Origin of the sequence: Streptomyces sp. NPDC091281 (assembly GCF_044757425.1) — a bacterium.
In the GTDB taxonomy this organism is placed as follows: domain Bacteria; phylum Actinomycetota; class Actinomycetes; order Streptomycetales; family Streptomycetaceae; genus Streptomyces.
Genome location: NZ_JBIVUY010000016.1, coordinates 1 through 223,130, shown reverse-complemented (window position 1 = coordinate 223,130; position 223,130 = coordinate 1). Strand labels below are relative to the sequence as shown.

General features: G+C 73.5%; 182 protein-coding genes, 1 rRNA gene, 1 pseudogene, 3 CRISPR repeat arrays and 1 riboswitch. Of the genes and pseudogenes, 61 read left to right on the top strand and 123 right to left on the bottom strand.

Going from position 1 to position 223,130, the window contains the following annotated elements:
• Positions 1-314: 314 nt before the first annotated feature.
• The 3 genes from ACIQPQ_RS33985 (at position 315) to ACIQPQ_RS33975 (ending at position 4,390) form a co-directional block, all read left to right on the top strand.
• A complete protein-coding gene (locus tag ACIQPQ_RS33985) occupies positions 315-974 on the top strand; it encodes a LuxR C-terminal-related transcriptional regulator (RefSeq protein ID WP_401311776.1) in 660 nt (219 codons plus the stop codon).
• A gap of 262 nt (positions 975-1,236) precedes the next feature.
• Positions 1,237-3,186 (top strand): 2-oxoacid:acceptor oxidoreductase subunit alpha, encoded by a 1,950-nt coding sequence (locus tag ACIQPQ_RS33980; RefSeq protein ID WP_401311773.1) that lies wholly within the window; start codon positions 1,237-1,239, stop codon positions 3,184-3,186.
• A gap of 202 nt (positions 3,187-3,388) precedes the next feature.
• Positions 3,389-4,390: a 2-oxoacid:ferredoxin oxidoreductase subunit beta gene (locus ACIQPQ_RS33975; RefSeq protein WP_383776474.1), complete on the top strand. Its 1,002-nt coding sequence runs from the start codon at positions 3,389-3,391 to the stop codon at positions 4,388-4,390.
• Between the two features lie 49 nt (positions 4,391-4,439).
• On the opposite strand, the gene ACIQPQ_RS33970 is transcribed toward ACIQPQ_RS33975, so the two are convergent.
• The gene (locus ACIQPQ_RS33970) at positions 4,440-4,805 is read right to left on the bottom strand and encodes a winged helix-turn-helix transcriptional regulator (RefSeq protein WP_401311770.1); all 366 of its coding nucleotides are present in this window, start codon (positions 4,803-4,805) and stop codon (positions 4,440-4,442) included.
• A 239-nt stretch (positions 4,806-5,044) separates the two neighbouring features.
• On the opposite strand from ACIQPQ_RS33970, the gene ACIQPQ_RS33965 reads away from it, so the two are divergent.
• Together ACIQPQ_RS33965 and rarD are read left to right on the top strand one after the other, a co-directional pair.
• Positions 5,045-5,899 (top strand): SDR family oxidoreductase, encoded by an 855-nt coding sequence (locus ACIQPQ_RS33965; protein ID WP_401311767.1) that lies wholly within the window; start codon positions 5,045-5,047, stop codon positions 5,897-5,899.
• Positions 5,900-6,146: 247 nt separating this feature from the next.
• Positions 6,147-7,163, top strand: a complete 1,017-nt coding sequence (rarD, locus tag ACIQPQ_RS33960) for an EamA family transporter RarD (protein ID WP_401311805.1) — start codon at positions 6,147-6,149, stop codon at positions 7,161-7,163.
• Between the two features lie 22 nt (positions 7,164-7,185).
• On the opposite strand, the gene ACIQPQ_RS33955 is transcribed toward rarD, so the two are convergent.
• Positions 7,186-7,812: a CGNR zinc finger domain-containing protein gene (locus ACIQPQ_RS33955; RefSeq protein ID WP_401311802.1), complete on the bottom strand. Its 627-nt coding sequence runs from the start codon at positions 7,810-7,812 to the stop codon at positions 7,186-7,188.
• A 168-nt stretch (positions 7,813-7,980) separates the two neighbouring features.
• On the opposite strand from ACIQPQ_RS33955, the gene ACIQPQ_RS33950 reads away from it, so the two are divergent.
• Positions 7,981-8,466 (top strand): VOC family protein, encoded by a 486-nt coding sequence (locus ACIQPQ_RS33950; protein WP_401311765.1) that lies wholly within the window; start codon positions 7,981-7,983, stop codon positions 8,464-8,466.
• Positions 8,467-8,543: 77 nt separating this feature from the next.
• Here the strand turns inward: ACIQPQ_RS33950 and ACIQPQ_RS33945 are convergent, their stop codons facing one another.
• A complete protein-coding gene (locus tag ACIQPQ_RS33945) occupies positions 8,544-10,022 on the bottom strand; it encodes a tetratricopeptide repeat protein (RefSeq protein ID WP_401311762.1) in 1,479 nt (492 codons plus the stop codon).
• A 244-nt stretch (positions 10,023-10,266) separates the two neighbouring features.
• Here ACIQPQ_RS33945 and ACIQPQ_RS33940 point away from each other — a divergent pair, with 244 nt between their 5' ends.
• The 3 genes from ACIQPQ_RS33940 (at position 10,267) to ACIQPQ_RS33930 (ending at position 12,728) form a co-directional block, all read left to right on the top strand.
• The gene (locus tag ACIQPQ_RS33940; RefSeq protein ID WP_401311759.1) at positions 10,267-10,776 is read left to right on the top strand and encodes a DUF6668 family protein; all 510 of its coding nucleotides are present in this window, start codon (positions 10,267-10,269) and stop codon (positions 10,774-10,776) included.
• A gap of 56 nt (positions 10,777-10,832) precedes the next feature.
• Entirely contained in the window at positions 10,833-12,014 is a 1,182-nt protein-coding gene (locus ACIQPQ_RS33935) for an amidase family protein (protein ID WP_401311757.1), read from the top strand.
• A gap of 123 nt (positions 12,015-12,137) precedes the next feature.
• Entirely contained in the window at positions 12,138-12,728 is a 591-nt protein-coding gene (locus ACIQPQ_RS33930; protein WP_401311754.1) for a flavodoxin family protein, read from the top strand.
• A 9-nt stretch (positions 12,729-12,737) separates the two neighbouring features.
• Here ACIQPQ_RS33930 and ACIQPQ_RS33925 read toward each other — a convergent pair whose 3' ends face one another.
• From ACIQPQ_RS33925 to ACIQPQ_RS33910, 4 genes are all read right to left on the bottom strand, one after another.
• Positions 12,738-13,736 (bottom strand): ABC transporter permease, encoded by a 999-nt coding sequence (locus ACIQPQ_RS33925; RefSeq protein ID WP_401311752.1) that lies wholly within the window; start codon positions 13,734-13,736, stop codon positions 12,738-12,740.
• A complete protein-coding gene (locus ACIQPQ_RS33920; RefSeq protein ID WP_401311749.1) occupies positions 13,723-14,745 on the bottom strand; it encodes an ABC transporter ATP-binding protein in 1,023 nt (340 codons plus the stop codon). Before ACIQPQ_RS33920 ends, ACIQPQ_RS33925 begins: the two co-directional genes overlap by 14 nt.
• 65 nt (positions 14,746-14,810) lie before the next feature.
• A complete protein-coding gene (locus ACIQPQ_RS33915) occupies positions 14,811-16,076 on the bottom strand; it encodes an outer membrane lipoprotein carrier protein LolA (RefSeq protein WP_401311746.1) in 1,266 nt (421 codons plus the stop codon).
• A gap of 338 nt (positions 16,077-16,414) precedes the next feature.
• On the bottom strand, positions 16,415-17,425 hold the full coding sequence (locus tag ACIQPQ_RS33910) for a polyprenyl synthetase family protein (protein WP_401311743.1): 1,011 nt from the start codon (positions 17,423-17,425) through the stop codon (positions 16,415-16,417).
• A gap of 612 nt (positions 17,426-18,037) precedes the next feature.
• Positions 18,038-18,230: riboswitch (cyclic di-AMP (ydaO/yuaA leader) on the top strand.
• Between the two features lie 5 nt (positions 18,231-18,235).
• Between ACIQPQ_RS33910 and ACIQPQ_RS33905 the strand changes: the two genes are divergently transcribed.
• On the top strand, positions 18,236-18,712 hold the full coding sequence (locus ACIQPQ_RS33905; protein ID WP_401311741.1) for a transglycosylase SLT domain-containing protein: 477 nt from the start codon (positions 18,236-18,238) through the stop codon (positions 18,710-18,712).
• 52 nt (positions 18,713-18,764) lie between these two features.
• Here the strand turns inward: ACIQPQ_RS33905 and ACIQPQ_RS33900 are convergent, their stop codons facing one another.
• Positions 18,765-19,589: an HAD family hydrolase gene (locus ACIQPQ_RS33900; RefSeq protein ID WP_383776420.1), complete on the bottom strand. Its 825-nt coding sequence runs from the start codon at positions 19,587-19,589 to the stop codon at positions 18,765-18,767.
• Positions 19,590-19,890: 301 nt separating this feature from the next.
• Between ACIQPQ_RS33900 and ACIQPQ_RS33895 the strand changes: the two genes are divergently transcribed.
• From ACIQPQ_RS33895 to ACIQPQ_RS33885, 3 genes are read left to right on the top strand one after another with little or no spacing between them, the layout of a single operon-like run.
• A complete protein-coding gene (locus ACIQPQ_RS33895; protein WP_401311738.1) occupies positions 19,891-20,976 on the top strand; it encodes a GNAT family N-acetyltransferase in 1,086 nt (361 codons plus the stop codon).
• A 23-nt stretch (positions 20,977-20,999) separates the two neighbouring features.
• Positions 21,000-22,439 carry a glycosyltransferase gene (locus ACIQPQ_RS33890; RefSeq protein WP_401311736.1) on the top strand — a complete coding sequence of 480 codons (1,440 nt, stop codon included), beginning with the start codon at positions 21,000-21,002 and terminating at the stop codon, positions 22,437-22,439.
• On the top strand, positions 22,436-23,263 hold the full coding sequence (locus ACIQPQ_RS33885) for a polysaccharide deacetylase family protein (protein ID WP_401311733.1): 828 nt from the start codon (positions 22,436-22,438) through the stop codon (positions 23,261-23,263). The genes ACIQPQ_RS33890 and ACIQPQ_RS33885 overlap by 4 nt, the downstream gene beginning before the upstream one ends.
• Before the next feature lie 36 nt (positions 23,264-23,299).
• Here ACIQPQ_RS33885 and ACIQPQ_RS33880 read toward each other — a convergent pair whose 3' ends face one another.
• The 5 genes from ACIQPQ_RS33880 to ACIQPQ_RS33860 form a co-directional block, all read right to left on the bottom strand.
• Positions 23,300-24,463, bottom strand: coding sequence for a glycosyl hydrolase (locus tag ACIQPQ_RS33880; protein ID WP_401311730.1), 1,164 nt, complete (start codon positions 24,461-24,463; stop codon positions 23,300-23,302).
• Positions 24,460-24,894, bottom strand: a complete 435-nt coding sequence (locus ACIQPQ_RS33875) for a hypothetical protein (RefSeq protein ID WP_383776407.1) — start codon at positions 24,892-24,894, stop codon at positions 24,460-24,462. The genes ACIQPQ_RS33880 and ACIQPQ_RS33875 overlap by 4 nt, the downstream gene beginning before the upstream one ends.
• Positions 24,891-26,945 carry a glycosyltransferase gene (locus ACIQPQ_RS33870; protein ID WP_401311726.1) on the bottom strand — a complete coding sequence of 685 codons (2,055 nt, stop codon included), beginning with the start codon at positions 26,943-26,945 and terminating at the stop codon, positions 24,891-24,893. The genes ACIQPQ_RS33875 and ACIQPQ_RS33870 overlap by 4 nt, the downstream gene beginning before the upstream one ends.
• A gap of 35 nt (positions 26,946-26,980) precedes the next feature.
• Entirely contained in the window at positions 26,981-29,620 is a 2,640-nt protein-coding gene (locus tag ACIQPQ_RS33865; RefSeq protein WP_401311723.1) for a lipopolysaccharide biosynthesis protein, read from the bottom strand.
• 325 nt (positions 29,621-29,945) lie between these two features.
• Complete coding sequence (locus ACIQPQ_RS33860; RefSeq protein ID WP_401311720.1) at positions 29,946-31,178, bottom strand: DegT/DnrJ/EryC1/StrS family aminotransferase; 1,233 nt, start codon at positions 31,176-31,178, stop codon at positions 29,946-29,948.
• 313 nt (positions 31,179-31,491) lie between these two features.
• Between ACIQPQ_RS33860 and fahA the strand changes: the two genes are divergently transcribed.
• Positions 31,492-32,769: a fumarylacetoacetase gene (fahA, locus tag ACIQPQ_RS33855; RefSeq protein ID WP_401311799.1), complete on the top strand. Its 1,278-nt coding sequence runs from the start codon at positions 31,492-31,494 to the stop codon at positions 32,767-32,769.
• A 146-nt stretch (positions 32,770-32,915) separates the two neighbouring features.
• Positions 32,916-33,854: a M56 family metallopeptidase gene (locus ACIQPQ_RS33850; protein WP_401311717.1), complete on the top strand. Its 939-nt coding sequence runs from the start codon at positions 32,916-32,918 to the stop codon at positions 33,852-33,854.
• A gap of 234 nt (positions 33,855-34,088) precedes the next feature.
• Here the strand turns inward: ACIQPQ_RS33850 and recQ are convergent, their stop codons facing one another.
• The 15 genes from recQ to ACIQPQ_RS33775 form a co-directional block, all read right to left on the bottom strand.
• Positions 34,089-36,224, bottom strand: coding sequence for a DNA helicase RecQ (gene recQ, locus ACIQPQ_RS33845; protein ID WP_401311714.1), 2,136 nt, complete (start codon positions 36,222-36,224; stop codon positions 34,089-34,091).
• A 169-nt stretch (positions 36,225-36,393) separates the two neighbouring features.
• Positions 36,394-38,043, bottom strand: coding sequence for an NADH-quinone oxidoreductase subunit NuoN (gene nuoN, locus ACIQPQ_RS33840; protein WP_383776391.1), 1,650 nt, complete (start codon positions 38,041-38,043; stop codon positions 36,394-36,396).
• Positions 38,040-39,611: an NADH-quinone oxidoreductase subunit M gene (locus ACIQPQ_RS33835; protein ID WP_401311710.1), complete on the bottom strand. Its 1,572-nt coding sequence runs from the start codon at positions 39,609-39,611 to the stop codon at positions 38,040-38,042. Before ACIQPQ_RS33835 ends, nuoN begins: the two co-directional genes overlap by 4 nt.
• A gap of 5 nt (positions 39,612-39,616) precedes the next feature.
• Positions 39,617-41,530 (bottom strand): NADH-quinone oxidoreductase subunit L, encoded by a 1,914-nt coding sequence (gene nuoL, locus ACIQPQ_RS33830; RefSeq protein WP_401311708.1) that lies wholly within the window; start codon positions 41,528-41,530, stop codon positions 39,617-39,619.
• A 15-nt stretch (positions 41,531-41,545) separates the two neighbouring features.
• Positions 41,546-41,845 carry an NADH-quinone oxidoreductase subunit NuoK gene (nuoK, locus tag ACIQPQ_RS33825; protein ID WP_004927567.1) on the bottom strand — a complete coding sequence of 100 codons (300 nt, stop codon included), beginning with the start codon at positions 41,843-41,845 and terminating at the stop codon, positions 41,546-41,548.
• Positions 41,842-42,684 carry an NADH-quinone oxidoreductase subunit J gene (locus tag ACIQPQ_RS33820; RefSeq protein WP_401311704.1) on the bottom strand — a complete coding sequence of 281 codons (843 nt, stop codon included), beginning with the start codon at positions 42,682-42,684 and terminating at the stop codon, positions 41,842-41,844. The genes nuoK and ACIQPQ_RS33820 overlap by 4 nt, the downstream gene beginning before the upstream one ends.
• The gene (nuoI, locus tag ACIQPQ_RS33815) at positions 42,681-43,322 is read right to left on the bottom strand and encodes an NADH-quinone oxidoreductase subunit NuoI (protein WP_401311701.1); all 642 of its coding nucleotides are present in this window, start codon (positions 43,320-43,322) and stop codon (positions 42,681-42,683) included. The genes ACIQPQ_RS33820 and nuoI overlap by 4 nt, the downstream gene beginning before the upstream one ends.
• Positions 43,315-44,685: an NADH-quinone oxidoreductase subunit NuoH gene (gene nuoH, locus ACIQPQ_RS33810; RefSeq protein WP_401311699.1), complete on the bottom strand. Its 1,371-nt coding sequence runs from the start codon at positions 44,683-44,685 to the stop codon at positions 43,315-43,317. Before nuoH ends, nuoI begins: the two co-directional genes overlap by 8 nt.
• Complete coding sequence (locus ACIQPQ_RS33805) at positions 44,682-47,216, bottom strand: NADH-quinone oxidoreductase subunit G (RefSeq protein ID WP_401311696.1); 2,535 nt, start codon at positions 47,214-47,216, stop codon at positions 44,682-44,684. The genes nuoH and ACIQPQ_RS33805 overlap by 4 nt, the downstream gene beginning before the upstream one ends.
• On the bottom strand, positions 47,213-48,562 hold the full coding sequence (nuoF, locus tag ACIQPQ_RS33800) for an NADH-quinone oxidoreductase subunit NuoF (RefSeq protein WP_401311693.1): 1,350 nt from the start codon (positions 48,560-48,562) through the stop codon (positions 47,213-47,215). Before nuoF ends, ACIQPQ_RS33805 begins: the two co-directional genes overlap by 4 nt.
• Entirely contained in the window at positions 48,559-49,491 is a 933-nt protein-coding gene (gene nuoE, locus ACIQPQ_RS33795) for an NADH-quinone oxidoreductase subunit NuoE (protein ID WP_401311690.1), read from the bottom strand. The genes nuoF and nuoE overlap by 4 nt, the downstream gene beginning before the upstream one ends.
• On the bottom strand, positions 49,488-50,810 hold the full coding sequence (locus ACIQPQ_RS33790; protein ID WP_401311688.1) for an NADH-quinone oxidoreductase subunit D: 1,323 nt from the start codon (positions 50,808-50,810) through the stop codon (positions 49,488-49,490). The genes nuoE and ACIQPQ_RS33790 overlap by 4 nt, the downstream gene beginning before the upstream one ends.
• Positions 50,807-51,559 carry an NADH-quinone oxidoreductase subunit C gene (locus ACIQPQ_RS33785; RefSeq protein ID WP_401311685.1) on the bottom strand — a complete coding sequence of 251 codons (753 nt, stop codon included), beginning with the start codon at positions 51,557-51,559 and terminating at the stop codon, positions 50,807-50,809. The genes ACIQPQ_RS33790 and ACIQPQ_RS33785 overlap by 4 nt, the downstream gene beginning before the upstream one ends.
• Complete coding sequence (locus ACIQPQ_RS33780) at positions 51,556-52,110, bottom strand: NADH-quinone oxidoreductase subunit B family protein (RefSeq protein ID WP_030494814.1); 555 nt, start codon at positions 52,108-52,110, stop codon at positions 51,556-51,558. The genes ACIQPQ_RS33785 and ACIQPQ_RS33780 overlap by 4 nt, the downstream gene beginning before the upstream one ends.
• Before the next feature lie 13 nt (positions 52,111-52,123).
• A complete protein-coding gene (locus tag ACIQPQ_RS33775; RefSeq protein WP_030494815.1) occupies positions 52,124-52,483 on the bottom strand; it encodes an NADH-quinone oxidoreductase subunit A in 360 nt (119 codons plus the stop codon).
• A gap of 744 nt (positions 52,484-53,227) precedes the next feature.
• Here ACIQPQ_RS33775 and ACIQPQ_RS33770 point away from each other — a divergent pair.
• The 3 genes from ACIQPQ_RS33770 (at position 53,228) to ACIQPQ_RS33760 (ending at position 55,008) form a co-directional block, all read left to right on the top strand.
• On the top strand, positions 53,228-54,073 hold the full coding sequence (locus ACIQPQ_RS33770; RefSeq protein WP_401311682.1) for a C40 family peptidase: 846 nt from the start codon (positions 53,228-53,230) through the stop codon (positions 54,071-54,073).
• 249 nt (positions 54,074-54,322) lie between these two features.
• Positions 54,323-54,565, top strand: coding sequence for a hypothetical protein (locus ACIQPQ_RS33765; RefSeq protein WP_157863495.1), 243 nt, complete (start codon positions 54,323-54,325; stop codon positions 54,563-54,565).
• Positions 54,559-55,008 (top strand): DNA-binding protein, encoded by a 450-nt coding sequence (locus ACIQPQ_RS33760; protein WP_401311679.1) that lies wholly within the window; start codon positions 54,559-54,561, stop codon positions 55,006-55,008. The genes ACIQPQ_RS33765 and ACIQPQ_RS33760 overlap by 7 nt, the downstream gene beginning before the upstream one ends.
• 60 nt (positions 55,009-55,068) lie before the next feature.
• Here ACIQPQ_RS33760 and ACIQPQ_RS33755 read toward each other — a convergent pair whose 3' ends face one another.
• Positions 55,069-56,376, bottom strand: a complete 1,308-nt coding sequence (locus ACIQPQ_RS33755) for a geranylgeranyl reductase family protein (protein ID WP_401311677.1) — start codon at positions 56,374-56,376, stop codon at positions 55,069-55,071.
• Between the two features lie 71 nt (positions 56,377-56,447).
• On the opposite strand from ACIQPQ_RS33755, the gene ACIQPQ_RS33750 reads away from it, so the two are divergent.
• Both ACIQPQ_RS33750 and ACIQPQ_RS33745 read left to right on the top strand, forming a co-directional pair.
• Positions 56,448-56,990 carry a GNAT family N-acetyltransferase gene (locus tag ACIQPQ_RS33750; RefSeq protein WP_401311674.1) on the top strand — a complete coding sequence of 181 codons (543 nt, stop codon included), beginning with the start codon at positions 56,448-56,450 and terminating at the stop codon, positions 56,988-56,990.
• A gap of 176 nt (positions 56,991-57,166) precedes the next feature.
• On the top strand, positions 57,167-57,481 hold the full coding sequence (locus ACIQPQ_RS33745) for a PASTA domain-containing protein (RefSeq protein ID WP_383776352.1): 315 nt from the start codon (positions 57,167-57,169) through the stop codon (positions 57,479-57,481).
• Positions 57,482-57,572: 91 nt separating this feature from the next.
• On the opposite strand, the gene ACIQPQ_RS33740 is transcribed toward ACIQPQ_RS33745, so the two are convergent.
• The 15 genes and pseudogenes from ACIQPQ_RS33740 to ACIQPQ_RS33670 form a co-directional block, all read right to left on the bottom strand.
• The gene (locus ACIQPQ_RS33740) at positions 57,573-58,268 is read right to left on the bottom strand and encodes a demethylmenaquinone methyltransferase (RefSeq protein WP_401311670.1); all 696 of its coding nucleotides are present in this window, start codon (positions 58,266-58,268) and stop codon (positions 57,573-57,575) included.
• A gap of 72 nt (positions 58,269-58,340) precedes the next feature.
• Positions 58,341-58,853 (bottom strand): hypothetical protein, encoded by a 513-nt coding sequence (locus tag ACIQPQ_RS33735; protein WP_401311667.1) that lies wholly within the window; start codon positions 58,851-58,853, stop codon positions 58,341-58,343.
• A 17-nt stretch (positions 58,854-58,870) separates the two neighbouring features.
• Complete coding sequence (gene mqnC, locus ACIQPQ_RS33730; protein ID WP_383776344.1) at positions 58,871-60,070, bottom strand: cyclic dehypoxanthinyl futalosine synthase; 1,200 nt, start codon at positions 60,068-60,070, stop codon at positions 58,871-58,873.
• A gap of 122 nt (positions 60,071-60,192) precedes the next feature.
• Positions 60,193-60,630, bottom strand: coding sequence for a hypothetical protein (locus ACIQPQ_RS33725; protein ID WP_401311664.1), 438 nt, complete (start codon positions 60,628-60,630; stop codon positions 60,193-60,195).
• 149 nt (positions 60,631-60,779) lie between these two features.
• On the bottom strand, positions 60,780-61,739 hold the full coding sequence (locus tag ACIQPQ_RS33720; protein ID WP_401311662.1) for a prepilin peptidase: 960 nt from the start codon (positions 61,737-61,739) through the stop codon (positions 60,780-60,782).
• Positions 61,736-64,786: a BTAD domain-containing putative transcriptional regulator gene (locus ACIQPQ_RS33715; RefSeq protein ID WP_401311659.1), complete on the bottom strand. Its 3,051-nt coding sequence runs from the start codon at positions 64,784-64,786 to the stop codon at positions 61,736-61,738. Before ACIQPQ_RS33715 ends, ACIQPQ_RS33720 begins: the two co-directional genes overlap by 4 nt.
• A gap of 127 nt (positions 64,787-64,913) precedes the next feature.
• Positions 64,914-65,399 carry a pilus assembly protein TadG-related protein gene (locus tag ACIQPQ_RS33710; protein WP_401311657.1) on the bottom strand — a complete coding sequence of 162 codons (486 nt, stop codon included), beginning with the start codon at positions 65,397-65,399 and terminating at the stop codon, positions 64,914-64,916.
• Complete coding sequence (locus ACIQPQ_RS33705; protein ID WP_401311654.1) at positions 65,396-65,809, bottom strand: TadE/TadG family type IV pilus assembly protein; 414 nt, start codon at positions 65,807-65,809, stop codon at positions 65,396-65,398. The genes ACIQPQ_RS33710 and ACIQPQ_RS33705 overlap by 4 nt, the downstream gene beginning before the upstream one ends.
• 2 nt (positions 65,810-65,811) lie before the next feature.
• Positions 65,812-66,192, bottom strand: coding sequence for a TadE family protein (locus ACIQPQ_RS33700; protein ID WP_401311651.1), 381 nt, complete (start codon positions 66,190-66,192; stop codon positions 65,812-65,814).
• Between the two features lie 109 nt (positions 66,193-66,301).
• The gene (locus tag ACIQPQ_RS33695; protein ID WP_383776324.1) at positions 66,302-66,553 is read right to left on the bottom strand and encodes a hypothetical protein; all 252 of its coding nucleotides are present in this window, start codon (positions 66,551-66,553) and stop codon (positions 66,302-66,304) included.
• A 193-nt stretch (positions 66,554-66,746) separates the two neighbouring features.
• Positions 66,747-67,679, bottom strand: a complete 933-nt coding sequence (locus ACIQPQ_RS33690; RefSeq protein WP_401311648.1) for a type II secretion system F family protein — start codon at positions 67,677-67,679, stop codon at positions 66,747-66,749.
• The gene (locus ACIQPQ_RS33685; protein WP_401311796.1) at positions 67,670-68,671 is read right to left on the bottom strand and encodes a type II secretion system F family protein; all 1,002 of its coding nucleotides are present in this window, start codon (positions 68,669-68,671) and stop codon (positions 67,670-67,672) included. The genes ACIQPQ_RS33690 and ACIQPQ_RS33685 overlap by 10 nt, the downstream gene beginning before the upstream one ends.
• Before the next feature lie 118 nt (positions 68,672-68,789).
• Entirely contained in the window at positions 68,790-70,097 is a 1,308-nt protein-coding gene (locus tag ACIQPQ_RS33680; RefSeq protein WP_401311645.1) for a CpaF family protein, read from the bottom strand.
• Positions 70,094-70,933, bottom strand: a complete 840-nt coding sequence (locus ACIQPQ_RS33675) for a hypothetical protein (RefSeq protein WP_401311642.1) — start codon at positions 70,931-70,933, stop codon at positions 70,094-70,096. Before ACIQPQ_RS33675 ends, ACIQPQ_RS33680 begins: the two co-directional genes overlap by 4 nt.
• A gap of 217 nt (positions 70,934-71,150) precedes the next feature.
• Positions 71,151-71,891, bottom strand: a pseudogene (locus tag ACIQPQ_RS33670) (hypothetical protein); the annotation flags it as partial.
• Positions 71,892-72,663: 772 nt separating this feature from the next.
• On the opposite strand from ACIQPQ_RS33670, the gene ACIQPQ_RS33665 reads away from it, so the two are divergent.
• Positions 72,664-73,320 (top strand): hypothetical protein, encoded by a 657-nt coding sequence (locus tag ACIQPQ_RS33665; protein ID WP_401311640.1) that lies wholly within the window; start codon positions 72,664-72,666, stop codon positions 73,318-73,320.
• 158 nt (positions 73,321-73,478) lie between these two features.
• A complete protein-coding gene (locus ACIQPQ_RS33660) occupies positions 73,479-74,348 on the top strand; it encodes a hypothetical protein (RefSeq protein ID WP_401311637.1) in 870 nt (289 codons plus the stop codon).
• Between the two features lie 180 nt (positions 74,349-74,528).
• Here ACIQPQ_RS33660 and ACIQPQ_RS33655 read toward each other — a convergent pair whose 3' ends face one another.
• The 6 genes from ACIQPQ_RS33655 to ACIQPQ_RS33630 all read right to left on the bottom strand — a co-directional run bounded on the left by ACIQPQ_RS33655 (position 74,529) and on the right by ACIQPQ_RS33630 (position 78,724).
• Positions 74,529-75,053 (bottom strand): hypothetical protein, encoded by a 525-nt coding sequence (locus ACIQPQ_RS33655; protein ID WP_401311635.1) that lies wholly within the window; start codon positions 75,051-75,053, stop codon positions 74,529-74,531.
• Between the two features lie 271 nt (positions 75,054-75,324).
• A complete protein-coding gene (locus ACIQPQ_RS33650) occupies positions 75,325-75,942 on the bottom strand; it encodes a hypothetical protein (protein ID WP_401311632.1) in 618 nt (205 codons plus the stop codon).
• A gap of 13 nt (positions 75,943-75,955) precedes the next feature.
• Positions 75,956-76,615, bottom strand: coding sequence for a hypothetical protein (locus tag ACIQPQ_RS33645; protein WP_401311629.1), 660 nt, complete (start codon positions 76,613-76,615; stop codon positions 75,956-75,958).
• Position 76,616: 1 nt separating this feature from the next.
• On the bottom strand, positions 76,617-77,984 hold the full coding sequence (locus ACIQPQ_RS33640) for a hypothetical protein (protein WP_401311626.1): 1,368 nt from the start codon (positions 77,982-77,984) through the stop codon (positions 76,617-76,619).
• A gap of 3 nt (positions 77,985-77,987) precedes the next feature.
• The gene (locus ACIQPQ_RS33635; RefSeq protein WP_401311623.1) at positions 77,988-78,305 is read right to left on the bottom strand and encodes a hypothetical protein; all 318 of its coding nucleotides are present in this window, start codon (positions 78,303-78,305) and stop codon (positions 77,988-77,990) included.
• A gap of 113 nt (positions 78,306-78,418) precedes the next feature.
• Positions 78,419-78,724 (bottom strand): WXG100 family type VII secretion target, encoded by a 306-nt coding sequence (locus ACIQPQ_RS33630; RefSeq protein ID WP_383776293.1) that lies wholly within the window; start codon positions 78,722-78,724, stop codon positions 78,419-78,421.
• Positions 78,725-79,003: 279 nt separating this feature from the next.
• On the opposite strand from ACIQPQ_RS33630, the gene ACIQPQ_RS33625 reads away from it, so the two are divergent.
• Positions 79,004-83,821 (top strand): FtsK/SpoIIIE domain-containing protein, encoded by a 4,818-nt coding sequence (locus ACIQPQ_RS33625; protein WP_401311619.1) that lies wholly within the window; start codon positions 79,004-79,006, stop codon positions 83,819-83,821.
• Here ACIQPQ_RS33625 and ACIQPQ_RS33620 read toward each other — a convergent pair.
• From ACIQPQ_RS33620 to ACIQPQ_RS33610, 3 genes are all read right to left on the bottom strand, one after another.
• Positions 83,754-84,407, bottom strand: a complete 654-nt coding sequence (locus ACIQPQ_RS33620; protein WP_401311616.1) for an RDD family protein — start codon at positions 84,405-84,407, stop codon at positions 83,754-83,756. The two genes, ACIQPQ_RS33625 and ACIQPQ_RS33620, sit on opposite strands and share 68 nt — an antisense overlap.
• Positions 84,408-84,506: 99 nt before the next feature.
• On the bottom strand, positions 84,507-86,171 hold the full coding sequence (locus ACIQPQ_RS33615) for a protein kinase (RefSeq protein WP_401311793.1): 1,665 nt from the start codon (positions 86,169-86,171) through the stop codon (positions 84,507-84,509).
• A 235-nt stretch (positions 86,172-86,406) separates the two neighbouring features.
• Positions 86,407-87,255 (bottom strand): menaquinone biosynthetic enzyme MqnA/MqnD family protein, encoded by an 849-nt coding sequence (locus tag ACIQPQ_RS33610; RefSeq protein WP_383776284.1) that lies wholly within the window; start codon positions 87,253-87,255, stop codon positions 86,407-86,409.
• A gap of 287 nt (positions 87,256-87,542) precedes the next feature.
• Here ACIQPQ_RS33610 and ACIQPQ_RS33605 point away from each other — a divergent pair, with 287 nt between their 5' ends.
• Together ACIQPQ_RS33605 and ACIQPQ_RS33600 are read left to right on the top strand one after the other, a co-directional pair.
• Positions 87,543-87,746, top strand: a complete 204-nt coding sequence (locus ACIQPQ_RS33605) for a cold-shock protein (protein WP_003974443.1) — start codon at positions 87,543-87,545, stop codon at positions 87,744-87,746.
• 250 nt (positions 87,747-87,996) lie between these two features.
• A complete protein-coding gene (locus ACIQPQ_RS33600) occupies positions 87,997-88,689 on the top strand; it encodes a class I SAM-dependent DNA methyltransferase (RefSeq protein ID WP_401311613.1) in 693 nt (230 codons plus the stop codon).
• 96 nt (positions 88,690-88,785) lie between these two features.
• Here ACIQPQ_RS33600 and ACIQPQ_RS33595 read toward each other — a convergent pair whose 3' ends face one another.
• Genes ACIQPQ_RS33595 through ACIQPQ_RS33575 form a run of 5 tightly spaced genes read right to left on the bottom strand, consistent with a single transcriptional unit; the run spans position 88,786 to position 96,335 of the window.
• Positions 88,786-91,083 (bottom strand): lantibiotic dehydratase, encoded by a 2,298-nt coding sequence (locus tag ACIQPQ_RS33595; RefSeq protein ID WP_401311610.1) that lies wholly within the window; start codon positions 91,081-91,083, stop codon positions 88,786-88,788.
• Positions 91,084-91,135: 52 nt separating this feature from the next.
• On the bottom strand, positions 91,136-91,414 hold the full coding sequence (locus tag ACIQPQ_RS33590) for an acyl carrier protein (RefSeq protein ID WP_401311607.1): 279 nt from the start codon (positions 91,412-91,414) through the stop codon (positions 91,136-91,138).
• 54 nt (positions 91,415-91,468) lie between these two features.
• Positions 91,469-92,521, bottom strand: coding sequence for a threonine/serine dehydratase (locus ACIQPQ_RS33585; RefSeq protein WP_401311604.1), 1,053 nt, complete (start codon positions 92,519-92,521; stop codon positions 91,469-91,471).
• On the bottom strand, positions 92,518-94,008 hold the full coding sequence (locus tag ACIQPQ_RS33580) for an amino acid adenylation domain-containing protein (RefSeq protein WP_401311602.1): 1,491 nt from the start codon (positions 94,006-94,008) through the stop codon (positions 92,518-92,520). Before ACIQPQ_RS33580 ends, ACIQPQ_RS33585 begins: the two co-directional genes overlap by 4 nt.
• Entirely contained in the window at positions 94,008-96,335 is a 2,328-nt protein-coding gene (locus tag ACIQPQ_RS33575; protein WP_401311599.1) for a lantibiotic dehydratase, read from the bottom strand. Before ACIQPQ_RS33575 ends, ACIQPQ_RS33580 begins: the two co-directional genes overlap by 1 nt.
• 250 nt (positions 96,336-96,585) lie before the next feature.
• Here ACIQPQ_RS33575 and ACIQPQ_RS33570 point away from each other — a divergent pair, with 250 nt between their 5' ends.
• From ACIQPQ_RS33570 to ACIQPQ_RS33560, 3 genes are all read left to right on the top strand, one after another.
• On the top strand, positions 96,586-96,837 hold the full coding sequence (locus ACIQPQ_RS33570) for an MbtH family protein (RefSeq protein ID WP_401311596.1): 252 nt from the start codon (positions 96,586-96,588) through the stop codon (positions 96,835-96,837).
• Positions 96,838-96,991: 154 nt separating this feature from the next.
• Positions 96,992-97,690 carry a 4'-phosphopantetheinyl transferase family protein gene (locus ACIQPQ_RS33565; protein ID WP_401311593.1) on the top strand — a complete coding sequence of 233 codons (699 nt, stop codon included), beginning with the start codon at positions 96,992-96,994 and terminating at the stop codon, positions 97,688-97,690.
• A 114-nt stretch (positions 97,691-97,804) separates the two neighbouring features.
• A complete protein-coding gene (locus ACIQPQ_RS33560; RefSeq protein ID WP_383782442.1) occupies positions 97,805-98,545 on the top strand; it encodes a Type 1 glutamine amidotransferase-like domain-containing protein in 741 nt (246 codons plus the stop codon).
• A 53-nt stretch (positions 98,546-98,598) separates the two neighbouring features.
• On the opposite strand, the gene ACIQPQ_RS33555 is transcribed toward ACIQPQ_RS33560, so the two are convergent.
• Together ACIQPQ_RS33555 and ACIQPQ_RS33550 are read right to left on the bottom strand one after the other, a co-directional pair.
• Positions 98,599-99,357, bottom strand: a complete 759-nt coding sequence (locus tag ACIQPQ_RS33555; protein ID WP_401311589.1) for a LuxR C-terminal-related transcriptional regulator — start codon at positions 99,355-99,357, stop codon at positions 98,599-98,601.
• Positions 99,354-99,965: a DNA-binding response regulator gene (locus ACIQPQ_RS33550; RefSeq protein ID WP_383782446.1), complete on the bottom strand. Its 612-nt coding sequence runs from the start codon at positions 99,963-99,965 to the stop codon at positions 99,354-99,356. The genes ACIQPQ_RS33555 and ACIQPQ_RS33550 overlap by 4 nt, the downstream gene beginning before the upstream one ends.
• Before the next feature lie 572 nt (positions 99,966-100,537).
• On the opposite strand from ACIQPQ_RS33550, the gene ACIQPQ_RS33545 reads away from it, so the two are divergent.
• From ACIQPQ_RS33545 to ACIQPQ_RS33535, 3 genes are all read left to right on the top strand, one after another.
• The gene (locus tag ACIQPQ_RS33545; protein ID WP_401311587.1) at positions 100,538-103,717 is read left to right on the top strand and encodes a type 2 lanthipeptide synthetase LanM family protein; all 3,180 of its coding nucleotides are present in this window, start codon (positions 100,538-100,540) and stop codon (positions 103,715-103,717) included.
• A 176-nt stretch (positions 103,718-103,893) separates the two neighbouring features.
• On the top strand, positions 103,894-104,109 hold the full coding sequence (locus ACIQPQ_RS33540; RefSeq protein WP_401311584.1) for a hypothetical protein: 216 nt from the start codon (positions 103,894-103,896) through the stop codon (positions 104,107-104,109).
• Positions 104,110-104,260: 151 nt separating this feature from the next.
• Positions 104,261-107,176: an AAA family ATPase gene (locus ACIQPQ_RS33535; protein ID WP_401311580.1), complete on the top strand. Its 2,916-nt coding sequence runs from the start codon at positions 104,261-104,263 to the stop codon at positions 107,174-107,176.
• A gap of 153 nt (positions 107,177-107,329) precedes the next feature.
• Here the strand turns inward: ACIQPQ_RS33535 and ACIQPQ_RS33530 are convergent, their stop codons facing one another.
• From ACIQPQ_RS33530 to ACIQPQ_RS33510, 5 genes are all read right to left on the bottom strand, one after another.
• Positions 107,330-108,586 carry an MFS transporter gene (locus ACIQPQ_RS33530; protein WP_401311577.1) on the bottom strand — a complete coding sequence of 419 codons (1,257 nt, stop codon included), beginning with the start codon at positions 108,584-108,586 and terminating at the stop codon, positions 107,330-107,332.
• Positions 108,587-108,630: 44 nt separating this feature from the next.
• Positions 108,631-109,953 (bottom strand): cytochrome P450, encoded by a 1,323-nt coding sequence (locus tag ACIQPQ_RS33525; protein WP_401311574.1) that lies wholly within the window; start codon positions 109,951-109,953, stop codon positions 108,631-108,633.
• Positions 109,950-117,275 carry an amino acid adenylation domain-containing protein gene (locus ACIQPQ_RS33520; protein ID WP_401311572.1) on the bottom strand — a complete coding sequence of 2,442 codons (7,326 nt, stop codon included), beginning with the start codon at positions 117,273-117,275 and terminating at the stop codon, positions 109,950-109,952. Before ACIQPQ_RS33520 ends, ACIQPQ_RS33525 begins: the two co-directional genes overlap by 4 nt.
• 221 nt (positions 117,276-117,496) lie before the next feature.
• The gene (locus ACIQPQ_RS33515) at positions 117,497-123,826 is read right to left on the bottom strand and encodes an amino acid adenylation domain-containing protein (protein WP_401311569.1); all 6,330 of its coding nucleotides are present in this window, start codon (positions 123,824-123,826) and stop codon (positions 117,497-117,499) included.
• 181 nt (positions 123,827-124,007) lie between these two features.
• Positions 124,008-125,996: an AMP-dependent synthetase/ligase gene (locus ACIQPQ_RS33510; RefSeq protein ID WP_401311566.1), complete on the bottom strand. Its 1,989-nt coding sequence runs from the start codon at positions 125,994-125,996 to the stop codon at positions 124,008-124,010.
• A gap of 342 nt (positions 125,997-126,338) precedes the next feature.
• On the opposite strand from ACIQPQ_RS33510, the gene ACIQPQ_RS33505 reads away from it, so the two are divergent.
• Positions 126,339-127,295 carry a MaoC family dehydratase gene (locus ACIQPQ_RS33505; protein ID WP_401311563.1) on the top strand — a complete coding sequence of 319 codons (957 nt, stop codon included), beginning with the start codon at positions 126,339-126,341 and terminating at the stop codon, positions 127,293-127,295.
• A gap of 56 nt (positions 127,296-127,351) precedes the next feature.
• Here the strand turns inward: ACIQPQ_RS33505 and ACIQPQ_RS33500 are convergent, their stop codons facing one another.
• The 8 genes from ACIQPQ_RS33500 to ACIQPQ_RS33465 all read right to left on the bottom strand — a co-directional run bounded on the left by ACIQPQ_RS33500 (position 127,352) and on the right by ACIQPQ_RS33465 (position 134,161).
• Positions 127,352-128,002: a TetR/AcrR family transcriptional regulator gene (locus ACIQPQ_RS33500; RefSeq protein WP_401311560.1), complete on the bottom strand. Its 651-nt coding sequence runs from the start codon at positions 128,000-128,002 to the stop codon at positions 127,352-127,354.
• 58 nt (positions 128,003-128,060) lie between these two features.
• A complete protein-coding gene (locus ACIQPQ_RS33495) occupies positions 128,061-128,372 on the bottom strand; it encodes a DUF4229 domain-containing protein (protein WP_401311558.1) in 312 nt (103 codons plus the stop codon).
• Positions 128,373-128,499: 127 nt separating this feature from the next.
• On the bottom strand, positions 128,500-129,024 hold the full coding sequence (locus tag ACIQPQ_RS33490; RefSeq protein WP_401311555.1) for a GNAT family N-acetyltransferase: 525 nt from the start codon (positions 129,022-129,024) through the stop codon (positions 128,500-128,502).
• A 215-nt stretch (positions 129,025-129,239) separates the two neighbouring features.
• Positions 129,240-130,403: an aminofutalosine synthase MqnE gene (mqnE, locus tag ACIQPQ_RS33485; RefSeq protein ID WP_401311790.1), complete on the bottom strand. Its 1,164-nt coding sequence runs from the start codon at positions 130,401-130,403 to the stop codon at positions 129,240-129,242.
• 73 nt (positions 130,404-130,476) lie between these two features.
• Positions 130,477-130,932, bottom strand: a complete 456-nt coding sequence (locus tag ACIQPQ_RS33480) for an Lrp/AsnC family transcriptional regulator (RefSeq protein WP_383775648.1) — start codon at positions 130,930-130,932, stop codon at positions 130,477-130,479.
• Positions 130,933-131,027: 95 nt separating this feature from the next.
• Positions 131,028-131,684 carry a UbiX family flavin prenyltransferase gene (locus ACIQPQ_RS33475; RefSeq protein ID WP_401311787.1) on the bottom strand — a complete coding sequence of 219 codons (657 nt, stop codon included), beginning with the start codon at positions 131,682-131,684 and terminating at the stop codon, positions 131,028-131,030.
• A gap of 123 nt (positions 131,685-131,807) precedes the next feature.
• Entirely contained in the window at positions 131,808-132,713 is a 906-nt protein-coding gene (mqnP, locus tag ACIQPQ_RS33470) for a menaquinone biosynthesis prenyltransferase MqnP (RefSeq protein ID WP_401311552.1), read from the bottom strand.
• The gene (locus ACIQPQ_RS33465; RefSeq protein ID WP_401311549.1) at positions 132,710-134,161 is read right to left on the bottom strand and encodes a menaquinone biosynthesis decarboxylase; all 1,452 of its coding nucleotides are present in this window, start codon (positions 134,159-134,161) and stop codon (positions 132,710-132,712) included. The genes mqnP and ACIQPQ_RS33465 overlap by 4 nt, the downstream gene beginning before the upstream one ends.
• Positions 134,162-134,250: 89 nt before the next feature.
• Here ACIQPQ_RS33465 and ACIQPQ_RS33460 point away from each other — a divergent pair, with 89 nt between their 5' ends.
• The 3 genes from ACIQPQ_RS33460 to ACIQPQ_RS33450 are packed head-to-tail and all read left to right on the top strand — an operon-like array spanning position 134,251 to position 135,832.
• Complete coding sequence (locus tag ACIQPQ_RS33460) at positions 134,251-134,580, top strand: PLD nuclease N-terminal domain-containing protein (protein WP_401311546.1); 330 nt, start codon at positions 134,251-134,253, stop codon at positions 134,578-134,580.
• 43 nt (positions 134,581-134,623) lie between these two features.
• Positions 134,624-135,313, top strand: coding sequence for a MerR family transcriptional regulator (locus ACIQPQ_RS33455; RefSeq protein ID WP_401311544.1), 690 nt, complete (start codon positions 134,624-134,626; stop codon positions 135,311-135,313).
• A gap of 60 nt (positions 135,314-135,373) precedes the next feature.
• On the top strand, positions 135,374-135,832 hold the full coding sequence (locus ACIQPQ_RS33450) for a nucleoside deaminase (protein ID WP_401311542.1): 459 nt from the start codon (positions 135,374-135,376) through the stop codon (positions 135,830-135,832).
• 21 nt (positions 135,833-135,853) lie between these two features.
• Here ACIQPQ_RS33450 and ccsB read toward each other — a convergent pair whose 3' ends face one another.
• The 7 genes from ccsB to hemL all read right to left on the bottom strand — a co-directional run bounded on the left by ccsB (position 135,854) and on the right by hemL (position 143,821).
• Positions 135,854-136,966 (bottom strand): c-type cytochrome biogenesis protein CcsB, encoded by a 1,113-nt coding sequence (gene ccsB, locus ACIQPQ_RS33445; RefSeq protein ID WP_401311539.1) that lies wholly within the window; start codon positions 136,964-136,966, stop codon positions 135,854-135,856.
• Positions 136,963-138,714 carry a cytochrome c biogenesis protein ResB gene (locus ACIQPQ_RS33440; RefSeq protein WP_401311536.1) on the bottom strand — a complete coding sequence of 584 codons (1,752 nt, stop codon included), beginning with the start codon at positions 138,712-138,714 and terminating at the stop codon, positions 136,963-136,965. The genes ccsB and ACIQPQ_RS33440 overlap by 4 nt, the downstream gene beginning before the upstream one ends.
• 3 nt (positions 138,715-138,717) lie before the next feature.
• Entirely contained in the window at positions 138,718-139,491 is a 774-nt protein-coding gene (locus ACIQPQ_RS33435) for a cytochrome c biogenesis CcdA family protein (protein WP_401311534.1), read from the bottom strand.
• Between the two features lies 1 nt (position 139,492).
• Positions 139,493-140,128, bottom strand: a complete 636-nt coding sequence (locus tag ACIQPQ_RS33430) for a TlpA family protein disulfide reductase (protein WP_401311531.1) — start codon at positions 140,126-140,128, stop codon at positions 139,493-139,495.
• Positions 140,129-140,194: 66 nt separating this feature from the next.
• Entirely contained in the window at positions 140,195-141,511 is a 1,317-nt protein-coding gene (locus ACIQPQ_RS33425; protein WP_401311784.1) for a hypothetical protein, read from the bottom strand.
• A gap of 208 nt (positions 141,512-141,719) precedes the next feature.
• Positions 141,720-142,406, bottom strand: coding sequence for a histidine phosphatase family protein (locus ACIQPQ_RS33420; protein ID WP_401311781.1), 687 nt, complete (start codon positions 142,404-142,406; stop codon positions 141,720-141,722).
• Between the two features lie 98 nt (positions 142,407-142,504).
• Positions 142,505-143,821: a glutamate-1-semialdehyde 2,1-aminomutase gene (gene hemL / locus ACIQPQ_RS33415; RefSeq protein ID WP_401311529.1), complete on the bottom strand. Its 1,317-nt coding sequence runs from the start codon at positions 143,819-143,821 to the stop codon at positions 142,505-142,507.
• 1,076 nt (positions 143,822-144,897) lie between these two features.
• On the opposite strand from hemL, the gene ACIQPQ_RS33410 reads away from it, so the two are divergent.
• The 6 genes from ACIQPQ_RS33410 (at position 144,898) to ACIQPQ_RS33385 (ending at position 148,525) form a co-directional block, all read left to right on the top strand.
• On the top strand, positions 144,898-145,335 hold the full coding sequence (locus ACIQPQ_RS33410; protein ID WP_010353923.1) for a hypothetical protein: 438 nt from the start codon (positions 144,898-144,900) through the stop codon (positions 145,333-145,335).
• Positions 145,336-145,561: 226 nt separating this feature from the next.
• Positions 145,562-146,116, top strand: a complete 555-nt coding sequence (gene cyaB / locus ACIQPQ_RS33405) for a class IV adenylate cyclase (protein ID WP_401311525.1) — start codon at positions 145,562-145,564, stop codon at positions 146,114-146,116.
• A 164-nt stretch (positions 146,117-146,280) separates the two neighbouring features.
• Positions 146,281-147,531, top strand: coding sequence for a helix-turn-helix domain-containing protein (locus ACIQPQ_RS33400; RefSeq protein WP_401311522.1), 1,251 nt, complete (start codon positions 146,281-146,283; stop codon positions 147,529-147,531).
• A 58-nt stretch (positions 147,532-147,589) separates the two neighbouring features.
• Complete coding sequence (locus ACIQPQ_RS33395; protein WP_401311519.1) at positions 147,590-147,952, top strand: hypothetical protein; 363 nt, start codon at positions 147,590-147,592, stop codon at positions 147,950-147,952.
• Positions 147,949-148,125 carry a hypothetical protein gene (locus ACIQPQ_RS33390; RefSeq protein ID WP_401311516.1) on the top strand — a complete coding sequence of 59 codons (177 nt, stop codon included), beginning with the start codon at positions 147,949-147,951 and terminating at the stop codon, positions 148,123-148,125. The genes ACIQPQ_RS33395 and ACIQPQ_RS33390 overlap by 4 nt, the downstream gene beginning before the upstream one ends.
• An 88-nt stretch (positions 148,126-148,213) precedes the next feature.
• A complete protein-coding gene (locus ACIQPQ_RS33385; protein WP_401311514.1) occupies positions 148,214-148,525 on the top strand; it encodes a hypothetical protein in 312 nt (103 codons plus the stop codon).
• Between the two features lie 796 nt (positions 148,526-149,321).
• Here ACIQPQ_RS33385 and ACIQPQ_RS33380 read toward each other — a convergent pair.
• The 8 genes from ACIQPQ_RS33380 to casA all read right to left on the bottom strand — a co-directional run bounded on the left by ACIQPQ_RS33380 (position 149,322) and on the right by casA (position 161,694).
• Entirely contained in the window at positions 149,322-149,960 is a 639-nt protein-coding gene (locus tag ACIQPQ_RS33380; protein WP_401311511.1) for an HAD family hydrolase, read from the bottom strand.
• 126 nt (positions 149,961-150,086) lie between these two features.
• A CRISPR array of direct repeats spans positions 150,087-151,397; the repeat unit is 29 nt; unit sequence GGGTCCATCCCCGCACGCGCGGGGAGCAG.
• A gap of 303 nt (positions 151,398-151,700) precedes the next feature.
• Positions 151,701-152,051 (bottom strand): type I-E CRISPR-associated endoribonuclease Cas2e, encoded by a 351-nt coding sequence (gene cas2e, locus ACIQPQ_RS33375; protein WP_401311509.1) that lies wholly within the window; start codon positions 152,049-152,051, stop codon positions 151,701-151,703.
• Positions 152,048-153,013 (bottom strand): type I-E CRISPR-associated endonuclease Cas1e, encoded by a 966-nt coding sequence (gene cas1e, locus ACIQPQ_RS33370; RefSeq protein ID WP_401311506.1) that lies wholly within the window; start codon positions 153,011-153,013, stop codon positions 152,048-152,050. The genes cas2e and cas1e overlap by 4 nt, the downstream gene beginning before the upstream one ends.
• A 3-nt stretch (positions 153,014-153,016) precedes the next feature.
• Positions 153,017-153,721: a type I-E CRISPR-associated protein Cas6/Cse3/CasE gene (gene cas6e / locus ACIQPQ_RS33365; RefSeq protein WP_401311503.1), complete on the bottom strand. Its 705-nt coding sequence runs from the start codon at positions 153,719-153,721 to the stop codon at positions 153,017-153,019.
• Between the two features lie 2 nt (positions 153,722-153,723).
• The gene (gene cas5e / locus ACIQPQ_RS33360; RefSeq protein WP_401311500.1) at positions 153,724-154,599 is read right to left on the bottom strand and encodes a type I-E CRISPR-associated protein Cas5/CasD; all 876 of its coding nucleotides are present in this window, start codon (positions 154,597-154,599) and stop codon (positions 153,724-153,726) included.
• The gene (cas7e, locus tag ACIQPQ_RS33355; protein WP_401311498.1) at positions 154,596-155,867 is read right to left on the bottom strand and encodes a type I-E CRISPR-associated protein Cas7/Cse4/CasC; all 1,272 of its coding nucleotides are present in this window, start codon (positions 155,865-155,867) and stop codon (positions 154,596-154,598) included. The genes cas5e and cas7e overlap by 4 nt, the downstream gene beginning before the upstream one ends.
• Positions 155,864-156,697 carry a type I-E CRISPR-associated protein Cse2/CasB gene (gene casB / locus ACIQPQ_RS33350; RefSeq protein WP_401311495.1) on the bottom strand — a complete coding sequence of 278 codons (834 nt, stop codon included), beginning with the start codon at positions 156,695-156,697 and terminating at the stop codon, positions 155,864-155,866. Before casB ends, cas7e begins: the two co-directional genes overlap by 4 nt.
• Positions 156,694-161,694 (bottom strand): type I-E CRISPR-associated protein Cse1/CasA, encoded by a 5,001-nt coding sequence (gene casA / locus ACIQPQ_RS33345; protein ID WP_401311493.1) that lies wholly within the window; start codon positions 161,692-161,694, stop codon positions 156,694-156,696. The genes casB and casA overlap by 4 nt, the downstream gene beginning before the upstream one ends.
• Positions 161,695-162,222: 528 nt before the next feature.
• Positions 162,223-163,901: a CRISPR direct-repeat array (repeat unit 29 nt; unit sequence CTGCTCCCCGCGCGTGCGGGGGTGGACCC).
• A 183-nt stretch (positions 163,902-164,084) separates the two neighbouring features.
• Here casA and ACIQPQ_RS33340 point away from each other — a divergent pair.
• Positions 164,085-164,573, top strand: coding sequence for a hypothetical protein (locus tag ACIQPQ_RS33340; RefSeq protein WP_401311490.1), 489 nt, complete (start codon positions 164,085-164,087; stop codon positions 164,571-164,573).
• 408 nt (positions 164,574-164,981) lie between these two features.
• On the opposite strand, the gene ACIQPQ_RS33335 is transcribed toward ACIQPQ_RS33340, so the two are convergent.
• Positions 164,982-165,266, bottom strand: a complete 285-nt coding sequence (locus ACIQPQ_RS33335) for a DUF397 domain-containing protein (RefSeq protein ID WP_401311487.1) — start codon at positions 165,264-165,266, stop codon at positions 164,982-164,984.
• 196 nt (positions 165,267-165,462) lie between these two features.
• On the opposite strand from ACIQPQ_RS33335, the gene ACIQPQ_RS33330 reads away from it, so the two are divergent.
• On the top strand, positions 165,463-166,179 hold the full coding sequence (locus ACIQPQ_RS33330) for a 2'-5' RNA ligase family protein (RefSeq protein WP_401311484.1): 717 nt from the start codon (positions 165,463-165,465) through the stop codon (positions 166,177-166,179).
• On the opposite strand, the gene ACIQPQ_RS33325 is transcribed toward ACIQPQ_RS33330, so the two are convergent.
• The 4 genes from ACIQPQ_RS33325 to ACIQPQ_RS33310 all read right to left on the bottom strand — a co-directional run bounded on the left by ACIQPQ_RS33325 (position 166,157) and on the right by ACIQPQ_RS33310 (position 175,746).
• Entirely contained in the window at positions 166,157-166,471 is a 315-nt protein-coding gene (locus ACIQPQ_RS33325; RefSeq protein ID WP_401311481.1) for an ATP-binding protein, read from the bottom strand. The two genes, ACIQPQ_RS33330 and ACIQPQ_RS33325, sit on opposite strands and share 23 nt — an antisense overlap.
• Positions 166,472-167,361: 890 nt before the next feature.
• Positions 167,362-168,002: direct repeats of the CRISPR family, unit length 28 nt; unit sequence CTGCTCCCCGCGCGTGCGGGGGTGGACC.
• A 44-nt stretch (positions 168,003-168,046) separates the two neighbouring features.
• Complete coding sequence (locus tag ACIQPQ_RS33320) at positions 168,047-173,104, bottom strand: DNA repair ATPase (RefSeq protein ID WP_401311478.1); 5,058 nt, start codon at positions 173,102-173,104, stop codon at positions 168,047-168,049.
• 60 nt (positions 173,105-173,164) lie between these two features.
• Complete coding sequence (locus ACIQPQ_RS33315; RefSeq protein WP_401311475.1) at positions 173,165-175,294, bottom strand: flotillin family protein; 2,130 nt, start codon at positions 175,292-175,294, stop codon at positions 173,165-173,167.
• Positions 175,295-175,365: 71 nt separating this feature from the next.
• A complete protein-coding gene (locus ACIQPQ_RS33310) occupies positions 175,366-175,746 on the bottom strand; it encodes a hypothetical protein (RefSeq protein WP_401311473.1) in 381 nt (126 codons plus the stop codon).
• A 341-nt stretch (positions 175,747-176,087) separates the two neighbouring features.
• Here ACIQPQ_RS33310 and ACIQPQ_RS33305 point away from each other — a divergent pair, with 341 nt between their 5' ends.
• On the top strand, positions 176,088-177,332 hold the full coding sequence (locus ACIQPQ_RS33305; protein ID WP_401311470.1) for a cation:proton antiporter: 1,245 nt from the start codon (positions 176,088-176,090) through the stop codon (positions 177,330-177,332).
• A gap of 102 nt (positions 177,333-177,434) precedes the next feature.
• Here ACIQPQ_RS33305 and ACIQPQ_RS33300 read toward each other — a convergent pair whose 3' ends face one another.
• The 7 genes from ACIQPQ_RS33300 to ACIQPQ_RS33270 all read right to left on the bottom strand — a co-directional run bounded on the left by ACIQPQ_RS33300 (position 177,435) and on the right by ACIQPQ_RS33270 (position 184,364).
• Entirely contained in the window at positions 177,435-177,941 is a 507-nt protein-coding gene (locus ACIQPQ_RS33300) for a hypothetical protein (protein WP_401311467.1), read from the bottom strand.
• A 41-nt stretch (positions 177,942-177,982) separates the two neighbouring features.
• Complete coding sequence (locus ACIQPQ_RS33295) at positions 177,983-179,248, bottom strand: ArgE/DapE family deacylase (protein WP_401311464.1); 1,266 nt, start codon at positions 179,246-179,248, stop codon at positions 177,983-177,985.
• A gap of 172 nt (positions 179,249-179,420) precedes the next feature.
• A complete protein-coding gene (locus tag ACIQPQ_RS33290) occupies positions 179,421-180,842 on the bottom strand; it encodes an ATP-binding protein (RefSeq protein WP_401311461.1) in 1,422 nt (473 codons plus the stop codon).
• 1 nt (position 180,843) lies between these two features.
• Entirely contained in the window at positions 180,844-181,569 is a 726-nt protein-coding gene (locus tag ACIQPQ_RS33285; protein ID WP_401311458.1) for a response regulator transcription factor, read from the bottom strand.
• Positions 181,570-181,709: 140 nt separating this feature from the next.
• Positions 181,710-182,360, bottom strand: coding sequence for an FMN reductase (locus tag ACIQPQ_RS33280; RefSeq protein WP_401311455.1), 651 nt, complete (start codon positions 182,358-182,360; stop codon positions 181,710-181,712).
• Positions 182,357-183,520: an LLM class flavin-dependent oxidoreductase gene (locus tag ACIQPQ_RS33275; RefSeq protein ID WP_401311451.1), complete on the bottom strand. Its 1,164-nt coding sequence runs from the start codon at positions 183,518-183,520 to the stop codon at positions 182,357-182,359. Before ACIQPQ_RS33275 ends, ACIQPQ_RS33280 begins: the two co-directional genes overlap by 4 nt.
• 406 nt (positions 183,521-183,926) lie before the next feature.
• Positions 183,927-184,364 carry an ATP-binding protein gene (locus ACIQPQ_RS33270; RefSeq protein ID WP_401311449.1) on the bottom strand — a complete coding sequence of 146 codons (438 nt, stop codon included), beginning with the start codon at positions 184,362-184,364 and terminating at the stop codon, positions 183,927-183,929.
• Between the two features lie 200 nt (positions 184,365-184,564).
• On the opposite strand from ACIQPQ_RS33270, the gene ACIQPQ_RS33265 reads away from it, so the two are divergent.
• From ACIQPQ_RS33265 to ACIQPQ_RS33255, 3 genes are all read left to right on the top strand, one after another.
• Complete coding sequence (locus tag ACIQPQ_RS33265; protein WP_401311446.1) at positions 184,565-185,431, top strand: helix-turn-helix domain-containing protein; 867 nt, start codon at positions 184,565-184,567, stop codon at positions 185,429-185,431.
• Entirely contained in the window at positions 185,428-185,604 is a 177-nt protein-coding gene (locus ACIQPQ_RS33260; protein WP_401311443.1) for a DUF397 domain-containing protein, read from the top strand. Before ACIQPQ_RS33265 ends, ACIQPQ_RS33260 begins: the two co-directional genes overlap by 4 nt.
• 197 nt (positions 185,605-185,801) lie before the next feature.
• Positions 185,802-186,638: a DUF6597 domain-containing transcriptional factor gene (locus ACIQPQ_RS33255; protein ID WP_401311440.1), complete on the top strand. Its 837-nt coding sequence runs from the start codon at positions 185,802-185,804 to the stop codon at positions 186,636-186,638.
• Positions 186,639-186,650: 12 nt separating this feature from the next.
• Here the strand turns inward: ACIQPQ_RS33255 and ACIQPQ_RS33250 are convergent, their stop codons facing one another.
• Positions 186,651-187,544 carry an NADP-dependent oxidoreductase gene (locus ACIQPQ_RS33250; protein WP_401311437.1) on the bottom strand — a complete coding sequence of 298 codons (894 nt, stop codon included), beginning with the start codon at positions 187,542-187,544 and terminating at the stop codon, positions 186,651-186,653.
• A 236-nt stretch (positions 187,545-187,780) separates the two neighbouring features.
• On the opposite strand from ACIQPQ_RS33250, the gene ACIQPQ_RS33245 reads away from it, so the two are divergent.
• Positions 187,781-188,206, top strand: coding sequence for a winged helix-turn-helix transcriptional regulator (locus ACIQPQ_RS33245; protein WP_401311435.1), 426 nt, complete (start codon positions 187,781-187,783; stop codon positions 188,204-188,206).
• A 50-nt stretch (positions 188,207-188,256) separates the two neighbouring features.
• On the opposite strand, the gene ACIQPQ_RS33240 is transcribed toward ACIQPQ_RS33245, so the two are convergent.
• The 3 genes from ACIQPQ_RS33240 to ACIQPQ_RS33230 form a co-directional block, all read right to left on the bottom strand.
• The gene (locus tag ACIQPQ_RS33240; protein WP_401311778.1) at positions 188,257-189,057 is read right to left on the bottom strand and encodes a TIGR03943 family putative permease subunit; all 801 of its coding nucleotides are present in this window, start codon (positions 189,055-189,057) and stop codon (positions 188,257-188,259) included.
• Positions 189,058-189,188: 131 nt separating this feature from the next.
• A complete protein-coding gene (locus tag ACIQPQ_RS33235; RefSeq protein ID WP_401311432.1) occupies positions 189,189-190,226 on the bottom strand; it encodes a permease in 1,038 nt (345 codons plus the stop codon).
• Positions 190,227-190,229: 3 nt separating this feature from the next.
• Positions 190,230-190,703: a MarR family winged helix-turn-helix transcriptional regulator gene (locus tag ACIQPQ_RS33230; RefSeq protein ID WP_401311429.1), complete on the bottom strand. Its 474-nt coding sequence runs from the start codon at positions 190,701-190,703 to the stop codon at positions 190,230-190,232.
• A 178-nt stretch (positions 190,704-190,881) separates the two neighbouring features.
• On the opposite strand from ACIQPQ_RS33230, the gene ACIQPQ_RS33225 reads away from it, so the two are divergent.
• The 3 genes from ACIQPQ_RS33225 to ACIQPQ_RS33215 all read left to right on the top strand — a co-directional run bounded on the left by ACIQPQ_RS33225 (position 190,882) and on the right by ACIQPQ_RS33215 (position 192,397).
• Positions 190,882-191,217 (top strand): YnfA family protein, encoded by a 336-nt coding sequence (locus ACIQPQ_RS33225; protein WP_383775754.1) that lies wholly within the window; start codon positions 190,882-190,884, stop codon positions 191,215-191,217.
• A 206-nt stretch (positions 191,218-191,423) separates the two neighbouring features.
• Positions 191,424-192,203: an SDR family NAD(P)-dependent oxidoreductase gene (locus ACIQPQ_RS33220; protein ID WP_401311425.1), complete on the top strand. Its 780-nt coding sequence runs from the start codon at positions 191,424-191,426 to the stop codon at positions 192,201-192,203.
• The gene (locus ACIQPQ_RS33215) at positions 192,203-192,397 is read left to right on the top strand and encodes a hypothetical protein (RefSeq protein WP_401311423.1); all 195 of its coding nucleotides are present in this window, start codon (positions 192,203-192,205) and stop codon (positions 192,395-192,397) included. The genes ACIQPQ_RS33220 and ACIQPQ_RS33215 overlap by 1 nt, the downstream gene beginning before the upstream one ends.
• A 79-nt stretch (positions 192,398-192,476) precedes the next feature.
• On the opposite strand, the gene ACIQPQ_RS33210 is transcribed toward ACIQPQ_RS33215, so the two are convergent.
• A complete protein-coding gene (locus tag ACIQPQ_RS33210; RefSeq protein ID WP_401311420.1) occupies positions 192,477-193,670 on the bottom strand; it encodes an RtcB family protein in 1,194 nt (397 codons plus the stop codon).
• A gap of 235 nt (positions 193,671-193,905) precedes the next feature.
• Here ACIQPQ_RS33210 and ACIQPQ_RS33205 point away from each other — a divergent pair, with 235 nt between their 5' ends.
• Together ACIQPQ_RS33205 and ACIQPQ_RS33200 are read left to right on the top strand one after the other, a co-directional pair.
• The gene (locus ACIQPQ_RS33205; RefSeq protein WP_401311417.1) at positions 193,906-194,754 is read left to right on the top strand and encodes a DUF3558 domain-containing protein; all 849 of its coding nucleotides are present in this window, start codon (positions 193,906-193,908) and stop codon (positions 194,752-194,754) included.
• A 180-nt stretch (positions 194,755-194,934) separates the two neighbouring features.
• On the top strand, positions 194,935-195,807 hold the full coding sequence (locus ACIQPQ_RS33200; protein ID WP_401311414.1) for a DUF3558 domain-containing protein: 873 nt from the start codon (positions 194,935-194,937) through the stop codon (positions 195,805-195,807).
• Between the two features lie 184 nt (positions 195,808-195,991).
• Here ACIQPQ_RS33200 and ACIQPQ_RS33195 read toward each other — a convergent pair whose 3' ends face one another.
• Positions 195,992-196,135 (bottom strand): hypothetical protein, encoded by a 144-nt coding sequence (locus ACIQPQ_RS33195; protein ID WP_401311412.1) that lies wholly within the window; start codon positions 196,133-196,135, stop codon positions 195,992-195,994.
• A 65-nt stretch (positions 196,136-196,200) separates the two neighbouring features.
• On the opposite strand from ACIQPQ_RS33195, the gene ACIQPQ_RS33190 reads away from it, so the two are divergent.
• The gene (locus tag ACIQPQ_RS33190) at positions 196,201-197,637 is read left to right on the top strand and encodes a DUF2637 domain-containing protein (RefSeq protein ID WP_401311409.1); all 1,437 of its coding nucleotides are present in this window, start codon (positions 196,201-196,203) and stop codon (positions 197,635-197,637) included.
• A gap of 94 nt (positions 197,638-197,731) precedes the next feature.
• On the opposite strand, the gene lysS is transcribed toward ACIQPQ_RS33190, so the two are convergent.
• Positions 197,732-199,474, bottom strand: coding sequence for a lysine--tRNA ligase (gene lysS / locus ACIQPQ_RS33185; RefSeq protein WP_401311407.1), 1,743 nt, complete (start codon positions 199,472-199,474; stop codon positions 197,732-197,734).
• 183 nt (positions 199,475-199,657) lie between these two features.
• Here lysS and argS point away from each other — a divergent pair, with 183 nt between their 5' ends.
• The 3 genes from argS to ACIQPQ_RS33170 all read left to right on the top strand — a co-directional run bounded on the left by argS (position 199,658) and on the right by ACIQPQ_RS33170 (position 202,668).
• Entirely contained in the window at positions 199,658-201,427 is a 1,770-nt protein-coding gene (argS, locus tag ACIQPQ_RS33180) for an arginine--tRNA ligase (RefSeq protein WP_401311404.1), read from the top strand.
• A 51-nt stretch (positions 201,428-201,478) separates the two neighbouring features.
• Complete coding sequence (locus tag ACIQPQ_RS33175; RefSeq protein ID WP_401311401.1) at positions 201,479-202,264, top strand: DUF4253 domain-containing protein; 786 nt, start codon at positions 201,479-201,481, stop codon at positions 202,262-202,264.
• A 200-nt stretch (positions 202,265-202,464) separates the two neighbouring features.
• Complete coding sequence (locus ACIQPQ_RS33170) at positions 202,465-202,668, top strand: hypothetical protein (protein WP_401311398.1); 204 nt, start codon at positions 202,465-202,467, stop codon at positions 202,666-202,668.
• Here the strand turns inward: ACIQPQ_RS33170 and ACIQPQ_RS33165 are convergent.
• Positions 202,608-203,975 (bottom strand): helix-turn-helix domain-containing protein, encoded by a 1,368-nt coding sequence (locus tag ACIQPQ_RS33165; protein ID WP_401311395.1) that lies wholly within the window; start codon positions 203,973-203,975, stop codon positions 202,608-202,610. The genes ACIQPQ_RS33170 and ACIQPQ_RS33165 overlap by 61 nt on opposite strands.
• 225 nt (positions 203,976-204,200) lie before the next feature.
• Between ACIQPQ_RS33165 and ACIQPQ_RS33160 the strand changes: the two genes are divergently transcribed.
• A complete protein-coding gene (locus tag ACIQPQ_RS33160) occupies positions 204,201-204,893 on the top strand; it encodes a DUF4232 domain-containing protein (RefSeq protein ID WP_401311392.1) in 693 nt (230 codons plus the stop codon).
• A gap of 25 nt (positions 204,894-204,918) precedes the next feature.
• On the opposite strand, the gene hemB is transcribed toward ACIQPQ_RS33160, so the two are convergent.
• The 6 genes from hemB to ACIQPQ_RS33130 all read right to left on the bottom strand — a co-directional run bounded on the left by hemB (position 204,919) and on the right by ACIQPQ_RS33130 (position 212,026).
• Complete coding sequence (gene hemB, locus ACIQPQ_RS33155) at positions 204,919-205,911, bottom strand: porphobilinogen synthase (RefSeq protein WP_401311389.1); 993 nt, start codon at positions 205,909-205,911, stop codon at positions 204,919-204,921.
• Positions 205,912-206,158: 247 nt separating this feature from the next.
• Complete coding sequence (locus tag ACIQPQ_RS33150) at positions 206,159-207,862, bottom strand: uroporphyrinogen-III synthase (RefSeq protein WP_383775786.1); 1,704 nt, start codon at positions 207,860-207,862, stop codon at positions 206,159-206,161.
• Positions 207,859-208,836 (bottom strand): hydroxymethylbilane synthase, encoded by a 978-nt coding sequence (gene hemC, locus ACIQPQ_RS33145; protein WP_383775789.1) that lies wholly within the window; start codon positions 208,834-208,836, stop codon positions 207,859-207,861. Before hemC ends, ACIQPQ_RS33150 begins: the two co-directional genes overlap by 4 nt.
• Before the next feature lie 5 nt (positions 208,837-208,841).
• The gene (locus tag ACIQPQ_RS33140) at positions 208,842-210,593 is read right to left on the bottom strand and encodes a glutamyl-tRNA reductase (RefSeq protein ID WP_401311385.1); all 1,752 of its coding nucleotides are present in this window, start codon (positions 210,591-210,593) and stop codon (positions 208,842-208,844) included.
• A complete protein-coding gene (locus ACIQPQ_RS33135) occupies positions 210,590-211,381 on the bottom strand; it encodes a redox-sensing transcriptional repressor Rex (protein WP_401311382.1) in 792 nt (263 codons plus the stop codon). Before ACIQPQ_RS33135 ends, ACIQPQ_RS33140 begins: the two co-directional genes overlap by 4 nt.
• Positions 211,382-211,741: 360 nt before the next feature.
• A complete protein-coding gene (locus ACIQPQ_RS33130) occupies positions 211,742-212,026 on the bottom strand; it encodes a glutaredoxin family protein (protein ID WP_383782142.1) in 285 nt (94 codons plus the stop codon).
• 147 nt (positions 212,027-212,173) lie between these two features.
• Here ACIQPQ_RS33130 and ACIQPQ_RS33125 point away from each other — a divergent pair, with 147 nt between their 5' ends.
• The 3 genes from ACIQPQ_RS33125 (at position 212,174) to ACIQPQ_RS33115 (ending at position 215,798) form a co-directional block, all read left to right on the top strand.
• Positions 212,174-213,076, top strand: a complete 903-nt coding sequence (locus ACIQPQ_RS33125) for an HAD family hydrolase (protein WP_401311379.1) — start codon at positions 212,174-212,176, stop codon at positions 213,074-213,076.
• A gap of 434 nt (positions 213,077-213,510) precedes the next feature.
• Positions 213,511-214,296 (top strand): ECF subfamily RNA polymerase sigma factor, BldN family, encoded by a 786-nt coding sequence (locus ACIQPQ_RS33120; RefSeq protein WP_401311376.1) that lies wholly within the window; start codon positions 213,511-213,513, stop codon positions 214,294-214,296.
• A 254-nt stretch (positions 214,297-214,550) separates the two neighbouring features.
• Positions 214,551-215,798: a DUF5667 domain-containing protein gene (locus ACIQPQ_RS33115; protein ID WP_401311373.1), complete on the top strand. Its 1,248-nt coding sequence runs from the start codon at positions 214,551-214,553 to the stop codon at positions 215,796-215,798.
• Between the two features lie 54 nt (positions 215,799-215,852).
• Here ACIQPQ_RS33115 and ACIQPQ_RS33110 read toward each other — a convergent pair whose 3' ends face one another.
• From ACIQPQ_RS33110 to rrf, 9 genes are all read right to left on the bottom strand, one after another.
• Positions 215,853-216,926 carry a lysophospholipid acyltransferase family protein gene (locus tag ACIQPQ_RS33110; RefSeq protein ID WP_383782135.1) on the bottom strand — a complete coding sequence of 358 codons (1,074 nt, stop codon included), beginning with the start codon at positions 216,924-216,926 and terminating at the stop codon, positions 215,853-215,855.
• Positions 216,927-216,940: 14 nt separating this feature from the next.
• Entirely contained in the window at positions 216,941-218,002 is a 1,062-nt protein-coding gene (locus ACIQPQ_RS33105) for an NAD-dependent epimerase/dehydratase family protein (protein ID WP_383782133.1), read from the bottom strand.
• Positions 218,003-218,187: 185 nt separating this feature from the next.
• Positions 218,188-218,286: a 30S ribosomal protein bS22 gene (locus tag ACIQPQ_RS33100; RefSeq protein ID WP_003948845.1), complete on the bottom strand. Its 99-nt coding sequence runs from the start codon at positions 218,284-218,286 to the stop codon at positions 218,188-218,190.
• A gap of 155 nt (positions 218,287-218,441) precedes the next feature.
• The gene (locus ACIQPQ_RS33095) at positions 218,442-218,651 is read right to left on the bottom strand and encodes a helix-turn-helix domain-containing protein (protein ID WP_093781815.1); all 210 of its coding nucleotides are present in this window, start codon (positions 218,649-218,651) and stop codon (positions 218,442-218,444) included.
• Positions 218,652-218,785: 134 nt separating this feature from the next.
• Positions 218,786-219,601, bottom strand: a complete 816-nt coding sequence (locus tag ACIQPQ_RS33090; RefSeq protein ID WP_401311369.1) for a phosphatase — start codon at positions 219,599-219,601, stop codon at positions 218,786-218,788.
• Between the two features lie 280 nt (positions 219,602-219,881).
• Positions 219,882-221,054: an acetoin utilization protein AcuC gene (locus tag ACIQPQ_RS33085; protein WP_383782129.1), complete on the bottom strand. Its 1,173-nt coding sequence runs from the start codon at positions 221,052-221,054 to the stop codon at positions 219,882-219,884.
• Positions 221,005-222,225: an MFS transporter gene (locus ACIQPQ_RS33080; protein ID WP_401311366.1), complete on the bottom strand. Its 1,221-nt coding sequence runs from the start codon at positions 222,223-222,225 to the stop codon at positions 221,005-221,007. The genes ACIQPQ_RS33085 and ACIQPQ_RS33080 overlap by 50 nt, the downstream gene beginning before the upstream one ends.
• A gap of 107 nt (positions 222,226-222,332) precedes the next feature.
• Entirely contained in the window at positions 222,333-222,977 is a 645-nt protein-coding gene (locus ACIQPQ_RS33075; protein ID WP_401311363.1) for an HAD family hydrolase, read from the bottom strand.
• 60 nt (positions 222,978-223,037) lie between these two features.
• Positions 223,038-223,130, bottom strand: a 5S ribosomal RNA gene (rrf, locus tag ACIQPQ_RS33070); the annotation flags it as partial.

Sequence of the window (223,130 nt, the reverse complement as noted above, 5' to 3'; positions counted from 1 at the left end):
CGATCTCCCACAGCCCGTCCGGAACAATCCAACTCCACGTACCCCGCCCCATAGACAGCCCAACGAGCGATCACCACGTAGGACACGGTCTTAGACCCCCTCCGGGGTCAGGGGTGGTCGGCGGGTGCGGCGCCGTCGTGGCCGGTCGCGCAGTTCCCCGCGCCCCTAGGGGGTACGCCCCACGCCCGCCCCCTACGCCCGCCCCCTGAACCCGCCCACCTCCCCACCCGCATCCCCGGCGGAGCTGTTTGCTGGGATGCTGGGGGCTTACGTCCGACGGGTGGGCCGGGGGGTCCGGGAGGGTGGAGGTCAGGGTGCGGGTGGTCATCGCCGAGGATTCGGTGCTGTTGCGGGAGGGGCTGACGCGGTTGCTGACCGACCGCGGGCACGAGGTGGTCGCGGGGGTCGGGGACGCGGTGGCGCTGGTGAAGACGGTCACCGAGCTGGACGCGGAGGGCGCGCTGCCCGACGTGGTGGTGGCGGACGTACGGATGCCGCCGACGCACACCGACGAGGGGGTGCGGGCCGCCGTCCAGTTGCGCAAGGCGCATCCGGAGCTGGGGGTGCTGGTGCTGTCGCAGTACGTGGAGGAAAGGTACGCCACCGAACTGCTGGCCGGTTCCAGCCGCGGGGTGGGCTATCTGCTCAAGGACCGGGTCGCCGAGGTGCGGGAGTTCGTGGACGCCGTGGTGCGGGTCGCGCAGGGCGGCACCGCGCTCGATCCGGAGGTCGTGGCGCAGTTGCTGGGGCGCAGCCGGAAGCAGGACGTGCTGGCGGGACTGACGCCCCGGGAGCGGGAGGTGCTGGGGCTGATGGCGGAGGGCCGGACCAACTCGGCGATCGCGAAACAGCTGGTGGTGAGCGACGGCGCGGTGGAGAAGCACGTCAGCAACATCTTCCTGAAGCTGGGCCTCTCCCCCAGCGACGGCGACCACCGGCGGGTGCTCGCCGTGCTGACGTATCTGAACTCGTGACGGCCGCCGGGGCGGGCCGCGTCCCTCGGGGGCGGTTCGGGGGAACAACTAGGGGAACCCAGCGAAACCGGTCGGAGCGTCTTGCCGGGCGGTACCGGCGGGGCGGGAAATCATGGCCAGCGGGCGCCCCCGCCGGCCCGGGGCACTGATCGTGATGCGCAGGGCCGCCGGAAGGCGACCCCCACAGTCGTAGGGTTGATCCAGGGAGCGCGCCTTCGGGTGGGCCCTCCCGGACCAGCCGCCTTCGAGGAGGTCCAGTTCAGTGACCAGTCAGGTCAGCAGCCCAGCGGAACGGGACGACGGCACGGACGCGGCCGTCGTGGGAGAGCAGCGCAAACCGGGCGGGACGAAGGACGTACGGCGTCTCGACCGGGTGATCATCAGGTTCGCGGGCGACTCGGGCGACGGGATGCAGCTCACCGGCGACCGGTTCACCTCGGAGACGGCGTCGTTCGGGAACGACCTGTCGACCCTGCCGAACTTCCCGGCCGAGATCCGGGCCCCCGCCGGGACCCTGCCGGGTGTCTCCTCGTTCCAGCTGCACTTCGCCGACCACGACATCCTGACCCCCGGTGACGCGCCGAACGTGCTGGTCGCAATGAACCCGGCGGCGTTGAAGGCCAACATCGGGGACGTGCCGCGCGGCGCGGAGATCATCGTCAACACGGACGAGTTCACCAAGCGGGCGATGCAGAAGGTGGGGTACGCGGCCTCGCCGCTGGAGGACGGTTCCCTCGACGGCTACCAGCTCCATCCGGTCCCGCTGACCACCCTGACCGTCGAGGCACTCAAGGATTTCGACCTCACCCGCAAGGAGGCCGAGCGCAGCAAGAACATGTTCGCGCTCGGCCTTCTCTCGTGGATGTACCACCGGCCCACCGAGGGCACGGAGCGGTTCCTGACCAGGAAGTTCGCGAAGAAGCCCGACATCGCGGCGGCGAACATCGCCGCGTTCCGGGCGGGCTGGAACTTCGGGGAGACCACCGAGGACTTCGCGGTCAGCTACGAGGTGGCGCCCGCCGCGACGGCGTTCCCGGTCGGCACGTACCGGAACATCTCCGGGAACCTGGCGCTGGCGTACGGGCTGATCGCGGCGGGGCAGCAGGCGGATCTGCCGCTGTTCCTCGGCTCGTACCCGATCACCCCGGCCTCGGACATCCTGCACGAGCTGAGCCGGCACAAGAACTTCGGCGTACGGACCTTCCAGGCCGAGGACGAGATCGCCGGGATCGGGGCGGCGCTGGGCGCGGCGTTCGGCGGGGCGCTCGGCGTGACCACGACCTCGGGGCCGGGGGTGGCGCTCAAGAGCGAGACGATCGGGCTGGCGGTGTCGATGGAACTGCCGCTCCTGGTGGTCGACATCCAGCGCGGCGGGCCGTCGACGGGGCTGCCGACCAAGACCGAGCAGGCCGATCTGCTCCAGGCGATGTTCGGGCGCAACGGCGAGGCGCCGGTCCCGATCGTCGCGCCCCGCACCCCGGCCGACTGCTTCGACGCGGCGCTGGAGGCGGCCCGGATCGCGCTGACCTACCGCACCCCGGTGATGCTGCTCTCGGACGGCTACCTCGCCAACGGCTCCGAGCCCTGGCGCATCCCCGAGCAGGACGAACTGCCCGACCTGGCCGTGGCGTTCGCGCAGGGGCCGAACCACACGCTGGAGGACGGCAGCGAGGTCTTCTGGCCGTACAAGCGTGATCCGCTGACCCTGGCGCGGCCGTGGGCGGTGCCGGGGACGCCGGGGCTGGAGCACCGGATCGGCGGCATCGAGAAGGAGGACGGCACCGGCCACATCTCCTACTCCCCCGCCAACCACGACCTGATGGTCCGCCTCCGCCAGGCGAAGATCGACGGCATCGAGGTCCCGGACGTCGAGGTCGACGACCCGGACGGGGCGCGCACCCTGGTCCTCGGCTGGGGCTCGACGTTCGGTCCGATCACCGCGGCCGTACGGCGGCTGCGGGTGGCGGGGCTGCCGATCGCGCAGGCGCACCTGCGGCATCTCAACCCGTTCCCGAAGAACCTCGGCGCGGTGCTGGGGGCGTACGACCGGGTCGTCGTCCCGGAGATGAACCTCGGCCAGCTGGCGACCCTGATCCGGGCCCGGTACCTGGTCGACGCGCGGTCCTACAACCAGGTCAACGGCATGCCGTTCAAGGCGGAGCAGCTCGCCGCCGCGCTGACGGCGGCCATCGAGGAGGGCACCGATGCCTGAGACCCCCACGACCTCCGCCACGACCCCTCCCGCGGCCTCCGCCACGCCCCCTCCCGCGTCCCCTCCCACGGCCTCCACCGCACCCTCCGCCGCATCCTCCGCCGGGACGCCCGCCTCCGCCTGCGCGACGCCGCCCACGGGTGACGGGAGCGGTTCCCCGGCCCTGCTCGACCTGGTGCCCAAGGCCGTGGGCCGGCAGTCGATGAAGGACTTCAAGTCGGACCAGGAGGTCCGCTGGTGCCCCGGCTGCGGGGACTACGCGATCCTGGCGGCCGTCCAGGGCTTCATGCCGGAACTGGGCCTGGCGAAGGAGAACATCGTCTTCGTCTCGGGCATCGGCTGCTCGTCGCGGTTCCCGTACTACATGAACACGTACGGCATGCACTCGATCCACGGGCGGGCGCCCGCGATCGCGACCGGGCTGGCGGCGAGCCGCCGCGACCTGAGCGTGTGGGTGGTGACCGGGGACGGCGACGCGCTGTCCATCGGCGGCAACCATCTGATCCACGCCCTGCGCCGCAACGTCAATCTGAAGATCCTGTTGTTCAACAACCGTATCTACGGCCTGACGAAGGGCCAGTACTCCCCCACCTCCGAGATCGGCAAGATCACCAAGTCGACGCCGATGGGGTCGCTGGACGCGCCCTTCAACCCGGTGTCGCTGGCGATCGGCGCGGAGGCGTCGTTCGTGGCGCGGACCGTGGACTCCGACCGCAAGCACCTCACCGAGGTCCTGCGGCAGGCCGCCGCCCATCCGGGGACGGCGCTGGTGGAGATCTACCAGAACTGCAACATCTTCAACGACGGCGCCTTCGACGTCCTGAAGGACCGGCAGGCGGCCGAGGAGGCGGTGATCCGGCTGGAGCACGGGCAGCCGATCCGTTTCGGCGCCGACGGCGCGAAGGGCGTGGTCCGCGACCCGGCGACCGGGGATCTGGAGGTGGTGGCGGTGACCCCGGAGAACGAGGCGCGGGTGCTGGTGCACGACGCGCACGCGGCGTCCCCGACCACCGCGTTCGCCCTGTCCCGGCTGGCCGACCCGGACACCCTGCACCACACCCCGATCGGGGTGCTGCGCTCGGTGGAACGGCCGGTCTACGACACGCTCATGGCCGACCAGCTCGACGCGGCCGTGGAACGGCAGGGCAAGGGCGACCTCGCCGCGCTGCTGGCGGGCGGGGACACCTGGACGGTCGTCGGCTGAACCCGGTCCCGCCCGGTCCGCCCGGTGGGGCGGGTACGGCGGTACGTCGTCACGAGGCCCGGACGCGCTCCGTCCGGGCCTCGTCGTACGCCGTCCGCGCGCGCTCCACGTCGGACATCCGCTCCTCCGTCCAGCGGGCGAGGCCCTGGACCTGGACGGCGGCCTCGCGGCCGAGGCCGGTGAGGGAGTAGTCGACACGGGGCGGGATCACGGGCCGGGCGTCCCGGTGGACCAGGCCGTCACGCTCCAGGGTCTGGAGGGTCTGGGTGAGCATCTTCTCGCTGACCGTGCGGCCGTAGCCGCTGATCGCGCGCCGCAGCTCGCTGAAGCGGTACGGCCGCTCCAGCAGTTCCATCAGCACCAGGACGCCCCAGCGGCTGGTCACGTGCTCCATGACCAGGCGGTAGGGGCACATCGCCTCCACGGAACCGGACGGACCAGACGAACCGGAAGCCGCCACGGGCGCGGACGCGGGCCCCGTCCCGGGCTTCGGCACGGTCCCGGACGTCGGCACGGACACATCACACCGCTCACGCGCACTTACCTTCATGCCAGTACCTTACTTCAAAGTGGGTACTTTCGTTTGGTTAGCGCAGCTCCTAGGGTTAGTGCCAGTTCCTCGTACCTGACACCCCCACCTGGAGTTCGTGAACCATGAGCATCGTCGTCACCGGAGCCACCGGACACCTCGGCCGCCTCGTCGTGGAGAAGCTGCTGGAGACGGTCCCGGCCGAGCAGATCACCGCCGTCGTGCGCGACGAGGCGAAGGCCGCCGACCTCGCCGCCCGCGGGGTACGGCTCGCCGTGGCCGACTACAACGCCCCCGCCACCTTCGACGGCGTCCTCGCCGCCGGGGACAAGGTCCTGCTGATCTCGGGCAACGAGTTCGACAAGGGCCGGCCGGGGCAGCACCAGGTCGTCATCGACGCCGCGAAGGCCGCCGGGGTGGCGCTGCTGGCGTACACCAGCGCGCCGGGCGCGCTGACCGCGGCGCTCGCCGACGACCACCGCGCCACGGAGAAGGCGCTGCTCGCCTCGGGCCTGCCCTGGGTGCTGCTGCGCAACGGCTGGTACCACGAGAACTACACCGAGAACCTCGCGCCGGTCCTGGAGCACGACGCCGTGCTCGCCGCCGCCGGGGACGGCCGGGTCTCCTCCGCGTCCCGCGCCGACTACGCCGCCGCCGCGGCCGCCGTCCTGACCGGCGAGGGCCACGAGAACGCGACGTACGAGCTGGGCGGCGACGAGGCGTGGAGCTTCGCCGAGTACGCGGCCGAGCTGAGCCGGCAGACCGGGCGGACCATCGCCTACAACGCCGTGTCGGTCGAGGCGCTGGCCGGAATCCTGGCCGGTGCCGGGGTGCCCGGCCCGCTCGCCGCGATCCTGGCGGGCGTCGACGCGTCCATCGAGAAGGGCGAGCTGGTCGTCTCCAGCGGCGACCTGTCCCGCCTGACGGGGCGGCCGACCACCCCGCTCTCCGAGGCGATCGCGGTGGCCCTCAAGGGCTGAGCCGGAACCCGGGACCGGGCCCACCCTCACCTGTCATGACCGTATGGCGATACGGGCATGACAGGTGGGGGTGTTCGGCGCTACCTTCGTGCACGCAGGTGGACCTGCGGAGTGAGGGCGCAAGCGCGGAGGAGGGCCCGTGGGCGGAACATCGAGGGAGTCGACGGGATCGGCGGGGGCCGCCGGGTCCAAGGGGACACGGGGTGAGGCCCGGACCGGGCTGCTGAACGGTTTCGCCGCCTACGGGATGTGGGGGCTGGTCCCCCTGTTCTGGCCGCTGCTGAAGCCCGCCGGGGCCGGGGAGATCCTCGCGCACCGGATGGTGTGGTCGCTGGCCTTCGTCGCCGTGGCCCTGCTCGTGGTGCGGCGCTGGAAGTGGGCCGGTGAGCTGCTGCGCAGCCCGCGCCGCCTCGCGCTCGTCACGGTCGCCGCCGCCGTCATCACCGTCAACTGGGGCGTCTACATCTGGGCGGTGAACAGCGGTCACGTCGTCGAGGCGTCCCTCGGCTACTTCATCAACCCGCTGGTCACCATCGCCATGGGCGTGCTGCTGCTGAAGGAACGGCTGCGGCCGGTGCAGTGGGTCGCGGTCGGCGTCGGCTTCGCGGCCGTCGTGGTGCTGACCGTCGGCTACGGCCACCCGCCGTGGATCTCCCTCTGCCTCGCCTTCTCGTTCGCCGTGTACGGCCTGGTGAAGAAGAAGGTCAACCTCGGCGGGGTCGAGTCGCTGGCCGCCGAGACCGCGATCCAGTTCCTGCCCGCCCTCGGCTACCTGCTGTGGCTGTCCTCGCGGGGCGAGGCGACCTTCGGCACCGAGGGCGCGGGCCACGCGGCGCTGCTCGCGGCGACCGGTGTCGTCACCGCGCTGCCGCTGGTCTGCTTCGGCGCGGCGGCGATCCGCGTCCCGCTCTCCACGCTGGGCCTGCTCCAGTACATGGCGCCGGTCTTCCAGTTCCTGCTCGGCGTCCTCTACTTCGGCGAGGCGATGCCGCCGGAGCGCTGGGCCGGGTTCGCGCTGGTGTGGCTGGCGCTGGTGCTGCTGACCGCCGACGCCCTGCGCTTCACGCGCCGCTCCGCCGCGCGGCTCGCCGCGGACGGGCGGGCGGCGGGCCGGACCGTCGCCACGGGGGCGACCGTCCCCGCCGAGGCCGCGACCGCCCATGCCACCGCCTCCGCCTCCGCCTCCGCTACGGCTGGTGCCGCCGCGGAAGGGGAGCCCGTGGTGTCGTCGGGGACGGACGGGGCGCGGAACAACAGGTCGTAGCCCCCCTACCTGCCAGGCGGGTCTACTGCGAGGACGGTTGCCCGGTCGGTGACTGTCCGGTCGGTGGGCGTTCGGTGGCGGGTCTGGCGCGGGCGCGGTGGGCGCGGACCTTGTCGCGGTTGCCGCAGTGTTCCATCGCGCACCAGCGGCGGCGGCCGGGGCGTGAGGTGTCGACGAAGAGCAGTCGGCAGTCGTGGGCGCCGCATTCGCGGACGCGGTGTGCGTACGGGCCGCTGAACAGGTCGATCGCGTCGCGGGCGACCGTCGACAGCACCTGGGTGCCGGTCGCGCCGGGCGCCCAGACGCGGGTGCCGTCGGGGGCGAGCCGGGAGACGAGCGGGGGTTCGGCCGCCGCCGCGTTGACGGCGGCCAGCAGGTCGGGCCGGAGCGGGCGGCCGTGCGCGTGGTCGGCGGTGAGCAGGAACAGGGCGTTGCGCACCTCCCGGACACGGGCCAGTTCGGCCTCGGTGACGACGGGTTCCAGGCCGTCCGGGAGCCGGCTGCGGGCCGTCCAGACGACCAGGTCGGCGGGGGTGTGCAGCACCTCGTAGCGGGCGTAGGCCCCCGGACCGCCGGTCGGCAGGAGTTCCAGGCAGAGCGCGCCGGGGTCGAAGCGGTAGGGGCGGCCGTCGTGGGTGTGGAGGACCAGGCCGGGGGGACGGCCGTCCGGCGACCCGCCCTGCGCTCCCCGTGCCGCACCCGGCGTTCCCGATGTTCCCGATGTTCCCGGCGTACTCGGTGGTCCCGATCCCGGAGTTTCCGGTGTTCCCGGCGTTTCCGTTGCCCGCGCGCTCATGTAACCACTATAACTGGTTACATGAGCGAGACACCCGAAGCACCCCGCCCGTCCGCGACGCCCGTGCACTGGAAGCTGGTCGTCGACTCCCTCGACCCGCACGCCCAGGCCGACTTCTGGGCCGGTGCGCTGCACTACGCGGTCGAGGACAACAGCGCCCTCGTCGAACGGCTGCTGGAGCTGGGCGCGCTGCCCGGCGCGGCGACGGTGGAGTTCCACGGCCGCCCCGCCTTCCGTGACCTCATCGCCGTACGGCATCCCGAGGACCCGTACGACGCGGACAGCGGGACCGGGCTGGGGCGGCGGCTGCTGTTCCAGCGGGTGCCCGAGGCGAAGACCGTCAAGAACCGTCTCCACCTTGATCTCCACCCCGGGGAGGGGCTGCGGGAGGCGGAGGTGGAGCGGCTGACCGCGCTGGGAGCGAGCGTGCTGCGGGAGGTGAAGGAGCCCTCCGGGGCGTGGGTGGTCATGGCGGACCCGGAGGGCAACGAGTACTGCGTGCACTGAGCCGGACACTCCCGCTCCGTACGGTCACCCGGCCGGGACGGCTCGCACGCAAGCCGCCCGGCCGGAACCGCCCGGGGTCACCCTCGGGGCTGGTCCTCCGGGCCGCCCGCGCGCTCGGCGCGTCGGGTCAGCCGGGTCATCCGGGCGCGGGCCGACTCCAGTTGGTCGGACTCCTCTGCGGCCGGACCGTCCCCCGCGGCCAGTTCGGTCCACAGGGTGAGCAGTTCGGTGCCGAGGTTCAGGCCCTGGAACGGGTCGCGCACCGCCCGCCAGGCCGCCGCCGCGCTCTGCACGTTGCCGTAGGCGCTCTCCCCGTCGCCGTCGCGGTGGTGGAGCCGGGCCAGGTCGAGCGAGAGGTGGAAGGCGCGCACCGGGTCGCCGCCCAGGTAGGCGATGTACGCGGTGAGTTCGCGCAGCCGGAGCACCTCGGGGTGCCCGGCGCCCAGGGTGGCCGAGGCCTCGGTGAGGGTACGGTCCGCGAGCGCCGCCGCCCGGTCCGTACGGCCCGCCCGCACGGCCTCGTTGATCTGCGCCAGCGGCTCCCCCAGCAGCGCCGGGGCGCCCCCGGTACCCGGCAGGGTCCGCGGGTCCTCCCCGAGCACGGCCTCCGCGACGGCGTCGAACCCGCGGGCCGGGGTGGGCTTGGGGTCGGGGTCGAGGAGGGCGTCGGCGGCGGAGACGTGACCGAGGAGCGGGGCGCGCTCGGGCGCGGGCGCCCGCGTGGTCTCGGGGAGGGGCAGCGGGAGGGGGGCGGGGACGGGGAAGGGCTCGGGGGCGGGGGCACTGGTGGGGGCGGGCTTGGGTGCGGCGGTGGGCTCAGGCGTGGACGCGGTGATCGGCTCCGGGGCGGAGGCCGGGGCGGGCGCGACGGGCCCGGCAGGCGCGACGGGCCCGGCAGGCGGGGTGTCCATCACCGGGGGCGGGCCGAAGACGCCGGTGGGCGCGGCGGCGGTGCCGGGGGCGACGTCCGAGAGCGGGAGCGGGGTCAGGTCCGCGGTCGGCTCCGGAGCCGGGGTCGGCGTCTGGGTCGAGGGCTCTGCCGGGGCGGGAGCCGTACTCCGGTCGGGAGCCGCGACCGGCACGGACTCGGGCGACGGCGCAGGCTCGGTGGCCGACGGAGCGGCGGAGACGGCAGGGGACGCCGGGACGGCAGGCGCACTGGCGGCAGCCGGGGCTGCGGGGGCGACCGGGGCTGCGGGGGCAACCGGGGCGGCGGCCACGGCTGGGCCGTCGCCCGGCTCCCTCGGGGGCGCGACCCGCAGCGGCTCGCCGGTGAAGTGGCTGGAGCCGTCGGGCTCGACGCGGAGCGGGACGACGTAGCCGATGCGTTCGTCGTGGACGGTGGCGAGGACGGGGCGGCCGGTGGCCCGGGCGATGCGGTGGAGGTGGCCGAGGACGGCGTGCTGGGGCTCCTGGCCGGGTGCCACGGTGACCGGGACGTCGCCGACCGACGCCGGACCGCCCGCGCGGACGCGCACGTCCAGCGGGACGGACCCCACGGCCGCCCCTCCGCCGTGCCGCTGTTCCCGCTTCTTCTCGCGGCTGAGTCGAGACATCGGTTCCTCACCCTGACGCATCGCCGTGCACGTACCTTGTGCTCATGACCCGCGTACCCACCGGTACACGTAGGGTCGAGTCTCTCCGCTCGCCCCCGGTACCGACGTCACCGCGACGTCACAGCCTCGTTCCAAGGTCCTGCCGGGCCCGGACGGGAGCGGCGCGCACGACGGGGGGACCGGGCGCGGCGGGAGCCACGGGAAGGCCCGGGAGAGCGGGGAAGGCGGAGAAGGGGGACGGGGCATGAGCACCACGGACGAGCGCGGCGGGCCGGGCGGGCCGGAGATCTGGCTGCGCGGACCGGTGGCGGCCCCCGGCCGGGCGCCCGGCGGGCGGCGCTACTCCTGGCTCGCCACGCACGGCGGGGCCGGTGCCACCACCCTCGCCGCCGTCTACGGCGGCCACGACTGCGGCCGGAGCTGGCCGGGCCCCGGCGAGCCGACCTCCGTCCTGCTGGTCGCCCGCACCCACGCCACCGGCCTGGAGGCGGCCGTACGGGCCCTGGAGACGTTCCGGCGCGGGCAGGCGCCCGCGGGCCTCGACCTGGACGGGATCGTCCTCGTCGCCGACGCGCCGGGCAGGCTGCCGCGACCGCTCGCGCAGCGGGCGAAGCAGATCGAGACGGTGATCGACGTGTACCGGGTGCCGTGGGTGACGGACTGGCGGCTGGGCGACCTGACGGGCCCGCCGCCACGCGAGACCGACCCCCTGATCCGCCTCACGGGCACGGCCGCCGCCCGCCGCACCCGCTGAACACGTCCGGCCGCCCGTACGAGGGGGGCGCGGCGGGCGGGCCCGCGGAGTCGGCCGTGGCGCTCGCCGCCGCCGTACGGGCCGGGCGGCTGCGGGCCACCGACGTCGTCGCGGCGGCCCTCGCGCGCATCCGGCGGGTGGACCGGGCGCTGGGCGCCTTCGCCGAGGTGTGGGAGGAGGCCGCCGGGGCGCGGGCGGCCGAGGTGGACGCGCGGCTCGCCGCGGGCGCGCACCTGCCGCTCGCCGGGGTGCCGATCGGCGTCAAGGGGCGGCACGGGCTGCGGGTGGCCGCCCCGCTCGTGGCGGCGGGCTGCGTGCCGGTCGGCGCGACCGCCGTCCCCGGGCCCGGTACGCCGTGGCAGACCTGGGGGCTCGGCGCGCACGGCCGGACCGTGAATCCGTGGCGCGCCGACCGCACGCCGGGCGGCTCGTCGGCCGGTGCGGCGGCGGCGGTCGCGGCCGGTCTGGTGCCGCTGGCGACCGGCGCCGACGGCGCGGGGTCGGTACGCATCCCGGCGGCCTGGTGCGGGGTCCTCGGCCTGAAGGCGACCAACGGCCGCTTCCCGTCCGCCGACCGTACGGGCCTGGCGGCACCCGGGGTCCTGGCCCGCCACCCGGCGGACGCGGCGGCGTACTGGCGGGCGATGACCGGGGAGCGGGCTGCCCCCGACGGCGAGCGGGGCGGGGCGGGGTGCGCGGCGTCGGGGGTCCCGCCGGTGGCGGTCTTCTCCGCCGGTCTCGGGTTCGCCGTCCCCGACCCGGAGCAGTGGGCCCTCGCCCGCGCCGCCGCCGTACGCCTCGCGGACAGCGGTGCCGTACGGCTGCTCGCGGGGCCGGAGCACGCCGTGCGGCTGCGGGACCCGGCGGCGGCCTGGCTCGCGCTCCGGGCGGGCGGGGGCGGAACAGCTGGGGGCGGGGCGGGCGCGGGCACGGACGGGGGCGCGGACGGCGCGCGGGAGGTGAACGACCGGCGGCTGGCGGCGTTCTTCGCGCGGGCGGACCTGCTGCTGACCCCGACGACTCCGCACGCCCCCCACGGTCACGACGGACCGGGTGACCGCTACTCCACGGCGTTGACGTGGGCGTTCAACCTCAGCGGGCATCCGGCGCTCAGCCTCCCGGCCGGCTTCGACACGGACGGCTGCCCGGCGGGGCTCCAGGCGGTCGCGGCACCGGGCCGGGAGGCGCTGCTGCTGACGCTGGCGGAAGCGGCGTACGCGGCGACCGGGACGCCGTAGGCGGCATACCCCCGGCGTCCGGAACCGCGTCCGGAACCGCGTCGGCAACCCTGGCCAAACTAAGTGCACACGCATATGATGCACACGCACTTAATGCGCGTACGCCGATGACCTGGAGGATCGATGAGCAGCACCCGCCGCTTCCTGTTCGTGCTGGGGAGCAGCCGTGCCGAGGGCAACACCGAGCTGCTGGCCCGGAAGGCGGCCGAGCAGTTGCCGGCCGATGTCGAGCAGGAGTGGATCAGCCTGCTCGACCACCCGCTGCCGGACTTCGTGGACCTGCGCCACGACAGCGACCACGTCCGCCCCACCGAGGGCCCCACGGGCCTGTTGCTCGACGCGACGCTCGCGGCGACGGACGTCGTGATCGCCTCGCCGCTGTACTGGTACACGCTCTCGGCGCCGGTGAAGCGCTATCTCGACCACTGGTCGGGCTGGCTGCGCACGCCCGGAGTCGACTTCGCCGCGACCCTCGACGGGCGCACCCTGTGGGGGGTCACCGCGCTCGCCCACGACGAACTGGAGGTCGCCGAACCGCTGGTCGGCGCGCTCAACCACTCGGCCGCCTATCTGCGGATGCGGTTCGGCGGGGTCCTCCTCGGCAACGGCAGCAAGCCCGGCGACGTCCTCAAGGACACCGGGGCCCTCACCCGCGCCAAGACCTTCTTCGCCCAGGAGCCGCCGCTCGCCCGCTTCCCGTACGACGCGGAGTGAGCCACGTGGCTACGTGGTGATGTCGCGTGTGGTGAAGCGGGCCCAGGCCGCCGAGCCGAACACGGCGACGTAGAGGGCCTGGAGGCCCAGGTCGCGCTGGATCTCGTCCCAGTAGACCGGCTCGCGCATCAGGTCCGCGAAGGACAGCCAGTAGTGGGAGAAGAGGTACGGCTGGATCGCGTGCAGCTGGGGGATCTGGTCGACGATCTGCACGGTGGTGAGCAGGCCGACGGTCGTCGCCATGGCGGCGATGCCGCTGGTGCCGAGGGTGGAGACGAAGAGGCCGAGGGCGGCGACACCGAGCAGGGAGGCGGCCACGACCAGGGCGATCAGCAGGGCCCGCAGGAGTCCGTCCGTGAAGGAGATCCGGGTGCCGGAGATCGTGGTGAGGTCCCCCAGGGGGAAGAGCAGCGCGCCCGTCGCGAGCGCGGACACGGCGACGACGAGGGTGGCCAGCAGGCAGAACGCCGCGAGGGTCGCGTACTTGGCGAGCAGCAGCCGGGTACGGCCTGCGGGGGCGACCAGCAGGTAGCGGAGGGTGCCGGAGCCCGCCTCCCCGGCGACGGTGTCCCCGGCGACGACGCCGACGGCCATCGGCAGGAAGAAGGGGAGGGTCGCGGCGAGCGCGGTGAACACCAGGAAGAGGCCGTTGTTGGTGATCTGCGCCATGAAGGCGGGCCCCGCCGCGCCGCCCCCGGAGCCGCCCGCGCCGCCGCTGTCGCCGGTCTCGATCCGTACGGCGATCCCGACCAGGACGGGCACGGCGGCGAGGACACCCAGCAGGGCGAGGGTCCGCCAGCGGCGCAGGGTGACGGTCAGCTCGCTGCGGAGGAGGCCGAGGGCCCAGAGGGGGTGAGGGGAGGAAGCCGTAGGGGGCTTAGGGGTCGTAGGTGTTGGGGTTGTACGGGATGTGGGGTCCGGGTCGGTCGGGCCGGTCAACCCGGGGGTGGAGGTCGGTCCGGGGGTGGGGGACGTGGTGTCCGCCGGTCCGTGGTCAGCCCGCGACATCGAAGCCCTCCCCGGTGAGTGCCACGAACGCGTCCTCCAGGGAGGCGCGTTCGACGCCGAAGCCGCGGACGCGGACGCCCGCCGTGACCAGGGCCGCGTTGAGGGCGGCGAGGTCGTGCTCGCCGGGGTCGCCCGACACCCGCTCCCCCGTGACGACGAGGTCGCCCACACCGTGCTCCTTGAGGAGGCGGGCGGCGTCCGCCGGGTCCGCCGTGGTGACGACGAGCCGTCCGCGGGCCCGCGCCGCGAGGTCGGCGACCACGCCCTGGGTGAGGAGTCTGCCGCGTGCCATGACGGCGGCGTGCGTGCAGACCTGCTCGATCTCGTCGAGGAGGTGGGAGGAGAGGAAGACGGTGGTGCCGTCGGCGGCCAGCTCCCGCACCAGGACCCGGATCTCGCGCATGCCCTGCGGATCGAGGCCGTTGGTCGGTTCGTCCAGGACGAGCAGCCGGCGGGGCTGGAGGAGGGCGGCGGCGAGGCCGAGCCGCTGCTTCATGCCGAGCGAGTACGCCTTGGCCTTCTTGCCCGCGGCGGCCGTCAGCCCGACCCGGTCCAGCGCCCGGCCGACGCGGGCCCGGCGGGTGCGCGGGTCGGCGGTGGGGTCGGCGGCGTCGTAGCGCAGGAGGTTGTCGCGGCCGGAGAGGAAGCCGTACAGGGCGGGGCCCTCGATGAGGGCGCCGACGTGCGGCAGGACGGCGCGGGTGGCGCGGGGCATGGGCTGCCCCAGGACCCGGGCCGTGCCGGAGGTGGGCTCGATGAGGCCCATCAGCATGCGGATGGTGGTGGTCTTGCCGGAGCCGTTGGGGCCGAGGAAGCCGAAGACGCTGCCCGCCGGGACGGCCAGGTCGAGGCCGTCCACGGCGAGCTGTCCGCCCCGGTAGCGCTTGGTGAGGGCGCGGGTGCGGATGACGGTGTCGTCGTCACGGCTCCCGGCAGGACCGCCCGGTGCGGGGCTCCGCGTGCTGTCGGGCGGGCCGCCCGGGGCGGGCGGTGGCGCGTCCTCGTCCATCGGCTCCCCCGTTCGTCGCCCCGCCCGCCCCGTACGTCGGTCGTACGGGGCTGACGTCAGGGTACTTACCGGGCCGTGTCGGCCGCCTTGACGAGGGCGTCCTTGGTGACGGCGCCGACGTAGACCTTGCCGTCGTCGGTGACGAGGGCGTTGATCAGGCGGGTGGAGAAGACGGTGCCGGAGCCGAAGTCGCCCTTCACCTTGTCGCCGAAGGAGTCCATGAAGTCGCCGAGGCCGCCGAGGCCGCCCGCGTCGGGCAGGTCGGCGCCGGACGGGACGCCCTCGCCGCCGGTGTCGAAGGTGGCGACGCTGGTCCAGCCCTCGCCGAGCACGGTGGCCCCGTCGAGGTCCCCGGCGAAGCCCTCGGCGCCCTCGGTGAAGGGGGCGCCGCCCTTGGCCGTGTCCGGGGCACCGCCCTTGGCCGAGTCGGGGGCCTCGGGGGTGTCGCCCTCGGTGACCTTGGCGCCCTTGGGCGGGGTGAAGTCGAAGGTGGACGCGGCGGGCTTGGCGAAGCTGACCTTGGTGAACCCGGCGTCGACGACGGCCGCGCCGCCGCCGGTCGGGGTGAGGGTGAACTTGAGCGGCAGGCCGGTCTTCGCGTCGACGGCGACGGTGACCGCGCCGACGGTGGAACCGGACTGCTTCGGCTTGACCAGCAGCTTGTAGGCGTCGCGGCCGGCGACCTGGACGGTGCCGTCCACGGTGACGGACGTGGTGCCGTCGACGGCCTTGAGGGCTTCTTCGGTCAGTTCCTTGGGTGTGGTGGGCGCGGGGGTGCCGGAGGCGCGGTCGTCGGCGCCGGCGGGGGCGTCACCGGTGGAGTGGTAGACCTCGTTGGAGGCGCTGTCGTACCCCCACACGTCCTTGCCGTTGTGGATGACGCTGTACTCGGCGGCGTTCTCCAGGAGGGAGAGCTTCTGCCGGTCCGGGCCGTCGGCGGCGACGCGCAGGGTGTGGGTGCCGGAGGCGAGTTCGGTGAGGCGGGTGGACGGGTCGGCGGAGGAGCCGTCGGAGGCGCCCCCCGCGGCCCCCGCGAGGAGCCCGCTCTCCAGGCCGCCCAGGTCGGGCAGGCCCAGGTCGGTGGTGATCTTCACGGTGCCGGACAGCTGCTGCACGTCCGACGCGGCGATCTTCTCGATGAGCTGCTGGGCGCTGATCTTCGGCAGGTCGGGGTCGCCCGAGTCGGCGAGGGCCGGGACGAGCCCGATCGTCGCCGCCGCGATGCCCACCACGGTGACCGGGACGACGTACCGCACGGCCTTGCGCCGCCCGGCGCGCAGGTCGTCGGCCTCGCCGGGGTGCGTGCTGTCGTCGGATGCGTACGGTGCCATGTGTGCCTTACCTCCGTCGTCGGCGGCGGCGGGCGGCCGTCTCACGTACCAACGTCCTTGCCCCGGGCCGCCATTCTCACCCGAATCGGTGAGGAGCGATGATTACCGTGCTCACCATCTGACCAAATGAGCCGCCGTCATTCGTCAGCCCTCGGACGCAAATCGACGTACACCTCCGGTATGACACGGGGGTGGGGGGCGTCAGGGTCGGTGGGGGCCATCCCTGAGAGACGCCCCGCGGGAAGCTGTGCGGGGCACGGCGAGGAGCCGCCCTGCGGGCGCGGCGAAGAGGCCCCTGCGCGGGCGGAGCGGGGTGTGGCTCTCGGGAGCCACCCCGGCTACCCCGCCCGGTGGACCACCGCGTCGCACAGCTCCAGCAGGCCCGACTTCGCCTCGCACTCCCGCAGCGGTGCCAGCACCGCCCGCGCGTCCTTGGCGTACCGCACGGTGTCGCGGCGGGCCTGCTCCAACGCGGGGTGCGCCCGCAGTCCGGCCAGGGCCTCGGCGAGGCGCGCGTCGTCGCTGAGGTCGGAGTCGAGCAGCTCGCACAGCGCGACGTCCTCCGGCAGCGCCAGCCGGGCCGCCCGCTCCCGCAGCCGCAGCACCGGCAGGGTGGCGATGCCCTCGCGCAGGTCGGTGCCGGGCGTCTTGCCCGACTCGTGGGAGTCGGAGGCGATGTCGAGGACGTCGTCGGCGAGCTGGAAGGCGACGCCGAGCCGCTCCCCGTACTGGGTGAGCATGTCCACGACCGTGTCGTCGGCGCCGGACATCATGGCGCCGAAGCGGCAGGCGACGGCGACCAGGGAGCCGGTCTTGCCGCCGAGCACGTCGAGGTAGTGGTCGACGGGGTCGCGCCCGTCGGTCGGCCCGGCGGTCTCCAGGATCTGGCCGGTGACGAGGCGCTCGAACGCCTCCGCCTGGACCCGGACGGCCTCGGGGCCGAGGTCGGCGAGGATGTGGGAGGCGCGGGCGAAGAGGAAGTCGCCGGTGAGGACGGCGACGGAGTTCCCCCAGCGGGTGTTCGCGCTCGGCACCCCGCGCCGTACGGCCGCCTCGTCCATGACGTCGTCGTGGTAGAGCGTGGCGAGGTGGGTCAGCTCGACCACGACGGCCGAGGGCACGACCCCGGGGGCGTAGGGGTCGCCGAACTGGGCCGCGAGCATCACGAGCAGCGGCCGGAACCGCTTCCCGCCCGCGCGCACGAGGTGCTGCGCGGCCTCCGTGATGAACGGGACCTCGCTCTTCGTGGCTTCGAGCAGGCCTTCCTCGACAGCCGTCAATCCGGCCTGGACATCGGCTTCCAGAGCCTGGTCCCGCACGCTCAGCCCGAACGGCCCGACGACGGTCACGAGGGGTCTCCTGTCTGCTGGTGTCTTCCGGCGATCACACGGTTTGTCGATACGTCGCTGCCCTCACTCAAGTCAGCGTATCCGGTCACGTTTCGATCACCGACAGGCCCCACGTCCCCCTGCCTCGAACTTCGCCCGACCGGGAGGCGCCGACCCACCCGTCCCACCGCCCTCACAGGCATCGCGCGCCCCATATGTTACCGACCGGAAGGTATGTACCCCTTCCGGTCGGGGACACGTCGATCGGCGCCCGCATCCGCACTCCGACCGCGCCCCCTCAGCCACCCCTCCCGACCCTCTTCCACCCCTCACCCCTCACTCCCACAACCCCCACCCCATTAAAGCCACTTGAGCTATATGACCGTTTTACCCGCCTTGTGGACGCAGGTGAGTTGGCTCACCCGTGCCGCCATCGAGCAACCCTGACCGGATTTTTTAATTCCGCTTTGCTCAAGCGGAAGTTGAGCGCCAGCCCCCGCAAAGGATCAAGCGCCCGAAAACCCCAGACCAAGGTCAATAGGGACGACCTGTGAATCAGCCACTTGTTCCCGACATGTGCTCTCGCATACGTTCCCGGCCTGTCGGACAGACGCCTAATCCTGCCGCCGTCCGACAACCCCATCGACGAAGACATTCGCGGCAGGAGCGGGGGACCCAGGTAAGTCGCCGTCCCGGCGCGTACGTCACACACGGACGCGGCGGAACGGCTCGGGGTGAAGCCGCGCCACCGTGTCCGTACGGCGGCCGGCCGGGCACCTCCCCGCCCGAACCCGACAGCTCACCTCGCAGGCGCCGGAGAGGAACCCCTTCATGTCCGCTGTCACCCAGCCCCGCCGCACCCGCACCCGCCTGGTCCGCACCGTCGCCGTGGCCTGCGCCGGCGCCGCCGCGCTCACCCTCCCCTTCATCGGCGCCACCAGCGCCTCCGCCGCCCCCGCCACCTCGGCCGCCACCTCCGCCGGGTACACGAACAACCTCGACGGCTGGATCCGCGAGTCCCTCGCGATCATGGCCGAGAAGGGCATCCCGGGCAGCTACGACGGCATCTACCGCAACGTGATGCGGGAGTCCTCGGGCAACCCGAACGCGATCAACCTGTGGGACTCCAACGCCGCGGCCGGCATCCCGTCGAAGGGCCTGCTCCAGGTCATCGACCCGACGTTCGCCGCGTACCACGTGGACGGCACCGCCTACGACCCGTACGACCCGGTCGCCAACATCACCGCCGCCTGCAACTACGCCGCCGACCGCTACGGCTCCATCGACAACGTCTTCGGCGCCTACTGACGGTCCCGGGCCGCCGGGGTTCCTCGCGGAACCCCCTGAGGGAGCGGAACCCCTAAGGGAAGAGTCGTTCGAGGACGGCGGCCACGCCGTCGTCCTCGTTCGACGTCGTCACCTCGTCGGCCACCGCCTTCAGCTCCGGATGGGCGTTCGCCATGGCCACCCCGCGCGCCGCCCAGTCGAACATCGGGATGTCGTTGGGCATGTCCCCGAAGGCGAGGGTGTCCTCGGGCCGCAGCCCGAGCCGCTCCGCCGCCAGCGCCAGCCCCGTCGCCTTGGTCACCCCGCACGGCTGGAGTTCCACCGTGCCCGGCCCCGACATGGTGACGGTGGCCAGCGAGCCGACCACCGCGCGGGCGGTCACCGCCAACTCGTCGTCGGTCAGGCCGGGATGGCGCAGCAGCACCTTGCTGATCGGCTCGCACCACAGGTCGTCCCGGCGGCCGACCCGCACCGCCGGCAGGGTCGGGTGCGGCATCAGGTAGCCCGGCTCGATCAGGGTCAGCCCGTCGATCCCGTCCTGGTCGACGGCGGCGTACACCTGCCCCACCTCGGCCTCGATCTTGCCGATCGCCGTCTCCGCCAGCTCCCGGTCCAGGGTGACCGACCACAGCAGGCGGTCGGCGCCGATGTCGTAGAGCTGCGCGCCCTGGCCGCAGACGGCGAGGCCTCTGCTCCGCAGGATGTCCAGCAGCGGCCGTACCCGGGGCGCGGGGCGGCCCGTGACCACGAGGTGGCGGGCACCGGCGGCCGCCACCCGCGCGAGCGCGTCGAGCGACCGGTCGGAGAACGTGTCGTCGCCGCGCAGCAGCGTCCCGTCCAGGTCGGTGGCGATCAGGGAGTACGCGCAGCGCGCGGCATATGCGTGGGGTGCGGGCATGATCAGAGAATACGGATTCCGGCCGGATCGGACTCACCGCCGCAGCCGCGCCCCCGGCCCCGCTCTTCCGGCACGCTGCCGGTGCGCTGCCGGTGCGCTCACCGCTCGCTGGCGGTCCGCTTCCGGTGTGCTTTCACCCCGCTTCCCTCCGCTTTCCGGCCGCTTTCCGGCGCAACGCCGGGTACAGGGCGGTTAAAGGCCTCTGCCCGGAATGGCAACAACCAGGTCCGCTCCCTACCGCCCCGCCCGCCCGGAGGGGTACCGTCCCCCTGTCCAGGGGGGACTTGATCGGGGGGTCAGGTTGAGCAGCGGACGTATTCGTGTGCTGGGTCCGGAGGACCTGGCCGAGGGGGACCGGGAACGGTGGCGGGCGCTGCGCGCCGCGTCGACGGCGCCGCGGAACCCCTTCATGGAACCGGAGTTCGCCACCGCGGTGGGCCGGGTCCGGCCCGCCACCCGGGTGGCGGTGGTGTACGAGGGGCGCGAGCCGGTCGGTTTCCTGCCGCACGAACGCGGCGCGCTGGGCCGCGGGCAGGCCCTCGCGCACGGCGTCTCGGACGTGCAGGGCGCGGTCCTCGCGCCGGGCCTCGGTCTGGGCGCCGACGAACTGCTGCGCGCCTGCGGCCTGTCGAGCTTCGCCTTCGACAACCTGGAGGCCGAACAGGGCCTGTTCGTGCCGCACGCGGCGGCGGAGTACGCGTCGTACGTCATCGACGTCGAGAAGGGCTACGAGACGTACGAGTCCGTGCTGCGCGCCCAGTCGCCGAAGTTCCTGAAGACGACGCTCGCCAAGGAGCGCCGACTCGGCCGCCAGGTCGGGGAGTTGCGGTTCGTCTTCGACGAGCGCGATCCGGCGGCGCTGCGCACGCTCATGGCGTGGAAGTCCGCGCAGTACCGCAGGACCGGCCGCCGCGACCGCTTCGCGCAGGAGTGGATCAACCGGCTCGTCGGCCTGCTCGCCGAGACCCGCGCGCCGGACTGCGCGGGCACCCTCTCCGTCCTCTACGCGGGCGGGCGGCCGATCGCCGCGCACTTCGGTCTGCGCTCCTCGACCGTCCTGGCCTGCTGGTTCCCGTCCTACGAACCGGAGTTCGCCAGGTTCTCCCCCGGTCTGGTGCTGCATCTGCGGATGGCCGAGGCCGCCGCCGCCGAGGGCATCGGGCTGCTCGACCTGGGCCGGGGGGCGGCCGAGTACAAGGACGCGCTGCGGACGGGCGAGGTGCCCGTGTACGAGGGGGCGTGGACGCGTCCGGGGGTGGGCGCCGCGCTCCACTGGCTGGGGCGTGAACCGGCGCGCCGGGCCCATCACTTCGTCCGCAACCGGCCGAGACTCGCGGCGACGGCCGCCCGGGTGCTGAAGGGCGCCGGCCGGCTGCGCCGCGCCTGAGCCACCGATCCAGGGGAGGGTGCATGGCGACCGAGCCACGCGTACGGCAGGAGATCCGGCGGTTCCTCGACATCCCGCCGGTGCAGGTCGCCGAGCTGGATCTGGACCCGGGAGGCGGGCCCGGCGGCGGGGACGGGGGCAGTGGCGGGGGCGGGGGCGTTCTGAGACCCGGCCCCGGCAGCCCGCCGGTCACGCACGGCGCGGTGTTCGTGCTGGTCCGGGTGGGCGGACGGCCGGTCGCCACGCTGCTGGGGCAGGTCCCCGAGGGCGCCGATCCGACGACGGTGCTCACCGCGCTCGCACGGGAGCGCACCCCCTCGGACCTCTGCGAACTCCCCGACCTCGCCGTCACCGTGCCGTCGACCACCGTGGTCGTCGCCACCCGCGAGCGCGCCGACCGGCTCGCCACCGCCCTGGACTCCCTGCTCGCGCAGGACCACCCGGACGCCGAGATCGTCGTCGTCGACAACGCGCCCGTCACGGACGCCACCCGCGACCTCGTCGTCCACAAGTACGGTGACCGCGTCCGCTACCTGACCGAGCCGGTGCCCGGTCTCGCCGTCGCCCACAACACGGGGCTGGCCACCGCCCGGGGCGACGTGGTCGCCTTCACCGACGACGACGTGGTCGCCGACCCGCGCTGGCTCACCGAACTCACCGCCCCCTTCAGCGCCGACCCCGGCCTCGGCTGCGCGACCGGTTTGATCCTGCCCGCCCGGCTGCGCACCCCCGCGCAGGTGCTGCTGGAGAGCCACGGCGGCTTCGCGAAGGGCTTCACCCCCCGCACGTACGACCCGTACGACCCGCCCGCCGACGAGCCGCTGTTCCCGTTCACGGCGGGCCGTTTCGGCTCCGGCGCCAACATGGCGTACCGCACGCGCGTCCTGCGCGCCGTCGGCGGGTTCGACCCGGCGACCGGCGCGGGCACCCCGGCCCGCGGCGGCGACGACCTGTACGGCTTCGTCCGCGTCCTGGCCGCCGGGCACCGGCTGCGCTACACCCCGCACGCCCTGGTCTGGCACCACCACCGGGAGACCTGGCGCGACCTGGAGACCCAGGCCTACGGCTACGGCGCGGGCCTCACCGCCTACCTCACCGCGATCCTCGTCAACCGGCCCGGCCTGCTGCCCGCGTTCCTCGCCCGACTGCCCCGCGGCCTCGCCCACGCCCGCACCCTGACCGCCGTCCGCGACACCGAGGGCGGGGAGGGCGCGGGCGGTGTCGGCGGGGGCGCGGGCGCGCCGGGCGGGCACGACGCCCGCACCCACCCCTGGCCGGGACGGCTCTCCCGGCTCCAGCGACGGGGCATGCTGTACGGGCCCGTCGGCTACGTACGGGCCCGGCGGGCGGTACGGGGGCTGCCGACAGTTCGGGGCGGCGGCTCGGACTCCGGTCGGAGTGCGGCTTCCGGCGGGGACGCGGCGTCCGGCGGGAACGGCGCTTCCGGCGGGGGCGCGCGATGACGGCCGCCGACGGGCCGGACCGTACGGGCCGCGCCGACGCGATCCCGGTCTTCCTCTACCACGCCGTCATGGACGATCCGCCGGACTGGATCGCGGAGTTCACCGTCACCCCGCAGCAGTTCGCCGCCCATCTCGACGCGGTCGTGGACAGCGGGCGGACCCCGGTGACCGTGAGCGCGCTCGCCGACCATCTCGCCGGGCGGGCCGCGCTGCCCGCCCGGCCGGTGCTGCTGACCTTCGACGACGGTTTCGCGGACCTGCCCGGACCGACCGCCGAGGCGCTGGCCGGGCGGCACCTGGCGGCCACCGCCTACCTCACCACCGGGGCGATCGCGCCGGGCGGGCGCAGTCTGCTGCCGCCCGCGCCGATGATGACGCTGGCCCAGGCGGCGGGCCTGGAGGGGCACGGCATGGAGATCGGCAGCCACACCGTCACCCACGCCCAGCTCGACACGCTCCCTTCCGCCGACCTCGACCGTGAACTCCGCGACTCCCGCGCCGTCCTGGAGGACGCCCTCGGTCATCCGGTACGGCACCTCGCCTACCCGCACGGCTACAACAGCGGCCGGGTACGGCGCCGGGCCGCCGCCGCGGGCTACGAGACGGCCACCGCCGTACGGCACGCGCTGAGTTCGGAGCGCGACGAGGCGCACCGCATCGCCCGGCTCATCGTGCGCCGCGGCCACACCCTGGCCGACGTCGAGGCGTGGCTCGCCGGGTCCGGCGCCCGGATCGCGCCCTACCGCGACGGGCCGAGGACGGTCGGCTGGCGCTGGTACCGGCGGGCCCGCGCGGTGGTGCGGGGGCCGGTCTTCGCGGGCTGAGACCGTCCTCCCCGAGCAGGACCCGGGAAGGGGCGGTCAGCGTAGGGGCTGGTTGAGGTAGGGGTCGGCGACCGAGCCGCGCAGGCTGCGCCAGGCCCGGTCGCCCGCCACCGCCAGGTCGCAGTGCGGGCCGGGGTCGCGGTAGTTCCACTGGAGTGCGGCCTTCACCCCGGTCAGGCTCTTCAGCACGGCGGGCACCCCGGCGTACCACTCGGCCTGCCGGTCCGGGCGGGTCGGGTCGTCGGCGCTGCCGAACTCGGAGAGCATCAGCGGCTTGTCGTCGGAGATGTGGGCGCGTATCCAGGCGTGGGTGGCGCGCTGGGTCTCGGCGAAGGAGAGCCATTCCGCCTGGTGGCAGCGGTAGTAGTTGTACTGGTTGTAGGCGATCCAGTCGACGTAGGCGTCGCCCGGGTACATGCGCTTCATCAGGTCGGCGTGTTCGAGGTAGCCGGTGGTGATCCAGGTCCACACCACGTTGGTGACGCCCAGCTCCCGGAACCGGTCGTGGAGGTGCCGGTAGGCGCGCACGTACTCCTCGGGGGTGCCGCTGGCCGGGGTGCGGGTGTCCATCTCCAGGTCGAAGGAGAGGAACACCTTCTGCCCGAACTCCTTGACCCGGCGGGCCTGGACGTCGATGACGGACGCGTCGAGGTCACCGTCCGCGATCTGTCTCCAGGTCGGCTGCTGGGCGGCGGTGCCGCCCCACCACTTGCTCTCCCACGACAGCAGCAGCAGACGGTCGTCGGCCGCCACCTTCCGCTCCTGCGGGGTGATCAACTGGCCTTCCAGCCGGGTCCCTTCGACCCGCGACATGTCGTGGTACGTGTAGACGACGTCCAGTTTCCGGCCGATGCGCCGCTCGTAACCGCGCACCTTCTCGGCCAGGTCGCTCTTCTCGTGCGGCACGAACGCGCCGAACCAGGCACCGCAGGGCGGCACCAGCAGGTCGGTCGGCGCGCACGGCCCGCCGATGGTCGTGGGGCGGACGCCGGCCGCCGGTTCGTCGTCCGCGCCGTCACCGTCGGGGCCGCTCTTGAGGAGGAAGGCGGCGGTCAGCGCGGCGCAGAGCACCAGGGCGACCACGAGCGGCAACCGGCGCGGGACGGCCGGGCGGCGGGGCGGGCGGCGCGGGCCGCGGTGGCGGTGGACGGGCAGCGTCCCGACGGGACCCGGGTCGTGGCCGGGGCGGGGCGGGGTCACGTGGCGGTACCCCCCGCGGTCCTCGGCGGGGAGGCCCGCAGCCGCGGACAGAACGCGGCGGCCGTGGCCAGCAGGGTGAGCGTCAGCAGGACGCGCTCCGCGCTGAAGGCGTGCGAGGCGATGAACACGGTGGCGACGAGCATCACCAGCGCCACGCTCACGAGCACCGTGAGCATGAGCCGTTCGAGCAGGTCGGAGTGGTGCTCGAAGGCCGGGTCCGGGTGGCCCGGCCGGTCCGAGGGGCCCGCGGCGGGGAGCACGGTCAGCGCGGGCGCGCAGATCCGCAGCACGGCGGCGCCGGGTCCGGCGACCAGGAACACCACCATCGCGACGCCCCGCAGCGGGGAGCCGTCCGGCAGGGCGAGCGCGGTCAGGGCCAGCCATCCGCCGAGCGCGGGCAGCGCCCGGTCGGCCAGGTCGCGCGGTGTCATCGGCCCGCCTCCTTCAGTACGTACGCCACTCCGGCCTCGTTGGCCGCCACCCGCTCGAACAGCGGGGAGGCGGCGACGGCGTCCCGGATGCCCGCCAACTGGGCCTCGGTGAGCAGGCCGTTCATCTCGGCGTTCGCGAACTGGCCGCGGGTGAACAGGACATAGGCCCGGCCCGGTGCCTCCACGGCGGACATGTCGGCGGCGAGGGTGGCTGCCGGGTCGCGCAGGATCCGGTCGACGTGCTCGCGGGCGTCGTCGAGGAACCAGTAGTGGCCGAGGCGCCCGTACTGGTCGAAGGCGAGCGGGTAGTTGCGGTCCGACGCCACCACCAGCGAGTCGTCCGGCGCGGCGTCGACGACCTGCCGGACGAGGTCCACCTCGGCGGGCGGGAAGTAGCTGAGGCGGTCCTTCCCGGAGTAGCTCGGCACGAACGCGAGGGTGCCCGCGAGGAGCGCGAGCAGCGGGAGCCAGACGTAGCGGCGCGGCGGGTGGGGCGCGACGGTCGCCCGGCCGCTCGCTTCCGGGCTCCGCTCGTGGGCGGCTCGTTCCGCGGGCAGCAGGGCCGCCGCGGCGAAGAACGCGGCGCCGGGCAGCATGAACATCAGCACCCGGAAGATCATCTCGCTGCCGTAGCTGCTCGCGCCGAGCATCGGCAGCGGGGCCGCCGCGATCAGCAGCAGCGGCATCGCGCGCCGCCGCAGGACCGGTCTGCGCCACACGCCCACCGCGGCGAGCAGCAGCGCCGACGCCGACAGCAGCCGGGCCGCCCACGATGTCAGCACCGCTCCGGTGCCGGTGGGGGTGGCGCCGTAGCCGGTCGAGACGTTGCCGCCGATGTCGCCGATCGAGCGGATCATGTCGGGCATCGCCGCGGAGAGGAACGGCAGCGCGGCGGTGAGGCACCAGGCCAGGAAGATCACGGCGGTGGTGAGGATCGGGACGCGGTCGCGGTAGCGGCGGGTGAGGAAGAGGGCGGCCAGCGAGACGATCAGCATGCCCGGGGTCAGCTGGTGCGAGATCACGACGGCCACCACCAGCAGGGTGAGCAGCACCGTCCACACCGCCTGCCGCTGCCGCGCCGCCGAGGGGTCGGAGCCGCCCGCGGGACCGCCCGTGCCGTCCGCGCCGTCGGCGGCCGGGCCGGGGCGGCCGTAGCGGCGCAGGACGACGGCGAGCACGCCGAGGTGCAGGGCGAAGGCCACGGACTGCGGGGAGAAGTAGTCCTGGCCGACCCAGTTGGCGACGCAGAAGATCCACACGCCGGTCCAGATCAGCCGCCGGTCCTCGGTGAAGGTGCGGTAGATCAGCACGAGCGGGAGCAGCAGCATCAGGCTGGAGACCAGGGGCCACCAGGTCATGAACTGGGCGGCGGAGTCCACCCCGAGCAGCCGGACCAGCGTGGCCTGCGCGGCGAAGAAGCCCGGCCACTGGTCGTAGACCGCCATGTCCCCGATCGCGTCCGCGTTCTGGAGGCGGCCCGCGGTGAGGAGGTGGTCGATGACCGCGTCGTGCTTCCACGCCCACGCGTACAGGGGCGTCGGGTAGAGCACAGCCTGGGTGGCCCGCTCCATCACGAGCAGCGCCACGACGTACGCCGGGGCCCACGCGGGGTGGCGGCGCGGGCCGCGCACGGTGCTCCAGAACCCGGCGGTGAGCAGGGCGAGTCCGGCCCAGAAGGTGGGGTGCAGCGCGGTGACGAGGCCGAAGTCGTCCAGGTCGGAGACGTCGGTGTGGGTCACCGCCCAGCCCCACAGGGCCAGCGCGAGCAGCAGCGCGGGCGCGGGATGCAGCAGCGCCCGCCACCCGTACCCGGCGGGCGGCAGGTCGGCGAGGTCGGTGCCGGGGTCGGCCGGGGGTGCGGCGGCGGCCGAGGCCTTGGCGGAGGCCGCGGAGGCCTTCGTGAACGCGGTGGACGCGGTGGACGCCGGGCGCGCGCGGGACGGGGCGGACGCGGGGGTGGGCTCCGGCGCGCGCGGGGGCTCGTGGCCGGACTCGCGCGCGGGCGCGGACTCCGGATCGGATCGCTCCCGTGGAGTGATGGACGGACGCACGACGGTTCCCCCCTGGGATTCGGCTCTGAGCTTGATCAGTCGCGGGACGGCTCGCTGGTATCGGTGGACTTGGTGGAGTGGGTGGACTTGGTGGAGTGCGTGGGCTCGGTGGAGCGGGTTGGCTCGGTGGAGCGGGTTGGCTCGGTGGCGTGCGTGGGCTCGGTGGGCTCGGTGGAGTGGGTGGGCGGGGTGGTGGCTGTGCCGCTGCCGGTGGTGCCGGTTCCGGTGGTGCCGGTCGTGCCGGTGCCGGTGGCCCCGGTCAGGTGGGTGTCGGCGGGGGCGGTGGGGGTGTCCTCGGCCGGGGCGTGCGGGGGTTCGGCCCGGTGGAGGGAGAGGAGCAGGAGGAGGACGCAGAGGGCGGCGAGGACCGGCGGGGCGAGCGGCGCGTACGCCTCCCGCGCGGCCCAGCCGCCCACGGCGGCGAGGAAGACGGCCGCCCAGCGGGCGGTCCACGGCAGCCGTCGGTCCAGCCGGGCGCCGAAGCGCTCGACGGCGCGGTCGAGGAGCAGCCACAGCACGAGGAGGGCGAGCAGCTGACAGGCGAGCGGCACCCAGCGCAGGAGGGGGCCGGGTCCGGGGAGCCCGAGGGTCTGGGCGAAGAACTCCGCCGCTCGTCCGTACAACGCCCCGTCCACCGGCCGTGGTTCCCGACCGAGCGAGACAGGTACGGCGTACAGCGCGAGGGTGACGGCCGCCAGGGCGGTTCCCGGCAGTGTCGCCTCCTGCCGCAGGGCCAGGGTGACGGCCGCGACGAACACGGCCAGCAGGACGGCCCCGGCGACCAGGGCGCCGAGGGGCAGCGCGGTCAGCATGCCGCGCCCGCTGAGCGGTCCGGCGAGCACGCCCGTGAGGCCGCCGCCGAGCCACGGCAGGTTCCGCAGTCCGACGGCGAAGGCCCCGGTCATCAGCGCGAGCAGCACCCACAGCCCGGCGCGCAGCGCACGCTGCCCGCCCGCCGACCACAGTCCGTCGCCCTCGTACGCGGGTTCCGACCCGCGGGCCGGGGACGGTGCCCGGCCGGGCGCCGGACCCCGGTCGGTCTCCCGGCCGGGTTCCGGCGCCGGCCCGCTGTCGGCGCGCGGGCGGACGATGACAGCCAGCGGGTCCGCCGCGAAAGCCTCGCGCTCGTAGCCGGGGCGCCCGATGAACAGCGCCACCGTGTCCTGGTCGGTCTGCCCGCGCGCGTACGCCGCCCGCCGGGCCCAGTTGGTGCCGTACCCGGCGGTGGCGTTGAGCCGCACGGCGAACGTGTCCCCGGCGGACCGCACCGCCGGGCGGTCGACGGGCGTCGCCCCTGGTCCGGCCGGGACGGCTTCGGCGTCGGTGGCGGTGGCGAGGCCGGTGGGCGGGGCGTCGGCGGTGCCGGGGCCCGCCGGGGCGTCCGGGGAGGCCGAGGGAGTGTGGGGCGCCACGGGGGCACCGGGCGCCGGGACGGGTGCCGCGCTCTCGTGGGGTGCCGCGATGTCGTGCAGCGGCTTCGTGTCGCGCAGGGCCGCCTTCAGCCCGACGACGGACACCACGGCGATCACCGACATGCTCAGCAGTACCGCCCAGCCCGCGCCCGCGATGCCCGCCGGGGTGAACAGGACGGCCGCGCTGCCCAGCACCAGCACGCACATCGCGCCCTGGAGCGCGGCCAGCACCCCGGTCCGGCCCTGCACCCGCAGCACGCCGATGTACAGCTCCACCACCACCCGGGGCAGCGCCCCCGCGGCCAGCAGCCGCAGCACGGTCGTGCCGTGCTCCGCGTACTCCTCGCTGAACGGCAGCAGGATCTGCGGCGCGAACACCACCAGGACGAGGACCACCGGCACCAGCAGCAGGATCATCCGGCGCAGCGCCCCGCGCACCCCGTCGGCGAGGTGGCGCGGGTCGTGCGAGGCGTGCGCGGTGAGCGAGGACGCCATGTTGATGGCGAGGAACTCCATGGTGCCGCCGACGGTGTACGCCACGTAGAAGTAGCCGTTCTCCGCCGCGCTGAAGCGGACCGCGACCATCACCGGCAGCAGGTTGATCATCGCCAGGCTGAACAGCGCGCCCAGCGAGTCCCCCGCGAGGAAGCGCCCCATCTCACCGAGGCCGGGCGGCTCCACGTCACGGTCGGCGGCGGCCTGCTGCGGGATGAGCCGGCGGAAGATCAGCCAGCCGAGCGGCACCGTGGACAGGGCGATCGCCGCCGCCCACGACACGAAGATGCCCAGCACCGGCAGCGCGGTCGCGCACACGACCAGCAGGATCAGCTTGCCGACCGAGAACACCGCGTTGCCGACCGGCACCCAGCCCGATCTGCGCAGCCCGGTCAGCACCCCGTCCTGGAGGGTGAGCAGCGCCCACGCCACGCACGCGACGACGAACGCGGCCCCGGCGAGCGGTGTGCCGAGCGGTGCGTACGACGCGCCCCACAGGTCCAGGGTGAGCAGGAAGACGACGGCGGCGATGGCGACGACCACCGAACTCGCCGCGTACGCCCGCCACACCAGCGGGCCCGTGGCCCGTCCCGCGCGCGGGACGAACCGGACGACCGCGCCGATCATCGTCGTCGCGGTGATGCTGGCGAGCAGCCGCATCGCGGCGATGGCGGCGGAGCCCTCGCCGACCGCGTCCTCGGTGTAGTAGCGGGCGGCGACCAGCCAGAACCCGAGCCCGAGCACGGCGGAGACGCCCGTGCTGAGCATCAGGAAGTAGGCGTTCCGGAACAGCGAGTCGGCCCCGCTGTCCGCCTCACGGGACGAGGCCCCCGGCTCTGGCGCCGGTCGTGACTCCGGCGCAGTTCGTGGCTCCGGCGGCGGTCCGGGCCTGGATTCCGGCGTCGGTTCCGGTGGCGGCGCCTGTGCCGGTTCCTGCACCGATGCCTGCTTCGCCTCAGGTGTCGCTCGCGGCTCCGGTCCCGGTTTCTTCTGTCCCGGTGTCTCCTGTCCTGGTGCCTCCTCCGGGCGTCGTTCGTCCGCCGGTTCCGGCTCGGGGGCCGTACCGGTCGTCCCCCGGGCCCCCACCCCCGTCTCAGTCACCCGTCGGCTCCAGCCCTCCCGGCGCCTCGGCCGGACGTGCCCCGGACGCCCGGAGCACCTCGACGACCTCCCGCGCGCGCAGCGGGTCCACCGGCAGCGCGTGCCGCGCGAACCAGCGGGCCCCGGCCGGGTCCGGCGACGGGTCGGTGAACTCGGCTCCCGCGTAGTCGTCGAGCGGCGGGTCGTACAGGTAGCCCACCACGATCCCCCGCCGGGCCAGCGCGGCCCGCGCCGCGTCCCGGTCGGCGACGAACAGCGGCACCCGGAACAGCGGCTGGACCGGGCCCGTGCCGGCGGGCGGTGTCGCCCAGGGCGTCGCCAGGAGCTGCTCGGTGCCCGCCCGGCACGCCGCCAGCACCTGGTCGAGCCGGTCCAGCCGACGCCCGATCCGGGCGAGCCGCGGCCCGCCGGAGCGCAGCCGGTAGTCGTGCAGGTCGACCCGGACCCAGGAGTCGTACGCCGCGAGGTCCGGGGCCGCCCGCGCGGCGCGGGCCAGGTCGGGCGCCCGCAACGGCATCCGGATCTCCTCGCGTTCGGTCAGCCCGAGCAGTCGCAGGGTCGCCCAGGCGGCCCGCCGCAGCCCCAGTCCACGCACCGCCGCCTCCGCGTACGGCCGTACGGTGTAGGCGAGTTCGGCGGTGATCCGGCCGGACAGCAGCAGGTCGTCGGCGGTCTTCTCCAGCGCCTCGCGCAGCCCCGGGTCGGCGCAGGACAGGACACCGCCCGCCTTGGCGCCGACGTGTTTGGAGAGGCTGAACACGGAGGCGTCGCCCCAGGTCCCGACGGGACGGCCGCCCACCTCGCTGCCGATCGCGTGCGCCGCGTCCTCGAACAGGGGAATGCCGAGCGCGTCGCACTTCTCCCGCAGGCGCGGGGCGTCGTCGGGGTTGCCGTAGAGGTTGGTGGTGAGCACCGCCGACAGCGAGCCCCACACCTCGTCGGGCACCGCGTCGACGTCGATCGAGGCGTCGCGCGGGCGCAACGGCGCCTGCACGGGCCGCAGTCCGGCCGCCAGCACCACGAAGAGGATCACGTCGTCGTTGACCGGCGACATCAGGACCCGGCCGCCCGGCGGGCACCAGTGGCGCAGCGCCACGAACAGCCCGAGCCGGCACGACGGCACGTACACGCATTCCCGGCCGAGTCTGCCGCGCAGGGTCGCTTCCAGCCGCTTCGACCGTGACCCGTGCCGCGCCGACCCGAGGCCGGCCTCCCCTATGGCCATCCCGCCCCCCAGGTGTGCCCTGGGAACGCCCCCTCCCCGAGGCCTTCCGGCACCCGCCCAGAGTCTCCCTTTTCGCACCGCTCCGTCAAGATTGCGGACCGGCCCGCGGCCGGTCGCCCAGGCCCGCCCGACCTGCTGTCGCCGTACCCACGTCATCGTGTCCCTCCGTCTCCTGTGTCACTTCCGTGGCGCCGCCGGTGTCCCTTCGGGCAGGTCAGCCGTACCGTGTGCGGGTGTTCGGCGCATCGCGCCGGGCATCCCGCACGGCGTACCGATGGCGAGCACGAAAGCGAGGCACCACCCGATGTCCCCCCTGGCCCCGTTCGACCTCCCCGAGGGCGACCCCTTCGGCCCGCACAACCTCCCCTACGGCGTCTTCGCCCGGCGCGGCCCGGCCGCCGAGGCCGCCGCCGACTCCGCCGCCGACGCCGCGCACTCCGCCGGTCCCGGCGGCGCGGCCGACGGCCGGACCGTCGGGGTGCGGCTCGGGGACCACGTCCTGGACGCCGGTGCGGCGGCCACCGCCCTCGGCTCCCCGCACGCCGCCCTGCTGACCGCCCCGACGCTCAACCCGCTGCTGGCCGCAGGCCGTCCCACCTGGTCGGCGGTGCGCCGTGCCCTGACGGAGTGGGTCACCGACCCCGCCCGCCGGGAGACGCTGCTCCCCTTCCTCCACCCGCTCTCCGAGGTGGACCTGCACCTCCCCTTCGAGGTCGCCGACTACGTCGACTTCTATGCCTCCGAGCACCACGCCCGGAACGCGGGCGCCATCTTCCGCCCGGACGCGGCCGACACCCTGCTCCCCAACTGGAAGCACCTGCCGATCGGTTACCACGGGCGCGCCGGGACGGTCGTGGTGTCCGGCACCGACGTCGTCCGCCCGTCGGGCCAGCGCAAGGCGCCCACCGACCCGGCGCCGGTCTTCGGGCCGTCCGTCCGGCTGGACATCGAGGCCGAGGTCGGCTTCGTGGTGGGGACGCCCTCCCGGCAGGGCACCTCCGTGGCGCTGGCCGACTTCCGCGAGCACGTCTTCGGCCTGTGCCTCCTCAACGACTGGTCCGCCCGCGACCTCCAGGCCTGGGAGTACGTGCCCCTCGGCCCGTTCCTGGCCAAGTCGTTCGCGACGTCGGTGTCGGCGTGGGTCACCCCGCTGGAGGCGCTGGACGCGGCCCGGGTCTCACCCCCGGAACGCACCCACCCCCTGCTGCCGTACCTCGACGACTCCACCACCGAGCCCGCCGGTTACGACCTGCGCATCTCGGTCGCCGTCAACGGCCACGTCGTCTCCGAACCCCCCTTCTCCACCATGTACTGGACGGCCGCCCAGCAGCTCGCCCACCTCACGGTCAACGGCGCCTCCCTGCGCACCGGCGACCTGTACGGCTCGGGCACGGTCAGCGGCCCCGCCGACGACCAGCGCGGCTCCCTCCTGGAGCTGACCTGGAACGGCCGCGACCCCCTGGAACTCCCCGACGGCAAGCGGACCTATCTGGAGGACGGGGACGTCGTGACCCTGTCCGCCTGGGCGCCGGGGCCGGACGGTGTCCGGGTGGGTCTCGGCGAGGTGAGCGGGCGGGTTCTCGCGGGCTGACTCCGGCGGCCCACGGCGTCATACTGGCGGCGGGCACGGTGGCCGCACCGCGCCCGCCGCACGGCACCATCCGGGGGCCGGCCCAGGCCGCCGCCCCCGGCCCGTTCCCCTCCCGTCCCCGCCGAACAGGAACCGGAGCCCGTGGCATGACCGTCTGCCTGCTCCTGCTGAGCGTCGTCGCGCTGGCCGCCGCCGTTCCGGCTCCGCGTGCGCTGACCCGGGCCGACTGGCCCGAGCGGGAGCCGGTGGTCGCGCTGTGGGTGTGGCAGTGCCTGGTCGCGACGGTGCTGCTGTGCTGTCTGACGGCGCTGGTCCTGGGCGCCGCCGCGGTCTTCCACACCGTCCGCGCCCAGCTGTTCGCCCCCGCCCCGGCGGCGGTGACCGAGGCGTACGACCTGTCCATGGCCCCGGCCTGGGCGACGGTCCTCACCCTGCTGCTGGCCTGCGGGGCCGCCTGGACGACCGCGATGCTCGGCCGGGAGCTGGTCGAGGCCCGCCGCAGGCGCGGCGCGGCCCGCGCCCATCTGCGGGAGCGCGCCCCCGACCTGCCCGCCGGGCTGCCCTCGGCGCGCGGTCCGCTGCTGGTGCTGGAGGACGAGTACCCGGACGCCTGGTGGATGCCCGGCAGTCCGCCCCAGCTGATCGTCACGACCGGTGCGCTGCACCGTCTCACCTCCCTTCAACTCGACGCGGTCCTCACCCACGAGCGGGGTCACGCCCGCGCCCACCACGACTGGCTGCTGCACCTCTCCTCGGCCCTGGCGACCGGTTTCCCGCGCGTCCCGCTGTTCGCGCACTTCTGCGACCAGACGCACCGGCTGGTGGAACTGTCCGCCGACGACACCGCCTCCCGGCGCTGCGGCCACCTCACGACCGCCCTCGCCCTGATCGAGCTGAACCAGCACCGGGGCGTGCTCTCCTGCGCCTCCAGCAACCGGCTCCTCGGCGAGCGGGTCGACCGTCTCCTCCAGCCGCCCCCGCGTCTCCTGCGGCGGCAGCGCGCCCTCACGACGACCGTCGCCGCGCTGGTCCCCCTCCTCCCTCTCCTGATCACCTTCGCGCCGGGCCTGACCGCCCTCGGGTGAGGACGGGGGCAGGGAGACGGACCCGGCCCGCCCCGGCCGCGCCGCGTCACCCCGCCCCTCCCCCACCGCTCCCGGCGGCTCCTGGCTGCCGGCCCCGACTCCCGGCCCGAGCCCTCCCGCTGCCCGCCCCGACTCCCGAACCGGGCCTTCCCGCTGCCCGGCCCGGCCCGGCCCGCCAGGGCCCTGCCTCCGGAGGAGTCCCCCTGAATCCGGCAGGCCTCTACATCCAGGCCCCTACATCCAGTCCTCGGGTTCCGGCTCCTCGTCCATCTCGGGCCAGTAGTCCGCCCCGTCCGCCCCAGCCGCCTCAGCGGTCCCGCCCGTCGCGGCGCGGGGCGTGGCGCCGGTCCGCGTCCCGGCCCCGGTGGAGCCGCCGCCCGTTCTCCTCGCCGGGGCGGACCCGGAACCGGAGCCCGACGCTCTCGCCCCCGCCTCCGAGCCGTCTCCTGGCCCGGAGGCGCCGCCCGTCTCCGGGGCCTCCCCCAGCCCCGCGAGCGTCTCCACCACGCCCTCGCCGTACGTGGCGAGCTTCTTCTCGCCGACGCCGCTGATGCCGCCGAGCTGGTCCACGGACGTCGGCCAGGCGGTGACGATCTCCCGGAGCGTGGCGTCGTGGAAGATGACGTACGCCGGGACGCCCTGCTCGCGAGCCTGTTCGGCGCGCCAGGCACGCAGGGCCTCGAAGGCGGGCTGGAGCGCCTCGGGCAGCTCCACGGCCGCGGCCTTCGCCCTGCCCTTGCCGCCGGAGGAGCCCGAGGTCTTCGCCGTGACCGGCTTCTTCGGTTCCTTGCGCAGCGGCACCTCGCGTTCGCGCCGCAGCACCTCCCCGCTGGCCTCGGTCAGCACCAGCGTGCCGTAGTCGCCCTCGACGGCGAGGAGGCCCTGGGCCAGCAACTGCCGGACGACACCGCGCCATTCGCCCTCCGACAGGTCCTCTCCGATACCGAAGACGGAGAGCTGGTCGTGGTCGAACTGGATCACCTTGGCGGTGCGCTTGCCGAGCAGGATGTCGACGATCTGCACCGCGCCGAACTTCTGTCCGCGCTCGCGCTGGAGCCGCACGATCGTCGACAGGACCTTCTGCGCGGCGACCGTGCCGTCCCAGGTCTCGGGCGCGGTGAGGCAGGTGTCGCAGTTGCCGCAGCCGGTCGCGTCCGGCTCCTGCCCGAAGTAGGCCAGGAGCTGACCGCGGCGGCACCGGGCGGTCTCGCACAGGGCCAGCATGGCGTCCAGGTGGGCGCCCGCCCGCCGCCGGAACGCCTCGTCGCCCTCGCCGGACTGGATCAGCTTCCGCTGCTGTATGACGTCGTTGAGGCCGTACGCCATCCAGGCCGTGGAGGGCTGTCCGTCGCGGCCCGCGCGGCCGGTCTCCTGGTAGTAGCCCTCGATGGACTTGGGCAGGTCGAGGTGGGCGACGAACCGCACGTCCGGCTTGTCGATGCCCATGCCGAAGGCGATGGTCGCCACCACGACCAGGCCCTCCTCGCGCAGGAACCGGGACTGGTGGTGCGCGCGGGTGGCCGCGTCCAGGCCCGCGTGGTACGGCACCGCCGCCACGCCGTTGCGGGCGAGGAACTCGGCGGTCTTCTCCACGGAGTTGCGGGAGAGGCAGTAGACGATGCCCGCGTCGCCCGCGTGCTCCTCCCGCAGGAAGGCGAGGAGCTGCTTCTTCGGGTCCGCCTTGGGGACGATCCGGTACTGGATGTTCGGCCGGTCGAAGCTCGCCACGAAGTGCCGGGCGTCCGGCATGCCCAGGCGCTGGGTGATCTCCTGGTGGGTGGCGTGGGTGGCCGTCGCGGTGAGAGCGATGCGCGGGACGTCCGGCCAGCGCTCGCCCAGCAGCGACAGGGCGAGGTAGTCGGGCCGGAAGTCGTGGCCCCACTGGGACACGCAGTGCGCCTCGTCGATCGCGAAGACGGCGATCTTGCCGCGCGACAGCAGATCCAGCGTGGAGTCCAGCCGCAGCCGCTCCGGCGCGAGGTAGAGCAGGTCCAGCTCGCCCGCGAGGAACTCGGCCTCGGTCACCCGCCGCTCGTCGAAGTCCTGCGTGGAGTTCATGAACCCGGCCCGCACGCCCAGCGCCCGCAGCGCGTCCACCTGGTCCTGCATGAGCGCGATCAGCGGCGAGACCACGATGCCCGTGCCCGGTCTGACCAGGGACGGGATCTGGTAGCACAGCGACTTGCCGCCGCCGGTGGGCATGAGGACGACCGCGTCGCCGCCGGCCACCACGTGTTCGATGACCGCGCCCTGCTCACCGCGGAAGGCCTCGTATCCGAAGACCCGGTGCAGCGTGGCAAGCGCCTCGCTGTCCGTCTCCGGCATCCCGGTGGTTCCTGGCATCTCGCTGATCCCGCCCGTCCCGCGCATAGTCCTGTCCCCCGTGCGTCGTCCTTCGACCACTGACTCCACGATAGGGGCCGGGACCGACACCGCCGGAGTTGTCCACAGGAAAGACCGGGCCCCGGTTTCCGCGGAGGAAAACCGGGGCCCGGTCATATCTTCGGAGGAACCGCCGTTCCGGGGGGCGTCGCGCGGGTCAGCGGACGAAGACCCCCGCCTGGTTCGCCAGGTCCAGGAAGTACTGCGGCGCCACGCCCAGCACCAGCGTCACCGCGACGCCGATGCCGATGGCGGCCGTCGTCAGCGGCGACGGGACGGCGACGGTCGGGCCCTCCGGCCGGGGCTCGCTGAAGAACATCAGCACGATCACCCGGATGTAGAAGAACGCGGCGATCGCCGACGACAGCACACCGACCACGACCAGCGGGGCCGCGCCGCCCTCCGCCGCCGCCTTGAACACGGCGAACTTGCCCGAGAAGCCGCTGGTCAGCGGGATACCGGCGAAGGCGAGCAGGAACACCGCGAAGACGGCCGCCACGAGCGGCGAGCGCCGTCCGAGACCGGCCCACTTCGACAGGTGCGTGGCCTCGCCGCCCGCGTCCCGCACCAGCGTCACCACGGCGAAGGCGCCGATGGTGACGAAGGAGTAGCCGCCCAGGTAGAAGAGGACGGACGAGACGCCGTCCGGCGTGGTCGCGATGACACCCGCGAGGATGAATCCCGCGTGCGCGATCGACGAGTACGCCAGCAGCCGCTTGATGTCGGTCTGGGTGATGGCGATGATCGCGCCGCCCAGCATGGTGATCACGGCGACGCCCCACATGACCGGCCGCCAGTCCCAGCGCAGGCCGGGCAGGACGACGTAGAGCAGGCGGAGCAGGGCGCCGAAGGCGGCGACCTTGGTCGCGGCGGCCATGAAGCCGGTGACCGGGGTCGGCGCGCCCTGGTAGACGTCCGGGGTCCACATGTGGAACGGGACGGCGCCCACCTTGAACAGCAGGCCCATGACGATCATCGCGGCGCCGATGAGCAGCAGCGCGTCGTTGCCCATGGTGTCGGCGAGGGCGGGGGTCAGGTTGGTGACGGTGCCGTCGACGACCTGGGCGATCGTGGCGTACGAGACGGAGCCCGCGTAGCCGTAGAGCAGGGCGATGCCGAACAGGGTGAAGGCGGAGGCGAAGGCGCCGAGGAGGAAGTACTTGACCGCGGCCTCCTGCGACATGAGCCGCTTGCGGCGGGCCAGGGCGCAGAGCAGGTACAGCGGCAGCGAGAAGACTTCCAGGGCGATGAAGAGGGTCAGCAGGTCGTTCGCCGCGGGGAAGACCAGCATGCCCGCGACGGCGAACAGCAGCAGCGGGAAGACCTCGGTGGTGGTGAACCCGGCCTTGACGGCGGCCTTCTCGCTGTCGCTGCCGGGGACCGAGGCGGCCTGGGCGACGAAGGAGTCGACGCGGTTGCCGTGCGTCTCGGGGTCGAGGCGCCGTTCGGCGAAGGTGAACAGGCCGACCAGGGACGCCAGCAGGATGGTGCCCTGGAGGAACAGGGCCGGTCCGTCGACGGCGATCGCGCCCATGGCCGCGATGTGGGCCTTCGTGGTGCCGTACCCGTCGGCGGCGAGGGCCACGACGGCGGCGAACGCTGCGCACAGGGCGACCACGGACACGAACAGCTGGGCGTAGTAGCGGGATTTGCGCGGGACGAAGGCCTCGACCATGATCCCGACGACCGCCGCGCCCACGACGATCAGGGTGGGCGAGAGCTGCGCGTATTCGATCTTCGGCGCGTCGATCTTCGCGATCGGGTCGGCCGCGGTTGTCCACAGGCTGTGGACGGCTGCCGTGCTCACTTCGCCGCCTCCACGTCGGGCCGGGGATCCTTCTTGTGTACGTCGGAGAGGGTCTGTCTGACCGCCGGGTCGACGATCTCCGTCAGGGGCTTCGGGTAGACACCCAGGAAGACCAGCAGCACGATCAGCGGCGTGACCACCACGAGTTCCCGCGCGCGCAGGTCGGGCATCTTCGCCACCGCGGGCCGGACCGGGCCGGTCATCGTCCGCTGGTAGAGGACGAGGCTGTACAGCGCGGCCAGGACGATGCCGGCGGTGGCGACGATGCCGAGCGCCGGGTAGCGCGAGAACGTGCCGACCAGGACCAGGAACTCGCTCACGAACGGGGCGAGGCCGGGCAGCGACAGGGTGGCGAGGCTGCCGATCAGGAAGGTGCCGGCCAGGACCGGGGCGACCTTCTGGACGCCGCCGTAGTCGGCGATGAGCCGCGAACCGCGCCGGGAGATCAGGAAGCCCGCGACCAGCATCAGCGCGGCCGTGGAGATCCCGTGGTTGACCATGTAGAGCGTGGCGCCGGACTGGCCCTGGCTCGTCATCGCGAAGATGCCGAGCACGATGAAGCCGAAGTGCGAGATCGACGCGTACGCCACCAGGCGCTTGATGTCTCGCTGGCCGACGGCGAGCAGCGCACCGTAGATGATGCTGATCACGGCCAGGACGAGGACGACGGGCGTGGCCCACTTCGAGGCCTCCGGGAAGAGCTGGAGGCAGAAGCGGAGCATCGCGAAGGTGCCGACCTTGTCGACGACGGCGGTGATGAGGACGGCGACCGGGGCGGTGGACTCCCCCATGGCGTTGGGCAGCCAGGTGTGCAGCGGCCACAGGGGCGCCTTCACCGCGAAGGCGAAGAAGAAGCCCAGGAACAGCCAGCGTTCGGTGCTGGTCGCCATGTCGAGCGTGCCGTTGGCGCGGGCCTCGGCGATCTCCGTGAGCGAGAAGTTCCCCGCGACCACGTAGAGCCCGATCACCGCGGCCAGCATGATCAGTCCGCCGGCCAGGTTGTAGAGGAGGAACTTGACGGCCGCGTACGACCGCTGGGTGGACGCCGTCTCCTCACCGTGCGCGTGCGCGCGGTCGCCGAAGCCGCCGATGAGGAAGTACATCGGGATCAGCATGGCTTCGAAGAAGATGTAGAAGAGGAAGACGTCGGTGGCCTCGAAGGAGATGATCACCATCGCCTCGACGGCCAGGATCAGCGCGAAGAAGCCCTGGGTGGGCCGCCAGCGCTTGCTGCCGGTCTCCAGCGGGTCGGCGTCGTGCCAGCCCGCGAGGATGATGAACGGGATCAGCAGCGCGGTCAGCGCGATGAGCGCCACCGCGATGCCGTCCACGCCGAGTTCGTACCGGACGCCGAACTCGGCGATCCAGGAGTGGGACTCGGTGAGCTGGTAGCGGTCGCCGTCCGGGTCGAAGCGGACCAGGACGACGATCGCGAGGACCAGGGTGGCCAGGGAGAACAGCAGCGCCAGCGCCTTGGCCGCGTTGCGCCGGGCGGCGGGGACGGCGGCGGTGGCGATGGCCCCGACCGCGGGGAGCACCGCCGTCGCTGTCAGCAGGGGAAAGGACATCGGTATCAGACCGCCCTCATCAGCAGGGTGGCGGCGATGAGGACCGCAGCACCGCCGAACATCGAGACCGCGTACGAGCGCGCGAACCCGTTCTGGAGCTTGCGCAGCCGTCCGGAGAGCCCGCCGACCGAGGCCGCCGTGCCGTTGACGACGCCGTCGACCAGGGTGTGGTCGACGTAGACCAGGGACCGGGTGAGGTGCTCGCCGCCGCGGACCAGGACCACGTGGTTGAAGTCGTCCTGGTAGAGGTCGCGGCGGGCGGCCCGGGTGAGCAGCGAACCGCGCGGGGCGACGACCGGGACCGGACGGCGGCCGTACTGCGCCCAGGCCACGGCGACGCCGATCACCAGGACGACCATGGTGGCGAGGGTGACCGTGAGGGCGCTGACCGGGGCGTGGCCGTGGTCGTGGCCGGTGATCGGCTCCAGCCAGTGCAGGAAGCGGTCGCCGACGCTGAACAGGCCGCCCGCGAAGACCGAGCCGAAGGCCAGCACGATCATCGGGATCGTCATCGACCTCGGGGACTCGTGCGGGTGCGGCTCGTGGCCCTCGGCGTCGGGCTGCCAGCGCTTCTCGCCGAAGAACGTCATGAGCATCACGCGCGTCATGTAGTACGCGGTGATGGCCGCGCCGAGCAGGGCGCAGCCGCCGAGGATCCAGCCCTCGGTGCCGCCCTTGGCGAACGCCGCCTCGATGATCTTGTCCTTGGAGAAGAAGCCGGACAGGCCGGGGAAGCCGATGATCGCCAGGTAGCCGAGGCCGAAGGTGACGAAGGTGATCGGCATGTACCTGCGCAGACCGCCGTACTTGCGCATGTCGACCTCGTCGTTCATGCCGTGCATCACCGAGCCGGCGCCGAGGAAGAGGCCCGCCTTGAAGAAGCCGTGCGTGACGAGGTGCATGATCGCGAAGACGTAGCCGATGGGGCCGAGGCCCGCGGCCAGGACCATGTAGCCGATCTGCGACATGGTGGACCCGGCGAGCGCCTTCTTGATGTCGTCCTTCGCGCAACCGACGATCGCACCGAAGAGGAGCGTGACGGCGCCGACGATCGTGACGACGAGCTGGGCGTCGGGCGCGCCGTTGAAGATCGCGGCCGAGCGGACGATCAGGTAGACACCCGCGGTGACCATGGTGGCCGCGTGGATGAGGGCCGAGACCGGGGTCGGGCCCTCCATCGCGTCCCCGAGCCAGGACTGGAGCGGGACCTGCGCGGACTTGCCACAGGCCGCCAGGAGCAGCATCAGCGCGATCGCGGTGAGCTGGCCCTCGCCCGCTTCCCCGGCGAGGCCGGGCTCGTCGAGGGTGCCGAGCAGCGGGCCGAAGGCGAAGGTGCCGAAGGTGGTGAACATCAGCATGATCGCGATCGACAGGCCCACGTCACCGACGCGGTTGACGAGGAAGGCCTTCTTCGCGGCGGTGGCCGCGCTGGGCTTGTGCTGCCAGAAGCCGATCAGCAGGTAGGACGCCAGACCGACGCCCTCCCAGCCGACGTACAGCAGGAGGTAGTTGTCCGCGAGGACGAGCAGCAGCATCGCCGCGAGGAACAGGTTCAGGTAGCCGAAGAAGCGGCGGCGGCGCTCGTCGTGCTCCATGTACCCGATCGAGTACAGGTGGATGAGCGAGCCGACGCCCGTGATCAGCAGGACGAACGTCATGGACAGCTGGTCGACGCGGAAGGCCACGTCGGCCTGGAAGCCCTCGACGGGGATCCAGCTGAACAGGTGCTGGGTGAGGGTGCGGTCCTCCGCGCCGCGGCCGAGCAGGTCGGCGAAGAGGACGAGGCCGATGACGAACGACACGGCCGCGAGGGCGGTGCCGATCCAGTGGCCGACGGCGTCGAGCCGACGGCCGCCGACCAGGAGGACGGCCGCTCCGAGCAGGGGCGCCGCGATGAGCAGCGCGATCAGGTTCTCCACGATTCTTCCGACCCCTTACAGCTTCATCAGGCTGGCGTCGTCGACCGAGGCCGAGTGGCGGGACCGGAACAGCGACACGATGATCGCGAGGCCCACCACGACCTCCGCGGCGGCGACGACCATCGTGAAGAACGCGATGATCTGGCCGTCGAGATTGCCGTGCATCCGGGAGAAGGCGACGAAGGCGAGGTTGCAGGCGTTGAGCATCAGCTCGACGCACATGAACACCACGATCGCGTTGCGCCGGATCAGCACGCCCGTCGCGCCGATGGTGAACAGCAGGGCCGCCAGGTACAGGTAGTTGACCGGGTTCACTTCGACGCCTCCTCGGTGCGCTTGAAGGCGGGCGGTTCGCTGTCGGTGCGCTCCAGGCGGTCCTCGGCGCGCTGCTCCAGCGCCCTGAGGTCGCTGATCGCCTCGGCGGACACGTCACGGATCTGGCCGCGGTCGCGGAGCGTCTTGCTGACCGTCAGCTCCGACGGGGTGCCGTCGGGGAGCAGTCCGGCGACGTCCACGGCGTTGTGCCGGGCGTAGACGCCGGGGGCGGGCAGCGGCGGGAGGTGCTTGCCCTCGCGCACGCGCTCCTCGGCCAGTTCGCGCTGGGTCTTGGCGCGTTCGGTGCGCTCGCGGTGGGTGAGGACCATCGCGCCGACGGCCGCCGTGATGAGGAGGGCGCCGGTGATCTCGAACGCGAAGACGTACTTGGTGAAGATGAGGGCGGCGAGTCCCTCGACGTTGCCGCCCGCGTTGGCCGCGGCGAGGCCGTCGAACTGCGACAGCGAGGCGTTGCCGATGCCGCCGAGGAGGAGGACGCCGAAGCCGAGGCCGCAGACCAGGGCCAGCCAGCGCTGGCCCTTGATGGTCTCCGTCAGGGAGTCCGCGGCGGTCACGCCGACGAGCATCACCACGAAGAGGAACAGCATCATGATCGCGCCGGTGTAGACGACGATCTGCACGATGCCCAGGAAGTAGGCGCCGTTGGCGAGGTAGAACACCGCCAGAACGATCATGGTTCCGGCGAGGCACAGCGCGCTGTGCACGGCCTTCCTCATGAGGACGGTGCACAGGGCGCCGATCACCGCGACGGTGCCGAGGATCCAGAACTGGAAGGCCTCGCCGGTCGAGGTGGAGTAGGCGGCGAGCTGCGCGGTCATCGGCCGATCACCTCACCGGAGGCCGGCTCGTCCGCGCCGAAGGTCGACTCGGCCTCCTGCGGGACCTCGCCCTTGGAGAGGGCCACCTGCCGCTCGGTGCCGGGCGCCGCCTCGGTCACCAGGCCGCGGTAGTAGTCGCCCTCGTCGGTGCCGGGGTAGATCGCGTGCGGCGAGTCGACCATGCCGTCGTCGAGACCGGCGAGCAGCTGCTCCTTGGTGTAGATCAGGTTGGCGCGGCTGCTGTCGGCGAGTTCGAACTCGTTGGTCATCGTCAGCGCGCGCGTGGGGCACGCCTCGATGCACAGGCCGCACAGGATGCAGCGGGCGTAGTTGATCTGGTACACCCGGCCGTACCGCTCGCCGGGCGAGTAGCGCTCCTCGTCGGTGTTGTCGGCGCCCTCGACGTAGATCGCGTCGGCGGGGCAGGCCCAGGCGCACAGTTCGCAGCCGACGCACTTCTCCAGGCCGTCCGGATGGCGGTTGAGCTGGTGCCGTCCGTGGAACCGCGGGGCCGTGGTCTTCTGCTGCTCGGGGTACTGCTCGGTCAGCCGCTTCTTGAACATGGCCTTGAAGGTCACGCCGAAGCCGGCGACGGGGTTCTGGAAACCGGGGGTGGTCTCCTTCGGTTCCTCAGCCATCGGACGCCTCCTTTCCATCCTGCGATCCGTCACTCACAGTGTCGGACCCGCCACTGACAATCAGCTCCCGCTCACGGCGCGGGCGGCGCCTGGGCACCGGGGGCAGCTCCTGTCCGGGCAGCGGGGGTACGGGGAACCCGCCCGCCATCGGGTCGAAGCCGGGTGCCTCCGTCGGAGGCGGTGCCGCCGCCTCCTTGCCGCGGTCGCGGAACATGTCCACGACGAACGAGAGGAGCAGCAGGACCAGGACGCCGCCGCCGACGTAGAGGGCGATGTCGGCGAAGTCGTAGTTCTCGTTGCGCAGGGTCCGCACGGTGGCGACCAGCATCAGCCAGGTCACCGACACCGGGATGAGGACCTTCCAGCCGAGCTTCATCAGCTGGTCGTAGCGGACGCGGGGCAGGGTGCCGCGCAGCCAGATGAAGAAGAACAGCAGCAACTGCACCTTGACGGTGAACCAGAGCATCGGCCACCAGCCGTGGTTGGCGCCCTCCCAGAAGGTGCTGACCGGCCAGGGGGCCCGCCAGCCGCCGAGGAAGAGGGTCGTCGCCACCGCCGAGACGGTCACCATGTTGACGTACTCGGCGAGCATGAACAGCGCGAACTTGATCGACGAGTACTCGGTGTTGAAGCCGCCCACCAGGTCGCCCTCGGACTCCGGCATGTCGAACGGGGCGCGGTTGGTCTCGCCGATCATCGTGACGATGTACAGCAGGAATGACACCGGCAGCAGGATGATGTACCAGCGGTCCTGCTGCTGCTCGACGATGGTCGAGGTCGACATGGAACCCGAGTAGAGGAACACCGAGGCGAACGCGGCGCCCATGGCGATCTCGTACGAGATCATCTGCGCGCAGGAGCGCAGGCCGCCCAGGAGCGGATACGTGGAGCCGCTGCTCCAGCCCGCCAGGACGATGCCGTAGATGCCGACCGAGGCGACCGCCAGGATGTACAGCATCGCGATCGGCAGGTCGGTGAGCTGCATCGTGGTGCGCTGGCCGAAGATCGAGACCTCGTTGCCGGCCGGGCCGAAGGGGATCACCGCGATCGCCATGAACGCCGGGATGGCCGCCACGATCGGCGCCAGCACGTACACCGCGGTGTCGGCGCGCTTGACGATCAGGTCTTCCTTCAGCATCAGCTTCACGCCGTCGGCGAGCGACTGGAGCATGCCCCAGGGGCCGTGCCGGTTGGGGCCGACCCGCAGCTGCATCCAGGCGACGACCTTGCGCTCCCACACGATGGAGAACAGCACGGTCACCATCAGGAACGCGAAGCAGAACACCGCCTTGACGACGACGAGCCACCAGGGGTCGCGGCCGAACAGCGAGAGGTCTTCCGCGGCGAGGTACAAGCTGCTCATGCCTCCACCTCCTGGGGGGCCTCGGCGGCGGAGGCCGCCGGGCCGATGCGGACGAGGGAACCGGGGCGGGCCCCGGTGTCGGAGGCCACGCCGCCGCCCGTGGAGTTGAGCGGCAGCCACACCACCCGGTCGGGCATCTCGGTGACCAGCAGCGGGAGTTCCACGGTGCCGCCGGTGACACCGGTGACACCGGTGACACCGGTGCCGGTCACGGCGAGCAGGTCGCCGTCCTTGACGCCCGCCTCGGCGGCCGTCGCGGCGGACACGCGCGCGTGCGCGGCGTGCCGGGTCCCGGCGAGCGCCTCGTCGCCGCGCTGGAGCAGCCCCTGGTCGAGCAGCAGCCGGTGCCCGGCGAGGACGGCCTCCCCGGCGGCGGGCCGCGGCAGCACGCCCGCGGACTCGTGCGGCTCGTCGGCGCGGGCGCCCGTCCAGGCGCCGAGCCGGTCGAGTTCGGCGCGCGCGGTGCGCAGGTCCGGCAGGCCCAGGTGGACGTCCATGGCGTCCGCGAGCATCTGGAGCACGCGCGCGTCGGACGGGGCGAGACGGCGGGTCATCTGGTCGGGCTTGAGAGCGGCCTCGAAGAACCGCACCCTGCCCTCCCAGTTGAGGAACGCGCCCGCCTTCTCGGCGACCGCGGCGACCGGCAGGACGACGTCGGCGTGGTCGGTGACCTCGCTGGGCAGCAGCTCCAGCGACACCACGAACCCGGCCTCGGCAAGCGCCTCACGCGCGCGCGCCGGATCGGGCAGGTCGGCGATCTCCACCCCGGCGACGAGCAGCGCCTGCAGCTCCCCGCCCGCGGCGGCCTCGACGATCTGCCCGGTGTCCCGGCCGTAGCGGTGCGGGAGTTCGGCGACGCCCCAGGCGGCCGCGACCTCCTCCCGCGCGCGCGGGTCGGTCGCGGGACGGCCGCCCGGCAGCAGCGACGGCAGCGCACCCGCCTCGATGGCGCCCCGCTCCCCGGCCCGGCGCGGAATCCACACCAGGCGGGCCCCGGTGGCGTTCGCGGCGCGTACGGCGGCGGTGAGGCCCCCGGCGACGGCCGCGAGGCGCTCACCCACGACGATGACGGCGCCCTCGGCGCGCAGCGCCTCGGCGGCACGGGCGCCCGCCGGGTCCTCCAGGGCGGTGCCGCCGGACAGCGCGTCCAGCCACTCGGTCTCGGTGCCCGGCGCGGCCGGCAGCAGCGTGCCGCCTGCCTTCTCCAGGCCGCGCGTGCTGTGCGTCGCCAGGGCGAACACCCGCTGGCCGTGCTTGCGCCAGGCCTTGCGCAGCCGCAGGAAGACGCCAGGTGCCTCCTCCTCGGACTCGAACCCGGCGAGCAGCACGGCGGGCGCCTTCTCCAGCAGGGTGTACGTGACGCCCGTGCCGTCGAGGTCCCGGCCGCGCCCGGCGACGCGGGCGGCCAGGAAGTCGGCCTCCTCGCCGCTGTGCACGCGCGCGCGGAAGTCGATGTCGTTGGTGTCGAGGGCCACGCGCGCGAACTTGCTGTACGCGTAGGCGTCCTCGACGGTGAGCCGCCCGCCGGTCAGCACGCCGGTCCGCCCGCGCGAGGCGAGCAGGCCCTGCGCGGCGATCTGCAGCGCCTCCGGCCAGGAGGCCGGTTCCAGCTCGCCCTCCGCGTTGCGCACCAGGGGCGTGTCCAGGCGGGTGCGGGACTGCGCGTAGCGGAACGCGAAGCGCCCCTTGTCGCAGATCCACTCCTCGTTGACCTCGGGCTCCTCCGCCGCCAGGCGCCGCATGACCTTGCCGCGCCGGTGGTCGGTACGGGTGGCGCAGCCGCCCGCGCAGTGCTCGCACACCGACGGCGAGGAGATCAGGTCGAACGGGCGGGAGCGGAACCGGTAGGCGGCCGAGGTGAGCGCGCCGACCGGGCAGATCTGGATGGTGTTGCCGGAGAAGTACGACTGGAAGGGGTCGCCCTCGCCGGTGCCGACCTGCTGGAGCGCGCCGCGCTCGACCAGCTCGATCATCGGGTCGCCCGCCACCTGGTTGGAGAACCGCGTGCAGCGCGCGCACAGCACGCAGCGCTCGCGGTCCAGGAGGACCTGGGTGGAGATCGGGACGGGCTTCTCGTAGGTCCGCTTGCGGCCCTCGAAGCGGGACTCGGCCTGGCCGTGCGACATGGCCTGGTTCTGCAGCGGGCACTCGCCGCCCTTGTCGCAGACCGGACAGTCCAGCGGGTGGTTGATGAGCAGCAGCTCCATCACGCCGTGCTGCGCCTTCTCGGCGACGGGCGAGCTGAGCTGCGTCTTGACCACCATGCCGTCGGTGCACGTGATCGTGCAGGACGCCATCGGCTTGCGCTGGCCCTCGACCTCGACGATGCACTGGCGGCAGGCGCCGGCCGGGTCGAGGAGCGGGTGGTCGCAGAAGCGGGGGATCTCGATGCCGAGTTGTTCGGCGGCCCGGATGACCAGGGTGCCCTTGGGCACGCTGATCTCGGCGCCGTCGATGGTCAGCGAGACGAGGTCCTCCGGCGGGAGGGCCGCCTCTCCGCCCCCGGAGGGAGCGCTGGTGGTCACCGTCATGCGTTCACCTCCGTACGGTCGGCCCAGGCCGTCGACCTGGCCGGGTCGAAGGGGCAGCCTCGGCCCGTGATGTGCTGCTCGTACTCCTCGCGGAAGTACTTGAGCGAGGAGAAGATCGGCGAGGCGGCGCCGTCGCCGAGGGCGCAGAAGGACTTGCCGTTGATGTTGTCGGCGATGTCGTTGAGCTTGTCGAGGTCGGACAGGACGCCCTTGCCCGCCTCGATGTCGCGCAGCAACTGCACCAGCCAGTAGGTGCCTTCGCGGCAGGGGGTGCACTTGCCGCAGGACTCGTGGGCGTAGAACTCGGTCCAGCGGGTGACGGCCCGCACCACGCAGGTCGTCTCGTCGAAGCACTGGAGCGCCTTGGTGCCGAGCATGGAACCGGCGGCGCCGACCCCTTCGTAGTCGAGGGGGACGTCGAGGTGCTCGTCGGTGAACATCGGGGTCGAGGAGCCGCCCGGGGTCCAGAACTTGAGGCGGTGTCCCGGCCGCATGCCGCCGCTCATCTCCAGGAGCTGGCGGAGGGTGATGCCGAGGGGGGCCTCGTACTGGCCGGGGCTCGCGACGTGGCCGCTGAGGGAGTAGAGCGTGAAGCCCGGGGACTTCTCGCTGCCCATCGAGCGGAACCACTCCTTGCCCTGGTTCAGGATCGCGGGAACCGACGCGATGGACTCGACGTTGTTCACTACGGTCGGGCACGCGTAGAGGCCCGCGACGGCAGGGAAGGGAGGACGCAGCCGCGGTTGACCCCGGCGGCCTTCGAGCGAGTCCAGCAGCGCGGTCTCCTCGCCGCAGATGTACGCGCCCGCCCCCGCGTGCACGGTGAGTTCGAGGTCGAGTCCGCTGCCGAGGATGTTCTCGCCGAGGAAGCCCGCCGCATAGGCCTCGCGCACGGCCTCGTGCAACCGCCGCAGGACGGGGACGACTTCACCCCGCAGGTAGATGAAGGCGTGCGACGACCGGATGGCGTAGCAGGCGATCACGATGCCCTCGATGAGGCTGTGCGGGTTCGCGAAGAGGAGCGGGATGTCCTTGCAGGTCCCCGGCTCCGACTCGTCGGCGTTGACAACAAGATAGTGCGGCTTGCCGTCGCCCTGCGGGATGAACTGCCACTTCATGCCGGTCGGGAAGCCCGCCCCGCCCCGCCCGCGCAGGCCGGAGTCCTTGACGTAGGCGATCAGGTCGTCGGGCGACATGGCGAGGGCCTTGCGCAGGCCCTCGTATCCCTCGTGGCGGCGGTAGACGTCCAGGCTCCAGGACCTGTCCTCGTCCCAGAAGGCCGACAGCACGGGTGCGAGCAGCTTCTCGGGGCTGCTGCCTTTCAGCTCGGGTGCCAAGGTCATCACTCCCCCTCCTCGGCTGCGGGCCCCGCCGGGTGGGCGGGGTCGGAGGCCGATGTGTCCTGCGGCGCGTCGTGCGAACTGAGGTGCTCGGTGGGCGACGGCTCGTGCACGTCCCGGCCGTCGGCGGTGTCGCGCGCGCCGGTGCCGCGGGGTCCGGCGTCGCGCTGTCCGGTGGCGCTCGGGCCGGTGCCGGTCGGGCCCGCGTCGCGCGGGTGGACGACGCGGGCGGGTGTCGCCTCGCCGCGGGCCAGACGCAGGCCCACCAGGGAGGCCGGGCCCGCGCCGCCGCTCGCCTCGACGGCGCCCTCGCGCTCGTCCGGGAACCCGGCGAGGATGCGGGCGGTCTCCTTGAAGGTGCACAGCGGCGCCCCGCGCGTGGGCGACACGGTCCGGCCGTCGCGCAGGTCGTCCACCAGGCGCTTCGCGCTCTGCACGGTCTGGTTGTCGAAGAACTCCCAGTTGACCATCACGACCGGCGCGAAGTCGCAGGCGGCGTTGCACTCGATGTGCTCCAGCGTGACCTTGCCGTCGGCGGTGGTCTCGCCGTTGCCGACACCGAGGTACTCCTGGAGCTCCTCGAAGATCGCGTCGCCGCCCATGACGGCGCAGAGGGTGTTGGTGCAGACGCCGACCTGGTAGTCGCCGCTGGGCCGCCGCCGGTACATGCTGTAGAAGGTGGCGACGGCGGTGACCTCGGCGGTGGTGAGGTCGAGGACGTCGGCGCAGAACCGCATGCCGGTGCGGGTGACGTGGCCCTCCTCCGACTGCACGAGGTGCAGCAGGGGCAGGAGGGCGGACCGGGAGTCGGGGTAGCGGGCGATGATCTCGCGCGCGTCGCGCTCCAGCCGGTCCCGGACGTCGTCCGGGTAGCCGGGCGCGGGCAGCTCGGGCATGCCCAGGCTGACGCCTCGCTCCGAGGAAGAGGTGGTCACCGGTCGACGCCTCCCATCACGGGGTCGATCGAGGCCACGGCGACGATGACGTCGGCGACCTGGCCGCCTTCGCACATCGCCGCCATGGCCTGGAGGTTGGTGAAGGACGGGTCGCGGAAGTGGACCCGGAAGGGGCGGGTGCCGCCGTCGGACACGGCGTGCACCCCGAGTTCGCCCTTGGGGGACTCGACGGCCGCGTAGGCCTGTCCCGCGGGGACGCGGAAGCCCTCGGTGACCAGCTTGAAGTGGTGGATCAGGGCCTCCATGGAGGTGCCCATGATCTTCTTGATGTGGTCAAGGGAGTTGCCGAGGCCGTCGGGGCCGAGAGCGAGCTGGGCGGGCCAGGCGATCTTCTTGTCGCCGACCATGACCGGGCCGGGCTCCAGCCGGTCCAGGCACTGCTCGACGATCCGCAGCGACTGGCGCATCTCCTCCAGCCGGATCAGGAAGCGGCCGTAGGAGTCGCAGGAGTCGGCGGTGGGGACGTCGAAGTCGTACGTCTCGTAGCCGGAGTAGGGCTGCGACTTGCGCAGGTCGTGCGGGAGGCCGGTGGAGCGCAGGATCGGGCCGGTGGCGCCGAGGGCCATGCAGCCGGCCAGGTCAAGGTAACCGACGTCCTGCATACGGGCCTTGAAGATGGGGTTCCCGGTGGCGAGCTTGTCGTACTCGGGGAGGTTCTTGCGCATCTTCTTGACGAACTCGCGGATCTGGTCGACCGCGCCGGGCGGCAGGTCCTGGGCGAGTCCGCCGGGGCGGATGTAGGCGTGGTTCATCCGCAGGCCGGTGATCAGCTCGTAGATGTCGAGGATCATCTCCCGGTCGCGGAAGCCGTAGATCATGATCGTGGTGGCGCCCAGCTCCATGCCGCCGGTGGCGATGCACACCAGGTGGGAGGAGAGGCGGTTCAGCTCCATCAGGAGCACCCGGATGATCTTGGCGCGCTCGGTGATCTGGTCCTCGATGCCGAGGAGCTTCTCGACGGCGAGGCAGTAGGCGGTCTCGTTGAAGAAGGACGTGAGGTAGTCCATGCGCGTCACGAACGTGGTGCCCTGCGTCCACGTACGGAACTCGAGGTTCTTCTCGATGCCGGTGTGCAGGTAGCCGATGCCGCAGCGGGCCTCGGTGACCGTCTCGCCGTCGATCTCCAGGATGAGCCGGAGCACTCCGTGGGTGGACGGGTGCTGGGGCCCCATGTTGACGACGATGCGCTCGTCGTCGGCGCGGGCCGCGGACTGGACGACCTCGTCCCAGTCGCCACCGGTGACCGTGTAGACGGTTCCCTCGGTGGTCTCGCGTGCCGATGCTGACTGCGTGCTCACGAGTACGACCTCCGCTGGTCCGGAGCCGGGATCTGGGCGCCCTTGTACTCGACGGCGATGCCGCCGAGGGGGTAGTCCTTGCGCTGCGGGTGACCCGGCCAGTCGTCCGGCATCATGATCCGCGTCAGCGCCGGGTGGCCGTCGAAGACGATGCCGAAGAAGTCGTAGGTCTCACGCTCGTGCCAGTCGTTGGTCGGGTAGACCGGCACCAGGGACGGGACGTGCGGGTCGGCGTCGGGGGCGCTGACCTCCAGCCGGATCAGCCGGTTGTGGGTGATCGAGCGCAGGTGGTAGACGGCGTGCAGTTCGCGGCCCTTGTCGTGCGGGTAGTGGACGCCGCTGACGCCGGTGCAGAGTTCGAACCGCAGGGCCGGATCGTCGCGCAGGGTGCGGGCGACGCGGACCAGGTGCTCGCGCTCGATGTGGAAGGTGAGTTCGCCGCGGTCGACGACCGTCTTCTCCACGGCGTTCTCCGGCAGCAGGCCCTGTTCCTCCAGGGCGCCCTCCAGTTCGTCGGCGACCTCGTCGAACCAGCCGCCGTAGGGGCGGGCGCTCGCGCCGGGCAGCCGGATCGAGCGGACCAGGCCGCCGTAGCCCGAGGTGTCGCCGCCCTTGTCGGCGCCGAACATGCCGCGCTGGACCCGGATCTCCTCACCGCCCTGGCCGCGCTGGCCGGGGAGGTTGGAGGCGGAGAGGTCCTTCTCCGGGTTGGTGTCTCCGGCGCCGGTGGCGCCGCCTGCGTCGCTCACCGCAGCAGCCCCTTCATCTCGATCGTGGGCAGGGCCTTGAGCGCCGCCTCCTCCGCCTCGCGGGCCGCCTCCTCGGCGTTCACGCCCAGCTTGGAGCCCTGGATCTTCTGGTGGAGCTTGAGGATCGCGTCCATCAGCATCTCGGGGCGCGGCGGACAGCCCGGGAGGTAGATGTCGACGGGGACGATGTGGTCGACGCCCTGGACGATCGCGTAGTTGTTGAACATGCCGCCCGAGGAGGCGCAGACCCCCATGGAGATCACCCACTTCGGGTTCGGCATCTGGTCGTAGACCTGCCGCAGCACCGGCGCCATCTTCTGGCTGACCCGGCCCGCGACGATCATCAGGTCCGCCTGGCGGGGCGAACCGCGGAAGACCTCCATGCCGAAGCGGGCCAGGTCGTACCGGCCGGCGCCCGTGGTCATCATCTCGATGGCGCAGCAGGCGAGGCCGAACGTGGCGGGGAAGACGGACGCCTTGCGCACCCATCCCGCGGCCTGCTCGACGGTGGTCAGAAGGAAGCCGCTCGGCAGCTTTTCTTCGAGTCCCATGACTAAAGGCCCCTCAGTCCCATTCCAGGCCGCCGCGCCGCCACACGTACGCGTAGGCGACGAAGACGGTGAGCACGAAGAGCAGCATCTCCACGAGCCCGAAAAGCCCCAGGGCGTCGAAGGTGACGGCCCAGGGGTAGAGGAAGACGATCTCGATGTCGAAGACGATGAAGAGCATCGCCGTCAGGTAGTACTTGATGGGGAAGCGCCCGCCGCCGGCCGGCGTGGGGGTCGGCTCGATTCCGCACTCGTAGGCTTCGAGCTTGGCGCGGTTGTACCGCTTCGGACCGATCAGCGTGGCCATGACCACGGAGAAGATCGCAAAGCCTGCCCCGAGGGCTCCCAGTACGAGGATGGGCGCATACGCGTTCACCGCTCCTCGCTCCTCTCAGTCGGCACTGACTGCTGGCGATGGCAAGGGCCCGACCAGTTCGGATCACTGGTCCCACCCGCCCCACGCACCCCCCGAACACCGCCTGTACCGACGAAGATCGAGAACATGTGAAGCAGGTCACAAGCCCAACTGCCTCGCATCCTATGCCTGCCGCTCTGTGATCTGCGACACGGGGTATTGCACAAGCTTTGTGATCTCCACCACCTGACGAACGATCATGAAGTCATATCAGCAGTGATCTTCATACGCGAAGCGTCAGAGTGATCACAAGAAGTGACATTTATGCTCGTCACCGCAGGCCAGGAGGGGCGTCTCCATATCAAGAGAGTTCCGCTGCATGCAAATTGGCGCTGGACGGGGGCCCCTGATAGAGGACGCGTTCACACATCAGAGGGAGTTCCGGAAGCCGATGTGGACGCGTGCACGCGTTCACGAGCGGGGGCGGTGATCCACTCCCGCCGGGCGCGCGCTCCGGACGCGGGGGTTCCGTTAACCGTTCCGTGACCTGCGCCACATCATGAGAGGCGGCTGAGAACCGGGCTTGGCCAACGGTCTTCACCGATGGTAGGCACGGGGCAAACCGGGCGTAACGACGAAAGCCCATGATCACAGGCATGATCGTCGACGTCCGCAATGTCCGTTACGGCGTCAATAAAGGGCGACACGGCGGGTGTTCGGGGTCGCCGTTGAACAATTGTGGCGCAGCCCACGTTTCTTGTAGGTATGGAGGAGCCCCTGATACCGCTAGTACCCATGTCCCACACCGCTCTCATACGCAGCCACCGGAAACCCCGCCGCAGCGCGTCCACGATCGCGATGCGGGCCGGAGTCGCCAGTGGTGTACTCGGCTCGCTGGCCGTGGCCACCGCGGCCGGATCGGCCAACGCCGCCGAGCCGGTGACGCAGACGCTCGAACTGCCCGTGCTCACCGGTGACGTGGCCGCCCAGGTCGCGCAGTCCGCGAACGCCACCCAGCAGGCGGCCGCGAACTACCAGCTCGCCGCCGAGCGCGACGCCGCCGCCGCGGCCGCCGCCAAGGAGGCCAAGAAGGACCTCGCCGAGGCGAAGAAGGTCGCGGCGAAGAAGAAGGCCGCCGAGGAGGCCCGCCGGGCCGCCGCCGAGGCCGCCGTGTCCCGCTCCACGGAGCGCGCGAACCTCTCGACCGCCTCGTCGGCCTCCACGTCCTCGTCGGACACGGTCTCCGCGCCCGCCAGCGGCAGCGTCGGCACCGTCATCTCGTTCCTCAGGGCGCAGCTCGGCGACGCCTACGTGATGGGCGCCACCGGCCCCAACGCGTGGGACTGCTCCAGCCTCGTGCAGGCCGCGTTCCGGCAGGTGGGTGTGGACCTGCCGCGGGTCTCGCAGGACCAGTCGATGGCCGGCACCGACGTCTCCCTCTCCAACATCCAGGTCGGGGACATCCTGTACTGGGGCGGCAAGGGCTCGGCGTACCACGTCGGCGTCTACATCGGCGACGGCCAGTACCTGGACGCCGCGAACCCCTCCAAGGGCGTCGTCATCCAGGACCTCTCCGGCTACCCGGCCTCGGGAGCGGTGCGCGTCCTCTGAGACGCGGGACGCGGGAACCCGCGGTCGCAGACGCGGGAACCCCGACTACCGGCCGCTGAGCGGCCCGTGGGACGGCTGAACAGCTGAACAGCAACACGCGGAAGGGCCGCTGCCGCTCGGGGGCAGCGGCCCTTCGGCGCGCGCGGGAGCCGTCCGGGCGGCGGGCCGTCAGGCCTTCGGGGCCACCTTGGTTCCACTGGGGTAACCACCGGACAAGAAATTTCCTACCGCCGGTGGTACGTTTTAGATATGAGCAGTCACGTGGCACCCCAGGCCGTCGAGCGAGCCGGTAAAAGATCCGTGTCGCTCGCCCAGTCGTTGATCAAGGAAGTCGAAGAACGCGCCGGCAAGAGCGGGTTCTCCTCCGTCGTGGCCGAAGCCCTGGAGGAATGGCTCGCCGCGCAGAAGCTCCGTGAGGTCGTGACCGCCGACCGCAAGGCGTTCGGCCCCGTCTCCGCCGAAGCGCGGCGTCAGGCGGAGGAGGAGTGGTAAGCAAGCGGCTCAAGATCAAGGCGAAGAGCGAGGGCACGCTCGTCCTGGACGCCCAAGGGCTTTCCCTGCACGTCGACGGCGATGAAGGGATGCGTGCGCGCATCGAGGTCGCCCAGCAGAGCGGCCGACGCGTGGCGCTGTCCGCCCTGACGCCCTTGGAAGTGCGCCGCACCGGGGAAGCCGCCAAGCGGCTCCACTTCCTGCTGTCCCGGTTCGATGTGAAACCGGTCAACGACGCGGTGACCGACGCCGCGGCGAAGCTGCTCGACATCTCAGGACTCGACGGACACGAATGCCTCGTGGACGCCCTCGTGGTCGCCACGGCAGCACTCTGCACTCCCCCGGTCCTACTCGTCACTTCTGACAAGTCGCACATCCCCGCACTGTGCAAGGCCGCCGAGGAGCTTCCCGGCTCACCGAAAGTGAAGATCGTCAACGTGTGACGGCCGAACACCGCGAGCCGAGCCGCTCGACTGTCCGACGAACGGCCCGGCATTGAATCGTCAAGCTCGGGGAGCCACCTTGCTCAGGCCGTTGATGATGCGGTCCATCGCGTCGCCGCCGTGCGGGTCGGTGAGGTTGGCGAGCATCTTCAGCGTGAACTTCATCAGGACGGGGTGGGTCAGGCCGCGCTGGGTGGCGACCTTCATGACGCGCGGGTTGCCGATCAGCTTCACGAAGGCGCGGCCCAGCGTGTAGTAGCCGCCGTAGGTGTCCTTGAGGACGCGCGGGTAGCCCTGGAGGGCCGTCTCGCGCTGCGCGGGGGTGGCGCGGGCGTGGGCCTGGACGATGACGTCGGCGGCGATCTGGCCGGACTCCATGGCGTACGCGATGCCCTCGCCGTTGAACGGGTTGACGAGGCCGCCCGCGTCGCCGACGAGGAGGAGGCCCTTGGTGTAGTGCGGCTGGCGGTTGAACGCCATCGGCAGGGCCGCGCCGCGGATCGGGCCGGTCATGTTGTCGGGGGTGTAGCCCCAGTCCTCCGGCATCGACGCGCACCACGCCTTGAGCACCTCGCGCCAGTCCAGCTCCTTGAAGGAGTCGGAGGTGTTGAGGACGCCGAGGCCGACGTTGGAGGTGCCGTCGCCCATGCCGAAGATCCAGCCGTAGCCGGGCAGCAGCCGGTCCTCGCCGGGGCCGCGGCGGTCCCACAGCTCCAGCCAGGACTCCAGGTAGTCGTCCTCGTGGCGGGGGCTGGTGAAGTACGTGCGGACGGCGACGCCCATCGGGCGGTCCTCGCGGCGGTGCAGGCCCATCGCCAGGGAGAGGCGGGTGGAGTTGCCGTCGGCGGCGACCACCAGCGGCGCGTGGAAGGTGACTTCGCGCTTGTCCTCGCCGAGCTTGGCGTGGACGCCGGTGATCCGGCCGGTGCGCTCGTCGACGACGGGGGCGCCGACGTTGCAGCGCTCGTGGAGGCGGGCGCCCGCCTTCTGGGCCTGGCGGGCGAGCTGCTCGTCGAAGTCGTCGCGCTTGCGGACGAGTCCGTAGTCCGGGAAGGAGGCCAGATCCGGCCAGTCGAGCTGGAGGCGGACACCGCCGCCGATGATGCGCAGCCCCTTGTTGCGCAGCCAGCCCGCCTCCTCGGAGATGTCGATGCCCATGGCGACGAGCTGTTTCACCGCGCGGGGCGTGAGGCCGTCGCCGCACACCTTCTCGCGCGGGAACTCGGTCTTCTCCAGCAGGAGGACGTCGAGTCCGGCCTTGGCGAGGTGGTAGGCGGTGGTGGAGCCCGCCGGTCCCGCGCCGACCACGATCACGTCGGCCGTGTGGTCGGAGAGGGGCTGGGCGAGGGGCTGGGTCTCGACGGTCACGGCGGGATCTCCCCAGAGTTCGCAATCTGCGTGCCGTCCGGCACTGGACATGGGCAGTCTATTCAGCAGAATTGATCACCCGGCTGAAGGGCTGCCCCGTGACCCCGTCCCCCCGCGTCGATCCCGTCGTCCGGCTGCGTGTCCCCACCGACGAGGACGCGGTGGCCTGGCACCGGCTGTTCGACCACCCCGAGGTGATGGAGTTCCACGGCGGCCGGTCGGCGGACCTGTGCGACTACGAGGAACTCACCGCCCGGCAGCGCCGTCACGACGCCGAACGCGGCTTCTGTCTCTGGACGATGCTCGACGCGTCGGACCGCGTGATCGGCTTCACCGGCGCCCAGCCGTGGGAGCGGGAGTGGGGGCCGACGGGCGAGATCGAGATCGGCTGGCGGCTCGGCCGGGAGTTCTGGGGGCAGGGGTACGCGACGGCGGCGGCGCTGACGACGCTGGAGCGGGTGCGCGCGGCCGGGGTGCCGGAGGTGGTGGCGATGGTCCTCTCCCGCAACGCCCGCTCGGTCGCGGTGACCCAGCGGCTGGGGATGCGGCTCGCGGACGTCTTCACCACGCCGGTCTCCGGGCAGGAGGGCCACTGCTACCGCCTGGCGCTGTAGCGGACCGGAGCGTCACGGGCGAAGGGACGGCGGAACGGCCAACTCCCTTTCGGTGACGCCCCGTAGTCGATTGTCACGGAAAGACAGGTGCGGCTTCCGGACAGGGGGGTCGGCCGGTTACCCTTCCAGTACCGCTGGGGGTGACATCTGTGCTCATACGGCCCAAAACACCCGAAGTGCGCGTGCCGCGGCTCGTCGGTCTGATGGCCATGGACGCGCGCGAGACCGCGACGGTCCACGGCGTCCTGCTGGCCGCGCCCGACCGGCCCGACTTCCTGCACACGGTCGTGGACTACGTCGTACGGCAGTACCCGCCGCCCGGAGTCGAAGTGCCGCGCGGAGCCGTGATCACGGTCTGGTTCGACCTGGCCGACGGGGAGGGCGGGGGCGGCGCGGGCGTGCGCGAGCCGCGGCTGCCGCCGCCGGGCGGGGGCGGGATGCAGCGCGAGCTGGACTCACCGGGCGACCCGTTCGCCGCGATCGGCCACTGAGCCCCGGGGCCGGGACGGGACGGGGGCCTCGGGGACACGGGTCACCGGGCCGGGGGTCGCCGGGCCGGGGCGCGTGAGGCCGTACGAGGGCTCAGCTCGCCTTGAAGCCGCGGTGCAGGGTGACGACGCCGCCCGTCAGGTTGCGCCAGGCGACCTTGGACCAGCCCGCCTCGCGCAGGTGCTCGGCGAGGGCCGGCTGGTCGGGCCAGGCGCGGATGGACTCGGCGAGGTAGACGTAGGCGTCCGGGTTGGAGGAGACCGCGCGGGCGACCGGGGGCAGGGCGCGCATCAGGTACTCGGTGTAGACGGTGCGGAACGGCGCCCACGTCGGGTGGGAGAACTCGCAGATCACGACGCGTCCGCCGGGCCGGGTCACCCGGTGCATCTCGCGCAGCGCCGCGTCGTAGTCCTGGACGTTGCGCAGGCCGAAGGAGATCGTCACGGCGTCGAAGGTGTCGTCCTTGAACGGCAGCCGCGTCGCGTCCCCGGCGGTGAACGGCAGCCAGCCGTGGTTGCGCTTGCCGACCTGGAGCATGCCGAGGGAGAAGTCGCAGGGCACGACGTAGGCGCCGGAGCGGGCGAAGGGCAGCGAGGAGGTCGCCGTACCGGCCGCGAGGTCGAGGACCTTCTGCGCGGGACGCGCGTCGACGGCCCGCGCCACCTCCTTGCGCCAGCGGCGGTCCTGGCCGAGCGACAGCACGTCGTTGGTCAGGTCGTACCGTTCCGCCACGTGGTCGAACATCGAGGCGACTTCGTGGGGCTGCTTGTTCAGGGAGGCACGGGTCACCCGCCCATTCTTGCAGCAGCCCCCCGAGCCGATGCAGCTCGCCCCGCGCGGCGGCGCCGACGAGCGGGCGTCTCAGGCCCGCCGGTGCAGCAGCCGTCCGCCGACCACCGTGACCAGGCTGGTGCCGTCCGCCGCGAGGACGGTGAAGTCGGCGCGGGCGCCCGGGGCCGGGGGCGCGGGGGCGGTGGAGGTGACGGAGAGGCCGGAGCGGTGGACGGCGGTGCGGACGGGCGGGCGGGTGAAGGGGCCCGCGACGGCGGTCACGCCGCGGCCCAGCATCCGCTGGAGCCCGCGCCGGGCGCTGGCCCCCCAGCGGGTGTCCGTCATCGGGACCGACGCGGCGGGCAGCGGCTCGGTGCCGAACTCGGCGGCCTCGCGCGGGTCGGGCCAGTAGAGGGTCTCCAACTGCCGTACGGCGTCCGGCTCGTGGCGTCCGGCGGCGAGGGTGCCCGCCCACTCGCGCAGGCGGGCGCGGTCGCCGTGCGCCGCGTCGAGGCCGGCGTAGGGGCCGAGGGCGACGATCCGGTCGCCGTCGACCAGGACGGAGACCGAGTCGTCGGCGAGCGGGCGGTGGATCGTCAGCAAGTGGGGCCGGGCCGGGACTAGTTGGAGGTGAGCAGCTTCAGCTCGGGGTGGGCGGTGCCGCCCTCGATCGCGACGGACGAGATGTGCGAGGCGACGCGCTCGTCGACCGGGTCGTTCGCCGGGTCGTCGTGGACGACGAGGTGCTCGTACGTCGTCGCGCGCTGCGCCGGGACGCGGCCCGCCTTGCGGATCAGGTCGATGATCTCCAGGCGGTTGGAGCGGTGCTTGGCCCCGGCCGAGGAGACGACGTTCTCCTCCAGCATGATCGAGCCGAGGTCGTCCGCGCCGTAGTGCAGGGAGAGTTGGCCGACCTCCTTGCCCGTGGTGAGCCAGGATCCCTGGATGTGGCGGACGTTGTCGAGGAACAGGCGGGCGATGGCGATCATCCGCAGGTACTCGAAGAGCGTCGCCTGCGTGCGGCCCTTGAGGTGGTTGTTCTCGGGCTGGTACGTGTACGGGATGAACGCCCGGAAGCCGCCCGTGCGGTCCTGGACGTCACGGATCATCCGCAGGTGCTCGATGCGTTCGGCGTTGGTCTCGCCCGTGCCCATCAGCATCGTGGAGGTGGACTCCACGCCCAGGTTGTGGGCGGCCTCCATGATCTCCAGCCAGCGTTCGCCGGACTCCTTGAGCGGGGCGATCGCCTTGCGCGGGCGGGCCGGGAGCAGTTCGGCGCCCGCGCCCGCGAAGGAGTCGAGACCGGCGGTGTGGATGCGCTGGATCGCCTCCTCCACCGACACCTTGGAGATCCGCGCCATGTGCTCGACCTCGCTCGCCCCCAGGCTGTGGATGACGAGCTGCGGGAACGCCTTCTTGATCGCGGAGAAGTGGTGCTCGTAGTACTCGACGCCGTAGTCCGGGTGGTGGCCGCCCTGGAACATGATCTGCGTGCCGCCGAGTTCGACGGTCTCCGCGCAGCGGCGCAGGATGTCGTCGAGGTCGCGGGTCCAGCCCTTGTCCTTGTCCTTGGGGGCCGCGTAGAACGCGCAGAAGCGGCAGGCCGTGACGCAGACGTTGGTGTAGTTGATGTTCCGCTCGATGATGTACGTCGCGATGTGCTCGGTCCCGGCGTACAGCCTGCGGCGCACGGCGTCGGCGGCGGAGCCCAGCGCGTGCAGCGGCGCGTCCCGGTAGAGGTCGAGCGCCTCCTCGGGGGTGATCCGCCCGCCCTCGGCGGCACGGTCCAGCACGGACTGGAGGTCGGCCTTCTCGGTCACCGGAGCGTCCCTTTCGTCAAGGGTTGTGGACGGACCGTGCCAGCCTACGCCAGGGGCTCCCGGCGGATCACGTCAGGCAGCGGTCGCCCCAGGGCGCGCGGGGCGGCTCCGAGGGCGCGGGGTCACGCCCCTGCGGCCAGCTCCGCCGCCAGCCGTACGGCCGTCTTCTCCCCCGCCCGCTGCTTGATCAGGCCCTCCTTGGCCGCCGCGCGGAGCCGGACCGTGACGGCGGCGTCACCGGCCGCGGTGACCACGGCGGTCACGACGACGGGGTTGAGGCCGCCCGCCCCGCCGCCGGTGACCATGCGCAGCGTCACAGAGGTGGCGTCGGCGGCGCTCAGGGTGGCCTCCAGCGGACGGCCGTGGCCCGCGAGGAAGGCGGTGACGTACCCGACGGCCCGCTCGTACGGCAGCGGCAGGGGGACGTCCGTCTCGTGGACGTTCTTCTTCATCCGGCGCGCGACCCGGCCGGTCAGCCCGCCCCGGCCGCCGCCGACGGAGCCCGCCAGGGCGGCCAGCCCGGCGGCCAGGATCTCGTCCTCGCTCGGGTCGTCGTGCATGGTCCCCCGCCTCGTTCCCTGTCGCGCCGGTCACCCTCGTGACCGTCGTCGCCATGTCATCAGGCGGGAGGGGCGGGCGTCCAGCGGTTCCGCCGTTCCGGGCGGGCGCTCGGCGGTCCACGCGCGGGACGGGGGCGGGGCGTTCCGGCTCAGGCCGTGTACGCGCCCACCAGCACCCCCAGGTACGCGCCCGCGATCAGGAACGGGCCGTACGGGATCGCCGTCCGGCGGTCCGCGCGGCCGGTGGCGAGGAGGGCGACGCCGTACAGGGCGCCGAGGACGAACCCGGCGAGGGTGCCGAGCATGAGCGTGGGCCAGCCGTACCAGCCGAGGACGGCGCCCGCGCCGAGGGCGAGCTTGACGTCGCCGAAGCCCATGCCGCCGGGGCTGATCAGGTGCAGGACGAGGTAGCCGGTGCCCAGCGCGAGCGTGCCGAGCAGCGCCGTCGTCCAGTGCCCGGCGTGCTCGGGGAGCAGCGCGGCCACGCCCAGGAGGGCGAGGGCGGTGGCCGCGAGGGGCAGGGTCAGCGGGTCGGGCAGCCGCTTCACCCGCAGGTCCACCGCGGCGAGCAGCACCCCGACCGGCGTGAGCAGCAGCCACACGGCCAGTTCGGGGCGGACGCCCGTGGCCGACGCCGCCAGGGCGCAGAGCAGCGCGGTCACCGTGGCGAGCGGCCAGGCGCGGGGACCGTACGGGGGCACGGTGGCGGGGCACGAGGGGCAGCGGGCGGGGCCGGTCCAGGAGCGGGGGCCGGTGGGGGTGGGGAAGGGGTGGCCGGAGGGGCAGGTGTGGCGCCAGGGGGGAAGGGGGGCGGGTGGCTCGTCGGTGGGGGCCTCGCCTGCGGGTGCCTCGCCTGCGGGTGCCTCGTCGGTGGCGCGGTCCGCCGGTGCCGGGGCCTCCGAGGGCGTGTCCTCCGTGGCGGGGTCCCTCGTAGCGGGGACTTCCGTAGCAGGGACTTCCGTAGCGGGGTCTTCCGTGGACGGGTCCTGCGGGTCGTCGAGCGGGACCGAGAAGCGGTACGCGGCCCTCGGCAGGAGGGCGCCGGTGGCCGCGCCCCAGGCCGCCGCCAGGGCGAGGAGCAGCAGGTCGGGGGCGGTGAGCGAGGTCATGAGGCCGCCGCCGTGCCGTCCCGCCAGGTCGGGAGGAGTTCGTCGAGCAGGGCCTCGGTGCGCGGCGGCACCCCGCGCGCGCCGCTCCGGGCGACGAGGTCGGCGGCGAGGGCGGTGAGCCGGTCGGTGTCGCCGGTGCCGTGGACGGCACGCAGCAGCTCGTGGGTGAGCCGCTCGTCGTCGGGGGCGGTGCGCAGGGCCGCGTTCAGCGCCTCCACGGCCTGCTCGGCGCGGCCCTTCTCCAGGTGGAACGCGGCCAGCGCGAGCCCGATGTCCGCGACCAGCAGCGGGAGTCGGGCGTCGACGATCTCGTGGGTGAGCCAGCGGTAGCGGCCCGCGGGGCGGTCGGCCAGCAGCGGCCCGCGCACCAGCACCAGCGCGTCGGTGAGGAGCCGCCCGCGGACCGCCCGGCTCTCGACGCCCCTGCCCTGGGTGGCCTCGTGGTAGAGCGAGCGCAGGACGTCCAGGTCGGAGACGACCGACCGGGCGAGGACGAGCCGCCCGGCCGCGTCCGCCGCCAGCCGGGGCGTGCCGTCCGGGTCGGTGCCGAGCCAGGCCCGCAGCCGGGCCAGGAGGGCGTCGCGGACGTCGTCGGTGACGCCGCGCGGCCAGAGCGCGGAGGTGAGGACGCGCGGGTGGACGCCCTCGCGGTGCAGCAGGAGCAGGGCCAGCGCCTCGTGCAGCAGCGGGCCGCGGTCGCCGTCGGGGGCGTCGGGGCCGATCACCTCGTACGCGCCGACGAGGCGGGCGTAGACGGCGGGCCGTCCCTGCTCGCTGACGTCGACGAGGAAGGGCGGGGTGGTGGGTCCGTCGGGGCCGCCTCCGGGGCCGTCGCCGGGGTCGGCCGTGACGAACAGCTCGACCACGGCGCGCTGGTGGGCGACGGGCAGGATCTGGGCCGTCAACTCCAGTCCGAGCAGCGGGGCGAGCAGCCTGCCCTCGGCGGTGACCTCCATCTCCCAGGCAGCGCCCGGGAGTTCGCCGCTGCCGGTGCCGACGAGGTAGCCGATGCCCAACCTGCTGGCGTCGGAAGCGAGTTCGGCGAGGCGTACGGCGTCCTCGGCGGACGGTTCGGCGGCGAGGAGGACCAGGTGCGGGGCCCAACGGGTGTGCTGGGCGGGCCCGGTGCGGCCGGTGAGGACGGAGTCGTGTCCGGCGGCGCCGAGCGCGCTCCGGCGCTGCCGGGTCTCGGCGTCCATCGTCTCGATGAGCGCCCCGGTGCCGTCGAGGTGGCGGATGCGGTTCGGGGCGAGCGGGGTGAGGTCCTCGCCGAAGCCGACCAGGGTGAGCGTCATCCGGTCCGACCAGCCGCTGGTGGCGAGTTCGGCGGCGACGGAGGCGAACAGGGCGGCCCGGTCGGCCTGCCGCCCGCTCACCGAGACGATGCCGGGCAGCGCCTCCAGGTTGAGCAGCAGCCGGGAGTCGTCCATGGTGCCGAGGGAGACCAGGCCGGGGTACGGGGCGGCGACATCGGAGTCGGAGTCGGTGTCGGTGTCGCCGTACCCTTCGGCGTCGGTGCGGGCGAGGACCCAGAACGTCTGGTCCTGGCCCTGCCGCCACGGCGTCGGCGGCCTGCCGGACGGCTGCGCGAGCTGGAGGTGCAGGTCACCGGCGGTGAGCCAGGCCGCGTGGACGACGGGCAGCCCGCGCGACTCGGCGGCGAGCGACCCGGCGAGGCCGCGCAGCGACCGGTCCAGCAGGCGTACGCCCTCGGGGTCGGCGCCGACCAGCAGCGCGTCCTGGACGTCCAGGGCGTCACCGGTCGGCGTGGGCGGCTCCAGGCCGCGCCGCCCGCCGACCGCGCCCAGCGCCGACTGCCACAGCAGTTGCCGGCGACGGCGACCGAGGGCGGCGAGGAGACCGGCGGCGAGGAAGGGCGCGGCGAGCAGAGACTCGGGGAGGCCGGGGAGGGGGGCGTGCGGGGAAGGGGCGTCCGCGGAGGGGGCCGTTGTGGAGGGGGCTTCGGTGGACGGGGCCTCGGTGGACGGGGCTTCGGTGGAGGGGGTCGGGGGCTCGGCGGGGCGCTGGCCGGGGAGGGCGGGGGTGGTGCCGTCGGCGGTACCTCTGCCGGGCGCGGCCGCTCCTGTCCCTGCGCCTGCGCCGGGAGCGTGCTCGGTGTGGTCGGTGCCGGTGCGGGCGTAGTCGTGGATCTGTTCGCGGACCTCCGGGGAGACCTGGGCCCGGTCCTCGGGCAGCTCGACGAGGTCGCCGCCGCGGGCGTCGCCGGGCATCTCCATGATCCAGCCGGGGCGGATGAGGCTGGCCTCGGAGAGGCGGGAGCCGTCCGGCTGGACCCGGTCCTTGTTGAGGGCGTGGATCTCCTTGTACCGGCGGCCGTCGCCGAGGTGGCGCGCGGCGATCTCCCAGAGGGAGTCGTGGTGGCGGCCCTCCGGCGGCTGGATGCGGTAGAACTTCGTGTCGCCGTACGGGCGGGCGGCGGCCTCGGCGCGCGCGGCGGCGTGCGACGCCTGCTCGGCGACGGCCGCGGCGGTGCCGGCGGCGGCCTGCTCGCGTTGCTGGGTCAGCAGCCCGCCCGGAACCCGCTGGGCGGCGGCCACACTCTCCCGCGAGGGGCCGTCCGGTCCCTGGCCGAGCTGCGAGAGGCCCGGAGTGAAGCTCGCCGCGGTCGCGCCGACCAGCAGCACGGCGGCCACGAGCTGCCGGGCGAGCAGCTGACTCGGCCCCGCTCCCGGCACCCGGCCCGGCACGCCCACACCGGAGAGCGCGGCCCGCGCCTCGACGAGCACACAGGCGGCGAACTGCGCCCACGCGAGCCAGACCACGACGGTCAGGAGGTCGACGAACGTCGAGACCGTGATCTCGTCCTGGAGCCAGTCGGCGCTCGGCGCCTCGTGCGGCAGCGGCCAGCCCACGGACACGGCGAGCGCGCCGGGCACCCCGACGACCAACGCGAGGAGCGCCACGAGGGCGAGGAACGCCTTGACGACGTCCCCGGCCGACCGCCGCCGCACCCGCACCGGCTGCGGGGTGCGGTTCCTCGGTCCCGGCGAACTGCCCGAAGGGCTTGTGGTGTTGCGTCGCGCCATGGCGGGTTCCTGGGTCGTGGGTGGAGTGGGTGGAGTGGGTGACGGTGGCTGATCGGGCAATGGTGGCTGATCGGGTGACGGGAGGGATTTCAGGGAGGAGTGGTGACGCCGGTCCTCCCTGTCGCGGTCACCCCACCAGGTTCTCCGCGACGGCCCGGCCCCGGACGACGACGTCGCCGCCGAAGAACAGACCGGTGAGGACGGGTTCGTAGGTGAGCCGGACCTCCACCTCGACCTGGTCGGCGGTGGCGGTGACGCAGTGGGTGGCGGCGGTGTCGGAGGCGGAAAGGTCCATCTCGCGGGCGAAGGCGCGGACTCGGGCGTCGCAGGTGCCCGCGTTGATGGGGGCGTCGCCGCCCTCGTTCTCGTAGAGGGCTTCGCGGTCGATGTCCTGGGCGGCGTAGCGGGCGGCCTGTTCGGCGATGTCGGCGGCGCGTTCGCGCTGGGAGATGGCGAGGCCGCCGTCGATGACGAAGGCGGAGAGGGAGAGGAAGACCAGGGCGAAGACGATGACGGCACCCGCGCCGGAGCCCCGGTCGCCCGTGCCCCGGACGCCGTTGCCGGGGGCGCCGTTGCCGGGGGCGGCGCGCCAGGTGCGTACGTGCGCGCTCATGCCGCTCTCCGGAAGGGGTCCAGGGGTGAACTGAAGCGGGACGTCAGGGTGGTGGGGATGTCGAGGCCCAGCATGGCCAGGCCGCGCACCTCGCAGCTCACCTCAACCGTGAAGAGGGTGTCGGGTGCGAATCCGGGGCTGGTCTGCGTGACCGACACCGGCCCGGAGCAGACGTCCTGGAGGTTCGCGCGGGCCGCCCTGTGGGCCTCCGCGAGGGCGGTCGCCGGGTCCTTCTGGATCGATCCGGCACGGGCCGCGTCCCGCGCCGCGCCGTCCAAGGCGCCTCGTCCGTCGACCAGTTGGCCGAAGGCGACGAGCACGAGGACGAAGAGGATCATCACGGGGGCGAGGATCACCACCTCGACGGTGGAGATGCCGCGGTCGGCGCGCGCCAGGAGCTGCGCGGGCATGGTCAGTTCACCCCGTCCTCGACGAACCGCTCGACCGGGCCGACCGACCGCGCGTGCACGGTGAGGTCCAGACCGGGGAAGACCGTCGGCACCCGTGCCGTGATCTCCACGCCGACCGTGTCCGGCTCGGGCTGGACCGGCCGTACGTCCGGGGCCAGCACCAACTGCGGCCCCAGCTGGGCGATGTACGAGTCCACGACCTCGCCCGCGGCGCCCCGCCAGCCGCCGGGGTTCTCGTGGGCCATGGCCCGTGCCTTGCGGGCCCCGGCCTGGGCCGCCGCCTGGGCGACGTGGTCCGCGAAGAAGTAGAGCGCGAACTGCACCGTCGCGAAGATCATGAAGAAGAGGACGGGGGTGAGGAAGACGAACTCGATCGCGCTCATGCCGGAGTCACCGCGCGCGACGGCCGTACGGCGCCGCACCCGCCTTCTCGCTCCCGCTCTCGTCCCCGTACTCATGCCGTCACGTCACCCCGTCGTCGCGTACGTCCGTTCAGCAGGTCTTGCTCGCGCCGGCGCCCTCGATGCAGTCGCCGACCTTCTCCGCGCCGTCGCTCAGCGCCTGGTTGATGATGGCGGCCACGACGCCGACGATCGCCACCACGACGGCGGAGATGATCACCCACTCCACCGCCGAGGCACCCCGGTCGAGTTCACCGGAGCGGGCGCGCTCGACCCGGCCCCGGAGGAAGGTGACGAGGAAGTCCACGGCCGGAATGCCGGTGCGGAAGGTCCGTCCGTTCATGGCGAGTTGTCCTTTCGAGAGGATCGAGCGGTCAGCGGGCGGCGGGCGGCGGTGGAGCGCAGGGACCGGTGGCCCGGTGCCAGTGCCGGTGGTCGGGGGCCGGTGGCCCGGTACCGGTGGTCGGGTGCCGGAGCGGCAGGTCTGCTGAGGGGGCCGCGTCCGGGGTGGGCGCCCGGGGCCGTGCGGGACGCGTTCACACCTGGAACACCCGCATCGCCGCCGGGAAGATCAGGAACACCAGGAACCCCGCGCAGAGCAGGAGTTGGGCGACGAGCATCGACTGGGACTTCTCCCCCGCGCTGCCCTCGATGTCGGCGAGTTCCCGGTGCCGCATCGTCTCGGCGCGGGAGGCCAGGGACTCCCTGACCTTGGCGCCGTCGTCCGCGACCAGCGCCAGCGACGCCGACAGGTCCTTCAGCTCCTCCACGCCCAGTTCCTCGCCGAGCGCGCCGAGCGCCTGCCACTGGCTGACGCCGGTGATCCGGGCGTCGGCGAGGGCGCTGCGGATGCGCTGGTTGGCCCAGCCGTCGGAGATCTCCGCCGCCGACATCAGCGCCTCGGGCAGGCCCCGGCCGCCCGCCAGGCTCATCGACACCAGGTCGAGGTAGGCGCCGATCACCCGCCGCAGGTCGCGCCGTTTGGCCGCCGCGTCCCGCCGTACCTCCAGGTCGGGCAGGAAGAAGAACAGCGCCGCGCAGAGCAGGGCGAGCCAGACCGGCACGACGGCACCGCTGCCGAAGCCCAGCGTGCGGACCACCGCGAACAGCAGCGGCCCGAAGAGCAGTCCGGCGGCGGCGAGCAGTGTCTTGGTGGCGAGGAAGCCGTCCCAGCCGCGCTCCAGGACGTTGAGGTCGGCGCGCAACGAGTGCTGCTCCCAGCCCTGTTGCCGGTAGAGGTCGGCGACCCGGCGGCCGACCTCGGCGCGCAGCGCGCCCAGCCGCCCACCGCTCTCCGCGGCGGGCCGCCGGGGTGCCTCGTACGCCGTTCCGCGCGCCCGCAGCGCGTCGATGCGGGCGACCTGGGCGACCGCGCTGCGGCGGGTCGGCAGGAGGGCGCGGACCAGGACGTAGACGCCGAGCCCGAGGATCACGCCGACGACGACCGGCATCGTGAGGCTCACGGACATACCCCTTCGTCGGGTGCCGGGCGCGCCGGGGCGGCGCCGGGGTGGGGGTGGGTCGGGTGGCTGGGGAGGGGTGGCTGTGTGGGGGCCGCCGTACGGGGGCGGACGAGGCGGACCGACGACGTGTCCCGGACCAGGAACCGTTCGGGGGTCTCGATGGTGGACAGCTTGCGCAGCCACCAGAAGCCGAGTCCGAACAGTCCGCACACGCAGGCGAGGACGAGCTGGCCGACCGCAGTGCCGTACGGCTCGACGAACTCCCGGTTGAACACGGACAGTCCGAGGACGAACGCGATCGACACCGCGACCACGATCTGTACCGAGCGGCGGGTGGCGGCGCGTTGGGCCATCACGCGCTGCCGCATGTCGACCTCCTCGCGCGCCGATTTGGCGAGCGCGCCGAGGACCTGCCGCAGACCGGGGCCGCGGAGGCGGGCGTTGAGGATGAGGGCGGCGACGATGATGTCGGCGGACGCGTCGTCGATCTCGTCGGCGAGGACCTGGAGCGCGTCGGGCAGCGGGGTACGGGCCCGCAACCGGTCGACGAGGGCGTCCAGATGGGGGCGGAGCACGGGGGCGGCGGCGCGCGCGGAGGCCGGGATGGCCTGCTCCAGGCCGACGGCGCCCGCGATGGTGTCGCGCAGCGACTCGGTCCACGACGCGAGCGCCTCCACCCGCTTCATGGCGGCGCGTTCCTCGGCGGCGCCGCCGAAGAGACGGTCCCAGAAGAAGACGAGGACGGCGGTGGCCAGTCCGGCGACCGTCCAGCGGGTCAGCAGCAGGACGGCCAGACCGGCGAGCGCGGCGAACGAGCCGCGGCGACCGGCGAACCGGGCCAGGGCGGCGGCCCGCTCGGCCGCGCGGCGGCGTTCGTGGTCCGGCTTGGCGGGCAGCCCGCGGAGGGCGGCGACCAGCAGCGCGATCCCGCCGCCGACGGCGACACCGCAGGCGAGGGCGGAGAGCACAGGGCCGGAGAGCACGGGGCTGGCAAGCACGGGACCGGAGAGCACGGAGCCGGACGGGGCGGGGCCGGAGAGGGCGGGGGTGGAGAACGGCCCGGCGCCGAGGGAACCGGCCGCCGTCGCAGGGAAGTTCGTGTAGGTGATCACGGTGTCATCCCCAGGTCCCGGCCGGCCGGTAGCCGTGGGCGATCAGGTCCTCCAGGCAGGCGATCGGCGCGTGCGGGACGATCCGGCCGTCGGAGGCGGCGGTGAACACCTCGCTGGACAGGACGCGGCCGTCGACGCCGTTGACCTCGCGGACCGAGGTCACCTGCCGCTGGAGGCGTCCGCCGGAGTGGACGTCGTTGCGGCGCTGGACGAACACCACGAAGTTGACCGCGCCCGCGATCAGCATCTGGCTGGCCTCGATGGGCAGCCGCTCCGCCGCCTGGAGGGCGTAGGTGGAGACGCGGTTGAAGACCTCGCTGGAGCTGTTGGCGTGGATCGTGGACAGCGAGCCGTCGTTGCCCTGCGACATCGCGTTGAGCATGGTGACGATCTCGTCGCCGAGGACCTCGCCGACGATGACGCGCGAGGGGTTCATCCGGAGGGAACGGCGCACCAGTTCGGCCATCGTGATCGCGCCGTGGCCCTCGGAGTTGGGCAGCCGTTCCTCGAACGCCACGACGTTGGGGTGGAGTTCGGTGAAGGTGTCCAGGCCGATTTCAAGGGCCCGTTCGACGGTGATGAGCCGTTCGTGCGGGGCGATCTCGCTGGCGAGGGCCCGCAGCAGGGTCGTCTTGCCCGCGTTGGTGGCGCCCGCGATCATGATGTTCTTGCGGGCCCGGACCGCGCAGGCCAGGAAGTGTGCGACCTCCGGGGTGAGGGTGCCGTTGCCGACGAGGTCGGAGAGGAACACCTTGCCCATACGGGCCCGTCGGATGGAGAGCGCCGGGCGGCGGGTCACGTCCATGACGGCCGACAGGCGCGAGCCGTCCGGGAGCCGCAGGTCGAGCTGCGGGTTCGCGGAGTCGAAGGGCCGGGAGGACAGGCCCGAGTAGGCGCCCAGCACCTGGATCAGCTCGACGAGTTCCTCGTCCGTCTCGGCGACCGGCTCACCCCGGACCTCGCGGCCGTCGGCGTATCCGACGAAGACCTGGTCGCAGCCGTTGATGTCGATGTTCTCGACCTCGGGGTCGTCCAGCAGCGGCTGGAGGCGGCCGACGCCGAAGAGCGCGGCGTGCACGGCCGCCGCGTACTGCTCCTCCGTCGCCGCGTCCGGCGGTGTGCGGCCCGCGGCGATCTCGGTGCGGGCGTACTCCTCCAGGATCTGCGCGATGACGGCACGCGCGAACTGCCGTTCGTCCTCGGTGGACATGGGCGCGACGCCCGACGCCTGGTCGAGGCGGCGCTGTTCGGCGATCCGGTCACCGGCGACCTGCCGGAACCGCTTGACCAGCGCGTGGTCGACGGCGGTCACCGGCCGGCCCCCGCGTGCCCCTGCCGGGCGGGACCGCTCCAGGCGGCGCCGTACTGCTGGTGGAGGTCCGCGGTGACCTTGCGGGCGGAGCGGATCAGCAGCGACTTGTCGAGGCGGCCCCGCCTGCGGCCCGCCAACTGCTCGGCGCCCGCCGGGTCGTGGGCGAGCGTGCCGAGCACGCGGGCGCCGGTCTGGGCGTGCACGAGCATGTCGTTGACCTGACCGGACATCGTGCCCGCGGTGCCGGTGTCGGTGACCAGGACGACGCCGATCAGCGGGGTGGCGAGGCTCGCGGCGCCGCGCGGGCCGCCGTGCAGCCGTACGGACAGGGCGGCGGCGCGGTCACGGACGCGGGCGATCGCCTCGGGTTCGGTGCGGGCCAGCAGCAGGACGAGCGCGGCGTGCGGGAACAGGTCGACGGCCGGGGAGTCGCCGCTGATCCTTCCGCAGTCGGCGATGACGTCGGCGGGCTGCCCCGGAGAGTCGCCGAGCGCGGCGAAGGCGTGCCCGAGGGTCGGCCACAGCCCGGTCAGCCCGGTGGCCTGCTCGGCCGTACCGAGCCCGACGAGGACGTCGAGCCCGCCGTTCAACGGCTGTACGTGGTCCCAGAGTTGGTCGGGCACCAGGCCGCGGCGGGCGGTGGCCGCTATGGACAGCATGCCGGTGTTGGGGTTGAGGGGCCCGCCGTGCGCGGCGGCACTGCGGTAGACGAGGTCGCCGCCCGCCGGGTCGGTCTCCGCGAGCAGCACGCGCCGCGGCCAGACCGCCGCGAGGGCGACGGCCGCGGTGGTGACGCCGGGGGAACCCTTGTCGGCGGCGATTGCGATGAGCGCCATGGGGGTGAGCCGTCGCTCTCTACTCGCCGGAGCCGGAGCCGGAGCCAGTGCTCGCGCCGGAGCCGGTGTCGGCGCCCGAGTCGGTACCGCCGCCCGTGTCGGAACCGGCGCCCGGGTCGGCGTCCGCCCCGGAGCCGGTCGCGGACCCGCCGTCGCCGTCACCCTCGCGGTCACCCTTGCCGTCGCCGTCGCCCCCCGCTCCCGACGCGGACTTGGCGCCGGGGACGATCACGACGGCGGCGGTCCCGGCGGAGGCGGCGCGGGCGACGGCGGCGGCGTCGTCCCGGCCCACGAGGAGGGTCAGGCTGAGGTTGCCGGTGCTGACGGTCGCGTCGCCCTTGCCGCGTACGGCGCTGACCTGCGCGTCGGCGACGACGAGGGCGTTGCCGGAGCGGGCGGAGCCGGACGGGCCCGAGGTCGCGGTGTCCGAGGAGCCGCTGCCCGACCCGGACCGTGCGCCGGCGGTGCCGCCGACGTCGTAGACGGCCACGGTGTCACCGGACTTGATGTCGGCGGGGTACTGCCCCTCCTTGAGGGCGAGTCCGACCGAGGCCTTCCCCTCGGGGAGGCGCTGCCCCTCGGCGAACATCTGGCCCACGACGACGGTCCCGGCGTAGATCGTGGTCCGCGCGGTCAGCTTGCCCAGGGCGTCCAACTGCGCCCAGGGGACGTAGTCGACGCTGTCGTCGGCGGCGACCATGACGGAGGCCGTGTTGCCCCGGTTCACGGACTCGCCCGCCTGGATCTCCTTCGTCACCCGGACGACCTCGATCCGGTCACCGGCGCGCAGGACGAGCATCGTGGCGCCGAGCGCGCCCACCAGGATCAGCAGCACCGCGAGGGCCGCCAGCGCGGGCTTGCGCTCCCGCGGCGGAGCGGGAAGCCGTTCCCCCACGGCCGGTCGAGCCGGAGCAGCGGACCGACCCGCGCCCGCCCCCGTACGCTCCTGGATCTTCACGCAACAGCTCCCCGTACAGCCAAGTCAATCCAAGTACAGCCAGGCACTCCCAAGTGCACTCGCGTACACCCGAGTTGCACCCGAGAAATGGGTGCCCCACCCCGTACGCCGCGTGCGGCGCTGCGCACGACACGGCATGACGCCACATGCGGACCCGGACGCGGCGCTCGCACACGCGGCCGGAACGACGCTGAACGCCGGTGCTCGTGCGGGCCGGCCGACCGGCACCCGGGTGCGTGTCAGGCGCTCGCACGCTATCAGCACCGCATAGGCCCCTCAAGGCGACTTCTGACACGCGGGCAGCGGGCGCCAAGGAATATCGGATAGCAACCAATGCACTGTGCACCACAGTTGATGCTCAGCTGAAACACAGTTGAGCGCGGGAACGACGTCGTGGCGGGTGGATGTGCGGATGCGAACCGAGGCCGAATCAGCCGGGCGGGACGGACGTTCCGGACCCGATCACCCCCTGACACCACCGATCACCCACCAACCCTGCACGATTCACTCACGTCCGGAACCCCCCGCATCCCCCTCCACGGCCGGTAGCTCCAGCGAACAGGCCGACGACCAGACCAACCGCGGGCCCCCACCCCGGAGATCGGCCCCCTCTCCACCACGACCGCCCTGACACACCGCCAACCCCTCACCGGTACACCCCCAAGTCCTCACGAACACCCGCCTGAACAGCCCTGCCCGCCTGGCGAAACCGACGACCCCACCGATAGCGTCTGACGACCTGACGCCCACTCCGTCCCACGGGGAGCCCACTGTGAAGCGCCGCACTTTGCCCGTTGCTGTCGCGCTCGCCGCAACCACCACCCTCCTGCTGACCGCCTGCGGCGGGGGTGGGGAGGCGGGGGTGAAGGATGAGATCGCGGGGGCGGACAAGGGGAACGGCACGCTGTCGGCCTCGGCGACGCCGAGCACCCCGGCAGGCGGGGCGGGGCGGCCTGACCTGACGCTGCCGAACGACGTGAAGGAGACCTTCGAGGGCTGGAAGACCGGCGACCCGGCGAAGGACGCCGTCCTCGCGGACGCCGGGCGGTCGATGACGGCGGTGAACCGGGCGATCAGCGATGGGGACGTCAACTCGCCCGGACTTACGTACTACTTCGAGGGCAAGGCGCTGGTCGGCTCAGTGAAGTGGGTGCAGACGTTCATCGACAACGACGCAACAGTCACCGGAACCACCCGCTACTACGCACCCTCCGTGACCCTGTCCGGTGACACGTCCGCAGCGGTGGCGCTGTGCGCCGACGAGACGAAGGCGTTCAACAAGTACCGCAAGACGGGCAAGGTCGACCGCGACGCCCCGTCCGACGACTCGTACGTGTACTTCCTGAGCCGCCTGGAACGGAACGCGAAGGGCGTATGGGTGACGACCGAGGTCGCGTCCAAGGGCGGGAGCGCTCAGTGCGTCCCGTAGCCGCACGGAGGCTCGCCGGGCCGACGGCGCTCCTGTGTGCCGGGGCAGCCCTGTGGACAGGCACCGGCCCCGCTCACGCCGGGACGGGCTTCGGCGGGCACCGCGGCGACGAATCCGGCGCGGGCGGCGGTGCGAAAGGGCGGACACTCAGCTCCCGGGTGACCTTCGACACCTCGAAGAACGGTGCAGGCGGCTCCACGGGCACCCCCGTGCCCGTCGGCAGCTACGCCCCGCCCGTCTGCTGGTACGAACCCGGCTGGACGCCCGAGGAGTACGAGAAGGAGTTTCAGAAACGCTGGGACGTCGGCCACTTCAGCGGAGCGGCCGAGGCGTACGCGGCGGACAAGTCCCGCTTCGTCGAGGGCCACCCGTACAAGGACTTCAACAAGGACAAGTCCGGTGAGGGCATGTTCTGGGGCACGGTGTACGACTGGGACCGGATCGAGGACGACGGCTACAAGGCCTGCGAACAGGCCGACTTCTGGGTAGAGAACGGCGAGACCCCACCCGTCCGGAACGCCATCGACGCCGAGACCCTGGCGAAGCTCGCCTACAACGAGATCAAGGTGCCGGACACCGGGATCAGCCTGGCCCCGGCCGGCGCCGCCAAGGTCAACCTGCCCACCTGGGCTTGGCTGGACAAGTCCGACTTCCGCGAGGTGTCCGTGACCGCCACCCTGGCGGTGGGCGGCTGGAACCTGTCCGCGACGACGAAGGCGAAGCCCGTCTCCGTACGGCTGGAGCCCGGCACCCCGGACGCCGAACTGCTGCCCGCCTCGGGTGAATGCACGCTCAGCGCCGACGGCTCCGTCGGCGAGCCGTACGCGCGCGGCAAGGCCGACGCCACTCCCCCGTGCGGCGTCACCTACCTGCGTTCCAGCGGCACCGGCACGTTCGGCCTCCGCGCCACGGTGACCTGGGAGATCACCTGGACCAGCTCCGACGGCCAGGGCGGCACCCTGCCCGAAGGCACCTTCGGCCAGGAACAGGCCGTCACCGTCCAGGAGATCCAGTCCGTCAACCGATGACGGACGCTCCGGCGCGCTCACCTGACGGAGTGCCGATGCCATGCCCTCCAACGGCCACTGGCGCGAGTCATGTTGGCCGTCGAGTCCGTCTCGACCCGCGCACGTTGTTCCACATGCCGTTGTACGGCGCCCGCACGGAGCCTGTCGCTGCGGGACCCGGAGGCGTGACGGGCGTCGTTGTCACGCCGTCCGGAACGTCACCATCAACTCATCGGCCAGCCGTGCCAGTTCATGGGAACGTCCGATCGCGTCCCACGTGAACGCGACCACCACGAACCCCTCGCTCCCCGGCGGGAACACGGCGAACTGCACGGACTGCGAGAGCCGTCGGCCCAGCCCGAGGAACCGCCGAACGCTGAGGAGGGCCCGCACGCGTACCGCAGGTCCGGCGGGGAGGTCGAGGCGGGTGACCTCGGGCTCGTTGGCCACGCGGACACCGCGCCGGCCCTGCGCCAAAGCCAGGACCAGGGCCGCGGTCGATGTGGCCGCCGATGACACGCTCTCGACGGACTCCTCCGCGTCCGGCCGGTGATCGACCCGGAGTTCGAGCAGAGGCACGCGGTCCTGCCCGTAGTACGTAGCCCGGAGGACCGTCCCGTCCGCGGCGCCCTCCGCCGGGGGCCGCCGTACCCACCCGGCCGGGAAGTCGAACCGGCACGCCTGCCCTGCCTGCGCCCCGATCCCGTCGTCCTCCGCTGGTCTCATCCCGGACTCCCACCGATCGATCGACCACATTGGCCGAAACTACCGATTCCGGACGACGGAGATCGGTCGGTCCTCGGGTACCCCGGAGATGATGCGGAGCACGGGAAGCCACGCAGGGAGCGGAACAGGCCTGTGTCTGGGCTCAACGGGTGCCGGTCGCCGACCACGAGAGGGCCTGCTCCGCCTACGGCGGCCGCTCAGGAACCACTCGAAAGAGCTTCTTCGGCGGCGGTAGGTCGCTGGTCACTCGTAGACGCGGTTCCTGCCACGCCTATTCCCAGTGCAGCGTTCCGGCGACGGTGTCGAACAGCTCGACCAGTTGGTCCGCCAAGGGTTCCAGGGGCGTGGAGAAGGTCAAGGTCAGCCACCGCTTCGTCGCGGGAATCGGCACGTGGTAGGTGAGCAGCGTTGTGTTCAGCGTGTTGCCCATCTGGGTCTCCGGGTCCGCGGCTTCCTTGGTGCGGCGGCGTACCGCTCGTCCCGCTGCGGCCAGCTCGACGACGCCCAGTTCGGCGGCGGTGTCGAGCGGGCCAGGGCGGTCCGCCAGGAACTCCGCCAGTTCATCGACGTCGGAGAAGTCCGGCCACTCGTCGGCCGGAGGAACACTGATCAGCAGCGAGGACGCCAACGGGATCGGCCCGACGGCCAGCATGGAGATGTAGAGCTCCGTACCACCGGCCGTGTATGCCTTCTTCGCCGCCCTCTGCAGTTCCCGCATGAACTCCTTCCTCAACTGCGAGGCATTGTCGATGCCGCGGAACTGGCGATCTGCCAAGGCGATGATGCTGCGGTCACGGACTTCGGGATCGAGCGCGAGCTGGAACCAGCCCGCGGGAACGATGACGTGATAGTCCTCGGGAGGTTCTTCGAAATCGTCGGAGGTCTTCATCTCGACGGAGCGCTCACTTCTGAGAGGTCGACGGGCTGATCTCGTTGCCGTCAGCGTCGACCAGGACAATACGTAGACTCTCCAACAGTTCGTCGACGAGCTGGGTGAGGAAATCTGTCTGGTCCATCGCTTGCCATGTCACGGTGACGACGGCGAGAGTGTGGAAGCCTGGCGGGAACACCGCGTACTTCACGGACTGATGGAGACGCCGTCCCAGCCCGAGAAGGCGCCTGGTCTTGATCACGGCCCGCACCCGCACCGCGGGGCCTGCCACGAGATCGAGGTACTCAGTGTCCGGCTCGCCTGCGACCTCGGCGAAAGACCACCCCAGCAACTGCGGCTGCACCTCCGCGGGCGTGGGGCGGGCCACGTCCTCCTCTCCGTACGAGTCGAGTCTGAATTCGGCGAGACCGATACCGTTCTCGGAGTAGTAGGCCGCAGCCATCACTGGCTCGTCCTCACTCAGTCTGAGGGCCCGATCGACCATGCTGTTGATGATCTGCTTCTTCTCGATGTCCAGGTGGAGGGGGTTGAGAGAGTTGGCCCACTCCGTGGCGAGGGCCACGGCCGCGGATCGCGTGGCCTCGGCAAGCGTGAGGTCCACCCACCCCGCCTGGAACTCGAATCGACACTTGTAGTCGACGGCGACGTGCGCGTCATTCGGCTCGGTCATCTCAGTCTCCCATCAGGTGGTCGATCAAGTAGCCGGAGCCGGTGATGCCGACTCCGGTCAACGACAGCGCCGTCGCCTTCTTGGAGATTCGGTTGGCAGCGGCGAGGTCGATTCCTTGCGCGGCGTGCTTCACCGCCTTCAGCTCAGCGGCGACGGCCGGGTCAGCGGCCGAGAAGGACTTGCCGATACCCATGAGACGACTTCCGCTGCCGACCGCCTTGAGGGTGTCCGCCGATTTCCCGTAACTCCCTGAACCCGGCTTCAGAACCTTCAGATTATTGGCCCACGCCGCTTTGGAAAAGGGTTCCGTAAAAGGCTCCCTGAGTGACCTCACAGCGTCGTCCATGGTCAGCTTGTACTTGGTCGAGGAGATCTTGTTGAGCTTCTTTGCCGCGCGCCCCATTTGATTCGATGTCCTGGCCGATCCCGCGCGACCCAGACGGGGCAGGGCGACTTTGACGAAGCGTCCGGCAACGAGTGAGAAAGCCTTGCCGACCCCGATCATGAGAAGACCGATCGCCGCCTTTCCTAGCGCTCCCCACTCTTCATTCCCCTGAAGCACGGCAACAAGAGTAGCCGCGATGTTGATCAGCGTCGCGATCATCGCAATGGCTCCGAGGACACCGGCCAGCGCCTGCCCGATCACAGGAATCCAGCCGACGACCAGGGAGAGGATTCCGGCCCACTTGGCGATGGTCTCGGTCGCCTTCGTGACCGTTCTGACCAGCGTGTCCCAGAAGCCGTCCTTCAGCGAGTCATGATTGACGATCGCATCGATCGAGTCCCGCGCCCGCTTCGCGGCCTCGTTGCGCACTCTCCTCGCCTCATCGATCTTCTGGCGAGCGGCATCGATGCCTTCGGACGCGGCGTCCCGTCGCGCCTCGGCTTTCTTCCTGTTCTCCTGGTCCGGACTCCCTGTGCCGGACTTGTCGTCGGCGAGACCGTCCAGGCTCTTCTGTGCGGCACCTCTGCGCTCGTCCGCGTCGCGGGCTTCCTTGCGCGCGGCGTCCGCCATCGCCTGGGCCCGGTTCAGGTCGGACGCGTAGTTCGAATAGTCGGCGTGCAGGTGGTCCTGATATCCGCCACCGACCTCCGTCACCGAGGTGCCAAGAGCTTCGGCAGCGGCGTCGTAGCGTTTGAAGGCGGCCTCGAGCTTCTTCACATTGCCCTTGGCCCGGGACCGGAACTCCTTGCCGGACTTGTTGTCCCAGGCGTCCACCTCAGCAACCGCCTTGAGGTTACGGATCTGCCGTTCGAGCTCGTCAGCCGTTTTGCGCAGCGTCCGGCCGAGTTTCGCCACTTGGTCGGGATCGCCGGGCACCGGGTCGGAGTCCGCGACCGGATGCCAGTCCCGAGGGCGTCCGCTCATGCCCTAGTTCCCCTTGCTCTTCGGGGCTTGGGCTCCCCTGATCGCCTCGGCCAACTGGTGATCGATCTCCTCGTACGCCTGGGCGGCCGCCCTGGCCAGTTTGGCGAGAGCGTCCACTTCCCCGGTCAGCTTCTCCCTGCTGATTTCCCAGTTGTCGGCGAAGTCCGAGAGTTTGTCGGCGAGATCACCGTCACCCAGGTCCGCTGCGTATCTTTCGAGCTTGCCGATGTCGTCGAACGCCTTCTTGATGCTGCCGAGTCCATTCGCCATGCTCTTGATCGCGTCTAGATCGAGCCGCGTGTGATCACCGTCGTCGCCCATGGCACCACCCCATCGTGTCCGTCCGCCGCACGCATCCGACGGCACCCGTGGGCAGGCCCGGCAGGACCAGGAGTTCATCGCCGTCCTGCCGGGCCACCTCGGGTGGAAGCGACTCAGCCCCTGGCGCTCTTGGCCAGCTGGTCGTCCAGGTCCTCGTACGCCTTCTTGGCCTTCTTGAGGAAGTCGGCGAGGCCGTGGAGGCCCTGGACGGTCTTGGTGGCGCCCTTGGTGAAGTCGCGCATGGAGTCCTCGTAGGCGCCGGACGCCTTCTGGGTGGTGAAGCCGTCGGCGACCAGCTTCTTCACCCGCTTCTCGACCGCCGCGATCTGGTCCTCCAGGTTCCCCATGTCGGTGATGAGGTCGTTGGCGGTCTTCTCCATCTCGGCGTAGGTGAGGTCTGTGTCCTTGCCCGAGGCCATGACGGCTCTCCCTCCCGTTGTGGTCGCCGCGGGGCCGTCCCCCGGGGCTCCGTGGAGCGGTCGCCGCGCACGCGGCGGGCGTCCGCCCGAGCAAGGAGTCTACGGGCGGGGCCGGTGCGGCCCTGGGGGCGTCGTGGGCGGGAATCGTGAACCACCGCACATCCCGTTGGGCCGGTGAACAGGGCGGCGGTTAAGGTCACTTCCACTGTGTTCGGCGTTCCGGGGGCGCCTGCGGCCGGTGCGGCGCGGGCTGTGCGGAGCCAGCGAGGAGGACGTGACGTGCGGCTGAGTCTGACCGTCGTCGACCCGGTCGGCGGCACCAGCGCCGACGTGGTGCTCGACGCCGAACCCGAGTCCACGGTCGGTGACATCACCCGCGAGTTGGCCCGCCACGTCGGCCTCGCCGCCGCCGGAGGCGCCGCCGTCGGCGCCCGCGTCATTCCCATCGGCGGCCCCCGGGCCGGGGACGCGGACCCGCCCGCCTACGTCGACGGGTACGCCCTCGATCCCGCCGCCACCCTCATCAACTCCCCTCTGCGTGAGGGCGCCCTGGTGAGTCTGCGTGACCCGGCCGGGTGCCTTCTCGGGGAGCCCACCGGCATCGTCGAACTGCGGGTGGCGGGTGGACCGGCCGCGGGTGCGCTGCACCGGCTCGGTGTCGGGCGGTACGACCTCGGCTCCGGCCCCGCCGCTCATCTCCGCGTCGAGGACCCGGAGTTGCCCGCCCGTGCCGCCACCCTCTCCCTCTCCATCGACGGCACCTGCACCGTCGCCCTCCACGCCACCGGTGACAGCAGTGGCGGCGGCAGTGGTTCGGGGGTGTCCGCCGCCTCGCCCGGGAAGAGGACCAAGAAGGGAAAGAGGAAGAAGGAGAAAGTTGGGGGTGCGGGGAGCGCGGCGGTTCCCTCTGACGATCATCACGACCACGACGACCACGACGATCCCTACGATCTCGGCCGCGACACCAGGCCCTCCCGCCCCGGACCCCGGCTCGACGGCGTGCCCTTCGACGGGGGTGACTGGCCGCTCGGCTCCCAACTGGCGCTCGGGAACACCCTGTTGGAGATCGTCCGTTACGCTCCGCCCGACGCCGCGCTGAAGTGGTCCGAGGACGGGGCGGGGCTCGACTACAACCGGCCGCCCCGGCTGCGGCCCGCCGAGCGGCGGACACGGTTCCGGCTGCCGAAGGAGCCGCCGGAGTACGAACCCCGGCCGCTGCCCTGGCTGATGGCGCTGATGCCGCTGGTCGCGGCCGTTGTCTCCGTCATGATCTTCCACCGCTGGTACTACCTGATCATGGCGGTGATGAGTCCGCTGATGCTCTTCGGCAACTACCTGATGGACAAGAAGCAGGGCCGCAAGTCCCATGCGAAGCAGGTGAAGGAGTACGAGGAGCACAAGGCGCGGATCAGGAAGGACGCCGCGGACGCGCTGCGCGTCGAGCGGCTCGACCGGCGGGCGGCGATCCCCGATCCGGGTGCCGTGCTGGCTTTCGGGACGGGGCCGCGGACCCGGCTGTGGGAGCGGCGCCGGACCGACGCCGACCATCTGCTGCTGCGGGTGGGCACGGGCCGGGTCCGCTCCGAGGTGGTCCTCGACGACCCCGAGCGGGACGAGCACCGGCGTCAGGTGACCTGGCGGATCGAGGACGCGCCGGTGGCGCTGCCGCTGCGTGATCTCGGGGTGGTCGGCTTCGCGGGGCCCGGGGACGCGGCGCAGGCGCTCGGGCGGTGGGCGGTCGCGCAGACGGCGGTGCTGCACAGCCCGATGGACGTGCAGTTCTACGTCCTCACCGAGCAGGACGCGCAGGGCCGTTGGGACTGGGTGCGCTGGCTGCCGCACGCCCGGCCGACCGCCGGTCAGGACGTCAACCTGCTGATCGGGACCGACTCCGAGACCGCCGGCGCCCGGGTCGGGGAGCTGACCCAGGTGCTCGACGCGCGGCAGAAGGCGCTCAAGGAGAACCGGCGCGGCTCCGAGGAGCCCGCCTTCACCGACCCGGACATCGTCGTCGTCTGGGACGGCTCCCGGCGGCTGCGGTCGCTGCCGGGCGTCGTACGGCTGCTGCGGGAGGGTCCGGCGGTGGCGATGTACGCGCTCTGCCTCGACGAGGAGGAGCGGTTCCTGCCGGGCGAGTGCCAGGCGTTCGTCGTCGCCGAGGCGTTGCGGGAGGCGGGGGACGACGGTTCGGGGGCGCCGCTCCCGGCGGCCCCCGCCCCGGCCACCCCCTCCGCCGTCTCCGCCCCCGTCGCCCCGACCGCCCCCGCGCCGCCCCCCGGTGGCTTCCCGTCCTTCCACGCCTGGCATCGCACCGCGCGGGCCGCCGACCCGGCGACCGCCGCGAAGGACCTCGTGCTGCGGCTGCGGGTCGAGGAGACCGGGGCACGGCGCAGGGCGGACGTACGGCCCGACTTCGTGTCGGCGGCCTGGTGCGCGCGGCTGGCGCGGGCGTTGTCGCCGCTGCGGGACATCAGCGGCGAGACCGAGGATTCGGCGCTGCCGTCGGCGAGCCGCCTGCTGGACGTGCTGGAGCTGGAGCCGCCGACGCGGGACGCGATCGCCGCGCGCTGGCGGCTGGGCGGGCAGTCCACCCTGGCGGTGATCGGGGAGTCGTACGACGGGCCGTTCGGCATCGACCTGCGGCGGGACGGGCCGCACGGGCTGATCGCGGGGACGACGGGGTCCGGCAAGTCGGAGCTGCTGCAGACGATCGTGGCGGCGCTGGCGGTGGCCAACACCCCGGAGAACATGACGTTCGTCCTGGTCGACTACAAGGGCGGCTCGGCGTTCAAGGACTGTGTCCAACTCCCGCACACCGTCGGCATGGTGACCGATCTGGACGCCCATCTCGTGGAGCGGGCGCTGGAGTCGCTGGGCGCGGAGCTGAAGCGGCGCGAGCACATCCTGGCCGCCGCCGACGCCAAGGACATCGAGGACTACCAGGACCTGGTGCGCCGCGATCCCTCGCACCCGCCGGTGCCCCGACTCCTCATCGTCATCGACGAGTTCGCGTCGATGGTCCGCGACCTGCCGGACTTCGTGACCGGTCTGGTGAACATCGCGCAGCGGGGCCGCTCGCTCGGCATCCACCTGCTGCTGGCCACGCAGCGGCCGAGCGGGGTGGTGTCGCCGGAGATCCGCGCCAACACCAACCTGCGGATCGCGCTGCGGGTGACGGACGCCGGGGAGTCCACCGACGTCATCGACGCGCCGGAGGCCGGGCACATCGCGAAGAGCACGCCGGGACGGGCGTACGTGCGGCTGGGGCACGCCTCGCTGATCCCGTTCCAGTCGGGGCGGGTCGGCGGACGTCGGCCGGGGGCCGCGGACCCGGCGGTGCTGCGGCCGTGGGCCGGGCCGCTGACCTGGCCGGACCTCGGGCGGGCGGCGCTCGCCAAGCCGCGGGCGGAGGCCCGCGAGGACGACGCGGTCACCGACCTGAAGGTGCTGGTCGACGCGGTGCGGGAGGCGAACGCGGCGCTGGGCGTGCCCGCGCAGCACTCGCCGTGGCTGCCCGCGCTGGACGCCACCCTGCTGCTGGACGACGTCCCGGCCGTGGCCGCGCGGGGCGCGCTGCCCGCCGCGCCGTACGGGGTGGAGGACCTGCCGTCGGAGCAGGCCCGCCGGACGGTGGCCGTCGACTTCGCGACGTTCGGGCACCTCATGGTGGGCGGTGCCCCGCGCACCGGCCGCTCCCAGTTGCTGCGGACGCTGGCGGGGTCGCTGGCCCGCACCCACTCCGCCGCCGACGTGCACCTGTACGGCATCGACTGCGGCAACGGCGCCCTCAACGCGCTGACCCGGCTGCCGCACTGCGGCGCGGTCGTCGGCCGCAACCAACTGGAGCGCGTCGTACGGCTCTTCACCCGTCTCGACGGTGAAGTGACGCGGCGGCAGGAGTTGTTCGCCGACCACGGGTACGCCGACATCGGGGAGCAGCGGGCCGCCGCCGCGACCGGGGCGGACCGGCTGCCGCACATCGTGCTGATGCTGGACCGGTGGGAGGGCTGGCTGCCCACGCTGGGCGAGTACGACCACGGTGATCTCACGGACCGGTTGATGGCGATGGTGCGGGAGGGCGCGAGCGTCGGCCTGCACGTCGTCATCACCGGCGACCGGCAGTTGCTGGTCGGCCGGATCGCGGCGCTCACCGAGGACAAGTACGGTCTGCGCCTCGCCGACCGCGGCGACTTCTCCGCGCTGGACATCAACTCCCGCAAGATCCCGGAGGAGATCCCGCCGGGCCGCGCCTACCGCAACGAGTCGGCGACGGAGACCCAGTTCGCGCTGTTGAGCGCGGACACCACGGGGCAGGGGCAGGCCGCCGCGCTGGCCGCGATCGGTGACGCGGCGACCGAGCGGGACGCCGGACTCCCGCGCGCCCGGCGGCCGTTCCGGGTCGACGTGCTGCCGAGCCGGATCTCGTTCGACGAGGCGTGGGCGATGCGCGACCCGCAGGTCTCGGCGTCCAGGCTGTGGGCGCTGGTGGGGGTCGGCGGCGACGAACTCACCGCGTCCGGGCCCGACCTCGCGCAGGGCGTACCGGCGTTCGTGATCGGCGGCCCCGCCAAGTCGGGCCGGAGCACCGTCCTGCTCACCATGGCCCGCTCCTACGTCGCGCGGGGCGTCCGTACGGTGATCGCGGCGCCCCGCCCGTCCCCGCTGCGCGAACTGGAGGGCTCGACAGGCGTGTTGAAGGTGTTCACGGGCCGGGACATCGACGAGGACGACCTGGAGGAGCTGATCGGCACGGCCTCGCCGCAGGACCCGGTCGTGGTGCTGGTGGACGACGCCGAGGTGCTGGACGACTGCGACGCGGAGGGCGTCCTGAAGCGGATCGTGGAACGCGGCACCGAGGAGGGTCTCGCCCTGGTGCTGGCCGGGGACGAGGACGAGATCTGCGGCGGCTTCTCCGGCTGGCAGGTCGACGCGAAGAAGGCCCGCCGGGGTGTCCTGCTCTCCCCGCAGGAATCGTCCTCCGGGGAGCTGATCGGCATCCGCACCACCCGCGGCATGGTCGGCGGCCCGGTCACGCCCGGCAAGGGCATGCTGCACCTGGGCACGGGAGAGCATGTGACGGTGACGACGCCGCTCTAGCGGCCGGGGCGACGGGCGCGGGGCGCCGGACCGTGCGGATGCCCACGGCGTCCTCGCGGTCCAGCGTGTGTTCGCCCGCCGCGCGGAGGGCGAAGAGGACCGACCAGCAGAAGCCGAAGAGCCAGCGGCGGGTGAGGGCGGAGACGCCGGGGCGGCCGGCGTCCGTGTCGCGCACCATCCGCAGACCGGTGACGAGCTTGCCGAGGCTCGCCCCCGTCAGCCGGGTCAGCAGCACGTGGTTGCCGAAGGAGACGGCGAGGGCCGTGCCGAGCGCCGTCCGCCAGAACGGCAGCTCGGGCCCCAGCAGGTCGGCCGCGATGACGGCGACCGCCGCCGCCAGACCACAGCCCGCGGTCAGCGCGGCGTCGAGGACGACGGCGACGTGCGTACGGCTCGGCGGAGCGGCCCGGCAAGGACGCGCGGGAGCCGAGGGGCCCGAGGGAGCCGAGGGCCCCGACGAGCCCCAAGGGCCTGACGGACCGGACGAGTTCGACCCACCCGACGGGCCCGACGGCTTCGACCCGACCGACGGGTTCGGCCTGCCCCACGCCCCCGACGGATCGGACGGGTCCGGTACGTGCGCCATGTTCGCCTGCCTTCCTCGCGGGCCGTGCCCGCTTCCCCCGTGGGGCCGGACCCGCCGCCGACGGCGCGGGTCCGGCATGGTCTTCCGTACGTGATGCCGCTACTCGACCTTCGTCATCCGGGCCACCGGGTTGCCCTCCGCCGCGCTCTCCGAGCGGTAGGTGAGGTCGTCGCCCGTGCGGGCCAGGCGGATGGTGTGGGGGGCCGGGTTGCAGCCGTCGTGGTTGGACTTGTCGCCGACCGAGGTGGCGACCAGCTCCTTCGCCGTGACCTGCTTCAGGGTGAGCACGTCGAGGCAGACCCCGCCGAAGAGGTCGGTCTGGCGGACGCGGCCCAACTCGGCGCCCACGGAGGCCTGTCGGACCGTGACGCGGAAGGTGCCCATCGGGATCTGGCCGTCCAGGCCGCTGCCCTGGCCCTCCCAGGTGCCCACGTAGGCCGCGGGGACGGGCCGGTTGGGTGCGGTGGTCGCCGCGGGGGCCGAGGAGCGGGCGTCGGAGTCGGCGCCCGCGCCCGCGTCGCTGGACGCGCCGCCGCCGGGCAGCAGGTCGAAGAGGAAGACCGAGCCGACGGTCACCGCCGCCAGGGCGCCCGCCACCGCGAGGGCCACCGTGCAGCTCAGCCGCCGCCCACGCCCGCCCTCGCCGGGCGCGGCCCCGGCCGACACGGTCACCGACACCTTGCCCGGTGTCCGGTCCGCGGGCGGCGGGACGGTGTCGGCGTCGCGCGGGCCGCCCATCACCGGGGGCGGGCCGAACGCGCCCGCGGTGGACGGCGGTGGGCGGTCCGGTACGGAGACGCTGCTGAAGCCGACCGGGCCGGAGAGGGGGCCCGCGACCGCGCCCGTGCCGTTCGCCGGGCCCGCCGCCGCCTCCAGGTTCAGCAACTGGACCGCTCCGCGCCCCACTTGCTCCACCAGCGGGCCCGGCAGCCAGCCCGCCGCCACCAGGGCGGCCGCGCCCTGCGGGGCGAGCCGCCGGGCCAGGGCCGCCGGGGCGGGCCGGGACGCCGGGTCCTTGGCCAGGCAGGCGGCGACCAGGTCGCGTATCTCCCCGTCCAGGCCGTCGAGTTCGGGCTCCTCGTGGACGACCTTGTAGAGCAGCGCGGCCGAGGAGTCGCCGGGGAAGGGCGGCGCGCCGGTCGCCGCGTACGCCAGGACCGCGCCGAGGGAGAAGACGTCCGCCGCGCCGCCGACCCCGCCGCGGCCGAGGATCTGCTCGGGGGCCATGTAGCCGGGCGAGCCGACCGAGACGCCGGTGGAGGTGAGGGAGGCGGTGCCGTCGGTGGCGCGGGCGATGCCGAAGTCGATGAGGAGAGGGCCGTCGACGGTCAGCAGGACGTTCGAGGGCTTCACGTCGCGGTGGACCAGGCCCAGGTCGTGGACGGCGGCCAGGGCCTCCGCGAGGCCCGCGCCGAGCACCCGGACGGTGTGCGCGGGCAGCGCGCCGTCGCGGGCGACCGCGGCGGCCAGCGAGGGGCCCGCCGCGTACGCCGTGGCCACCCACGGCACGGGCGCCTCGGGGTCGGCGTCCAGGACCGGCGCGGTCCAGGCCGCTCCCACCCGCCGCGCCGCCTCCACCTCACGCCGGAAGCGGGCGCGGAACTCGTCGTCGAGCGCGAGGTGCGGGTGCACGATCTTCACCGCGACCGTCCGGCCCCCGGCGCTGCGTCCCAGGTAGACCCGGCCCATCCCGCCGGAGCCGAGCCGGCCGAGGAGGCGGTAGGGGCCGATCTCGCCGGGTTCACCGGCTTCCAGGCCGCGGATCGCCCCGGCGGTGTCCGCCCGCCCCGGTCCCCGCGCATCCGGCCTGCCCTCGAAGCCGCCCCGGTCACCGGACGCGCCCCGGTCGCCCCCGCCATCCGCAGTCCGCACGGCGTCCACCCCTCCCCGGTGCCCCCGCGTCCCCCGCAGGACCCGTCTCCGTCAGCAGGGTACGCACTCGGGGGGAACCGTGGGCCACGGCCGCGTGGACGACCGGCGCGTGAACCGGGGGCGCGGGCTACGGGCGGAGCAGTTCCACCCGTACGTCCGCCGGGAAGCCGGTCGTCGGGCCGACGCGGCGGGCGAACTCGGTCACGGCCTCCAGCTGGGCGGGGCCGAAGCGGAAGTCGAGGGTGGTGAAGTAGCGCTCCAGGACGCGCTCGTCGAACTCCTCCCAGCGGGCCGCCTGCTCGGCGACCTTGGCGACCTCGTCGAGGGAGAGGTTGCGGGAGGCGAGGAACGCCTCGTGGACCTGGCGGGTGATCTCCGGCTCGCGCTCCAGGTAGTCGCGGCGGGCGGCCCAGACCGCGAAGACGAACGGCAGGCCCGTCCACTCCTTCCACAGGGCGCCGAGGTCGTGGACCTGGAGGCCGTACTTCGGCCCGTCCAGCAGGTTGGCCCGCAGCGCCGCGTCCCCGATGAGGACGGCGGCCTCGGCCTCCTGCATCATCAGGCTGAGGTCGGGCGGGCACGTGTAGTAGTCGGGCCGTACGCCGTAGCGGTCGGCGAGCAGCAGCTGCGCCAGGCGCACCGAGGTGCGGGAGGTGGAGCCGAGGGCGACGCGGGCGCCGTCCAGCTCCTCCAGCGGGACCTGGGAGACGATCACGCAGGACATGACGGGACCGTCGCAGCCGACGGCGATGTCGGGGAAGGCGACGAGGTCGTCGGCGTTCTTCAGGAACTCGACCAGGGTGATGGGACCGATGTCGAGATCACCGCGCACCAGCCGCTCGCTGAGCTTCTCCGGGGTGTCCTTGGTCAGCTCGAAGTCGAGGAGCGTGCCGGTTCTCGCGAGCCCCCAGTAGAGGGGCAGGCAGTTCAGGAACTGGATGTGGCCGACGCGCGGCCGGGTGCGAGAATTGTCCACATCGCGACAGTAGCCCCCATCCGCTACGCTGCTGTGTCCGGCCCCGGTCAACCCCTTTTTCCGGACCTTCAAACATCCGGGTGACGTGATCTTGACCTCTATTGCTTTCGGCTGCCTGCGTGCTAGGCTCGCCGCAAGTTGCAGTTTGGTTTCCCTTGCAGTACAGAGCCTGCGGAGCATGTAACCGCGGGCTCTCGTCGTTTTCAGACGTATGCAGTTGTGCGGCACTTGCTTTCACGCTTGCAGGGTTCTGGAGCAGGGCAACCCTTTGGGCCCAAGGAGGGCTTATGGCTACCGGAACCGTGAAGTGGTTCAACGCCGAAAAGGGCTTTGGCTTCATCGCCCAGGAAGGCGGCGGCCCCGACGTCTTCGTCCACTACTCCGCGATCAACGCGCAGGGCTTCCGCTCGCTCGAGGAGAACCAGCAGGTCTCCTTCGACGTGACGCAGGGCCCGAAGGGTCCCCAGGCGGAGAACGTCACTCCCGTCTGATCATCACACCCGTGAGATCGCAAGTCTGAGAGCAGTACCCAAGGAGCCCCGCGCCCGACGGCAGCGGGGCTCCTGCCTTTGCCGCGCGCGGCGCCCACGGGCGTTCACCCGTCCGCCACGCCGAACGAGTGATCCCGTCCCGGCCGCCCGCCCGGCACCGGACCCCCGCCGGACCGTCCGCCGCCCTCCCGCGCGACGCGCCCGTCACCCGGACGGCCGATGTCGGTGCCCGCCGCTAGCGTGCACGGCCATGACCGGACCCATCGCTGCCCACGCATCCGCCGAGCCGCCCGCCGAACCCGGCTTCGTCGCCGACACCCGTGCCTTCTACGACACCGTCGCCGAGGACTACTCCCGGCAGTTCCACGACGTCCTCGCGCGGCTGCCGACCGAGCGGGCCGTGCTCGGGCTCTACGCCGAGCTGGTGGGCGCCGGAGGCCGGGTCGCCGACCTCGGGTGCGGGCCGGGGGAGGTGACCGGGCTGCTCGCGGCGCTCGGGCTGGACGTGTGGGGACTGGACCTGTCGGCGTCGATGCTGGCGATCGCCCGGCGCGGGAACCCCGGACTCCGCTTCGAGCGGGGTTCGATGCTGGACCTGGCGGCCGCCGGTGTCGCCGACGGCTCCCTGGACGGGGTCGTCTGCTGGTACTCCTCCCTCCACACCCCCGCCGAGGAGCTGCCCCGGCTGTTCGCCGGGTTCCGGCGGGTCCTGGCGCCCGGCGGGCATCTCCTGGTGGCGTTCCAGGTGGGCGACGAGCCCAAGCGGCACGAACGGCCCTGGGGGCATCCCGTGAGCCTCGACTTCCGGCGGCGCAGGCCGGGGACGGTCACGGCGCTGCTGACCGCCGCCGGGTTCTCCGTACGGTCGACGACGGTCCGCGCGCCGGAGACCGGGCAGGGGGAGGCGGTCCCGCAGGCGTACGTGGTCGCGCGGGCGGAGTGAGCCCGGTCCCCTCCCCGCTTCTCCCCGGCCGGTCCCCTCCCCCGCCGGGACGCGCGGCAGGGGAGGGAAGGGGCGGGGTCCGGTGCCGGCAGGGGGTCAGGTGGGGTCGAAGGCGACGAAGCGGAGTTCCGAGGTGTAGCGGCGGGCCTGGTCGTCGGTGAGCCAGGTCTGATCCGGGGCGGGCAGCATCTCGGTGAAGGTGACGCGGGCGGCCGGGTCGGTGCGGGCCGCGCGGCGCAGGGCCTTGGCGAGGATGGTGACGTAGACCGGGCTGTCGAAGTCGACGTAGAACGGGCGGGGTTCGGTCGGGGAGACGACGAAGACGTGGCGGGGCAGGCCGAGGCCGTCGCGCCAGTGGCGGGCCCGGACGAAGCGGCGGGCCTCGTCCTTCTCGTCGGCGAACGCGGCCTCCCCGGCGGCGAGCCGCCAGGTCTCGCGGGCGACGACCATGCGGTCGACGGTGACGCGGGGCGTGTGGTCGGCGGGCGGGAGCGGCTGGAACAGGTCCATGGACAGGGTGGTCAGGACGTGGGCGAAGACGTCCACCGCCGGGAGGACCGTGCCGTCCGGGAGCCGGACGACGAGGGAGCCGTCGTGGTCCTCGACGCGGGCGTCGGCGCTGCGGTCGACGCGGGGCCCCGCCGGGTCGGCGGTGAAGTCGGTGAGGGCGATCTGCCGGTCCCGGCGCCGGACGAGCGCGTTGCGGACCCGTACGGAGAGACGGGAGCGGTGCTCCTTGGGGAGCAGCGGCATGAGCCGGGGCGCCGGGTGGTCGCGGTCGGTGAGAACGAACAGCTCGGCGACGTCCGGGTGCTGGTGGGTGAAGAGGGAGGCGCCCAGGGTGTTGGAGGCGAGGTGGAGTTCGCCGAGGACGAGGGTGAAGTCGCCGCGGGCCACCGCCTCGGCGCCGTCGGCCACGATCATCACGTCGGGGCTGAGATGGCGGGCCGCCGTCCAGCCGCCGCCGCGCTCCCCGAACTCCCGGCGGACCGCCGCCTCGATGTCGGCGGCGCGGACGGTGACTCGGCGGGCGTCGGCGGGGAGGTCCAGGACGCGGCGCCAGCGCGCCGCGAACTCGGCCTGGAGGGTGCTCGCGGCGGCGCGGGCGGCGCCGTGCAGCACGGGCAGGCAGGCGAACCAGAAGGCCGCGAGGTCCACCGGCCCGTCGGCGGCGAGCCGGTCGTACACCCGGCGGGTCTCGGCCGTCACCTCGGCGGCCAGGCTCGCGGTGAGCCAGCCGGCGCTGTCCATCAGCAGCCGCAGCGGGGCCAGCGCGTCCAGGACGGCCGGGCCGAGGCGGGCGGTGGCGGAGCGGCGGGCGTCGGCGTAGACGAGTGCCCGGCAGGGAGCGGTGGCGGCGGACTTCTCCCGTACGGCGGCCGTGGCCGTGAGGTCGGTGAACTCGGCCTCCAGTGCGCCGAGCGCCGCCACCAGGCTGTCCACGTCGTCGGCGGCGGCCACCTCCGCGCGGGCCCGCTCCAGCCGGTCGAGGGCGGCCAGGCCCCGGCGGCGGGGTCCGGGCGCGCCGACGGTGTCCAGCCAGGCCCGCAGCGAGCGGTCCGGGTGGGTGCCGGCGGGCACTTCGAGCCGCCACACCACCCAGCGCCGGGCGACGAGGTCGGCCAGGACGGCGGGCACGTCGACGGCGGGCAGCGCCTCGGCGATCGCGCGGGCCGCGGTGACCCCGTCGCAGCGGGCCAGGACGGCGGCGGTCGCGGCGGGCACGGTCACCGGGCGGCGGCCGGGCACGTGGACCCGGCCGGTGACGCCGTCGCCGTCGGCGTCGAGCCGGACGAACGGCACCCGCCGGGGCGCGACCCACTCCCGCACCGCGGGGTCCTCGTCCAGCGTCCTCGCCAGCGCGTCGATCGCCCAACTGGCCCAGTACACCGTGGACTCGGCGGTCAGGCCCGTGCCGGGGTCGACGGTCACGCCGGTCGCGGCCGGGTCCCAGCGGCCCCAGCCGACCGGGCCGAAGAAGCCGATCGTGTCGTTCTTCACGCAGAACCGCTGCCAGTAGTGCGCGACGAGTTCCTCCCGCTGACGCGGCATGCTGCTGCGGGCGTCCGCACCCGGCCGCCACCGCAGGAACGGCGCGATGCCGGTCCGCAGGACCGTGGGGTTCTGCCAGGCGACGGCCTGCCGGAACGACGGGCCGCGCGCGATGTCCTGGAGGGTGTGGGCGGTCTCCACGGCCGTGTCCGCGAACAGGTCACGGAAGTCGGCCCAGGCGGGCCCGTCGAGGGCGTCGGCGGGGGTGAACTTGTCGGCCGCCTCCGCGAGTCCGGGCGGGGCCAGCCGCAGCACCCCGTCGGCGGGGAAGCCCGGCCCGCGCAGGGCGAACTGCTCCCACAGCCGCCAGCGGCCGAGGGACGGCACGAGGTCTTCGGTCATGTCACGGCTCTCCTTGGCGAGCGGGGGCGGACGGCCTGGCGGGACGGGGAGTTCAGGCGATGCCGTAGTCGGCGTCGACGACCTCGGCCAGGTCGCGCGGGGTGGGGTAGGCGAAGACCAGCGAGACCGGGACGTCGGCGCCCAGGTGCTCCTGGAGGCGTCCGGTGATCTGGAACGCGGTGAGGGAGTCGCCGCCCGCCTCGTAGAAGTCGGTGTCCGCGTCGAAGTCCGGCACGGCGAACACGTCGCGGAAGATGCCGACGAGCAGGTCGACCGTGGAGACGGCCGGGGCGGTGGCGACGGCGGTGGCGGTGGCGGTGTTCTGCGACATGGTGAGTGCTCCTCGGTGAGAGATCCCGGGCGGGATGCAAGGGGGCTACGGGGTCTACGGGTTGGGGTGGTGCGGGTTCTGCGGGTTGGGGTTCTGCGGGGTGAGGCGGTGGAGGGAGCGCAGGCGGGCGGGGGTGTTGCCGCCGGAGACGACGGCGACGGCCCGTTCGCGGCGGGCGGCGCGCAGCGCCCCGGCGAGGGCGACCGCGCCGCTCGGTTCGGCGCCGACGCCGTGGCGGCGCAAGAGGTCGGCGGCAGCCAGGATCTCGGCGTCGGAGACGGCGATCAGGTCGTCGACGCGGTCGCGGATGATCGGGTACGGCACCTGGCCGGGTCGCTGGCCGCGCAGCCCGTCGGCGACTGTCGATGAGGGCGCGAGGCGGACCGGGCCGCCCGCGGCGAGGGAGCGGGCGTAGCGCGGGGTGGTGGCCGGTTCCACGCCGACCACCCGGACCGGGCGGTCGGCGGCGGCGAGGCAGACGCCCGCGAGGAGCCCGCCGCCGCCGGTCGGGACGTAGACGGTGTCGGTGGCGGGGGCGTCGGCGAGGAGTTCGAGGCCGACGGTGCCCTGGCCCGCGACGATCAGCGGGTGGTCGGAGGACGGAACGAGGACGGCGCCGGTGCGGTCCGCCAGGGCCCGCGCGTGGTCCTCCCGTTCGGCGACTCCCCCGCCCACCTGGACGGTGTCGGCGCCGAGCGCACGGATGGCGGCGGCCTTCGCGGGAGCGGCGCCCGCGGCGAGGACGACGGTGAGGCGGACGCCGAGGGTGCGGGCGAGGAGGGCGAGCGCGATGCCGTGGTTGCCGGAGGAGCCGGTGACGACGTGGTCGGCGCCGAGGACGAGGAGGGCGTTGGCGGCGCCGCGGGTCTTGAACGAGCCGCCGTGCTGGAGGTGTTCGGCCTTCAGCAGCAGCCGTGTCCCGCCCGCCCCGGTGACCGGGCCGGGCAGCAGCGGGGTGCGGACGGTGTGGCGGGCGATGCGGGCCGCGGCGGCGGCGACGTCGGCGAGGGTGGGCGTGAGGGTGGGCGTGAGGGCGGGCGCCGGGGCGTGGTCGCCGGGCGGGAGGGGGGCCGGGGGCGGGGAGGGGCGGAGTCCGGTGGCGGTCATGACGGTCTCCCGGCGAGCAGGCCGCGGCGGTCGGTCTTGCCCGCCCGGTTCACGGGCAGGGCGGTGTGCCGCCGGAAGGTGCGCGGCATCAGGTGGGGCGGCAGCGAGCGGGCCAGGTGGGTGCGGAGGGCGCCGTCGGATACGCCGTCGAGGCCGCCGGTGACGTGGGCGAGGAGGTAGGTGCGTCCCTGGTCGTCGGTGCCGGGCACGACGGCGGCGCCGGTGACGGCCGGGTGGGTCAGCAGGGCGCCCTCGATCTCGGCCGGGTCCACGCGGTAGCCGCGGATCTTGACCTGGCGGTCGGTGCGGCCGACGTAGCGCAGTCCGTCCGGGCCCCAGTGTCCGAGGTCGCCGGTGCGGTAGAGGCGGGCGCCGGGCGGGCCCCACGGGTCGGGCACGAAGCGCGCGGCGGTGCGGGAGGGGCGGCCGCCGTAGCCGCGGGCCACCCCGGCCCCGCCGAGGTACACCTCGCCCACGGTGCCGTCCGGGACGGGGTCGAGGGCGGCGTCCAGGACCCGGACCAGGGTGCCGGTGCGGGGGGTGCCCACGGGGTCATCGGCGGGGTCGGGGTCGGCGGGGACGTCGTGGCGGGTGGTGGTCATGGTGCACTCGGTCGGGCCGTACTGGTTGACCAGCCGGCCGGGGGCGAGGCGGCGGCCGCCCGCGGCGAGGAACGGCCGCAGGGACTCGCCGCTGGACGCGACCAGCGTCACCCCGGCCAGCGGGTCGGTGAGGCCGGGGTGTCCGGCCAGGTGGGTGAGGAAGGACGGGGTGGTGCTGAGCAGGGCCGTGACCCGGTGCTCGCGCACGGTGCGGGCGAACTCCTCGGGGCGCAGCAGCCGGGCCCGCTCCACGATCACCACCCGGCCGCCCGCGAGCAGCGGGGCGAAGGTGTCGCGGATCGACGCGTCGTAGCCGGGGGGCGCGGTCTGGAGGGCGACGGTGCCGGGGCCGAGGCCGAAGGCGCGGGCGGTGTCGCGGAGGTAGAGGTCGAGCGCCGCGTGTTCGATGAGGACGGCGCTGGGCTCGCCCGTGCTGCCGGAGGTGTGGGTGACGTAGGCGAGGGAGCGCGGCTCGACCGGGGGCGGCGTGGTGGCGGGGGCCGGGGGCGGGGGGCCGTCCAGCCGTACGGTGGGCAGGCCGAGGGCGAGCCGGTCCGCGAGGGCGCCGGTCGTCAGCAGCAGGCGGGCGCCCGCGCCGCGGGTGAACGCGGCGAGCCGCTCGCGGGGCTGGCCGGGGTCGAGGCTGAGGAAGGCGGCCCCGCTGCGCAGGACGGCCGCCACGGCGGCCACGGCGTCGGCGCCGGGCTCGACGGCCACCGCGCACACCGTCTCCGGGCGGGCGCCGCGGTCCCTCAGCAGCCGCGTCAACTCCTCGACGCGGGCGGCGAGTCGGGCGTACGTCACCTCGCCGTCGGGGGTGGAGAGCGCGACGCGGCCGGGGTGGCGGGCGGCGTGCGCGAGGAGGTCGTCGGCGACCGTGCGCATCACGCCTCCCCCGCCCCGGTGACGGTCTGGTCGACGGCCACGAAGCGCAGTTCCGAGGTGTGGCGGCGGCCCTGGTCGTCGGTGAGCCAGGCCTGCTCGGGGGTGGGCAGCATCTCGCTGACCTTGAGGCGGGCCGCAGGGTCCTTGCGGGCGAGGCGGCGGGCGGCCTTGGCGAGGATGGTGACGTAGACGGGGCTGTCGAAGTCCACGTAGAACGGGCGGGGTTCGGTCGGGGAGACCACGAACACGAAGCGGGGCAGGTCGTGCCGCCGCTGCCAGTGGCGGGCCCGCACGAAACGGACGGCCTCGTCCTTGTCGTCGGCGAAGTCGACGTCGGTGACCGGGAGTTGCCAGGTCTCGCGGGCCACGGTCACCCGGTCGAGGGTGATGCGCGGGGTGTGGTCGCCGTCGGGCCGCAGCGTGAAGCGGTCCATCACGCGCTGGGTGAGGGTGTTGGCGTACACGTCGAGCAGGTCGTACGTGCCGCCGTCGGGGAGGACGGCCGTCAGCCGCCCGTCCGGGCCCTCGGTGACCCGGACGTCGGCGCCGAGCACCGTGCGCGGGCGGTACGGGTCGCCGGTCTGGTCGACCAGGGCGACGTAGTGGTCCTCGGGCCGGTCCAGCGAGGGGCGGCTGCGGCTGGACCACTTCAGGGGCAGCTCCTTGGGGAGCATGGGCAGCAGCCGGGGGCCGGGGAAGTCCCGCGTGGTCTCGGCGAGCAGTTCGCCGCGGTCGGGGTGCTGGTGCACGAACAGGGAGGCGCCCATGGTGTTCAGCGCGCAGTGCATCTCGCCGAGGACGAGGTCGACGTCGCCGCGGGCGAAGGCCTCGTCGTCGGCCGCCGAGACCAGCAGGTCGGGGCTGATGTAGCGGGCCAGGGACCAGCCGTCGCCCGGCTCGTCGAACTCCCGGCGCACCGCGTCGGCCAGTTCGGCCGTGGTGCGCCGCACCCGGCGCGCGCCGGGCGGCAGGTCGAGGACGCGGGCCCACTTGGCGCGCAGCTCGGCCTGCACGGCGTCGATGAGGTCGCCCGCCTCGGGGTGCGGGGAGGGCAGGGTGTGCAGCCACAGGGCGGTCAGGTCGACGGGGCGGCCGTCGGCGGCCAGCCGGTCGTACGCGGTGCGCAGGCGGGCGCGGATGCCGTCGGCGAAACGGTTGGTCATCCAGCGGGCGGCGGTCAGGCACAGCTGGAGCGGCTCCAGCCGGGCGAGGAGCGCGGCCCCGGCCTCGGCGGTGGCGGCGCGGCGGGCGTCGGAGTAGACGAGGCCGCGGCAGGGGGCGGTGCGGGCGCCCTTGGCGCGCTGGGCCTCGGAGTCGGTGAGCGCGGCGAAGTCCGTCTCCAGCGCGGTGACGGCGGCGGTCAGCGCTTCGGCGTCCGAGCCGGCGGCGCGGACGGCGTCCCGGCCCCGTTCCAGGACGGCCAGCCGGTCCAGGGCGCGTTCGCGGGCCGCGTCGTCGGGGACGCGTTCCAGGATGCGCCGCAGCGCGCGGTCGGGGTGGGTGTCCGCGGGCACCTCCAGCCGCCGGTGCACCCAGCGGCGCCGCACCAACTCCCGTACGGTCTCCTCGACTTCGGCGGGGTCGAGGTCCAGCTCGGCGGCGAGGGCCGCGGTGGGGCGGGTGCCGTCGCAGCGCTCCAGTACGGCGCTCTGGCGCGCGGTGACCGGCTGCGCGGGGCGGCCGGGAACGGTGACGGCGCCGTCCGCGACCCGGGCCAGGGAGACCCGGTACGGCGGTATCCAGCGCATCAGGTCGGCGTCTTCGGCCAGGACCTTGGCGAGCGCGTCGATCGCCCAGCCGGAGAAGTAGACCTCCTGGGCGGCGAGGAAGCCCTCGCCCGCGTCGACGGTCACGGCGCCCGGCGCGGCGGTGTTCCAGCGGCCCCAGCCGACCGGCCCGAAGAAGCCGATCGTGTCGTTCTTCACGCAGAACCGCTGCCAGTAGTGCGCGACCAGCTCCTCCCGCTGGCGCGGCATGCTGCTGCGGGCGTCCACGCCCGGCCGCCACCGCAGGAACGGCGCGATGCCCGTCCGCAGGACCGCCGGGTTCTGCCAGGCCAAGGCCGCCTGGAAGCGGGCCTGGCGGGCCACGTCCTGGAGCAGTCCGGCCGTGTGGACGGCGGCCTCGGACAGTTCCGCGGCGAACGCCTGCCAGTCGGCGCCGGACAGCTCGGTGCCGGGGCCGAACTTGTCGGCCGCCTCGGCGAGTCCGGGCGGGGCCAGCCGCAGCACCCCGTCGGCGGGGAAACCCGGGCCGCGCAGCGCGAACTGCTCCCACAGCCGCCAGCCTCCGCCGGGCAGCAGAACGGGTGCGTGCTCCTGCGACATCGCGTGCTCCTTCCGAAAAGGGGGTGCGGGACTCACGCCCCGGACGGCGCGGGCCGCCGGTTCGCCGCCGGTGTCCCGGCCGAGAGCACGGTCCCGCGGCGGGGGCGGGGGCCACCAGAGAAGTTCCGGCAGCAACACGCGCCGCCGGGTCGGCGCGTTCGGCCCTGATCCGGGGGCGGGGGCCGCGGGCACGCTGGCCCCGTCGGCCTCTGACCCGCGGCCGGCTCCACTCATCTGCGGGAGGTTCACCGTGACGCGACCCGACCTCACGACCGGCCCGGCCGGCGCGCCGTCCGGTCCGGGCAGCGACGAGGCGTATCTCGTCGTGCGCAACGACGAGGAGCAGTACTCGATCTGGCGGGCGGACCGCGACCTGCCCGCCGGCTGGTACCCGGAGGGGGTGCGCGGCAGCCGTCAGGAGTGCCTGGACCACATCGACGTGGTCTGGACCGACATGCGCCCCCTCAGCCTGCGCCGCCGGCCGGCCGGGGCAGATGTCTGACGGCCGACCGGGCGGTACCGGTGGGCCCACCGGTACCCGGGCGCCGGGCGGGGCGGGCGCACCCGCCCCGCCGCGGTCGTCGGCCCGGTCACCGTCCCCGCCGTCAGCCCATGCGGCGCTCGGGCCGCTTCCGCCGGGGCGGCTCTGCCCGGCCGTGCTGGACCTGTCCGGACCGGGCGGCCCGGCGGACCTCGCGGGCCCGCGCCCGCTGCGCGGCCCCCTGGAGCTGTACCTCGCCCAGGTGGCCGCGCAGGACGAACAGGCCCTGGAACACGCCCGCGAGCTGCTGGACGCGGAGGAGCGGGCGCGGGCGGCGGCCTTCCGGCACGACCGCGACCGGGACGCCTACGTGGTGGCGCACGCCGCGCTGCGCGGGGTGCTGAGCGTGCTGCTCGGGGTCCGCGCGCAGGCGCTGCCGCTGGCGCGGGAGCCCTGCGCGGGCTGCGGCGGCCCGCACGGGCGGCCGGTCGTGCGCGCCCCCGGAGTGCACTTCTCGCTGTCGCACAGCGGGGGCCTGGTGATGGTGGCGCTGGCGCCGGAGCCGGTCGGCGTGGACGTGGAGGGGCTGGCCTCCGTGCGGGCGGTGCTCGGCGCGCAGTCGGCGCTGCACCGCGCGGAGTCCGAGGAGCTGGCGCGGCTGCCCGCGGCGGCGCGCCCGGAGGCGTTCACCCGGACCTGGGTGCGCAAGGAGGCCTACCTGAAGGGCCTCGGCACCGGTCTGGTCCGCGACCCGTCGCTCGACTACGTCGGCACCGGCCCCCACCCGGTGGTCCCGTCCCCGGGATGGTCCCTGCGGGACGTCCTGGTCCCCACGGGCTACGCGGCGGCCGTCGCCGTCCGCACCCCGCCGTGAGGAGCGGCCACCGCACCACCTGGGGGCCGGTCCGCGGGCCGGCCCCCCTGGCGCTCCGTACGGGCGGCGTGCGGGGCCGGACCCCGGTCCTCCGAGCGTATTACCATCGCGCTCGTGACCGCTCCGGAACCGACCGTCCTCGCCACTTCGGGGGGCTATCGCGCGGGCTCGCGCACCCGGCTGCGCTTCGACGCGCTGGTGCACCACGCGGTCGACCTCTCCGGCGCGCACGGCAGACGGCCCCGCGTGCTGTACGTCGGTACGGCGACGGGCGACGCGGAGCATCTGACGGCGCGGGTGAGCGAGGCGGCCCGCGTGGCGGGGTTCGAGCTGACGCCGCTCCAGCTGTTCCCGATGCCGAACGTCGACGACGTCGAGGGCACGGTCCTGGACCACGACGTGGTGTGGGTGATGGGCGGCTCGGTGGCCAACCTGCTGGCGGTGTGGCGGGTGCACGGCCTGGACGCGGTGCTGCGCCGCGCATGGCGGGCGGGCGTCGTGCTGGCCGGGGTGAGCGCCGGTTCCCTCTGCTGGTACGAGGGCGGGGCGACCGACTCGTTCGGACCCGAACTACGTTCTGTGACCGACGGGTTGGCGCTGCTGCCGTACGGGAACGGCGTGCACTACGACTCCGACGCCGGGCGGCGCCCGCTGATCCACCGGCTGGTCGGCGAGGGGGTCTTCCGGTCGGCCCACTGCACCGACGACGGGGTCGGCCTGGTCTACCGGGGCACCGAACTGGCCGAGGTCGTGACGGAGGAGCCCGGCAAGGCCGCGTACGTCGTGAGCCGTGAGGGCGGGCGGGTCGTCGAGGAGCGGCTCACGCCGCGCGTGCTGCCGTCACCCGCGCGCTGACACGGGCGGGGACGGCACGGGGGGCGGCACGGGGGGCGGCGCCGGGGGGTGCGTCAGACCAGCCCGTGGCGGACCGCATGGGCCACCGCGTGGGCGCGGTTGCGGACCTGGAGGCGGGACATGACCTCGTAGATGACGTTCTTGACGGTGTGTTCGGAGCAGCCGAGCAGGCGGGCGATGTCGGCGTTGGCGTGGCCGTCGGCCATCAGGCGCAGGACGGACGCCTGCCGGACGGTCAGGGCGGGCGGCCGGGCGGCCCCGCCGGAGGAACCGGGACCGGTGCCCGAACCCGCGCCGGACGCCGGGGCGTCGGACGCCGGGCCGGACGGGTCGCGGGAGTCGGCGGGGTCGCGGAGCAGGAGGTGGGCGAGTTCCTGGTAGGGGATGCTCGGCTGCGGGCGGGCGGCGCGGCGGACCGCGGCGGCCAGGGCCGGTGCGGTGAGGCCGGCGGCCGGGAGGACGACCGCCCCGGACCGCAGGGCGCGCAGGCGTCCGGCCCGGTCCGCGGTGTCGCAGACCAGGACCAGCGGACCGCTCACCCGCACGGCGCGCAGGGCCTGTTCGGCGTCCGCGGCGACCCGGACGGTGACGGCCCCCGGCGCGGTGGCGGCCGGGTCCGCGGTCTCGGTCGCGCAGGTCAGTCCGGCCCGGCGGGCCAGGGCGCGGACCCGGTCGGCGCCGCGCGCGGGCGGCACCCGTACGACGAGGGGGGCCGCCGGCGGGGCGGGGGCCGGGACCGCCCGCAGGCGGGGCGCGGGGGCGCGGAGCGGGGCCGGGGCGGGCGCGAGGGCCAGGGCCAGGGCGGGGGTCACAGGAGGCCCGCCCGGAGCGCGTAGGCCACCGCGTGGGCGCGGTTGCGCAGCCGGAACCGCTGGGTGATGTCGTGCACGACGGTGGTGACGGTGCGCGGCGAGTAGCACAGCCGCTGGGCGATCTCGGCCGTCTCGTGCCCGTCGGCGACCAGCCGCAGCACCGAGCGTTCCCGGTCCGACAGCATGCGGTCGCGCCAGCCGTCGCCGCCGTGCCGGGCGGGGGCGGGGCGGTCGAGGATCTGGTCGAGCAGGTCGGGGGGCAGGGTGCAGTCGTCGCGGGCGGCGGCCAGCACCGCGTGGGCGAGGCGTGCCGCGTCGGCCTCGCGGCGCGGCAGCAGGCCCCGCGCACCCGCGGCGAGGGCGTGCAGGGCGTCGCCGGAGGCGAGCGCGCCCGCCACCAGGACGACGGCCGGGCTGTGCGGGTGGGCGCGGACGGTGCGCACCATGTCGAGTTCGGCGGGGCCGAGCAGGTCGACGGTGAGCACGGCGACCCGCGCGTCCTGGAGATCGCACACGGTCAGCTCCGGGCAGGCCAGCAGCGTCATGCGCGTGCCGGTCTCCAGCACCGGGTCGAGGGCGACCACACCGACGGATACGGATGCTCCCATCTGCTGCTCCTAGGAAGGTCGTCGCCCGGTCGTGGCGCTCCGGGCGGTCAGGGGTGGGGACTTGGGCACCACCGTGCCGTGCGGGGCGGACGGGGGACATCGGTAGCCGGTCCCCACGTTTCCCCGGCCGCGACAGGGCCGGGCCCCCGTACGGTCGCGTCGGCACCCCCGCCGTGGGGGCGGTGCGGTGGCCCGTACGGGTCCGGCGGGCGGGGGCGGGGTGTCCGGCGGGGCCGGGTGGGGGTCGGGCGGGCCGTCGTGGGGGCCCGGGCGGGGCGGTCGTACGGCGTGGGGCGGCGCGGGTGGGGGCCGTGAGGGGCCGGGCAGGGGGAGAACGGGACCCGTGACGGGGGTGCCGAGGCGCGGAACGCGTCGCTCCGGGGGCCGGGCCGCCCCGGCGGGGTTCCGCTCCCCCATGCGCGCACGAGGGTCGGCACCCGCTCCGACCTGCGGTGACGACCGGTGGGGCCGGTCGCCACGGGGCCCGTACCCAGGGGGTGGGTGGAGGGCCGCGCAGAATATGGGGGCTGCTTACCCATGTGGGGGGTCCGGGGGTCTGGGACGTTCTTCCTGTGACTGACACCGCCAGCCTCCCGACCTCCCGGAGCGCCGACCTCCCCGCCGAGTGGTGGGCCCCGGCCCTCACCCTCACGGAACGGCTCGCCGCCCCCGGGAACGCCGGGGCGCCCGCGGGCCCCCTCCCCGCCGACGCGGCGCCCTGGGCCGCCGGTGACCCGGAGGGCTTCGCGCTCCGGCTCGCCCGCCTCGGGGTGGACGAGGCCGGGGCCGCGGCCCTGGCGGCGGAACCCGCCGCCCGGCTGGCCGCCCGCGCCGCCGAGCCCGACTGGGCGCGGTTCGCGGCGGCGGTCCTCGCCACCGCCCCGTGGGAACCGGTACGGCAGCACGACACCGGCAGCGACACAGGTACAGGCACAGGCACCGGCACAGGCACCGGCACCGGCACCGGAAGCGACCCGGCCGCGGGCGCCGACGACGCCGAGGTCTTCGCGCCGGTCGTCCGGCCGCTGGTCGCCGAGGCGGGCGCCCGGCTCGCCGCGCGGCTGCCGGCCGGCCCGGACGCCGAACGGGCCGTGTGGCGGGCGGCGTTCGAGCGGCGGCTCGGCCACCAGCTGGTCCGGCAGGCGGCCCGCACCCTGGTCCGGGAACTCGACCGGGCCCGCCGCGCGGGACGGCTGACGGGCGGCGGCCCGCGTGCACGGTTCGCCTCCTTCGTCGCCGCCACCGGCACCCGGCAGGGCCTCGCCGCCCTCTTCGCCGCGTACCCGGTCCTCGCCCGGATGCTGGCCCGGACCGCCCTGGACGCCGTCGACGCCACCGCCGAACTCGCCGCGCGCCTCACGGCCGACCGCGCCGACCTCGCCGCCGGGCTCCTCGGCGGCGACCCCGGCCCGCTGACCCGGCTGGAGCTGGGGCGCGGCGACGCCCACCGGGGCAACCGGGCCGTCGCGGTCCTGGAGTTCGCCGGGGGCGCGCGGCTCGTCCACAAGCCCCGGCCGCTCGACCAGCACGCCCTGCTGGACGAACTCGTCGCCTGGCTGAACGCGAAGGTGCCCGGCCTGGACCTGCGCACCGCGCGCAGCCTGCGCCGCGACGGCTACGGCTGGCTGGAGTTCGTCGAGCACCGCTGGTGCCGGTCGGTGACCGAGACCGACGCCTTCTACCGCCGCCAGGGCGCGCTGCTGGCCCTGCTCTACGCGGTCGACGGCGCCGACATGCACTACGAGAACGTCATCGCCTGCGGCGACCAGCCCGTCCTGGTCGACGCCGAGACGCTCCTGCACACCGGGCTCGGGCAGGCCATGACGGCGGGCGCCGACCCGGCCGCGGACGCCCTGCACACCTCGGTGCACCGCACCTGCCTGCTGCCGCACCTGCTGATCGGCGAGGAGGGCGCGCTCGACATCTCCGCCCTCGGCCGGTCCACCGACGGCACCTTCCCGAGCGAGGGCCTGCGCTGGCTGGACAGCGGCCTGGACACCATGCGCGCCGTGCGGGCCCCGCTGCCCAGCCCGGCCGCGCAGAACCAGCCGCTGCCCGCCGGGCGGCCCCTGGCCGACGCCGACCACCGGGCGGCCCTGATCGAGGGCTTCCGCGCCGGATACGCGGCGCTCGCCGCGCACGGCACCGAACTCCTCGGCGAGGACGGCCCGTTGAGCGCCCGCGGGCAGCGGCCCGCCCGGCTGATCGTCCGCTCCACCCGGCTCTACGCGACGCTGCTGGAGGAGTCGGCGCACCCGGCCCTGCTCGGCGACGCGCTGGCCCGCGAGGGCGTCTTCGCGGTGCTGTGCACCGAGTCCGCGCACGACCCGGCGCGCGCCGGGCTGGTCGAGGACGAGACCGCCGCCCTCTGGCGCGGTGACATCCCCCTCTTCACGCACCTGCCGTCGGGTACGGGGGTCCTGACGGACACGGGGCGCGAGGTGCCCGGCGTCCTGCCGGTGGCGAGCCTGGACGCCGTGCGGGCGAAGATCGCCCGGATGGACGAGGTCGACTGCCACGACCAGGAGTGGATCATCGCCGCGACCCTCGCGGCGCGCGGCGCGGCGGCCCCGGCGGACCGGCCCCGCTCGGAGCTGGCCGCCCGGCGGCTGCCCGCGGTGGTGCCCGGCACGTCACGGCTGCTGGCCGCCGCGTGCGGCATCGCCGACGAGATCGCCGCCCGCGCCGTGCGCGGCGGGGACCGCACCAACTGGCTCGGCCTGGAACGGGTGTCGGGACCGCACTGGGCGGTGCTGCCGATGGGCGCGGGCCTCGCGCAGGGCTACTGCGGGGTCGCGCTCTTCCTGGCCCACGCCGACGCCCTGACCGGCGCCGACCGCTACGCCGGGCCCGCCCGCGACGCCGTACGGCCGCTGCCCGCCCTGCTGAAGGCGCTGGCGGCCGATCCCGAGCTGAGCGCGGCGGCGGGCCCCGGCGCCTACGACGGGATCGGCGGCATCGTGTACGCGCTGCTGCGGCTGTCGGCGCTGCTCGACGAGGACCTGACGGCGTGTCTGCCGGACGCGCTGACCGCGCTCGCGCAGGCCGCGGCGAGCTGCCCGCGGCCGGGGCTCGGCGACGGCACGGCCGGGGCGCTGGCCGCCGCGGTCGCCGCGTACGAGGCGACCGGCGACCCGGCGGCGCTGCGCCTCGCCGACGACGTGGCCGACGCGCTGCTGGCCGCGCTGCCCGGCGGCGTCGCCCCGGCCGGAGCCGCGCCCGGCCTCGCCGACGGCACGGCCGGGATCGGCTGGGCGCTGCTGCGGTACGCGGCCGTACGGCCGGAGCGTGCCGCACGGCACGAGGACGCGGCCCGCGCCCTGCTCGGCGCCGCGCTCCGCGAAGCGGCGGCCGCGCCGGACGCCTCCTGGACGGCGGGGCTCGCCGGAGCGGCGGCCGGAGCCGCCGACAGCGCCCCGCCGGCGGAACTGTCCCGCGCGGCGGCGCTCCTGGCGGACTCCGCGACCGCCCCCGACCTCAGCCTCGGCCAGGGTGCGCTCGGTGTCCTGGACGCCCTGGCCGTGCTCCGCGCACGGGGTGCCGACGGCGCCCCGGCCGCGCTGGACCGGCTGACCGGACAGGCGCTCGCGGTGGTGGAGGCGCAGGACCACCGCTGTGCCACCCCCGACCACGTGCCCTCCCCCGGCCTGCTGACCGGCCTCGCCGGCATCGGCTACGGGCTGCTCCGCCTGGCCCACCCCACGACCGTCCCGTCCGCCTTGCTCCTCGAACTCCCCGACCGCCGGGGCTGATCCGGGCCCGGCCCGGCACCACCGACCGCCCCGCGCACGACCGCCCCACCGCGCGACCGCCCCACCGCTCTCCCGTTCTTCCGCTCTCCTGCTCTTCCGCTCCACGCGCACGGCACTTCACTTCCGCCTCGTGACGCGGACGACCGCCTCACGGACACCAGAAGGGGACCACCGTCATGGACCAGAACCTCACCGCCGCCACCGCCGCCGTCACCGAGCCCTCCGACGTCACCGAGGCCGGCACCGGCGCGCAGGACGCGGCGGGCGGGATCACCCTCCGGGGCCGCAACGGGGCCTGCGCCCGCGCCCGGGTCCTGGCCGGCATGGTCCTCACCAGCGGCATCGTGATCACGCTGTCCACCCTGGACACCTCGGTCTCGGCGCCCAGCTGACACCGGCCCGACACCCGGCCGACCGTACGGCGGAACAGGCGCGGACCCGCACCGAGCGGGTCCGCGCCTGTTCCGTCCCCCCGGCACCGGGCCCCCGGTCACGCGGGGAGGCCTGCCGCCGGGGCGGGTCGGCGCACTAGGATCTGCGTCCATGCGTTCCCAAGCGCCATCCCTGGTCGGGCGGGACCCCCAACTCGCCCTTCTCGAACGTGCCATGGCCGACGCGAGGCGGGGCAGCGGCGGTGTCGTCTTCCTGGTCGGCGAGGCCGGGGTCGGCAAGTCACGGCTCGCGGCGGAGGCCGTGGGCGGTGCGCTCCGGGGCGGTATGCCGGTCCTGCGGGGCCGCTCCTCCACCACCGGGCCCGCCGTGCCGTTCCGCCCGCTGACCGAGGCGCTGATGTCGCTGTTCCGGGGCGGCGAACCGATGGACGACCTGGTCCTCGGCCCCTACCGCCCGGTGCTGGGGCGGCTGATCCCCGAGTGGGACACCGGGGAACGCGAAAGCAGCTCCATGGTCATCCTGGGCGAGGCGGTGCTGCGGCTGCTCATCGCCGCCGGACGCGGCCGGGGCATGCTCCTGCTGCTGGAGGACCTGCACGACGCCGACCCCGAGACCTTGGGCGTTCTCGAATACCTGGTGGACAACCTGGCGTACACGCCGGTGCTGCTGCTGGCGACCGTGCGCACCGACTTCAGCGACGCCCTGGACCTCGCCCAGTCGGCCCGCCGCCGCGGGGCGGCGACCCTGATGGACCTGCACCCCCTGTCCCGGCCCCAGGTGCGGGAGATGATCTGCGCGCAGCTCGGCGCGGACGGCCCCGAGGAGGTGCCCGCGCCGGTCCTGGACCGGCTCTGGGAGGACAGCGCGGGCAGCCCCTACCTCGTCGAGGAACTGCTCCAGTCGATGATCGGTGCGGGCACCCTGGTGCAGGGGGCGGAGGGCTGGCGCGCGGTCGGCGATCTGCGGCGTGACGTTTCCTCAACGCTGGCCCGCGGCATCCTGCGCCGCGTCGACCGGCTGGGCACCGAGAGCCTGACCCTGCTGTCGGCCGCCGCCGTCCTCGGCCGCCGCTTCCCGCTCACCGTGCTCCAGCGCATGACGGGCGTCGACGACCGGGCCCTGCTCTCCCATCTGCACGCCGGGGTGGCGGCCCGCCTGGTGGTGCCGGACGAGCCCGCGCCCGACTGGTACTCCTTCCGGCACTCCCTCACCGTGGAGGCGCTGTTCACCCAGATGACGCCCGGCAGGCGGGCCGATCTCGCCCGGCGGGCCGCCACGGCGGTCGAGGAACTCCACCCCGGCCTGGGCGGCGACTGGTGCGCGCTCGCGGCCGGGCTGCGCAGCGCGGCCGGGGACCGGCTGGAGGCGGGCCGCCTCTTCGCGGACGCGGGCGGGCGGGCCCTGGTCGCGGGCGCGCTGGGCTCCGCCGTGACCATGCTCAGCCAGGCCGAGTCCCTGCTCGCCGACGCGGACGACCCCCAGACCCGCGCCCAGGTCCTGGAGAACCTGCTGCCCGCCCTCGCGGAGGCCGGGGACTTCGCCCGCGCCTTCGACCTCGTCGACGACCTGCACGCGCTCGGCGGCGCGGGGCTGAGCCCGGTCCGCCTGGCGACACTGCACACCCGGCTGGCCAAGGTCGCCCACACCGCCGGGCGGTGGAGCGACGGCAACCGGCAGATCGTCCGCGCCCGCGAGATCCTGTCGGCCGCCCCGGACGAGGCGGCCCAGGCCGCCATCGACGTGACGGCCGCCTACCTCGCCCTGGACACGCCGGGCGCCGACCGCACCCAGCACGCCGAGAAGCTGGCCCGCTCGGCCGCCGACACCGCCGAACGGCACGCGCTGCCCGTCGTCGCCTGCCAGGCCCGGGAACTCCTCGCGACCGTGGCCCGCGAGCGGGACCCGCAGGAGTCGCGGGGGATGCTCGAACAGGCCCTCACCACGGCCGAACGCCACCGGCTGCCCCTGCAACGCATGTACGCCGGGACCCGTATGGCGGGCAACGCCTGGCTCGACGAGGGCGACACCGCCCCGCTGCTCGCGGCCCGCGAGGAGGCGCTGCGGCTCGGCTCGGTGCACATCATGCACACCGTGGACGGCATCCTCGTCCTCGACGCGGTGCTGCGCGGCGACCACGACACCGCCCGCACGGCCGCCGCCGAGTGCCTCTCCGTGGTCCGCCGCCTGCGGCTGGCCCCGGCGGTGCGCTACGTCCTGATGGCGCAGGCCGTCCTCGCCGCGCACCGGGCGGACCGTACGGCGATGGAGGCGACGCTCGCCGCGTTCACCGAGTGGGACGGCGCCGGGTCCCAGGAGGAGCCCCTGTGCCTCGGCCTGGCGCGGACCTTCTGCGCGCTGCTGGAGGAGGACGCCGGGCTGGCGCGCGCCGAACTCGGCACCCTGCTGGCCCTGGAGGCGGACAACCCGTCCACCTACCACCTCAGCGGCACCCACGGTCTGGTGCTCCTGCTGGACGTGCTGGCCGGGGACGCGGACCGGGTCCGGCACGAGGAGATCGGCGCCACCGCCGTGGCCCGGATGCGCTGGAACCGGCAGTTCGTGCTGCTCGCCGACGCCGTCCTGCTCGGCCGGGAGGGAGCCCCGGCGCGGGCCACCGCCGCGGCCGAGGCGGCGCTGGCCGTGTCGGAGCCGTATCCGCTGGCGCAGCACCTGGGGCTGCGGCTCGTCGCGGACGCGGCGCACCGGGACGGCTGGGGCGATCCGGTGGGCTGGCTGCGGCGGGCCGAGCACTACTTCCACGAGCGGGACGTCACCGCCGTCACCGGGGCCTGCCGGTCGGCGCTGCGGCGGCTCGGCGCCCCGGTGCACCAGCACCGCTCCGGGACCACCGGCATCCCCGAGGAGCTGCGCGCCCAGGGGGTGACGGTGCGGGAGTTCGAGGTGTTCCGGCTGCTCGCGGAACGGCTCGGCAACAAGGACATCGCCGACCGCCTGTTCATCTCCCCCCGCACGGCGGAGAAGCACATAGCGAGCCTCATCACCAAGACCGGCGCCACCAACCGCGCGGACCTGTGCGCCCGTTCGGCGGCCCTGCGCTCCACCTGACGGCGTCGGCCCCACCGGGGATCGCCCCCGACCGGCACGGACGACGGCCGGTGCCCCGCCCTCCTCCGGCCGGAGCCACGCGGGCCCGGCCGGGTGGCCGGCCGCGCCCCCGCGGGCACGTCCGGCCACCCGGTGTCTCCCCGCCCGGCCCTGTCACCGCATCGCGCGGACCTGGCGGGAGCCGAGGACCGCCAGGGAGGTGAGGGCGAGGACGGCGGCCACGGTGCCGAAGAGCGCGAAGGCGCCGACGCCCGCGAGGGCGCCGCAGAGGATGAGGGACAGGGGGGCCACGGCGTAGCCGAGGACCATGTCGACGGAGACGACGCGGGTGAGGACGTCCTGGGGGATGTTGCGCTGGATCCAGCTGAGGCCGAACACGCCCTGGAAGCCGATCCCGAAGCCCATGGTGAGGACGGTGACGACCACGGCGGCGGTCTGGTCGACCAGGCCGAGGACGGCCATGCCGACGCCGAGCCAGCCCGCGAGGGCGGCCACCAGCAGGCCGACGCGGGGCCGCCCGCCGAGGGCGCCGCCCGCCAGGGTGCCGAGGACGGCGCCGCCCGCGAGCGCGCCGTTGAGGACGCCCAGGGTGGCGGAGCCGCCGCGCAGCACCTCGTCGGCGAGGGAGGCGAAGCCGACCGTGAAGGGACCGGCGTAACAGAAGTTGACGGCGGTGTCGAGGACGACGACGGTCCGCAGGCGGGGGTCGCGGAGGGTGTAGGTGACGCCCTCGCGGATGCGGGCGCCCAGGGACGGCTGGTCGGGTTTCCTCCCGGCCGGGGGCGTGGACGCCGGGGCGGTGCGGGGGCGGGCCGGGATGCGGGAGACGAACCAGCCGCAGAGCGCGAAGCAGACCGCGTCGACGAGGAAGGCGACGGGCGCCTCGGTGAGGGCGATGACGAGGCCGCCGACGGCGGGGCCGAGCACGGCGGCGGTCCGGGCGCCCGCGCCGAGCAGGGCGTTGGCGGGGGCGAGGAGGTCCTTGTCGACGACGGAGGGCAGGATCGACACCCGGGCGGGCTGGAAGAAGGCGTCGACGGCGCCGAACGCGGCGGCGGCGACGCACAGCATCCACACCGTCAGGTGCCCGGTGAGCCCGGTGACGCCGACCCCCGCCATCAGCGCGGCCCGGGTCCAGCTGGAGGCGACCATGAGGGTGCGGGTGGACCAGGTGTCGCCGAGCGAGCCACCCACCAGGGTGAGCAGCGCGCGGGGGACGGCCTGGAAGGCGAGGACGTAGCCGAGGGTGAGGGTGGAGCCGGTCAGGCCGAGGGTGATCCAGGAGAACGCGACGACGCTGAAGCCGTCACCGAGGAGGGACAGCGACTGCCCCAGCCACAGGAGGCGGAAGGGCCGGTGCCGGGCGGGCGTCCACAGCCGTGGCCGGGGGCCGTCGAGGGTGGTGGCCATCGTGTGCCTTTCGTTGCGCGGAGGGGTGGCGCGGGACGGCCCCGTCAGTAGCGGACGGGCAGCGCGGTGAGGCTGCGGTTGAGCAGGGAGGGCTGCCACGCGACGCGGCCGGGGTCGGCGAGGGTCAGTGCGGGCCGGTCGGTGACGAGGGTGCGTACGGCGGCGACCGCGACCAGCCGGGCCAGCGCGGCGCCGATGCAGAAGTGGGCGCCGAAGCCGAAGCCGAGGTGGGTGGCGCCGGTGCGGCGCACGTCGAACCGGCCGGGGTCGGGGAAGCGGGCCGGGTCGCGGTTGGCGGCGGCGGTGACGAGGAAGACCCGGTCCCCGGCGCGCAGGGTGCGGCCGTCGAGGTCGACGTCGCGGGCGGCGGTGCGCACCGACATCTTGGACGGCCCGTCGAGCCGCAGCGTCTCCTCCACCGCCCCCTGGGCCAGGTCCGGTTCGGCGCGGACGGCGGCGAGCTGGTCGGGCCGGGTGTGCAGGGCGAGGACGGTGTTGGCGATGAGGTTGCTGGTGGTCTCGCCGCCCGCGAACGCCATCTGGGTGAGCATCCCGACGAACTCCTCCTCGGTGACGGAGTCCCCGACCCGGCCCTCCCGCAGCACCTGGCTGATCAGGTCGTCGCCGGGTTCGGCGCGCCGCCGGGCGACGAGGGCGCCGAGGTAGTCCTCCAGGCTGACGAGGGCCTGGAGGGAGGCGCGGTACTCGCTCTCCTCCTGCGCGGTGCCGAGGACGAGGTCGGCGACGCGGGCGTTCCAGTACCAGAAGGAGGCCGCGTCGGTGCGGGGGACGCCGAGCCAGCGGGCGAACACCAGCGCGGGCAGCGGTTTGGCGACGTCGGCCATGAGGTCGCCGGTGCGGCCGGGGACGGCGCCGCGGCTGAGGACGGCGCGGGTCGCCTTCTCGGTGAAGGTCCGGTAGCGGGCGACGGCGCGGGCGGCGAAGGACTCCTGGAAGACCTGGCGGAGTCTGCGGTGCTGGGGCGGGTCGTTGAAGACCATCCACCGCGACAGGATGCCGAAGGCGCGTTCGGCGTCCTCGCTCGCGCCCTGCGGTACGGCGTCCATCAGCGGCCGGACCCGGTCGGCGGAGATCCCCGGGTCGCGCAGGCAGCGCATCACCTGGTCGTAGCCGGTGACCAGCCAGCTGTGGTGCAGGGGGCTCCAGTGCACCGGCGCGTGGGCGCGCAGCGCGTCGAGGTGGGCGTAGGGGTCGGCGACCATGTCCGGGGAGAGCAGGTAGCGCTCGGCGAAGGCGGGCGCGGGGGCCGGGGCAGCGGCCGGGACCGGGCCGGGTGCGGCGGCGGTGACCGGGCAGCGTGCGGCGGCGGGGGCCGGGGCGGTGGCGGGGGCGGCGGTCGGGGTCATCGGGTGGCCTCTTCCTCGATCGTGACGAGCAGGTCGGCGATCCGGGCCACGCGCGGCTCGGCCATCATCGACATGTGGTCGCCGTCGCTGACGTGCAGGGTGAGCCCGCCGCCGGCCACCGACCGCCAGCGCGCGACGTAGGTGTCGTAGTCGACGTCCAGGCCGGGCATCGTGCGGCCGCGCGGCAGTCCGGCCGCCTCGCTGCCGACGACGAGGTGCACCGGGCCGGGGTAGGGGCGGACCTCGTAGCCGGCGAGGGCGGCGAGCAGGGAGTGCCAGACCTCGATCGGCGCGTCCTCGACCAGCGCCGCCTCGGCGGGGCTCATCCCGGCGCCGAGGAGGACGGCGGTGAGTTCGGCGGTGGCCCGCTCGCGCTGCGGGGAGGCGGGCAGCTCGCGGACCCGGTCGCGCAGCCGCAGCGCCTGCCGCAGGTCGCGGGTGACGCCCAGGAGGCGTTCGCGGGCGGCGGTGTTGGGCAGGTACGGCTCGATCAGCACGAGCGGAGCGACGGTGTGGCCCGCCCGGTGCAGCTGGGTGGCCATCTCCAGGGCGATGTTGGCGCCCATGGACCAGCCGAGCAGGGCGTGCGGGCCGCCGCCGTCGCGTTCGGTCAGTTCGGCGACGTAGTTGGCGGCGATGCCGGTGACCGTGCCGGGGTCGACGCCGCCGAGCAGGCCGCGGGCCTGGAAGGCGTGCACGGGGCGGCCGGGCGGCAGGGCGCGGGCCAGCGGCACGAACCAGGCGGCGCTGCCACCGGTCGGGTGCACGCACCACAGGGGGTCGCCCGCGCCCTCCCGCAGCCGGACCTCGGAGGTGACGACGGCGGGGACGCCCCCGTCGGCGGTACGGGCGGCGTGCGCGGCGAGCCGGGCGACGGTCGGGTACTCGATGAGGTCGCCGACGGAGACCGGCAGACCCCGGCCGGTGGCCATGAGGGAGACCCGGACGGTGGACAGGGAGCTGCCGCCGATGCGGAAGAAGTCGTCGTGGACGCCGATCCGGGAGAGCCCCAGCACCTCCCGCCAGATCTCGGCGAGGAGCTTCTCCGCCGGGGTCGCCGGGGCGGTGTACGCGACCGCGCTGTCCTGCGCCTCGGTCGGCGGCAGGGGCAGCGCCCGCTTGTCGATCTTGCCGCTGCGGTTGACGGGCAGGGCGTCGAGGACGACGAACCGGGCGGGCACCATGTAGGCGGGCAGCGACGAGCGGAGCGCGCCGCGCAGCGTCTCGGGGTCGGTGCGGTCCGGCCCGTCGACGACGAGGTAGGCGACCAGGGCGGGTTCGCCGCCGGGCAGGTCGGTGCGGTGCAGGACGACGGCCTGCCGGACCCGGGGCAGCCGGCGCAGCGCGTGCTCGATCTCGCCGAGTTCGATGCGGAAGCCGCGCAGCTTGACCTGCGCGTCGCGGCGGCCCAGCCACTCCACGCTGCCGTCGGGGCGGTGGGTGCCGAGGTCGCCGGTGCGGCAGAGCCGTTCGCCGGGGGCGCCGTAGGGGTCGGGGACGTAGGTGGCGGCGGTGAGGGCGGGGCGGCCGAGGTAGCCGCGGCCGACGGCCCGGCCGCCGAGGTAGATCTCGCCGGGGACCCCGGCGGGGACGGGCTGGAGGTCGTCGTCCAGGACGTGGACGCGGGTGTTGCGCATGGGGGTGCCGATGGGCGGATGGCCCTGGCCGGGGGCGAGTTCGGCGGCGAGCGACCACACGGTGGTCTCGGTGAGGCCGTACACGTTGTGGAAGCGGCGGCCCCGCGACCAGACGTCGGCGAGTTCGGCCGGGCAGGACTCGCCCGCGACCTGGAGGACGCGCAGCTCCGGGAAGGCGTCGTCGCCGAGGACGGCGAGGGCGCTGGGCGGCAGCATCGCGCCGGTGATCCCGGCGTCCTTCAGGGTGCGGGCCAGGTCGGGGCCGGGGCGCAGGTCCTCCTTCGGCGCGGTGACGAGCCGTCCGCCGTTGGCGAGGGACCAGGTCAGCTCCAGGATCGAGGCGTCGAAGCCGAAGGACGCGAACTGGAGGACCCGGTCGGCCGCGGTGGGCCGGATCAGGTCGCGCTGGCCCTCGATCATGTTGGACAGCCCGCGGTGCGGGACGGCGACGCCCTTGGGGGTGCCGGTGGAGCCGGAGGTGTAGATGACGTAGGCGAGGGTGTCCGCGTCGGGCTCGGGGCCGGTCACGGGGCCGACTGGCTCGGCGGGTTCGTCCAGGTGGATCACGGGTCCGTCGAAGGGCACCGTCCCGGAGAGGGCGCGCTGGGTCAGGAGGACCCGCATCCGGCTGTCCCGCGCCATGAACGCGAGGCGGTCGGTGGGGTGTTGGGGGTCGAGGGGGACGAAGGCGCCGCCGGAGCGCAGCACGCCGAACGCGGCGCGCACCAGGTCGGGGCCGCGCTCCGCGCAGATCCCGACGACGGTCTCCGGTCCCACCCCGAGCCGCCGCAGCCGCCACGCCAACTGCTCGGCCTGCTCGTCGAGTTCGGCGTACGTCAGGGTGTGCCCGCGGTGTTCGACGGCGACGGCGTGCGGGGTGCGGCGGGCGTGCTCGGCGAGGTGCTGGTGGAGCAGCAGGGGGGAGGAGGGGATCTCGGGGCCGCGGGCCCACACGTCCAGCGCGGTGGCGCGGGCCCGGCCGGTGAGGGCGGGGCGGGTGATCCGGGCGTGCGGGGCGGCGGTCATGGCCTCCAGCTGGGTGACGTACACGTCGGCGAGCTGTTCGGCGGTGGCGGGCTCGACGTACTCGGGGTCGGCGTCCAGCGTGAAGGCGTTGACGCTCGCGTTGACCAGCAGCGGGAACATGGTGCGGGCGATCTCCAGGGAGTCGTCCCAGGAGTCGTGCGACAGCCGGTGGAAGTTGACGTAGTTGAAGACCGTGTCGGTCAGGCGGGGTTCGGTGGGCCGGAGTCCGGCGATCCGGACGAGCGGCACCCGGCGGTGCGGCATCATCTCCTGCTCGGCGGCGAACACGTCCCGCAGATAGGCGAGCCAGCTGCCGCGCGGGCGGGCCACACCGAACGGCACGGTGTTGAGGAACAGTCCGCGCATCCGGTCGGCGCCGGGCAGTTCGGGGCGGCCGTTGGTGACGAGTCCGACGCTGTGGCCGAGGACGTCGTCGCCGCGGTCGGCGAAGAGGCTCATGGTGTGGTGGAAGGCCGTCATCAGCACCGTACGGCGCGGGACGCCGGCCTCCTTGGCGAGGGCGCCGATGCGTTCGGCGAGGTGGGCGTAGGAGCGGCGGGCCTCGTGCACGACCGGGCGGGCGGCGGCCGAGGCCGCGGCGGGCGGCCTGCGGCGCAGGGTGACGGGGCGCAGGTCGGCCAGCCGGTCGCGCCAGTACCGCAGCGCCTCCTCGCTGCCGAGGGCGGCGCGTTCCAGGGCGACGTACTCGGCGAAGGCGGGGGCGGCCGGGGGGCGCGGGGCGGTGCGGTGGGCGACGGCCTCGCGGTGCAGGGCCAGCAGGTCGGCGACGAGGGAGGTCAGGCTCCAGCCGTCGAGGACGACGTGGCAGTCGGTGAGGACGAGCCGCAGGTCGTGGTCGGTGACGTGGTGGAGGTGGAGACGGACCAGGGGGGCGGCGGCGAGGTCGAAGCGGCGGCCGAACTCCTCGTCGACGAAGGCGCGCAGCCGGGTCCGCTGCTCCTCGCGGGTCAGGCCGCGCAGGTCGGTGTAGCCGACGGGCAGCCGGACGGCGCGGTGGACGAGCTGGAGGGGCTCGGTGTACGTGACGAGGTCGACGGAGGTGCGCAGGATGGGGTGTCCGGCGACGGTGGCGTCCACGGCGGCCTGGAAGGCGTCGGGGTCGAAGCCCTCGGGCACGCTGATCTTGAGGTCGGTGACGTTGTGGTAGGCGCCGCGCCGGGGGTCGGCCAGCATCTCGTGGAGCATGCCCGCCTGGAGCATGGTGAGCGGGTAGGCGTCGGCGAGCCCGTCGGGCAGCCGCTCGGCGTCGGCGGGCGCCAGCTGGGAGAAGGGGGCGACCGGGTCGGGGGTGTCGCCCGCGTCGTGGACCAGGTCGGCGAGCGCGGCGAGGCTGCGGGAGCGGAAGACGTCCGCGACGCTGAACCCGAGTCCGGCGAGCCGGCCGACGCCGACCAGGCGCAGCGCCAGGATGGAGTCGCCGCCCAGGTCGAAGAAGTTGTCGGTGCGGCTGACGTGTTCGGCGCCGAGGACCTGGCTCCACACGCCCGCCAGGGCCTCCTCGACGGGCCCGCGCGGCGGCACGTGCGCGCCGCGGGTGGACACGTCGGGGCGTACGGAGGTGAGGGCGGCGCGGTCGACCTTGCCGTTGGCGGTCAGGGGCAGCCGCTCGTGGCGGACGAACAGCGCCGGGACCATGTGGTCCGGCAGCGTCAGCCGGAGGCCCTCGCGCAGGGCGGGCGGGTCGAGGGGGCGGCCCTCGGGGGTGACGACGTGGGCGACGAGGCGGGCCGTGCCGCCGTCGCGGCGGGCGACCACGGCGACGTCCGCGACGCCGGGCAGGACGCGCAGGGCGGTCTCGATCTCGCCGGGCTCGATGCGGTAGCCGCGGATCTTCACCTGGTGGTCGGCGCGGCCGACGTAGCCGAGCTGTCCGTCGGGCAGCACCCGGACCAGGTCGCCGGTGCGGTACATGCGGGAGCCGGGGGTGCCGAAGGGGTCGTCGAGGAAGCGTTCGGCGGTCAGCTCGGGCCGGTTGCGGTAGCCGCGGGCGACGCCGCCGCCGGAGACGTACAGCTCCCCGACGCTGCCGGGCGGGACGAGGCGGCCCCACGGGTCGAGGACGTAGCCGTGCTGGCCGTCCAGAGGGTGGCCGACGGGTGAGCGGGTCGCGCCGTCGACGTCCTGCGCGGTGATCGTGCGGACGGTGACGTGGACGGTGGTCTCGGTGATGCCGTACATGTTGACCAGAGAGGGGCGCGGCCCCGGCCCGGTGAACCAGTCGCGGTAGTCGCGTACGTCGAAGGCGTCGCCGCCGAACACGACGGTCCGCAGGGCCAGTTCACCGAAGCCCGCGCCGGTGCCGGTGCCGGTGGCTTCGGCGGGGGTGTCCTCGATGTGGGCGCGCAGGCCCTTGAAGGCGGCCGGGGTCTGGTTGAGGACGGTGACGCGTTCCTCGCGCAGCACCCGGTGCACGGCGGCCGGGTCGCGCACCTCCTCGGCCGTCAGGACGACGACCCGGCCGCCGCTGGTGAGCGGCGCCCACAGCTCCCACACGGAGAAGTCGAAGGCGGGCGAGTGCATCAGCGTCCACACGTCGGCGGGGCCGAAGTCGAAGTGCCGGTCGGCGGCGCCGAGCAGCCAGGCCAGGTTGCCGTGGGTGATCTCGACGCCCTTGGGGGTGCCGGTGGAGCCGGAGGTGTAGATGACGTAGGCGAGGTCGCCGGGGGCGGCGAGGACGTCGCCGGGGTCGGCGGCCGGGGCGGTCCCGGCCCGCGGGTCCGGGGCGGTCCGCGTCTCCGCGTCCATGACCATCAGGCGGGCCGGCAGGTCGGCGACGGCGGGCCGGGTGGCGGTGTCCGTGACGATCCAGTCGATGCCCGCGTCGGTGACGGTGAACGCGCGCCGGGCCGTCGGGTGGGTGGGGTCGAGCGGCAGATAGGCGGCCCCGGCCCGCCAGACGGCGAGCAGGGCCACCGCCAGGTCGGGGGTGCGGTCGAGGCAGACACCGACGAGCGAACCGCGGGTGACCCCGGCGGCGCGCAGCCGCCGGGCGAGCGCGGAGGCCTCGGCGTCGAGGCGGGCGTACGTCAGCTCGCGGCCCGAGCCGCGGACGGCGATGGCGTGCGGGGTGGCGCGGACGTGGTCGGCGAGGCGGGCCTGCGCGGTGCGCGCGCCGCCCTGGTCGCGGCCCGCGCGGGCCGGGCCGTCCGGGCCGAGCAGCAGGGCGCGTTCGGCGGGCGTGAGCGGGTCGACGGTGCCCAGCGGCGTGTCGGGCGCGGCGCAGAACGCCTCCAGCAGCGTCACCGTGTGCCGGGCGAGGGCGGCGACGGACGCCTCCTCGAACAGGTCGGGACGGTAGACGAAGACCAGGTCGGTACGGCCGCCGCCGTCGCGCAGGTCGAGGGTCAGGTCGAACTTGGCGGTCGTCAGCGCGATCGGGTACAGCGTCCCCGCGGCCGGGCCCAGGCGGAGGCCGCCGCCGGAGCCGCCGGTCCCGGTGTGCGTGTAGAGGACCTGGACGAGCGGGTTGCGGGCCAGGTCACGGTCCGGGCTGAGCGCGTCGACGATCCGCTCGAACGGCACCGACTGGTGCGAGAACGCCTCCAGGACCGCCTCCCGGGTCCGGGCGAGCAGCGCGGCCGGGGTCGGGTCGTCGCTGAAGTCGCCCCGCAGGACGAGGGTGTTGACGAAGAAGCCGACGAGCTGCTCCGTCTCGGCCCGGTCGCGGCCCGCGACGATCGTGCCCACGGCGATGTCGCGCTGCCCGCTGTGGAAGGCCAGCGCGGCCTGGAAGGCGGCCAGCACCGTCATGTACGCGGTGGTCCCGGCGCGGCGGCCCAGGGCGGCGAGGGCGTCGGTCAGCGCGGGCGGCAGGGTGACGGTGTGCGCGGCGCCGTCACCGGACGGCGTGTCCGGGCGGGGGCGGTCGGTGGGCAGCTCCAGCGGGGTGAGCCCCGCGAGCCGGGAACGCCAGTGGTCGAGCGCCGCCGAGGCGTCCGCGTCGCGCTGCCAGATCGCGTAGTCGACGTAGTCGAAGGGCAGTGCGGGCAGCCGGGGGTCGCCGCCCTCGGTCCGGGCGCGGTACAGCTCCGCCAGGTCCCGCACCAGCAGATCCAGGGACCAGCCGTCGGAGACGATGTGGTGCATGCCGAGGACGAGGACGTGGTCGTCGTCGGCGGCCCGGACCAGCGTGGCCCGGAAGCCCGGTTCGCGGGCCAGGTCGAAGGGGCGTACGGCGGCGGCGTGCACGGCCGCGTCCAGCAGGCGTTCCCGTCGCTCGCCGGGCGGTCCGGACGCCTCGGCCAGGTCCAGGACACCCGCGTCGGGCGGCAGCACCCGCTGGTACGGGACGCCCTCGTGCTCCGGGAACACCACCCGCAGCTGCTCGTGCCGGGCGACGAGGTCGGCGACGGCGGCGCGCAGGGCGGGCACGTCCAGGGGGCCGGTGAAGCGCCAGCCGGCCGGGAGCAGGTAGGTGGCGGCGCCCGGGTCGAGGCGGTCCAGGAAGTACAGGCGCTGCTGGGCGGCGGACAGGGGGATGCGGTCGGGGCGGGGCCGCACCCGTGCGGGGCCGTCGGCGGGGGTTCCGGCGAGGCCGCGGAGGCGCTGTGCCAGCAGCCGCTGGGCTGCGGGGGACAGGCGACCGCCTGCGGGGGCGCCTGCGGCGGGCTGGGCGGGGCGGAGGTCGGATGTGGTCATGGGGCACTCCGGATCTTGGGAGCGGGGTGGGTGAGGTGTGCGGGGTGGGAAGGGTGCAGTGCGCGGTTCCTCGCGCCCCTGGGGTGGGGTGCCGCCCCCGGGGTTGTTTCGTGGCCGGAGACCCCGTGGGCGTGCGCGGTTCCCCGCGCCCCTTAGGGGGTGACCTGTGCGGGTCGGCTTGCGTGCTGTGCGCGGTTCCCCGCGCCCCTGGGTGGGGTGGGTCAGAGGTCGGGGAGGAGGGAGAGTTCTATCTCGTCGTCGGTCATGTCCGAGATGAGTTCGAGGAGGCGGCGTTCGACCTCGGCGGCGAGGCGTTCGACCGTGGGGTGTTCGAAGAGGTCGCGGACCTGGAGGGGGCAGTCGAAGGCGGTGCGCAGGCGGGAGACGACCGACACGGCGCGCAGGGAGTGGCCGCCGAGGGCGAAGAAGTCGTCGTGGACGCCGGCCTTCGGCAGGTCCAGGACCTCGCACCAGATCTGCGCGACGACGGTCTCGGCCGGGGTGCGCGGCGCCACGTGGACGTGCGGTGCGCGGGTCGGCGGCTCGGGCAGCGCGGCCGTGTCCAGCTTGCCCTGGACGGTCAGCGGCAGCGTGTCCAGCAGGACCAGGGCGGACGGGACGAGGTAGTGCGGCAGGCGGGCCCGGCAGTGGGCCTCCAGCGCCTCCTCCGACAGGCCGCTGCCCGCGACGTAGCCCACGAGGGTGGCCTCGCCGCGCAGCGGGCGGACCACGACGGCGGCGCCCCGCACGCCCGGGTGCGCGCGCAGCACGGCCTCGGCCTCGGCGGGTTCGACGCGGAAGCCGCGGATCTTGACCTGGTCGTCGTTGCGGCCGAGGAACTCCAGCTCCCCGGAGGGCAGTCGGCGTACGACGTCGCCCGTGCGGTAGAGGCGGCGGCCCTCCGCGCCGAACGGGTCGGGCACGAACCGTTCCGCGGTGAGCGCCGGTCCCCCCAGGTAACCGCGCGCCGACTCCGGCCCGCCGACGAGGAGTTCCCCGGGTACGCCGTCGGGTGCGAGGCGGCCCCGCGCGTCGACCACGTAGGCCCGCCTGCCGCCCAGCGGACGGCCGATGGGCACCCGCCCCTCCGGTGCGGCGACGACGGTGTGCGCGGTCGCGGAGATGACGGTCTCGGTGGGGCCGTAGGTGTTGACGACGGGGACGTCCGGCAGGTGCGCGAACCAGCGGGCCAGCGGGTCGGCGGGCAGCGCCTCACCGCCGGTGACCAGCAGCCGCAGCGAGGCGAGCCGGGGCGCCAACGTGTCGAGGCGGGCGACGAGTTCCGCCCAGTAGGAGGGGGTGAGTTCCATGACGGTCACCCCCGTCCGGGCGACCCGGTCGGCGAGTTCCTCCGGCGCCCAGATCTCGTCCGGGCGGACGACGACGGCGGCGCCGCGGGAGAGGGCGGGCAGGATCTGTTCCAGGGAGGCGTCGAAGGACGTGGAGGCGAAGGTGAGCACCCGGTCCCGGGCGGTCAGCCCGAACAGGTCGCGGGCGGCGGCCACATGGGCGTCGAGGGCGTGGTGCTCGACGCCCACGGCCTTGGGGCGTCCGGTGGAGCCGGAGGTGAAGATGACGTAGGCGAGGTCGCCGGGGTCCGGGGCCTCCCGGCCGGTGTCCGCCGCGCCGGGCCCGCTGTCGGCGTCGGCCGCCTCGGTCAGGTGGCTCACGTCCACGGCGGCGGCGCCCAGCGCGGTCACCGTGTCGCGGGTGGCCGGGTCGCAGACGACGTGCCGTACGGCGGCGTCCGCGAGCATGTGGCGCAGCCGGTCCGCGGGGAGCCGGGGGTCGAGCGGGACGTACACGCAGCCCGCCCGCCAGACGGCGAGCATCGCGACGACCGACCACACGCCGCGCCCGACGCAGACCCCGACGGCGTCGCCGCGGGCGGGACCGGAGCGGGTGAGGGCGGCGGCGAGACGGCCGGTGAGCGTGTCGAGGCCCGCGTAGTCGAGGGTGGTGTCCTCGCAGACGACGGCCGGGGCGTCGGGGTGTCCGGCGACCCGGAAGCGGGGCGCGGGCGGCACGTCCCGCCCGGCGGTGGCGATGAGGCGGCGCTCCTCGTCGGGGGCGAGCAGCGGCACCTCGTCGCAGCGCCGGTCCGGTGTGTCGAGCAGGGCCGCCAGGAGCCGTCCGGTGTGCCGGGCGAACCGCTCGGCGGTCTCCGGGTCGAAGAGGTCGGCGGCGTACTCGACGGTGAGGGCGAACCGGCCGGGCCGGACGACGAAGGTCGCGGTCAGGTCGAACTTGGCCGAGCCCCAGGGCAGGGCGAAGTCCGTGCCGCCCAGGCCGGGTACGGCCGGGCCGCCGGTGGAGGCGTCCTGGACGTCGACCATGACTTGGAACAACGGGTTGCGGGACAGGTCGCGTTGGGGGCGCAGCCGCTCGACGACCTGCTCGAACGGCACCTCCTGATGGCCGAACGCGCCGAGCACGGCCTCGCGGGTGCGGTCCACGAGGGTGCCGAGGGCGGGCCGCCCGGACAGGTCGGCGCGCAGGACGACGGTGTTGACGAAGAAGCCGACCAGCGGCTCCAGTTCGACCCGGTTGCGGCCCGCGACGGGTGTGCCCACGCAGAGGTCGGTCTGGCCCGTCCAGCGGGCGAGCACGGCCTGCGCGGCGGCGAGCAGCACCATGAAGCGGGTGGCGCCGCGCTCTCGGGCGAAGGCGTCGACCCGGTCGACGAGGTGGGCGGGGAGGTCGATGTCGACGGCGCCGCCGCGCCCGCTGAACAGGGCGGGCCGGGGCCGGTCGGTGGGCAGTTCCAGGACCGGCGCGTCCGCCAGTGTCCGCTCCCAGTAGGTGAGTTCGCGCTCCAGCAGGCCGTTGTCGGCGCGGTCGCGCTGCCAGGCGGCGAAGTCGCCGTACTGCACGGCCAGCGGCGGCAGGGCGGCGGCGGTGCCGGTGAGGCGGGCGCGGTAGTGGTGGCCGAGTTCGTCGAGCAGGACGCCCTTGGACCAGCCGTCGGTGACGGCGTGGTGGAGGGCGAGGAGGACGACGTGGTCGTCGTCGGCGAGTTCCCAGACGCCGGAGCGCAGCAGGGGCGGCCGGTCGAGGTCGAAGGGGGCGGTGGCGTGGGCGGCGGCGAGCCGCCGGACGGCGTCCAGGCGGGTGTCCTCGTCGGGGGCGTCGGCGGCCCGCTCCCAGCGCAGCGGCACCGGCATCGGGTCGCAGACCTGCTGGACGGGGCGGCCCGCGGACTCCAGGAGGGCGGTGCGCAGCACCTCGTGCCGTGCGACGAGGTCGTCCAGGGCGTGCTGCCAGGCGGTGCGGTCGAGGCCGCCGCGCACCCGCCAGCAGTAGCGGAGCAGATAGGAGTCGCCGCGGTCGGAGGTGCGGTCGAGGAACCACAGGCGTTCCTGGGCGAAGGACAGCGGCAGCGGGCGGCTGCGGTCGACGGGGGTGACCTCGGTCGTGTCGCCGGGGCGGGCGGCGGCGACGCGGGGGGCGAAGCCGCGCACGGTGGAGTTCTCGAAGACGGTGCGCAGGGGGATGTCGCGGCCGAGGCGCTGGGCGATGCGGGAGACGGCCATGGTGGCGAGGAGGGAGTGGCCGCCGAGGTCGAAGAAGCTGTCGTCGATGCCGATCCGGTCGACGCCGAGGACGTCCGCCCACACCTCGGCGACGACGCGTTCGGTCTCGTCGCGGGGCGCGGTGTGGCGGGGGTCGGCGGCGGAGCGGGCGTGGGCGGGGTCGGGGAGGGCGGAGCGGTCGAGTTTGCCGGAGACGCCGACGGGGAGGGCGTCGAGGACGACGATCTCGGAGGGGACGGCGTAGTGCGGCAGGGTGCGGGCGCACCAGGCGCGCAGGGCGGCCCGGTCGGGGGCGGCGGCGGCCTCGGGGGCGGCGACGACGTAGCCGATGAGGGTGCGGCCGGTGGCCCGGTCGGGGCGGACCGCGGCGGCGGCGATCTGCGGGCAGGCCCGCAGGACGGCTTCGACCTCGCCGAGTTCGACGCGGAAGCCGCGGATCTTGACCTGGTCGTCGCGGCGGCCGAGGAACTCCAGTTCGCCGGACGGGTTCCAGCGCACGAGGTCGCCGGTGCGGTACAGGCGGCTGCCGGGCGGGCCGTAGGGGTCGGGCAGGAAGCGGTCGGCGGTGAGGGCGGGGCGGCCGAGGTAGCCGCGGGCCACCTCGGTGCCGCCGATGAGGAGTTCGCCGCCGACGCCGACGGGGACCGGCTCGTCGTCGCCGTCCACGACGTACACGCGGCGGTCGCCGAGGGGGCGGCCGATGGGCACCTGGTCGGTGGCGCGGTCGTCGGCGTCGTGGGTGGTGGCGGTGACGGTGGTCTCGGTGGGGCCGTAGGCGTTGCAGACCCGTGTCCAGGGCACGGTGGCCCGCCAGGTGGCGAGGACGTCGGGCGGGACGGCCTCGCCGCCGAGGATGAGCAGGCGCAGCGAGGACAGGTCGGCGGCGAGGCGCCGGTCGAGGGAGAGGGTGAGTTCGGTCCAGTAGGTGGGCGGCACGTTGACGACGGTGAGCGCGTGGCGCCGGACGATCTCCGGGACCTGGGTCGGCAGCCACGGCTCGTCGGGGCGCAGGACGACGGTGGCTCCGGCGCCGAGGGCGGGCAGCACCTGGTCGAGGGAGGCGTCGAAGGCGAAGGAGGCGAAGGCGAGGACGCGGTCGGCGGCGGTGATGCCGAACCGTTCGCGGGCGGCGGCCACATGGGAGGCGAGGGCGGCGTGTTCGACGCCGACGGCCTTGGGGCGGCCGGTGGAGCCGGAGGTGAAGATGACGTGCGCGAGTTCCCTCGGGTGCGGGCGGTGGCGGGGGCCGCGGGGGTCGGGCGTCACGGTGGTGACGTCGACGGTGACGGGGGCGAGGCCGTCGGCGTGCGCGGCCGTCGACGGGTCGGTGACGACGCAGCCGAGTCGGGCTTCCTCGGCCATGAACCGCAGGCGTTCGGCGGGGAGTTCGGGGTCGAGGGGGACGTAGACGCCGCCCGCCCGCCAGACGCCCTCGATGGCGGCGACCGACCACAGTCCGCGGCGCAGCAGGACGCCGACCGGGCTGCCGGGGCGGGTCCCGGCCTGGTGCAGCGCGGCGGCGAGGCCGCCGGTCAGGGCGTCCAGTTCGGCGTAGTCGGCGCGTTCGGTCCCGCAGAGCAGGGCGGTGGCGCCGGGTTCGCCGCGGAAGGCGACCGGCGCGGGCGGCAGGTCGGGACGGTCGGCGGCGAACTGCCACTCGGGGCGCGGCAGTTCCGCAGCGCCGGGCCGGACCGGCAGGGCGCGGATCACCTCCCGTACGGGGGTGTCGGGGCGGGCGAGGACGGCGCGCAGGAGGGCGACGTAGGCGTCGGCGAAGGCGCGCATGGTGGCGGTGTCGAAGAGGGCGGTGGCGTACTGGAGGAGGGCGGCGATGCTGCCGTCCGTGCGGAGCGTCAGGTCGAGGAAGACGTCCAACGGCGTCTCGCGCAGCGGCGGTTCGACCAGGGACACGTCCAGGCCGGTCATCCGGACGGGTGCGATGGGCTGGTTGAGCAGGGTGAACGACGCCTGCGCGAGGGGGTGCCGGGAGAGGTCGCGGGTGCCGCCGAGGGCGCCGACCACCAGGTCGAAGGGGGCGTCGGCGTGCGCCAGGTCCCTCGGGACGCGGTCGCGGACCCGGTCGAGGAGCTGGGTGAAGGCGGGTCCCCCGGACAGGTCGGCGCGCAGGACGACGGTGTTGACGAGGGGGCCGATCAGGCGGCCCGCGTCGCGGTGGGCGCGGTCGGCGAGGGTGCTGCACACGGCGAGGTCGTCGCGGCGCGCCCAGTGGCCGAGGAGGGCCTGGTAGACGGTGAGCAGGAGCATGTAGCGGGTGACGCGGCGGGTGCGGGCGAAGGCGTCGACCTCGCCGACCAGGTCGGCGGGGACGTCGAAGCGGACGACGTCGCCGGAGCCGTCCCACACCTTCGGCCGGGGCCGGTCGGTGGGCAGGTCCAGCGGGGCGAGTCCGGCGAGCCGCTCGCGCCAGTGGCCGAGGAGGCGTTCCAGGCGCGGTCCGGACAGCCGCTCGGTCTGCCGCCGCGCCAGGTCGGCGTACTGCGCGGGCGGCCCGTCGACCGTCTCCCCCCGGTATCCGGCGGCGAGTTCGTCGAGGAGCACCCCCCACGACCAGCCGTCGACGGCGATGTGGTGGACCTCCACCAGCAGCAGGTGCTCGTCGTCGGTGACCCGGCCGAGGAGGGCCCGGACGGGCCGCTGCGCGGACAGGTCCAGGGGCCTACCGAGGTACCGGGCGAAGAGGTCGTCCGGTCCGCTCACGTCGGTCCGCTCCAGCAGCCCGTCGGCGGCGACGGCGGCGGGGTCGACGACGGGGGCGGGTTCCCCGTCGACGGCGGTGAACCGGGTGCGGAGTAGCGCGTGCCGGGCCACGATCCCGGCGAGGGAGCGCTCCAGCCGGTCCGCGTCCAGCGGGCCGCGCAGCCGCAGCACCAGGGGCAGCACCGATCCGGCGGCGGACCCGGCGAGCTGGTCCAGGAACCACAGCCGGCGCTGCGCGAAGGATACGGAGCGGGAATCGACGTCGTTCGGTGCCCCCTCCGGGGCCGGGCCTGCTGTCACGGTGTCCTCCAAGCCGTCGTTGGCAGCAGACTGCCGCCGCGCGGGCGCGGCCCATAGGGAAGAAGACGCAGCACCGAAAGCAGACCGCGCACCGGGCGGGCCAACGGTCAGCCACCGGGCGCGCGACCGCGCTGGCCGCCGGTCAGCCACCGGGCCCCCACCGCGCGGGCCGCCGGTCGGCTCAGCCGCCGTACAGCCCCTCGACCTCCGCCGCGAAGTCCCGCATCACCCGCTCGCGGCGGAGTTTCATCGACGGGGTCAGGTGGCCGTCCGCCTCGGAGAGTTCCCTCGGCAGGACGGTGAAGCGGCGGATCGACTCGGGGCGGGAGACGAGCTTGTTGGCTTCGTCGACCGCGCGTTGCAGGACGGCCGTCAACTCGGCGTCGTCGAGGAGGAGTTCCGCGGGGACGGGGTGCTTGCCGTTCATGCGGCGCCAGTGGGTGAGGCCGTCGGGGTCGAGGGTGAGCAGGACGGACACGTAGGGGCGGCCGTCGCCGACGACCATCGCCTGGGAGATCAGGGGGTGCGCCCGCAGCCAGTTCTCCAGCGGGGCCGGGGCGACGCTCTTGCCGCCCGCCGTGATGAGCATCTCCTTCTTGCGGCCGGTGATGGTGAGATACCCCTCGTCGTCGAGCGCGCCGAGGTCGCCCGTCGCGAGCCAGCCGTCGTGGGTCGCGGGGACCACTCCCCCGGCGGCCGGGTCCCAGTAGCCGCGCAGCACATGGTCGCCGGCGACGAGGATCTCGCCGTCGGAGGCGATCCGGACCTTGGTGCCCGGCATGGGCCAGCCGACAGTGCCCAGACGGGGTTTGAGCGGTGGCGTGAGCGTGGTGGCGGCGGTGGTCTCGGTCAGGCCGTAGCCCTCGTAGATCTCGATGCCCGCGCCCGCGTAGAACGCGGCCAGGCGGCGGCCGAGCGGGGAGCCGCCGCAGATGGAGTGCCGGACCCGGCCGCCCATCGCGTTGCGGATACGCCGGTAGATCAGCGGGTCGTAGAGCGCGCGGGCGGTGCGCAGGCCCGCCCCCGGGCCGGGGCCGGTGCCGGTCTTCTGCGCCTCGACCGCCTCGCCGTAGCGGACGGCGGTGGTGACGGCGCGGTCGAAGGAGGCGAGGCGTCTGCCCGCCTCCGCCTTGGCGCGGGCGGAGTTGAAGACCTTCTCCAGCATGTAGGGGATGGCGACCAGGCAGGTCGGCCGGAACGCGGCGAGATCCGGGAGGAGTTCGTCGGCGCGGAGGCTCGGCGCGTGGCCGAGGCGGACCCGGGCGCGGACGCAGGCGAGGGCGACCATCCGGCCGAAGACGTGGGACATGGGCAGGAAGAGCAGGACGGAGAGGTCGTCCGAGGCGCCGTCGGGACCCTCGGCGCCGCCCGTCCGGCGCGCCTTGGCCGCCTTCGCGGACCTCGGTGACTTGAAGACGGGGTAGAGGAGTTCGATCGCGTTGTCGACCTCGGCGAAGAAGTTGGCGTGGCTGAGCGCGCAGCCCTTGGGGCGGCCGGTGGTGCCGGAGGTGTAGACGAGGGTGGCGAGGGTGCCGGGCACGAGCATGCCCCGGCGGACCTCGACCTCCGCGTCGGGCACGTGCTGTCCGCCGGGCTCGGCGAGCCGGTCCAGGTGTCCCTTGTCGATGACCCAGAGGTGGCGCAGGTCGGGCAGCCGCTCGCGTTCCGGGCCGAGGGCCGCCGCCTGTTCGGCGGTCTCGGTGACGAGGGCGACCGCGCCGGAGTCCTGGAGGATCCAGCGGGTCTGGAAGACGGACGAGGTCGGGTAGACGGGGACGGTGACGAGTCCGGCGGCCCAGGCGGCGAAGTCGAGCAGCGTCCACTCGTAGCGGGTCCGCGACATGACCGCGACCCGGTCGCCCGGCGCCAGGCCCTCCCGGATCAACCCCTTGGCCAGGGACTGCACTTGGGCCGCGAACGCGGACGCGGTCACGTCGGTCCAGCGGCCCTCGGCGTCCTTGCGGCCGAGGACCACCGCCTCGGGCGCGGCGAGCGCGTTCTCGTACGGGAGGTCCGCGAGGGAGCCGTAGGCGGGCGGGCGGGCCAGCGCCGGGACCGACGCCTCGCGCACCACGCCGTCCAGCCGCCGCGTCTCGGGGACCACGAGGGCGGGCGGGGCGTCCGGGTCGCGGCCGTCGGAGGAGGCGGCAGGCGGGTACGGCGTGGACACGGGCGGCTCCCTGGGCGTGCAGCGACGCGACTGCTGGCTGCATGAGATACGTGCCTCGCGTGCCGAGGCGTTCACCGGGACGGGCCCGCCGCGAGGGGGTCACCGCCGGTCAGGAACGGGATCGTACGGTGCGGACGTGGCGGCGCTGTGCCGGTTCGGAGGCGGTACGGGGACGGCGCTGTGCAGACCGGGGGTGCGCGGAAGGGCCGGTCACCGGGGCGGACAGCTGGACTTACCGCCGGTAACATTACTCCAGGGTAAGCCCGGCCGGGACCCCGGGCGCCCGCCCTCGTCCCGGCCCGCGTCCCGCCGCACCCACCGGCAGACGAAGGAGCACCGGAGATGTCCGCACCCCCGCAGCCCGCGCAGACCCCCAGGGGCGCCACGCCCCCGCCCCTCGCCCCGCTGCTGGCGCGCGGCGCCCTCCTGTCCCCGTTCAAACGGCCGCGCCCCGGCGCCGGGTTCGGGGCCCCGGACGGCGGACGGCTGACCCTGTCCGGCGTCCGCGCCGACCCCGCCCACCTGGCCGCGTACGCGCGGGTGTGCGGCTTCCCGACGGACGGGGGCGGGGACGGGCATGGCAGCGGGGGCGGAGGCGAGGACCGGGGCGGGCACGCGAGCCCGGCCGGGGGTGATCTGCCGCTCCCCTATCCGCACGTCCTCGGCTTCCCGCTGGCGATGAGCATCCTGAGCCGCCGCGACTTCCCGCTGCCGCTGCTGGGACTGGTCCACACGGGCATCACCCTCACCCGCCACCGCCCGCTGCCCGCCGGGCGGCCCTACGAACTCACCGTCCACGTCGCCGGGTTGGCCCCGCACCGGCGCGGCACCGAGGCGGCCGTCGTCACCGTGCTGCGCGCGGACGGGGAGCCGGTGTGGGAGTCGACCAGCACGTATCTGGCCCGCCACCGCGTCCCCGGCGCCCCCGCGCCCACCCCCGACGGCCGTACGGAGCGGCCCGCTCCCCTCCCCCTCCACGCCGAGTGGCGGCTCGGCGCCGGCCTCGGCCGCCGCTACGCCGCCGTCTCCGGCGACCGCAACCCGATCCACCTCCACCCCCTCACCGCCCGCCTCTTCGGCTTCCCCCGCCCCCTCGCCCACGGCATGTGGACGGCGGCCCACTGCCTCGCCGCCCTCGGCACCCCGACGGCGACCCGGGTCCGGATCGAGTTCCGGTCCCCGGTCCTGCTGCCGGGAACAGTCCGACTCGGCTCGGCCGGAGGGGAGTTCGAGGTGCGGGAGGCGGGAGAGGCGGGGCGGGTTCTGGTGCGGGGGCGGGTAGCGGGAGCGGACGGCTGAGGCGTACGGGGCGACGCGCGACGCCGGTCGCGCGGGCGGGTGCCCGGAGCCGGGGGTCAGGCCTCCGCGACAGGCGGGGACCAGGGATGCCCCGCGAGGAGGCCGCCGAGGCCGGACCAGGCGAAGTTCATCAGGGTGGCGGCGGCGCGGCGGGGGGTGACGCCGTCGGTGGTGTTGGCCCAGGCGGCGAGGGACTCGGCGGCGCCGACCAGGGCCTCGGCGAGGCCGGTGACGTCGGGGGCGGGGAGCGGGCGGTCGTGGTCGGTCTCGCGGGCGGCGACCAGGATCAGCCCGGCGACGAACGCGACCAGCTCCGCCCGGTACGCGGCGACCTCGGCGGCGAAGACCTCGCCGTGGGTGCGGGCCTGGACGTGCAGCACCGACCAGGCGTGCGGGTGGCGGCCGGTGTGCGCGAAGAAGGCCAGCAGCCCGTCCCAGAGGCGGCGGTCGGCGGGGCGGGCGGGGTCGACGGCGGCGCGCACCGCCTCCGACACGGCCCGCGCCTCACGCCGTACGCAGGCGAGGAACAGGTCTTCCTTGGAGTTCAGGTACAGATAGACCAACGGTTTGGAGACGCCTGCGAGTTCGGCTATCTCGTCCATCGACGCGGCCGTGTAGCCGCGGCGGCCGAAGATCTCGACGGCGGCGTCGAGCATCTGCTGTTCCCGGACCGCGCGCGGCATCCGCTTGGTCTTCACGGCACCCATGGCGCCAGCCTAGTTGGGGCGCCGGGCGAGCGACGGGTACGGCGGGTGCGGCGGTCGGTCAGGAGGTGGAGGTCCGGCCCTGGGCGCGGGGGGCGGACGCGTCGGTCGCGGCGTCCTCCTGGGTGCGGTTGGCCTCCAGGTTGGCCTTCATGGTGTCCACGCGGCGCACGACCGACTCCGAGGCGCGGTCGCGCTCCTTGCGGAGCAGGACGAAGCTCAGCGGCGCGGAGATCACCAGCGCCAGCAGGACGACCCACATGCCGTTCGAGGCGCCGAGGCCGCGCGGGACGACACCGAAGTAGACGAGCCCCCAGACCGCCCCCAGGCAGGCTGCGAAGACGCCGAGGCGCATCAGCGTGTAGCGGAGCATCTCAATCCACTCTTCCGTCTCAAAGGGGTCCGGGCCGTTCTCCAGTGAAGCACGCGCCGCGGGCGGCGGTGCGGGCGGGTACGGGGCCCGGCCGGCTCCGGGACTCCGGTGGCTCCGGTGGGGCGGCTCAGGTCAGGGGGAGCAGCATCGTGATGTCGTCGCGGTCGTCGCCGGGGGCGACGCGGATCGCGGCGGGGACGCGGCCGACCTCCTTGTAGCCGCAGGAGGCGTAGAAGCGTTCCAGGCCGAGGCCGCCGCGGCAGGTCAGGCGGATCGCCTCGATGCCGTCGAGGGTGCGGGCGGCGTCCGCGGCGGCGGCGAGGAGGGCGCGGCCGTGGCCGCCGCCCTGGTGGCGGGGGTGGACCATCACCGTGTACAGCCACAGCCAGTGGGTCATGAGGCGGTGGGTGTTGAGGGTGAGGAACGCGGTCGCCGCGAGGGTGCCTTCGGTGTCGTGGGCGGCGAGGAGGTGGGTGCGGTGTTCTGCCATCTGGACGAGGGTGCGGGTGACTTCCGGGCGGATGTCGTCCTTCGTCACCGGGGGGACGAAGCCGACGGCTCCGCCGGAGTGGGAGACGTCGGTCCAGAGGGTGAGGAGGTCGTCTCTGAGGGTGGGGGTGATCGGGGGCTGGAAGGTGAAGGTAAGTGTCACCTGGCCAGGGTAAGGCTTACGTTGGTTTTGGGGTGCGGGAGGTTTTCGTACTGTGCGCGGTTCCTCGCGCCCCCAAGACGAGCGGGCCGCCCGCACCCGGCGATTTCCGGTGACCCCGAGCCCCACCCCTGTGCGCGGTTCCCCGCGCCCCCAAACCAAGCCGAGCGGGCGCAGCGCCCCCCGCCTCACACCCGCCGGGCGCAGCGCCCCCCGGCTCAGACCCGCATCGGCTGCGGGGACTCCCGGCGGCCCGCGTCCGGGCCCTCGTACTCGCGGATGATCTCGTAGCGCGTGTTGCGTTCGACCGGGCGGAAGCCGGCGTCGCGGATGAGGTCGAGGAGGTCGTCGCGGGTGAGCTTGTGGGGGGTGCCGTAGTTGTCGGCGTCGTGGGTGATCTTGTACTCGACGACCGAGCCGTCCATGTCGTCCGCGCCGTGCTGGAGGGCGAGTTGGGCGGTCTGGACGCCGTGCATGACCCAGAAGACCTTCACGTGCGGCACGTTGTCGAAGAGGAGGCGGGAGACCGCGAAGGTCTTGAGGGCCTCCGCGCCGGTCGCCATCTGGGTGCCCGCCTGGAGCCGGTTGCGGACCTTGCCGTCCTGCATGTCGACGAAGTCGTGCTGGTAGCGCAGCGGGATGAAGACCTGGAACCCGCCGGTCTCGTCCTGGAGTTCACGCAGCCGCAGCACGTGGTCGACGCGGTGGCGGGGCTCCTCGATGTGGCCGTACAGCATGGTGCACGGGGTCTTGAGGCCCTTCTCGTGCGCCAGGCGGTGGATGCGCGACCAGTCCTCCCAGTGGGTGCGGTGGTCCACGATGTGCTGCCGGACCTCCCAGTCGAAGATCTCCGCGCCGCCGCCGGTGAGCGACTCCAGGCCCGCGTCGATGAGTTCGTCGAGGATCTCGGAGGCGGAGAGCCCGGAGATCGTCTCGAAGTGGTGGATCTCCGTCGCCGTGAACGCCTTCATCGACACGTCGGGCAGCGCGGCCTTCAGCTCCCGCAGGGAGCGCGGGTAGTAGCGCCACGGGAGGTTCGGGTGCAGGCCGTTGACGATGTGGAGTTCGGTGAGGTTCTCCGCCTCCATCTCCTTGGCCAGCTTCACGGCCTCCTCGATGCGCATCGTGTACGCGTCCTTCTCCCCCGGCTTGCGCTGGAAGGAGCAGTACGCGCACGACGCCGTGCACACGTTGGTCATGTTGAGGTGCCGGTTGACGTTGAAGTGGACGACGTCGCCGTTCTTGCGCGTCCGCACCTCGTGCGCCAGCCCGCCGAGCCAGGCCAGGTCGTCCGACGCGTACAGCGCGATGCCGTCCTCACGGGTCAGCCGCTCGCCCGCGGCGACCTTCTGCTCCAGCTCGCGCTTGAGCCCGACGTCCATGGTCATCCTCTTCCTCGGCATCCGTACATCTGCGACCACCGTACTCCCGCGCGCGCGGCGCCCCGCGCCCCGGCTACACCTCTTCGGGCAGCTCGCCGACCCGGTTCTCCCACTTCGTGGAGAGCACGATCGTCGTCCGGGTCCGGGAGACGCCCTTGGTGCCGCTCAGGCGGCGGATGATCCGCTCCAGGCCGTCCACGTCGCTCGCCCGCACCTTGAGCATGAACGAGTCGTCGCCCGCGATGAACCAGCAGTCCTCGATCTCCGAGAAGTCCTTGAGCCGTCCCGCCACGTCCTCGTGGTCGGCGGCGTCGGAGAGCGAGATGCCGATGAGGGCGATGACGCCCAGGCCGAGCGAGGCGGCGTCGACGGTCGCCCGGTAGCCGGTGATGACGCCCGCCGCCTCCAGCCGGTTGATGCGGTCGGTGACGCTGGGTCCCGACAGACCGACGAGGCGCCCCAGTTCCGCGTAGGAGGCCCGGCCGTTCTCCCTGAGGGCCTGGATGAGCTGCCTGTCCACCGCGTCCATGCGATCGAGCCTTCCGATGAAGAGGTGAAATGAGGGATGAGGGATGAGAGAGGTTGGAGAGGTGAGAGGGGGGTGCGGGGCGGGCGCCCCGGCCGTCAGGCCGGTTCGGTGCCGCTGCCGCCGCCCAGTTCGCCCTTCCACCTGCGGTACAGGCCGTGGCGGACCCCGACCGCGTCGAGGACCCGCCCGGCGACGAAGTCGACCAGGTCCTGGATGTGGGTGGCGCCCGCGTAGAAGGCGGGCGAGGTGGGCACGACGCTCGCGCCCGCGTCGTCGAGGGTGACGAGGTGACGCAGGGTCTGCCCGTTCAGCGGGGTCTCCCGCACGGCGACCGCGAGGGGCCTGCGCTCCTTGAGGGTGACGCTCGCCGCCCGCTGGAGCAGGTCCTTGGAGAGGCCGAGGGCGATCCCGGCGACCGCGGCGGTCGAGGCGGGGACGACGAGCATGCCCTTCGTGGCGTACGAGCCCGAGGACGGCCCGGCGGCCAAGTCGCCCGCGTTCCAGTACCGCACCCCGGTGAGGTCGGCCGCGTGGGTGTGCGGCTTGCCGTCGGCGCCGCGGGCCAGCCACTCGGCGAGGTCGTCGCGCCAGTGGGCGTCCCGGAAGGAGATGCCCGTCTCGTCCAGCAGGGTGAGGCGCGAGGCCCGGCTGACCACCAGGTCGACGCTCTCGCCCGCGGCGAGCAGGGCCCGCAGCACGGCGGCGGCATAGGGCGTCCCGGACGCGCCGGACACCCCCACGATCCAAGGCACGCGCTGCGATTCTCCTGCGTTCACACCTTGAGCGTACCGGCGAACGGTGGGGTGCCGAGGACCGGACCACGCCCGGCGGGCCCGTCCCGGCCCCGGCGGGCCGGGCACGGACCGGGCCGTGTCCTAGACGGTGAGCCCCCGCACCAGCAGGTCGATCAGCGCGCACACGAAGAGGCTGATGCCGATGAACCCGTTGGTGGAGAAGAACGCCCTGTTCAGCCGGGTCAGGTCGTGCGGGCGGACGATCGTGTGCTCGTAGACGAAGGCGCCCGCGACGATCAGCAGGCCGAGCCAGAAGAAGGCACCGGCGTCGGTGGCGAGGGCGTACCAGACGAGGAGGGCGGTGGTGACGGTGTGGCAGGCGCGGGCGCCCCACACGGCGGCCGGGACGCCGAAGCGGGCCGGGACCGACTTCACACCGGTGTCGCGGTCGGTCTCGATGTCCTGGCAGGCGTAGATGAGGTCGAAGCCGCCGATCCAGATGCCCACGGCGAGGCCCAGGATCACCGCGTCCCAGGACCAGGTGCCGGTGATGGCGAGCCAGCCGCCGATCGGGCCCATCGCCTGGGCGAGTCCGAGGATGGCCTGCGGGAAGTTCGTGAACCGTTTGCCGTACGGGTAGACGACCATCGGGATCACGGCGACCGGGGCGAGCGCCAGGCAGAGCGGGTTGAGCAGGGCCGCCGCGCCGAGGAAGACGGCCAGGGCGATGAGGGCGCCGGTCCAGGCGTGCCGCACCGACATGGCGCCGGTGACCAGCTCGCGCTGCGCGGTGCGCGGGTTCCGGGCGTCGATCTCGCGGTCGATGATCCGGTTGACGGCCATCGCGAAGGTCCGCAGGCCCACCATGCAGACCGTGACGAGGAGCAGCTCGCCCCAGTGGATGGTGCCGTCGACCTGGAACATCGCGGTGAGGGCGGCGATGTAGGCGAAGGGCAGCGCGAACACGGAGTGCTCGATCATCACCAGGCGCAGGAAGGCCTTCGTGCGCCCCGGCTGCTGCGGGACGGCGGCGGACGCGGTGCTCACAGCCCGTACTCCTTCCAGCGGCGGTCGACGGTGGCGGCGGTCTCCGGGTCGGAGAGGACCATCTCGGGCCAGCCGCCGTCGCGGGTGTAGCCCTCCTCGGGCAGTTTGCGGGTGGCGTCGATGCCCGCCTTGCCGCCCCAGAACTGCTGGTAGGAGGCGTGGTCCAGGTGGTCGACGGGGCCTTCGACGAGGGAGAGGTCGCGGGCGTAGTCGGTGTTGCCGAGGGCGCGCCAGGCGACCTCGTGCAGGTCGTGGACGTCGCAGTCGGCGTCGACGACGACGATCAGCTTGGTCAGCGACATCATGTGGGCGCCCCAGACGGCGTGCATGACCTTCTGCGCGTGCTTGGGGTACTTCTTGTCGATCGAGACGATCGCGCAGTTGTGGAAGCCGCCCGCCTCCGGCAGGTGGTAGTCCACGATGTCCGGGACGATGATCTTCAGCAGGGGCAGGAAGAACCGTTCGGTGGCCCGGCCCAGCGGGCCGTCCTCGGTCGGCGGGCGGCCCACCACGATCGACTGGAGCAGCGGGCGCCTGCGCATCGTCACGCAGTCGATGGTGAGCGCGGGGAACGGCTCCTGCGGGGTGTAGAAGCCGGTGTGGTCGCCGAAGGGGCCCTCGGGGCGCGTCTCGCCCGGTTCCAGCCAGCCCTCCAGGACGACCTCCGCCTGCGCGGGCACCTGGAGCGGGACGGTCTTGCAGTCGACCATCTCGATCCGCTTGCCCGCGAGGAACCCGGCGAACAGGTACTCGTCGATGTCGCCGGGCAGCGGCGCGGTGGAGGCGTACGTCACGGCGGGCGGGCAGCCGAAGGCGATCGCGACCGGCAGCCGCTCGCCGCGGCGGGCGGCGACCTGGTAGTGGTTGCGGCTGTCCTTGTGGATCTGCCAGTGCATGCCGATGGTGCGCCGGTCGTGGCGCTGGAGGCGGTACAGGCCGAGGTTGCGGACGCCGCTCTCCGGGTCCTTGGTGTGGGTGAGGCCCAGGTTGAAGAAGGAGCCGCCGTCCTGCGGCCAGGTGAACAGCGCGGGCAGCCGGTCGAGGTCGACGTCGTCGCCGTGCAGCACGACCTCCTGCACGGGGCCGTCCTTGACCTTCTTCGGCGGGACGTGGGCCATCGCGCCGAGCTTGCCGAACGCCTCGCGCACCCCGACGAAGCCGTGCGGCAGCTCGGGCTTCAGCAGGCCGCCGATCCGCTCGGAGATCTCGGCGTACGACTTCAGGCCGAGGGACTTCAGCAGGCGGCGGTCGGTGCCGAAGACGTTCATCGCCAGGGGCATCGCCGAGCCCTTGACGTTCTCGAAGAGCAGCGCCGGTCCGCCGGATTTCTGCACCCGGTCGACGATCTCCCCGACCTCCAGGTACGGGTCGACCTCGGCCTTCACGCGCTTGAGGTCGCCCTCGCGCTCCAGGGCCCTGAGCAGGGAGCGAAGATCGTCGTAAGCCATGCGGTCAAGTATCCCCGAGCCGCTACCCTGGCCCCGTACCTGGGGCCCCCGTGCGGCGGTCCCGCCGCCCACCGCGTTGGAGAGACCCCATGCTGCGGGTACTGATGTTCCTGGTGCCGCTGGCGCTGAGCGTCTACGCCTTCATCGACTGCATCAGCACGAAGGACGACGACATCCGCCACATGCCGAAGGCGCTGTGGGCGATCCTCGTCCTGCTGTTCCCGCTGGTCGGGTCGATCTCCTGGCTGATCGCGGGCAAGAAGCGCAGCCCCGCCGCCGACGGCTGGTCCGGGATGCGCGCGGGCGGCAACCGCGACCGGCGGTGGGTGGCGCCCGACGACAACCCCGAGTTCCTGAAGTCCCTCGACGAGGACGGCAGGCGCAAGCGGGCCGACGAGAGCGACGACGACGCCGCCTGAACCGGGCCCGGACGTCGACGGCGGCGGGCGCCGGCTGCGGACCGTGGACCTCGCCCGCCTGGCCGGGCTGTCCACGCAGCAGATCCGCAACTACGAGGCCGCGGGCGTCCTGCCCCCGGCCGTGCGTACCGGTTCCGGCCACCGGACCTTCACCGACCGCCACCGCAGGGCCCTGCTGACCTACCGCGCCCTGCGCGAGGGCTACGGCTCCCTGCCCGCCACCCGGATCATGCGCGCCGTCCACGACGGGGACGTGCCGGGCGCGCTGGCCCTCGTGGACGAGGTCCACGCCGGGCTGCACGCGGACCGGGAGGCGCTGCGGGCGACGCTGGTGGCGGTGGCCGCGCTGGAGCGCGGACCGTCCCGCGCCGCCCCCGGCGCGGACCCGCGCGGGCTGCGGATCGGGGAGGCGGCGGCGCTGGTCGGCGTACGGGCGTCGGCGCTGCGGGTGTGGGAGGCGGCGGGGCTGCTGGTGCCGGGGCGCGAGCGGGGCACCGGCTACCGGGTGTACGGGGCCGCCGAGACGCGGGACGCGCGGGTGATCCACGCGCTGCGGCGCAGCGGCCACCTCTTCGCGGGCATCCGGCCGGTGGTGGAGGCGCTGCGCGCGGAGGGCAGCACGGACGCCGTGCGGGAGGCGCTGGCGGCGCGGGCGGCGGTGCTGGACGCGCGGACGCGGGCGACGCTGACGGGCGCGGGGGCGCTGGGCGCGTACCTGGGCGGGCCGGACTGATCCGGGGCGGTGCCCGCGCGGGGGCCCGCTCCGGGGCCGGGCGTGGCGCACAGTGGGGGGATGGACATGCTGGACGTGAGGACCGCGCGGGACTGGCTCGACGTCGCCGTGGCGGAGGCCCGCACCGGGCGCGCCGAGGGGGGCGTCCCGATCGGGGCGGCGCTCTTCGGGGCGGACGGGACGCTGCTGGGGCGCGGGCACAACCGGCGGGTGCAGGACGGCGATCCGTCGGTGCACGGGGAGACGGCCGCGTTCCGGGCCGCCGGGCGGCAGCGGTCGTACCGGGGGACGACGATGGTGACGACGCTGTCGCCGTGCTGGTACTGCTCGGGCCTGGTGCGGCAGTTCGGGATCTCGCGGGTGGTGATCGGCGAGGCGCGCACCTTCCGCGGCGGGCACGACTGGCTCGCGGAGCACGGCGTGGAGATCGTGCTGCTCGACGACGACGGGTGCGCCGCGATGATGCGTGAGTTCATCGCGGCGCACCCGGCGCTGTGGAACGAGGACATCGGGGAGTAGACCCCGGTCGCCGGTGGGGCGTCAGAAGCCCGCCGAGCCGAGGACGCCGAGGCCGACGTCGGCGTAGGAGTGCTTGCCGGAGACGAAGATGTTGACGCCGTAGTAGTTGAACAGCCAGCAGGCGAAGGCGAGGAGGGCCAGGTAGGCGGCCTTGCGGCCCTTCCAGCCCGCAGTGGCGCGGGCGTGCAGGTAGCCGGCGTAGGCGACCCACGTGATGAACGACCAGGTCTCCTTGGGGTCCCAGCCCCAGTAGCGGCCCCAGGCGTCGCCCGCCCAGATCGCGCCCGCGATGATCGTGAACGTCCACAGCGGGAACACGGCCGCGTTGACGCGGTAGGCGAACTTGTCGAGGGAGGCCGCGGCGGGCAGCCGGTCGAGGACGGAGTTCGCGAACCGGCCCGGCGTGCCGCCGCTCGCCAGCTTGTTCTCGAAGGAGTCCTTGAACAGGTAGAGGATCGTGGCGACCGCGCCGACGTAGAACACCGCGCCGCAGAAGATGGCGGTGGAGACGTGGATGTAGAGCCAGTACGAGTGCAGGGCGGGCACCAGCTGGTCGCTCGCCGTGTAGAGGACGGTGACCGCGAGGCCGAGGTCCAGCAGGACGCTGGTGATGAGGAACAGGCCGAGCCAGCGCACGTTCTTCCGCAGGGCCAGCAGCGTGAGGTACACGCCGACGGCGACCGTGGAGAAGGTGATGTTGAACTCGTACATGTTGCCCCACGGCGCCCGCTGCACGGAGAGCGCGCGGGTGAGGACCCCGCCGAACTCGACGGCGAAGGCGAGCACGGTGAGCGAGATCGCGATCCGGCCGTACAGGTCGCCCTGGGCGTCCCCGCCGTGCGCGCCCGGCCCGTCGGGCACGTCGCGGGTGCCGGTGGTGGCCCGCACGACGACCTTCGGGCGGTCCAGCACGGCGGTGCCGCCCGCCTGCTGCACGGTGACCGCGGGGGCGGCCTTCTTCGCCGCGGTGTGCGCGGTGAGCGCGGCGGCGGTGCGGCCGACCTTGCTGCGGCTGCCCAGCAGCCACTCCGCGATGTACGCGAAGAAGGCGAGGGTGTAGACGGCCATCGCGGAGTAGATCAGCGTGTTGCTGATGTGCGCGAGGTTCTCGTTGGTCGCGGCGGCGAGCGTCACTTCTCAGCCCCTTCGGCGGGTACGGCGTGCTCAGGGTCGGTTACGGAGGCGGGGTGGGGGCCGGGGTCGGGACCGGCGTCCGGGTCGCGGGCGTCGGGCGTCCCGTCGTAGAGGCGGGCGGCGAGGTCACCCAGTTCCTCGGGCACCTTGGCGGACTCGCTGCGGCCGAGGCCGGCCATCTCGACGACGGTCACCCCGTCGGCGCCGCGCACCGCGCGCACCCACACCCGGCGGCGCTGCACGAAGAGGGACGCGGCGAGGCCGAAGATGGCGGCGAGGGCCCCGGCGAGCGCCCAGCCGCTGCCCGGCTGCTGGGTGATCTGGAAGTTCGCCCACTCCTTGGTGCCCTCGTACGTGATCGAGCCCGCCCCGCCCGGGAGGGTGAGGGTCTCGCCCGGCTTGAGGTTGTCGCGCAGCTGGAGCTTCTTGGAGTCCTTGAACTCTTTCATGTGGGTCTTGTCCAGCTGGTACACGCTCTGCGGGATGCCCGAGTCGACGCCGAGGTCGCCGTGGTAGGGCTCCAGGTTCAGCACCGGGTTGAGGAGCGCGGGGAACGCGGAGGCGACCTCGTTGCCCTCGGCGTAGGAGGGCAGGAAGTACGCCTTGAAGGCGAGCTGTTCCTTGACGCCCTTGGCGTCGCGGTAGCCGTCGAGGACCTTGATCACACCGGACGAGGTGACGTTGGCGTCCAGCGGCAGCAGCGGGACGGCGTCGCGGAAGACGACCTTGCCGCGGCCGTCGCGGACGGTGACGACGGGCGCGTAGCCGTGGGCGACGAGGTAGACCTTCGAGTCGCCGATCTCCAGCGGGTGGTTGACCTTGACGAGGGTCTTGCGGTCCTTGCCGTAGGCGCCCTCGCTGTAGGTGAGGGCGGCCTGGAAGGTGCGCGGGGTGCCCTTGTTGGGGCCGGACGTCTCGTAGGTGCCGGTGAACCGGTCGAGGGAGAGGCTGAACGGTGTCAGGTCGTGGACGTCGAAGAGCGTGCCGGACTTGAAGTCGTCGTAGGAGATGAGGGTGTTGGAGAAGCTGTTGCCCTCGACGATCAGCTTGTTGCCCTCGGTCTTGAAGAGCTGGCCCCAGGCGAAGGCGACCAGCATCACGATGAGCGCGATGTGGAAGGCGAGGTTGCCGACCTCGCGGAGGTAGCCCTTCTCGGCGGCGACGGCGTCCCCGGCGAGGTGGGCGCGGAAGCGGCGTTTCTTCAGCAGGGCGAGCGCGGCCTCACGGACCTGCTCGGGCTCGGCGCCGGTGCGCCAGGTGGTGTATGCGGGGAGCCGGTTCAGGCGTTTCGGCGCGCCGGGCGGGCGGCCGCGGAGCTGGCCGACGAACTGCCAGGTGCGCGGGACGATGCAGCCGATGAGGGAGACGAACAGCAGGATGTAGACCGCGGAGAACCACACCGAGCTGTAGACGTGGAAGAGGCCGAGCCGGTCGTAGAGCGGGGCGAGCGTCTCGTGGGCGCGGCGGAAGTCGGCGACCTTGGTCTCGTCGGTGCCGGTCTGCGGGATCAGTGAGCCGGGGATCGCGCCGAGCGCCAGCAGCAGGAGCAGCAGCAGGGCGACCCGCATCGAGGTGAGCTGCCGCCAGAACCAGCGGGCCCAGCCGACGACGCCGAGGGCCGGGCCGCCGAGCAGGGACTCCGAGGGGGCGGTGGAGAGCTGGGAGCCCGCGGCGCCGAGGTCCGCGTCGTCGGCGCCGGGGGCCGGGGCGGCGGGGGCCGGGGAGTCGCCGGTGGTGGTCTTGCTCATCGATCAGATCCCCACAGTGAAGCCGTTGGACCAGGACTGCATGTCCTGCACGAGGATGTCCCAGACGCCGGTCAGCAGCAGCAGACCGGTCACGATCATCATCGTGCCGCCGATCCGCATCACCCAGACATAGTGGCGCTTGACCCAGCCGAAGGCGCCGAGGGCCTTGCGGAAGGCGACCGCGGCGACCACGAAGGGGACGCCGAGGCCGAGGCAGTAGGCGACCGTCAGCAGGGCGCCGCGGCCCGCGCTCGCCTGCTGGGAGGAGAGGGCGATCACGGAGGCCAGGGTCGGGCCGATGCAGGGGGTCCAGCCGATGCCGAACAGGGCGCCCAGGACGGGGGCGCCGATCAGTCCGGTGGTGGGGCGGTTGTGGAAGCGGAACTCCCGCTGGGTCATCCAGGGCATGAGGCCCATGAAGAAGACGCCCATGAGGATCATGAGGACGCCCAGCACCTTCGACAGGACGCCGCTGTTGGCCTGGAGGGTGTCGCCGAAGTAGCCGAACAGGGCGCCGCTGGAGACGAAGACGGCGGTGAAGCCGAGGACGAAGAGGGAGGCACCGGCCACCATCCGGCCCCGGCGGGCCTCGGCGAGGTCGGTTCCGGCGACCCCGGTGACGTACGACAGGTAGCCCGGCACGAGGGGCAGGACGCACGGGGAGAAGAAGGAGACCAGGCCGCCGAGGAGGGCGACCGGCAGGGCGAGCAGCAACGCGCCGTTGAGGACCGTCGCGTTGGGATCGGTGACCGCGGCCAGGGTGGTGACGGCGGTCACGTCACTTCTCCGCGAGGACGGGGGCGATCATCTTGCGCAGCTTCTCCTCACTGAGCGCGGCCAGTGACCGGGCGGCGATCTTCCCGTCCCGGTCGAGGACGAGCGTGGAGGGGATGGCCTGCGGGTTGAGCGTGCCCTTCTTGAAGCGGAGCATCAGCTTCCCGGCCGGGTCGTAGAGGCTCGGGTAGGTGACGCCGTAGTCCTTCTCGAAGGCGACGGCGTTGTCGACGCTGGTGTCGGCGGTGTTGATGCCGACGAAGCGGACGCCGTCGGCGGCGAGGTCGGCGGAGACCTTCTGGAAGTTGGGCGCCTCGGCCCTGCAGGGCGCGCACCAGGAGCCCCACACGTTGAGGACGACGATGTCGCCCTTGTAGGAGGCGACGTCGAGCGGCTTGCCGTCGAGGGTCTTGCCGGAGAGGTCGGGCGCCGCGGCCCGCTCCCCCTGCTTCGCCGTGGAGATGCCGTCCTTGCCCATGACGAAGTTGGTGTCACCGCCGCCGCCGGAGGTGCCGCCCGAGGTGCACGCGGACATCAGCAGGACGGCCGCGGAGCCCGCGACGGCGGTCAGGGCGGCACGGCGACGCGGACGGGCGGTCCGGGCGGCGGAGCGCAGGGGGGCACGGCTGGCGGCACTCATGTGAAAAGTTTCGCATGCCCGTTCTGGGGATCTTGCGCACCCCCCTGTGCGCGGGACACCCGCATTTCAGGCGGCGTTCGCGCTGGTCGAGGCGTCGGGCGCGGAGGAGGCGGCGCCGGTGCCGTGGGCGTCGGCGAGGAACGTCTTCCAGCCGCCGGTGGGCTCCTGGCCGACGTCCAGGGTGCGCAGCTTCGCCAGCACCTCCGGCTTCTGCACGTCGATCCAGTCGACGAACTGCCGGAAGGAGACCAGCCGTACGTCGCCGCCCTTCTCCTTCTCGCGCGCGATGTGCTTGAACGCCTCCTCGACGGCGTCCATGTAGATGCCGCCGTTCCACTGCTCGAAGTGGTTGCCGACGAAGAAGGGCGACCGATTCGTCTCGTATGCCCGCTTGAATCCCTGGATGTACGCCTGGGCCGACTGCTGCCGCCAGCCCGGGTAGTTGTGGCTGGGCGCCTTGGTGGAGTTGACCGACTGGTTGGCGAGCATGTTGTAGTCCATCGAGAGGACCTCGAAGCCGCGGCCGGGGAACGGTATCTGCTGCAACGGCAGGTCCCAGACGCCCTGCTTCTTGTCAGGCCAGGTCTGCCGGCCGCCCGGCGAGGACGCGTCGTAGCGCCAACCGAGGGCGCGGGCGGTGGGCAGCAGCTTGTCCTGGCCGAGCAGGCACGGCGTACGGCCGCCGACGAGTTCCTTGTCGTAGTCGAAGGGCAGCGACGGCAGGTCGGTCCAGCCCGAGTTGGTGCGCCACTCCTTGACGAACCCCTTGGCCTGGTCGATCTCACTGCGCCACTGCTTCGGCGTCCAGTTGCCGACCGACCCCGAACCGCCGCAGAAGTGGCCGTTGAAGTGGGTGCCGATCTCGTGGCCCTCCAGCCAGGCGCGGCGCACGTTCGCCAGGGTCGCCTTGACGTGGTCGTCGGTGAGGTAGCCGATGTCGGAGGCGCCGACGGGGTTGTTCGGCGGGTCGTAGAGCCGCTTCTTCGACTCGGGCAGCAGATACAGCCCGGAGAGGAAGAAGGTCATGGCCGCGCCGTGGTCCTTGGCGAGGTCCAGGAAGCGGGGGAACAGCCCGTTGCCGACCTCGCCCGCGCCGTCCCAGGAGAAGACGACGAACTGCGGCGGCTCCTCCCCCGGCTCCAGCGGCCGGGGCGCAGCGGGCTGGTGCGGCTGCTTGCCGGTGAAGGAGGTGGAGCCGTCGCCGATGGGCCGGGCGGTGGGCTTCGGCGAACCCGAGGGCCCCTTGCCGGACCCCGGGTCCTTGGAACCGCCCGACGGGCGCGGGTCGTCCGAGCCGGTGAAGGTTCCGCAGCCCGCGAGTCCGGCGGCCGCCGCGACTCCCGCGCCGAGTCCGAGTGCTCCCCTGCGGTTGAGAGTGCGCATGGCGTCGTCCCCGATCGTGACGTCGTTCTCTGTGGTCACCCTGTGAGAGGACGGGACGATCGGGGAGGTTCCGCTTATTTGTGCGATTTCAGTAACAGAGCGGTGAGGGAGTGGGGCCGGGCGCGTCCGAAGGGCCGCTGGGGGCTCAGGGGGCACGTCCGAGGCGGACGCCTCGTCGGCTCGGGCGCCGAAGGCCTTGCTCTCCGGCTCAGGCGCCGAAGGCCTTGCTCTTGCCCTTGACGGGCTTCGCCCCGGCCAGCAGGTGCGGCGGGACGAGGTCGCGGGCGGGCTCGCCGTAGCCGACGGAGACGATCGTGTCGCCCCGGAAGGTGAACGAGGTCACCGAGGCGAGCGTGCACTGCCGCTTGCGCGGGTCGTGCCACAGCCGCCGCTTCTCGACGTACGACCGGACGATCCAGATCGGCAGCTGGTGGCTGACGAGGACGGCCTCGTGGCCGCGCGCCCGGTCCTTCGCCGCGTTGATCGCGCCCATCATCCGCACCACCTGGTCGACGTACGGCTCGCCCCAGGACGGCCGGAACGGGTTGACCAGGTGCTTCCAGTTCTCCGGGCGGCGCAGCGCGCCGTCGCCGACGCCGAAGGTCTTGCCCTGGAAGACGTTCTCCGCCTCCAGCAGCCGGGCGTCGGTCGCGAGGTCGAGACCGTGCGCCTTGGCGATCGGCGTGGCGGTCTCCTGCGCCCGCTCCAGCGGGGAGGCGACGACGTACGTCACGTCGCGGGCCGCGAGGTGCTCGGCGACCCGGTCGGCCATCCGCCGGCCCAGCTCGGAGAGGTGGTAGCCGTCGAGACGGCCGTAGAGGACGCCGTCGGGGTTGTCGACCTCGCCGTGCCGGACGACGTGGACGACGGTGAGGTCGCCCTGCGGGCCGCTCACGGGGGTGCTCGGGTCGGTGTTCGGGGGGTTGGTCACGTGGTCGTCCTTCTCGGGGCTCGGGTCCGTGGCGGCGGGGTCCGGGGTGCTCTCCGGGGCGCTCACGCGGTGGCCTCCGCCGCCGCGCGGGCCGCCGCCGGGAGGGCGTCGGCGATGCGCTGGACGGCACGGTCGTCGTGGGCCGTGGAGACGAACCAGGACTCGAAGGACGACGGCGGCAGGTAGACGCCGTTCGCCAGCAGCGAGTGGAAGAAGGCGTTGAAGCGGAACGACTGCTGCGCCTTGGCGTCGTCGTAGTCGCGGACCGGCCGGTCGGTGAAGAAGACGGAGAACATGTTGGAGGCGCTCTGGAGGGTGTGCGCGACGCCCTCCTTGGCCAGCGCGTCCGAGACGAGCGCCTGGATCTGCTCCGAGGTCGCGTTGAGCCGCCCGTACGCCGCGTCGTCGAGGAGCCGCAGCTGCGCCAGCCCGGCGGCGGTGGCGACCGGGTTCCCGGAGAGGGTGCCCGCCTGGTAGACGGGCCCGGCCGGGGCGAGGTGCTCCATGACGTCGGCGCGCCCGCCGAACGCCGCGGCCGGGAAGCCGCCGCCCATGACCTTGCCGAAGGTCATCAGGTCGGGCCGGACGCCGTCGACGCCGAACCATCCGGCGCGGCTGGTGCGGAAACCGGTCATCACCTCGTCGGAGATGAAGAGGGCGCCGTTGGTCGCGCAGGTGTCCTTGAGGCCCTGGTTGAAGCCGGGCAGCGGCGGGACGACGCCCATGTTGCCGGGCGAGGCCTCGGTGATGACGCAGGCGATCTCGCCCGGATGCCGGTGGAAGGCCTCCTGCACGGCCTCCAGGTCGTTGTACGGCAGCACGATCGTGTCGCCCGCCTGCGCGCCGGTGACGCCCGGGGTGTCGGGCAGCGCGAAGGTGGCGAGGCCCGACCCGGCGGCGGCGAGGAGGGAGTCGACGTGCCCGTGGTAGCAGCCCGCGAACTTGATCACCTTGGTGCGGCGGGTGAAGCCGCGGGCCAGCCGGATCGCGGACATGGTGGCCTCGGTGCCGCTGGAGACGAGCCGCACCTGGTCCACCGGCTCGACACGGGCGACGATCTCCTCGGCGAGCAGCACCTCGCCCTCACCGGGCGTGCCGAAGGACGTACCGCGCGCGACGGCCTCCTGGACGGCGGCGATGACCTCGGGGTGGGAGTGCCCGAGGATCATGGGGCCCCAGGAGCAGACGAGGTCGACGTACTCGCGGCCGTCGGCGTCGGTCAGGTAGGGGCCGGTGCCGGAGACCATGAACCGGGGCGTGCCGCCGACGGCGCGGAAGGCGCGCACCGGCGAGTTCACTCCGCCGGGCGTGACGACGGCCGCACGGTCGAACAGCGACTGGGAGGCAGGCGCTTCGTAGGGGTAGGGCAGTTCGCTCATGACGTGCGACTTCTCCGACTTCTCGGACTCCGGTGGCCAGTGACCTCCTCAGGGTAGGCCAGGCGCGCGCCGGAGCACCGGCCCCGTGCGGTCACCCCGCCCGGCCCGGCGCCCGCCCCCGCGGTGGCCCCGTCGTCTGCGAAACTGAGACGGACCGAGCCTGCCGGACGTAGCAGAGGTGGACGGAGCGGAGGCCGACGGAGCCGACGCGGACATGCCCGAAGGGCACGTCGCCGAGGTCGCCGAGGTGGACGTGGCTCACAGGGACGGTGGGACGGAGGGCTGCGAAGATCCCGCGGACAGGTGTTTCACCGCACGTTTCGGCGCGCGGCCGTGGGGGAGGTCACTGACACGATGATCGGGTTGCGCGGCACGGTCCGCGGGTCCTGGAGTAGCAGTCGGGTGGAGATATGCATCGCGGTGGCGGACTGGGCGAGGGGACTGACGACCTGGGTCCTCGACGTGCCCGGCGGGGAAAACACCGACGCCAGGCGGAGGAGGCCGAGACCGCCCGCGAGGCCCGGGAGACGGGGCGCGAGGGGGCTCGGGACGCGCGGGATACGCGGGACGGTCGGGGTGGGGGTGGCCGGGAGCCGCTGGAGGCGAGAGAGGTCCGCGAGGCGCGTGAGGCGCGTGAGACGCGTGACATGTACGAGGCTCGGGACGCCCGAGAGGTGTACGAGAGCCGGGAGCCGCGTGAGGCCCGCCGGGGGCGGGGTGGGCCGGGGGCCGGAGGCGTGGGCGCGGCGGGTGCGGCGGGCGGAATGGTGGGACCTGCGGGACCGGTGGGACCGGGAGGCGCGGCGGGGCCGGGAGGCGTGGGTGAGCCCGAACGGGGCGAGCGTCCGGGTGCCGTCGACCGTCCTGGCGCCCTCGACCGTCCGAGTGCCCTCGACCGTCCGGGTCCTCCCGACCGTTCCGGTCTTCCCGATCGTTCCGGTCCTCCCGAGCGGAGGGCGAGGGGCCGCCGGAGCGAGACCGAGCGTCTGGACCGTATCGTCGGGGGACGCAGTGAGTCCGATCGCCTCGACCGCGTGGTCGAGGGCGTACGGGCCGGGAGCAGGAATGGTGGTCGGGTGGGGGTGACGTACAAGTACTTCGGCGCGCCGGACGGCGCGACCGCGGCCCGCGTCCCGATCTCGATGCGCCCCGAGGAACTCGGCGGCGACGAGCTGGGCATGAACGGCATGTTCACCAAGATCAAGCCGGAGACGATGGCCGCGATGGTCCTCACCGGCATCGAGGGCGTGCCGCTGCACAAGGTCCCGCCGCTGGAACTGGTCGTCCTGCACCCCGACTACGCGGTGGTCAAGCTCCCCATGACGGTCGTGGACCCGCTCCGCGACATCGGCGAGGAGGCGGTGGGCGCGGCGGCCTTCATCTGGTCCACGGTCCCGGACCGCGGCGGCCCGCGCGACGCGTTCAACGTCTACCAACTCCTGCACGAATGGCAGGACTTCAGCCACCGCCTGCACGAGGCGGGCCACCAGCCGTACTGCCTGGTGTGGCCCTGACCCACTGGTCCCCCACCGGACCGGGCCAGCACGCACAACGAACAGGGGCGGGGTCCTCGGACCCCGCCTTCGTCATGGGTCGGTGTGCGGTCGGCGCCACCGCCCGCCTTCGGCCCGCGTGGTCCGCAGGACCCGACGAGAACCCCCGTCCCCCGCAGCCGTTCGAGGCTCTGCCGGTACGCCGGGTGCGCGGCCTGGGCGGAGTTGAAGAGCAGGGGAGGCATCGGTGATCGAGGCCGAGCTGAAAGCGCGGGTCCACTCGCCCGAAACCGTGATGCGGCGCCTGGAGGCGCGGGCGACCGCACGGGTCGAGGTCTACCAAGACACGTACTACGACCGGCCGGACGGGTCGCTGGAGAAGGCGGACGAGGAACTTCGGGTACGTACGGTGCTCGGTGCGGACGGGACGCGCACGCTGCTCACCTTCAAGGGCGCGGCGGTCGACGAGGAGTCCGGGTCGAAGCCCGAGCACGAGACAGCCGTCACCGACACCGCGGCGGCCCACGCCATCCTCGACGGACTGGGCTACGTCAAGGTCATCGCGTTCGAGAAGCGGTGCAGGAACTACGAGTTCGAGTCAGGTGGCCGACGAATGCTCGCCACGTTGGTACAGGTGCCGGAGATCGACGGAACGTTCATCGAGGTCGAGACGATCGTGCCCGAGGACGAGGTGGCCCCCGCCCTGGGCGACGTACGGGCGGTCCTGGCCGACCTCGGCATCGGTGCGGAAGACCTGACGAGGGAGACGTACACCGGAGCTGTGGCCGCCGGGCGTGGTTGACACCTGGGCAGGATGTAGTGGCTGACCCTTCGTCATGTCCGCGGGAGGGAGCCGCCGAAGTGCCGTCGGTACATCGGCGGGTCCGCGCGATCGCCCGACCCCGCCCATCAAAAAGGTCTCCCCCCTACCCTGACAGTGCGACCCGCGCAGAGGAGGGCGAGACCATGCCATCTGCTGGCACCCCCGGCCCCTACACCGACCCCATCGCATTCGGACAACGCCTCCAGATCCTCCGCACGAGGCGCGGCCTCACCCGCGACCAGCTCGGTGGGCTCGCCGGACGGTCCGGGTCCTGGGTCAAGGGCGTCGAGACCGGGCGGCTCAAGTCCCCGAAGCTGGACATGGTGCTGCGCCTCGCCGAGATCCTCCGCGTCCGCGACCTCGCCGACCTCACCGGCGACCCGTCCGTCCACACCTTGCTGTTCACCGGGCCCGGCCATCCCCGCCTCCCCGCCGTCAAGGCCGCCATCGACGCCTTCCCTCTCACCGCCCACGGAGAAGCGCCCCCCACCGCGCACCTCCGCGCCCGCCTCGCCGCCGCCTGGGCCGCCCGCCACAGCTCACCCCATCACCGGGACGTCATCGGCGCACTGCTGCCCGACCTGATCCGCGACGCCCAGGCCGCCGTCCGGCAGGCCGACAGCGGCGCGGACCGGAGGGCAACGCACGCGATCCTCGCCGAGGTGTACTCCCTCGCCCAGTTCTTCGTCTCCTACCAGCCCGACGCCGCACTCCTGTGGCGGGTCGCCGAGCGCGGTCTCATCGCCGCCCAGGAGTCCGAGGACCCGCACGCGATCGGCGTCGCCGCCTGGCTCGCCGCGCAGGCCCACCGCGACGCCGGGCCAGGCCACTTCGACGCCGCGGACGCGATCACCCTGGAGACCCTCACCTACCTCGGGCCGCTCCTGCCCGACGCGGCGGACGAGGTCCTCGCCATCGCGGGCGCCCTCACCTTCGAGGCCGGGTACACGGCGGCCCGCCGCGGGGAGACGGGCACGGCGTGGCGGTACTGGGACCAGGCGCGCGCCATGTCCGACCGTCTGCCGGACGACTACTACCACCCCGTCACCAGCTTCTCTCAGGCGATCATCGGGGCGCACGCCACGACGGTCGCGGTCGAGCTGCACGCGGGCGGCGAGTCCGTGCGGCAGGCCGCGGCGGCGGACGCCGACGTGATCCCGTCCCGGCCCCGTCGAGCCCGGCACCGGATCGAGGCGGCGCGCGCGTACCAGCTGGACGGGCAGCCGGACGTGGCGCTGGCAACGCTGGCGCAGGCACACGAGGCGGCGCCCGAGACGATCCGGTACAACGGCTACGCGAAGCGGATCGTGCTTGAGGAGGCGGAAGCGCGATCCCCCGAGCGGCGGCGTCGGGCGTCCGAGCTGGCGGTGAAGCTGGGGCTGCTGGCGGCGTGACAGGAGGGGGTACGAACTGTGCCCCCGACGCACGGAAACCGCTCGTACGGTCACGGTTGTGAGCCGGATCACCGTGACCGTGGAGGCGACCCCGATGCAGCCCGCAACCGTGAAAGTGGGGAGGGCGACGGTCGACGCCGTCGCCCTGCTGCCTCTCCCGACCGCACTGTCGGAGCGGCAGCTCGACGGGCACGTCTGCGTGTGGGGCGGGGAGGCACTGTCCCCGGAGACCGCCGTCGGCCTCGGCCGACGCCGCGTCGGCGACCGCACCGCGTTCCCGCGAGCATGCACGACCTGTCTCGGCCGGGCCGCGCAGGGCGTCCTCTTCGACCACTCCACCGAGTGCAGCACCTGCCAGGGCGCCAGCCCGTGCGACACCGGGCGGGCCCTGTACCGGGTGATCCGGGCGGGCAACCGGTGAACGGCCGCACAACGCCCCTCCAGCAGCCCGCCGAGCGAGTCCCGAACGGGCACCGCTACTGCTGGGCCGAGTACGGGACCACCGGCCGACGCTGCACCCGCTTCAAGGACCACGCCTCCGACAGCGAGGGCGACGGCCACGAGTACCCGTACCCGCCCGTCACCCGCTGGTGAAGCCCCCCGCTCCCGGCCGCGCCGGCAGCGGGCCGCGCGGTCGCCCCTATCCCCCGTCGGGGGCGACCGCCCGCGAGAGGACACAACAATGCACCCCACCCCCACCGGCGTCCTGCCGCCCCCACCCCCCTTCATGCGGGCATGCGACACCTGCACGAGCCTGCTGCGCACGCTGGCCGATGCCTACGCCGCGCCGCCCGGGGGCTGGGTGGAGCAGCTGGCAGTGGCCAGGCATATCGCGGCCGAGCACCCCGACGAGGTGCCGCCCCCGCACGGCGACGGGGACGGCTGCGAGATCTGCCCGCACTACGCCCGCGCCGACGACGGAACCGCGACGCTGTGGGCCGAGCATCGCACCCGTCAGCTGTACCTGCCGGAACGGATCGGCCGCCTGCTGTAGACCGGGGCTTGGTGCGTCAGGGGCCATCGCCGCGGGGGCGGGGAGCAGGCCAGCACGCGTCTCCAGTTTGCGACGTTGTGGGGTCTGTCTCCGCGTGCGCGGGGAGCAGGTCGACCGCGCCGACGGCAAGCACCGGTGGACGGGTCCATCCCCGCGTGCGCGGGGAGCAGCAGCTTCCAGCCCCGGGCTGTGGCGGCTGCCAGGGTCCATCCTCGCGTGCGCGGGGAGCAGGGCAGGTTGCGCCCGGCGGCGGCCAGCTCGGGGGGTCCATCCCCGCGTGCGCGGGGAGCAGCGAGGAGGGGTTCCGTCCAGTTCGCGTGCTTGGGGTCCATCCCCGCGTGCGCGGGGAGCAGAGACCCACCGGACCGCTTTTGAGCGGGGAGTCGGGTCCATCCCCGCGTGCGCGGGGAGCAGTTGAGGGTGCCCGCAGTGTGGCCGACGCCGGAGGGTCCATCCCCGCGTGCGCGGGGAGCAGTCTTCGTGAGCTGGGGCTTTAGCGCGGGGTGGATGTCCGATCAGCAAGGTTCAAGGAAAAGGGCATTCCACACTAAAGCGGCTTACTTTCCGGAGGGGGTTCAAGCGACCCAACCGCAGGCCGTCGTGGTGACGTTGCCCGATTGGGCTGCCGGAGAGGCTAAGACCCCGGCCGGAGCTGGGGCGACCAGCTTTCGAGCTGGTCTGGCGCGGCAGCATCTGCGCCCATGCGCCCGCCCAATCCGGCGGGATGACCTCACCGGTATGTCGGCGGGACGTCCGGATGGGGAAAGGCGGCGGAATACGCTGCTCTGCCCTCTACTCAGCGACGAGCGAGCGCTGCAAGTTCCGTAAGGCTGTCGATCCGCCAGTCCGCCGCAGCTGCCTCCGGCCCGTCCGCCCACAGGTGCCCCCAGGGGCCACGGCGGAGATGCGCGGTCCGCAGCCCGGCCGCCACCGCGGGACCGATGTCGTTCGCCGGATGGTCACCGACATACACCGTCTCCCGTGGCGGCATACCGGCCGCGGCGAGCACCTTCTCGAAGAAGCGCCGGTCCGGCTTCGCCACGCCCCATTCTTCCGACGTGGCGACCAGGTCGACAGGCAGGCCGAGGCCGCGCAGCAACTCGCCCGCGCGCTCCGTCTGGTTTCCCGCAACAACCACACGAACCCCCGCCGCACGCAGAGCTGTGAGCGCGGTCCGAACATCGGGGTACAGGTCGGACTCGTCGAGATACTCGCCTCGGCCAGCGGCTTCCCGGGCACGATACTCGGCCACAACGTCGATGCCTGGGCGCACGAGACGCAAAGCTTCCGCATTGTCGAGACCACGGGCGACAACCGCACCGACCAACGCGGAGAGGGTGTGCCTCGGCACAGCTAACCAGTCCGCCCACGATGCCCAGTAGCGATCGTCGCGGACCAGCGTCTCGCCTACGTCGAGGGCTACAGCACGAATCATGGTGCGAGGGTAGCCGGGCCCGGGCATGACGAACGGCTGCCTTTCAGCTACGGGTGGCCGAGGCGTAATCAATCCCTGAGTGCGTGAGGAGCAGGTGTTCAGCTTCTGCTCGGCGCGGGTGAGGGCGGGTCCATCCCCGCACGCGCGGGGAGCAGGTCTGGGTGCAGCAGACCGGCAAAGTCGACTGGGGTCCATCCCCGCGTGCGCGGGGAGCAGAAGGACTTGTCGGCCGTCGTCGCGGACGACAAGGGTCCATCCCCGCACGCGCGGGGAGCAGCCCACCTTGCGCGGCGTCTGGATCCGGCTGCCGGGTCCATCCCCCCACGCGCGGGGAGCAGGGCTACCTCTACAGCCAGCAGGGGAAGGGCGTGGGTTCATCCCCGCACGTGCGGGGAGCAGATCCACGTGGACCCGTCGTACACGTACTCCAGGGGTCCATCCCCGCACGCGCGGGGAGCAGGCGGCGGGGCGGCCGCGGCCGGTCTTGCCGGAGGGTCCATCCCCGCACGCGCGGGGAGCAGATGTCGCTGAGACGTCCGACGCTGGCCGTGTGGGGTCCATCCCCGCACGCGCGGGGAGCAGCAAACTGACCCCCGCTTTGCAGGACCTGGTCAGGGTCCATCCCCGCACGCGCGGGGAGCAGGATGCCCTCCGCTACGGCATCCGTACGACCGAGGGTCCATCCCCGCACGCGCGGGGAGCAGACGAGCCGTCCGCCGGGGGTGGTGGTGTCGAGGGGTCCATCCCCGCACGCGCGGGGAGCAGCTGCTCCTGTCGGCACCCCGCGCACCGGCGGTGGGTCCATCCCCGCACGCGCGGGGAGCAGCACTGCGCGCGTCGTCCCCGGCGACGACGGCCGGGTCCATCCCCGCACGCGCGGGGAGCAGTGCCACATCAGGACGTTCACGGCGCGGCCCTGGGGTCCATCCCCGCACGCGCGGGGAGCAGTCGTCGACGCTGCCCAGTCTCGTGGTCGCCATGGGTCCATCCCCGCACGCGCGGGGAGCAGCCGGCCCCTCAACCGGATCCCGCGCGACCGCCTGGGTCCATCCCCGCACGCGCGGGGAGCAGTGCGAGACCTCCACGAGCCGCGCGCTGCGGATGGGTCCATCCCCGCACGCGCGGGGAGCAGCTGACCCCGGTAGATCTGCCCGAGCGCGAGCCGGGTCCATCCCCGCACGCGCGGGGAGCAGGTCCTGGCCTGGAGCCTCCTCATCACCACCTTGGGTCCATCCCCGCACGCGCGGGGAGCAGCAGGCTCGGCATGGTCGCGGACGACGTGGGCAGGGTCCATCCCCGCACGCGCGGGGAGCAGGGCCCGCTGGGCAGCGCTTCAAGCTCCCGGAGGGGTCCATCCCCGCACGCGCGGGGAGCAGTCGGCTGGAGGCGGCGTGAGTTGCGGGGCGACGGGTCCATCCCCGCACGCGCGGGGAGCAGTCTTCGTGAGCTGGGGTTTTAGCGCGGGGTGGGTGTCCGATTGGCAAGCTTCACAGAAAAGCACATCCGACATGAAAGGGATCTATCGCAGCAGAAAGGGGCAAGCCTCCCAACCACTCGGCGTCGTGTTGACGTTGCCCGGTGAAGCTATTCGAGATCCTGCTTAGAGCCAACCAGGCATGCCCTGCCAACTGCCCCAGCTCGTCCAGCCCTGCAGCACGAACTCCGCCACCAGCGCTCGTAGTTGTACGCCGACCGCCCCCGTACACACCGCTCCCCCACCCCCACCACCCACCCACCCACCTACGTCCCCCCACCCCCGAACCGCCGTCTCTTCGACGCCTTGCTCCAGCCCCGTGGAGGGGTGGAAGGTGTCGGGCGGTCTGTCGGGCGGAAGATGAGGGTGAGGCCCTCGTGGTCGATGGGGTGCCATGTGTGGTCGTGGGTGCGGAAGGTGTAGCCCTGTTCGGTGTCGGTGGCGTAGGCGAGCAACGCGCGGCCGTTGCCCGCGTGTTGGCGGACCTCGTCCCAGAGGGCGTCGCGGACGCGGGCGGAGGGGGAGCCGAGGAAGACGCCGGGGGAGATCTCCAGGAGCCAGCGGGTGAGGAAGCCGCGCAGGCCCACGGGGCAGTGGGTGAGGACGATGACCGTCACCAGATGACGCCTGACCGGGCCAGGGGGTCTTCGTCGGCGTGGTTGCGGCCCGCGGGGGTCGTCTCTCCTCGGTCGGAGAGGAGGGTGACGCGGTCGCCGTCGTCCGCCAGGTCCAGCCCCGCAGGGGCGAGGAGGGTCTGGATGTCGCGTACGCAGCGGTCGAGGAGGCCGGTGGTGTGGATGCGGTCGCGCAGGGCCCGCCGGGTGCGCGGGCCGATGTCCTCGGGGCTCTCCGCGGCCGTTTCGAAGGCGACGGGGATGCCGATCTCCGTCTTGTAGAGGTCGGCCACGTCCAGGACGAAGGAGAGTTCGTGGCCGGAGTGGACGAAGCCGAGCCCGGGGCTGCACCCGAGGGCCGCGACGACGGTCTGGGCGATGCCGTACATGCACTGCGCGGCGGCGGTGACGGCCTGGTTGGGGGCGTCTCCGGAGCTGAAGTCGCCGGGGGTGTAGCGGCGGCCGCGCCAGGGGACGCCGGTGCGGGCGGCCTGCTCGGCGTAGCAGCGCTTGACCCGGTCGCCCTCGCGGCCGAGGAGTTGGCGCCGTGTGCACCCGGCCGGGTCCTCGTCGGGGAAGCGGAGCCGGTACATGGCGCGGGCGACGTCGAGCCGGGTGCGCTGGTTCGCCCACGCCACGGCCTGCGCCTCGACCAGGGCGGAGGAGCGGCTGAGGGCGCGCCCGCCGGCGTAGAAACGTACGCCGTTCTCGCCGACCCACACGACGACCGCCCCGCTGTCGCCGAGGACCGCCATGGCCTGGTGGGTGATGCGGGTGCCGGGGCCGAGGAGCAGGGTGCCGATCGTCGCCGACGGGATGTGGCGCACCCCGTCGGCGTCCTCGGCGGTAAGGGCGTTGGCGTCCCGGTGGACGACGCAGCGTTCGAGGTAGACGAAGGAGAGGCGGTCGCCGACGCGGGTGAGCTGCCGGGGTGCGGAGGCGGGGCGGCTGCCGATCGTGGTCATCGGCTACTCCGCGGGGGCCAGGGTCATGAGGCCGCAGCCGTACGCCTTGGCCTTGCCCAGGCCGAAGGTGAGGGTGTGGCGGAGCGCTTCGGGGTCGAGGACGCGGAGGCGTCCGTCGTACGTGACGCGGGTCAGCGTGACCTTGTGGGCGCGGGTCTCGGACTCGTTGCGCTTGCGGAACGCGAGGTCGTCGCGATGGTGCACGACGACTTCGTGCCAGGCACCGGGGAGACCGTCCGGCGAGGGCTCCGGCCGCTCCACGACCGCGAACCCCGCGTCCGTCTGCCGCCTCAGCAGCCAGTCCAGTTGGTGGTGCGGGGTGACGTGGGCGGTGCGTTTGGTCGGCTCCGCGGCGTGCCGCCGGATGCTGTGCACGGGGTTGGCGGTGAGCCGGAACGCCCAGGTGTCGTCGGTGGCGAGCCGGTCGAGGAAGGGCGCGTACGGCTTCGTCTGCCAGCCGCCCGTCGTCGGCCAACCGGCCTGTTCCACCAGGTGGGTGAGGTCGGGACGGTCGGGGCTGACGACGTACAGGAGTACTTCGCTGCGTGACTGGTGGTCGAGGCGCCACAGCACCCGCGGTCCCTCGCCCCGGTGTTGGGGCGGTTCGGCGAAGGAGGCCATCACGGCGGCGTGCATGCTCTGGGGCGAGGTGAGCAGCCGACGGGCGCCCACCCGCGCCGTGTTGAGGCGGAATCGGGTCAGGAACATGGTCACTCTTCCAGTAGCCCCATCGGATCGTGCGGCGGCGGTACGAAGGTCCGGCCGGGCGGACCGACGCTCCGCGGATTGGCGACGGTGACGGTGGTCGTGCGGACTTCGCGCAGGCCGTAGCGGCGGTGGCGGGGGTCGAAGCTGAGCGGCTGGTCGCGCAGGGCGTCACCGACGGCGCCGGGGCGGTACGCCGCGCCGTCAGCCGGGTCGGTGCCGGGGCCGGGGCCGTCCACGGCCGCGGTGAGGTCGGCGATCACCTCCAGTTCCACGCGTCCCTCCCGCTTGCGGTGGCTCTGGTGCCAGGGGGACGCCTGCCAGGGCTCGGCGCGCAACGCCCGTCCCAGACGGCCGCGGTGGACGCCGAGGTCGACGGGGCGGGACGGCGGGCAGGAGCGGCGGCCGAGGAAGGGCAGGAAGACGGGGGCCCGGACGGCACTGTGCAGGGCGTGGATCAGGGCCGGGTCGCCCTCCACCGCGGCGACGAACACCGCGTCGGCGAGGTAGAAGCGGTCGGACACGGGCATGGCCTTGCCGGTGTCGGCGTGGTGCGCGGTCTGGAAGTCCTTTACGCGGGTGCCGGGTTGGTCGAGGCGTACGGCGAACTTGAGGGCGGCCAGGTCGGAGAGGTCCGCGGCCCGGTCGCGGCCCTGGGCTGCGGCGAGCAGGCCCAGTACCCCGCTTTTGGTGGGGGCGCGTTCCGTCGCACGGCGGGCGAAGCGCGAGGACGCGCCCCAGGACTGGAGGGGGCCCGCCAGGCACAGGGTCAGGACGGCGGTATGCGCGGTCGTCGCGGCGGACGCGGGTCCGGGCAGGGCAGCGGTGCGTCCGGGCGCGGCGGGGCTGGTTGCGGTCGGGGCGGCGGTACGTCCGCTCATGCGGGCGCGTCCGCGGGGAGGGGTGCGGCGGCACCGGCCTCGGCGGTACCGGCCTCGGCGGTGCGGGCTTCCGGGACGCGCGGGCCCAGGCGTTCGGCCACCGCGTCGCTCACGCGGTCGAGCAGGCCGCCGATGGTGACCTCGGCGCCGAGTGCCGCCAGTGGCTCGGTGGCCGTACCGGCGCGGAGGACCCAGCTCGGGTCGTCGGTGACCTCGTACGCCTTCTCGATCTCCGATACGTGGGTGAGGAGTTGGGCGCAGGCGCCGCGCAGGTGGCCGCCGGAGCCCTGGGGGGCGAGGACGGGTTCCTCGAAGGCGGCGACGAAGCTGATGGGCCGGGCCGAGCGGAGGGTGACGAGTACGGCTTCGGGGAGGGTGTGGTTGCCGAAGGTGTTCATCTTGCCGGTGGGCATCGACGCGACGAAGCCGTGCAGGAAGGCCCGGACCGCCCGGCGGACCGGCTCGTCGAGCGGCTGGTCGGCACGGAGTCCGGCGCCGAGGTTGTCGCGGAGCCGGTCCACGTCGAGGGCGGCATAGCGGTACAGGGTCGCGGAGTTGAAGTCGACCGTGCCGATCATCCCGGCGCCGGACTCGTCGTCCCGCTCGTTCTGGTCGTCCACGGCGGTGAAGTAGTCGGACTCGTTCTCCACCTGGTGGACGCTGATGGCGTGCGCGACCTGGGCCGCCGCGTCGACGTTGATGTCGGCGGAGTCCGCGACCATCCGCCCGAACAATGCGATGTCCACGGAGTGCCGGGTGTCGGCGATCCGGCGGGCCTGCTCCTTGTTCGCCTTGACCTTGAGGTACGCCTTGATGTCGTCGGCGCCCTCGATCGCGAGACGGGCCAGGCCGTCGAGTTGGCGGGAGCTGAGGAACATCAGGTACGAGGACTCCGGCGGCGGCTCCGGCTCGCCCTTCCGCTTCGCCGACTCGGCTTTCCTGCGCGGCACTTCGATCTTCGAGCCGGTCGCGGCGGCGAGCGTCTCGGCGGCCATGGTCAGGGCCGCGGCCGTGTCGGTCTCCGGGTGCAGGGCCGTGATCCGTTCGGCGAGCAGTTCGGCCACCCGGCGGGTACGGACGCCGAGTTCGTCCGGGTCGAGGAGGTCCTGGAAGGCGCGCCGGGTCGCCCGCTTCCACGCCTGGCTGGAGACGCGGGCGCGGCGGACCCCGCCGTAGACCGCGGTCTTCGGGGTGCCGGTGTCGTCCCGGTTGAGGTTGCTCGGCGGCACGGTCTGCAACACGTGCACGTCGATGATGGTGCGGCTCACGGGGTGTCGTCCTCCGGGATGGTCGGGTCGTCGTCGTGCGGGGCGGGCGGGCCGTCGCCGGGCAGGGTGGCCGCGGCCTCCCGGTCCTCCGCGGTCGGTGCGGAGCCGTCGCCGGTCGGGCGCCGGGGGACGACGAGGAAGGAGCGCCCCCAGGAGCGGCGTACTTTCGGTGGGCCGTCGGGCCGCTGCCAGGTGACCAGTTGGTCGGCCAGCAGGCCGTAGTCGAGCGGGATCGCCGCGCGGCGCAGCAGGAGCACCAGGTCGCGGAGCCGCCCGGCGAGGATCACGGGCGTGGCGGCCGTTCCCACCCGCACGAAGCGTTTGCGGGTCGGCTCGTCGATCTCGGTCCCGGGCGCCAAGCGGCGTACGGCGGTGCCGAGTTCGGGGCCGGGTCTGCGGTGCATGCGGGAGGTGTGGTGGGACTGCTGGTGGAGCGACCAGAGGGTGACGGCCGCGTACGCCGCCTCCTCCGCCTGGCGTACGGACTCCTCGCTCAACTCCCCGCGCTCGTACCGCTCGTAGAGGGGTTCGGTGCCGATGAGGCCCCACAGGTCGGCGATCTCACCGGCAGGGCGGCCGACACCGCGCCGCAGGCGGGCCACGGTGCCGACGGCGGCGCTCTGGTCGGCCATGTAGCCCCGTTGCAGCGCGGTGATGTGCTGGTGGACGGCGCTGCCGACCAGGCCGAGGGGTCCCTGTCGTGAGGCAGGGGTCGCCGGTTCGGGCGCGAGGGCACGAGCGGGAGCGGGGCCGGAGGATGCGGCCGTGGTGGGTTCGGTTGCGGAAGTGGGTTCGGCGGCGGGTTCGGTGACGGGAAGGCCGGCGGTCACAGCGGCGACTCCACGGATACGGGGGCGGGGGTGGAGGTGGAGGTGGGCGAGGGGTCGGGGCGGCCGTCCTCGTCGGCGGTGGTGAGGAGGGCGTCGAGCCGTCTGCGGAAGCGGAGTTCGGCGGCGGCGTCGTTGAGCCAGCGCGGTCCGCCGCGGCCGTCCACGACACGGCCCTCCCAGGCGGACGGTCCCGCCGCGTCCAGCAGGCCGGTGCCGAGTTCACCGACGAGTCGGCCCAACTCCCGTCTCCAGCGGTCTCGATGCTCATCGGGGCGGGCCGACGGCCCCAGGTCGCGCAGCCAGCGCCGGTAGGGGGTGTCGAGGGTGCCGAATCCGAGGTCGCGCGCGGTGTCGCGGCGCGGATCGGGTGCGGTGCCGGAGGCGAGGGCGAGATCGGCGGCGAGGTCGCCGAGGTGGCCGACGGCCTTCTCCGCGTCGTGCAGGGCGGCCACGGCCGCCTCCCCGTACCGCCGGTCGTCGCGGTGCAGCAGCACCACGGGCATCAGGACCCCGTCGTCCACCACCTCGTCGATCACCGACTGCTGGGTGCCGTAGCGGGCGCCGGTGACGCGGGTGCGGATCAGGTGGCCGCGGGGCAGAAAGCCCTCGGTGGCGAGGCGGGCGATCCACTCGACGACCATGGGCCGAAGGCGCGAGGCACCGTCCCGGCCCTGCGCCGTCCCCGCCTCCCGGCCGCCGCGGACGAGGCCTTCCATGCCGCGCCAGGCCGCGCGCGCCGGATCGTGTTCCTGCGGGAGATAGACGAGCGCCTCACCGCGCTTCTTCTCCTGCGCGGGACTGCGGCGCCAGCCCGTCATCGGTTCGTGGCGCACCCGGTTGTGCGGTTCGAGACGGTCGCCGTACGCGAGGAGGACGGCGTGCACCCCGTCGGCGTCGTGGTGCAGGCGGATACGGCGCGACTGCCAGGTGTACAGATCCCGTAGCCCGTAAGGGCGTTGGGCGAGGTCAGCGGCTTCGCCGGGGCCGCATGGCTCCGCGCGCCAGGCGGGCCGGTCGGCCGGGTCGGCGTGCAGGCCGACCGTGTCGGCGGCCAACAGGTTGAGCAGCAAGGTCTCGTGGAGAGTGTCGCCCTCGACGAGGACCCCGCCGAGGGCGCCCGCCCACGCCACCCCCTGCGGATACCCCTTGCCCGCCTTCACCCTCGGATCGCCCACGGCACCGGACTTGATGCCCGACGGGTCGTACGCCTGCGCGTGCACCAGCCACCTGGCCGCCTCCGCCAGGCCGAGCCGCTCGACTCCCGGCATCCGCATGCTGAAGAACGGTTCGCCGTTGGGCACGTCGGCCACGATCCGGTTGAGGGAGAAGACCTCGTCCTTCGCCGTGCGCAGATCGGCGACCTGGTAGAAGGGGCGTTCGGGGTGGAGAAGGTCGAAACGGCCGCGGTGCGCGTGCAGATAGGCGGCGACGGGAGCGGCGTACGGCGTCTCCCCCAGCCACAGCCGCTCCCACGCGTCGGCGTCGGCAGGCGCCGCGCCCTTCCGTGAGCCGTCGGCGTCGGGGACGTCGTCGGATCGGGCGTCGGAGAGGGCGTCGTGAAGGATCGCCAACAGCAGCCGTGTGAGGGCGAATTCCTGGGTCGGCAGATCCCCGGCGAGCCGACGGATCTCGGGTGCGCGGTCGAACACGTCCACCAGGGACAGCTCACACTCGGAACCGTCGAGGAGTTGTACGGGCAGCCAGGGCTGGCGGGTGAGGTCGAAGGAGTCGGAGGACGGGGGTTCACCGGCCGACGGCTCGGGCACCGGCGCGGAGTACGCCTCCAACGGCGCTGTGGACGCCGCCTCCGAGACCGGCCGTACGGGCGTCCCGGACACCCCTTGCGCCGGCTCCCCCACCGTTCCGCCGGGTGCGCTCGGCTCCGCGCCGGGCCGAAGCGGCGTTTTCTCGCGGGTCACCAGCAGTCCCTCCTCGGGGTCGTACGCGAGATGCCATCCGGCGAGTCGGGCCCGGCCGTCCTCGTCGAGCGCGAGGATCAACTCCCCGGCGAGCCAGTGACTTTCCTTCTCCTGCCAGGCGTGGACGTACAGCTCCTCCAGCTCGGCGACGGCACGGTCCGCCGTCTCGGGGAACGAGAAGTGGTACGGCAGCCGCATGGCGCTCGCGGCGGCGGCGCGGGCCGCGCGCGGGGACGGTACGGCGTCGGTGGGCAGGTCGAGTCCGCCGCGGCCCTGGTCCAGCCAGGGCAGGGTGCCGAGGGTGCCGTCGGGGCGGCGCGTCACGACGACGACCTCCAGGCTCTCCCGGCTGTCCCGGACCTGGGCGCGTCCGGCCGGGCTGTCGTCGGCGTCACCGACACCCGCGCCGAGCCAGCCGATGAGCGGCCGTCCTGCGGTACGCACCTCGTCCAGCCGGAAGACCTCGGCGGCCTGCCGCTGCTTGTCGCGGGTGGTGTCGTGCAGGATTCGGGCGGGCCCGACGGCCGACTCCCAGTCCTGCGGGCAGGGGTCGTCGGCGCCGTACGCCCGCTGGACGAGCGGGCTGATGTCCTCCGGGAGCCGCACCAGTCGGCCCGGCGTACCCGGACCGCTCAACTTGCCTGTTCTGCCTTGCATGTTGAGGTGCGGGGCGAGCACGGCGAGGGAACGGAGGAGCGGATACGGGCCGTAGACCGTGCGGGAGCCCTTGGCGGGGGTGGGCGCAGGCGCCGTGTCCCAGTCGACGCCGGTGACCAGACAGCGCGGTCGGCGCAGGCGGGGCGGGCGTCCGCTCTGCCCGTCGCCGCGCGGGTGGCGGTGCAGGCGCCCCATCCGCTGGAGCAGCAGGTCGACCGGGCACAGGTCGGTGACCAGGAGGTCGAAGTCGACGTCGAGCGACTGCTCGGCCACCTGGCTGGCGACGACGATGTGCGCGGCACGGGGACGGTGCGGTGAAGCGCCGTCCCGGTCCGGAGGGCCGAAGCGGGCCAGGAGGGAGGCGTCCTTGCGGGCCCGGTCGACGTCGACGAAGCGCGCGTGCGCGACGGTGACGTGCTCGGCACCGAACCTGGCCCTGAGCGCGGCGGCCGTGTCGGTCACCCGGTCGACGGTGTTGCGCACCACCAACGCGCAGCCACCGTCGGCGAGTTCTTCCGCGAGGCGATCGGCCAGTACGTCGTCGCCGTCCGCGAGGCACTCCACCGCGACGTCGGTACGGCGGCCGGAGGCGGCGGGTGAGACGGTGACCGGCTCGGCGCCAGGGGTGACGGCCGTGAGCAGCGGGTACCCCGCCGAGCCGCCGTCGAGCACGTTCGCGCCGCGGCTGCTTCCGGCGTAGGCGACCGCCAACTCCCGTCGGCGAGAGGCCGGTAGCGTCGCCGAGAGCACGACGACGGGCACCCGGTACGAGCCCAGCCAGGACAGCACCCGGTCCAGGTAGGTGTTCATGTAGGCGTCGTAGGCGTGCACTTCGTCGATCACGACGACCTTCCCGGCCATCGCGAGGTGCCGCAGCGCGAGATGCCTGCTCTTGAGGCCGGTCATCAGGAGCTGATCGATGGTGCCGACGGCGAAGGAGGCGAGCAGGCCCTTCTTCCGGCCGCGCAGCCATTGGTGGGCGACGAGGTCGGCGGGGGCGGTGGGGGTAGTACGGGTGGTGGGGGTGGCTCGGGTGGTCGGATCGGCGTTCGTGGGGCGTTCGTCGGCGCCGTACGCGTCGACGGCGGCGATGGTGCGGTGGCTGTCGCGCATGAGCGCGGCGTAGTCCTCTTGCAGCGCGGCCTTCGCGTGGGCGAGGAAGACCGAACGCTGGGGCGGAGCGGGAGTCCGTGAGGCTGGCTGCGGTGAGGCGGGGGACAGCGGTGGGGCAGGCTTTGGTGACTCCGACTGCGCGTCCGCCGTCGCCACGTCGGGCGGGAGCCGGTCGGTGATCGTGGTGTCGGCCGGAAGCCGTTCGAGCCAGTCCAGGAGCCGCGGGAGCATCGCGTTGCCGGTCGCCATCGTCGGCAGCGCGACGTAACAGCCGCCCGCGCCCGAGCGGGCCGCGAAGACCTCCGCGACGGCGAGGGCCGCCTCGGTCTTGCCCTCACCCATGGGCGCCTCGATGATCAGCATGCCGGGCTGTTCCATGCCCCGGGCCAGAGCGAGGGCCTGCTCCTGCACGGGCCGCACGGTGGCACCGGGCGGAAGGGCGAAGCGGCCGGCGAACAACTCCGCCGCCTCCTCGACCGGTTCGGTCGGCGCCCAGGGCGCGGGCAGCCGAAGCCCCCGCCAGGCTGCCGCCACCCGCTCGGCATTACCGCGGGGCTGCTCCTCGGGAAGGTACGGGAACAGATCCGGGTTACTGGCGATCCAGTCGCTCACGATGACGATCGCGGTCAGCAACACCTGGACGGGCTGCGGGAGTTTGACGCTCCTCCAGTGGACGAGCCGTCCGTCGACACCGAAGACGTCGGCGGCGGCGTCCAGCAACTCGCCCTGGACGCGCCGCCACACCGCTTCCGCCTCGCCCGGCGTCCGCAGCAGTTCAGGGTGCGCGTCAAGGTTGTGGATCTGACTGTGATCGGGCGGTACGCCGTGATGCCCGCCCGCGACGACGGCGAACTGCGCGGAGGCCCTACGGGTCCAGCCCCGCCGCTCCTCCAGCCATTCGGCCAGCAGCACCTGTCCGGCGAGCCCGTGCGGGGCCATCTGCCGGTCGTCGCCGAACTGCTTACGCGTCCGCATCGTGAGCCCCGCGGCACTCATCACGTCCGCCAGCTCATCTACTTGGCAGGCGAAGGCGGGCGTGGCCTTCCCGATGTCATGCGTCCCCGCCAGCCACACGCACACCCGCCGCCCGTCGCCCTCCCCACCGGGAAACGGCTCGGCGATCAACTCCTTGACGTTCCGGGGCAGCCAGTGATCCCACAGCATCCCGGCAACGGCAGCACTGTCCGCCATGTGCCGCCACAACGGCAGCCACTTCGAGGTGGCCCGCTCATGCTTGGCCCACACGGTACGGGCGGCGCCGCGCAGGCGGTCTCCGAGGGCGTCGGACTGGGGTTTCGGGGCGGACACGGCGGTTATTCAAGCGGAGCTTGGAGCGGCAGAGAGGGCATATGCCTTTGATGATCAATTCACGTCCAGGACAGTCAGAATCGCTCATTTTGCGGCGCAAAGGTCGCCATTGAGGGACGCTGCCGCGCGGGAGAAGTGCACGAGCAAGCCGGGCACTGCTCCCCTTCCCCTTTACCGACCCACAAGTTCCGTACCTGGAGGGCTACATCGAGGCAGCAGACGACACCGACACGGTTCACGGTGCGACGCATTGAGAGATTGCGTTGGGGCGGCGCCTTCTGCGAGTCGGGGCGAGCCGGAATAAAGGAGCGTCCGTTCTCGAACTTCTCCGCACCAGCTCGGGTGTGCTCTGATATCGGCAGCGGTTCCCGGACACCACGTCGACGAAGCTCGACTCGGGGACGGCCTCATGCCGCACGCGGAGGCATGACCGATACCTGAAGGACATCCCCTTTGCCTCGAATGACCTTTCCTTTGATCCTTGCCAACCAGGCACCGGGTAGCTAGCTAAGGCCCAGGTCACGAAGACTGCTCCCCGCGCGTGCGGGGGTGGACCCGACCCCCGCCTCAAGGGGCACGAGACCGACTACCTGCTCCCCGCGCGTGCGGGGGTGGACCCGACCTCTTTCAGCGCGGCATCGCCGTCAAGGTCTGCTCCCCGCGCGTGCGGGGGTGGACCCTTGTGGCGGGACAAGCTGGTGCAGTGCTGGGACTGCTCCCCGCGCGTGCGGGGGTGGACCCAGGCGCGCGCTCTCGGTCTCCTCGACCTCCTTCCTGCTCCCCGCGCGTGCGGGGGTGGACCCGAGTATGGCGCCCTCGTCGTCACCGCCGTCGTCCTGCTCCCCGCGCGTGCGGGGGTGGACCCCCGATCGACCCGTACCGGGGCATGGGCGTGGTCTGCTCCCCGCGCGTGCGGGGGTGGACCCGACCGGTCCCAGGCCGGGTCGAGGAAGACCGACTGCTCCCCGCGCGTGCGGGGGTGGACCCAGCGTCGAGGACTCCGGTCAGCGGGCGTGGTCCTGCTCCCCGCGCGTGCGGGGGTGGATCCGACGCGTCTCAACGCCGCCACGGCCCTGTTCGCTGCTCCCCGCGCGTGCGGGGGTGGATCCGGGTTGTCCGACCCGGGGTAGCCGTGCTTGGGCTGCTCCCCGCGCGTGCGGGGGTGGATCCTCCGGGGTGGCGGACGGGTGCTGTGTCATGAGCTGCTCCCCGCGCGTGCGGGGGTGGATCCTGGGTGGAGTACTCGTTGAAGGTCTCCAGCAGCTGCTCCCCGCGCGTGCGGGGGTGGACCCCGGACCTGACGAACGCCACCGCCGAGGCCCTGCTGCTCCCCGCGCGTGCGGGGGTGGACCCGGGAGGTGCCCGGTGAAGGTGACCGTGTGGGCCTGCTCCCCGCGCGTGCGGGGGTGGACCCGTCTTGGAGAAGTTCGCCATGTCCGCGGACAGCTGCTCCCCGCGCGTGCGGGGGTGGACCCGTCGCCGCGCTGTTCGGCGAGAAGCCCGACCACTGCTCCCCGCGCGTACGGGGGTGGACCCCACATGACCGGCCAGAGCCTGTTCACCCACCACTGCTCCCCGCGCGTACGAGGGTGGACCATCGTACGGGTTGAGGGCCTGGGTACCGGCGGTCTGCTCCCCGCGCGTGCGGGGGTGGACCCGCCCTTGTCGCCCGGATCTCTCCCCGAGCAAGCTGCTCCCCGCGCGTGCGGGGGTGGACCCGGGCCGGGCCACACGGTCGGGGTCTTGAGCATCTGCTCCCCGCGCGTGCGGGGGTGGACCCGCCCTCAGCGTGGGCCGCAGCACCATCCAGAACTGCTCCCCGCGCGTGCGGGGGTGGACCCAGGTTCCTGGAGACCGAGGTGTACCCCACGGTCTGCTCCCCGCGCGTGCGGGGGTGGACCCCTGCGCCAGCTCTTCGGGGAGTCCGTGTGGGGCTGCTCCCCGCGCGTGCGGGGGTGGACCCGCCTCGCGGAGGCTCGGGTGGCGGGACGACCCCTGCTCCCCGCGCGTGCGGGGGTGGACCCGGTGTGGTCCCGCCGCAGGCGGAGGCCGCGGTCTGCTCCCCGCGCGTGCAGGGGTGGACCCGGCATCGGCAACCTCGGCACCCTCCTCACCGCCTGCTCCCCGCGCGTGCGGGGGTGGACCCGTCTTCGCGGTGTCCGCTGCCCAGGCCTCCGACTGCTCCCCGCGCATGCGGGGCTAGACCCGCCCAAATGTCTCCGGGCCGCACCAGCGAATCAGCGAGCGTAATGCGACGAAGCTCGCAAGCGCTCGGGCCGCCAGCAGTCTGGTCGTTCGGGAGACGAGCTAGTGGGTGGGTGGCCCGCATCCGATGCTTGCGGTGAATCTGCGCCGACTGGTGGGCCTCGGCGTGCGTCTAGAGTTTCTCCATGGCAGTCCCCGAGGTCATCCCGATCGCCCACGAACCTGGCTACCGCACCGAGACCATCGGGCGGTATGCGGGAGGTCAGTTCTTCGCCTCGATCACCTATGCCTTTCCGGACGGGTCCAGGCGCGGGGACGGGTGGGAGGAAAGTAAGCGGCTCTATGTCGTCCTCCACCGTTTCGACTCCGAGGGCCATCACCTCGACTCGGATGTCTGGTGCGCGGGCACGTGGGCCGAGCAGCGGCGAAAGCCTGACGGCCCGGACTCCGTCTCGTCCCGAGCCGAGGCACGGATGGCAGCACTGCTCGACGGCCTTTCTCAGCGCGAGTTCGGGGATATCGCGATCCGTCCGTTCCGGCTGACCGTGGACGGTGTGGTCTTCGGTCTGGTTGTTGAGCGCCACGAGGACGGTGAAGGCGACGGCGACTGGGCCGAGTTCTATCCCGATCGCCTCGGCTTCTCTGCTCCCTGGGACGGTCTGTACGACACCTGACGACGAGCTCGCGCACAGGCTTCGTGCGCTGCCGTGGGTCAGTCAGAACTGCCCGCCTCGCCAGAGGTGTCGTCGCGCGAACGCAGCCTGCTCCGCGCCGCATTCAGACGCTCCGCGTAGTCTGCTGCGAAGATCCCGGGCAAGGAGTTGTCCGGTGTCCCCGCGAGTCTGTGAATCGGGGCCTACACGGCTTCGTGGTCGATGAGACGGCTGAAGTCGGTCATCTGCACCCGCTCAAACCAGTCCGACAGGACCAGCGCCTCATCCGGGGTGAGTTTGATGATGATCTGCTCGTCCTCCACGGACGGAACATACTCGCGCGCCAGGCACGGCCAGATTCACCGCAGTACCCGAGCCGCCCTATTCGCCCGTACCCAACTGGATTGAGACGAGTAGGAGAGAGCAGCCTCACCTGCTTCCGCCTCGCCGCTCTTCCCGCCCCCGGTGGGCAACCCGCTGGCATCGGGGCCCAGCCAACGCCCTTCCGCACGCGACGTACTGGCCCATCAAGTCCAGCAGAGCAACACAGCTGAAGATCAAAGGTGGTTCTCCGAGATCCTTGGAGTCACGCGCCGCCACGCAGGAACCGAGTTCGGCAATCTGGACGCAGTCATTGGCGCCTCCGCTGAACAAGCTCTTCCGCCACCGCGCCTGCTGAAGTTCCTCGGGTCGGCAGCGTCGGGGCTGGTTCATGCCTACGCTGCGGGCTCCTTGCCGGTACGGATGTGGCGGCCGGGGTGAGGGCGATGGTCCTGAGCTGGTCGAAGAGGGCCACGTAGGTGTGGACGTCACTCTCGGACTCCAGGTACATGGAGTTGTTGAGCAGCTCCGCGCTTGGGGCTGTCGGCTGCCGCCCGCCAAGGCGGTGTGATGACGGAGGAGTTCACGGGTGCCCTGGCCGCACGTCCAACTCAGCGCCGACCCTGCCGCCTTCCCGGCCCGCCCACCGGCCGACCCGAGCGACCCAGCGGCGATCGTTGCGTGCGACCACGCGGCGTTCGACTCCGTGGAGACCATGGTCGATCACTGGGACCGCCCCGGCTGGACGGCGCGGACACGCGCGTACTACTGGATGCTCACCTTCACCGACAACCAGGCTCTGACCGGCCTCGCCCGTCACTGCCAGCAGCACCTCGCACCCCTCGGGCTCGATCCGGTACCTCTCGACGGGCTGCACATCACACTCACCCGTGTCGGTTCCGCCTCGACGCTCGCGCCGGGTCTCCTCGACGACATCGTCAGCGCCGCGATGCCCCTGCTACCGGCGTCCTTCGGCCTACAGGCCGTGCCGCTCGCGGGATCTCGGGGCGCCGTTCGCCTGACAGTCACGCCCTGGGTTCCCGTCCTCGCCCTGCACGCGGCTCTCAGCAAAGCCATGCGCCTGAACGGAGTGGTCCCGCGCAAGCCGACCGCCCTGTTCCGCCCCCACCTGAGCCTCGCCTACAACAACCGGTCCCGCCCCGCCGGGCCGATCATCAAGGCCGTCACCCCGCTCCGAGGGCTTCCGCCGGTCGAACTGTACGTGCAGGAAGTGCAGTTGGTGGAGCTGCGGCGCGAGGGGCGCGCCTACCGGTGGGACGTGGTCAAGGGCTTGCCCCTCGGCTGACCGACGGACTTCCGCACGGCAGCACGGCGACGACCGCCTTGCCGACGGCGGTACGTTCCACGTACCAGCACTGTGCCAGCGCCTGCACCAACCACAGTCCACGGCCGGACTCCGCAAGCGGATCGCCAGCAGACTCCGACGGAGGCACCGGCCCGCCGTCAGCCTCCGGGTCGTGGACCGCGACGATCACACGATCCGCGTCGACCTCGACGGTCAGGCAGTCGGGCCCGGCAGCCGTGTGCCGTACGGCATTTCCCACCAGCTCGGACAGGATCAGCAGCAGGTCATCCACACAGGGCACGACGCCGGCCAACTCCCTGCGAATCCTGGGGCGAGCCCTGGCGAGGGGCTCACGGCGACCGGCCAGAGGCACCAACACCCTGCATGGACTGCTGTGAACTACCGGGCCTGACTCGTTCAGCTTCACGGTCGCTCTTCCAGTGGTACGAACGGGCATGCCCCTACGTTCCGCTGACCCGACGCGCGTTTCTACGTCGCCCGGCCGACGCCTCTCCGCCGTTCGGACGGGAGCAGACGGCGGCCGAATGGCGTGGCTACGGCGTGGAGGCGCGGGCGTCTACGGGGGGCCTTGGGGCGCGACGCAGCTCGGCCCCTCATGGATCCGCTCCACAACTGGTCTCAGCTCGTGCGCACTTCACGGCTGCTCACCGAAGCCGCGGACAGCTTCGTGATGATGATCAGGGTCTCGACGGCCGGTAGTTAACCCCATAGGCCGCGGACGCACGTGCCGTTCGCCTGGCTTCCCTGAACGCTGGCGCCTTCACCCGAAGCGATTCGGATCGAAGCCCGCCGCATCGGCACCACGACGCAATAGGCTGCGGCCTGATGCACGTGTCAGCCCTACATGAACAGGCCGCGCACAACTGCGGTCGTAATCAGTGGTGTTTGGGTGCACCGGCCGCGCAATGCCCCGCTGCTGAGCAGCACTTCTCCGCACCCCGCGGCGCGAAGAACCGGCATCGTCCCGACGTAGGCTGCCTAGCTCTGCTACAACGCCATCGAGGATGCTATCGGCCTCGCCTAAGCCTCAGGGGACTACCAGGCACAGCTACCGTCCGAGGACCCAGCCTCCCCCGAAAAGACACTCTGCGCCGAATGTCCGATTCTCTGATCCTTGTCAATTCAGCGGCTGAGCACTAGCAAAGGCCCAGCTCACAGAGACTGCTCCCCGCGCGTGCGGGGGTGGACCCGTCAGCTCGTCGAGGCTGCGGCGCATCCCCTTCTGCTCCCCGCGCGTGCGGGGGTGGACCCCGGGCAAGAGTGATCTTGATCAGTCCAGTGCGCTGCTCCCCGCGCGTGCGGGGGTGGACCCACGCAGGTGGGAACTCCCTTGGGCAACCTTGGCTGCTCCCCGCGCGTGCGGGGGTGGACCCCACCGCGGCGGCGAGGAGGACCAGGAGGCCGGCTGCTCCCCGCGCGTGCGGGGGTGGACCCACCTGCGCGCCGACCGCCGGGTACTCGGAGAAGCTGCTCCCCGCGCGTGCGGGGGTGGACCGGGGTTGTCGTCCTCGCCATCGTCGGACCCTCTCTGCTCCCCGCGCGTGCGGGGGTGGACCCACGGCATCTGGGGTGGCCTCACCGAAGACGAACTGCTCCCCGCGCGTGCGGGGGTGGACCCCGAGCGGGAAGTGAAAGAGCGGGCGCCGCGGACCTGCTCCCCGCGCGTGCGGGGGTGGACCCGGTCTCCACAAGGGCGACTTCGTCCCGGACCCCTGCTCCCCGCGCGTGCGGGGGTGAACCGGATGTGCGGTTGAGGCCGTCCTGGCCCGCCTGCTGCTCCCCACGCCGACTAGAAACGGCTCCGCTCGCAGGGACGGGGACAAGCCCGCGCTGCCACCCCCACTCCTCAACCCCCCATCCGCCCCCGAACATAACCCCCCTTAATCTCCTCCCACCGCTCCCCCTCCACCCCCGTCAACGTCCCCCGCAACTCCCCCAGTTTCAACAGATTCGCCTCCGCACCCCCCACCAGCGTCTGTGCCTCCGCTCGATAGTGGTCGTCGATCACCGCGCTCAACTCCGCCTCGCTCATCGCCGCGTTGATGCGCTCGGCGATGCGCCGCATGGTGCGGTAGGAGCCCTGGAGGCGGAAGGGGGGTTCTGTGCGGGTGGTGTCGGTGCGGGCTGCTGACGCGATGTAGGCGGCGTTGACCGCCAGGACCGTTGTGCGGGCCGTGAGGAGGTGGCGGAGGACCGACAGGATCGGGGTGAGTTCGGCGGGGCTGTAGGGGTGCGTCAGGTGGTCGGTGCGAGCCGTGGGGTCGCCTGCGGCCAGGCGCAGAAGCAGGTCCAGGTCCGTGCGGGTGCGGCCCGCCAGGGGGGCCAGTACCGGGTGAGCCGTGAGGGCGTTCTCCACGAAGCTCAGGGCGAAGGCGTCCTCCTTGCCGGTGAGGACGTCGCCCAGGTTCCAGACGTCCGCGCGGTTGGCCAGCATGTCGGGGATCTGGAAGCGGGTGCCCGCTTCCGTGTACGGGTTGCCGGTCATGCAGACCGCGAAGCGTTTGCCGCGCAGGTCGTAGGTGTGGGGGCGGCCGTCGTGGACGCCGTCCACCCTGCGGGTCGCGTCGCAGAGGGGGATGAACGTCTGGAGCAGCTCGGGGGACGTGTGCTGGATGTCGTCGAGGTGGAGGAGGACGTTGTTGCCCGCCGCCAGTGCGAAGTTGATCCTCTCGATCTCCTGGCGGGCTGTCGCGTTCGGGGCCTCGGCCGGGTCGAGGGACGTGACGCGGTGGCCGAGGGCCGGGCCGCTGACCTTCACCAGCAGCAGGCCCAGGCGGTCGGCGACGTACTCCATCAGTGTCGTCTTGCCGTAGCCGGGCGGGGAGAGCAGCAGGAGCAGACCTCCCGTACCGCCGGCCGCGGCGCCCCCGGCCGCGTCCGCCGTGCCGAGTTGCTTCGCGAGGCTGTCGCCGATCAGTGGGAGGTACACCTCGTCCACCAGGCGGTTGCGGACGAACGACGGCAGGACCCGCGGGCGGTGGTCGTCGAGGCGGAGGCGGGTCTCCTCGGCCGCCAGCAGCGCCGACCTGCGGCGCTGGTACGCGCGGTGCGCTGGGGCCTCGTGGTGTCGGAAGCGGGCGGTGCGGGCGAGGAGTTCGTCCACGCGGATCTTCAACGACCCGTCGGGCGTCACGCGTTCGTGTGTGCCCAGCAGGCCGCTCACCGTCTCCGTCAGCCGGACCTCGCCGCCCGCGTATCGGGGCAGGTCGGGGCAGAGTTCCGCCGCCACCACCTCGGCCAGGTCCCCGGCCGTCAGGTCCGACGGGGCCGGTGGGGGCGCGTGGGTCGCGTACGCCGTCAGCCATGCCTCGGCCAACTGCCGCCGCGCGGGCAACGCGTCCAGCGCGGCCAGGTCCTCCGCGTACCCGCGCGCCTCGGGCGTGCGGCGGAACGACGCCAGCAGGCGGCTCGGTCCCTCGCCGAGGACGAAGCCGTCGGGGCCGGTGGTCAGTTCGTCCAGCAGGTACGCCGCTGCCGCCTCCGCGGCCGGGTCGCCGGTCGCGTCCGCGGCCATGGCGGCGGCCAACTCCCGCCGCAGGTCGGCCAGCGCGGTCGCGCTGCCGTAGACCTCCCGTACGCGGGTCAGGGAACGTGCCCGGCGCTGCCAGTCGCGGCGGGACTCCTCGGTGGCCGTGTGGGTCCAGAAGAGGTGGGCGGTGGCGCGGGCGGACGGTTCGTGGCGTTGCAGGCCCGCGGCCTCGTGCAGGCGGAGCAGGGTGGTGAGGATGAGGGTGGCGTCGTGGTCGTGGACGCCGCGTTCGTAGCCCTCGTCGTACGCCTCCTCGGCCGCCGTACGGACCAGGGCGGGCAGGTCGGCGGTGGCCGCGAGGGCGGTCGGGCCGTGGGTGTCGAGGAGGCGGGCGGCGAGGTGTTCGGCGCGGTAGACCTCGGGCGACTCCGAGGGCAGCAGGCGGGTCCAGTAGGGGCGGGTGGCGGCGAAGGCGGGGTCGGTGACCGGGGCGCGGTAGTCGGTGCCGGTGACGGCGAAGGCGAGGCCGTCGCCGTGCGGGACGAGGGTGAGGCCGACGGTGCCGGTCGCCACGGTGAAGCGGTGGCGGCCCAGGCGCAGGACGCGGCCGCCGTCGGCGTACAGGTCGGTGCGGTCGCGCAGGGCGCGGGCGGCCTCCTGGCGGGCCGCGTCGAGGCGGCCGTCGAGTTCGTCGGCGCGTACCGGGTCGCCCAGGGCGCGCAGTTCGGCGGTGGTGCCGCGCACCTTGGCTGGCAGCGGGTCGGAGGTGAAGTACGTGGTGACGGCGTCGGCGTCGGGGAGGGTCGCCGCGCGGCGGGTCACCGTGCGCAGGACGCGGTCGGCCGACTCGGCGAGCCGTTCGGCGCGGCGGGCGCGGGCGTCCGCCAGGGACTGGCGGCGGGCGGAGAGCGCCTCGTGGATCTCCTCGCGCCGTTCGGTGAGGCGGTCCACGTAGTCGTCGAACTCGGCGAAGCGCGCCGTCAGGTTCTCCAACTGGACCAGAAGCGAGGCCAGTTGCTCTTCGCATGCCTCGGGAGTGTCCGCTCTCGCCAGGGCGGCCGACACCGCCTGGCCCAACAGGGCCCACTCGGCGGCGAATCCGGCGCGGCCCTCCGCGTCGCGCAGGGCGCGGCGGCGGCCGTCGAGGACGGCGCGGGCCCGGTTGACCGCGCCGAGGGCGTCGGCGACGCGCTCCAGGACGGTCGTACGGACGGTGGCGTCGGCGATGTCGAGTCCGGCGACGACCTCGGTCACCGTGCCCAGTCCGGCGGCGAGTTCGTCGAGGCGGGCGGCGAGGGGTTCGGCCGCGGCGGCGGTGCGGATCTCGCCCGCTTCCGCCAACACCCGTTCCACCTCGGTGTGGTGGCCGGTGAAGGCGTCCTCGCGGGCCAGGTGGGTGACCGCGCGGCGGCCGAAGGCGGCCAGGTCGGCGGCGGCCTCCTCGGCCAGGCCGGCCACGCGGGCGGTGTCCGTGTAGCGGGTGTCCCTGAGGGTGAGGAGGTGGCCGATCGCGCGGCGCAGGTCGGTCAGTCCGGCCGCCCAGGCGGCGGCTCCGCGCGGCGCCTCGCCCCGCAACCGCCTTACCACTGACGCAAGTTGGGCGGTCGCCTCGTCGAGTGCTTCGGCGGCGCCGCGGGTCAGGGCGCGGACGTTCTCGTACTCGGCGCGGATCTGCTCGGCGGTCTCCCGGACCAGCCCCAGCGGCTCGGCGAGGTCGCCCGTCCCGGGGTCGGACAGCCAGTGGTGGGCGTCGGCGGTCCGGGCGCAGGCGGCGGCGAGTTCGGCGTAGACCGCCGTGGTCTCGGGGGTGCCGGTGACCGTACGGGCGACCGCGAGGCAGTCGGCGAGGCCGCGGACGAGGTCGGCGTTGCCGATCCGGGCCAGCGGTCCGGTGCCGATCGGGCGGGCCGCCGCGTGGGTCTCGGAGACGAAGGGGGACGTCCACCGCTGGACCGGGTGGGTACGGCCCGGTTCGTCGCCCTCGGCGCGCAGGAGGGTCAGGGTGCCGTCGTCGGCGAGCGCCCAGCCCCGGCAGAGCAGCGGCGCCGCGGCCTCCTTGCGGATCAGGTGGTACGGCAGCAGCAGGGTGCGGCCCCGCCCCGGCGCGTGGAAGACGTACAGGACGTCCTCGCCGTCGGGCGAGCGCACCTCGCGCTCGAAGCGCATGCCGCGCGCGTCGACGTCGTACGTGTGGAGCGCGCCCGTGGCCAGGAGGTGGCCGCCGGGGAAGACCACGCCCTGGTCCTCGGGCAGGCGGCGGCAGCCCCGGCCGATGCCGTCCAGCCGGACCACCGCGCCGGTCAGGGTGTTGCAGACCAGGTGGCGGTCGGTGTCCTCCTTGTACGGGCGGACGCGCAGCAGGATCAGGGGGCCGACGCGGGCGTACGCGAGGTCGGCGTCCGCGAGGGACTGGAGCGGTTCGTCGACCGGCTCGCTGAACTCCCCCTCCGGCGCGGCGGTTCCGGCACCGTTCGCCGTCGCACCGGAGCCGGTGCCGGAGCCCGTGCCCGTGGCGTTGCCGTTGCCGGTGCCCGTCCGGACGGTGAGGGTGCCGCCGACCGTGGAGACGGCGACCTCGCCGAGGACGGAGACGTACGGGTGGCGGCCCGGCACGTGGTCCTCGCGGGTCGTCGGGGTCCAGGTGAGGTCGTGCGCGGGCGGCAGGACGTGGTCGCGGTCGCCGCGCGCGTCGAGGAAGGAGACCCGGCCGTCGTCGGTGACGGCCCAGCGCAGGACGCGGATGTCGGCGTCCTTCTCGCCGGTGCGGAACACCGCGAGCAGCCGGCCGTCGACCCGGCGCAGCCGCAGGAGCGTCGCCTGGCGGTAGTAGCGGTAGAGGGCCGCGAACTCCCGTACGAAGGACGGGTCATCGAGGAGTCCCGGTACGGCGTCCTCCGGGAGCGGGGCCAGGCTGGCGCCGTCGTGCAGCGTGAAGACGTCGCCGACGGTCGTGTCGGGGCCGGTCGTCGACGCCGGGTCGCCACCGAGGAGGAGTACGTTCCCCCCGGCACCCTCGGCGCCCGCAGCACCTGCACCTGCACCTGCACCCGCGCCCACCGCGCCCACCGCGACGACGTCCCTGGGGACGCGGGCCCGGCCGGTGCGCAGCCGGTCGGTGCCGGTGAGGGCGAGGCCGACCGAGCCGAACTCCTCGACCCGGCGCCGGTCGAGCGCGTCCGCCCGGCGGGCCAGTTCGGCGGCCTGGGCCACGAGACGGTCGCGGAGCAGGTCGTACGTGCCCGCGTCGAGGGAGTCCGGCCGCGCCTCCGGCGCCGCAGCACGCCCCGCACCCGATGGCGCCGCGCCCGTCCCCAGCGGCCCCGCCGCACCCGAACCCGGCCCCGCAGCACCCGGCCCCGCCGTACGCAGCCCGCCCGACCCCGCCCCCTCCGACCCCGTCCCCGCGTCCACACCCGTCTCCACCCCGGTCGCCATGGGGCTCCTTTCTCCATGTGGCCGCGCGGGGCCGTCAGTTCGCTCGGTCGGGTCGGAACGTCAGTCCCTGGGGGCGCCGTTCAGCGACGCCTGCTGGGCGGCGGGCACCGGGGACGCGTCGGCCGACGAGGAACGCGCGGCCCCCGCCCCCAGGGCCCCCAGGTCCCCCAGCGAGCCGATCGACGCGTCCGCGAGCCCCAACTCACCGGCCCGGTCCAGCAGTTGCTGCACCTCTCCGGCCGGGGCGCCGCCCGACCGCATCAGCTTCATCAGCAGCGCCGACACCGTCAGGTTCCGCACGTCGGCCGTCGACACCGAGCCGAGGACGCGGCCCAGGTCGTCCGCGAGGCCGGCGCTGCCGTCCAGGTACGGTCCGGCGAGGGCCTGGGCCGTGTCGGAGTGCCGTACGAAGGCGTCGACGCCGCGGCCGAGCGCGATGGAGGACATCAGCCGGTCGAAGAAGACCGACTCGCCGCCGACGATGCTGATGTCGGCGCTCTCCAGCCCGGTCGCCAGCACCGTGGCCTGCGCCTCCGCGACCTGCCGCTGCACGTCCAGCCCGGCGAGCCGGATGTCCTTCTCCGCCTCCAGCCGCAGCCGGTACTCCTCGTGGGCGCGGGACGCCTCGTCGAGCGCGGCCAGCGCCGCCGCCTTCTCGGTGAGTCCGGCCGCCTCGGCCTTGAGCTTCTCACCGACGCCCTCGGCCTCCGCGAGGGCCTTCGCCCGGCCGCCCTCCGCCTCCGCGCGCATCCGTGCCTCGGCCGCCGCCGCCTCCGCCCGGCCCGTCTTCTCGACGACCTCGGCCTCCTTGTCGCGGACGCTCACCGCGGCCAGCCCCTCGGCGGCGCTCTCCGCGCGGACGCCCTCCGCGAGCCGCAGCTTGGCCTGGGCGTCCAGCTCGGCGCTCTTCAACCGGGCCTCGGCGAGGGTGAGTTCCTCGGCCGCGCGGTGGGTGGCGGCCTGCTCGGCGGCCTGCGCCGCCTTGATGTCCTTGACGAGCCGTTCCTGCGCCTCCGCCTCGGCGGCGATGACGACGGCCTGGCGCTGCCGCTCCGCCTCCTCCACGGCGCGCAGCTTCTTGATGGACTCCTCCTGCTCGGCGACCGTACGGTCCACGGCGACCCGCTCCCGCACGACCTCGGCGATCTCCCGCTTCTCCGCCTCGACCTCCTTGGAGGCCGCGATCCGGGTCAGTTCGGTCTCCCGCTCCCGCGCGATGACCTCCAGCATGCGGTCCTTCTCGATGCGCTCGTTCTCGATCGCGATGACCCGTTCCCGGTTCTTCGCGGCGACGGCGACCTCCCGCGCCTGGTTCTCCCGCTGCACCCCGAGCTGCTCCTCGGTGCGCAGGAAGGCGCCCTGCGCCCGCAGCCGCTCCTCCTCGACGACCCGCGCCGTCTCGGCCTCCTCGCGGGCCCGTACGGTCTCGATCTCCCGGCGCTGCTTGATCTCGGCGTCGGCCTGCCGCCGCTCCAGCTCCAGGATGGCCTCGCGGGCGTCGACGTTCTGCCGGGTGATCTCCTTCTCCTCGGTGCGCTGCGCCTCGTTGGTGCGGACGTGCTCCACGGCCGTGAGTTCGGTGATCTTGCGGATGCCCTGGGCGTCGAGGACGTTGGCCGGGTCGAGCTGGGTGAGGGGCGTCTGCTCCAGGTAGTCGATCGCCGCGTCCTCCAGGTGGTAGCCGTTGAGGTCGACGCCGATGACCTCGATGATCCGGTACCGGAGTTCCTCGCGCTTGGTGTAGAGGTCGGTGAAGTCGAGCTGCTTGCCGACGGTCTTCAGCGCCTCGGAGAACTTCGCGTGGAACAGCTCCTGGAGGGTGGCCCGGTCGCTGGCGCGCGCCGTGCCGACGGCCTGGGCGACCTTGATGACGTCCTCGACGCTCTTGTTGACCTTGACGAAGAACGAGATGCGGATGTCGGCGCGGATGTTGTCCCGGCAGATCAGGCCTTCCTTGCCGGTGCGGGTGATCTCGATGGTCTTCACCGAGATGTCCATCACCTCGGCCCGGTGCAGCACGGGCAGCACGACCTGCCCGGTGAACGTCACGTCGACCTTGCGCATCCTCGACACGATCAGCGCCTTGCCCTGCTCCACCTTGCGGAACAGCCGGGACAGAACGAGCACGGCGAGCAGGGCGATCAGGCAGAGCACGACCAGCGCGCCCACGCCCAGGGTCATGGCATTCATCGGCACCGTCCTTGACGGGTAGGGAGGGGCGCGGAACGTCCCAGGAGTCGGAAGAAGAAGGGCGGGGGCGGTCAGCGGGTCGGTCCGGTGCCCGCCGGGTGGGGGCGGCGCCAGGGCCGGACCAGCAGCCGGGTCGCGGGCCAGGCGGCGGCCGGTGCGGTGACGAAGACCGCGAGGTCGGTGACGGCGTGCGCGGGGCCCGGCCGGACGGCGGGGTCCAGCAGCAGGCCCGCGCCGAGCGCGCCCGACCAGGACAGGCCGGTGAACAGGGAGAGGGAGACCGCGACCGGCACTCCGCCGAGGCCCCACACGACGGGGTCCACGTCCTGGTCGAAGGCGTACGCGTCGGCGGCGCCCACGGCGACCAGCAGCCAGAACCCGGCGAGCACGATCAGCGCGACGGTGAAGAGGAAGGCGGGGAACTCCGTGGCGGCCCCCGTGATCGCGTCCATGGTCCGTACACCCCCCGTAGTCGCGCGGTCGTCCCGCGCCGGTCCCGCCCGCGCTCGCGCCCCGGCCCCCCGTGGGCCCCCGGTACCGCCGCCCCCCGTGGTCCGGCGGGCGGCGGTACGTACCGGAGCGGTCGTGCGTGCTCCCCTCCCCCGTATCCTGCCGACCCCGGCGCCCGCCCCGCACTGCCGGAACCCGGCAGAGTTCGGCCCCCGCCGGCTGCCGTCTCCGCACCCCGCCCGCCGCCCCGACGCGCCCCGCCGCGTCACCGGCCCGGCCCATCCCTGCTGGTCGGGGCCCGGCCGCCGGGCGAGAGTGGGCGCATGGCGCGTGGAGGTGACGTGTGACGCATCCCGGCACCCTCGTGCTGATCATGGCCGCCGCCGTGCTGGCCCCACTGCTGGTGTACGCCACCGGCCGCCGGGTCCGGATCCCGCTGGTGATCTTCGAGATCGGGCTCGGCGTGCTGATCGGGCCGGACGTGCTCGGCTGGGCGCACGAGGACGAGGTCATCGACACCCTCGCCGACCTCGGCCTGTCCATGCTGATCTTCCTCGCCGGGTACGAGATCGACTTCGCGGCCGTCCGCGGCGACACCCTGCGCCGGTCGCTCGGGGCGTGGCTGGTGGCGCTGCCGCTCGGACTCGGCGTCGGCCTGCTGATCGGCGGCGGCGCCTTCTACGAGGGCGTCGTCATCGGCACCGCCCTGACCAGCACCGCGCTGGGCACCGTGCTGCCCATGCTGCGCGACAGCGGGGAGCTGGGCGGACGGTTCGGGCAGGTGATGTCGGCGTTCGGCGCGGTCGGCGAGTTCGGGCCGGTCGTCGCGGTCGCGCTGCTGCTGAGCGGGCGGCGGCCCGCCGAGTCGGCCGCGCTGCTCATCGCCTTCGGCGCGATCACCGCGCTGGCCGTGTTCTGGGCGCTGCGCCCGCGCCGCCCCTGGTTCGGGCGGCTGGCGGAGGGGACCCTGCACAGCAGCGGGCAGTTCGCGGTGCGGTTCGTGATGCTGCTGCTCGCCTGCATGCTGGGGCTCGCCGAGGTGTTCGGCCTGGACGTGCTGCTCGGCGCGTTCGCCGCAGGCGTGCTGACCCGGCTGGTCCTGCACCGCGCCGCGCCCGGCACCAGCGGCGTCGTCCTCGGCAAGGTCGAGGCGATGGGCTTCGGCTTCCTGGTCCCGCTGTTCTACGTCGTCACCGGCATCGAGTTCGACCTCCACGCCCTGCTGCACGACCCCGGCGCGCTGCTGCTGGTCCCCGGCTTCCTGCTGCTCTGCCTGCTGGTGCGCGGCGTCCCGGCCTGCCTGTGGGCGCCCCGCGACTTCGGGCGGGCCGACCGCGCCGCCCTCGGGCTGCTCGCGTCGACATGTCTGCCGCTCGTCGTGGCCATCACCACCATCGGCACCGACCAGAAGCTCATCACCTCGACGGAGGCGGCCTCCCTGGTCGGCGCCGCCGTCATCTCCGTCCTCCTGCTCCCCCTCGTCGCGATGCGGCTACGGGCCCGGGGCGGCCGGGTGGACCCACGCCCCGGCGCGGGGCCTCCGGCGGGGAACGGCACGTCGGAGGCGAAGGACTCGGAGGCCTGGTGAACGGCGCCCGCCCGCCGGAACCCCGCCTCACCCCCGCCGAGCCACCCTCGCCGAGGCGCCTCGCACCCACCTCCTCCTCACCCCCGCCGCGCGCACGCACCATCACCCCCGCCGTGCCGCGCCCACCGGCCACAGCACCTCCACCGGGACCCCCGCCGCACGGGCCGCGGCGACGGCGTCGGCCGTGCCGCCGGGGCGGCCGGGGGTTCCCGGGCGGCCGTCCCAGACGGCGAGGAGGAGGTCGGCGCGGGCCAGGAGGACGGCGTTGGCGGCCTCGTACGCCGCGCGGTCGGCCGTGTCGCGGTCCAGGACGACGACCTCGTCGGCGGCGGCCAGCAGGCGGTCGAACCGGGCGGCGTGGGCGGGGCGGACCTTGACGCGGCGGTAGTCGCGGGCCGGGACGACGGCCGTGAGGCGGCCCCCGGCGGCGAGCACGGCCTCGGCGAAGAGGGAGTCCGCGCCGTCGGCGAGGCAGGACAGCCCCCGTACGCCGCCCTCGGGCGCGAGCCGTTCCAGGGCCTCGTACAGCGCCGCCCGCACCAGGGGCACGCTCGCCTGCGCGAGGTCGGTGTGCCCGGTCACCGCGACCGTCGTCGTCACCCGCGTCACCCGCGTCACCTCGTCCCCTGTCCGGACGGCACCCGCGCGCCTCACTTCGTGCCGACCGTCCGCAGCACCGTGAGGACCAGCGCCCGCGCCACGTCCACCACTTCCCGTACGGACACATGTTCGCGCGCGCTGTGCGCGACCGCGATGTCGCCGGGCCCGAACTGGAGCGCGGGGATGCCCGCCGCCGCGTAGAGCCGCAGGTCGCTGCCGTAGGTCGCGCCGCGCTCGCGGGGGACGGCGGCGCCCGTGGCGTCGGCGTACGCGTGGCCCACCGTCTCCGTCAGGGGATGTCCGGCGGGCAGCCGGCCGCTGGCGAACTGGCCGCCGGGCCAGGTCACCGTCGCGGGGTGGGCGCGCAGCCAGGGGTCGGCGGCGCAGGTCTCGGCGACGACGCGTTCCAGGGCGGCGCGCGCCTCGGCCGGGTCCTCCCCGAGCCGGACGCCGAGCCGCCCCTCGGCGACGAGGACGTCGGGCACGCTGCTGGCCCAGTCGCCGGAGCGCAGGGTGCCGACGGAGAGGGAGTACGGGATCGGGTACTCGGCGAGCAGCGGGTCGGGGGCGTGGTTGCGGACCCCTTCCAGGCGGGCGAGGGCGACGTGCAGGGGGAGGTAGGAGTCGATCGCGCTGACCCCGGCCTCGCGGGAGCTGGCGTGGGCGGCCTTGCCGGGGACGGTGAGGCGGAAGGTGAGGGCGCCCGCGTTGGCGGTGATGACGGTCCCGGCGGTGGGTTCGGCGATGACGCAGGCGTCGCCGGTGTGGCCGCGCCGCAGGGTGGCGAAGGCGCCGAGGCCGCCGTCCTCCTCGCCGACGACGAAGTGGGCGGCGACCCGGCCGCGCGGCCGGACCCCGGCGTCCCGGATCGCGGCGAGCGCGGCGAGGTGGGCGACGAGTCCGGCCTTCATGTCGCAGGCGCCCCGGCCGTGCACGAGGTCGCCGGTGACGCGCGGCACGAAGGGGTCGCCGTCCCAGGCGGCGGGGTCGCCGGGCGGGACGACGTCGACGTGGCCCTGGAGGATCAGGGTGGGTCCGTCGCCGCCGTCGCCGGTCTCGCCGACCACGCCCCAGGCCTCCTCGCGGGGGGCCTCCCGGCCGGGGAAGCCGGGGTCGGCGTAGAGGGCGGGCAGGTCGACGGGCCAGTGGTCGACGGTGAGGCCGAGGCGTTCGAGGCGTCCGGCGAGGTCGTGCTGGAGCTCCGACTCGGCGGCGCTGCCGGTGACGCTGGGTATCCGGATCAGCTCCTGGAGGGTGCGTGCGACGGCCGCCTCGTCCACGGCCGCCAGCGCGGCGGCCTCCTGTCCGCTCAGCACAGCCCGGCTCCTTCCGTCGTCCGGCGGGCCGCTCCCGCCGGTTCCCGCAGGCATACCTGCTCACCCCGGCCGGGGGATACGCCGTGTCCGCCCTCCGGACACGTCACACCGGGCACCCCTGCCGTCGGCCGTCACACTCGGGGTGTCGCCGGGGCGTCGGGAGGTCGCCGGGTCAGGCGTCCGGTGCGCCGCCCACGGTGAAGCCGATGACGGTGCCGCCGCCTGGCCGCCGGAAGGCGAACGCGCCGCCGCCGTGGGCGAGGGCGACCTCGCGGACGATGGACAGGCCGAGGCCGGAGCCGGGCAGGGAGCGGGCGTCGGCGGCGCGGTAGAAGCGGTCGAAGACGCGGGTGAGGTCGGTCTCGGTGATGCCGGGCCCCCGGTCGAGGACCTCGACGCGGACCGGGCCGGGCCGGGCGGGGCCGGTGACGCGGATCTCGACGGGGTCGCGGCCCGTGCGGTCGAACTTGGTGGCGTTCTCCACGAGGTTGCTGAGCGCCCGCTGGAGCATGCCGGGGCGCCCGTCGGTGGTGGTGTCGCCGCTCGCGTGGACGACGACGGACCGGCCGGTGCGGCGGCGGGCGAGTCCGGCGACGTCCTCGGCGAGTTCGGCGAGGTCCACCCGCTGCGGCGGCTCGGTGTCGGACTGGCCGGCCGCGAGGTCGACGAGTTCGTTGACGAGGTCGGTCAGCTCGCGGGCCTCCTGGCCGAGGTCGGCGACGAGTTCGTCGCGGGTGGCGGGCGGCAGTTCGTCGATGCGGCGGAGCAGGGAGATGTTGGTGCGCAGCGAGGTCAGGGGCGTACGGAGTTCGTGGCCCGCGTCCTGGACGAGGCGGCGCTGGTCCTCCTCGGACTGGGCGAGGCGGCCGAGCATGCGGTCGAAGGCGCGGCCGAGGCGGCCGACCTCGTCGGAGCCGGTGACGGGGACCTGGACGCCGAGGCGGCGGGTGCGGGCGACGTTCTCGGCGGCGGCGGTGAGGACGACGAGGCGGCGGGTGATGCGGCGGGCCAGCCACCAGCCGAAGAGTCCGGCGGCGGTGACGACGGCGGCCATCAGCAGCAGGGTGCGCTGCTGGAGGGCGCGCAGCAGGTCCTCGGTGTCGCTGAACTCCTGCGCGATCTGGACGGCGCCCCGGCCGCCGCCGAGGGCGACGGTGGCGACGCGGTAGACGTCGTCGCCGACGTCGACGTCCTTGTGGACGATCAGGTCTCCGGCGACCGGGGCGGCGGCGGTCTCGCGGTCGGCGTCCCGTACGGGGAGCCCCGGACTGCCGGGGTCGACGACCGCGCCGTCCGGGCCGAGGACCTGCACGTCGGTGCGGGCGGGCCGGACGATGTCGTGGCCGGGGGCGGCGGAGGAGAAGTCGGCGGGGTCCATCGCCCGGTCGCGGACCTCGTCGCGCAGGTCCTGCACGACCTCGTCGAAGACGGTCTCCTGGTCGTAGCGGAGCAGCCGGGCGGCGCTGCTGTAGGACAGGACGCCGACGAGGACGGTGACGGCGGCCGTCACCGCGGCGAAGGACACCGCGAACGTCGTGCCCAGCGAGACGAGTCGGGGGCGCCCGCCCGGCCGGCGCGGGACCCGGCCGGGCACCTCAGTCTTCCCGCAGCACGTAACCGACGCCGCGCACGGTGTGGATGAGCGGCGGGGCGCCGGGGCCGTCGAGCTTGCGGCGGAGGTAACCGACGTACACGGCGAGGTTCTTGGAGCCGGGGCCGAAGTCGTAGCCCCAGATGCGGTCGTAGATCGTGGCGTGGTCGAGGACCACCCCGGCATGGCGTACGAGGAGTTCGAGCAGCTCGAACTCGGTGCGGGTCAGCTCCAGTTCGCGGGTGTCGCGCCAGGCGCGGCGGGCCTGGGTGTCCATGCGCACCCCGGCCGCCTCCAGGTGGCGGGCGGACGCGGCGGGCGGGGCCTTCGGCGGGTCCGCGGGGGCGGCCGGGGCGGCGGCGGGGCCGGTGCGGCGCAGCAGGGCGCGCAGCCGGGCGAAGACCTCCTCGACGTCGAAGGGCTTCACGACGTAGTCGTCGGCGCCCGCGTCGAGGCCCGCGATCCGGTCGGCGGTCTCGACCAGCGCGGTCAGCATCAGGATGGGGGTGCGGTCGCCCTCGGCGCGCAGCACCCGGCAGACCTGGAGGCCGTCGACCTCGGGCATCATCACGTCGAGCAGGATGACGTCCGGCGCCGCCCGGTGGGCCTGGGCGAGTGCCTGGACCCCGTCGGCCACGGCGACGACCTCGTACCCCTCCAGGGTGAGGGCGCGTTCGAGGGCGTTGCGGATGGCGCGGTCGTCTTCGGCGAGCAGCACGGTCTGAGGCACCCGGCCAGTGTTCCAGCCCGCCCGGCCGCCCGCCGTGACGGGCGGCTCACCGGGTGCCCTTCTTACGCGCCTCTCACCCGAGGGGACGCGCGCCGGGCGCCGCGGGGGCTCGGCCGGGCGGCGGCCGGTCCCGGTCGGCGTCAGCGGGAGGCGGCGGGCCGCAGCGCGGCGAGCTGCTCGGCGAACGGGACGACGGTGAAGCCGTCCGCCCGCGCGGCGGGCACCTCCCCGGCACGGTCGCCCCGCGAGCCCGTGTCGGAGCGCCGCCCCGCGAACCCGCCCATCAGCGCGGCCAGTTCCCCTGCCGCCCGCTCGATCCGCTCGGGCAGCCCCTCGGCACCCCAGTCCTCGGAGGCGGCGTAGACCCCGGTGGGGACGACGACCGCGCGGAGGTAGGAGAAGAGCGGGCGCAGCGCGTGGTCGAGGACGAGGGAGTGGCGGGCGGTGCCGCCGGTCGCGGCGATCAGCACCGGTTTCCCGGCCAGGGCGTCCTTGTCGAGGACGTCGAAGAAGGACTTGAACAGCCCGCTGTACGAGGCGGAGAACACCGGCGTCACCACGATCAGCCCGTCCGCCCGCGTCACCGCGTCGAGCGCGGCGGCGAGGGTACGTCCCGGAAAACCGCTGGTGAGGTGGTGGGCGATGTCCACGGCGAGGTCGCGCAGCTCCACGACCCGCACCTCGGTCCCCGCCGGGGCGTGCCCGGCGGTGGCGGCGGCGAGCCGGTCGGCCAGCAGCCGGGTGGACGACGGGACGCTCAGCCCCGCCGACACGACGACGAGCCCGCTCATGCGACAACCTCCTTCTTCTCGCTGTCCCCGGCGGTCTTCTCGCTGTCCCCGACCTTCCCGGCGCCGTCGGCGGCCTCGCGCCCGGCGCGCCGCTCGGCGGCCAGCAGGGAGGCGTCGGTCGGGGCGTCCGGCACGTCGGCCGGGCGGCCCTTGGCGAACTCCTCGCGCAGCACGGGCACGACCTTCTCGCCGAGCAGGTCGATCTGCTCCAGCACCGTCTTCAGCGGCAGCCCGGCGTGGTCCAGCAGGAACAACTGGCGCTGGTAGTCGCCCGCGTAGTCGCGGAAGCGCAGCGTCTTCTCGATGACCTGGTCGGGGGTGCCGACGGTGAGCGGGGTCTGGTCGGTGAAGTCCTCCAGGGACGGACCGTGCCCGTAGACCGGCGCGTTGTCGAAGTAGGGCCGGAACTCCCGTACCGCGTCCTGCGAGGTGGCGCGCATGAACACCTGGCCGCCGAGACCGACGATGGCCTGCTCGGGCGTGCCGTGGCCGTAGTGGGCGTACCGCTCGCGGTACAGCTCGACCATGCGGCGGGTGTGGTCGGCGGGCCAGAAGATGTTGTTGTGGAAGAAGCCGTCGCCGTAGAACGCGGCCTGCTCGGCGATCTCGGGCGAGCGGATCGAGCCGTGCCAGACGAACGGCGGGACGCCGTCCATCGGGCGCGGCGTCGAGGTGAAGCCCTGGAGCGGCGTACGGAACGTGCCCTCCCAGTTCACGACGTCCTCGCGCCACAGCCGGTGGACCAGGTTGTAGTTCTCGACGGCGAGGTTGATGCCCTGGCGGATGTCCTGGCCGAACCAGGGGTAGACCGGGCCGGTGTTGCCGCGCCCCATCATCAGGTCGACGCGCCCGTCGGCCAGGTGCTGGAGCATCGCGAAGTCCTCGGCGATCTTCACCGGGTCGTTGGTGGTGATCAGCGTGGTCGAGGTGGAGAGGATCAGCTTCTCGGTGCGGGCGGCGACGTAGCCGAGCAGGGTCGTCGGCGAGGACGGCACGAACGGCGGGTTGTGGTGCTCACCGGTGGCGAAGACGTCGAGCCCGACCTCCTCGGCCTTCAGCGCGATCGCGACCATGGCCTTGATCCGCTCCCGCTCGGTCGGCGCCCGCCCCGTCGTGGGGTCCGGTGTGACATCGCCCACCGTGAAGATCCCGAACTGCATGGCCGCTCACCCTCCAGATTTGTTGACGGTTAAACTATACCCGTCGAACAGCGAGCCTGGCCGGGCTATTCCGGATGGCGTCCAGAGGGCGAGGTCGCGTCCCGGCACTGGACACAGGGCGCGCCTGATGTGGTTCACCTCCACACCAGGCACGCCTCGGAACCACTGGGGCGCACGCCCTACATGCCCGCAGGGGAAGGACCGGAAGCAGGCGCCCCCGCGGAACCGCCTTCCGTCACGGCACCGTCACCACCCGATGGCACGCACAGCGACACCGGGGGACCAGCACGATTCCGACGGAATGCAGGAGTGGGACATCGCAGACCGTCGGCACTCACCGTGCGGCATCTCGTACCCGACGCGACGAGCCAGAGCGCATTCGACGGACCGCGTCGACTCGACGGCGTCAGCGCTGGACATGGACCACACCGTTCCCACGTTCATGGCCGCGTGCCGGAGCGATGCGGATCTCCGCGTAGACCGTCTTGCCGACGATCTCCCAGATGGTGGACCAGCGATCGGAGAGAGCGTCCACCAGAACCAGGCCACGCCCGGACGGCTCGTCGCAGGCGGGGGCGCGAAGGACCGGCGGACGACTTCCGGCGTCGCGCACCGCAAGTCGGACGCAGTCCGGCGAGAGGGTCAAGGTCACGCCGAACTGGCGCCCTCGGGTGCGCGAGTGGAGTACGGCATTCGTCGCCAGCTCGGATGCCATGAGGGTCAGCGCCTCAACGAGCGAGTCATCGAGTCCCCAGGAGAGTGCGACGCGCCTGACGTGGTCGCGTGCCGCTTTCACTTGGGCCCGATGTGTGGGGTAGCGCGATCGGTCCGTGCGGAAGTCCATACAGCCTCCCAGGGACGGAAGTCGACACGACAAGGCGTCGCACAGTAACCGCCCATTGACGCAGGGTTATTGACGTGCCCTCAGGATGACCGAGTGTCTCTCAAGTTGCAATCCCCTACTTAGAGAGATTGAAGGTGGTTGTGATCGCTGTACGTGACAGGCAGACTTGGATGTGACGAAGTGATCAGGAGGGGGCGAGGTTGCCGACGAACCGGAACCCGACCGTGCGCCAGCGGCGGTTGGGGCGGATGCTGCGTGAGCTGCGCATGGAGGCAGGCAAGACCCTGGCTGACGCGGCGAAGATCCTCGACTGTGCCGACTCGAAAGTGAGCCGCATAGAGTCCGCGAACTCCGGTGTGCGATCTCTGGACTTGAAAGCTCTGATGGACGCCTACGGCGTCGCGGACGAGAAGACGCGTGCACTTCTGGTCGACCTCGCCCGCAACGGACGCGAGCGCGGCTGGTGGTCGGAGTACGAGACCGCGTTGCAGCCGGTCTACGCCGACTACATCGCGCTGGAGCACTCGGCATCGAGCCTGTACGTGGTGGAGACGTCTCTGCTTCCGGGTCTCTTGCAGACCGACGCCTATGCAGAGGCAGTGATCCGGTTGCAGGCACCCGAGTTCACCGACGAGGAAGTAGCGGCTCAACTGCGGGTGAGGCAGGAGCGCAAGCGAGTGCTCGCGCGCATGACTCCGCTGTCGCTCTGGGTCGTCATCACGGAAGAGACCCTGACTCACCTTGTGGGAACGGCGGAAACCATGCGGGAACAGCTTCGTTCCCTGCTGGCGGACATGGACGCGACGAACATCAACGTCCAGGTGCTTCCGACGGGTTCGCGACTCAATGGCCTGCTCTACGGACCGTTCGGGATTCTCTCGTTCCCGGATCAGGCAGAGACGGACATCGTCTACAGCCTCGGTCTGCTGAACACGGTGTACCACGAGGAAACAACTCAGGTCCGCGTGTTCACGAACCTGTTTCGGCAGCTCAATACCGATGCGCTGTCGGTTGAGCAGTCCCAAGCGCTGATCGGGCGCGTAATCGAAGAGGAATGGTCAAAATGACGAACCGGTACGAGTGGTTCAAGTCCAGCTACAGCAACGGCGCACAGAACTGCCTCGAGTCTGCCCGCGTTGCGGGGGTCGTTCCCGTGCGCGACAGCAAGCAGACCGACGGCCCGGCGCTGCTCTTCAAGCCGGACGCGTGGAACGCGTTTCTCGGCCTGGTCAAGGGCTGACGCTCCGCATCTCTCCGCGGGCTGCTGAGAGGCCGAGCGGATTCAACACGACGGGAAGCCCCGCACGATGTGCGAGCGGGGCTTCTTTTCTGTTCTCTGACAAGTCGGAGGCATGAACCATCCAGAAGCCGCCTCCGTCCACACCCCCTCCCCCGTGCCCCCGCGCCCCTGTCACTCCCCCGTCCTACGATCGCCCCATGGCCGCACCACGCCGTGACACCCGGGGGATCGTCGACGCCGCCGAGCTGTTCGCGCGGGTCCGGTTCCGGCGGCGGGAACCGGCGGCGGCGCTGCGGCGCTGGCTGGAGCACTACTGGCTGATCGACTGGGACCTCGACCGGCCGCACGCCTCGCACGTCGTCCCGCACCCGTCGGTGAACATCGTCTTCCAGCGGTACGAGGGGGAGACGGGCGGGACCGGGGCGGTCGGGGCCGGGGTCGGTTCGGGGTTCGTGGAGACCGCCGGGGTCGGGCTCGGCCTGTTCACGCAGAAGCTCAGCGGACGCGGCCGGGTCTGCGGGGTCCAGTTCCGGCCCGGCGGCTTCCGCCCCTTCGCCCCCGGCCGGCCGGTGTCGTACTGGACCGGCCGCCGCGTCCCGCTGGACACCGACCCGGCGCCCGTCCTGACCCCCGCCGACGAGGACGCCCGCGTCGCCGCCCTCGACGCCTTCCTCCTCGCCCGCGCGCCCCGCCCCGACCCGCGCTCCGAGCGGGCCATGGCCCTCGCCGACCGGGTCCGCGCCGACCGGGCGATCCGCCGCGTCACCGACCTGGCCCGCGCCGAGGGCTGCTCGGTCCGGCAGCTGCAACGCCTCTTCGCCGCCGAGGTGGGCGTCAGCCCGAAGTGGGTCATCCTCCGCTACCGCATCCACGAGGCGCTGGAACGGGCCGAGACCTCCGCCGACCTGGACTGGGCGGGCCTCGCGGCCGACCTGGGCTATGCCGACCAGGCCCACCTGGTGCGCGACTTCAAGGCCACGGTCGGGGTGCCGCCGACGGCGTACGCGCCCCGCCCCCACCCGGCCGCTCCCTGAATCCCGGCACGGCTACGGCACCAGCACCAGCCGCCCCCGCAGTCCGCCCTCCGCGAGGCGGGCGTGCGCCGTCGCCACGTCGGCGAGCGGGTACTCCCCGGCCACCCGCAGCTCCAGCGCGCCCTCCTCCACCAGCCGCACCAGCTCCGCCAGCCGCGCGCCGTCCGCGGCCACCTCGACCGCCGTCGTGCTCACCCCACGCTCGGAGGCGGGCTCGGCGTGCGGGATCACGCCGACGTAGGCGCCGCCGTCCCGCGCCCGGGCCAGCGCGGGTCCGCCCAGTACGGCCGCGTCCAGGACCAGGTCGTACGCGCCCGGCTCGGCCTCCCCCGCGACGAACCCGGCCGCGCCGAGACCGCGTACGAACGCCTCGTCGGCCGCCCGCGCCAGGCCCGTCACCTTGAGCCCCCGGCGGGCCGCGAGCTGGACGGCGTAGCCGCCGACCGCGCCCGCCGCACCCGTGACCAGCAGGGACGCGCCCGGCTGCGGGTCGAGCAGGTCGAGGGCCTGGTCGGCGGTGAGCGCGTTCAGCGGCAGGGTCGCCGCGTGGACCGCGTCCACCCCGGCCGGGGCCTTCGCCACCGCGCCGACGGGCACGACGACGTACGCGGCGTGCGCGCCGAGCGGCTTGATCACCCCGTGGTCGAGGGCCACCACCTCGTCGCCGACGGCCCACGGGGAGCCGCCCCCGCCCACCGCGTCCACCGTCCCGGCGACGTCCCAGCCGAGCCCGATCTCCTGGCCCGCCCCGCCGAACGCCCCCGCCCGCACCCCGGCGTCGACCGGGTTCAGTGCGGACGCCGCCACCTTGATCCGCACCTGCCCGGCCCCCGGCTCGGGCCGCTCCCGCTCCACGACCTCCACGGCCTCGGGCCCGCCGAACGACCGCACCACCGCTGCACGCATGACCACTCCCACCGTCCTCTCCGGAGTCGATCCGGAGACCACTGGGCCGCGCGCCTCGGTGCCGCGGCCTCGACCGCAACCCTAGGAAGAGCTACTATCCACGAGGAAGTAGTTACCTCAAGGTGCGTAGCACACCGGACGGAGAGCCGACCGGCACCGTCCACGGCGAAGACCTGGGAAAGACCTGGGGACCCGGCGGCGACCGGGACCGACGAAGAGAGCGGGGCGGACGGGCGATGGCGACCATGAACGCGGTGCAGCGGCGCGAGCGGGCGCGCGCCGAGTACGACGCCTTCCTCAAGGCGTGCCCGACGAACCAGCTCCTGGACCGCATCAGCGACAAGTGGGTCAGCCTGATCGTCGCCGCGCTCGGCCAGGAGGGCGCGATGCGCTACAGCGACCTGGCCCGCAAGATCGCCGGGGTCAGCCCCAAGATGCTCACCCAGAGCCTGCGCACCCTGGAGCGCGACGGCATCCTCAGCCGCACGGTCACCCCGTCCGTCCCGGTCCGCGTCGACTACGAACTGACCCCGCTCGGCAGCAGCCTCGCCGCACTGCTCACGGCGGTGAAGGCCTGGGCGGAGACCCACTTCGACGAGGTGCACACCGCCCGCGAGCGGTACGACGCCGAGCAGGCGAGCGGGGCGGCGGCGGGCGCGTAGCCCCGCCCCCTGCGACCCGGCCCCGCCGCCCCTACGACCCGGCCCCGCCCCTACGACCCCAGGGGGAGGGCGTCCGTGTAGCCGTTCGACGGGCGGGGGATCTTCCGCGCGGCGGCGCCGTCCAGGGCGACCGCCGCCGAGGAGGTGCCGAGGGTGCCCTCCTCGTGCCAGGTGCCCGTCACGCTGACCCAGGTGTCGGCCTTCGGCGCCTCCACCCCGTACACCCGCACCTTCACGGACTGGGCGTCGGCCGCGCAGCAGGACAGCATGATGCGGGTCAGGTACCAGCTGTCGCCGTCGGCGGGCGTCACGAAGCCCGTCATCAGGACCGTCCGGCCCCGGATCGCCCGCTTCTCGTCCTGCTGCACCCGCTGGGTGAAGTCGGTCAGCGTGATCGGCAGCGGCGAGGTCGCGGGCAGCGGGTCGAATCCGTCCTCCGCGACGACCGCGACCGCCTTCGGGCTCTCGCGGGCCGCCGTGTACGAGCCCAGCGCGGGCGGCGCGTAGAAGAGCAGGCTCAGCGCGGGCAGGAACAGCAGCCAGGCCACCCGGGGGACGGAGGAGTGGTCGTGACCGTCGGCGCCCTCGCCCCCGTGGCCGTGGCGGTCACCTCCGTGCCCCTCGTCCTCGTGCCCGTCGGCGCCCTGATCCCCGGCCCCCTCGCCGAGGTGTGCTCCGCCGGGACCCCGCCGCCGCGCCCGCCACGCGGAGACCGCCTCCGCGACCGCCAGCCCCACCAGCAGCACACCGGACGCGATCAGCAGCGGACGCATGCCCTCCTTGACGTAACGGAGGTAGGCGTCGGTGAGGAGGGACGCGCGCAGGAGTCCGACCCCGCACAGCGCGAGCAGCGCCGCCTGCGCGAGCCGCCGGACCGCCCCGCCGCCACCGCCGCCGTCACCGGTCGCGGCGTCCGCGGACCCGCCGCCCCCCACGCCCTGCGCGACCCCGTCGCCCGCGGTGGTGTCCCTCGCCTCGCCGGTCACAGCAGCACCCCTCCCACCACCACGCTGACCGCGACGGCCACCACCGCCGTCGCGCTGGAGAACCGTACGGCGAAGGCGCGGCCGAAGGTGCCCGCCTGGAGGGCGATCAGCTTGAGGTCGACCATCGGGCCGACCACCATGAACGTCAGCCGGGCCGTCGGCGAGAAGCCCGTCAGCGAGGCCGCCACGAACGCGTCCGCCTCCGAGCAGACCGCCAGCACGATCGCCAGCAGCGCCAGGAACAGCACCGACAGCCAGGGCGACCCGGCGAAGGTGTCCACCACCGAGCGCGGCACGGCCACGTTGAAGGTCGCCGCCGCCATCGCGCCGACCACCAGGAAGCCCCCGGCGTGCAGGAAGTCGTGCTGGAAGCCGAGCCGGAACTCGGTCCAGCGGCTGCGGCCCGCCTGGTGCCCGGTGTGCCGCACGGCGGGCTTGAGCCACTCGGCGCGGCCCAGCCAGAGCCACAGCCAGCCCATCGCGGCGGCCGTGACGAGGGAGGCGACGAGCCGGGCGAGGACCATCTCGGGGCTGCCGGGGAAGGCGATCGCGGTGGCGGTGAGGACGACCGGGTTCACGGCGGGCGCGGAGAGCAGGAACGCGAACGCGGCGGCCGGGGTGACGCCCCGCCCGATCAGGCTGTTCGCCACCGGCACCGACGCGCACTCGCAGCCCGGCAGCACCACCCCGGCGGCCCCGGCGACCGGCACCGCCAGCGCGGGCCGCTTCGGCAGCAGCCGCTGGAAGACGCTCGCCGGGACGAACGCGTTGATCGCCCCCGACAGGGCGGTCCCGAGCAGCAGGAACGGCAGCGCCTGCACGGTGACGGCCAGACAGACCGTCCGCCAGGCCTGCACGGCGGGCTGCTCCAGCGAGCGCCCGACGACGACGAGGATCAGCCCGGGAACGAGGGCCGCGGCGGCCAGCAGCCACGGCCAGTTCGGGGGCAGCCCCCGCGCGGGCGGCCCGGCGTCCGGCTCCGTGCCCGCGTCCACCGCCGCAGCGGCACCGGATATGTCACTGACACTGCTCATGCCCTAGTTCAGACCTCCCCGGCCGCGTGCGACCTGCCGTGCGCTGAACTCCACCGTCCGCCGCATGTGCCGCACGATCACGGCGAGTTCGGCGTCGTCGAGGTCGTCGAAGAGGGGGCTCCAGTCGCCGCCCAGCCGCTCCCAGGTCCGCCCCACCTCGGCGACCCGGTCCGGCACCGCCGCCACCAGTACCCGCCGCCGGTCCTCCGCGTCCCGCTCGCGCACCACGTACCCCGCCTTCTCCAGCCGGTCCACCAGCCGGGTCGCGGAGCCCGTGGTGAGCCCGGTCAGCTCGGCGACCGTGCCGGTGGTGACCGGCTCCGGCTCCAGCGACAGCAGGTTGAGGCACTGGAGGTCGGTCGGGTGCAGGCCCAGCCGGTCGGCGACCGTCTGGTTGAAGAGGGCGAACGCGGCCACGTACCGCCGCGAGACGGTGGACAGCTCGTCCAGCAACCGCGACCGCACGTTCCCGGACATCGCCCGCACACCCCTTCGTAGCGCCGTCCGCAGATGGTACGACGCCCGGCCGGACCCCTTCCGCACCCCACCGGGCCGGTCCGCGCGGCGGCCGGGTCCGGGCCGAGCCGCGGCAGGGCCCGAGCCGCGGCAGGGGTCCGGGCCGAGCCGCGGACCGGGCCCGTGCCAAGCTGCGGCCATGTACGTACTGCGCTCCGCCGCCCTGTTCGCCCTCGCCGCCCTCTTCGAGATCGGCGGCGCCTGGCTGGTCTGGCAGGGCGTGCGCGAACACCGCGGCTGGCTGTGGATCGGCGGCGGCGTGATGGCCCTCGGCGTCTACGGCTTCGTCGCCACCTTGCAGCAGGACGCCGACTTCGGCCGGGTCCTGGCCGCGTACGGCGGGGTCTTCGTCGCCGGTTCGCTGGCCTGGGGCATGGTCGCCGACGGCTACCGGCCCGACCGCTGGGACGTCACCGGCGCCCTGGTCTGCCTCGCGGGCATGGCCGTGATCATGTGGGCGCCGCGCGGACACTGAGGCGGCCCTCCGCCGACCGGCCCCGGCGGGTGCGGCGGGCGCCGGTGGCCGTCGGTCGCGGCCGACGGCCGTCGGCCGGAAGCCGTGCGGCGGATGTCCACGGGCCGGGATCACCGGCCGCGCGCGCCGCACGCCCGCCTATCCTGGCCGGGCGGGGTCCGCCCCACGCCCGTCCCGTCCCGCCGTCCGCCCGAGGAGCAGCCCCCATGGCCACCGCCGCCGCCCCGTCCGCCGCCGCCCGCATCGCCGTCGTCACGGGCGCGAGCAGCGGTATCGGCGCCGCCACCGCCCGGCAGCTCGCCGAGGCCGGGTACCGCGTGGTGCTCACGGCCCGCCGCAAGGACCGCATCGAGGCGCTGGCCGAGGAGATCACCGCGGCGGGCGGCCAGGCGACCGCGTACCCGCTGGACGTCACCGACCGGGCGGCCGTCGACGAGTTCGCGACCGCGTTCCGCACGATCGGCGTGCTGGTCAACAACGCGGGCGGGGCGCTCGGCGCCGACCCGGTCGCGACCGGCGACCCGGCCGACTGGCGGACCATGTACGAGACGAACGTCCTCGGCACCCTCAACCTCACCCAGGCGCTGCTGCCCAAGCTGGTCGCGAGCGGCGACGGCACCGTCGTCGTGGTCTCCTCGACCGCCGGCCACGGCACCTACGAGGGCGGTGGGGGCTACGTCGCCGCCAAGCACGGCGCGCACGTCCTCGCCGAGACGCTGCGCCTGGAGATCGTCGGACAGCCCGTCCGCGTCATCGAGATCGCGCCGGGCATGGTGAGGACCGAGGAGTTCGCCCTGACCCGCTTCGGCGGCGACACCGAGCGCGCGGCCAAGGTGTACGACGGTGTGGCCGAGCCGCTCACCGCCGACGACGTGGCCGGGACGATCACCTGGGCGGTGACCCGCCCGAGCCACGTCAACGTCGACCTGCTGGTCCTGCGCCCCCGCGCCCAGGCCTCCAACACCAAGGTGCACAGGGAGCACTGATGCCGGACCGGACCCCGCGGGAGACGACGGCCGACGCGACGGCCGGGGCGCCCCCGGAACAGACGGCGGAACGGCGCCGCCTGGCCCAGGAGACGAAGGACGAACGCCAGGTCTGGTACTTCCTGGCGTACTTCCTCTTCGGCATCCACATCATCGCGTTCGTGATGATCTACGCGGTCAAGCACGGCAACTGACCCGCCGGACGCCCGACCGGCCCCGCCGGACACGGCAACCCGCCCCGCGCGAGCGGGAGTCGGACCGTGCCCCGGCGGCTCAGCCCTTCACGCAGACGACCTGCCGCAGCTTCGCGACGACCTCGACCAGGTCCCGCTGCTGGTCGATGACCTGCTCGATCGGCTTGTAGGCGGCCGGTATCTCGTCCACCACCCCGGAGTCCTTGCGGCACTCCACGCCCCGCGTCTGCTCCTCCAGGTCGCGGGTCGAGAAACGGCGCTTGGCCGCGCTGCGGCTCATCCGCCGACCGGCACCGTGCGACGCCGAGTTGAACGCCTTCTCGTTGCCGAGGCCCTTCACGATGTACGAACCGGTGCCCATGGAACCGGGGATGATCCCGAACTCGCCGGACCCGGCCCGGATCGCGCCCTTGCGGGTCACGAGCAGGTCCATCCCGTCGTAGCGCTCCTCGGCCACGTAGTTGTGGTGGGCGCTGATCTCCGGCTCGAACGTCGGCTTCGCCTTCCGGAACTCCTTGCGGACGACGTCCTTCAGGAGCGCCATCATCAGGGTGCGGTTGTACTTCGCGTACTCCTGCGCCCAGAACAGGTCGTTGCGGTAGGCCGCCATCTGCGGGGTGTCCGCGACGAACACCGCGAGGTCGCGGTCGATGAGCCCCTGGTTGTGCGGGAGCCTCTGCGCCACCCCGATGTGGAACTCGGCGAGTTCCTTGCCGATGTTGCGCGAACCGGAGTGCAGCATCAGCCAGACCGCGCCGGTCGTGTCGGTGCACACCTCGACGAAGTGGTTGCCCGAGCCGAGCGTGCCCATCTGCTTCCCGGCCCGCTCCTGACGGAACTTCACCGCGTCGGCGATGCCGTCGAAGCGCGTCCAGAAGTCGTCCCACGCGGCGGTCGCGAAGCCGTGCGTGCGGGAGGGGTCGACCGGGTCGTCGTGCATGCCGCGGCCCACCGGGATGGCCTGCTCGATCTTCGAGCGCAGCCGGGACAGGTCCCCGGGCAGGTCGTTCGCGGTGAGCGAGGTGCGCACCGCGGACATCCCGCAGCCGATGTCGACGCCGACCGCGGCCGGGCAGACCGCGCCGCGCATCGCGATGACCGAACCGACCGTCGCGCCCTTGCCGTAGTGGACGTCCGGCATGACGGCCAGGCCCTCGATCCACGGCAGGGTCGCCACGTTGCGCAACTGCTGGAGCGCCCCCTCCTCGACCGACGCCGGGTCGGTCCACAGACGGATCGGCACCTTCGCGCCCGGCAGCTCCACGTACGACATAACCCCTCATTCCCCCGCGATCGATCACAAGCCATGCGGAACCATGGCAGAAGTCGGTAACCGCAAAACCGGTGCCAAGGTCGACCTTTGGGACGGCGGACCGGCATCCACGGCAGTGCGTGCGATACACATTGTCTGCCGGGGCCGCCCCCGTCCGGCAACCGATTAAGGACCGGGCACACTGGAACGACGCCCCATGATCAACCCGTCTGACCCCCGTCGAGAGGAGCCGACCGTGCAGCGGAAGGCGTACGTACCCGGCGTCGCCGCGCTCCTCGCGGTCCTGGTCGCCGGCTGCACGAGCGGCCCCGAGGACGGCGGCGCGACCGACAACGCCAACCCCGGCGAGGCGGGCGCCACCACGGCCGCCGCCCAGCCCGGCCGCTACGACGCCCTCCCCGAGGCCTGCGGCGCCGTCGCCCGCTCCACCCTCGACTCGCTCCTCCCCGGCCTGCGCGAGATCACCGACGAGACCCGGCGCGAGGCGGCCTACGCGGGCCAGGCGACGCTGACGTACGACACCGACCGCAAGGCGGGCTGCCGCTGGAAGGTGGAGTCGGCGGACGCCCTCGACCACCTGAGCGTCGACTTCGAGCGCGTCGTCTCCTACGACGCGGCCGTCAGCGACGACAACCAGGCCGAGGAGCTGTTCGCCCGCAAGGTGACGGCCGCCGACCTGCCCGCGCCGACCGCCTCCGGCACCGCCGGGGAGACCCCCGCCACCGGCGCCCCCACCCCCTCCGGCACCCCGGCCGCCACCGGCCCGTCCAGCGCTGTGTCTTCCGCGTCCTCCGCGTCCTCCGCGCCCTCGACGAGTCCGGCGCCGTCGGTGCCGCCCGCCGACCTCCAGCCCCGTCTGCTGGACGACCTCGGCGACGAGGCGTTCCTCGACGACGTGCCCGGCGGCTCCGGTTCGGCCGCCGAACAGCGCACCGTGACTGTGGCGTTCCGCACGTCCAACGTCATCGTGACCCTCTCCTACGAGGAGCAGGCGACCACCGTCGGCACGGTCCCCGACAGCAAGGACATGCAGGACAGGGCCCGGAAACTGGCGGCGCAGCTCGCCGACTCCCTCGGCGGTTGAGGCCACTTCGCGCCCCGGCCGCCCGCGCCCCGGGCCCCGTTGAACGGCCGCGGCCCGGCGGCCGTACCGCGTACCGTGGCCCATCGGACGTGATGTGACCGTATGACCGCAGAACGGCCGTAGGACCGCAGGACCGACCGTATGACCGCAGGAACCCCGAGCACCGCGAGTGAAGGAACCATGCAGCGACGAGCCCCGCGAGACGACCGCCGTGACCAGCGAACCCAGCGCGCGGGAGGGCTGGGCCGCGCTCTCGTGGCCGTGGCCGCCGTGCCCGTGATGCTGATCGCCGCGGGCTGTTCGTCGGACTCCGGCTCCGGCTCCGACGGCGGCTCGGGCACCCCCGACGCCGCGGCCCGCCAGGACGGCGGCGCCTCCACCGGCAGCACCCCGAGCGCCGCGCCGACGGTCCAGGCCGCCGCGTACGCGACGCTGCCCGAGGGCTGCGGGGTACTGGCGAAGAAGACGCTCACCGAACTGGTCCCCAAGGCCTCCGGCAAGGGCAAGGAGGGCACGTCCAGCGACACCGCCGCCCGCGCCTCCTGCTCCTGGTCCAGCCTCGACAACAACGGCGTCAAGGGCTCGCAGTTCCGCTGGCTCAACGTCTCCCTGGTCCGCTTCGAGTCGGACGCGGCCAGCAGCGGCGAACAGCAGGCGCGGGAGTACTTCGGCAAGCAGGTCCAGGACGCGCTCGCCGCGACCGGCGCCACGGCCGTGAAGTCCGCGCCGCTCGCCGCCACCGGCGACCAGGCCACCACCGTGCGCTACGACCTCAAGAAGAAGGAAGGCGCCTTCAAGCAGCAGACGGTCGTCTCCCGCGTCGAGAACGTCGTGGTGAGCGTCGACTACAACGGCGCCGGTCTCGCGGGCGACAAGACCCCCGACGCGGACGCCCTCGTGAAGTCGGCGGAGAAGGCCGCCAAGGAGACCGTCGCCGCGGTCCGCGCCGCCAACGGCGAGGACGACGGCACCGGTTCGAAGGCCCCCGCCCCCGCGCCGACCGGCTCGGCCGCACCCTCCGCCACCGCGCTCTCCGCCTCCCCGAAGGCCTAGGGCCTCTCTTTCGGATCTTGCCGTCGGTCGCGTGCCCTGGCACGCACATCTGCCGCGTTGTCGTCGGTTGCCAACGCTCCGCGTTGACGCCCTCCTCCGCCTTGCAGCTGCACGCACCAGACCCCGCTCAGGTCGGGCCAGGAGGCACCGCACCTGGCGGCCGACCAGATCCGAAAGAAAGGCCCTAGAAGGCCGCCACGGAGGCACGGGCGAAGGCGCCGTCGAAGGTGGCCGGCGGTGCGGACGCGAAGACCGGCTCCACGGGCTCCCGAACCACCGCGAAGAGCCGGTAACGCCCGTCCGCCGCGAAGTCCTGACCCTCGCGCAACCCGCGAGCCGCACACATGTGCCACCCTGTTGCGCGCAACAACACGCCAAGGGAGGGGAGTGCGGGTGGCCGCGCCCATACAGCTGACCCGGATGCACCGCGTGCTCATCGGCGTGGTCGTGGCCGGTGCCGTGGTCATCGCCGGCATCGGCTTCGCCGGTTCCTACGCGGCCGTCCGCGAGCTGGCCCTCAAGAAGGGCTTCGGGAACTTCAGTTACGTGTTCCCGATCGGCATCGACGCGGGCATCTGCGTCCTGCTGGCCCTGGATCTGCTGCTGACCTGGATCCGCATCCCCTTCCCCCTGCTGCGGCAGACGGCGTGGCTGCTGACGGCGGCGACGATCGCCTTCAACGGCGCCGCCGCCTGGCCGGACCCGCTGGGCGTCGGCATGCACTCGGTGATCCCGATCCTGTTCGTGGTCTCCGTCGAGGCGGCCCGGCACGCGGTCGGCCGGATCGCCGACATCACCGCCGACAAGCACATGGAGGGCGTCCGCCTCACCCGCTGGCTGCTCTCCCCCGTGCCCACGTTCCTACTGTGGCGCCGGATGAAGCTGTGGGAGCTGCGCTCCTACGAGCAGGTCATCAAGCTGGAGCAGGAACGCCTCGTCTACCAGGCCCGCCTGCGCTCCCGCTTCGGCCGCGCCTGGCGCCGCAAGGCCCCCGTCGAGTCCCTGATGCCCCTCCGCCTCGCCCGCTACGGCGTCCCCCTCGCGGAGACAGCCCCCGCGGGCCTGGCGGCAGCGGGCATAGAACCCGCGGTCATCCCCGCCCCCCACCCCCTCCACCCACCCCAGGACCTCCCGATCCTGACAGCAGCGAACCCGTCCGACCTGACTCCCCTAGCCGCGGAAGACCGGTCCGCCGTCGCTGCGGGCAATCGTGCCGCTGGGGCGATGGGGGTCCCCCCGGTCGAGCGAAGCCGAGAGTGGGGGAGGGTGGGCGCAGCGGCACCCTCCAGCGAGCAGCGCCCCGACCAACCCCCGAGCCCCGACGCCGGGGAACAGTCCAGCGCGCCCGCGCAGAACCCCGCCCCCCAGCCGGACCAGGACCCCGACCCCACTCCCGAGTCCAGCCCCTGGTTCCGCCCTCCCACGGAGGTCGAGTACCAGGGCGGCTACGACCCCACGTACGACCCGGACCAGCAGTACGCCCAGTGGTACGCGGAGCAGCAGCACGCCGAGCAGTACCAGGACCAGTACACGGAGGAGCCCCCCGCCCAGGAACCCTCTCCGGAGGAGACCGGCAGCTTCCCCATCCCGGTGGCCCCCGGCCGCACCCGCGAACTGGGCGAGGGCGGCGGTCCCCCGGAGCCGGACGACGAGGCGTACTACATGGTCTTCCGCCAGTCGATAGACGGCAGTTACCCCACGCCCCGCGTCCTGGGCGACAACATCCAGGCGACGTACGGCATCACGCTCAGCGCGAGCGCCCTGAAGGCGCTGGCCCAGCGCTTCCAGCAACGCCACACGGCGGAGATGGAAGAGGACCACATCGCCTGACGAGGTCATCACCGGACGAGGTCATCACCTGACGCGAAAGGGGCCACCCGGCGAACTCCGCCGAGTGGCCCCTTCCCGTGAGGCGTCCTCCGTCCTACTCCCCGAGCAGGGCCCGCACCCGCTCCTGCCCCACCGCGAGCAGCAGCGTGGGCAGCCGCGGCCCGGTGTCACGGCCGACGAGCAGGTGGTAGAGCAGCGCGAAGAAGGTCCGCTGGGCGGTCTTGATCTCCGGCGGCAGCTCCTTGGGCCCGGCGTCGGCCGAGAACCCGGCCTGCACCTTGGGCACCCCGTACACGAGGTGGGTCAGCCCGTCGAGCGACCAGTGGTCGGCGAGCCCGTCCCGCAGGAGGCGCAGCGACTCCTGGGAGGCCTCGTCGAGCGACTTGAGCAGCTCGGTGTCGGGTTCCTGGCGCACGACGGTCCGCTGGTCGGCGGGGACCTGGGTGTTGATCCAGGCCTCGGCCCGGTCGAAGCGCGGCCGGGCCTCGTCGAGCGAGGCGAGCGGGCTGTCCGGCTCCAGCTCGGAGAGGATGCGCAGCGCCTGGTCCTGGTTGCCCGCGGTGATGTCCGCGATGGACGCGAGCGTCCGGTACGGCAGCGGGCGCGGGGTGCGCGGCAGCTCGCCCTCGGCGGTGCGCACCGCGCGGGCGTGCGCGGCGACGTCCGCTGGGAGCGCGGAGCCGTCGGCGACCTTGGCGTCGAGCTTGTCCCACTCGTCGTAGAGCCGCTGGATCTCCTGGTCGAAGGCGATCTTGAAGGACTGGTTGGGGCGGCGGCGGGCGTAGAGCCAGCGCAGCAGCTGCGGCTCCATGATCTTCAGCGCGTCGGCCGGGGTGGGCACCCCGCCCTTGCTGGAGGACATCTTGGCCATGCCGCTGATGCCGACGAACGCGTACATCGGGCCGATCGGCTGCGCGCCGCCGAAGATCCCGACGATCTGCCCGCCGACCTGGAAGGACGAGCCGGGCGAGGAGTGGTCGACGCCGCTGGGCTCGAAGATCACGCCCTCGTAGGCCCAGCGCATCGGCCAGTCGACCTTCCAGACCAGCTTGCCCCGGTTGAACTCGTTCAGCCGGACGGTCTCGGAGAAGCCGCAGGCGCCGCAGACGTAGGTCAGCTCGGTGCTGTCGTCGTCGTAGGCGGTGACGGTGGTGAGGTCCTTCGCGCAGTTGCCGCAGTACGGCTTGTACGGGAAGTACCCGGCGGAGCCGGAGCCGCCGTCGTCCTCGGCGGCGGCGCCGGAGCCCTCCGCGGCCTCCAGCTCGGCCTCGTCGACCGGCTTCTGCTGCTGCTTCTTCGCCGGGGCCTTCTTGGTGCGGTACTGGTCGAGGATCGCGTCGATGTCGCCCCGGTGCCGCATGGCGTGCAGGATCTGCTCGCGGTAGACGCCGGAGGTGTACTGCGCGGTCTGGCTGATCCCGTCGAAGACGATGCCCAGCTCGCCCAGCGCCTCGGTCATCGCGGCCTTGAAGTGCTCGGCCCAGTTCGGGTGGGCGGAGCCCGCGGGCGCGGGGACGGCGGTCAGCGGCTTGCCGATGTGCTCGGCCCAGGTCCCGTCGACCCCGGCGACGCCCGCCGGCACCTTGCGGTAGCGGTCGTAGTCGTCCCAGGAGATCAGGTGGCGGACCTCGCGGCCGCGGCGGCGGATCTCGTCGGCGACCAGGTGCGGGGTCATGACCTCGCGGAGGTTGCCGAGGTGGATGGGGCCGGACGGGGAGAGGCCGGACGCGACGACGACCGGTTTGCCCGGGGCCCGACGCTCCGACTCCTCGATGACGTCGTCCGCGAAACGGGAGACCCAGTCGGTGGTCTCGGTGCTCTGAGCCACGATCGGCACGTCCTCTTCCTGAAGGTGATGCGGGGCAGCCGGTACGGTCGCACGGCTGACCGCTTCATTGTCCCAGCCCGGCCCGCATCCGCGAAAACCGCTTTTCCCCGCGTGGGATACTGGCGTTCCGTACCCACCCCGCGCCCCCAGGGGCACGGATTCCCGGAACCCGAGCAGAACGGCAGCCACCCCATGGCCTCGGTCACGTCCCTCGCCCACTCCGTCGAACAGCACCTCGCGTCCGCGCTCACGGCCACCCTGCCGGAGGCCGCCGGGGCGGACCCGCTGCTGCGACGGAGCGACCGAGCCGACTTCCAGGCCAACGGCATCCTCGCCCTGGCCAAGAAGGCGAAGGCCAACCCGCGCGAGCTGGCCACGCAGGTCGTGGAGCGGGTCGTCACCGGTGACGTGATCGGGGAGATCGAGGTCTCCGGGCCCGGCTTCCTGAACGTGACGGTCACCGACCGGGCGATCACCGAGAACCTCGCCGCCCGCTACGCCGACCCCGAGCGGCTCGGCGTGCCGCTGGCGGACGCGCCCGGCACCACGGTCATCGACTACGCCCAGCCGAACGTGGCGAAGGAGATGCACGTCGGCCACCTGCGGTCGGCGGTCATCGGTGACGCGGTGGTGCAGATCCTGGAGTTCACCGGCGAGACCGTCGTGCGCCGCCACCACATCGGCGACTGGGGCACCCAGTTCGGCATGCTCATCCAGTACCTGGACGAGCACCCGCACGAGCTGGACCACAAGGACGCCGAGGTCAGCGGCGAGGAGGCGATGTCCAACCTGGACCGCCTCTACAAGACCGCGAGGCGGCTCTTCGACTCCGACGAGGAGTTCAAGACGCGGGCCAGGCGCCGGGTGGTCGACCTCCAGGCGGGCGACCCGCACACCCTCGCGACGTGGCAGAAGTTCGTCGACGAGTCGAAGATCTACTTCTTCTCCGTCTTCGAGAAGCTGGACATGGAGGTCCGCGACCCCGACATCGTCGGCGAGTCCGGGTACAACGACATGCTCGCGGAGACCTGCCGCCTGCTGGAGGAGTCCGGCGTCGCGGAGCGCTCCGAGGGCGCGCTGTGCGTCTTCTTCGACGACATCAAGGGCCCCGACGGCAACCGGGTCCCGCTGATCGTGCAGAAGTCCGACGGCGGCTACGGCTATGCGGCGACCGACCTGTCCGCGATCCGCGACCGCGTCTTCCACCTGAAGGCCGACACCCTGCTGTACGTGGTGGACGCCCGGCAATCGCTGCACTTCAAGATGGTCTTCGAGACGGCCCGCCGGGCGGGCTGGCTGAACGACGAGGTCACCGCGGTGCAGCTGGCGTTCGGCACGGTCCTCGGCAAGGACGGCAAGCCGTTCAAGACCCGTGAGGGCGAGACGGTCAAGCTGGTCGACCTGCTGGACGAGGCCGTGGACCGGGCGACCGCCGTGGTCCGGGAGAAGGCCGCCAAGGTCGGTCTCACCGAGGAGGAGATCGTCGACAACGGCCGCCAGGTCGGCATCGGCGCGGTCAAGTACGCCGACCTGTCGACGTCGGCGGTGCGGGACTACAAGTTCGACCTGGACCAGATGGTCTCCCTCAACGGCGACACCTCCGTCTACCTCCAGTACGCCTACGCCCGTATCCGGTCGATCCTGCGCCGGGCCGGGGAGGCCCGCCCGGTCGCCCACCCGGAGCTGGCGCTGGCCCCGGCGGAGCGGGCCCTCGGCCTGCACCTGGACCAGTTCGCGGAGACGATCCGCGAGGTCGCCGCGGGCTACGAGCCGCACAAGCTGGCCGCGTACCTGTACCAGCTGGCCTCGCACCTGACGACGTTCTACGACCAGTGCCAGGTGCTGTCGGACGACAACCCGGCCGAGGTGGTGGAGAACCGGCTGTTCCTGGTCGACCTGACGGCCCGTACCCTCCACCGGGGCATGGCCCTGCTCGGCATCCGGACGCCCGGCCGCCTCTGAGACGCCCTTCGGGGGCGGGCGTTGTCAGTGCCCGCCCCTACAGTCACCGGCATGGCGACTCTTCCCAACCCGCTGCCCAAGCTGGCCTCCGATCCCAGCGGGCGTTCCCTCGGTCTCCAGCTGCCGCCCGGTGTGCTGGTCGACGCGACGGACGACGGCCCCTGGCACGAACCGCTGCTGTGGCACGCGGCGCGGGCGGCCTCGCCCGGCAACTGGACGGCGCTCGGCGCGACCGCGGGCCGTGCCGGGCTGGTCCCGGTCCTGGTGGACCTCGGCGGCGCGCAGGGCGGCCCGGACTCCTGGGAGCTGATGCCCGCCGGGATGTCGTACCCCGGTGACCACGACGCCGAGGAGGTCCTGGCCGGGTTCTGGGAGGAGTACGCGGCGGCGGACGAGGACTGGCCGGGCCTGGCCGCCGCCCCCGTCCTCGGCGCCGACCCCGACACGCGGGCCGCGCAGGTGGCCGACCTCCTCGCGGCGGGCGGCCAGTCCTGGCTCACCGCCCCGCACCTCGCGCTCGTCCCGGCCCGCCGCAGCGCCGACGTGCCCGCCGCCCTCGGCTGGTCCGGCCCCCTCAACCACGAGAACGACACCGCCCGCCTCTCCGCGGTCCTGCGCTCCTGGGAGGACCGCTTCGGCATACGGGTCGTGGCGCTCGGCTTCGACGTGCTGGCCGTGTCGGTGGCGGCGCCGCCCGCGACCCTCGCGGAGGCGGAGGCGGTCGCCGTCGAGCACTACGCGTTCTGCCCCGACGCCGTCGACCAGGGCTCCGGCACGCTGGAGGCGTACGCCCGCGAACTGGTCGGGGAGCAGGTGTGGTCCTTCTGGTGGGACTGACCCGGCCGCCCGGCCAGGTCACCGCGTGCCCGCATGCCCGGGTGACTGCCTGACCGGGTGATCGGCGTCCCGGACCGCGTCCCGGAACACGTCCCGTGTCCGCCGCGTCCGCGCAGGTCAGCGGGTGTGGGACGGGTTCGGCGTCCCGAGTCGGCCGCGTCCGGCGGCGGCCCGGCGCCGGGACCGGCGAGGCTGGCCCCATGCCCTCGCGTGTCTCCCCCACGACCTGGCTGGCCCTGGCCGCCCTCCTCTGCGCCGCCGTCCTCGCCCTCACCGCCTGCGAGGACGGCGAAGGCCTGCACGACGAGGGCCCCTCGGGGCCGTCCCCGCGCGGCGCGGCTCCCTACGAGGGGGGCTCCTCCCCGGCGGGACGCCAGGCGGACCCGCCGAGCGGGAACTCGTAGGAGGGCCGCCCGTTCTCCCCGCTGGTGCGGAACGGGCGCCCCTCGTCGTCCAGGACGAGCGTGCCGTGCCGTGACCCGCTGGACCAGGACAGCTCCAGCGTCCAGCTCACGTCGTAGGCGGCGGCCTCGGCGCTGACGTAGTAGACCTCGGGGTCGGACTCGCTGACCTTGAACGGGAAGTCGGCGTGCCCCGCCTCCGGCACCAGCACGGGCCGCGCCGCGTCGAGGGCGACGGTGAAGAAGCGGGTGGGCACGCCGCCGCCGCAGCCGACGCCGGGATAGCCCATGGCGTACGCGTTCCAGGCGAGCGGGGACCGCTTCTCGACGGTCCGCACCCGCAGCCCCTTCACCACGACCGTCTCGTCCCCGGTGCCCTGCACGGTCAGCTCCAGGTACTGCCGCCCCGCCGCGACCCCCTTGTGCGCGGCGACCCAGGCGGGCGCGTCCTGCTCCACCGGCGGCGGCGCGACCCGCCCCGGCTCCCGGTCGATGAGATACCGCTGGTCACAGGGGCTCTCCCAGGCGTACGGCCGGACGCCCACGGTGAGCGGGGGCGCGCCGTCGTTCCGGTCCGCCCCGGCCCCCGGACCGTCCCCGGCGGACCCGGCGCCCGCGCCGAGCGGCGCGGAGAAAGCGGGCGCGGACGGCTCGCCCGACCCGGACGGGGAAGCGGGCGCGGAGGGCGAGGGGGACCCGGACGGCGAGGAGGCCGCCCCCGTCTCCGCCGCTCTGCCCTGCGCGGACACCCCAGCGCCCGCCGCGTCCCGGCCGCCACCACCCCCGCCGCCCGCCAGCGACACCCCGAGCACCAGCGCCCCCACGGCGAGAACGACCCCGGCCCCCACCAGCACGGCCCGCCGCACCCGCGAGGGCGGCCCCCCGGCCGCCACGTCGACGACCTCACCGACCTCGCCCCCGTCCGCGCCCTCCCGGAGTCCGACGGCCCCGGCGACCGCCCCCTCCTTCACCCCCGCCGGCTCCCCCTCCTCGACGCGCGACTCCTCCACGCGCGACTCCACAGCGCGCGCCTCCTCCACACCCGCGAGGGCCGCACCGGGCTGCTTCTTCCCCCGCCCCGCGTCGGCCAGCACCCAGCGCCGGTGGAGTTCGACCAGCTCCTCCGGGGTGGCCTTGCAGAGCCGGGCCAGGCGCTCGACGGGCGCGTAGTCGGCGGGGACGGCGTCACCGTTGCAGTAGCGGTGGAGGGTGGACGTGCTCATGTGCATGCGCTTGGCGAGCGTCCCGTAGCTGAGCCCGGACCGCTCCTTGAGCGCGCTGAGCAGCTGCGCGAACTCGGTCGCCGACACTGTTTCCTCCACCCCCATGTCCCGTCCCGCCGTTCCAGGGACGGTCTGTCTTCGCAGCTCAGAGGCGGTGCGAACGTTCCAGCGTCCCTGATGGCGCGCCGGTCGTGGCGGCCGGGACGGACCGCGGCCCAAGCTGTGGCCATCCAAGCACGCCGCTCTCCGGCCATCCGGCGGACGGCGTGTCGGACACCGACTTTTCCGCCACACGTTCGAAAGAGGATTCCCATGCGCATCCGACTCGCGGCCCCCGCGGCGGCCGCTCTCGCCGCCCTCGCCCTGACGGCCTGCCAGGACGGCTCAGGCACGAAGGACGAGGGAGCCTCGACGCCCGCCGCCGCGACGGTGGCCTCGTCGGGCCAGAAGCAGGCGGAGGAGGCCACCACCGACTCCGGGACCTCCGCGGGCGCCGACAGCGAGTCCGGCACGACCGCGACCACCACGAAGACGACGGGCTCGAAGGCGTCGGGCTCGAAGAAGGCGAAGTCGCCGGGCCGGGTGCTGTGCAACGGCTCCAACACGAAGGTGACGGCGCAGGTCCTCCAGCGCCCGCTGAACCACCTGCTGCTGACGGTGAAGAACACCGGCGGCAAGACGTGCGACCTGACGTACTTCCCGTACGTGCGCTTCGACGAGATGCAGTGGGCGCCGCCGGCGGACAAGAACACCCAGCCGCAGGCGGTGACGACCCTGGCGCCCGGCGAGTCCGGCTACGCGGGCGTCCGCCTGTCGGCGGCCGACGGCAGCGGCTCGGGCGGCACGACCGGCAAGAAGCTGACGGTCATGTTCCAGGGGATGACGCCCAACAGCGACGGCGGCGCCTCGGCGACCCCGAAGCTGCCCGCGAAGGGCGTCTACTACGACAGCTCCCTGACGGTCACCTGGTGGCAGCGCGACCTGGACGACGTCCTGTCCTGGTGAGCCCCGCCCGCTGACCGCGGGCTGACTACCTCAGCTTCTGGGCCACTTCGGTGGCCCAGTAGGTGAGGATGTTCTGCGCGCCCGCCCGCTTGATGCCGGTCAGGCTCTCCAGGATGGCGCGGTCGCGGTCGATCCAGCCCTTCTCGGCGGCGGCCTCGACCATCGCGTACTCGCCGGAGATCTGGTAGGCGGCGACGGGGACGTGCGCGGCGTCGGCGACGCGGGCGAGGACATCGAGGTAGGGCCCGGCGGGCTTGACCATCACCATGTCGGCGCCCTCCTCCAGGTCGAGGGCCAGCTCACGCAGCGACTCCCGGACATTGGCCGGATCCTGCTGGTAGGTCTTCCGGTCCCCGGTGAGCGAGGACCCGACGGCCTCACGGAAGGGTCCGTAGAAGGCGGACGAGTACTTCACGGTGTACGCGAGGACGGCGACGTCCTCCCGCCCGATCTGGTCGAGCGCGTCCCGTACGACGCCGATCTGCCCGTCCATCATCCCGCTGGGCCCGACGACATGGGCGCCCGCGTCGGCCTGGACCTGCGCCATCTCGGCGTACCGCTCCAGGGTGGCGTCGTTGTCGACCCGCCCGTCGGCGTCCAGCACACCGCAGTGCCCGTGATCGGTGAACTCGTCCAGACACAGGTCGGACATGACGAGCAGTTCGTCCCCGACCTCGGCCCGCACATCGCGCAGCGCGACCTGGAGAATCCCGTCCGGATCGGTCCCGGCGGTCCCGAGCCCGTCCTTCTTCTCGTCCTCGGGCACCCCGAAGAGCATGATCCCGGACACCCCCGCGGCCACGGCCTCGGCCGCCGCCTTCTTGAGGCTGTCCCGCGTGTGCTGCACCACGCCGGGCATGGACCCCACCGGCACCGGCTCCCGCACGCCCTCCCGCACGAACGCGGGCAGGATGAGGTCCGCCGGATCGAGCCGCGTCTCCGCGACCATCCGCCGCATCACAGCACTCACCCGCAACCGCCGAGGCCGCGCCCCCGGAAATGACCCGTACGTAGACATGCCCTCTACGCTACGCCCGCCCCAGGGCCCCCTTTACCGACGAGCAGTCGGCCCCTCAGCCCGGCACCGGACGCCGACGGCCCGCCCCCTCCAGCCCGTCCGGCGTTTGAGGACAAGACCCGTTCAGCCCGGCACTGGCTGACGACGGCCCGCCCCTTCCAGCCCGTCCGGCGTTTGAGGACAAGGCCCGTTCAGGGCCGAAGGGGGGCCTGGGGGCACAGCCCCCAGACGGCACCGTGAGCAACCTTCACGTAGCCCGACGCCGCCGAGCCCCCGGCCTCCGCTCGCTAGGGCGCGTCACCGCATCGCCCGCCTCCCGCGCAGCCGCCCGCCGCCGCAGCCCGAAGTCCGCCAACGCCTCGGCCAGCTTGTGCACCGACGGCTCGGGGGCCATGACGTCCACCCGCAGCCCGTGCTCCTCGGCCGTCTTCGCCGTGGCGGGCCCGATACAGGCGATGACGGTGACGTTGTGCGGCTTCCCCGCGATCCCCACGAGGTTGCGCACGGTGGACGACGACGTGAACAGCACGGCGTCGAACCCGCCGCCCTTGATCGCCTCGCGCGTCTCGGCGGGCGGCGGCGACGCCCGCACGGTGCGGTAGGCGGTGACGTCGTCGACCTCCCAGCCGAGGTCGATCAGCCCGGCGACGAGGGTCTCCGTGGCGATGTCGGCGCGCGGCAGGAACACCCGGTCGATGGGGTCGAAGACGGGGTCGTAGGGCGGCCAGTCCTCCAGCAGCCCGGCGGCGGACTGCTCGCCGCTCGGCACCAGGTCGGGCTTCACGCCGAAGGCGATCAGCGCGCGGGCGGTCTGTTCACCGACCGCGGCGACCTTGATCCCGGCGAAGGCGCGGGCGTCGAGCCCGTACTCCTCGAACTTCTCGCGGACCGCCTTGACCGCGTTGACGGAGGTGAACGCGATCCACTCGTAGCGTCCGGTGACCAGGCCCTTGACGGCGCGCTCCATCTGCTGGGGCGTGCGCGGCGGTTCGACGGCGATGGTCGGCACCTCGTGCGGGACGGCGCCGTAGGACCGCAGCTGGTCGGAGAGCGACGCCGCCTGCTCCTTGGTGCGGGGCACGAGGACCTTCCAGCCGAACAGCGGCTTGGACTCGAACCACGCGAGCTGGTCGCGCTGGGCGGGTGCGGACCGCTCGCCGACCACGGCTATGACGGGACGGCCGCCTTCGGGCGAGGGCAGCACCTTGGCCTGCTTGAGGGTCTGCGCGATGGTGCCGAGGGTGGCGCTCCAGGTGCGCTGCCGGGTCGTGGTCCCGGCGACGGTGACCGTCAGCGGGGTGTCGGGCTTGCGCCCGGCGGCGACGAGTTCACCGGCGGCGGCGGCCACCGCGTCGAGCGTGGTGGAGACGACGACGGTGCCGTCGGAGACGCCGACCTCGGTCCAGCACCGGTCGGAGGCGGTGCGGGCGTCGACGAAGCGGACGTCGGCGCCCTGCGCGTCGCGCAGCGGGACACCGGCGTAGGCCGGGACGCCGACGGCGGCGGCGACACCGGGGACGACCTCGAAGGGAACACCGGCCGCCGCGCAGGCGAGCATTTCCTCCGCCGCGTACGTATCAAGTCCCGGGTCCCCGGAGACCGCTCGGACGACCCGCCTGCCGCCCCGCGCGGCCTCCATGACAAGATGTGCGGCATCCCGCACGGCGGGGCCACCAGCGGTTGTTGACGAACCGTCAACAACCGTCGGGTGAGGCGTGCCCGTGCCCGGGACGAGATCCGACGAGGGATCGGCGTCCGCGGGGACCTCGGTGACGCCGGCCCTGGCGTGCGTCCGGACGACGTCGAGCACCTCGTGCTCGGCGACGAGGACATCCGCGCGGGCCAGCGCCTCCACGGCGCGCAGAGTCAGCAGTCCCGGGTCCCCGGGCCCGGCACCGAGGAAGGTGACGTGCCCGTGGTCCGGACCGGCGGGAAGGGTGGTGGGGCTCACTGTGCTCGCTCCCCCATCAGACCGGCCGCGCCCTGGGCGAGCATCTCGGCCGCGAGTTCGCGACCGAGGGCCCTCGCCCCGTCGTACGACTGGGGCACGGGACCGGTGGTGGACAGCTGCACCGTACGGGAGCCGTCGGTCGTGCCGACGACGCCCCGCAGGCGCATTTCTCTGACAATCTGCCCGTCGGCCAGCAGGTCGGCCAGCGCGCCCACGGGGGCGGAGCAGCCGGCCTCCAGGGCGGCGAGCAGGGACCGTTCGGCGGTCACGGCGGCCCGGGTGAACGGGTCGTCGAGTTCGCCGAGCGCGGCGATCAGGTCCGCGTCGTGCGCGGCGCACTCGATCGCCAGGGCTCCCTGGCCGGGAGCGGGCAGAACCGTGTCGACCGACAGGAAGTCGGTCACCTCGCCGCCGCGGCCCATCCGGTTGAGGCCGGCCGCGGCCAGCACGACGGCGTCCAGCGGGCCCTCGTGCACGAGCCGTATCCGGGTGTCCACGTTGCCGCGGATCGGGACCGTCTCGATGTCGAGGCCGTGGGCGCGGGCGTACGCGTTGAGCTGCGCGGTGCGGCGCGGCGAACCGGTGCCGATGCGCGCCCCGCGGGGGAGGTCGGTGAACTTCAGGGCGTCCCGGGCGACGAGGACGTCCCGCGGGTCCTCGCGGACCGGGACGGCGGCCAGGACGAGGTCGTCGGGCTGCGCGGTCGGCAGGTCCTTGAGGGAGTGCACGGCGAAGTCGACCTCGCCGCCGAGCAGCGCGTCGCGCAGCGCCGTGACGAACACACCGGTGCCGCCGATCTGCGCGAGGTGCTCGCGGGAGGTGTCGCCGTACGTGGTGATCTCCACCAGCTCCACGGGCCGCCCGGTGACCCGGGCGACGGCGTCGGCCACCTGCCCGGACTGGGCCAGCGCGAGTTTGCTGCGCCGCGTCCCCAGTCTCAGGGGCCGGGTCGGCCCCGGGTCCCTCGTCTTCATGCCGTTCATGCCGGCCCTCGGCTCTCTGCGTTCTTCTCGGTGCTGTCCTCGGCGCGGGAGACGGCGGCCACCGTCTCCTGGTCGAGGTCGAACAGGGTCCGCAGCGCGTCCGCGTACCCGGCGCCGCCGGGTTCGGCCGCGAGCTGCTTCACCCGTACGGTCGGCGCGTGCAGCAGCTTGTCGACGACGCGCCGGACGGTCTGGGTGATCTCCGCGCGGTGCCGGTCGTCGAGACCGGGCAGGCGGCCGTCGAGCCGGGCGATCTCCCCGGCGACGACGTCGGCGGCCATGGCGCGCAGGGCGACCACGGTGGGCGTGATGTGGGCGGCGCGCTGCGCGGCGCCGAACGCGGCGACCTCGTCGGAGACGATCCGGCGGACCTGGTCGACGTCGGCGGCCATCGGCGCGTCCGCGGAGGCCTCGGCGAGCGACTCGATGTCGACCAGCCGGACCCCGGCCAGCCGGTGGGCGGCGGCGTCGATGTCGCGCGGCATGGCGAGGTCCAGCAGGAACAGCACGGGGCGCGGCCGTACGGGCGCGGGGACCGGCTCGGGGCGGCGGCGCTCGGGGACCCGCCCGGCGGTGGCGGCGGTCGCGGCGAGCGCGCTGATCAGCTCGGGGTCGGCGGCGGGGCGGCGGGCGGCCTCGCGGCGGTCGACACCGGCGCCCGCGACCCAGGCGGCGTGCTGCTCCAGGGTGGCGGCGTCCATCCCGGCGACGGCGGCCTCGCCCATGACGGAGAAGCCGGGCTGCTGCTGGACGGCGGCGAGGTCGAGCGGACAGCCGTCCTCGGTGCCGACGGAGGTCGGCGGCAGCGACCGTACGCCGGCCAGGGGTTCCGGCGCCCGCTCGGACCCGGAGTCGGCGTGCGCGTCGGTGTCGGGGTCGGGGTCGGCGAGGGTGACGGGCGTGCCCGTGCGGCCGCCGACGGCCGCCGCGACCGCCTCGGCGGTCAGGACGAGTCCGGTCGCGCCGGTGCAGGAGACGACGATGTCGGCACGTGTCAGCTCGGCGGACACCGCCTCCATCGGGACGGCGCGTGCCGCGACGTGCGCGGTGCCGCCCTCGGCGAGGATCTGCGCCAGGCGCTCGGCCCGGTCCAGGGTGCGGTTGGCAACGACGACCTCGGCGACCCCGGCGCGCGCGAGGGTCGCGGCGGCCAGCGAGGACATGGAGCCCGCGCCGATGACGAGGGCCCGCTTGTGCCGCGCCCAGTCGGTGACGTCGGCGCCGTCGGCGAGCTGTTCCAGGCCGAAGGTGACCAGGGACTGCCCGGCGCGGTCGATGCCGGTCTCGGAGTGGGCGCGCTTGCCGACCCGCAGCGCCTGCTGGAAGAGGTCGTTCAGCAGCCGCCCGGCGCTGTGCAGCTCCTGGGCGCGGGCGAGCGCGTCCTTGATCTGGCCGAGGATCTGCCCCTCGCCGACGACCATGGAGTCCAGCCCGCAGGCCACCGAGAACAGGTGGTGGACGGCCCGGTCCTCGTAGTGCACGTAGAGATAGGGAGTCAGCTCTTCGAGGCCGACGCCGCTGTGCTGGGCGAGCAGCGTGGACAGCTCGGCGACGCCCGCGTGGAACTTGTCCACGTCGGCGTACAGCTCGATGCGGTTGCAGGTGGCGAGGACCGCGGCCTCGGCGGCCGGTTCGGCGGCCACCGTGTCCTGCACCAGCTTGGCCTGGGCGTCCGGGGACAGCGAGGCCCGCTCCAGCACGCTCACCGGAGCGCTGCGGTGGCTCAGTCCGACGACGAGGAGACTCATGCCGGCATCACGGCGGGTACGTCCCCGTCGGGTCCCTGGTCGGTGGGGCGCGCGCGGTGGGCGGGCGGCGGCGGTACGGCGCCGTCGGCCGCGTCGGCGGCGGTGTTCGCGGCGTTGGCGGCGTCCTCACCGGCCTTGCGCTGCTCGTGGAAGGCGAGGATCTGGAGCTCGATCGAGAGGTCGACCTTGCGCACGTCGACGCCGTCGGGCACGGACAGCACGGTCGGCGCGAAGTTCAGGATGGAGGTGACCCCGGCGGCCACCAGCCGCTCGCAGACCTGCTGGGCCACGCTCGGCGGGGTGGTGATGACGCCGATGGAGACGCCGTTGTCGGCGATGATCCGCTCCAGCTCGTCGCTGTGCCGGACGGAGATCCCGGCGACCTGGCGCCCGGTCATCTCGGGGTCGGCGTCGATGAGCGCCGCGACCCGGAAGCCGCGGGAGGCGAAGCCGCCGTAGTTGGCGAGGGCCGCGCCGAGGTTGCCGATACCGACGATCACAACCGGCCAGTCCTGGGTCAGGCCCAGTTCGCGGGAGATCTGGTAGACGAGATACTCGACGTCGTAGCCGACCCCGCGGGTGCCGTAGGAGCCGAGGTACGAGAAGTCCTTGCGCAGCTTCGCGGAGTTGACCCCGGCGGCGGCGGCCAGCTCCTCGGAGGAGACCGTGGGCACCGAGCGCTCCGACAGCGCGGTCAGGGCGCGGAGGTACAGCGGAAGGCGGGCGACGGTGGCCTCGGGAATCCCTCGGCTACGGGTCGCCGGTCGGTGAGTTCGGCCAGTTGCCACGGTGCTCCTGCGGGTAGAGCGGGGCTGTGGGCGGTCGTACGTCCCCGGACCGCCCCGTCGAATGCAGGCTATGTCTTTGTGAACGCGTGCACAAAGATGGTGTCCGATTTGCCCGGCCAACGTGACCGGGGTCACGCGTCCTTCGCACGCCTGCGGGGAACCGGCGCCGGGGCGCCTGCGCTCCTTCTTTATCGGGGGCAAAACCGCACACTCTCCTCACGAATCCCGCCCCCGAGACCTGGTCGCCGTCGATCCTAAGCGACTTTTGACCCGACTTGGACTGCTCGGTCAGTTCGCCGGGCTCGCCCGGTCCCCCGCCGAACCGCCGCCCGACCGGCGTCGGCCGTCGCCCCTCGTCCGTCACCCGCTCATGAGTTCCCTCCTCAGCCGTCCCTCGTCCACGCGCCAGAAGGTGTGCTGCTCCCCGTCGACGAGTACCACCGGCACCTGTTCCCAGTACAGGTCGTGCAGCGCGGGGTCCTCGGTGATGTCCTTCCGCTCCCACGGCACACCCAGGTCGGCGCAGACCGTCTCGACGACGGTCCGCGCGTCGTCGCACAGATGACAGCCCGGCTTCCCGATGAGGGTGACGAGCCGGTCCTGGGGGGCGCGGGCGGGGCCCTTGCGGCGGAAGAGGGGACTCATGCCGGCCATTCTCCCGCGCCGCGCGCGGACCGGTCCGCCCCGGACCCCGCGCGCACGCGCCCTCCTTAACGGCACGGTCGCGGAGAGTTCACGGTGTTCCAACCCGCGGACGGAGGAAGCACGCGCGGGACTGGCTATGCTCACGCCATGGCCGCTCTCGGATGGCTCACCCCCCGTAGGCGCTCCGCCACGGCGCGGAGCGTGTTGGCAGGCGAGGCCTCCGCGGAGGCAGCCCGCAAGGACGTCTCGGAACAGGAACCGCAGTTCCCGGTGCACGGCGACGACCTCGCCGCCGCCTTCTTCGACCTCGACAACACGGTGATGCAGGGCGCCGCCCTCTTCCACTTCGGCCGGGGCCTGTACAAGCGGAAGTTCTTCGAGACCCGCGACCTCGCCAAGTTCGCCTGGCAGCAGGCCTGGTTCCGGCTCGCCGGGGTCGAGGACCCCGAGCACATGCAGGAGGCCCGCGACTCCGCCCTCTCCATCGTCAAGGGCCACCGCGTCGCGGAACTCCAGTCCATCGGCGAGGAGATCTACGACGAGTACATGGCCGAGCGGATCTGGCCCGGCACCCGCGCCCTCGCCCAGGCCCACCTCGACGCGGGCCAGCGGGTCTGGCTGGTCACCGCGGCCCCCGTGGAGATCGCCCAGGTCATCGCCCGCCGCCTCGGCCTGACGGGCGCGCTCGGCACGGTCGCGGAGTCCGTGGACGGCGTCTACACCGGCAAGCTGGTCGGCGAACCGCTGCACGGCCCGGCCAAGGCGGAGGCGGTCCGCGCCCTCGCCACCGCCGAGGGCCTCGACCTCACGCGCTGCGCCGCCTACAGCGACTCGCACAACGACATCCCGATGCTCTCGCTGGTCGGCCACCCCTACGCCATCAACCCGGACGCCAAGCTCCGCAGGCACGCCCGCGACCTCGACTGGCGCCTGCGCGACTACCGCACCGGCCGCAAGGCGGCCAAGGTCGGCATCCCCGCGGCGGCCGGGGTCGGCGCCGTGGCGGGCGGCACGGCCGCGGCCATCGCCCTGCACCGCCGCCGCCGCTAGCCCGCTTCCCCGAAGACGCCCGCACCCCCTCGCGCACCCGCACCGGGTGCCGGTTCCGTGTGCGGGTGCGTCTCCACGTCCGCATCCACGTCCGCATCCGCGTCCGTGTCCGTGCGCGGGGCCGGGGAACCGGTTAATCAATCCGATGTACCCCCGTGGACGCCCCGCCATGCCTGTTGTCCGCGCACAGCCACAACCCGCCCCGCTCCGAGCCGAAATACGAAGCATTTCGATCAACAAGTGGTCACCCTGCGCAACTTGATTGAGCGTCAATAGGCTACGGAAGCGACGTAATCGGTGATTTGAGCAACTCGGTGTAGCAGCACCTGCACGAAGCGTTATTCTCCTCAGACGCAAACCGGTACCTCTCCGTCGTCACGACGGGTGAACGGTCCCGCACTGCACGTGATGGAAGCTCTGCCTCTGGGAGTCCCGTGTACCCACACGTCGGGGTTGACACCTCGGGCCTGGCTACGCTCCGCGCAACGGTCGCTACGGTCCAGCAGTCCCTGTTGCGCGGCTTCGTCCCCACCGCGTACGCCGTCCCCGCCCTCGCCACCGCCGCCGCGCCGGTCGGCCCGTGCTACGCACTGGCCGACGGCAGCGCCGCGGTCGGCAGACGGGGGCGGTCCGCGGGCGCGCCCGCTGTCCGCCGACCAGCGGCGGACAGCGACAGCGCCCGCATGATGGACCTCGTCGAACGGGCCCAGGCCGGCGAGGCCGACGCCTTCGGGCGGCTGTACGACCAGTACAGCGACACCGTCTACCGGTACATCTACTACCGCGTGGGCGGCAAGGCGACCGCCGAGGACCTGACGAGCGAGACCTTTCTGCGGGCCCTCCGCCGGATCGGCACCTTCACCTGGCAGGGCCGCGACTTCGGCGCCTGGCTCGTGACGATCGCCCGCAACCTGGTCGCCGACCACTTCAAGTCCAGCCGCTTCCGGCTGGAGGTCACCACCGGCGAGATGCTCGACGCCAACGAGGTCGAGCGCTCCCCCGAGGACTCCGTCCTGGAGTCCCTCTCCAACGCCGCCCTGCTCGACGCCGTACGGCGGCTCAACCCCCAGCAGCAGGAGTGCGTGACCCTGCGCTTCCTCCAGGGGCTCTCGGTGGCGGAGACCGCGCGGGTGATGGGCAAGAACGAGGGGGCGATCAAGACCCTCCAGTACCGGGCCGTCCGCACCCTCGCCCGGCTCCTCCCGGACGACGCCCGCTGACCCGGCCGCCCCGACCCACCCGGCGGCTACCCACGGCCACTTCAACTCACCGTCAGTGAAAGTCCGTTGACTTCCCCATCCGATCATCCGCAGTCCGTAACCCAAGTGCCGCGCCAGTCGTTGTGCGGGATACAGGCTCCCTGTGGTCACGTCCTCGCCGCCCCCGGTCACTCGATCGTGTGGACGCGGCGGGGTGCGTGCACCCTTCAGGAACCCCGGGGAGTCGACCGTCATGACGAGAGGAGGTGCCGCCAGTGATCGCGAACGTATCGGCGCACCGGCGGGCGAACGCCTTCGCCCAGGCCCTGGAGGAACAGTCCGACCGGGGCACGGCGGCCGAGCAGACCGAAGGACCGGCTCCGGCCCCGGCCGCTGCGGACCAGACCGAGGGGGGCCCGCTCGTGGGCCTCGCCACGCGTCTCGCCGAGCTGCCCAAGCCGGAGCTGGACCCTGAGGTGAAGATCGTCCACCGCGCGCGCTTGGCCGCCGAGATGGACGCCCTGCTGCGGGCCGGGACGCTGGGCGAGAGAGCGGGCCCTTCGGTGCCCGAGCAGCGCTCCCACCGGGCGCGGGGCGCGCATCGGGCGACATCACTGGGCAGATTCCGGCCGCGCTCCCGGCTCGCCAAGGGCCTCACCGCGGGCGGCCTCAGCGTCGGCGTCGCCGCGGGCGCCTTCGGCGGAGTGGCGGCGGCCAGCTCCGACGCCCTCCCCGGTGACTCGCTCTACGGGCTGAAGCGCGGCATCGAGGACTTCAAGCTCACCTACCTCGCCGAGGGCGACAGCGAGCGCGGCGAGGCCTACCTCGACCAGGCGTCGACCCGGTTGAGCGAGGCCCGGCGCCTGATGGAGCGCGGCCGGGGCGGCACCCCGCTGGACCACGAGTCCCTGGGCGAGGTCCGCCGCGCCCTGTCCGGCATGCAGCACGACGCCGCCGAGGGCCACCGCCTGCTCCACGAGGCGTACGAGCGGGACCCGGAGTCGCTGGGCCCCATGCAGACCCTGTCCGCCTTCTCCCGCGCGCACCGCGAGGCCTGGGGCGCGCTGCGGGAGCGGCTCCCGGTCCAGCTCGGGGACGTCAGCCAGCAGGTGTCGTCGGTCTTCGACGCCATAGAGGACGAAGTGGCCCCGCTCCAGTCCCTGCTGCCGCAGCCCCCGGCCCGCGGCGGCGGCGACGACCGCGGCGGACAGCGCGCCACACCCACCACACCCGGCACGTCGAAGTCCGGCGGCGGTTCCTCGACACCCAGCGCCGAGGAGCGGTCCAGCGCACCCGACCGTCCGGGCAGCGGCTCCGGCAGCCCCAGCAGGTCGACCGGTTCCGGCACGGACGACGACGGCCTCCTCGGCGGCAACACGGGCGGCCTGCTCGACCCGCCGCAGGACGACGGCACCTCGGCGCCGCCGCCCCGGCTGCCGACCACGGCGCCCGACGTCACCCTCCCCCCGCTCCTCCCCGGCCTGCTGCCCGGTCTCGGCATCGACGCCGAGGACGCGGACTAGGTCGCGCCCACCCGGAGCGACGGTCGTACGGCGGTGGGGCGGGGCGGGGCGGGCTCAGAAGAACACGGACCGCCGCTGCACCAGCAGCTTGTACAGGGTGTGCTGGATCTGCTCGCGGACCTGGTCGGTCAGGTTGAACATCAGCATCGGGTCCTCCGCTGCCTCCGGCGGATAGCCGTCCGTACGGATCGGCTCCCCGAACTGGATCGTCCACTTCGTCGGCAGCGGCACCGCGCCCAGCGGCCCGAGCCAGGGGAAGGTCGGCGTCAGCGGGAAGTAAGGGAAGCCCAGGACGCGGGCGAGCGTCCTGGCGTTGCCGATCATCGGGTAGATCTCCTCCGCGCCCACGATCGAGCACGGGATGATCGGCGCCCCCTGCCGCAGCGCCGTCGACACGAACCCGCCCCGCCCGAACCGCTGGAGCTTGTACCGCTCGCCGAACGGCTTGCCGATGCCCTTGAAGCCCTCCGGCATCACCCCGACCAGCTCGCCCCGCGCCAGGAGCCGTTCGGCGTCCTCCGCGCAGGCCAGCGTGTGGCCGAGCTTGCGCGCCAGCTCGTTGACGACCGGCAGCACGAACACCAGGTCCGCGGCGAGCAGCCGCAGATGACGGTCCGCCGGATGATGGTCGTGCACGGCGACCTGCATCATCAGCCCGTCCAGCGGCACCGTCCCCGAGTGGTTGGCGACGATCAGCGCCCCGCCCTCGGCGGGGATGTTCTCGACGCCCTTCACCTCGACCCGGAAGTACTTCTCGTACAGCGGGCGCAGCAGCGACATCAGGACCTGGTCGGTGAGTTCCTCGTCGTAGCCGAAGTCGTCGACCTCGTAGTCGCCGGTGAGGCGGCGGCGCAGGAAGGACAGCCCGCCCGCGAGCCGCCGCTCCAGTCCGCCCAGGGCCTCGCGGAGCGCGTCCTCGAACCCGTCCGGGGTGCCCGCCCCCTCCGGCGCGGCGGGGGCGTCCGCCGGGGGCGGACCGCTCGGCAGCGGCTGGAGGGGCTGCACCGCGGCGGGCTCGCCGGACTCGCCGCGCCGCCGGGCCCCGGTGCTCCGCCGGCGCGCCGGGCGACCGCCACCGCCCCCTCGGGACCGGTCGTCGTCGAACGGAATGACCTTGGCGTCCGCCATCGTTGCTGCGCTCCTCAGTTGCCGTGCCGGGCCGGGGTGCGGCCGTCGCCCGCGGCGCGCAGCGCGGCGAGCCGGTCGACGGCCCCGGCGAGGACCTCGGGGGGCAGGAGGCCCGGCCCCTGGCTGCGTGCGAAGTCCGCGAAGGTCTCCGCGGTGGTGTAGGTGGGCGTGAATCCCAGCGTCTCGCGCATCTGGTCCGTGGCGACGACCCGGCCGTGGGTGAGCAGCCGGATCTGCTCGGGCGAGAAGTCCGTCATCCCCAGCGTACGCACCAGCGATCCCGCCCAGGTGACGGCGGGCAGCAGCAGCGGCACGGTGGGCCGCCCGAGCCGCCGCGAGCACTGCGACAGCAGCAGCACGCCGTCCCCGGCGATGTTGAAGGTGCCGCTGTTGAGGGTGCCGCGCTCCGGCTCGTGCAGACCGATCCGCAGGACCTCCAGCACGTCGTCCTCGTGGACGAACTGGAGTCGCGGGTCGTAGCCGAACACGGTCGGCAGGACGGGCAGCGAGAAGTACGAGGCGAGGGGGGTCTCGGCGGTCGGGCCGAGGATGTTGGCGAACCGCAGCACGCACACGGCGACGTCGGGCCTGCGCCGGGCGAACCCGCGCACGTACCCCTCGACCTCGACGGTGTCCTTGGCGAAGCCGCCGCTCGGCAGGGACTTGGCCGAGGTCGACTCGGTGAAGACGGCCGGGTCGCGGGGCGCCGAACCGTAGACGTTCGTACTGGACTTGACCACCAGCCGCTTCACGGTGGGCGACTTCTGGCAGGCGCCGAGGAGCTGCATCGTGCCGATGACGTTGGTCTCCTTGACCGTGGTCCGGCTGCCGCTGCCGAGGGCGGTGGCCGTCACGTCGAGGTGGACGACCGTGTCGGCGCCCGACTCGGCGAGGACCCGCGCGACGGTGGGCTGCCGGATGTCGGCCTGGACGAACTCGGCGCCGCCGAGCGGGTGCTCCGGGGGCACCACGTCGACCGCGATCACCCGGTCCACCGCGGGGTCCCGCCCGATCCGCCGCACGAACCGGCCCCCCAGCTGCCGGGCCACTCCCGTCACGAGCACGACCTTGCCCAAGATCAGCGCCTTCCTTGTCCGGGTGCGGAGGTGTCCACCCTGCCGCCTTCCCCGTCTGCGGGCCAACTTAGCGGGTCGAGGGTGCGCCACGGAGACCCAGGACATGCGTGTGGCCCCCGACCGGCAACCGGTCGGGGGCCACACCGCGCGCTTACGCGGCTCGCGTCTGCGTCGTACGCCTTGCCTTACTTCTTGTTACGACGCTGGACGCGCGTGCGCTTGAGCAGCTTGCGGTGCTTCTTCTTGGCCATCCGCTTGCGCCGCTTCTTGATAACAGAGCCCACGACTACCCTCGCTCACTTCTCATCACTCGGTGCTGGGCGCCATGGGCCCATACGACCTACGAGGGGCTAGCCTACCCGCCTCGGCGCTGAGGTCGTAATCGAGGCCGCGGAGGGACCCCAGGGGTGCCCTGTGCGGGGTCCCTCCGGCCGTGCCGTCAGGCCGTTTCCACCCCCACGTAGCTCTCGCGGAGGTACTCGTGCACCGCTTGCTCGGGGACGCGGAAGGACCGCCCCACCCGGATCGCGGGCAGATGACCGCTGTGCACCAGCCGGTACACGGTCATCTTGGACACGCGCATCACCGAGGCGACTTCCGCCACGGTCAGGAACTGAACCTCGTTCAGAGGCCTCTCGCCAGCAGCCATGACACACCTGAACCTTCCGCACTCGACTCGACGGCCACCGGCTTCCCCTTCCGGTGACTCTTCGTCGCTGCGTGCTCACTCCCCAATGTAGGGGCGGGTGATGCGAGTGGGGAAGAGGTGCACCCGTCGGTGGACTACCGTGACAGACCGGCGCGCGCGAGGACGTAGCGCGCGAGCGGGCGGTAGTGAGCGGAGCGCACGCCGTCATCAAGTGGAACGACGACGGACACCGCGCCCTCGGCCTCCCCCACGAACGGCGCCGGGTCGTCGACGTCGGCCGTCCCGATCGCCTCGAACCCCAGCTGACCTGCCCCGCAGAGCCACCCGTGGTCCCCCACCACCAGCTCTGGCAGCGGCCCGCCGGCCTCCGCCGCGGCGGCCAGCACGACCCGAACCGGCAGCGGCGAGTGCGTGTGCAGACCGGCCGCGCCACCACCGCGCGCCCCCGCGGCCTCCCGCACCAGGCCGACCCCCCGGCGGTAGTCGATACGGCATGTACGTAGACCGAACCGGGTCGTTATGTCGACACAGCGACCCTGCGCCGGACGCAGGACAGTACACCCCGCCGCCGACAGACCGTCTGCGAGGGCACCGTAGAACCCCACCAGTTGCCCCGGATGTCCGGTCCCGAGCAGCACCGGGCCGCCACGCAGGGCGACGGCGGCGACCCGCTCCGCGAACCGGTCGAGCGCGGCGACCGTCCGCTCGGGGTCGATCACATCATGCCCCGAACTCCGCCCCGGATCGTCCGAAACCCCACACCGCTCGGCCATCAGCCGCGCCAATTCCCGCTCACTCCAGTCCCGTTCGGGATCGATCCCGATCAGCACCCGAGGATCACCCCCCGCGAACAGCCGATACCGCCGAAGACTCCCCTCCCGGGAAGCCCCCACGACCCCCGCCACCCCGACCCGCACGAGATACCGCACCAACGCCTCGACCTCAGCCACACCCTGCCTAACGAGGAAACCCGACGGTACGTCTCTCAGCCCGCGCGGGGGTCCTTCAGCCCACCGGAGATCGTTCAGCCCGTCCGGGGGTCCTTCAGCCCGCGCGGGGGTCTTTCAGCCCACCCGGAGATCCTTCAGCCCGTCCGGCGTTTGAGGACGAGGCCCGTCCAGGGCCGATGGGGGGTGCAGGGCGCAGCCCGCCGGGGGGGCACGGGGGCGGAGCCCCCGAGGTCGGGACGGGAAGGGGCGGCGGGGGCGAGAAACCCCAGGGGGCACCCCCCTACGCCAACAACCCCCGCAACGGAAACACGGCCCGCCGCGTAGCCAACACGGCCTGATCCAACCGATCCGCCGGATCGTACCCGGCGTCCCACTCCCCCCACCCCACAGGCCACCGCCCATCAGTCATCCGCACCGGCCCCAACTCCCGCGTCCGAGCGAACACCTCCCCCCGCCACCCCTCAGGAATCACCGTCTCCGGCGCCACCGGCTTCCCCGCCACCACCCCCACCAGATGCGCCCACGACCGAGGCACCACATCCACCACGGCGTAGCCACCCCCACCCAACGCGACCCACTTCCCCCCGGCATGCGCGTGCGCCAGCTCGTGACACGCGACCTGCACGGCCCGCTGCGCGTCCAAGGACACGGCGAGATGCGCGAGCGGGTCCTCGAAGTGCGTGTCCGCACCGTGCTGCGTCACCAGCACCTCGGGCCGAAAGTCGGCAACCAGCTCCGGCACCACGGCGTGGAAGGCCCGCAACCACCCCGCGTCCCCCGTCCCCGCGGGCAGCGCCACATTCACGGCGGCCCCCTCCCCCGCTCCCGCCCCGGTCTCCTCGGGCCACCCGGTCTGCGGGAACAACGTACGGGGATGCTCGTGCAGCGAGATCGTCAGGACGCGCGGATCGTCCCAGAACGCGGCCTGCACCCCGTCCCCGTGGTGCACGTCGACGTCGACGTAGGCGACCCGCCGCGCCCCCAGCTCCAGCAGCCGCGCGATGGCGAGGGCCGCGTCGTTGTAGACGCAGAACCCGGCCGCCCCGCCGGGCATGGCGTGGTGGAGCCCGCCCGCGAAGTTGACCGCGTGCGGCGCCTCCCCCCGCCACACGGCCTCGGCGGCCCCGACGGACAGTCCGGCGATGAGCGCGGACACCTCGTGCATCCCGGCGAAGGCCGGATCGTCGACGGTCCCGAGCCCGTACGTCAGGTCGGCGGCCCGCGGATTCACGGAGGCCGCCTTGACGGCCGCGATGTAGTCCTCGCGGTGGACGAGCCGCAGCGTCGAGTCCCCGGCGGGCTTGGCGGAGACGACGTCCACCTCGCGGTCGAGCCCGAGGGCGTCGACGAGTGATCGCGTCAGGGCGAGCCGGACCGGGTCCATCGGATGGTCCGGTCCGAAGTCATAGCCCGTTACTGCCTCGTCCCACATCAGCTGTGCGCGGCCGCTCATGCCCGCCACCGTATCGGTCCGGTTGAGGCGCGAACGACCGGGCGTACACGAGCGTCACCAGCACGAGCACCATCGGTACGATCATCGCCCCGCGGTAGCTCCAGGCGTCGCCGAGGGCGCCGACGAGCGGTGAACCGATGAGGAAGCCGACGTAGTTGAAGATGTTGAGCCGGGCGACGGCGGCGTCGGAGGCGCCCGGGAACAGCCGGCCGGCCGCGGCGAAGGTCTGCGGCACCAGCACGCACAGCCCGAGCCCCACCAGCGTGAACCCGCCCATCCCGGCCCACGCCCCCGGCGCCGCGGCGACCACCGCGAACCCGAGCGCGGCCAGCAGGGTCCCCGCCCGGACGACGGCCACCGCCCCGAACCGCCGCACCCCGAAGTCCCCGAGCGCCCGCCCGACGAGGGTGGTCACCATGTAGACGTTGTACGGCACGGTCGCGAGCTGCTCCGAACTCCCGAGCACGTCCTGGAGGTACTTGGCGCTCCAGTTGGAGACCGTCGAGTCCCCGATGTACGCGAACGTCATCACCAGGCACAGCGGCAGCAGCGCCTTGAACACGAGCCCACCGCCCCCGCCCGCGCTCTCGTCGTCGCTCTTCAGCTCCTCGCCGTCCGCGTCGACGTACCACCGGCTCCCGACGAGCACCGCGGGCATCAGCACGCACACGACCGGCAGGTACGACACCCACAGCGCGAGGTGCCAGTGCGCCCCCGCCCAGGCGAGGGAGGCCCCGAGAATCCCGCCGAGGCTGTAGGCGGCGTGGAAGCTGAGCATGATGCTGCGCCCGTACGCCCGTTGGAGGCTCACGCCGAGCATGTTCATGGAGGCGTCCAGCGCCCCGACAGAGAGCCCGAACACCCCGAGGGCGACGGCCAGGACGAGGACACGGTCGCCGCCGCCGACGGCGAGCAGCGCCAGCAGGACGACCGGCTGGGACCAGCGCAGCACGCGGCTGGGCGGTATCCGCCGCACCAGCCGCTCGGTGAGGACGCTTCCGGCACCGGCGAGGATCGGGACGGCGGCGAGGAAGACGGGCAGCAACGCGTCGGAGATCCCGTACCGGTCCTGGATGGCGGGGATGCGCGTCACGAGCAGGGCGAAGGCGACCCCCTGCACGAAGAAGCCGAACGCCAACGAGGCCCTACCGCGCCGCAGCACTTCTGTCATGGCGGCGAGCGTAGAGCCCTGGCGTACTCGTGGGTAGATCCGGCCAAAGATGAATTCGGTTCAGCTTCGCCGGGTGGTCCGCGCCGGCCGGCTCACTTGCAGGGGGCTCACTTCAGGAGGTCGGGCAGTTCCGTCATGGCGGTGAAGAGTCCGGTGGCTCCGGCGAGCTTGGCGGGGGGTGTCATGGCGGTGAACCCGTAGACGTCCATCCCGGCGGCGAGGGCGGCCTGGACGCCGAGCGGGCTGTCCTCGACGACGACGCACCGTTCGGGCGCGACGCCCATCCGCGCGGCGGCGTGGAGGAAGAGGTCGGGGGCGGGCTTGCCCTTGCCCACGTCCTGGGAGCTGAAGATCCGCCCGTCGTCGAACCATCGCGCCAGCCCGGTCGCCCGGTGTCCGACCCGTATCCGCTCATGGCTCCCGGAGGACGCCACGCAGTACGGCACGCCGTCAGCGGCAAGCCTTTCCAGAACGGCCTCGACGCCGGTCACGGGCCGCAACTCGCGCTGGAACGCGGCGAACACCCGCGCGTGGAAGACGTCGTCGAAGTCCTCCGGCAGCCGCTGCCCGGTCCGTTCCAGGACGAGATCGTGGACGCGGTGCATCGCGGACCCCATGTAGTCCCGGATGGAGTCCTCGTACGACGTGGGGTGCCCCAGCTCGCTGAGGTAGGCGGCCAGCAGCCGGTTGGAGATCGGCTCACTGTCGACGAGCACACCGTCGTTGTCGAAGAGGACGAGGTCATAGCGCATACGGCGATCCTAAAACGAAAAACCCCCGTGCCAATGACACGGGGGTTTCTCTCACAATTTGTTCGGCGGCGTCCTACTCTCCCACAGGGTCCCCCCTGCAGTACCATCGGCGCTGTAAGGCTTAGCTTCCGGGTTCGGAATGTAACCGGGCGT

What these genes read in the sequence shown, in the direction of transcription:
- ACIQPQ_RS33975 (WP_383776474.1), top strand. Translation starts at nt 3,389, where the DNA reads ATGAAGGACTTCAAGTCGGACCAGGAGGTCCGCTGGTGCCCCGGCTGC.
- ACIQPQ_RS33970 (WP_401311770.1), bottom strand. Translation starts at nt 4,805, where the DNA reads ATGTGCCCCTACCGCCTGGTCATGGAGCACGTGACCAGCCGCTGGGGC.
- ACIQPQ_RS33965 (WP_401311767.1), top strand. Translation starts at nt 5,045, where the DNA reads ATGAGCATCGTCGTCACCGGAGCCACCGGACACCTCGGCCGCCTCGTC.
- rarD (WP_401311805.1), top strand. Translation starts at nt 6,147, where the DNA reads ATGTGGGGGCTGGTCCCCCTGTTCTGGCCGCTGCTGAAGCCCGCCGGG.
- ACIQPQ_RS33950 (WP_401311765.1), top strand. Translation starts at nt 7,981, where the DNA reads ATGAGCGAGACACCCGAAGCACCCCGCCCGTCCGCGACGCCCGTGCAC.
- ACIQPQ_RS33945 (WP_401311762.1), bottom strand. Translation starts at nt 10,022, where the DNA reads ATGTCTCGACTCAGCCGCGAGAAGAAGCGGGAACAGCGGCACGGCGGA.
- ACIQPQ_RS33940 (WP_401311759.1), top strand. Translation starts at nt 10,267, where the DNA reads ATGAGCACCACGGACGAGCGCGGCGGGCCGGGCGGGCCGGAGATCTGG.
- ACIQPQ_RS33930 (WP_401311754.1), top strand. Translation starts at nt 12,138, where the DNA reads ATGAGCAGCACCCGCCGCTTCCTGTTCGTGCTGGGGAGCAGCCGTGCC.
- ACIQPQ_RS33925 (WP_401311752.1), bottom strand. Translation starts at nt 13,736, where the DNA reads ATGTCGCGGGCTGACCACGGACCGGCGGACACCACGTCCCCCACCCCC.
- ACIQPQ_RS33920 (WP_401311749.1), bottom strand. Translation starts at nt 14,745, where the DNA reads ATGGACGAGGACGCGCCACCGCCCGCCCCGGGCGGCCCGCCCGACAGC.
- ACIQPQ_RS33915 (WP_401311746.1), bottom strand. Translation starts at nt 16,076, where the DNA reads ATGGCACCGTACGCATCCGACGACAGCACGCACCCCGGCGAGGCCGAC.
- ACIQPQ_RS33905 (WP_401311741.1), top strand. Translation starts at nt 18,236, where the DNA reads ATGTCCGCTGTCACCCAGCCCCGCCGCACCCGCACCCGCCTGGTCCGC.
- ACIQPQ_RS33900 (WP_383776420.1), bottom strand. Translation starts at nt 19,589, where the DNA reads ATGCCCGCACCCCACGCATATGCCGCGCGCTGCGCGTACTCCCTGATC.
- ACIQPQ_RS33890 (WP_401311736.1), top strand. Translation starts at nt 21,000, where the DNA reads ATGGCGACCGAGCCACGCGTACGGCAGGAGATCCGGCGGTTCCTCGAC.
- ACIQPQ_RS33885 (WP_401311733.1), top strand. Translation starts at nt 22,436, where the DNA reads ATGACGGCCGCCGACGGGCCGGACCGTACGGGCCGCGCCGACGCGATC.
- ACIQPQ_RS33875 (WP_383776407.1), bottom strand. Translation starts at nt 24,894, where the DNA reads ATGACACCGCGCGACCTGGCCGACCGGGCGCTGCCCGCGCTCGGCGGA.
- ACIQPQ_RS33865 (WP_401311723.1), bottom strand. Translation starts at nt 29,620, where the DNA reads ATGCTCAGCACGGGCGTCTCCGCCGTGCTCGGGCTCGGGTTCTGGCTG.
- ACIQPQ_RS33860 (WP_401311720.1), bottom strand. Translation starts at nt 31,178, where the DNA reads ATGGCCATAGGGGAGGCCGGCCTCGGGTCGGCGCGGCACGGGTCACGG.
- ACIQPQ_RS33850 (WP_401311717.1), top strand. Translation starts at nt 32,916, where the DNA reads ATGACCGTCTGCCTGCTCCTGCTGAGCGTCGTCGCGCTGGCCGCCGCC.
- recQ (WP_401311714.1), bottom strand. Translation starts at nt 36,224, where the DNA reads ATGCGCGGGACGGGCGGGATCAGCGAGATGCCAGGAACCACCGGGATG.
- ACIQPQ_RS33835 (WP_401311710.1), bottom strand. Translation starts at nt 39,611, where the DNA reads ATGTCCTTTCCCCTGCTGACAGCGACGGCGGTGCTCCCCGCGGTCGGG.
- ACIQPQ_RS33820 (WP_401311704.1), bottom strand. Translation starts at nt 42,684, where the DNA reads ATGACCGCGCAGCTCGCCGCCTACTCCACCTCGACCGGCGAGGCCTTC.
- nuoI (WP_401311701.1), bottom strand. Translation starts at nt 43,322, where the DNA reads ATGGCTGAGGAACCGAAGGAGACCACCCCCGGTTTCCAGAACCCCGTC.
- nuoH (WP_401311699.1), bottom strand. Translation starts at nt 44,685, where the DNA reads ATGAGCAGCTTGTACCTCGCCGCGGAAGACCTCTCGCTGTTCGGCCGC.
- ACIQPQ_RS33805 (WP_401311696.1), bottom strand. Translation starts at nt 47,216, where the DNA reads ATGACGGTGACCACCAGCGCTCCCTCCGGGGGCGGAGAGGCGGCCCTC.
- ACIQPQ_RS33780 (WP_030494814.1), bottom strand. Translation starts at nt 52,110, where the DNA reads ATGGGACTCGAAGAAAAGCTGCCGAGCGGCTTCCTTCTGACCACCGTC.
- ACIQPQ_RS33770 (WP_401311682.1), top strand. Translation starts at nt 53,228, where the DNA reads ATGGAGGAGCCCCTGATACCGCTAGTACCCATGTCCCACACCGCTCTC.
- ACIQPQ_RS33765 (WP_157863495.1), top strand. Translation starts at nt 54,323, where the DNA reads ATGAGCAGTCACGTGGCACCCCAGGCCGTCGAGCGAGCCGGTAAAAGA.
- ACIQPQ_RS33725 (WP_401311664.1), bottom strand. Translation starts at nt 60,630, where the DNA reads ATGCACGACGACCCGAGCGAGGACGAGATCCTGGCCGCCGGGCTGGCC.
- ACIQPQ_RS33720 (WP_401311662.1), bottom strand. Translation starts at nt 61,739, where the DNA reads ATGACCTCGCTCACCGCCCCCGACCTGCTGCTCCTCGCCCTGGCGGCG.
- ACIQPQ_RS33715 (WP_401311659.1), bottom strand. Translation starts at nt 64,786, where the DNA reads ATGGCGCGACGCAACACCACAAGCCCTTCGGGCAGTTCGCCGGGACCG.
- ACIQPQ_RS33710 (WP_401311657.1), bottom strand. Translation starts at nt 65,399, where the DNA reads ATGAGCGCGCACGTACGCACCTGGCGCGCCGCCCCCGGCAACGGCGCC.
- ACIQPQ_RS33705 (WP_401311654.1), bottom strand. Translation starts at nt 65,809, where the DNA reads ATGCCCGCGCAGCTCCTGGCGCGCGCCGACCGCGGCATCTCCACCGTC.
- ACIQPQ_RS33700 (WP_401311651.1), bottom strand. Translation starts at nt 66,192, where the DNA reads ATGAGCGCGATCGAGTTCGTCTTCCTCACCCCCGTCCTCTTCTTCATG.
- ACIQPQ_RS33695 (WP_383776324.1), bottom strand. Translation starts at nt 66,553, where the DNA reads ATGAACGGACGGACCTTCCGCACCGGCATTCCGGCCGTGGACTTCCTC.
- ACIQPQ_RS33690 (WP_401311648.1), bottom strand. Translation starts at nt 67,679, where the DNA reads ATGTCCGTGAGCCTCACGATGCCGGTCGTCGTCGGCGTGATCCTCGGG.
- ACIQPQ_RS33675 (WP_401311642.1), bottom strand. Translation starts at nt 70,933, where the DNA reads ATGGCGCTCATCGCAATCGCCGCCGACAAGGGTTCCCCCGGCGTCACC.
- ACIQPQ_RS33655 (WP_401311635.1), bottom strand. Translation starts at nt 75,053, where the DNA reads ATGAGACCAGCGGAGGACGACGGGATCGGGGCGCAGGCAGGGCAGGCG.
- ACIQPQ_RS33650 (WP_401311632.1), bottom strand. Translation starts at nt 75,942, where the DNA reads ATGAAGACCTCCGACGATTTCGAAGAACCTCCCGAGGACTATCACGTC.
- ACIQPQ_RS33645 (WP_401311629.1), bottom strand. Translation starts at nt 76,615, where the DNA reads ATGACCGAGCCGAATGACGCGCACGTCGCCGTCGACTACAAGTGTCGA.
- ACIQPQ_RS33640 (WP_401311626.1), bottom strand. Translation starts at nt 77,984, where the DNA reads ATGAGCGGACGCCCTCGGGACTGGCATCCGGTCGCGGACTCCGACCCG.
- ACIQPQ_RS33635 (WP_401311623.1), bottom strand. Translation starts at nt 78,305, where the DNA reads ATGGGCGACGACGGTGATCACACGCGGCTCGATCTAGACGCGATCAAG.
- ACIQPQ_RS33630 (WP_383776293.1), bottom strand. Translation starts at nt 78,724, where the DNA reads ATGGCCTCGGGCAAGGACACAGACCTCACCTACGCCGAGATGGAGAAG.
- ACIQPQ_RS33620 (WP_401311616.1), bottom strand. Translation starts at nt 84,407, where the DNA reads ATGGCGCACGTACCGGACCCGTCCGATCCGTCGGGGGCGTGGGGCAGG.
- ACIQPQ_RS33605 (WP_003974443.1), top strand. Translation starts at nt 87,543, where the DNA reads ATGGCTACCGGAACCGTGAAGTGGTTCAACGCCGAAAAGGGCTTTGGC.
- ACIQPQ_RS33600 (WP_401311613.1), top strand. Translation starts at nt 87,997, where the DNA reads ATGACCGGACCCATCGCTGCCCACGCATCCGCCGAGCCGCCCGCCGAA.
- ACIQPQ_RS33595 (WP_401311610.1), bottom strand. Translation starts at nt 91,083, where the DNA reads ATGACCGAAGACCTCGTGCCGTCCCTCGGCCGCTGGCGGCTGTGGGAG.
- ACIQPQ_RS33590 (WP_401311607.1), bottom strand. Translation starts at nt 91,414, where the DNA reads ATGTCGCAGAACACCGCCACCGCCACCGCCGTCGCCACCGCCCCGGCC.
- ACIQPQ_RS33585 (WP_401311604.1), bottom strand. Translation starts at nt 92,521, where the DNA reads ATGACCGCCACCGGACTCCGCCCCTCCCCGCCCCCGGCCCCCCTCCCG.
- ACIQPQ_RS33580 (WP_401311602.1), bottom strand. Translation starts at nt 94,008, where the DNA reads ATGCGCACGGTCGCCGACGACCTCCTCGCGCACGCCGCCCGCCACCCC.
- ACIQPQ_RS33575 (WP_401311599.1), bottom strand. Translation starts at nt 96,335, where the DNA reads ATGTCGCAGGAGCACGCACCCGTTCTGCTGCCCGGCGGAGGCTGGCGG.
- ACIQPQ_RS33550 (WP_383782446.1), bottom strand. Translation starts at nt 99,965, where the DNA reads ATGGGAGCATCCGTATCCGTCGGTGTGGTCGCCCTCGACCCGGTGCTG.
- ACIQPQ_RS33540 (WP_401311584.1), top strand. Translation starts at nt 103,894, where the DNA reads ATGGACCAGAACCTCACCGCCGCCACCGCCGCCGTCACCGAGCCCTCC.
- ACIQPQ_RS33535 (WP_401311580.1), top strand. Translation starts at nt 104,261, where the DNA reads ATGCGTTCCCAAGCGCCATCCCTGGTCGGGCGGGACCCCCAACTCGCC.
- ACIQPQ_RS33530 (WP_401311577.1), bottom strand. Translation starts at nt 108,586, where the DNA reads ATGGCCACCACCCTCGACGGCCCCCGGCCACGGCTGTGGACGCCCGCC.
- ACIQPQ_RS33525 (WP_401311574.1), bottom strand. Translation starts at nt 109,953, where the DNA reads ATGACCCCGACCGCCGCCCCCGCCACCGCCCCGGCCCCCGCCGCCGCA.
- ACIQPQ_RS33520 (WP_401311572.1), bottom strand. Translation starts at nt 117,275, where the DNA reads ATGACCACATCCGACCTCCGCCCCGCCCAGCCCGCCGCAGGCGCCCCC.
- ACIQPQ_RS33505 (WP_401311563.1), top strand. Translation starts at nt 126,339, where the DNA reads ATGTCCGCACCCCCGCAGCCCGCGCAGACCCCCAGGGGCGCCACGCCC.
- ACIQPQ_RS33500 (WP_401311560.1), bottom strand. Translation starts at nt 128,002, where the DNA reads ATGGGTGCCGTGAAGACCAAGCGGATGCCGCGCGCGGTCCGGGAACAG.
- ACIQPQ_RS33495 (WP_401311558.1), bottom strand. Translation starts at nt 128,372, where the DNA reads ATGCTCCGCTACACGCTGATGCGCCTCGGCGTCTTCGCAGCCTGCCTG.
- mqnE (WP_401311790.1), bottom strand. Translation starts at nt 130,403, where the DNA reads ATGGACGTCGGGCTCAAGCGCGAGCTGGAGCAGAAGGTCGCCGCGGGC.
- ACIQPQ_RS33480 (WP_383775648.1), bottom strand. Translation starts at nt 130,932, where the DNA reads ATGGACGCGGTGGACAGGCAGCTCATCCAGGCCCTCAGGGAGAACGGC.
- ACIQPQ_RS33465 (WP_401311549.1), bottom strand. Translation starts at nt 134,161, where the DNA reads ATGGCTTACGACGATCTTCGCTCCCTGCTCAGGGCCCTGGAGCGCGAG.
- ACIQPQ_RS33460 (WP_401311546.1), top strand. Translation starts at nt 134,251, where the DNA reads ATGCTGCGGGTACTGATGTTCCTGGTGCCGCTGGCGCTGAGCGTCTAC.
- ACIQPQ_RS33450 (WP_401311542.1), top strand. Translation starts at nt 135,374, where the DNA reads ATGGACATGCTGGACGTGAGGACCGCGCGGGACTGGCTCGACGTCGCC.
- ACIQPQ_RS33440 (WP_401311536.1), bottom strand. Translation starts at nt 138,714, where the DNA reads ATGAGCAAGACCACCACCGGCGACTCCCCGGCCCCCGCCGCCCCGGCC.
- ACIQPQ_RS33430 (WP_401311531.1), bottom strand. Translation starts at nt 140,128, where the DNA reads ATGAGTGCCGCCAGCCGTGCCCCCCTGCGCTCCGCCGCCCGGACCGCC.
- ACIQPQ_RS33425 (WP_401311784.1), bottom strand. Translation starts at nt 141,511, where the DNA reads ATGCGCACTCTCAACCGCAGGGGAGCACTCGGACTCGGCGCGGGAGTC.
- hemL (WP_401311529.1), bottom strand. Translation starts at nt 143,821, where the DNA reads ATGAGCGAACTGCCCTACCCCTACGAAGCGCCTGCCTCCCAGTCGCTG.
- ACIQPQ_RS33400 (WP_401311522.1), top strand. Translation starts at nt 146,281, where the DNA reads ATGCCATCTGCTGGCACCCCCGGCCCCTACACCGACCCCATCGCATTC.
- ACIQPQ_RS33385 (WP_401311514.1), top strand. Translation starts at nt 148,214, where the DNA reads ATGCACCCCACCCCCACCGGCGTCCTGCCGCCCCCACCCCCCTTCATG.
- ACIQPQ_RS33380 (WP_401311511.1), bottom strand. Translation starts at nt 149,960, where the DNA reads ATGATTCGTGCTGTAGCCCTCGACGTAGGCGAGACGCTGGTCCGCGAC.
- cas1e (WP_401311506.1), bottom strand. Translation starts at nt 153,013, where the DNA reads ATGACCACGATCGGCAGCCGCCCCGCCTCCGCACCCCGGCAGCTCACC.
- cas6e (WP_401311503.1), bottom strand. Translation starts at nt 153,721, where the DNA reads ATGTTCCTGACCCGATTCCGCCTCAACACGGCGCGGGTGGGCGCCCGT.
- cas5e (WP_401311500.1), bottom strand. Translation starts at nt 154,599, where the DNA reads ATGAGCGGACGTACCGCCGCCCCGACCGCAACCAGCCCCGCCGCGCCC.
- ACIQPQ_RS33340 (WP_401311490.1), top strand. Translation starts at nt 164,085, where the DNA reads ATGGCAGTCCCCGAGGTCATCCCGATCGCCCACGAACCTGGCTACCGC.
- ACIQPQ_RS33335 (WP_401311487.1), bottom strand. Translation starts at nt 165,266, where the DNA reads ATGAACCAGCCCCGACGCTGCCGACCCGAGGAACTTCAGCAGGCGCGG.
- ACIQPQ_RS33320 (WP_401311478.1), bottom strand. Translation starts at nt 173,104, where the DNA reads ATGGCGACCGGGGTGGAGACGGGTGTGGACGCGGGGACGGGGTCGGAG.
- ACIQPQ_RS33315 (WP_401311475.1), bottom strand. Translation starts at nt 175,294, where the DNA reads ATGAATGCCATGACCCTGGGCGTGGGCGCGCTGGTCGTGCTCTGCCTG.
- ACIQPQ_RS33310 (WP_401311473.1), bottom strand. Translation starts at nt 175,746, where the DNA reads ATGGACGCGATCACGGGGGCCGCCACGGAGTTCCCCGCCTTCCTCTTC.
- ACIQPQ_RS33280 (WP_401311455.1), bottom strand. Translation starts at nt 182,360, where the DNA reads ATGAGCGGGCTCGTCGTCGTGTCGGCGGGGCTGAGCGTCCCGTCGTCC.
- ACIQPQ_RS33275 (WP_401311451.1), bottom strand. Translation starts at nt 183,520, where the DNA reads ATGCAGTTCGGGATCTTCACGGTGGGCGATGTCACACCGGACCCCACG.
- ACIQPQ_RS33270 (WP_401311449.1), bottom strand. Translation starts at nt 184,364, where the DNA reads ATGGACTTCCGCACGGACCGATCGCGCTACCCCACACATCGGGCCCAA.
- ACIQPQ_RS33260 (WP_401311443.1), top strand. Translation starts at nt 185,428, where the DNA reads ATGACGAACCGGTACGAGTGGTTCAAGTCCAGCTACAGCAACGGCGCA.
- ACIQPQ_RS33255 (WP_401311440.1), top strand. Translation starts at nt 185,802, where the DNA reads ATGGCCGCACCACGCCGTGACACCCGGGGGATCGTCGACGCCGCCGAG.
- ACIQPQ_RS33250 (WP_401311437.1), bottom strand. Translation starts at nt 187,544, where the DNA reads ATGCGTGCAGCGGTGGTGCGGTCGTTCGGCGGGCCCGAGGCCGTGGAG.
- ACIQPQ_RS33245 (WP_401311435.1), top strand. Translation starts at nt 187,781, where the DNA reads ATGGCGACCATGAACGCGGTGCAGCGGCGCGAGCGGGCGCGCGCCGAG.
- ACIQPQ_RS33235 (WP_401311432.1), bottom strand. Translation starts at nt 190,226, where the DNA reads ATGAGCAGTGTCAGTGACATATCCGGTGCCGCTGCGGCGGTGGACGCG.
- ACIQPQ_RS33230 (WP_401311429.1), bottom strand. Translation starts at nt 190,703, where the DNA reads ATGTCCGGGAACGTGCGGTCGCGGTTGCTGGACGAGCTGTCCACCGTC.
- ACIQPQ_RS33225 (WP_383775754.1), top strand. Translation starts at nt 190,882, where the DNA reads ATGTACGTACTGCGCTCCGCCGCCCTGTTCGCCCTCGCCGCCCTCTTC.
- ACIQPQ_RS33220 (WP_401311425.1), top strand. Translation starts at nt 191,424, where the DNA reads ATGGCCACCGCCGCCGCCCCGTCCGCCGCCGCCCGCATCGCCGTCGTC.
- ACIQPQ_RS33215 (WP_401311423.1), top strand. Translation starts at nt 192,203, where the DNA reads ATGCCGGACCGGACCCCGCGGGAGACGACGGCCGACGCGACGGCCGGG.
- ACIQPQ_RS33210 (WP_401311420.1), bottom strand. Translation starts at nt 193,670, where the DNA reads ATGTCGTACGTGGAGCTGCCGGGCGCGAAGGTGCCGATCCGTCTGTGG.
- ACIQPQ_RS33200 (WP_401311414.1), top strand. Translation starts at nt 194,935, where the DNA reads ATGCAGCGACGAGCCCCGCGAGACGACCGCCGTGACCAGCGAACCCAG.
- argS (WP_401311404.1), top strand. Translation starts at nt 199,658, where the DNA reads ATGGCCTCGGTCACGTCCCTCGCCCACTCCGTCGAACAGCACCTCGCG.
- ACIQPQ_RS33175 (WP_401311401.1), top strand. Translation starts at nt 201,479, where the DNA reads ATGGCGACTCTTCCCAACCCGCTGCCCAAGCTGGCCTCCGATCCCAGC.
- ACIQPQ_RS33170 (WP_401311398.1), top strand. Translation starts at nt 202,465, where the DNA reads ATGCCCTCGCGTGTCTCCCCCACGACCTGGCTGGCCCTGGCCGCCCTC.
- ACIQPQ_RS33160 (WP_401311392.1), top strand. Translation starts at nt 204,201, where the DNA reads ATGCGCATCCGACTCGCGGCCCCCGCGGCGGCCGCTCTCGCCGCCCTC.
- hemB (WP_401311389.1), bottom strand. Translation starts at nt 205,911, where the DNA reads ATGTCTACGTACGGGTCATTTCCGGGGGCGCGGCCTCGGCGGTTGCGG.
- hemC (WP_383775789.1), bottom strand. Translation starts at nt 208,836, where the DNA reads ATGAAGACGAGGGACCCGGGGCCGACCCGGCCCCTGAGACTGGGGACG.
- ACIQPQ_RS33140 (WP_401311385.1), bottom strand. Translation starts at nt 210,593, where the DNA reads ATGAGTCTCCTCGTCGTCGGACTGAGCCACCGCAGCGCTCCGGTGAGC.
- ACIQPQ_RS33130 (WP_383782142.1), bottom strand. Translation starts at nt 212,026, where the DNA reads ATGAGTCCCCTCTTCCGCCGCAAGGGCCCCGCCCGCGCCCCCCAGGAC.
- ACIQPQ_RS33125 (WP_401311379.1), top strand. Translation starts at nt 212,174, where the DNA reads ATGGCCGCTCTCGGATGGCTCACCCCCCGTAGGCGCTCCGCCACGGCG.
- ACIQPQ_RS33110 (WP_383782135.1), bottom strand. Translation starts at nt 216,926, where the DNA reads ATGGCGGACGCCAAGGTCATTCCGTTCGACGACGACCGGTCCCGAGGG.
- ACIQPQ_RS33095 (WP_093781815.1), bottom strand. Translation starts at nt 218,651, where the DNA reads ATGGCTGCTGGCGAGAGGCCTCTGAACGAGGTTCAGTTCCTGACCGTG.
- ACIQPQ_RS33085 (WP_383782129.1), bottom strand. Translation starts at nt 221,054, where the DNA reads ATGAGCGGCCGCGCACAGCTGATGTGGGACGAGGCAGTAACGGGCTAT.
- ACIQPQ_RS33080 (WP_401311366.1), bottom strand. Translation starts at nt 222,225, where the DNA reads ATGACAGAAGTGCTGCGGCGCGGTAGGGCCTCGTTGGCGTTCGGCTTC.
- ACIQPQ_RS33075 (WP_401311363.1), bottom strand. Translation starts at nt 222,977, where the DNA reads ATGCGCTATGACCTCGTCCTCTTCGACAACGACGGTGTGCTCGTCGAC.